At 63.3% G+C, this 186,592-nt stretch carries 169 protein-coding genes and 3 tRNA genes (1 of these 172 cut by a window edge); 75 read left to right on the forward strand and 97 right to left on the reverse strand.

The annotated features are described in order from the left end of the window. Positions 1-453, forward strand: partial view of a BON domain-containing protein gene (locus tag IGS60_RS03850; protein ID WP_121670300.1) — the 3' portion only. It extends 279 nt beyond the left edge of the window; 453 of the gene's 732 nt are visible here — the last part of the coding sequence; its start codon lies beyond the left edge, outside the window; the stop codon is at positions 451-453. A gap of 154 nt (positions 454-607) precedes the next feature. Beyond that, a complete protein-coding gene (locus IGS60_RS03855) occupies positions 608-1,900 on the forward strand; it encodes an MFS transporter (protein WP_230502498.1) in 1,293 nt (430 codons plus the stop codon). 58 nt (positions 1,901-1,958) lie between these two features. Here IGS60_RS03855 and IGS60_RS03860 read toward each other — a convergent pair whose 3' ends face one another. Beyond that, a complete protein-coding gene (locus IGS60_RS03860) occupies positions 1,959-4,118 on the reverse strand; it encodes a S9 family peptidase (RefSeq protein WP_230502500.1) in 2,160 nt (719 codons plus the stop codon). A gap of 174 nt (positions 4,119-4,292) precedes the next feature. Here IGS60_RS03860 and IGS60_RS03865 point away from each other — a divergent pair, with 174 nt between their 5' ends. Both IGS60_RS03865 and IGS60_RS03870 read left to right on the forward strand, forming a co-directional pair. Further along, positions 4,293-5,339, forward strand: coding sequence for a lysozyme inhibitor LprI family protein (locus tag IGS60_RS03865; RefSeq protein WP_230502502.1), 1,047 nt, complete (start codon positions 4,293-4,295; stop codon positions 5,337-5,339). 3 nt (positions 5,340-5,342) lie between these two features. After that, positions 5,343-5,846, forward strand: coding sequence for an alpha/beta hydrolase family protein (locus IGS60_RS03870; protein ID WP_230502504.1), 504 nt, complete (start codon positions 5,343-5,345; stop codon positions 5,844-5,846). Between the two features lies 1 nt (position 5,847). Here IGS60_RS03870 and IGS60_RS03875 read toward each other — a convergent pair whose 3' ends face one another. The 6 genes from IGS60_RS03875 to IGS60_RS03900 all read right to left on the reverse strand — a co-directional run bounded on the left by IGS60_RS03875 (position 5,848) and on the right by IGS60_RS03900 (position 13,007). Then, the gene (locus IGS60_RS03875) at positions 5,848-6,252 is read right to left on the reverse strand and encodes a hypothetical protein (RefSeq protein WP_139142976.1); all 405 of its coding nucleotides are present in this window, start codon (positions 6,250-6,252) and stop codon (positions 5,848-5,850) included. A gap of 295 nt (positions 6,253-6,547) precedes the next feature. Then, a complete protein-coding gene (locus IGS60_RS03880) occupies positions 6,548-8,998 on the reverse strand; it encodes a quinoprotein amine dehydrogenase (protein ID WP_230502506.1) in 2,451 nt (816 codons plus the stop codon). Between the two features lie 652 nt (positions 8,999-9,650). Then, positions 9,651-9,726, reverse strand: a tRNA-Lys gene (locus IGS60_RS03885). A 68-nt stretch (positions 9,727-9,794) separates the two neighbouring features. Beyond that, entirely contained in the window at positions 9,795-11,561 is a 1,767-nt protein-coding gene (locus IGS60_RS03890; protein ID WP_230502508.1) for a GspE/PulE family protein, read from the reverse strand. A 47-nt stretch (positions 11,562-11,608) separates the two neighbouring features. After that, on the reverse strand, positions 11,609-12,397 hold the full coding sequence (locus IGS60_RS03895) for a spermidine synthase (RefSeq protein ID WP_230502510.1): 789 nt from the start codon (positions 12,395-12,397) through the stop codon (positions 11,609-11,611). A gap of 97 nt (positions 12,398-12,494) precedes the next feature. Beyond that, a complete protein-coding gene (locus tag IGS60_RS03900; protein WP_070224495.1) occupies positions 12,495-13,007 on the reverse strand; it encodes a glycine zipper 2TM domain-containing protein in 513 nt (170 codons plus the stop codon). 401 nt (positions 13,008-13,408) lie between these two features. On the opposite strand from IGS60_RS03900, the gene IGS60_RS03905 reads away from it, so the two are divergent. The 5 genes from IGS60_RS03905 to IGS60_RS03925 all read left to right on the forward strand — a co-directional run bounded on the left by IGS60_RS03905 (position 13,409) and on the right by IGS60_RS03925 (position 18,736). Continuing rightward, the gene (locus IGS60_RS03905) at positions 13,409-13,807 is read left to right on the forward strand and encodes a barstar family protein (protein ID WP_034747450.1); all 399 of its coding nucleotides are present in this window, start codon (positions 13,409-13,411) and stop codon (positions 13,805-13,807) included. Between the two features lie 156 nt (positions 13,808-13,963). Beyond that, a complete protein-coding gene (purN, locus tag IGS60_RS03910) occupies positions 13,964-14,572 on the forward strand; it encodes a phosphoribosylglycinamide formyltransferase (protein ID WP_230502511.1) in 609 nt (202 codons plus the stop codon). 21 nt (positions 14,573-14,593) lie between these two features. Further along, the gene (locus tag IGS60_RS03915) at positions 14,594-15,913 is read left to right on the forward strand and encodes an RsmB/NOP family class I SAM-dependent RNA methyltransferase (protein ID WP_070224497.1); all 1,320 of its coding nucleotides are present in this window, start codon (positions 14,594-14,596) and stop codon (positions 15,911-15,913) included. A 122-nt stretch (positions 15,914-16,035) separates the two neighbouring features. Further along, positions 16,036-17,394 (forward strand): mechanosensitive ion channel family protein, encoded by a 1,359-nt coding sequence (locus IGS60_RS03920; RefSeq protein ID WP_230502513.1) that lies wholly within the window; start codon positions 16,036-16,038, stop codon positions 17,392-17,394. Between the two features lie 133 nt (positions 17,395-17,527). Continuing rightward, a complete protein-coding gene (locus IGS60_RS03925) occupies positions 17,528-18,736 on the forward strand; it encodes a fatty acid desaturase (RefSeq protein ID WP_230502515.1) in 1,209 nt (402 codons plus the stop codon). Between the two features lie 149 nt (positions 18,737-18,885). Here IGS60_RS03925 and rpmG read toward each other — a convergent pair whose 3' ends face one another. The 3 genes from rpmG to radC form a co-directional block, all read right to left on the reverse strand. Next, positions 18,886-19,053 (reverse strand): 50S ribosomal protein L33, encoded by a 168-nt coding sequence (rpmG, locus tag IGS60_RS03930; protein WP_010400929.1) that lies wholly within the window; start codon positions 19,051-19,053, stop codon positions 18,886-18,888. A gap of 22 nt (positions 19,054-19,075) precedes the next feature. Then, positions 19,076-19,312, reverse strand: a complete 237-nt coding sequence (gene rpmB, locus IGS60_RS03935) for a 50S ribosomal protein L28 (protein WP_010400928.1) — start codon at positions 19,310-19,312, stop codon at positions 19,076-19,078. A gap of 247 nt (positions 19,313-19,559) precedes the next feature. Then, positions 19,560-20,234, reverse strand: coding sequence for a DNA repair protein RadC (gene radC / locus IGS60_RS03940; protein WP_070224500.1), 675 nt, complete (start codon positions 20,232-20,234; stop codon positions 19,560-19,562). A gap of 120 nt (positions 20,235-20,354) precedes the next feature. Here radC and IGS60_RS03945 point away from each other — a divergent pair, with 120 nt between their 5' ends. The 6 genes from IGS60_RS03945 to IGS60_RS03970 all read left to right on the forward strand — a co-directional run bounded on the left by IGS60_RS03945 (position 20,355) and on the right by IGS60_RS03970 (position 25,747). Further along, positions 20,355-20,810, forward strand: a complete 456-nt coding sequence (locus IGS60_RS03945; RefSeq protein ID WP_070224501.1) for a peptidylprolyl isomerase — start codon at positions 20,355-20,357, stop codon at positions 20,808-20,810. Positions 20,811-20,819: 9 nt separating this feature from the next. Next, positions 20,820-21,767: a 4-hydroxy-3-methylbut-2-enyl diphosphate reductase gene (ispH, locus tag IGS60_RS03950; RefSeq protein ID WP_070224502.1), complete on the forward strand. Its 948-nt coding sequence runs from the start codon at positions 20,820-20,822 to the stop codon at positions 21,765-21,767. 299 nt (positions 21,768-22,066) lie between these two features. Then, positions 22,067-22,996: a branched-chain amino acid ABC transporter permease gene (locus IGS60_RS03955; protein WP_070224504.1), complete on the forward strand. Its 930-nt coding sequence runs from the start codon at positions 22,067-22,069 to the stop codon at positions 22,994-22,996. A gap of 31 nt (positions 22,997-23,027) precedes the next feature. Further along, positions 23,028-24,245 carry an ABC transporter ATP-binding protein gene (locus IGS60_RS03960; RefSeq protein WP_230502517.1) on the forward strand — a complete coding sequence of 406 codons (1,218 nt, stop codon included), beginning with the start codon at positions 23,028-23,030 and terminating at the stop codon, positions 24,243-24,245. A 12-nt stretch (positions 24,246-24,257) separates the two neighbouring features. After that, a complete protein-coding gene (locus IGS60_RS03965; protein WP_034747484.1) occupies positions 24,258-25,031 on the forward strand; it encodes an ABC transporter ATP-binding protein in 774 nt (257 codons plus the stop codon). Further along, complete coding sequence (locus IGS60_RS03970) at positions 25,028-25,747, forward strand: ABC transporter ATP-binding protein (protein WP_070312809.1); 720 nt, start codon at positions 25,028-25,030, stop codon at positions 25,745-25,747. The genes IGS60_RS03965 and IGS60_RS03970 overlap by 4 nt, the downstream gene beginning before the upstream one ends. A 153-nt stretch (positions 25,748-25,900) precedes the next feature. Here IGS60_RS03970 and IGS60_RS03975 read toward each other — a convergent pair whose 3' ends face one another. Then, positions 25,901-26,467, reverse strand: coding sequence for a phasin family protein (locus IGS60_RS03975; protein ID WP_070224506.1), 567 nt, complete (start codon positions 26,465-26,467; stop codon positions 25,901-25,903). Positions 26,468-26,893: 426 nt separating this feature from the next. Here IGS60_RS03975 and IGS60_RS03980 point away from each other — a divergent pair, with 426 nt between their 5' ends. From IGS60_RS03980 to pbpG, 3 genes are all read left to right on the forward strand, one after another. Beyond that, positions 26,894-27,745 (forward strand): DMT family transporter, encoded by an 852-nt coding sequence (locus tag IGS60_RS03980; RefSeq protein ID WP_070224559.1) that lies wholly within the window; start codon positions 26,894-26,896, stop codon positions 27,743-27,745. Positions 27,746-27,759: 14 nt separating this feature from the next. Then, complete coding sequence (locus IGS60_RS03985) at positions 27,760-28,479, forward strand: nitroreductase (protein WP_230502520.1); 720 nt, start codon at positions 27,760-27,762, stop codon at positions 28,477-28,479. Positions 28,480-28,656: 177 nt separating this feature from the next. Beyond that, complete coding sequence (pbpG, locus tag IGS60_RS03990) at positions 28,657-29,730, forward strand: D-alanyl-D-alanine endopeptidase (RefSeq protein ID WP_070224508.1); 1,074 nt, start codon at positions 28,657-28,659, stop codon at positions 29,728-29,730. Positions 29,731-29,834: 104 nt separating this feature from the next. Here the strand turns inward: pbpG and IGS60_RS03995 are convergent, their stop codons facing one another. Further along, the gene (locus tag IGS60_RS03995) at positions 29,835-30,614 is read right to left on the reverse strand and encodes an IclR family transcriptional regulator (RefSeq protein ID WP_046685991.1); all 780 of its coding nucleotides are present in this window, start codon (positions 30,612-30,614) and stop codon (positions 29,835-29,837) included. A gap of 153 nt (positions 30,615-30,767) precedes the next feature. Between IGS60_RS03995 and IGS60_RS04000 the strand changes: the two genes are divergently transcribed. The 8 genes from IGS60_RS04000 (at position 30,768) to IGS60_RS04035 (ending at position 37,609) form a co-directional block, all read left to right on the forward strand. Beyond that, positions 30,768-31,151, forward strand: coding sequence for a diacylglycerol kinase (locus tag IGS60_RS04000; protein ID WP_070224509.1), 384 nt, complete (start codon positions 30,768-30,770; stop codon positions 31,149-31,151). A gap of 130 nt (positions 31,152-31,281) precedes the next feature. Continuing rightward, entirely contained in the window at positions 31,282-32,286 is a 1,005-nt protein-coding gene (locus tag IGS60_RS04005) for a sulfate ABC transporter substrate-binding protein (RefSeq protein WP_230502522.1), read from the forward strand. Between the two features lie 44 nt (positions 32,287-32,330). Beyond that, a complete protein-coding gene (locus tag IGS60_RS04010; RefSeq protein ID WP_230502524.1) occupies positions 32,331-32,897 on the forward strand; it encodes an alpha/beta hydrolase in 567 nt (188 codons plus the stop codon). A gap of 43 nt (positions 32,898-32,940) precedes the next feature. Beyond that, positions 32,941-33,579, forward strand: coding sequence for a peroxiredoxin (locus IGS60_RS04015; RefSeq protein WP_070224512.1), 639 nt, complete (start codon positions 32,941-32,943; stop codon positions 33,577-33,579). Between the two features lie 279 nt (positions 33,580-33,858). Beyond that, positions 33,859-34,668: a sulfate ABC transporter permease subunit CysT gene (gene cysT / locus IGS60_RS04020; RefSeq protein WP_070224513.1), complete on the forward strand. Its 810-nt coding sequence runs from the start codon at positions 33,859-33,861 to the stop codon at positions 34,666-34,668. Further along, positions 34,665-35,591: a sulfate ABC transporter permease subunit CysW gene (gene cysW, locus IGS60_RS04025; RefSeq protein WP_230502526.1), complete on the forward strand. Its 927-nt coding sequence runs from the start codon at positions 34,665-34,667 to the stop codon at positions 35,589-35,591. The genes cysT and cysW overlap by 4 nt, the downstream gene beginning before the upstream one ends. A gap of 1 nt (position 35,592) precedes the next feature. Beyond that, complete coding sequence (locus tag IGS60_RS04030) at positions 35,593-36,663, forward strand: sulfate/molybdate ABC transporter ATP-binding protein (RefSeq protein WP_230502528.1); 1,071 nt, start codon at positions 35,593-35,595, stop codon at positions 36,661-36,663. 13 nt (positions 36,664-36,676) lie between these two features. After that, positions 36,677-37,609, forward strand: a complete 933-nt coding sequence (locus IGS60_RS04035) for a CysB family HTH-type transcriptional regulator (RefSeq protein WP_230502530.1) — start codon at positions 36,677-36,679, stop codon at positions 37,607-37,609. Here IGS60_RS04035 and IGS60_RS04040 read toward each other — a convergent pair. Then, complete coding sequence (locus IGS60_RS04040) at positions 37,606-37,959, reverse strand: MmcQ/YjbR family DNA-binding protein (RefSeq protein WP_230502532.1); 354 nt, start codon at positions 37,957-37,959, stop codon at positions 37,606-37,608. The two genes, IGS60_RS04035 and IGS60_RS04040, sit on opposite strands and share 4 nt — an antisense overlap. After that, positions 37,956-38,567 carry a DUF2185 domain-containing protein gene (locus IGS60_RS04045; RefSeq protein WP_230502534.1) on the reverse strand — a complete coding sequence of 204 codons (612 nt, stop codon included), beginning with the start codon at positions 38,565-38,567 and terminating at the stop codon, positions 37,956-37,958. Before IGS60_RS04045 ends, IGS60_RS04040 begins: the two co-directional genes overlap by 4 nt. 344 nt (positions 38,568-38,911) lie before the next feature. On the opposite strand from IGS60_RS04045, the gene IGS60_RS04050 reads away from it, so the two are divergent. Then, complete coding sequence (locus tag IGS60_RS04050) at positions 38,912-39,463, forward strand: PEP-CTERM sorting domain-containing protein (protein WP_230502536.1); 552 nt, start codon at positions 38,912-38,914, stop codon at positions 39,461-39,463. Positions 39,464-39,547: 84 nt separating this feature from the next. On the opposite strand, the gene IGS60_RS04055 is transcribed toward IGS60_RS04050, so the two are convergent. From IGS60_RS04055 to IGS60_RS04065, 3 genes are all read right to left on the reverse strand, one after another. Further along, the gene (locus IGS60_RS04055; protein WP_230502537.1) at positions 39,548-41,971 is read right to left on the reverse strand and encodes a TonB-dependent siderophore receptor; all 2,424 of its coding nucleotides are present in this window, start codon (positions 41,969-41,971) and stop codon (positions 39,548-39,550) included. Between the two features lie 294 nt (positions 41,972-42,265). Further along, positions 42,266-43,312 (reverse strand): aldo/keto reductase, encoded by a 1,047-nt coding sequence (locus tag IGS60_RS04060; protein WP_230502695.1) that lies wholly within the window; start codon positions 43,310-43,312, stop codon positions 42,266-42,268. Beyond that, complete coding sequence (locus tag IGS60_RS04065; RefSeq protein WP_230502539.1) at positions 43,312-44,361, reverse strand: quinone-dependent dihydroorotate dehydrogenase; 1,050 nt, start codon at positions 44,359-44,361, stop codon at positions 43,312-43,314. The genes IGS60_RS04060 and IGS60_RS04065 overlap by 1 nt, the downstream gene beginning before the upstream one ends. A gap of 203 nt (positions 44,362-44,564) precedes the next feature. On the opposite strand from IGS60_RS04065, the gene IGS60_RS04070 reads away from it, so the two are divergent. Next, positions 44,565-47,888 carry a S41 family peptidase gene (locus tag IGS60_RS04070; protein WP_230502541.1) on the forward strand — a complete coding sequence of 1,108 codons (3,324 nt, stop codon included), beginning with the start codon at positions 44,565-44,567 and terminating at the stop codon, positions 47,886-47,888. 1,035 nt (positions 47,889-48,923) lie between these two features. Here IGS60_RS04070 and IGS60_RS04075 read toward each other — a convergent pair. From IGS60_RS04075 to IGS60_RS04085, 3 genes are all read right to left on the reverse strand, one after another. Then, positions 48,924-49,646, reverse strand: a complete 723-nt coding sequence (locus IGS60_RS04075) for an arginyltransferase (protein ID WP_230502543.1) — start codon at positions 49,644-49,646, stop codon at positions 48,924-48,926. A gap of 72 nt (positions 49,647-49,718) precedes the next feature. Continuing rightward, complete coding sequence (gene aat, locus IGS60_RS04080; RefSeq protein ID WP_230502545.1) at positions 49,719-50,435, reverse strand: leucyl/phenylalanyl-tRNA--protein transferase; 717 nt, start codon at positions 50,433-50,435, stop codon at positions 49,719-49,721. A 30-nt stretch (positions 50,436-50,465) separates the two neighbouring features. After that, the gene (locus tag IGS60_RS04085; protein ID WP_034747557.1) at positions 50,466-51,044 is read right to left on the reverse strand and encodes an NUDIX hydrolase; all 579 of its coding nucleotides are present in this window, start codon (positions 51,042-51,044) and stop codon (positions 50,466-50,468) included. Between the two features lie 196 nt (positions 51,045-51,240). Between IGS60_RS04085 and IGS60_RS04090 the strand changes: the two genes are divergently transcribed. Together IGS60_RS04090 and IGS60_RS04095 are read left to right on the forward strand one after the other, a co-directional pair. Next, positions 51,241-51,317: transfer RNA gene (locus tag IGS60_RS04090), tRNA-Met, on the forward strand. Between the two features lie 141 nt (positions 51,318-51,458). Then, a tRNA-Met gene (locus IGS60_RS04095) sits at positions 51,459-51,535 on the forward strand. A 46-nt stretch (positions 51,536-51,581) separates the two neighbouring features. On the opposite strand, the gene IGS60_RS04100 is transcribed toward IGS60_RS04095, so the two are convergent. Beyond that, positions 51,582-52,382, reverse strand: coding sequence for a helix-turn-helix transcriptional regulator (locus IGS60_RS04100; protein WP_230502547.1), 801 nt, complete (start codon positions 52,380-52,382; stop codon positions 51,582-51,584). Between the two features lie 110 nt (positions 52,383-52,492). Between IGS60_RS04100 and IGS60_RS04105 the strand changes: the two genes are divergently transcribed. Next, entirely contained in the window at positions 52,493-53,719 is a 1,227-nt protein-coding gene (locus IGS60_RS04105) for an MFS transporter (RefSeq protein WP_230502549.1), read from the forward strand. Here IGS60_RS04105 and IGS60_RS04110 read toward each other — a convergent pair. From IGS60_RS04110 to IGS60_RS04130, 5 genes are all read right to left on the reverse strand, one after another. Continuing rightward, positions 53,716-54,513 (reverse strand): anti-sigma factor, encoded by a 798-nt coding sequence (locus IGS60_RS04110; RefSeq protein WP_230502551.1) that lies wholly within the window; start codon positions 54,511-54,513, stop codon positions 53,716-53,718. The genes IGS60_RS04105 and IGS60_RS04110 overlap by 4 nt on opposite strands. Continuing rightward, positions 54,510-55,031, reverse strand: coding sequence for an RNA polymerase sigma factor (locus tag IGS60_RS04115; RefSeq protein WP_230502553.1), 522 nt, complete (start codon positions 55,029-55,031; stop codon positions 54,510-54,512). Before IGS60_RS04115 ends, IGS60_RS04110 begins: the two co-directional genes overlap by 4 nt. Before the next feature lie 21 nt (positions 55,032-55,052). Continuing rightward, positions 55,053-55,424 (reverse strand): hypothetical protein, encoded by a 372-nt coding sequence (locus IGS60_RS04120; RefSeq protein ID WP_070289095.1) that lies wholly within the window; start codon positions 55,422-55,424, stop codon positions 55,053-55,055. Between the two features lie 59 nt (positions 55,425-55,483). Continuing rightward, positions 55,484-56,401: a DNA-3-methyladenine glycosylase 2 gene (locus IGS60_RS04125; RefSeq protein ID WP_230502555.1), complete on the reverse strand. Its 918-nt coding sequence runs from the start codon at positions 56,399-56,401 to the stop codon at positions 55,484-55,486. Between the two features lie 66 nt (positions 56,402-56,467). Continuing rightward, positions 56,468-57,475, reverse strand: a complete 1,008-nt coding sequence (locus tag IGS60_RS04130; RefSeq protein WP_230502556.1) for an XdhC family protein — start codon at positions 57,473-57,475, stop codon at positions 56,468-56,470. Between the two features lie 98 nt (positions 57,476-57,573). Here IGS60_RS04130 and IGS60_RS04135 point away from each other — a divergent pair, with 98 nt between their 5' ends. Further along, a complete protein-coding gene (locus IGS60_RS04135) occupies positions 57,574-57,714 on the forward strand; it encodes a hypothetical protein (protein ID WP_162995759.1) in 141 nt (46 codons plus the stop codon). A 159-nt stretch (positions 57,715-57,873) separates the two neighbouring features. Here IGS60_RS04135 and IGS60_RS04140 read toward each other — a convergent pair whose 3' ends face one another. From IGS60_RS04140 to IGS60_RS04205, 14 genes are all read right to left on the reverse strand, one after another. Beyond that, the gene (locus IGS60_RS04140) at positions 57,874-58,977 is read right to left on the reverse strand and encodes a M48 family metallopeptidase (protein WP_070312172.1); all 1,104 of its coding nucleotides are present in this window, start codon (positions 58,975-58,977) and stop codon (positions 57,874-57,876) included. A 12-nt stretch (positions 58,978-58,989) separates the two neighbouring features. Beyond that, positions 58,990-59,439: a dUTP diphosphatase gene (gene dut / locus IGS60_RS04145; protein ID WP_070312166.1), complete on the reverse strand. Its 450-nt coding sequence runs from the start codon at positions 59,437-59,439 to the stop codon at positions 58,990-58,992. A gap of 32 nt (positions 59,440-59,471) precedes the next feature. Continuing rightward, the gene (gene coaBC / locus IGS60_RS04150) at positions 59,472-60,692 is read right to left on the reverse strand and encodes a bifunctional phosphopantothenoylcysteine decarboxylase/phosphopantothenate--cysteine ligase CoaBC (protein WP_230502557.1); all 1,221 of its coding nucleotides are present in this window, start codon (positions 60,690-60,692) and stop codon (positions 59,472-59,474) included. A 17-nt stretch (positions 60,693-60,709) separates the two neighbouring features. Beyond that, positions 60,710-61,219, reverse strand: a complete 510-nt coding sequence (lspA, locus tag IGS60_RS04155; RefSeq protein ID WP_230502559.1) for a signal peptidase II — start codon at positions 61,217-61,219, stop codon at positions 60,710-60,712. 83 nt (positions 61,220-61,302) lie between these two features. Then, positions 61,303-64,203, reverse strand: coding sequence for an isoleucine--tRNA ligase (gene ileS, locus IGS60_RS04160; RefSeq protein WP_230502561.1), 2,901 nt, complete (start codon positions 64,201-64,203; stop codon positions 61,303-61,305). Positions 64,204-64,270: 67 nt separating this feature from the next. Continuing rightward, positions 64,271-65,242, reverse strand: a complete 972-nt coding sequence (locus tag IGS60_RS04165) for a bifunctional riboflavin kinase/FAD synthetase (protein ID WP_230502563.1) — start codon at positions 65,240-65,242, stop codon at positions 64,271-64,273. Positions 65,243-65,431: 189 nt separating this feature from the next. Continuing rightward, positions 65,432-66,643 (reverse strand): hypothetical protein, encoded by a 1,212-nt coding sequence (locus IGS60_RS04170; RefSeq protein WP_121670270.1) that lies wholly within the window; start codon positions 66,641-66,643, stop codon positions 65,432-65,434. Positions 66,644-66,721: 78 nt separating this feature from the next. Beyond that, on the reverse strand, positions 66,722-67,153 hold the full coding sequence (locus IGS60_RS04175; RefSeq protein ID WP_176741207.1) for a biopolymer transporter ExbD: 432 nt from the start codon (positions 67,151-67,153) through the stop codon (positions 66,722-66,724). Positions 67,154-67,258: 105 nt separating this feature from the next. Further along, on the reverse strand, positions 67,259-67,687 hold the full coding sequence (locus IGS60_RS04180) for a biopolymer transporter ExbD (RefSeq protein ID WP_034754165.1): 429 nt from the start codon (positions 67,685-67,687) through the stop codon (positions 67,259-67,261). Positions 67,688-67,692: 5 nt separating this feature from the next. Continuing rightward, a complete protein-coding gene (locus IGS60_RS04185) occupies positions 67,693-68,625 on the reverse strand; it encodes a MotA/TolQ/ExbB proton channel family protein (protein ID WP_166448878.1) in 933 nt (310 codons plus the stop codon). A gap of 86 nt (positions 68,626-68,711) precedes the next feature. Next, the gene (locus tag IGS60_RS04190) at positions 68,712-69,368 is read right to left on the reverse strand and encodes an energy transducer TonB (protein ID WP_034754161.1); all 657 of its coding nucleotides are present in this window, start codon (positions 69,366-69,368) and stop codon (positions 68,712-68,714) included. A 539-nt stretch (positions 69,369-69,907) separates the two neighbouring features. Continuing rightward, positions 69,908-71,509, reverse strand: a complete 1,602-nt coding sequence (locus IGS60_RS04195; protein WP_070289102.1) for a SpoVR family protein — start codon at positions 71,507-71,509, stop codon at positions 69,908-69,910. Next, the gene (locus IGS60_RS04200; protein ID WP_070289103.1) at positions 71,509-72,777 is read right to left on the reverse strand and encodes a YeaH/YhbH family protein; all 1,269 of its coding nucleotides are present in this window, start codon (positions 72,775-72,777) and stop codon (positions 71,509-71,511) included. The genes IGS60_RS04195 and IGS60_RS04200 overlap by 1 nt, the downstream gene beginning before the upstream one ends. Before the next feature lie 72 nt (positions 72,778-72,849). After that, positions 72,850-74,772, reverse strand: coding sequence for a PrkA family serine protein kinase (locus IGS60_RS04205; RefSeq protein ID WP_034754154.1), 1,923 nt, complete (start codon positions 74,770-74,772; stop codon positions 72,850-72,852). Positions 74,773-75,340: 568 nt separating this feature from the next. Between IGS60_RS04205 and IGS60_RS04210 the strand changes: the two genes are divergently transcribed. Together IGS60_RS04210 and IGS60_RS04215 are read left to right on the forward strand one after the other, a co-directional pair. Beyond that, positions 75,341-76,372: an adenosine deaminase gene (locus tag IGS60_RS04210; RefSeq protein WP_230502565.1), complete on the forward strand. Its 1,032-nt coding sequence runs from the start codon at positions 75,341-75,343 to the stop codon at positions 76,370-76,372. A 36-nt stretch (positions 76,373-76,408) separates the two neighbouring features. After that, complete coding sequence (locus IGS60_RS04215) at positions 76,409-78,940, forward strand: ABC transporter permease (protein WP_230502567.1); 2,532 nt, start codon at positions 76,409-76,411, stop codon at positions 78,938-78,940. Here the strand turns inward: IGS60_RS04215 and IGS60_RS04220 are convergent. Together IGS60_RS04220 and IGS60_RS04225 are read right to left on the reverse strand one after the other, a co-directional pair. Continuing rightward, the gene (locus IGS60_RS04220; protein WP_070312156.1) at positions 78,937-79,944 is read right to left on the reverse strand and encodes a response regulator; all 1,008 of its coding nucleotides are present in this window, start codon (positions 79,942-79,944) and stop codon (positions 78,937-78,939) included. The two genes, IGS60_RS04215 and IGS60_RS04220, sit on opposite strands and share 4 nt — an antisense overlap. 3 nt (positions 79,945-79,947) lie before the next feature. After that, positions 79,948-81,300, reverse strand: coding sequence for a HAMP domain-containing sensor histidine kinase (locus IGS60_RS04225; RefSeq protein ID WP_230502569.1), 1,353 nt, complete (start codon positions 81,298-81,300; stop codon positions 79,948-79,950). A gap of 132 nt (positions 81,301-81,432) precedes the next feature. Here IGS60_RS04225 and cqsA point away from each other — a divergent pair, with 132 nt between their 5' ends. Beyond that, entirely contained in the window at positions 81,433-82,677 is a 1,245-nt protein-coding gene (gene cqsA, locus IGS60_RS04230) for an alpha-hydroxyketone-type quorum-sensing autoinducer synthase (protein ID WP_230502571.1), read from the forward strand. A 6-nt stretch (positions 82,678-82,683) separates the two neighbouring features. On the opposite strand, the gene IGS60_RS04235 is transcribed toward cqsA, so the two are convergent. From IGS60_RS04235 to IGS60_RS04245, 3 genes are read right to left on the reverse strand one after another with little or no spacing between them, the layout of a single operon-like run. Further along, positions 82,684-83,151 (reverse strand): MarR family winged helix-turn-helix transcriptional regulator, encoded by a 468-nt coding sequence (locus IGS60_RS04235; RefSeq protein ID WP_230502574.1) that lies wholly within the window; start codon positions 83,149-83,151, stop codon positions 82,684-82,686. 57 nt (positions 83,152-83,208) lie between these two features. Next, positions 83,209-83,556: a GIY-YIG nuclease family protein gene (locus IGS60_RS04240; RefSeq protein WP_230502576.1), complete on the reverse strand. Its 348-nt coding sequence runs from the start codon at positions 83,554-83,556 to the stop codon at positions 83,209-83,211. Positions 83,557-83,568: 12 nt separating this feature from the next. Next, the gene (locus tag IGS60_RS04245; RefSeq protein WP_230502578.1) at positions 83,569-84,837 is read right to left on the reverse strand and encodes an MFS transporter; all 1,269 of its coding nucleotides are present in this window, start codon (positions 84,835-84,837) and stop codon (positions 83,569-83,571) included. 132 nt (positions 84,838-84,969) lie between these two features. Here IGS60_RS04245 and IGS60_RS04250 point away from each other — a divergent pair, with 132 nt between their 5' ends. Further along, positions 84,970-85,365: a group II truncated hemoglobin gene (locus IGS60_RS04250; RefSeq protein ID WP_230502580.1), complete on the forward strand. Its 396-nt coding sequence runs from the start codon at positions 84,970-84,972 to the stop codon at positions 85,363-85,365. 4 nt (positions 85,366-85,369) lie between these two features. After that, positions 85,370-86,746, forward strand: a complete 1,377-nt coding sequence (rmuC, locus tag IGS60_RS04255; protein ID WP_099408889.1) for a DNA recombination protein RmuC — start codon at positions 85,370-85,372, stop codon at positions 86,744-86,746. 9 nt (positions 86,747-86,755) lie between these two features. On the opposite strand, the gene IGS60_RS04260 is transcribed toward rmuC, so the two are convergent. The 12 genes from IGS60_RS04260 to IGS60_RS04335 all read right to left on the reverse strand — a co-directional run bounded on the left by IGS60_RS04260 (position 86,756) and on the right by IGS60_RS04335 (position 109,870). Then, on the reverse strand, positions 86,756-87,682 hold the full coding sequence (locus IGS60_RS04260) for an MHFG family PEP-CTERM protein (RefSeq protein WP_230502582.1): 927 nt from the start codon (positions 87,680-87,682) through the stop codon (positions 86,756-86,758). Positions 87,683-87,944: 262 nt separating this feature from the next. Beyond that, a complete protein-coding gene (glp, locus tag IGS60_RS04265; protein ID WP_230502585.1) occupies positions 87,945-89,792 on the reverse strand; it encodes a gephyrin-like molybdotransferase Glp in 1,848 nt (615 codons plus the stop codon). Between the two features lie 62 nt (positions 89,793-89,854). Beyond that, positions 89,855-90,976, reverse strand: a complete 1,122-nt coding sequence (gene moaA, locus IGS60_RS04270) for a GTP 3',8-cyclase MoaA (RefSeq protein ID WP_230502587.1) — start codon at positions 90,974-90,976, stop codon at positions 89,855-89,857. 99 nt (positions 90,977-91,075) lie between these two features. Then, positions 91,076-93,175: an HlyD family efflux transporter periplasmic adaptor subunit gene (locus IGS60_RS04275; protein ID WP_230502589.1), complete on the reverse strand. Its 2,100-nt coding sequence runs from the start codon at positions 93,173-93,175 to the stop codon at positions 91,076-91,078. An 11-nt stretch (positions 93,176-93,186) separates the two neighbouring features. After that, positions 93,187-94,554, reverse strand: a complete 1,368-nt coding sequence (locus IGS60_RS04280) for an efflux RND transporter periplasmic adaptor subunit (protein ID WP_230502591.1) — start codon at positions 94,552-94,554, stop codon at positions 93,187-93,189. Beyond that, positions 94,551-100,535 (reverse strand): Ig-like domain-containing protein, encoded by a 5,985-nt coding sequence (locus IGS60_RS28315; protein WP_268993890.1) that lies wholly within the window; start codon positions 100,533-100,535, stop codon positions 94,551-94,553. The genes IGS60_RS04280 and IGS60_RS28315 overlap by 4 nt, the downstream gene beginning before the upstream one ends. A gap of 1 nt (position 100,536) precedes the next feature. Beyond that, the gene (locus IGS60_RS04310) at positions 100,537-101,550 is read right to left on the reverse strand and encodes a tetratricopeptide repeat protein (RefSeq protein ID WP_230502593.1); all 1,014 of its coding nucleotides are present in this window, start codon (positions 101,548-101,550) and stop codon (positions 100,537-100,539) included. Positions 101,551-101,615: 65 nt separating this feature from the next. After that, entirely contained in the window at positions 101,616-102,464 is an 849-nt protein-coding gene (locus IGS60_RS04315) for a phage tail protein (protein WP_230502595.1), read from the reverse strand. Positions 102,465-102,498: 34 nt separating this feature from the next. Then, positions 102,499-103,281, reverse strand: coding sequence for an efflux RND transporter periplasmic adaptor subunit (locus IGS60_RS04320; RefSeq protein ID WP_230502597.1), 783 nt, complete (start codon positions 103,279-103,281; stop codon positions 102,499-102,501). Next, positions 103,278-104,777 carry a TolC family protein gene (locus tag IGS60_RS04325; protein ID WP_070289119.1) on the reverse strand — a complete coding sequence of 500 codons (1,500 nt, stop codon included), beginning with the start codon at positions 104,775-104,777 and terminating at the stop codon, positions 103,278-103,280. The genes IGS60_RS04320 and IGS60_RS04325 overlap by 4 nt, the downstream gene beginning before the upstream one ends. A gap of 499 nt (positions 104,778-105,276) precedes the next feature. Beyond that, positions 105,277-106,617, reverse strand: a complete 1,341-nt coding sequence (gene chrA / locus IGS60_RS04330; RefSeq protein WP_230502599.1) for a chromate efflux transporter — start codon at positions 106,615-106,617, stop codon at positions 105,277-105,279. 88 nt (positions 106,618-106,705) lie between these two features. Then, positions 106,706-109,870, reverse strand: coding sequence for an Rne/Rng family ribonuclease (locus IGS60_RS04335; RefSeq protein ID WP_230502601.1), 3,165 nt, complete (start codon positions 109,868-109,870; stop codon positions 106,706-106,708). A gap of 691 nt (positions 109,871-110,561) precedes the next feature. Between IGS60_RS04335 and IGS60_RS04340 the strand changes: the two genes are divergently transcribed. From IGS60_RS04340 to IGS60_RS04355, 4 genes are all read left to right on the forward strand, one after another. Continuing rightward, entirely contained in the window at positions 110,562-111,557 is a 996-nt protein-coding gene (locus IGS60_RS04340) for an RluA family pseudouridine synthase (RefSeq protein WP_070220186.1), read from the forward strand. Positions 111,558-111,662: 105 nt separating this feature from the next. Further along, positions 111,663-112,322: an HAD-IA family hydrolase gene (locus tag IGS60_RS04345; protein WP_070220184.1), complete on the forward strand. Its 660-nt coding sequence runs from the start codon at positions 111,663-111,665 to the stop codon at positions 112,320-112,322. After that, positions 112,319-112,696: a Rieske (2Fe-2S) protein gene (locus tag IGS60_RS04350; RefSeq protein ID WP_230502603.1), complete on the forward strand. Its 378-nt coding sequence runs from the start codon at positions 112,319-112,321 to the stop codon at positions 112,694-112,696. Before IGS60_RS04345 ends, IGS60_RS04350 begins: the two co-directional genes overlap by 4 nt. 41 nt (positions 112,697-112,737) lie before the next feature. Further along, the gene (locus tag IGS60_RS04355; RefSeq protein ID WP_070220183.1) at positions 112,738-113,739 is read left to right on the forward strand and encodes a S49 family peptidase; all 1,002 of its coding nucleotides are present in this window, start codon (positions 112,738-112,740) and stop codon (positions 113,737-113,739) included. A gap of 377 nt (positions 113,740-114,116) precedes the next feature. Here IGS60_RS04355 and IGS60_RS04360 read toward each other — a convergent pair whose 3' ends face one another. Continuing rightward, positions 114,117-114,497, reverse strand: a complete 381-nt coding sequence (locus tag IGS60_RS04360) for a hypothetical protein (protein WP_230502605.1) — start codon at positions 114,495-114,497, stop codon at positions 114,117-114,119. A gap of 245 nt (positions 114,498-114,742) precedes the next feature. On the opposite strand from IGS60_RS04360, the gene IGS60_RS04365 reads away from it, so the two are divergent. The 11 genes from IGS60_RS04365 (at position 114,743) to IGS60_RS04415 (ending at position 126,116) form a co-directional block, all read left to right on the forward strand. After that, on the forward strand, positions 114,743-115,453 hold the full coding sequence (locus tag IGS60_RS04365) for a pseudouridine synthase (protein ID WP_070289165.1): 711 nt from the start codon (positions 114,743-114,745) through the stop codon (positions 115,451-115,453). Between the two features lie 88 nt (positions 115,454-115,541). Then, positions 115,542-116,540 (forward strand): fumarylacetoacetate hydrolase family protein, encoded by a 999-nt coding sequence (locus IGS60_RS04370; protein WP_230502607.1) that lies wholly within the window; start codon positions 115,542-115,544, stop codon positions 116,538-116,540. 139 nt (positions 116,541-116,679) lie between these two features. Continuing rightward, positions 116,680-117,873, forward strand: a complete 1,194-nt coding sequence (flhB, locus tag IGS60_RS04375) for a flagellar biosynthesis protein FlhB (protein WP_070220176.1) — start codon at positions 116,680-116,682, stop codon at positions 117,871-117,873. Continuing rightward, entirely contained in the window at positions 117,870-119,966 is a 2,097-nt protein-coding gene (gene flhA, locus IGS60_RS04380; RefSeq protein WP_230502610.1) for a flagellar biosynthesis protein FlhA, read from the forward strand. The genes flhB and flhA overlap by 4 nt, the downstream gene beginning before the upstream one ends. A 312-nt stretch (positions 119,967-120,278) precedes the next feature. Next, a complete protein-coding gene (flhF, locus tag IGS60_RS04385) occupies positions 120,279-121,607 on the forward strand; it encodes a flagellar biosynthesis protein FlhF (protein WP_070220172.1) in 1,329 nt (442 codons plus the stop codon). Continuing rightward, on the forward strand, positions 121,600-122,463 hold the full coding sequence (locus IGS60_RS04390; RefSeq protein WP_070220170.1) for an antiactivator of flagellar biosynthesis FleN protein: 864 nt from the start codon (positions 121,600-121,602) through the stop codon (positions 122,461-122,463). The genes flhF and IGS60_RS04390 overlap by 8 nt, the downstream gene beginning before the upstream one ends. A gap of 45 nt (positions 122,464-122,508) precedes the next feature. Beyond that, positions 122,509-123,240 carry an RNA polymerase sigma factor FliA gene (locus tag IGS60_RS04395; protein ID WP_010400804.1) on the forward strand — a complete coding sequence of 244 codons (732 nt, stop codon included), beginning with the start codon at positions 122,509-122,511 and terminating at the stop codon, positions 123,238-123,240. Then, the gene (locus IGS60_RS04400) at positions 123,222-123,968 is read left to right on the forward strand and encodes a flagellar motor protein (RefSeq protein WP_046685945.1); all 747 of its coding nucleotides are present in this window, start codon (positions 123,222-123,224) and stop codon (positions 123,966-123,968) included. The genes IGS60_RS04395 and IGS60_RS04400 overlap by 19 nt, the downstream gene beginning before the upstream one ends. Before the next feature lie 5 nt (positions 123,969-123,973). Then, a complete protein-coding gene (motD, locus tag IGS60_RS04405; RefSeq protein WP_070220198.1) occupies positions 123,974-124,762 on the forward strand; it encodes a flagellar motor protein MotD in 789 nt (262 codons plus the stop codon). 62 nt (positions 124,763-124,824) lie between these two features. After that, a complete protein-coding gene (locus tag IGS60_RS04410; protein ID WP_099408905.1) occupies positions 124,825-125,187 on the forward strand; it encodes a translation initiation factor Sui1 in 363 nt (120 codons plus the stop codon). A gap of 71 nt (positions 125,188-125,258) precedes the next feature. Then, complete coding sequence (locus IGS60_RS04415) at positions 125,259-126,116, forward strand: hypothetical protein (protein ID WP_230502612.1); 858 nt, start codon at positions 125,259-125,261, stop codon at positions 126,114-126,116. 133 nt (positions 126,117-126,249) lie between these two features. Here the strand turns inward: IGS60_RS04415 and IGS60_RS04420 are convergent, their stop codons facing one another. From IGS60_RS04420 to flgA, 4 genes are all read right to left on the reverse strand, one after another. Then, a complete protein-coding gene (locus tag IGS60_RS04420) occupies positions 126,250-126,813 on the reverse strand; it encodes an FxDxF family PEP-CTERM protein (RefSeq protein WP_230502614.1) in 564 nt (187 codons plus the stop codon). Between the two features lie 426 nt (positions 126,814-127,239). Then, entirely contained in the window at positions 127,240-127,707 is a 468-nt protein-coding gene (locus tag IGS60_RS04425; RefSeq protein WP_070220165.1) for a flagella synthesis protein FlgN, read from the reverse strand. A gap of 8 nt (positions 127,708-127,715) precedes the next feature. Beyond that, positions 127,716-128,024 (reverse strand): flagellar biosynthesis anti-sigma factor FlgM, encoded by a 309-nt coding sequence (gene flgM, locus IGS60_RS04430; RefSeq protein ID WP_034754089.1) that lies wholly within the window; start codon positions 128,022-128,024, stop codon positions 127,716-127,718. A gap of 111 nt (positions 128,025-128,135) precedes the next feature. Next, the gene (gene flgA / locus IGS60_RS04435) at positions 128,136-128,831 is read right to left on the reverse strand and encodes a flagellar basal body P-ring formation chaperone FlgA (RefSeq protein ID WP_070220163.1); all 696 of its coding nucleotides are present in this window, start codon (positions 128,829-128,831) and stop codon (positions 128,136-128,138) included. Positions 128,832-129,021: 190 nt separating this feature from the next. On the opposite strand from flgA, the gene flgB reads away from it, so the two are divergent. From flgB to IGS60_RS04500, 13 genes are all read left to right on the forward strand, one after another. Then, positions 129,022-129,474, forward strand: a complete 453-nt coding sequence (gene flgB, locus IGS60_RS04440) for a flagellar basal body rod protein FlgB (protein ID WP_230502616.1) — start codon at positions 129,022-129,024, stop codon at positions 129,472-129,474. 2 nt (positions 129,475-129,476) lie between these two features. After that, positions 129,477-129,878, forward strand: coding sequence for a flagellar basal body rod protein FlgC (gene flgC / locus IGS60_RS04445; protein ID WP_034754081.1), 402 nt, complete (start codon positions 129,477-129,479; stop codon positions 129,876-129,878). Positions 129,879-129,893: 15 nt separating this feature from the next. Beyond that, positions 129,894-130,592, forward strand: a complete 699-nt coding sequence (locus tag IGS60_RS04450; RefSeq protein ID WP_070220159.1) for a flagellar hook assembly protein FlgD — start codon at positions 129,894-129,896, stop codon at positions 130,590-130,592. Between the two features lie 54 nt (positions 130,593-130,646). Beyond that, positions 130,647-132,194, forward strand: a complete 1,548-nt coding sequence (locus tag IGS60_RS04455) for a flagellar hook protein FlgE (RefSeq protein WP_070220157.1) — start codon at positions 130,647-130,649, stop codon at positions 132,192-132,194. Between the two features lie 75 nt (positions 132,195-132,269). Next, positions 132,270-133,013: a flagellar basal body rod protein FlgF gene (locus tag IGS60_RS04460; RefSeq protein WP_034787153.1), complete on the forward strand. Its 744-nt coding sequence runs from the start codon at positions 132,270-132,272 to the stop codon at positions 133,011-133,013. 60 nt (positions 133,014-133,073) lie between these two features. Then, a complete protein-coding gene (flgG, locus tag IGS60_RS04465) occupies positions 133,074-133,856 on the forward strand; it encodes a flagellar basal-body rod protein FlgG (protein ID WP_070220155.1) in 783 nt (260 codons plus the stop codon). 50 nt (positions 133,857-133,906) lie between these two features. Then, positions 133,907-134,557 carry a flagellar basal body L-ring protein FlgH gene (locus tag IGS60_RS04470; RefSeq protein WP_070220153.1) on the forward strand — a complete coding sequence of 217 codons (651 nt, stop codon included), beginning with the start codon at positions 133,907-133,909 and terminating at the stop codon, positions 134,555-134,557. Positions 134,558-134,559: 2 nt separating this feature from the next. Beyond that, a complete protein-coding gene (locus IGS60_RS04475; protein ID WP_070220151.1) occupies positions 134,560-135,675 on the forward strand; it encodes a flagellar basal body P-ring protein FlgI in 1,116 nt (371 codons plus the stop codon). Between the two features lie 10 nt (positions 135,676-135,685). Beyond that, complete coding sequence (flgJ, locus tag IGS60_RS04480; protein WP_099408912.1) at positions 135,686-136,612, forward strand: flagellar assembly peptidoglycan hydrolase FlgJ; 927 nt, start codon at positions 135,686-135,688, stop codon at positions 136,610-136,612. Positions 136,613-136,700: 88 nt separating this feature from the next. Next, complete coding sequence (gene flgK / locus IGS60_RS04485) at positions 136,701-138,668, forward strand: flagellar hook-associated protein FlgK (protein WP_070220147.1); 1,968 nt, start codon at positions 136,701-136,703, stop codon at positions 138,666-138,668. Between the two features lie 51 nt (positions 138,669-138,719). Beyond that, positions 138,720-139,961 carry a flagellar hook-associated protein FlgL gene (gene flgL, locus IGS60_RS04490; protein ID WP_070220145.1) on the forward strand — a complete coding sequence of 414 codons (1,242 nt, stop codon included), beginning with the start codon at positions 138,720-138,722 and terminating at the stop codon, positions 139,959-139,961. A gap of 168 nt (positions 139,962-140,129) precedes the next feature. Then, complete coding sequence (locus IGS60_RS04495; protein WP_070220143.1) at positions 140,130-140,573, forward strand: MarR family winged helix-turn-helix transcriptional regulator; 444 nt, start codon at positions 140,130-140,132, stop codon at positions 140,571-140,573. Between the two features lie 48 nt (positions 140,574-140,621). Further along, positions 140,622-141,881: an MFS transporter gene (locus tag IGS60_RS04500; protein WP_230502618.1), complete on the forward strand. Its 1,260-nt coding sequence runs from the start codon at positions 140,622-140,624 to the stop codon at positions 141,879-141,881. Between the two features lie 9 nt (positions 141,882-141,890). On the opposite strand, the gene IGS60_RS04505 is transcribed toward IGS60_RS04500, so the two are convergent. Then, positions 141,891-142,793, reverse strand: coding sequence for a LysR family transcriptional regulator ArgP (locus tag IGS60_RS04505; protein WP_230502620.1), 903 nt, complete (start codon positions 142,791-142,793; stop codon positions 141,891-141,893). A 73-nt stretch (positions 142,794-142,866) separates the two neighbouring features. On the opposite strand from IGS60_RS04505, the gene IGS60_RS04510 reads away from it, so the two are divergent. Then, positions 142,867-143,520, forward strand: a complete 654-nt coding sequence (locus IGS60_RS04510; RefSeq protein ID WP_070289131.1) for a LysE/ArgO family amino acid transporter — start codon at positions 142,867-142,869, stop codon at positions 143,518-143,520. Here the strand turns inward: IGS60_RS04510 and fliR are convergent, their stop codons facing one another. The 13 genes from fliR to fliF all read right to left on the reverse strand — a co-directional run bounded on the left by fliR (position 143,521) and on the right by fliF (position 154,850). Beyond that, positions 143,521-144,387 carry a flagellar biosynthetic protein FliR gene (gene fliR, locus IGS60_RS04515; RefSeq protein WP_230502622.1) on the reverse strand — a complete coding sequence of 289 codons (867 nt, stop codon included), beginning with the start codon at positions 144,385-144,387 and terminating at the stop codon, positions 143,521-143,523. It lies immediately after the preceding gene. A 16-nt stretch (positions 144,388-144,403) separates the two neighbouring features. Continuing rightward, the gene (fliQ, locus tag IGS60_RS04520) at positions 144,404-144,673 is read right to left on the reverse strand and encodes a flagellar biosynthesis protein FliQ (RefSeq protein WP_034754044.1); all 270 of its coding nucleotides are present in this window, start codon (positions 144,671-144,673) and stop codon (positions 144,404-144,406) included. A 10-nt stretch (positions 144,674-144,683) separates the two neighbouring features. After that, the gene (fliP, locus tag IGS60_RS04525) at positions 144,684-145,460 is read right to left on the reverse strand and encodes a flagellar type III secretion system pore protein FliP (protein ID WP_070220134.1); all 777 of its coding nucleotides are present in this window, start codon (positions 145,458-145,460) and stop codon (positions 144,684-144,686) included. After that, positions 145,450-146,028: a flagellar biosynthetic protein FliO gene (gene fliO, locus IGS60_RS04530; RefSeq protein ID WP_230502624.1), complete on the reverse strand. Its 579-nt coding sequence runs from the start codon at positions 146,026-146,028 to the stop codon at positions 145,450-145,452. The genes fliP and fliO overlap by 11 nt, the downstream gene beginning before the upstream one ends. Continuing rightward, positions 146,025-146,459 carry a flagellar motor switch protein FliN gene (gene fliN / locus IGS60_RS04535; RefSeq protein WP_070220130.1) on the reverse strand — a complete coding sequence of 145 codons (435 nt, stop codon included), beginning with the start codon at positions 146,457-146,459 and terminating at the stop codon, positions 146,025-146,027. The genes fliO and fliN overlap by 4 nt, the downstream gene beginning before the upstream one ends. Before the next feature lie 50 nt (positions 146,460-146,509). Then, the gene (fliM, locus tag IGS60_RS04540; RefSeq protein ID WP_070220128.1) at positions 146,510-147,496 is read right to left on the reverse strand and encodes a flagellar motor switch protein FliM; all 987 of its coding nucleotides are present in this window, start codon (positions 147,494-147,496) and stop codon (positions 146,510-146,512) included. A gap of 6 nt (positions 147,497-147,502) precedes the next feature. Beyond that, positions 147,503-148,015, reverse strand: coding sequence for a flagellar basal body-associated protein FliL (gene fliL / locus IGS60_RS04545; RefSeq protein WP_070220126.1), 513 nt, complete (start codon positions 148,013-148,015; stop codon positions 147,503-147,505). Between the two features lie 186 nt (positions 148,016-148,201). Next, complete coding sequence (locus IGS60_RS04550; protein ID WP_230502626.1) at positions 148,202-149,500, reverse strand: flagellar hook-length control protein FliK; 1,299 nt, start codon at positions 149,498-149,500, stop codon at positions 148,202-148,204. A gap of 19 nt (positions 149,501-149,519) precedes the next feature. Then, positions 149,520-149,960, reverse strand: a complete 441-nt coding sequence (fliJ, locus tag IGS60_RS04555) for a flagellar export protein FliJ (RefSeq protein WP_070289135.1) — start codon at positions 149,958-149,960, stop codon at positions 149,520-149,522. 32 nt (positions 149,961-149,992) lie between these two features. Beyond that, complete coding sequence (fliI, locus tag IGS60_RS04560) at positions 149,993-151,309, reverse strand: flagellar protein export ATPase FliI (protein ID WP_227742184.1); 1,317 nt, start codon at positions 151,307-151,309, stop codon at positions 149,993-149,995. An 89-nt stretch (positions 151,310-151,398) separates the two neighbouring features. Continuing rightward, positions 151,399-152,100 carry a flagellar assembly protein FliH gene (locus IGS60_RS04565; protein WP_070222451.1) on the reverse strand — a complete coding sequence of 234 codons (702 nt, stop codon included), beginning with the start codon at positions 152,098-152,100 and terminating at the stop codon, positions 151,399-151,401. A 43-nt stretch (positions 152,101-152,143) separates the two neighbouring features. After that, the gene (fliG, locus tag IGS60_RS04570; RefSeq protein WP_034754023.1) at positions 152,144-153,142 is read right to left on the reverse strand and encodes a flagellar motor switch protein FliG; all 999 of its coding nucleotides are present in this window, start codon (positions 153,140-153,142) and stop codon (positions 152,144-152,146) included. Beyond that, complete coding sequence (fliF, locus tag IGS60_RS04575; protein WP_070289137.1) at positions 153,135-154,850, reverse strand: flagellar basal-body MS-ring/collar protein FliF; 1,716 nt, start codon at positions 154,848-154,850, stop codon at positions 153,135-153,137. Before fliF ends, fliG begins: the two co-directional genes overlap by 8 nt. A gap of 328 nt (positions 154,851-155,178) precedes the next feature. Here fliF and fliE point away from each other — a divergent pair, with 328 nt between their 5' ends. Continuing rightward, positions 155,179-155,481 (forward strand): flagellar hook-basal body complex protein FliE, encoded by a 303-nt coding sequence (gene fliE / locus IGS60_RS04580; protein ID WP_230502628.1) that lies wholly within the window; start codon positions 155,179-155,181, stop codon positions 155,479-155,481. A 139-nt stretch (positions 155,482-155,620) separates the two neighbouring features. On the opposite strand, the gene IGS60_RS04585 is transcribed toward fliE, so the two are convergent. From IGS60_RS04585 to IGS60_RS04640, 12 genes are all read right to left on the reverse strand, one after another. Beyond that, entirely contained in the window at positions 155,621-156,367 is a 747-nt protein-coding gene (locus IGS60_RS04585; protein ID WP_230502630.1) for a flagellar brake protein, read from the reverse strand. A 25-nt stretch (positions 156,368-156,392) separates the two neighbouring features. Beyond that, the gene (locus IGS60_RS04590) at positions 156,393-156,719 is read right to left on the reverse strand and encodes an EscU/YscU/HrcU family type III secretion system export apparatus switch protein (RefSeq protein WP_035821344.1); all 327 of its coding nucleotides are present in this window, start codon (positions 156,717-156,719) and stop codon (positions 156,393-156,395) included. Continuing rightward, positions 156,712-157,890 (reverse strand): flagellar hook-length control protein FliK, encoded by a 1,179-nt coding sequence (locus IGS60_RS04595; protein WP_230502632.1) that lies wholly within the window; start codon positions 157,888-157,890, stop codon positions 156,712-156,714. The genes IGS60_RS04590 and IGS60_RS04595 overlap by 8 nt, the downstream gene beginning before the upstream one ends. Before the next feature lie 26 nt (positions 157,891-157,916). Then, entirely contained in the window at positions 157,917-158,243 is a 327-nt protein-coding gene (locus IGS60_RS04600) for a flagellar protein FliT (protein WP_230502634.1), read from the reverse strand. Between the two features lie 3 nt (positions 158,244-158,246). Beyond that, entirely contained in the window at positions 158,247-158,693 is a 447-nt protein-coding gene (gene fliS / locus IGS60_RS04605) for a flagellar export chaperone FliS (protein WP_230502636.1), read from the reverse strand. A 21-nt stretch (positions 158,694-158,714) separates the two neighbouring features. Continuing rightward, positions 158,715-161,396 carry a flagellar filament capping protein FliD gene (gene fliD / locus IGS60_RS04610; protein ID WP_230502638.1) on the reverse strand — a complete coding sequence of 894 codons (2,682 nt, stop codon included), beginning with the start codon at positions 161,394-161,396 and terminating at the stop codon, positions 158,715-158,717. 232 nt (positions 161,397-161,628) lie between these two features. Further along, positions 161,629-162,003: a flagellar protein FlaG gene (locus IGS60_RS04615; RefSeq protein WP_230502640.1), complete on the reverse strand. Its 375-nt coding sequence runs from the start codon at positions 162,001-162,003 to the stop codon at positions 161,629-161,631. Positions 162,004-162,087: 84 nt separating this feature from the next. Then, positions 162,088-163,563, reverse strand: coding sequence for a flagellin (locus IGS60_RS04620; RefSeq protein WP_230502642.1), 1,476 nt, complete (start codon positions 163,561-163,563; stop codon positions 162,088-162,090). A 340-nt stretch (positions 163,564-163,903) separates the two neighbouring features. Then, positions 163,904-165,475: a diguanylate cyclase gene (locus IGS60_RS04625; RefSeq protein ID WP_070222378.1), complete on the reverse strand. Its 1,572-nt coding sequence runs from the start codon at positions 165,473-165,475 to the stop codon at positions 163,904-163,906. Between the two features lie 201 nt (positions 165,476-165,676). Next, complete coding sequence (locus tag IGS60_RS04630; RefSeq protein ID WP_034753998.1) at positions 165,677-166,324, reverse strand: response regulator transcription factor; 648 nt, start codon at positions 166,322-166,324, stop codon at positions 165,677-165,679. 30 nt (positions 166,325-166,354) lie between these two features. Further along, on the reverse strand, positions 166,355-167,857 hold the full coding sequence (locus tag IGS60_RS04635) for a sensor histidine kinase (protein ID WP_230502644.1): 1,503 nt from the start codon (positions 167,855-167,857) through the stop codon (positions 166,355-166,357). A gap of 17 nt (positions 167,858-167,874) precedes the next feature. Next, entirely contained in the window at positions 167,875-168,462 is a 588-nt protein-coding gene (locus IGS60_RS04640) for a hypothetical protein (RefSeq protein WP_070222380.1), read from the reverse strand. Between the two features lie 115 nt (positions 168,463-168,577). Between IGS60_RS04640 and greB the strand changes: the two genes are divergently transcribed. Together greB and IGS60_RS04650 are read left to right on the forward strand one after the other, a co-directional pair. Then, positions 168,578-169,144 carry a transcription elongation factor GreB gene (greB, locus tag IGS60_RS04645; protein ID WP_070222382.1) on the forward strand — a complete coding sequence of 189 codons (567 nt, stop codon included), beginning with the start codon at positions 168,578-168,580 and terminating at the stop codon, positions 169,142-169,144. 71 nt (positions 169,145-169,215) lie between these two features. Next, positions 169,216-169,860 (forward strand): transposase, encoded by a 645-nt coding sequence (locus IGS60_RS04650; RefSeq protein WP_071653818.1) that lies wholly within the window; start codon positions 169,216-169,218, stop codon positions 169,858-169,860. 100 nt (positions 169,861-169,960) lie between these two features. On the opposite strand, the gene IGS60_RS04655 is transcribed toward IGS60_RS04650, so the two are convergent. The 3 genes from IGS60_RS04655 to gmk form a co-directional block, all read right to left on the reverse strand. Further along, positions 169,961-172,243, reverse strand: coding sequence for a bifunctional (p)ppGpp synthetase/guanosine-3',5'-bis(diphosphate) 3'-pyrophosphohydrolase (locus tag IGS60_RS04655; protein WP_070222384.1), 2,283 nt, complete (start codon positions 172,241-172,243; stop codon positions 169,961-169,963). Positions 172,244-172,325: 82 nt separating this feature from the next. Further along, positions 172,326-172,529 carry a DNA-directed RNA polymerase subunit omega gene (gene rpoZ / locus IGS60_RS04660; RefSeq protein WP_010400723.1) on the reverse strand — a complete coding sequence of 68 codons (204 nt, stop codon included), beginning with the start codon at positions 172,527-172,529 and terminating at the stop codon, positions 172,326-172,328. A 58-nt stretch (positions 172,530-172,587) separates the two neighbouring features. Further along, positions 172,588-173,226 (reverse strand): guanylate kinase, encoded by a 639-nt coding sequence (gene gmk, locus IGS60_RS04665; protein ID WP_080753685.1) that lies wholly within the window; start codon positions 173,224-173,226, stop codon positions 172,588-172,590. A 199-nt stretch (positions 173,227-173,425) separates the two neighbouring features. On the opposite strand from gmk, the gene IGS60_RS04670 reads away from it, so the two are divergent. Beyond that, entirely contained in the window at positions 173,426-173,836 is a 411-nt protein-coding gene (locus IGS60_RS04670) for a DoxX family protein (RefSeq protein ID WP_071650226.1), read from the forward strand. Between the two features lie 15 nt (positions 173,837-173,851). Here IGS60_RS04670 and IGS60_RS04675 read toward each other — a convergent pair whose 3' ends face one another. Together IGS60_RS04675 and IGS60_RS04680 are read right to left on the reverse strand one after the other, a co-directional pair. Further along, positions 173,852-174,178, reverse strand: coding sequence for a hypothetical protein (locus IGS60_RS04675; protein ID WP_070222386.1), 327 nt, complete (start codon positions 174,176-174,178; stop codon positions 173,852-173,854). A 3-nt stretch (positions 174,179-174,181) separates the two neighbouring features. Next, a complete protein-coding gene (locus IGS60_RS04680) occupies positions 174,182-175,072 on the reverse strand; it encodes a YicC/YloC family endoribonuclease (protein ID WP_070222388.1) in 891 nt (296 codons plus the stop codon). A gap of 302 nt (positions 175,073-175,374) precedes the next feature. Here IGS60_RS04680 and rph point away from each other — a divergent pair, with 302 nt between their 5' ends. The 3 genes from rph to hemW all read left to right on the forward strand — a co-directional run bounded on the left by rph (position 175,375) and on the right by hemW (position 178,098). Further along, the gene (gene rph, locus IGS60_RS04685) at positions 175,375-176,103 is read left to right on the forward strand and encodes a ribonuclease PH (RefSeq protein WP_046685905.1); all 729 of its coding nucleotides are present in this window, start codon (positions 175,375-175,377) and stop codon (positions 176,101-176,103) included. Between the two features lie 139 nt (positions 176,104-176,242). After that, a complete protein-coding gene (gene rdgB, locus IGS60_RS04690; protein ID WP_070222390.1) occupies positions 176,243-176,827 on the forward strand; it encodes an RdgB/HAM1 family non-canonical purine NTP pyrophosphatase in 585 nt (194 codons plus the stop codon). Beyond that, positions 176,824-178,098, forward strand: coding sequence for a radical SAM family heme chaperone HemW (gene hemW / locus IGS60_RS04695; RefSeq protein WP_070222392.1), 1,275 nt, complete (start codon positions 176,824-176,826; stop codon positions 178,096-178,098). Before rdgB ends, hemW begins: the two co-directional genes overlap by 4 nt. Here the strand turns inward: hemW and IGS60_RS04700 are convergent. The 3 genes from IGS60_RS04700 to IGS60_RS04710 form a co-directional block, all read right to left on the reverse strand. Beyond that, a complete protein-coding gene (locus IGS60_RS04700; protein ID WP_070222394.1) occupies positions 178,095-179,270 on the reverse strand; it encodes a tetratricopeptide repeat protein in 1,176 nt (391 codons plus the stop codon). The two genes, hemW and IGS60_RS04700, sit on opposite strands and share 4 nt — an antisense overlap. A 166-nt stretch (positions 179,271-179,436) precedes the next feature. Then, on the reverse strand, positions 179,437-181,170 hold the full coding sequence (locus IGS60_RS04705; protein ID WP_070222396.1) for a methyl-accepting chemotaxis protein: 1,734 nt from the start codon (positions 181,168-181,170) through the stop codon (positions 179,437-179,439). A 122-nt stretch (positions 181,171-181,292) separates the two neighbouring features. Beyond that, complete coding sequence (locus IGS60_RS04710) at positions 181,293-182,366, reverse strand: patatin-like phospholipase family protein (protein WP_230502647.1); 1,074 nt, start codon at positions 182,364-182,366, stop codon at positions 181,293-181,295. Positions 182,367-182,571: 205 nt separating this feature from the next. On the opposite strand from IGS60_RS04710, the gene IGS60_RS04715 reads away from it, so the two are divergent. After that, positions 182,572-183,432 carry a hypothetical protein gene (locus IGS60_RS04715; RefSeq protein WP_230502649.1) on the forward strand — a complete coding sequence of 287 codons (861 nt, stop codon included), beginning with the start codon at positions 182,572-182,574 and terminating at the stop codon, positions 183,430-183,432. Positions 183,433-183,586: 154 nt separating this feature from the next. Here IGS60_RS04715 and tal read toward each other — a convergent pair whose 3' ends face one another. After that, on the reverse strand, positions 183,587-184,522 hold the full coding sequence (gene tal, locus IGS60_RS04720) for a transaldolase (protein WP_230502651.1): 936 nt from the start codon (positions 184,520-184,522) through the stop codon (positions 183,587-183,589). Positions 184,523-184,750: 228 nt separating this feature from the next. Here tal and IGS60_RS04725 point away from each other — a divergent pair. Continuing rightward, a partial coding sequence (locus tag IGS60_RS04725) for a type VI secretion system Vgr family protein (protein WP_230502653.1) occupies positions 184,751-186,592 on the forward strand: 1,842 nt, incomplete at its 3' end.

Raw genomic sequence — 186,592 nt, forward strand, 5'->3', positions numbered from 1 at the left:
GCCGAGTATGACCTGGCCAAGGCCAAGTGCGGCGACCGCACGGGCGCCGATAAAACCACATGCATGAACGATGCCAAGGCGGCGAAGACGGCCGCGCTGGCCGACGCCAATACGGGCGCCAAGGCCGGCACCAACGTGGCGCAGAATCCGCCCGCCACGACGAAGGAAAATTGCGACGCCATGGATGCGACGGCCAAGGCCGCCTGCGTGACGCGCAATGCAGCCGGCAGCACCAAGACGGCCGTGGCCGACTCCGTCATCACTACCAAGATTAAGGCTGACCTCGTCAAGGACAACGACTTGAAGGCGCTTGACGTGCACGTGGAAACGGTGAATGGCGTTGTCATGCTCAGCGGCTTCGTGCCTTCCCAGGCGCAAGTGAAAAAAGCCGCCGACCTGGCCCGCAGCGTGGAAGGCGTGACGGATGTGAAGAATGGCTTGAAGGTCAAGTAAGCCACATTCTGCGCAGCGTTAAAGTCAGGACTGGAGCGGCACGCAGCAGTGCCGCTCCAGTTTTTTGATTGTATAAATTACGATCATAATATAACATGAGAAAAATCCCACCGGCTGGTAGTGACCGGCATCCATTTTTTCTCATGAGGACAGCATGCTTTCTCTTCCCTTTTCGCAATGGCTGGAGCGGCGCGGCATCCATTTCGCCTGGGTCATCGTCGCCATCACCTTTTTCACGGCCCTGACATCGTCTGCCGCGCTGGGCTTGCCAGGCGCGCTGATGCAGCCGCTGAGCCGCGAGTTCGGCTGGGATGCCGAGCAGATTTCCTCGGCCCTGGCCGTGCGTTTCGTGCTGTTTGGCTTGATGGGGCCGTTTGCCGCCATCCTGATGGAGCGTTTCGGCTTGCGCAATGTCATCTGCGTGGCCCTGGGCCTGATCGCGGCCGGCATGCTGCTGGCCACGCGCATGACGCAGTTCTGGCAGCTGGTGGCCCTGTGGGGCATCCTGCTGGGGCTGGGTTCGGGCATGACGGCGCTGGTCTTGAGCGCCGTGGTGGCGAACCGCTGGTTCGAGACGCACCGGGGCCTGGTGGTGGGCGTGCTGACGGCCAGCTCGGCCACGGGCCAGCTGCTGTTCCTGCCCGTGGGTGCCTGGCTGATCGAGCATTTCGGCTGGCGCACGGCCGTCATGCCCGTGTTTGCCAGCTGCGCCATCGTTGCCGTGCTGGCCTTCCTGTGCATGCGCAACCGGCCGCAGGACGTGGCCTTGCGCCCGTATGGCGCCGACCCGGCCACGCCCCTGATGGCGGCGCCGGCGGCCGCCATGACGTTCGCCACGCCTTTTTTGATACTGCGCAGCGTGGCTTCCAATCGTACCTTCTGGATATTGTTTGGCACCTTCTTCATCTGCGGCCTCAGCACCAACGGCCTGATCCAGACGCACTTCATTTCCCTGTGCGGCGACTCGGGCATGTCCGCCGTGCCGGCCGCCTCCGTGCTGGCCATGATGGGCGCCTTCGATCTGTTCGGCACAATCTTGTCCGGCTGGCTGTCGGACCGCTATGACAACCGCAAATTGCTGTTCTGGTACTACGGATTGCGGGGCTTGTCGCTGTTCTGGCTGCCGTATTCGGAATTCACCCTGTACGGCCTGTCCCTGTTTGCCATGTTTTACGGCCTGGACTGGATCGCCACTGTGCCGCCGACCGTGAAATTGGTGGGCGCCACGTTCGGCCGGGAGCGGGCGGGCATGGTGTTCGGTTGGATCTTCGCGGGCCACCAGCTGGGCGCCGCCGTGGCCGCATATGGCGCGGGCCGCATCCGCACCCTGATGCTGACCTACAATCCGGCCCTGTTCGCGTCCAGCGCCGCCTGCCTGCTGGCCGCGCTGCTGGTGCTGGCGATCCAGCGGCAGAAGGCGGCCGTGGCCGCCGTCCAGCCCGCATGAAAAAAGCCAGGCCCGCATGTGCGGAGCCTGGCTTTTCATTTCAAGAACGTTTCAGGATTTACTTGAGGTATTTGGCGAGCCAGCCCTCGACTTCGCTGTAGAAGAAACGGCTGTTCTCGCCTTTTAAAATCCAGTGGTTTTCATCCGGGAACACCAGCAATTTCGCCGGCACGTTCAGGCGCTGTTGTACTGCAAAGTTCATCAGGGCATTGTTGGCCGGCACGCGGTAGTCGAGCTCGCCCACGGTGATCAGGATGGGGGTGGTAAAGCCCGTGCCTTTTTCGTGGTTGCCCGCTTGCATGACCGGGCTTTGGTCGCGCCACACGGGCAGGTTCGACCAGACGGGGCCGCCTGCATTCGTTTCACGGCCGAAACCGCCATCGCTGGTGCCCCACTGCATGATCAAATCCATTTCGCCCGCGTGCGAGACGATGGCCTTGTAGCGCGTGGTGGTCGCCTGCAGCCAGTTGGCCAGGTGGCCGCCATAGCTGGCGCCGCCGGCGGCCAGTTTCGTGCTGTCGATAAACGGGTATTTCTTGATGGCTTCATCGACGCCCTGATTGACTTCATCGCCCGGGCCCTTCAATGGGTCGAACTGGATCGAGCGCGAGAATTCCTCGCCATAGCCGGTGGAACCCTTGTAGTCGGTCAGCAGCACGACATAACCTGGCTTGGCCAGCAAGTGATAGTTCCAGCGCAGCACGAACTGGTCGCGCCACATGCTGGCCGCGCCGCCGTGGATGACGGTAAACAGCGGATATTTCTTGTTCGGGTCGAAATTCGCGGGCTTGACGAGCATATTGTGGATCCGGCGGCCGTCGGCCGTGGTGAACCAGAAGTGCTCGGGCGCCTGCCAGTCGATCTTGTCTGCCTTGTCCGTATTGAAAGCCGTCAGCCGTTTCGGCTGCTTGTCGTTGAAGGCATAGATTTCCGGCGGATTGATCGACGACTCCCACACGCCGACCAGGGCCTTGCCGCCGCTGCTCAGCGAGTTGATGGTGCCGGTCGGCAAGGATGGCTCTTCGCGCACGTCGCCGCCTTTGACATCGATCGAGTACAGCTTTTCCAGGCCCGCATGTTCATAGCTGAAGATGACGCGCTTGCCGCCTTCGGGCAGCACGTAGCGGGAAATCGAGCGGTCCAGCTTGGCTGTCAGGATGGTTGGCGCAGGATTGCTCATCGGCCAGGCGAAACTGGCCAGGCGTTTCACGTCATACACTTTACCGGGCGTTTGCGCGTCGCTCAAGGCGAACAGGGTCTTGCCGTCGGCCGCAAATTTCAGCGAGCCATAGCTGTGCTTGTCCTGCGTCAAGCGCTGCGCTTCGCCGCCGGCCACGGGCAGCAGATACAGCTGCGAATAGACGGCTTCGCGCTGGGCCGCATCGTGGTTGGTGGCCGCGTTGAAGACGACGGCCTTGCCGTCCGGCGTCCAGACGGCATCCAAGGATTGTCCCTCGTCGCCCTGGCCGCCGCCAAAGCCCGGCAGCGCCACCAGTTGCGTGCCCGACAGGATGTCGCGCGGCGTGTTTTCACCTTTCGTCTCAGGCTGCGCATCGACGATGAACAGGCGCACCTGCTTGTCCGTCAGCCATTTGTCGAAATAGCGCGGTGCCGTCGTTTCATACGAACGGGCACTGACTTTGCGGTCCTTGCGCTCTTTCGCGCTTTGCTTGACGTCGGCCTCCGTCTTGTTGCCTGGATAGATGTCGCTGATGAACAGCAATTGCTTGCCGTCCGGGCTCCATTTCGGCATGCGCGCGCCCAGGGTGAGCGAGGTCAGGCGCTGCGCTTCGCCGCCGGCGGCCACGTCGAGGCGGTAGATCTGTCCCGCTTCATCGCCGTCGCGCTTGGCGACAAACACCAGCTGGCGGCTGTCCGGCGACCAGGCCACGGCGCTTTCGCCGCCCTTGGAATACGTCAGGCGACGCGCGGGGCTGTCATCAAGCAGGGACTTGATCCACAGATCCGACGATTGTTCCTTGCTATCGTAGGCGCTGTCGACCACGGAAAACACGGCCCAGCGCCCGTCCGGGCTGGCGACGGGCGCGCCCACCCGTTTCATCAGCCACACGTCTTCATGCGTGATGGCGTGTCTGGCTTGCGTTTGCGTGGCGGCAACTGGGGTCGTGGCCTTGGTCTCGGCGGCGTGAGCCAGCGAGGCGCAGGCTGCTGCGATCAGCAGGGAGCCGAGGGAACGGCAAAGACGGGGTGAGGTCATGGGCGTGGTCCGGATAGTGAAAAAAGTACAGCGGGCAACATTATTGCCCATCGATTCGGCCGCTGCCAAGGCCATGAACCGTTACTTACCAGGCGGAAGCGGCGCGTATCGGGCGGGCAGCGCGTATCCGATCAGTTAAACTTGCCGCTTTATTCACGCTGGCGCTGATAGAACATGAAAATTTGTCTACCCTTATTGAAAACGGCCTTGCTGGGCGCGAGCTGCCTGCTGGCGGCCCCGGTTTTTGCCGCCGCCGCCGCACCGTACCCGAACACCAGCGCCATGGGCGTGGGTCATGCGGAAAGCACGGCCTGGTATGCGGGCTGCCTGAAGGTCAAGGATGCGGCGCCGCCGCCAGCCGACCTGCCGGCGCCGTCCGCCGTGGCGTCCTTGCAGCAATGCCAGGCGACGGACCTGTATTACGATACCAAGAGTATGTCCTCGCCCAAGCCGGCCGACTGGCGTCCCGCGCGTCATTGCGCGATGGCCACGCAGAACAGCGCCGTGTTGATGATGCTGTACCAGAATGGACAGGGCGTGCAGAAAGACCCGCTGCTGGCGCTCAAGTATGCGTGCAGCATCGACGCGGCACCGGCCGAGATGCAGGGCCGCATCGAACACTTGCAGAAGATCAATGCCAGCGGGCGCGGCATGATCGACTTGTGCGACGACATCACCAGCGGCTACATGATGGGCGTGTGCAGCGCCATCGATGCGCGGCAAAAGCAGCGCGTGCGCGCGCAGGCGACAGGCAAGGCCAGTGCAAGCATGCCGGCCGTGGCGCAAGCGTCGCTGCAAAAGCTGCAGACGGCGGCCAGCAAGTTTGCCGACGCCCGCGCGGCCAATGAAACGGACTTGAGCGGCACGGCGCGCGCCGCCATGAGCATCGCCGCCCGTACGGCCGAGCTCGATCTGCTGGCGCAGGACTTGCGCCAGTACGAAGCGGGCAAGTTGCCAGCCAGCATGTCCAAGGAACAGGTGGCGGCGCTCGACAAGGAGCTCAACGCCATCTACGGCAAGCTGATGAAGAAGCCGGCCGAGACATACGCGGGCGCTGTGGGCAAGGATGGCATCCGCGCCACCCAGCGCCTGTGGCTGGCGTACCGCGATGCCTGGATGAATTTTGGCGCCGTGCGCTATCCGTCCGTCACCAGCGACACCTGGGCTGGCCTGTTGACGGCGCGGCGCAATGCACAACTGCAAGATCTGCTGGAGAATTAAGACATGCGCGAAGCGTATTACCACGAAGACGATTTTTGCATGATCGAACTGCTGCCGCTGGATAACTTGCAGCACTGTTTGACGCAGATGGGCGAGCAGCAGGCGTTCGCCGACGCGCACCGCAGCGGCGCCGGCTGGACGGACATGTACGTGCCCGAGGCGCCGCCGTCGCCACTGCGCGCGCTGGTCCTCACGGCCGACCAGCTGCGGCTGGCGCTGGCGGACGCCATGCCGCCATATGATGCCGTCTACACGGGCTATAGCAGTTACCGGGTGGAATGCAAGAACGTGCTGGCCTTTGGCGGCGACAAGACGGAAACCCTGTTTGCCGGCTTGGACGACGACGGCATCGTGGTGGATTTGTGGTGCAGCGATGGCATGCCGCAATTGCTGCTGTTGCCATTGAAAGAGCAGTTGCTGCTGGCCGACTGGGGCGCGGGTTTTGCGTGCCCTCTGGCCGATGAGGAACTGTTCGCCCGTTATCTGCAAGAATACGAACTCGGTTGATTCATTCGCAGGCGATGGCGTTCGGCTGCGCCACTTTGACTACGGACGCCAGGCGCGCCATGTCGTTGCCGTCGCCTTGCTCGACGTACGGTTGATAGGTATCGATGACGATGCGCGCACGCGCTTGCCAGCCGCAATTGTCGGCCTGGCGCGCGGGCACGCGCAGCAGGCGGCGCGCCTCGGCATCGTTGCTGAAACAAAACCATGCATCGTGCGTGGCGGCAGGGCGGGGCAAGCGCCCCCATTGCGCCTTGTCGGGCGCGAAGCAGACGCGGTTGCCGATGATTTCCAGACTCATCTCGTCCGTGCGTGCGCTGTACTGGCCGTCGAGCACGATGGGCGTTTGCGCCTGGGCTGGCAGCAACAAAGAGCACAGCAGGGGGGATAGCAGGGTGGCAAGTTTCACAGTGCGTCTTTCCGTATCGTCAGCAGATGCGCCAGTATATCGGCACTGGCGGCGCACGATTGCATTGCTCGCGGGGAGATTCTTTCCGCATCCGTCACGCACTGCTTTCGCTCAGCTTGTCTCTGGTCGAATTTACGCAAAAAAGATTTGGAAAATGCTAGTTTGACAACCCTGTGCGTACTGCTGTCTTCGTGGCAGGAGGGGATTAATGGTTCCCGTTGCCATGGACAAGGAATACTATATTCAAAAGAACCTCAACCAGCCGAAGCAGGGAGTATTTCCGCCGCCACTCCCCTTATGGGCCTACTGGTACAAATACCAGCAGGGGGTCGTCTGTCTGGCCCACCATCATGAGTCCATCAGCGGAAATACCCAGGGTGCGGGTCATCAGGCTCCTCGCGTACCCGGCAAACTTGAAACTCTTGAGCAGCATGCCGTTTGCGTCGTGCACCCATACGTCGGCGCTCGAATACCAGCCTGAGATGCCGCAGTAAACGCGATCATCGCTGCCCACCTCGACGTTGTTGGGGTAGGCATCTCCGCCGCTGAGGCTGCCGATGAAGCTCAGGTCCGACGGTTTTACGCTGCTGCAGCGGTAAGGTGCTGCCGACGCGATATACAGGCGCATGCCGTCAGCGCTGACCGCGATGTCTTGTCCATTCGATGCGCCGTTGATGAAGCCGGCGGAGCCCGCCGAAGCGCTGAACAGGGCACCGCCACCAATATCGGCGTAGTCAACTACAATTGCGCTTACCGATGCCGGGCTATAGCCTGAATCTTGCAAGTAGAGGCGGCTTCCGTCGCTCGATGCTGCCATGCTGTCGGCGTTGCCGATCATGCCCGCCACGGCGCCTGTGCTGGCCAGGTATGCCTTGCCGTCGGCTGCTGCCACAATCTCTACGCCATTTGGCCGCAGGGCCAGCAAGGCCGACGATTGCTGGACTGCTGCTGCCATTGGCCAACTGGTTTTTTTCGTCAGCGTAGCCAGGTCCACGACGATGATATTCCGATTGGCGGTATCGTAGGTGTAAAGATGCCGGCCATTCGGGCTGATGGTCATGTCTCCCATCGCGCCACCGAGGTTGCTGATGGTGCCGACTTGGGTGGCGGAATAGATGTTATACACATCGATATCGCCTGTGCCGTTGTTTGCATACAGCAAAGGTCGGATCGGATCGGTCTTGAGGTGGCTGTAGGTCTTCGTCAATTTCGTCGTGACGGCCGGCGTGACGCTTCCTTTCCAGATCGCAACATGCAGCTGCTCTGAAGTCTGAATACCATTCTCGCTGGCCAGGCTGACGGTGGCATAGCTGATGGCGTCGACCGGTAAAGTGGATGGATCGGCCGTCAGTGTCAGCGCATTTCCGCTGCGTTGCACGGACAGCCATGCCTTGTCGGAACTGGCAGTCCATGCAGGGGTTAGCCCGAAGTTGTCGCGCACGGTGACCTTGCGCGACAGGCGTGACCAGCCTGGGGTGGAAGACAGCCCGACGCCGACTTCCGAGAACAGCAGTTTGCGCGTATCGCGCTGGGCGGTGATGGTGACTGGTACCGAGATGGTATCGCCATTGACTTGCGTGCTTGCGGTCAAGGTCGTGGCACTGGTTCCGATGGGCTGGTTGGCGCCGATTTGCGAAAACACAATGCTGCTGCCAGCCTGATTCACCGTACCGCTGGTAGCGCTCGCGCCCAGCCATGCAGGCAGTGCCGAGAACGACCAGGGATAAGCGTTCGCCATGGTGTTGAGATTCAGCGTCAGGCTTGCTGTCGACGCAGGCGAGCGGCCATAAGGTCCTCCCAGCGTGATGCTGTCAATCGAGGACGTTAAGGTGGCTTTCGTCAAGTTCAGCGTGACAGGAACTTTGCTGTCGCTGACGTTCGGTGCGGTAATCGTTAACATTGCATCGTGTCGGCCGCTGGCAAGCTTGCCGTTCGCCGGGTCGACATATACCGATGCAATGGCAGGTGTGGTGCCGCTCGTCGGGGTCACTCCTAGCCATGCCGCGCTGGCGGTGGCTTTCCAGTTCGCCGCTAGGTTAGGTGCCGTAAATTTAACGGGCGCTGCCGCAATGGGAGCGCCGTTGATGCCATTGAAGGTAATCTGGCCGTGATCAATGGAAAAAGCGGCAGGCAGCAATTCGGCACTGACAGGCAGCGAGGCGATTTGCCCGTCGCTGCTTGTGACTACGATAGTGCCTGTCTGGACGCCAAATGTCAGCGCGGAAACATCATAGCCGACAGTAAACGAGCTGACGCCGTTACCTGCTGCCGTCGAGAGCTTGATCCATGCCGCGTTCGTGTTCACAGTCCATGTGCGACTTTTCGCGCTGACGTTGACAGTGACGGGCGCTGGCGCCGGATTTCCCTCAGAAATGGTCGCGTTGAGAAGGCCAAGTGGCGCCACTGTCATTGGTGACAAGGATATCGGCACGACAGTGATCGCATATGGCAACTGCATCGGCGAACCGGGGAAGTGTTGCGTACAAGCGGCATCCTTGCAAACTTTGACTGAAAAAGTGCCTGTATGTTTTCCGATGGGCAGCGTTGGCGCAGTCTGGAGCAGAATGCTGTAACTGCCTGGGCTTAGCTGGGAAAATTGTACCTCCGGCAGTATCACGCCTGTCGTATCGATGACGTAGGCGAACACACTGTTTACATTTTGAAATTCCGATGGCGTGTTCACAGTCGCTAGCAATGACAATGCCTTCGTGCTCCCCTCATCGGCGGTAGCGGCGGCCGTCGGCACGCTGAATGTCAATGTTGGCGTGGGCGTTGGGGTAACTGGGACCGGAGGGGCAACGCCGCTGCTTCCGTCGCCTCCACCGCTTGGGCTACCACCGCCGCCACAGCCAGCCATTAATGTGGTTGCGAGCAAGTATGCCAGTGCGCGCGAAATGCTGTACCTGAAAAGAACGGACGCCATTTTTGTCGGAGGTAATCATTAAGAGAGAGGCATTATTGCTTATTTCAAATTGTTTGAATAGCATTTAGTTGCCAATAATTAATTTCCTTTATTTATTTTCTTTTTTGCAAGTAATGGCATTCTCGACGCATTGCCTGTATGGCATCGTTGAAGCTGGCGAGCTGGCGAGCTGGATATGCTGGAGGGGAGGAAGCGCGTGCTGTATTTGCAACGAGCACGTTGGCATCGCGGTGGCGCGCCATTGCCATGGGCATGCGTCTTATTTCCTCACGGGTTTGGGAGTGTTGCGCAAGGCGCGGCTCAATGCTTGCTTGTCCGTCCTTTAGAAACATGGGTTAAGGCAGTGCCGGGAGAGTTTCTGCACTTGGCGGTGACCGGGGCACATTTCCCCCATGTGGGCAATATCACGGATAAAGACGCAAAAAAGGGTTAGCAAACGATAGTTTGCTAACCCTGATCTGTACTGCTGTATTCGTGGTAGGCCGTGCGGGATTCGAACCTGCGACCAACGGATTAAAAGTCCGCTGCTCTACCAGCTGAGCTAACGACCCGAAAGAGGCCGCATTATATATCAGTTGAAAAAGAATGCAAAGCATTCCTGCACGAAAGTGAAGATGGCTCAATGCAGGGCGGCCGTGAGCTTCAGCACTTCGTCGATGCTGGTCGTGCCATCGATGATCTTGCGCGCGCCGGCGAGGCGCAGCGGCGTCATGCCGTCGAGGATGCTTTGGCGGCGCAAGGCGTGCAGGTCGGCGCCCGCCTTGATGAGCTGGCCGAACGTTTCCGTCACGTTCAGCAGTTCATAAATGCCGGCCCGCCCCAGGTAGCCGCTGTGGCGGCACAGGGGGCAGCCGGCGGGGCGGTACATGGCGCGGGGGCGTTCCAGCTGGCCGCCCGTCAGGCGCTGCCATGACGCGTCGTCCGGGGCGTCGCCCGGCTGTTTGCAGGCCGGACACAGGCAGCGCAGCAGGCGCTGCGCCAGCACGCCGATCAGGCACGCTTCCAGTAGATAGGCGGGCAAGCCCAGTTCCAGCAGGCGCATGACGGCCGAGGGCGCATCGTTGGTATGCAGGGTCGACAGCACCAGGTGTCCCGTCAGCGCCGCCTGGATGGCCATCTCGGCCGTGGCCAGGTCGCGGATCTCGCCCACCATGATGATGTCGGGATCTTGCCGCATCAGCGCCCGCACGCCGTCGGCAAACGACAGTTCGATGCCGGCCTGGGTTTGCACCTGCATCTGGTTGAAGGCCGGCTCGACCATTTCGATGGGGTCTTCCACCGTGCACACATTGACTTCGCTGCCGGCCAGCGCCTTCAACGTGCTGTACAGGGTGCTGGTCTTGCCCGAGCCCGTGGGGCCCGTCACCAGCACGATGCCATGCGTGCGCGCCGTCAACTGGCGCCAGCGTTCGGCGTCCGCGGGCGGAAAGCCCAGTTCGGCGAGACTCTTGACGGCCACTTCCGGATCGAAGATGCGCATGACGAGCTTTTCGCCGAAGGCCGTGGGCAAGGTCGACAGGCGCAGCTCGATTTCCTGCCCTTGCGCATTGCGCGTCTTGATGCGGCCATCCTGGGGGCGGCGCTTTTCCACCACGTCCATGCGCCCTAGCAACTTGATGCGCGCCGTCATGGCCAGCAATACCACGGGCGGCAGCTGGTAGGCCTGGTGCAGGCGGCCGTCAATGCGCAGGCGCACGAGGCCCGCGTCGCGCTTCGGTTCCAGGTGGATGTCGGACGCGCGCTGGGCGAACGCATACTGCCACAGCCAGTCGACGATGCGCACCACGTGCTGGTCGTTGGCGTCGAGGCTGGTCTTGTTGCGCCCCAGTTCCACCAGCTGCTCGAAATTGTGGCGCAGCGCCAGGTCTTGCGTGGATGCTTGCCTGGCCACCTTGACGGAGGTGGCCAGGCTGAAAAATTGCGCGATGGCGTCGGCGATGTGCAGCGGGTTGGCGATGACCAGGCTCAGCTTGCGCGGCGCCAGGTTGCCCAGCTGCGCCTGCCAAGCGAGCGCGTAGGGCTGGGCCGTGGCGATGACGATGCGGTCAAGCGTGCTTTCCACGGGCAGGATGTTGAAGCGGGCCGCATAGCCGGCCGTCATGACGTCGGCCACCTGGCTGAAATCGATGTGCAGGGGATCGATGCGCAGATACGGCAAGCTCGCGCGTTGCGCCAGCCAGGCGCACAGGGTGTCGAGCGTGAGTGCGCCGTGGGCGATGCTGCACAGCGGATGCAAGGCGGGCGCCGGCAGCAGGGCGGTCTGGGTGGCGATGGCGGCCGCTTGCGCTGCGTCGAGCAAGCCGTCTTCCTGCAGCCAGGCCAGCAGTTGCGGCAGTTCCAGTGGCGTGTCGGGCGAGATGGGAGAGGGAGGCGGGGAGGCGGGCATGGCCGGCGTCTTTCAGGATTGCCGGCCTTGCCTGGGAGTGCCGGTGCTTACAGGGTGCTGGCGATGCCCTTGACCCAGGACTTGGCGGGCAGCTTGGTCTCGGCGACGATCTGCTTGGCGCGTTCGAGCAAGGCGGCTTGCGCTTCGGCATCGAGTGCCACTTTCGTCTTGAACGCGATCGCCACCACGTTCCCATCATGGACTTCCGGCAGGCAGATCACCTGTGCAAACGCAAACTTCATCGCCTTGATGTTCTTTGCGTAGCTGGGATGGTCGCCAAACAGGTTGACCGTCATGATGCCGTGCGGCGCCAGGCAAGCGCAGCAGGCGGCATAGAAATCGGCGCTGTCGAGCACGGGACCGCGTGCCGTGGCGTCGTACAGGTCCACTTGCAGGGCGTCCAGGGTGCCGTGGTTGGCTTCATCGTTGACGTAGTCGAGCGCATCCATCTCGCGCACGTGCAGACGCTCGTCGTTGGGCGGCAGCTTGAACATCGAGGCGCAGATGGTGATGACGGAAGGATTGAGTTCGATGGCTTCGACCTGTGCCTGCGGGAACTGGCGGTAGCAGAACTTGGTCAGCGCGGCCGTGCCCAGACCCAGCTGGGCGATGCGCTGCGGTTGCTCGATCCACAGCATCCACGCCATCATCTGCTGCGCGTATTCGAGTTCCGGCCAATCCGGCTTGCGGATGCGCATGGCGCCCTGCACCCATTCCGTGCCGAAATGCAGATAGCGCACGCCATCCATTTCCGACAGGGTGACAGGGGCGTAACGGGGCTTGCGCGCAGGGCGCGAGGATTCGACTTGTTCGATGGATTTTCGTTTGATAAGCATAGGGCGGCCTGAAAGTGTGCCGCATTATAGCCCGTGCCGGGGCGCCATAAAAAATGCCAGCCGCTGGGGCTGGCATGGTAGGGGCCGGTTGTTACGCTTACTGCTGAGCTGGCTCGATCGAGACGCGCAGACGGATGCGCTCGCCCGGATCGTAGGACATGATGCTCGTGTAGTTGCGGCCGCGGTAGTCGTAGGTGACCTGGTAGCCATTGTTGCGCGATTCCCAGTGGTCGACCTGACGGCATTGCTTGACGGCTTGTTCCTGCATGCCGCCCTGGTAGTTGTTCTGGTTGTCGACACGGTCGCCCACGACGGCGCCGGCGATCGCGCCCGCCGCTGCTGCTGCCGTGCGGCCATTGCCGCCACCGACCTGGCTGCCGAGCAGGGCGCCGGCGATACCGCCGACGATGGAGCCGCCAGCGCTGCGCTGTTGCGGCGGTGCCTGGACTTGCACGTATTCCGTACGGCATTCCTGGCGTGGACGATTGATCTGTTCCACTTGCGGCACGACGCGCACGACCTTGCCGAAATCTTCAAAGTCGGCGGCCTGGGCGAGTGGCAATGTGCCGAGACAAACGGCTGACAACATCAATTTGGCTTGCAAGTTCATTTGTAACCTCGTTATCTAGAGAATCTTTCAGGGTATTTTTTACAACTTGGGACTATAGTAATCCCGCCAGAGCGGGGCAAGTGTTTCGCATGGCAACAAAATGTAACAGCCCAAGCCCCTTGCCCCACAGTCTGTAACATGCACTTTCAATCGATACAAGATGTTGAAGTGACTTGAAACCAGCGGTTTGTAACAAATCTTGCGTTTGACATCATATTCGGGTTGATTCATGCAGGACAACACGTTACCCTAATACGCGTATGGCTTATATAAAATCGCACTGAATCGCATAAAAGTTGATACAGATCGAATCACCGCGTGCGCATTGACCCGCGTGCGGGGATGCAATAAGAAGAGCAGCTAGAAAAAATCCATACATAACAGGTCGATTTGAGGGAAAAATGAGTTTGTTACTAACCGTGCCGCCCAACCTTGTCCAGTCCATCCGTGCCTTTCGCGTGACCGAATTACAAGACGAGGCGATCCGTCTCGGGCAGCACTTTTTATATGCGCATTGCAACGCTGGACAGACCAAACAACAAGTCATCGGCATTATTGCGGAAGCCTTCCTGTTTCCGAAAAACCTGGCGAAGAATTTCGATGCCCTGCGCCTGTGCCTGACGGACACCATGTTCAAGGCGGGCACGCAGACGGGCTTCCTGGTGGTGCTTGAGCAATTGCCAAATACGCAAAAATTCGACAAGGAAGCGCGCGAGATCCTGCTCGACGTGTTCCGCGACGCGGCCGACTACTGGGCCGAGAAAAAAGTCCCGTTCCGCGTCTTCTATTCGTTCGAGTAAGCACCTACTCACGCCGCGGAGGCGCCAAACCAGCCTTTCATGCCCTGATCGGTCGGCGTAATCGGGCGGCGGCGGCGGCCCGGTCACTATGTTGCGCCGCAACAATAATAGCGGCCTTTCTTGGTTCGCATCGCCATAGCGGGTACAATGCGCGCTATGAAAAATATCGTTATCCTCATTTCCGGACGCGGCAGCAACATGGAAGCGGTCGTGCGCGCGGCGCAAGCCGAGCAATGGCCAGCCCGTATTGCCGCCGTCATCAGTAACCGGGCCGATGCCCAGGGACTGGTTTTTGCCGCGGAACATGGGATAGCGACGGCAGTTGTTGCCAACAAGGATTATGCCAGCCGCGAACAGTTCGATGCGGCGCTGCAAGCCGTGATCGACGGCTACACCCCCGACCTGGTCGTGCTGGCCGGTTTCATGCGCATCCTGACGCCGCCCTTCGTCGAGCATTACGCGGGGCGCATGCTCAATATCCACCCGTCGCTGCTGCCGCTGTTCCCGGGCATGGCGACGCACCGCCAGGCGCTCGAGGCGGGCGTGACGGAACACGGCGCGACCGTGCATTTCGTAACTGCCGAGCTCGATCATGGCCCGGCCGTGGCGAGCGCGACAGTCCCCGTCTTGCCCGGCGACACAGAAGACAGCTTATCGGCGCGCGTGCTGGTACAGGAACATCTGCTTTACCCGCGCGCCATCCGCCTGTTCATTGACGATAAACTGTCGGTCGAGCATGGCCAGGTCCGCGTGGACCCTCAATAAAATATTACAGGAAGAATAACAATGAGATTGCCACCAGCGATACTTGCCAATGCTGAAGAAGTGTTGCGCGAAATTTTACGTTTCACGGCCCCCGCCGACACGACCTTGTCGCGCTATTTCCGCGACCATCCGCGCCTCGGTTCGCGCGAACGCGGCGCCATCGCCGAAGGCATTTATGCCGTGCTGCGCAATAAATCGTTCTTCACGGACTTCGCCGAAGCGGGCAGCGGCCCGACCATGCGCCGCCTGACCATCCTCGGCCTGGCCGAAGCCGTCGGCGCCGACTCCTTGGGCGGCCTGACGGAAGAAGAAGTGGAATGGCTGGAACGCATCACGCAGATCGACCGCAGCCTGATGCCGGCGAACATGCGCGCCAATATGCCGACCTGGCTGTTCGACAAGCTGATCGCCCAGTTCGGCGAAGCGGAAACCATGAAGCTGGCCGATGCGCTGAACGCGCCGGCGCCGCTGGACTTGCGCGTCAACTCGCTCAAGGCCACGCGCGAAGACGTGATGCTGGCCCTGGCCGAAGCGCCGATTCTCAGCACGCCGACGCCGTTTGCGCCGCTGGGCTTGCGCGTGATCAAGAAGCCATCGTTGCAAAACCTGCCATTGTTCCAGAGCGGCGCCATCGAAGTGCAGGATGAGGGCAGCCAGATCCTGTCGCAGATCGTCGGCGCCAAGCGCGGCGAGATGGTGGTCGATTTCTGTGCCGGCGCGGGCGGCAAGACGCTCGCATTGGGCGCGCTGATGCGCAACACGGGCCGCTTGTACGCGTTCGACGTATCGGAAAAGCGTCTGGCCAAGCTCAAGCCGCGCATGGCCCGCAGCGGCCTGTCGAACGTGCATCCGGTGCAGATCGCGCATGAGCGCGATGCCAAGATCAAGCGCCTGGCCGGCAAGATCGACCGCGTGCTGGTCGATGCCCCGTGCAGCGGCCTGGGCACCCTGCGCCGCAATCCGGACGTCAAATGGCGCCAGCAGCCGAACTCCATCGTCGAGCTGCAAGCCAAGCAGGCAGCCATCCTGGCCGGCGCGGCGCGCCTGGTCAAGGGCGGCGGCCGCCTGGTGTACGCCACCTGCAGCTTCCTGAACGAAGAAAACGATCAGATCGCCGAGCAATTCCTGGCGGCCAACCCCGACTTCACCCTGGTGCCGATGAGCAAGGTGCTGGCCGAACAGAAGATCGAGCTGGAAATGGGCGACTACCTGAAACTTCTGCCGCACCTGCACCAGACGGACGGCTTCTTCGCCGCCGTGTTCGAGCGCAAGGTCATGCCGAAAAAAGTCTACGCCGATGAAAAGCCGGCCGACGACGTTGACGCTGAACCAGCCGAGTAAGCCTGTCACGGGTCGCCGCTGCACCCTGCAGCGGCGCCCTTCAATGCCGCCAGCCCGCCTGGCGGCATGGGATCACTCCCCATCCGTACCATCTTCGTCCCACCTTCCGGACCGCATCCGCCATGAATGAAACCCCGCTGCTCAATCTGATCACTGATTTTGTCAATGATTTCCGCCAACCGGCCATCCTGTGGCAGGCGCTGGTCATCCTTGCCTGCCTGGCCCTGAGCTGGCTGCTGGTGCGGCAGTTGCGCGTGTTCCTGCATAAGCGGGCGGAAGCGGCGACGACGCCAGCCACGCCGGAAACCCTGCAGCGCACGGATAGTTTCATCCGCATTTTGACGCCCGTGCTGGCGGCCATGCTGCTGGGCATTGCGCAACATTTCCTGGCCAAGTTCCAGTCGGTGAACCTGCTCAGCATTGCCATCCCCTTGTGCACGTCGATGGCGCTGGTGCGCTTCGGCTTTTATGTGCTGCGCCGCATTTTTGCCCGTCATGGCGACATCAGTCCCACCACGTTGTTGCTGGAAAAGATTTTCACGGTGGTGGTGTGGGCCGGCATGGCCCTGTACATCACGGGCCTGTGGCCGGAACTGCATACCTTCCTGGAAAGCATCGTCGTGCCGCTGGGACGCAACAAGGTCTCCGTGGCTGCCATCTTGCAAGCCGCTATTTCGGTCGCCGTGCTGCTGGTACTGGCCATGTGGGCCGGCACCTCGCTCGACGAGCGTCTGATGAAAATGCAGGGTCTGCACACTTCCCTGCGCGTGGTGCTGTCGCGCATGGGGCGCGCCGTGCTGATCCTCGTGTCCGTGCTGGTCAGCCTGTCGCTGGTGGGCATCGACTTGACGGTGCTGTCCGTGTTCGGCGGCGCCTTCGGCGTGGCGCTGGGCTTCGGCTTGCAAAAGATCGCCGCGAACTTCGTCTCCGGCTTCATCATCCTGCTCGACCGCAGCCTCACCATCGGCGACATGATCACGGTGGGTCAATTCACGGGCAAGGTCACGCAGATCAATACGCGCTATACTGTGTTATTGGGTGGCGATGGCGTTGAATCCATTGTGCCGAATGAAATGCTGATTTCCGGCGGCGTGCAAAACATGTCGCTGAGCAACCGCATGGTCTGGCTGTCGACGGCCGTGTCGGTGGGCTATGAAACGGATCTCGATGTCATCTTCCCCTTGCTGGAAGCGGCGACGGCCAAGGTGCCGCGCGTGTCGCAAAGCAATCCGCCCTCGGCGACGCTCGTGCGTTTCGGCGCCGACGGCCTCGACGTGCAGATCGGCTTCTGGATCGCGGATCCGGAAAACGGCACGGGCGGCGTGAAGTCGAATGTGAACCGCGCCATCTGGCGCACCTTGCAGGAACATAAGGTTACTGTACCGTTTCCGCAACGCGAATTGCGTATTGTTGGTACGCCTGCTGCCCCGCTCGCCAGCGCGGCAGACGGTGAGTCCCCGCCATCCGGCACCCAGCCTTAACCTCGCTGCCTGCCTCCGTTTTTGCCTGATAGCACCCATTAGGGCGTACAATCACGCCTAAAATTAACTCTGCCGGACCTCCAGAGTCACTGGAGCGACCGTGCGCACGCCCTGTCCACTTGGAGTAGTAGTAATGACATTGAGTTCCGTTTTACACGACGTTTTGCAGTTCATGGCCACTGGCATTACCGATCTGTCCGCATGGCAAGTTTTCTTGTACACCATGGTGGTCACGCACATCACGATCGCCAGCGTCACGATTTACCTGCACCGCCACCAGGCCCACCGCGCGCTGGAATTGCATGCGATTCCCAGCCATTTCTTCCGTTTCTGGCTGTGGCTGACGACGGGCCAGGTCACCAAGGAGTGGGCGGCCATTCACCGCAAGCACCATGCCAAGTGCGATACGGAAGAAGATCCGCACAGCCCCGTGACGCGCGGCATCAAGAAAGTGTTCTGGGAAGGCGCCGAGCTGTACCGCGCTGAATCGAAGAGCATGGAAACCATGGCCAAGTATGGCCACGGCACGCCGACGGACTGGATCGAGCGCAACCTGTACACCAAGTACAGCTGGCTGGGCGTGGTGTCGCTGTTCGTCATCAATTTCGTGTTGTTCGGCGTGATCGGCATTTCCGTGTGGGCTGTGCAAATGATGTGGATCCCCATCACGGCGGCCGGCATCATCAACGGCATCGGCCACTACTGGGGCTACCGCAACTACGACTGCGCCGATGCGGCCACCAACATCATTCCGTTCGGCATCCTGATCGGCGGCGAAGAGTTGCACAACAATCACCATACCTATGCCACGTCGGCCAAGCTGTCGTCGAAATGGTATGAAATCGATATCGGCTGGGCGTACATCCGCGCGCTGGAAATGCTGGGCCTGGCCAAGGTGAAAAAGCTGGCGCCGGAGCCGAAGTTCTCGCACGGCAAGCTGGAAGCGGACTTCGAGACCTTGCAATCGGTCATCGCCAACCGCTACGACGTGATGGCCAAGTATGCGAAATCGATCAAGCATGCCTGGAAGGAAGAGCTGGAACACCTGAAGCACAAGGCCGAGCTGGAAAAGCGCTTCCTGAAATCGTCGCGCAAGCTGATGCAGCGCGAGCCGGGCAAGCTGGCCGACGCGCACCACGAGCAACTGTCGGAACTGTTCCAGCACAGCAAGGCGCTGGAAACCATGCACCACATGCGCGTGGAGCTGGGCGCCATCTGGGAGCGTTCGCACTTCACGCGCGAGCAATTGCTGCAGAAGCTGCAAGACTGGTGCGCGCGTGCCGAAGCGTCGGGTATCCAGTCGCTGCAGGACTTCTCCTTGCGCCTGCGCAGTTATGCATAAAGTTATGCATAAGTAAGCTGCCGCATATCAAGGCCCTGGTTTCCAGGGCCTTTTTTTCGTCCCGGCACAAGGCGAGGGGAGCCGGCTGAAAATCAGGGCGAAAAAAAACCGCTCATCGGAGCGGCTCTTTTTACAGAACACAAGATCAATTACTTGATTTTGGTTTCTTTGTACGTGACGTGCTTGCGTGCTTTAGGATCGAATTTCATGATCTCCATTTTCGCAGGCGTCGTACGCTTGTTTTTGGTAGTCGTGTAGAAGTGACCCGTACCGGCGGTCGATTCTAACTTGATTTTGTCGCGGCCTGATTTTGCCATGATAGCTCCCTTATTCTGCTAATTAGACTTTTTCGCCACGAGCGCGCATATCGACCAATACGGCGTCGATGCCGACTTTATCGATGACGCGCAGACCGGCGTTGGACAAACGCAGGGAGACCCAGCGGTTTTCAGATTCAACAAAAATACGACGATTCTGCAAGTTAGGCAAAAAACGACGTTTGGTTTTGTTGTTTGCATGGGAAACATTGTTGCCGACCATCGGCTTCTTCCCAGTGACTTGGCAAACACGTGCCATGGCGCACTCCTTAAAGATATTCCAAATTGGAAAAACGAGAGTATATCCAAAATAAGCAGATTTATCAATGACTTGCGAAAAACAATTGTGTCATGTTGTATTGAAAAAATTTAACAATTTAACGTTTGCCTGTTCTTCATAGGGAAACCGCTGGTAAACCGCGTCGTTTACTGCTAGATAACAGTCCCTCTGCTGTCACGTATGTCCTTGTTTACACATGGTTAACTGTGAATCGGCTGGCGCCGGCCTAGATCTGGCCGTGCTCCGCAAACGAATGCACTTGCCGCCCGGCCACGACGAAATGGTCGAGGATGCGCACGTCCACCAGCGACAGGGCTTGCGCCAGCGCGCGCGTCAGTAATAGATCCGACTCGCTCGGTTCCGGCGTGCCGGACGGGTGGTTATGGGCCAGCATGACGCTGGCCGCGTTGTGCAGCAGCGCCTGTTTCACCACTTCGCGTGGATACACGCTGGTGTGGGTGAGGGTGCCGCGAAACATTTCCTGTGTCGTGATCAGGCGGTTCTTGACGTCCAAAAACAACACGTGAAACGCTTCATGCGCGAGGTTGCCCAGGGTCAGGCGCAAATAGTCTTTGACGGCGTGCGGCGAATTGAGGGCTTGTCCCGCCTGCAAGTCTTCGATGATGGCGCGCCGCGCCAGTTCCAGCACCGCTTGTAGCTGCGCGAACTTGGCGCTGCCCATGCCGTGCACGGCGGAAAAACTCACGAGGCTGGCGCCGAACAGGCCCCGCAGGGAGCCGAAGTGCTCGACCGTGTCGCGCGCCAGTTCGACGGCGCTCTTGCCGCGCACGCCCGTGCGCAGGAAGACGGCCAGCAATTCCGCGTCCGACAGCGATTGCGCGCCATCCTCGATCAGGCGTTCGCGCGGCCGTTCGCCGGCCGGCCAATCCTTGATGCCCATGCTGTTCTCCTGTTTGGCACCGGCGCGCGCCCCAGTGTGGCCTTCTTTGACGAAGCCATGGGGCAGGCGCGGCCAGTGTGGCTTACAATATCGTTTTGCACCAGTTACCTGAAAACTACTATGTCCAACGAGCAACCAGCAGTCGTCACCGAAGCGGCTTACCTCACCCTGCATTATCGTCTTGCTACTGTTGACGGTACTGATATTGTCACTACCTTCAGCGGAAATCCTGCTACCTTGATGCTGGGACAGGGCCAGCTGGCGCCATTCCTTGAGCAGCGTCTGCTGGGCTTGCCTGAAGGCACGCACCAGACGTTCGAGCTGGCGGCCGGCGAAGGCTTTGGCGAGCGCAATCCCGAGCTGGTGCAGTCCGTTTCGCGCGCGACCCTGGACGAAAACTCCGTGCCGGGCGCCGACTACAAGATCGGCGACCTGGTCGACTTCGCCGCGCCGGGCGGCGGCCGTTTTGCCGGCGTGCTGCGCGAAATGCGCGAGGACTCCGCCCTGTTCGATTTCAACCATCCGCTGGCCGGCCAGCCGTTGCGTTTTGAAGTCAAGCTTATTTCGGTCCTGTAAGGAATAGCGATGGATAAAGAACTGTTACTGGCCCAGCCCCGCGGTTTCTGCGCTGGCGTCGACCGGGCGATCGAAATCGTCGAGCGCGCCTTGCAGCAATTTGGCGCACCGATCTACGTGCGCCATGAAATCGTCCACAACGCCTATGTGGTGGCCGATTTGCGCAACAAAGGCGCCATCTTCATCGACGACCTCGATGACGTGCCCGCTGGCAATACGCTCGTGTTTTCCGCCCATGGCGTGTCGAAAGCCGTGCGCGCCGAGGCGGAATCGCGCGGCCTGAGCATTTTTGATGCGACTTGCCCGCTGGTTACCAAGGTGCACATGGAAGTGGGCAAGATGCGCCGCGAAGGCCGCGAGATCATCATGATCGGCCACGACGGCCATCCCGAGGTGGAAGGCACGATGGGCCAGGCCGATATGGGCATGCATCTGGTGGAAACGCTCGAAGATGTGGCGAAATTGCAGGTCGCCAATCCGGAGAGCCTGGCCTATGTTTCGCAAACAACGTTGTCAGTTGACGACACTAGCGACATTATTGCGGCCTTGAAAGCGAAATATCCGAATATCGCCGAGCCGAAAAAAGGCGACATTTGCTACGCCACCACGAACCGCCAGGAAGCCGTGAAATTCATGGCGCCGCAAGTGGAAGTGGTGATCGTTGTGGGCAGCCCGAACAGCTCGAATTCGAACCGCTTGCGCGAAGTGGCCGAGAAGATGGGCACGCCTGCCTACATGGTCGACAATGCCTCGCAGATCGACCCCGCCTGGCTGGAAGGCAAGCTGCGCGTGGGTGTGACGGCTGGCGCCTCGGCACCCGAGGTGCTGGTGCAAGCCGTCATCGACCGCTTGAAGGAGTGCGGCGTGAAGAGCGTGCGCCCCCTCGATGGCGTGCAGGAAGCCGTCACGTTCCCGATGCCGAAAGGCCTCGATGGCATCAAGCGCGACGTCGCCTGAGCCTGCGGGACGATTGAATATCGATGAGGAGTTATCTCAAAACAGAATTTAATTCGGAAATGATCGATTTATTCCAAGCTTAGTTTTTGCAAAAGATCGTTATGATTGCCTCAAGCTTGAATATGTTGTCGTTATGACTAAGCAAGGTCACGCGCGTTTTGAGTGCGTGCACCATGCTGGTGAGAACGGTCCAGGGATGGCACTGCAGGATTTCTTCCTCCGGTGCCGTTTTTTTATCAGCGACATGTTCCGGCGGAAGTTGTTCCCGAAAAATGCATATTTGATAGGGCAATCTGACCATGGATACATTCATCCAGCAAATCATCAACGGCTTGGTGTTGGGCAGCATGTATGCCTTGATCGCCCTCGGTTACACCATGGTGTATGGCGTGTTGAACCTGATCAACTTCGCCCACGGCGACGTGCTCATGATCGGCGCCATGGTGGGCTTGACCATTCTCAAGCTGCTGGGCATTTATGTGCCGGACTGGCCCGGCTATTTGAAACTGGCCACCGCCATCCTCGGCGCCATCCCCATTTGTATTCTGGTCAACATCTTCATCGAGCGGGTCGCCTACCGCCGCCTGCGCAACGCCCCCCGCCTCGCTCCCCTGATTACCGCCATCGGCGTCTCCATCCTGCTGCAAACCTTCGCCATGATGATCTGGACGCGCAATCCGCTGCCATTTCCCCAGTTGCTGTCGACCGACCCGCTGCACATCGGTGGCGCTGTTATTTCCCAAACGCAAGTATTGCTGCTGGCCCTGGCCGCCATTTCCATGGGATCCCTGGTCTTACTTATTGAGAAAACCAAGATGGGCCGCGCCATGCGGGCCACGGCGGAGAATCCTCGCGTGGCGGGCCTCATGGGTGTCGATTCCGACAAGGTCATCGTCGCCACGTTCGCCATCGGTGCCGCGCTGGCCGCCGTGGCGGGCGTGATGTGGGGCGCCAACTATGCCTCGGTAAAGTTTTCGATGGGAGCGCTTCCCGGGCTGAAGGCATTTTGCGCGGCCGTGCTGGGCGGCATCGGCAATATCTATGGCGCCATGCTGGGCGGCATCCTGCTGGGCCTCATCGAGAGCCTTGGTGCCGGGTATATCGCCTATCTCACCGCTGGTTTCCTCGGTAGCAATTACCAGGATATCTTTGCCTTCATCGTGCTGATCATCGTGCTGACCCTGCGCCCGTCCGGCATCATGGGCGAACGCGTGGCCGACCGCGCCTGACGTCATCCATAAAAACAAGGAGTTGACCATCATGGCACTACTCGATTTTGACGCTAAGAAAAATCCGACCAAAGCCTACGCCGGCATGCTGGGCCTGGCCGCGCTGCTGATGGTGTTCCCGTTTTTTGCCGCCCAGTTCGGCAATTCGTGGGTGCGCATCGTCGACATGGCCTTGCTGTACATCATGCTGGCCCTGGGCTTGAACATCGTCGTCGGCTTTGCCGGCCTGCTCGACCTCGGCTACATCGCCTTCTACGCCGTGGGCGCCTACCTGACGGCCTTGCTGGCGTCGCCCCAGTTCGCCATCCTGCTCGAATCGGTGGTAAATCAGTATCCCGTGCTGGGTGAAACCCTGGTGCAACTGATGGGGCCGGAAATCCGCGAAAACGGCGTCCACCTGTCGATCTGGATCATCGTGCCCCTGGCCGCTGCCGTGGCCGGTCTGTTCGGCGCCCTGCTGGGCGCGCCAACGCTCAAGTTGCGCGGCGACTATCTGGCTATCGTGACCCTGGGCTTTGGCGAGATCATCCGTATTTTCATGGGCAACTTGAATGAGCCCATCAATTTCACGAATGGCGTGCAAGGCATCAACATGGTTGACCCCATCCGCATCTTCGGCGTCAACCTGGCGGGCGAGGCGGGCACCAACAGCACCGTGACGGTGGCCGGTTTTTCCATGCCGTCCGTGAACGCCTATTACTTTTTGTTTCTCTTCCTGTGCATCGCTGTCGTGTTCGTCACCAAGCGCCTCCAGCATTCGCGCCTGGGCCGCGCCTGGGTGGCCATCCGCGAAGACGAGATCGCCGCCAAGGCCATGGGCATCAATACGCGCAACGTCAAATTGCTGGCCTTTTCCATGGGCGCCTCGTTCGGCGGCGTGGCGGGCGCCATGTTCGCCTCGTTCCAGGGCTTTGTCGCGCCGGAATCGTTCTCCTTGACGGAATCGATCGCCGTGCTGGCCATGGTCGTGCTGGGCGGCATCGGCCATATCCCTGGCGTGATCCTCGGCGGCGTGATCCTTGCTTCGATACCCGAAGTGTTGCGCCATGTCGTCGAGCCGGCGCAGAAGGCGCTGTTTGGCGAGATCATCATCGACGCTGAAGTCTTGCGCCAGTTGCTGTACGGTCTGGCCATGGTACTTATTATGCTTATACGTCCCGCCGGCTTGTGGCCATCGCCGAAGCACGAAGACCGGCCCGACCACGATGTCGACCAGCCCAACAAATCCACCGGCGTCGTGTCCGCGTAAGGGAGGGATAGCATGAGCGAACAGATCATTCTCAATATCGCTGGCGTAAATAAACGTTTCGGCGGCTTGCAGGCGCTCACCGATGTGGGCATTACCATCCGACAAGGGCAGATCTATGGCTTGATCGGCCCGAACGGTGCCGGCAAGACGACCTTCTTCAATGTGATCACGGGCCTGTACCAGCCCGACACGGGCACTTTCGAGCTGGCCGGCAAGCCGTATTCGCCGTCCGCGCCGCACAAGGTGGCGAAGGCGGGCATCGCGCGCACGTTTCAGAACATCCGCCTGTTTGGCGACATGACGGCGCTGGAAAACGTCATGGTGGGGCGCCACGTGCGCTCGCACCAGGGCGTGTTCGGCGCCATCTTCCGCCACAAGGCGGCGCGCGAGGAAGAAGCATCGATCCGCAAGCGGGCGATGGAGCTGCTCGATTTCGTCGGCATCGCCCAGTTCGCCAGCCGCACGGCGCGCTTCTTGTCGTACGGCGACCAGCGGCGCCTGGAAATCGCCCGCGCGCTGGCCACCGACCCGCAACTGCTGGCACTCGACGAGCCGGCGGCCGGCATGAATGCCACGGAAAAGCTGGCCCTGCGCGAGTTGCTGGTGAAAATCAAGGCTGAAGGAAAGACCGTGCTGTTGATCGAGCACGACGTGAAACTGATGATGGGACTGTGCGACCGCATCACGGTGCTCGAGTATGGCAAGCGCATCGCGGAAGGCTTGCCGGCCGAAATACAACAAAACCCGGCCGTCATCGAGGCTTATCTGGGGGGATCGCACGCATGAGCAATATATTGAAGGTGGCGGGCCTGCACGTGGCTTACGGCGGCATCAAGGCCGTGAAAGGCATCGACCTGGAAGTCAACCAGGGCGAGCTGATCGCCCTGATCGGCGCGAACGGCGCCGGCAAGACGACGACCTTGAAAGCCATCACGGGCACCTTGCCTGCATGCAAAGTCGAAGGCACGATCAGTTACCTGGGCGAATCGCTCAAGGGCACGAAATCGTTTCACCTGGTGGAGCGGAAGCTGGCCATGGTGCCGGAAGGGCGGGGCGTGTTTACGCGCATGTCGATCCGCGAAAACCTCATGATGGGCGCCTACACGCGCACGGACAAGGCTGGTGTCGAGGATGACATTGCCAAGTGGTTCGACGTGTTTCCACGCCTCAAGGAGCGGGCGGCGCAGATGGCGGGCACCCTGTCGGGCGGCGAGCAGCAGATGCTGGCCATGGCGCGCGCCCTGATGAGCCATCCGAAGCTGCTGCTGCTCGACGAGCCGTCGATGGGCTTGTCGCCCATCATGGTCGAGAAAATCTTCGAGGTGATCCGCAAGGTGTCGTCCGAAGGCATCACGATCTTGCTGGTCGAACAGAATGCCCGTTTGGCCCTGCAGGCGGCGCACCGCGGCTATGTGATGGATTCCGGCCTGGTCACCATGGGCGGCAATGCGGCGGCCATGCTCGACGATCCGCGCGTGAAGGCGGCGTATCTGGGAGAGTAAGGGCGGGAAAGTAAAAGCGCATAAAAAATGCCCCAGCAGGGCTGGGGCATAATGGCATCCGTCAGGGAAGTGCGGGATGGATGCCTGGAGGAGCTGGTACTAAAGTAACCCCCGAGGATTACTTAGCGGACCGCCGTGGCGGTCGCGCAGGAATTACTTGGCGGCAGCGCGCGGAACGACTTTTTCAGCCGCTTGCGTGAACTGGTTCACGGCCGAGGTCAGGTTCGCTTCGATGGCTTCGACGGCTTGCTTGCTGGTTTTCGAGAACTGCTCGTAGCCTGCATTGGCGTTGCCGATGGCGCTTTTCAGGATGGCAACGGCGTTTTCCGAACCGGCTGGCGCGTTCTTGGTGACTTCTTCCACCAGGGACAGGACTTTACGGTTGGTTTCAGCGATTTGCGTTTCAGCAGCTTTGCTGAACTCGGCTTGCGTGCCCGACGTGATGGCAGCCAGGTGACGGCCGTAAGCGATGGCTTTTTCGGCGCTAGGCTGGGCTTGAGCAGCGCTCAGCGAGAAGAATTCTTGTGGATCTTTTGCCGACAGCAATTGCTTGGCGGCGGCGGTCGATTCTTCCAGCGTTGCCTTGGCAGCGGTCAGGTTCAGTTCGACGATCTTTTCGATGCCTTCGAAGGCTTTGCCCGTCAGCGACGAGAACAGGGCGAATTGGGCTTCCAGGTTGGCTTTGGTAGCGGACGAAAATTGCTCAGGAATTGAAAACATATAAATCTCCAAAAAATCGAAATCTGGTTAATTTGATGCTGCGTGTACCGTTTGGGAAAGCAGGTGAATCTAAATTTTTCAAGCTGAACAAGAATTGTGCAACGCAACAAACCCTATTCTACGGCGAAAAAAAACGAAGTCAAGCGTTTCTTGTGCGATGCAACAATTGAATAGATTTGCATCAAAAGTCATTGTTTCTAAAGAGAAATATTTGATTTCTACGTGTCAATGGTTTATGTCTAAACTATCATTTCCAGTGGCTACGGGGACGATCGCGGCGCAGCATGCTAGACTTTGCCTCCCGCACTGGCGCAGCTCTCCGGTGCCGATCCTGTTTCCCGAGTTGATACCATGTCCAATCTTCCCGCCGCGGCTGGCGCCAGCGGCAAAGCCTCCAAAACCCCTTTCCTGACGACCCTGGCACCGATGGCCTTGCCTGGTTTCTTCGTGTTGTTATGGAGCACAGGTTTTATCGTGGCCAAGTTCGGCTTGCCGTACGCACCGCCGCTGACCTTTTTGCTGCTGCGCTTCCTGGGCGTGCTGGTGATCCTGTTGCCGCTGGTGCTGCTGTTGCGCGCGCCGTGGCCCGTGGGGCAGTTCCGCCAGATCGCCGTGGCCGGCATCCTGATGCAGGCCGGCTACCTGGCTGGCGTCTGGTGCGCCATCAAGCTGGGCATGCCGGCCGGCCTGTCCGCACTGATCGTGGGCATGCAGCCTGTGCTGACGGCCTGCGCCGCGCCGCTGATCGGCGAATCCGTGCGCCCGCGCCAGTGGCTGGGCCTGTTCTTTGGCTTGCTGGGCGTGGCCCTGGTCGTCTACGCGAAGATCAACCTCGTGGGCCTGACGGTGGAAAGCGTGCTGCTGTGCGTGTTCGCCCTGCTGTCGATGACGGCCGGCACCATGTATCAAAAACGCCACTGTCCGCAGTTCGACTTGCGCACCGGCACAGTGGTGCAGTTTGCCGCTTCCATCGTCGTGGTCTTGCCATTCGCCTTGTATTACGAAGGCTTGGACTTGCATTTCAGCAACGTCCAATGGACGGCGAATTTTATTGGCGCCTTGCTGTGGTCGGTACTCGTGCTGTCGATCGGCGCCATCTTCCTGCTGTTCGCCCTGATCCGCCGCAGCGACGCGACGAAAGTGACGGGTTTGCTGTACCTGACGCCGCCCACGACGGCCGTGATGGCCTGGCTGATGTTTGGCGAAGCATTTAATATGCTGGGCATCGCCGGCATGCTGGTGGCCGTGGTCGGCGTGGTGTTTGTAGTCAAGAAATAGCAGGGAGCAGCGCAGTGAGCAAGCCAGTATCTGAAACACAGGCGGCGCAGCAAGCCGTCGATAGCGTCATCCTGTCGCGCCGTTCGATCCGCGCCTTTTTACCCACGCCGGTGGCGCAGGACGATATCGCGCGCATCCTGGAAGTGGCGGCGCGCGCGCCCTCGGGCGCCAATATGCAGCCGTGGAAAGTCTACGTGCTGTCGGGCGAGGCGCGCCTGCGCCTGTCGCGCCGCATCCTGGCCGCCTACGATGCGCCGAAGGCGCCCGATGCGCCCGCGCGCACGGCGTCGTATACCTATTACCCGCGCCATTGGACGGCGCCGTTCATCGAGCGCCGCCGCAAGATCGGCCTGGACCTGTATCAGCTGCTGGGGCTGGAGCGGGGCGACACGGCCGGCATGGCGGCCCAGCATGGACGCAATTTCCAGTTTTTCGATGCGCCCGTGGGCCTGATCTTTACCATCGACCGGGTGCTGGAACAGGGTTCCTGGCTCGATTACGGCATGTTCTTGCAAAATATCATGCTGGCGGCGCGTGCGCGGGGACTCGACACGTGCCCGCAAGCGGCCTTCATCCATTACCATGACATCATCCGCGACGAGCTGGGCGTACCGGCCAGCGAAATGGTGGTATGCGGCATGGCCCTTGGCTATGCCGACCCGGACAAGATCGAAAACCGCCTGAGCACGGAACGCGAGCCGCTGGCCGGTTTTGTTAAATTCATGGACAAATAGACATTGCTGGCGATGGACGCCGGCAAACAGCCGCTCAAAGATGAGCTTGTTTGCTGATCACCAACGATTTGTATTTCAGTGCTGCAATAAATACTGTCGTAACTGTTAAATAGGCTTGCGAATACTCTGCATTTCGCTACACTGCAATAAGGCAACAGCTTCACGGGGAATTATCGAATGGCTAAGTTTAAACTTGCGCTGGGTATCCTGGCTTCCCTGCTGTTTGCATTGGCGCCGGCTGCGGCCGTGCACGCCAGGGAAGCGAACGGCAAATCCTCAGCCTCCAAGAAACACAACACCAAGAAAATCAAGATCGTGCTGCGCAAGGGCGCGACGGCCGCGCCACGCGAAAAGAGCGTGCGCCGGGTCGTCATGGTGCGCGGCAAACGCAAGGTCATCTATCAAAAAGTCAGCAGCGTGGCCGTGCCCATGGCCGCCCCGATGCCGACCATGGGCGACCTGGCGGGCCTGAACCTCACGCGCGATCCGCTCGATCTCAAGTCGAGCGTGGCGCTGGTGCTGGACCAGAACAATTCGGAAGTGCTGTTTGAAAAGAATTCGAATGTCGCCCTGCCCATCGCCTCCATCACCAAGATGATGACGGGCCTGGTGGTGGTCGAAGCGCACCAGGACATGGATGAAGTGCTGACGATTACGGACGAGGACGTCGACCGCGCCAAGTTCAGCAGCTCGCGCCTGAAAGTGGGCTCGCAATTGACGCGCGCGAATATGCTGCACATCGCGCTGATGAGCTCGGAAAACCGCGCCGCTTCGGCGCTGGGCCGCAATTATCCGGGCGGCTTGCCGGCGTTTGTCGACGCCATGAACAGCAAGGCGCGCCAGCTGGGCATGATGGATACGCATTACGTCGATTCCAGCGGCTTGTCGAAAATGAACGTGGCCAGCGCGCGCGACCTGGGCAAGCTGGCCATGGCCGCCTTCCGCCATCCGCTGCTGCGCGAGTACTCGACGGACCCGAAAGCCATCGTCGAAGCCAGCGGCCAGCCTATGCAGTTTGGCAATACGAATCATCTGGTGGCCAACCCGGGCTGGGAAATCGGCTTGCAAAAGACGGGCTTCATCAATGAGGCGGGACGTTGTCTGATGATGCAGGCCGTCATCGAAGGACGGGCCGTGATCATGGTCTTCCTCGATTCCAAGGGGAAACAGTCGCGTACGGCCGATGCGGGACGCATGCGCAAGTGGCTGGAGGCACTCAAACCCGCCAACATGAGCCTGCCCGGCGGTTAATTAAGTTTACTGCGAATGTCCATGGCGGCGTCGACTGGGGTCAGACCCGCCGGGGGAATTTCCTCAACGGAGGAAATTCCGATCTTGTAAGACTGACCCCAGCTTTAGTCCTGTGGAATAAAACCCAGTGTGACGGAAATCTGATTCGCCGTTTCCACCAGGTCCACCAGCCACTCATCCTGCAGGCGGTCGGCGGGGGCGGAGATCGACAGGCCGGCGATCAGCTTGCCCGAATCGTCGCGGATGCCGGCGGCCATGCAGCGCACGCCCAGTTCCAGCTCTTCATTGTCGCGCGCATAGCCGCGTTCACGCACCAGGCTCAGCTCACGCTCGAGCTTTTGCAGATCCGTGATGGAATTCTTGTTGTGCCCGGCCAGCCCCGTGCGCGTGGCATACGCGCGGATGGCTTTCGGTTCATCGACGGACAGGAACAGCTTGCCCGTCGATGTCAGGTGCAGCGGGCCGCGGCCGCCGATGGCGCGCACCACCTGCATGCCCGAGCGCTCGGAAAAGGCGCGGTCGATGTAGACGATCTCGTCGCCCTGGCGCACGGACAGGTTGATCGTTTGCTGGGTTTTCTTGTGCAGCTGGCGCATGAAATCGAGCGCCGCTTCGCGCACGCTGAGGCGGCTTTTCACCACATTGCCCAGTTCCAGCAGGCGCATGCCCAGCCGATACGTGCCCGGTTCGATGCGGTCGACGAAGCGTGTGAGCACCATGTCGTTGAGGATGCGGTGCGCCGTCGAGGGGTGCAGGCCGGACACTTTCGACAATTCCTTCAGGCTGACCGGGTCCGAATATTTGGCCAGGGCATCAAGCAGGGCGACCATGCGTTCGATCACCTGGATCGTCGTTTTTGGGGCTGCGACCGGTTCAATTTTCATGATGGATTTGGTGCAATGCAGTATTCATGCATCTTTATACCATGATGTGAAAAAATAGTGAAATGTTCCGAGATATTCAGCGAATAAATTGTCACAATTCTCATGTTGGCCGTCATAATTGGCGGCTGGATGGACTTTGAACCATGGAAAACTATGCAACCTGTCAATGAATTCAAGAGCAAAAGCGGCTTGAAACGGATTTTTTCCGCCTTTTTCTACTCGCTCGACGGCTTGAAGGCGGCCTGGCGCCATGAACACGCGTTCCGCCAGGAGCTGGGCCTGTTCGTCGTCGGCACCGTGATCGCCTTGCTGCTGCGCATCTCCGCCTTTGAAAAACTGGTGCTGATCGGCGTGCTGCTGCTGGTGCTGATCGTCGAACTGATCAATTCGGCAATCGAAGCCGTGGTCGACCGCATCTCGCTCGAGCGCCATCCGCTGTCGAAAAACGCCAAGGACTTCGGCAGCGCCGCCGTGCTGCTGACCTGCATCCTGGCCTTTGCCACGTGGTCCGTGGTGCTGTTCAACCGCTTCTATTAAGCACTAAATCCCCGTTGCGCGCCGTCCATATGCGAAAATCGAATATCAAACGGCGAAACGCTTCGTTCTCTTTGCGGCTGCGGCGCCGTAATCTGGTGGCTCTGAAAGTTCAACCATACGGGGATCTTAGATGCTGTCGAAAAAAATCATCATTGCCGCCGCCATCAGCGCGTTTGCCATTCTGCAAACGGCGCAGGCTGCCGATATCACCCTGCTCAACGTGTCGTACGACCCGACGCGCGAGCTGTACCAGGATGTGAATACGGCATTTGCCAAGGAATGGAAAGGCAAGACGGGCGACAACGTCAAGATCAAGCAATCGCACGGCGGCTCCGGCAAGCAGGCGCGCGCCGTCATCGACGGCCTGGAAGCGGACGTGGTGACGTTGGCTCTGGCCTATGACATCGATGCGCTGGCCGAGCACAAGCTGCTGGCCGCCGACTGGCAAAAGCGCCTGGCGCACAACAGCTCGCCTTACACCTCGACCATCGTCTTTCTGGTGCGCAAGGGCAACCCGAAAGGCATCAAGGATTGGAACGATCTGATCAAGCCTGGCGTGTCCGTCATCACGCCGAACCCGAAAACCTCGGGCGGCGCCCGCTGGAACCACTTGGCAGCCTGGGGTTATGCGCTGCGCCAGCCGGGCGGCAGCGAAGCGAAGGCCAAGGATTTCCTCGGCAAACTGTATAAAAACGTGCCCGTGCTCGATTCCGGCGCGCGCGGCGCCACCACCACCTTCGTCGAACGCGGTATCGGCGACGTGCTGATCGCCTGGGAAAACGAGGCCTACCTGGCCGTCAAGGAACTGGGTCCGACCAAGTTCGACATCATCACGCCGTCCGTCAGCATCCTGGCCGAGCCGCCCGTGGCCGTCGTCGACAAGTTTTCCGACAAGCATGGCACGCGCAAGGTGGCCGAGGCTTACCTGAACTACCTGTACACGGACGAGGCGCAAGACATCATCGCCAAGAATTACTACCGTCCGGCAACGGACAAGGCGGCAAAGAAATACGCGTCGCAGTTCGCCAAGGTCAACCTGTTCACCATCGAGCAGGTGGCCGGCGGCTGGACGGCGGCACAGAAGGCGCACTTTGCCGACGGCGGCATCTTCGACCAGATCTACCAGCCTAAGTAATACCGGATGGCACCATTGCCAGACCGTTACTAAAAGGATCCATCATGGCGCTGCGCAGCTTTTCCGATTACCGGGTACTGATCGTGCCGGGCTTGCATAACAGCGGTCCCGAGCACTGGCAGAGCCGCTGGCAGCGCCTGTATCCGCAATTCGAGCGGGTCGAGCAGGACGACTGGAATGAACCCGACCTGGCGACCTGGTCTGCGCGCCTGGACCAGGTGCGGCGGCAGGATGCGCGCCCGACCCTGATCGTCGCCCACAGCTTCGGCTGCCTGACGACGGCGCACAGCCTGGCGCGCGACCCGCAGGGCGTGGCCGGCGTGCTGCTGGTGGGGCCGGCCGACCCCGACAAGTTTGGCGTGGCGAAGGCATTGCCGCAAAAGCGGCTGCCTTGCCCCGGCATCCTGATCGCCAGCCAGACGGATCCGTGGCTGACGGCCGAACACGCGGCGCAGTGGGCGCGGCGCTGGAATTGCAAGTATATTGATGGCGGTGCGTTGGGCCATATCAACGCCGAATCGCGCCTTGGCGACTGGGTCTACGGCCAGGCGCAGCTGCAAACACTGTTTGATCTGGCACAAAGCGACAAGCGCCACCGTCAGGCAGCCTGATACGATGAACATCTTCGCCACACAACTTCTGAAGGAGATCACGATGACTTTACGCCTGGGCGATGTCGCCCCTGATTTTGAACAAGACAGCTCGATCGGTCCGCTCAAGTTCCACGAGTGGGCGGGCAATTCCTGGGTGGTGCTGTTTTCCCACCCGGCCGACTTTACCCCCGTGTGCACGACGGAACTGGGCCTGACGGCCAAGCTCAAGCCGGAATTTGACAAGCGCAACGTGAAAGCCATCGCCCTGTCCGTGGACGCGGCCGAGTCGCACAAGAGCTGGATCAAGGATATCGAAGAGACGCAAAATACGGTCGTGGGCTTTCCCATCATCGCCGACGTCGACAAGAAAGTGTCGGTGCTGTACGACATGATCCACCCGGAACAATCCGTCACGGCCACCGTGCGCTCCGTCTTCATCATCGACCCGAACAAGAAAGTGCGGCTGATCCTCACGTATCCGCTCAGCACGGGCCGCAACTTCAATGAAATCCTGCGCGTCATCGACGCCCTGCAGCTGACGGACGGCTACACGGTGGCCACGCCCGGCAACTGGAACGATGGCGACGACGTCATCATTCCACTGACCGTGCAAGACCCGGACGTGATCAAGCAGAAATATCCGAAGGGCTTTACGGCCGCCAAGCCATATCTGCGCCTCACGCCGCAGCCCAACAAGTAATTCCGGGGTCAGACCCGTCGGGTCTGACCCCAGCATTTGTCTCGGGTATAAATATGTCTAAGAAGCAAAAACGCACCTCGCCGGTGCGTTTTTTTTCGTCTGCAGATTCTGCCGGCAAGTATGCAAAATCCATCTAAGCAAATGAGAAATGGTTAGTTCTTTTTATAACGATTGCATGTGATTATTGCGCCCTATAACTCAAAAATGTAATAAGAAGGGGTTTCCATGTCTGAAGCAACACTAGCGCCGCCCAAGGCGCGCGGAGCGCCGTTTCGGGTCATGCCGGGGTTTAAGCTGTCACTGGGCTTCACGCTCTTTTACCTGGCCTTGATCGTCCTCATTCCCTTGTCCTCGGTGTTCCTGAAAACCTTCACCATGACATGGGACGCCTTCTTCAGCGCCGTCACGTCCGAGCGCGTGATGGCGTCGTACCGCTTGACGTTTGGCGCCTCGCTGATCGCCGCCCTGCTGAACGTGGTGTTTGGCGGCATCCTGGCCTGGGTGCTGGTGCGCTACAAGTTTCCCGGCAAGCGCATCATCGACGCGCTCGTCGACTTGCCGTTCGCCTTGCCGACGGCCGTGGCCGGCATCACCCTGACGGCCCTGTATTCGTCTAACGGCTGGTTCGGCCAGTTCATCGAAGGCGTGCTGGGCATCAAGGTGGCGTTCACGCCGCTGGGCGTGGTGGTGGCGCTGACCTTCATCGGCTTGCCCTTCGTCGTGCGTACCGTGCAACCGGTGCTGGAAGACGCGGAAAAGGAACTCGAAGAAGCGGCCGCCAGCCTGGGCGCCAATTCCCTGCAAACGTTTATCCGCGTCATCTTCCCCACGATTCTGCCATCGTTGCTGACGGGCTTTGCCTTGGCCTTCGCCCGAGCCACGGGCGAGTACGGTTCCGTGATCTTTATCGCCGGCAACATGCCGATGGTGTCGGAAATCACGCCGCTGTTCATTATTACCAAGCTGGAGCAATACGATTACGCAGGCGCCACGGCCATCGCCGTGGTGATGCTGGTGGTGTCTTTCCTGTTGTTGTTGACGATTAACCTGCTGCAAGCATGGACGCGCGGAAAGGCGAAGAAATCATGAGTACGAATACGACTGCCGCCGCTGGCGTGGACACGGCACTGCCGACAGCGCGCCGCTTCGAGCCGAATGTCGGCCCCGTCGTGCTGGAACCATTGTGGGTGCGCACGGTATTGATCACCATCGCCTTGCTGTTTCTGACGGCTTTCCTGATCGTGCCCCTGGTGGCCGTGTTTGCGGAAGCGTTCAAGAAGGGCTGGGAAGCGTATATCGCCGCCATCATCGATCCGGACGCCATTTCCGCCATCAAGTTGACCCTGATCACGGCCGCCATCGCCGTGCCGCTGAACCTGGTATTCGGCGTGGCCGCTTCCTGGTGCATCGCCAAGTTCGAGTTCCGCGGCAAGAGCATTTTGCTGACCCTGATCGACTTGCCGTTTTCCGTCTCGCCCGTGATTTCCGGCCTGATCTATGTGCTGATGTTCGGCGCCCAGGGCTGGTTCGGCCCGTGGCTGCAGGCGCACGATATCAAGATCCTGTTCGCCGTGCCCGGCATCGTGCTGGCCACCATCTTCATCACCTTCCCGTTCGTGGCGCGCGAACTGATCCCGCTGATGCAGTCGCAGGGCAGCGAAGAGGAAGAGGCCGCCATCGTGCTGGGCGCCTCGGGCTGGAACACTTTCCGCAGAGTCACCTTACCGAATATCAAGTGGGGCTTGCTGTATGGCGTGATCCTGTGTAACGCCCGCGCCATGGGTGAGTTCGGCGCCGTCTCTGTGGTCTCCGGCCATATCCGCGGCGAAACCAACACCATGCCGCTGCAGGTGGAGATTCTGTACAACGAGTACAACTTCGCCGCCGCGTTTGCCGTCGCCTCGCTGCTGGCCCTGCTGGCCCTGGTGACTCTGGCCCTGAAAGCCTTTATTGAGTGGCGTTTGAACGAGAGCGACGCCGACGATTCCGCCTTACGTTCCACGGAGCACTGATATGACCATCGCAGTTAAAAACATCCACAAGCGCTTCGGCGATTTCGTCGCCCTCGACAATATCTCGCTGGACTTTCCCGCCGGCGAATTGACGGCCCTGCTGGGCCCGTCCGGTTGCGGTAAAACAACCTTGCTGCGCATTATTGCTGGCCTGGAACATCCGGACAGCGGCCAGGTGCTGCTCGATGCGGAAGACGCGTCGAACCGCCACGTGCGCGAGCGGCAAGTCGGTTTCGTCTTCCAGCATTACGCGCTGTTCAAGCACATGACGGTATTCGAAAACGTGGCCTTTGGCCTGCGCGTGAAGTCGCGCAGCGAGCGCCCGTCGGAAGACCAGATCCGCCGTAAAGTGAAAGATTTGCTGGAACTGGTGCAGCTGGACTGGCTGGCCGACCGCTATCCGCCGCAACTGTCGGGCGGGCAACGCCAGCGCATCGCCCTGGCGCGCGCCCTGGCTGTCGAGCCGCGCGTGCTGCTGCTCGACGAACCGTTCGGCGCGCTTGACGCCAAGGTACGCAAGGAATTGCGCCGCTGGCTGCGCCGCCTGCACGACGACTTGCACGTCACCAGTATTTTCGTCACGCATGACCAGGAAGAGGCGCTGGAAGTGGCCGACCAGGTCGTGCTGATGAACAAGGGGACCGTCGAGCAATTGGGTTCCCCAGAGCAAGTCTATAACCACCCGGCCTCGCCGTTTGTCTACGGCTTCCTCGGCAACGTCAACCTGTTCCACGGCCGCGTGCATGAGGGCGTGATGGCCACGGGCGACGCCAGCTTCGAAGTGCCCGATTATGCGGGCGTGAGCGACAGCAAGGGCACGGCCTATGTGCGTCCGCACGACCTGGAAATCGACCGTTACACGCAGGGCGCCGAAGGCATCGTGGTCAAGCTGAGCCGCGCCCATGCGATCGGCCCGCTGGCCCAGCTGGACTTGCAGCGCGTCGATAACAGCGAGCTGATTGAAGCGGTGATGTCGAACGAGCGTTTTACTCATTTGCAGCTGAAGGAAGGCGAAACCTTGGTAGTCCGCCCGAAACGCCTCCACGTGTTCGTTGAACCAACAAGAACCTAAAGGCTGAAAATATATGAACTTTCAACAACTGCGTTCGATCCGCGAAGCGGCCCGCCGCGGCTATAACCTGACGGAAGTGGCCAACGCGCTGTTCACGTCGCAGCCGGGCGTGAGCCGGCAGATCCGCGAACTCGAGGACGAGCTGGGCGTGGTGATTTTCGAGCGCAACGGCAAGCGCTTGACGGGCTTGACTGAGCCGGGCAAGGGCATTTTGAAGATCGTCGACCGCCTCCTGATCGAGGCGGAAAACCTGCAGCAGGCCAGCCTCGAATACAGCGGCCAGACCAGCGGAACGTTATCCGTGGCGGCCACGCACACGCAGGCGCGCTATGCGTTGCCGAAAGTGGTGCAGGGCTTTCGCGCCGCCTTCCCTGACGTGCGCATCGCGCTGCAGCAAAGCGCGCCCGAGCATATCGCGGAATGGGTGCTGTCGGGCAAGACCGATATCGGCATCGCCACGGAGGGTTTGAGCCAGTTCCCCGACCTCGTGTCGTTCCCGTGCTACCGCTGGAGCCATCTGATCGTCGTGCCGGACGGCCACCCGCTGCTCGAGCACTCGCCGATCCGCCTGGAAGACCTGGCGAAATATCCGTTGATTACCTACGACAAGGGGTTCACGGGACGCGGCCATATCGACGATGCGTTCGCCAAGGCGGGCGTGACGACCGACATCATCCTCACGGCCATGGATTCCGACGTCATCAAGCAATACGTGGCGCTGGGCCTGGGCGTGGGCATCGTCGCCTCGATGGCCTTCGACCATGGCCGCGACAAAGGGTTGCGCGCCGTGGAAGCGTCGCATCTGTTCGCCACCAACACGACGCGCCTGGCCGTGCGCCGCGGTGCCTACCTGCGCGCCTACGCCTACGAGTTCATCCTGCAGCTGGCGCCGGACCTGACGCGCGAAGACATCGACCGCGCCATGGCAGGAGAGGAAGCCCCCTAGGCGATGGCCGCCTTTTGCGCGCGCGTCAGGCTGGCCACGGCGCGCGCGTAGCTATCCTGCACCAGTTCCGCCAGGTAATCGGCCGGGAAGCGCGCCACATCAACGATGGTGACCCAGTGAAAGCGGCCCATGTAGCGGGCCGGTTTGACGCCCGGCATGTCCGTCAGTTCAATGAAACGCCCGGCGCTGGCGCGCAGGCTGAAGCGCCACTGTTCCGGTGCGCTGGTCTTGAAATAGGCAAACTTCTTGCCGCTCACTTCATACACGAGGATGTTCGACGGCGCACCGTACAGCACGGCTTGCGCGCCGGGCAGGGCCGCGCAAAATTGCTTCAGTTCATCTGTTGTCATTCGTCCACCGCCATGAATTGTTGCGTGTTGCGGTCGAAGGCGTACGCCGCGCCGGCAGGGGCGTCCAGCAGCGCAATGAAACGGTCGTCCACGCTGAGCACGGCACCCAGCGACACGAGGGCTATGTTGGCGCTTTCGTTGATGTAGTCGTCGCTCTCGTCGTTGGCCGTGAAGCGCCAGCCGCTGTCGTCGTCGTTGTCCGGCGCTTCGCGGTACAGGTAGCCGACGGGCGCGCCGTCTTCCAGCACGCGTTTCGTGACGAAGCACAGGCCCGCGTAGCGGTTGACGAGGTTATCGTCATCGTCGTGCTGGGTATTGATGATGTGGCGCGCCGCGAAGGCGATGGGGTCTTTGGCGCGCAAATCGGCGATGTAGCCGGGCATGTTGTCGAGCTTGCCCGTAAAGTGCCCATGCGGCTCGACCGTGTCGACCAGCACCCACATGCGCTCGGCGCCCGGCGCCTGCGGATCGTCGCTGTGGAAGGCGAAGATCAGCTTGACCACCTCGCCGGGGCGCACCTGGGCGATGGCTTCGGGCGGCGATTTATAGAATGTGTAGGGATGGCGCGCCGCCAGTTCGGCGGCGTCGGCCAGGTGCCAGCTGGGCATGGTTATCCGTCATCAAGAAGAGTAAACCCCATGGTAGCCGATTGCGTGTCAGGATGACCACGCATACCTGCAGGCTTGCCATTGCCGCTTGGCATGTGCTGATCTACAACAATCCTGCTTCCCCGACCAGCGCCCGGTCATGGCAAGGACGGCGGTACGCCCCTTCATAGCCGGACTCGGCAAGAAACTGATGAGACCGATTGAAAATACCAATGGTAAAATTTGTTTCTTTTATTGCATTTTGATTTCCTGGATGATATCTTTTGCTCAATCGCAAAAAAATATAACAAAAATATAATCAACATTGTGTTTTTTGAAATTTATCAATAGGGGAAATTATGAACATGACTAAACATGCTGTGCTGGGTCTCTGCCTTGCTGTCTCGGCTTGCCTGGCGCCATTGGCCCAAGCGGCGAACTGGGTGGAAATCACCGATCCCGCCATGAGCGGCTTCCTGGTGGGCGGCAAGACCGTCACCTACGGCAGCGTGGCAGCGGACTCGGTCTGGGTGTTTGACGGCGCCAACCCGTCCGGCCCGCAAAGCGCGGCCGCCATCCAGAGCTTGGTCAGCAGCAAGTTTGGTCTGCCATCCAGCGGCACCGGTTCCCTGGTCTTTGCCGCCCAGGGCGACCTGGAAAGCGGTAAGTCCGGTTCGTTCACCGTCAAGTCCAGCTTCGACTACCTGGCCGTGCACTATGGCCGTGGCGAACTGCTGTTTCACTGGGACGCGCCGCTGGCCGCCAATACGCTTATCACCATCAGCAATCTGCCGCGCGGCCTGAGCAATTTCCGCGCCTACAGTTCCGTCTCGGCCGTGCCTGAGCCAGCGACCTACGGCATGTTGATGCTGGGCCTGGGTCTGGTCGGTTTTGCCGCGCGCCGCCGCCGCGCCTGAGCCTGCAGCGCCTGCGGGCGCAAGACATGAAAAAAAGCCCGCGCATCGGAAGATGCGCGGGCTTTTTGCATGGCGGAGCGGTATTTACCAGCTATAGCCAGCCTTGGCGTAGTAATAGCGGCCGTTGAAACCGTTCGGCGCGAAGATGCTGTAGGGCTGGGTACCGTTGACGTTCAGGTTGCCCGCGCTCGTCACTTGCGCCGGATAGCGGTTGGTGACGTTGTCGATGCCGGCCACCAGGCGCCAGTTCTTGCCCAGTTTCACGGAACCGGACACGTCCAGCACCCATTGCGGGTCATACGTCTGGTCGAGCTTGACGTCGTTCTGCGGCACGGTGAAGCTGCCGTAGCGCGTTACGACGCCGTGCGCATTCCAGATGCCGAAGCCGTAGTCGGCCGCCAGGCTGAACTTGTCCTTCGGCGAGGCCACCGTGATGCGGTCGATGCTCTGGCGGTCGATCAGTTTCAGGTTGTTGGCCGTCAGGATGTCCGGATTGCCGGCGATTTTCTGTACCGTGCTCTTGTTGTGGTTGTACGCCACGGTGAGGTCCAGGCGGTCCTTGTCCTGCAGGTCGATGCGGTAGGTGCTGACGATGTCCACGCCTTCCGTGCGCGTGTCGACGGCGTTGGTGAAGTAGCGCGCTGCGCCCACGGTCGAGCCTTGCGTCGCCAGCTGGGCCTTGAGCTTGTCGTTCAGCGCCAGATTGGCCGAGAACAGGATGCGGTTGTCGATGTCGATGCGGTAGGCATCGATGCTGGTGGTGAAGTTGCGGCTGGGCTGGAACTGCAGGCCCAGGCTGTAGTTGCGTGCCTTTTCCGGCTTCAGGTCTTGCGCACCGAGGGCGCGCGCCTGCGGCGTGTTGACGGCGAAGGTACCCGTCTCGATGGCCGTATTGTTGCCGTTGATGACCTGGAAGTTGGTGGTGGTGATGGTGTAGTACTGCTGCGCCAAGGATGGCGCGCGGAAGCCGCTCGACACGGTGCCGCGCAGGGACAGGGCGTCCGTGAAGGCATAGCGCGCGGAACCCTTGGCCGAGGTGGTGCTGCCGAAATCGCTGTAGCGCTCATGGCGCAGGGCCACGCCGCCCGACAGTTTCTTCGTCGCTTCCGCTTCCAGGTTCACATAGACCGACTCGTTGTGGCGCGAGTGGCTGCCCGCGTTGACAGGACGGAAGCCGGCAAAGCCTTGCGAACCGCCGCCCGTGTACGATGCTTCATCGCCGGCGCCGATGCTGTACTTTTCATGGCGCGCTTCGGCGCCCACGGCCACCGTCAGCGGGCCCGTAAAGTAAGACACGGGAAATTCGCGCGCCGCATCGAGGTTGAACACCGTTTGTTCGTTTTTCAGCGAGCCCGCATAGAAATGCGTGGGGCTGTTGGCGCCCAACGACTGGTTGACCGTATTGTCCAGGTCCAGCTCGAACTTATTGCTGCCGTAATTGAGGCTGGCATCCCAGCGCCAGCCGGCCGCTTCGCCGCGCAAGCCCGTCACCAGGGACTGGTCCGTCAGGGTGCTGTTTTGCAATGGCAAAAAGCCTTCCGGGAAGAGCGGCGTGCGCTGGACAAACTGCTTCGAATTATTCGGGTCCGTGATCAGCGCCGTGCGCCAGGTGGCGGCGGCCGACGTGTCGCGCTTGCCGTAGTTGCCGAAGGCATACCAGTCGAGGTTGTCGCTGATGTGGTATTCGCTGTTGAGGAAAATCGTTGCCGGCTTGCTTTCCGGGTCGCCATAGCGCTGGTTGACCTTGCCGTAGCGCGGTTCCAGCGGGTTGCGGAAATCGGCACCGGCGCGGTTGGTCGGGTCGCGTTCCGCCACTTCGGCCGAGACGCGCACCCAGCCGTCGTCGCCCAGGGCGAAGCCGGCCGAACCCTTGATGGATTTTTGCTTGCCGTCGCGTTCCTGCGTCTGGCCATAACCCACTTCGACATCGCCGCCGGCCGCGCCTTTTTTCAGGATGATGTTGATCACGCCGGCAATCGCGTCGGAACCGTACTGGGCCGCCGCGCCGTCGCGCAGCACTTCCACGTGGTCGATGGCGGCCAGGGGAATGGCGTTCAGGTCGACGGGCGCCGAGCCGCGGCCCAGCGAGCCGTTGACGTTGACGACGGCCGAGGTATAGCGGCGCTTGCCGTTCACCAGTACCAGGGTCTGGTCGGGCGACAGGCCGCGCAACTGGGCCGGACGCACGGCATCGCTGGCGTCGGCGCCCGTGGCGCGGGCGAAGTTCAGCGATGGCAGCAGGCGCGCCAGCACGGTGGCCAGCTCGCCCGAACCCGTGCTTTGCAGGTCGCGCGAAGTGAGGATGTCGATCGGCGATTCGGAATCGATGGTGCGGCGGTTCTTGGCGAAGGTGCCGGTGACGACCACCGATTGCAATTCGCCTTCGGCCGGCAGCTCTTGCTGCGCTTGCGCCTGCATCGGCAGGCTGAAGCAGGCGACCAGGCTGGCGGCGATCACGGTTTTTACGGGGAGGGCGGGACGCTGGGAGCGGGCGGTGCTTGAACTCATCGACGATATCTCTTCGGTTGTGGTTGCGCGGACCATGGCGGTCCGGTGATGCAATCAGATTAACAGTGGGCACGCGGCGTGCTTACGAATCGTTCTGTCTATCGATATGCAATAAATATCTGAAAGACGTCAACATGGCGCGCGTAGCGCATATGGCCTCGTTTCCAGCATACGACCGGGCACGGCAAGGCCGCAATGCTGCACAGCAGTAAATTGCCAGCTGTTGTATAAATACGACTATATGCGATGAGCGTGGGGAGCCTGGCGACGGCATGCGCCGCCAGACGGCGGGCCTTACTGTCCCGGATTGGGCAGACTGGCGTGGATGGCGTCGACGGCCGCCACCAGTTCCGGCGACAAGGTGAGGTGATGCGCATCGATATTTTGCTGCAACTGCGCCACGCTGGTGGCGCCGATGATGGTCGACGCGACGAACCAGCGCGAGTAGCACCACGCGAGTGCCAGCTGCGCCGGCGTCAGGCCGTGCGCGCGGGCCAGCGCCGCATATTGCCGGGCCGCCTCGATGGTGGCGGGGCGCACGTAGCGGGGACTCCAGCCGGCCGGGAAGCGCGTCAGGCGGCCCCTCGCTTGTGGATTGTCGAGGTACTTCGCTGTCAGCTGGCCGAACGCCAGCGGGCTGTAGGCCAGCAAGCTGACGTTCTCGCGGTGGCAGGTTTCGTCGAGCAGGCTCGTCTCGAAATGGCGCGCCGTCAGGTTGTACAGGTTCTGGATCGAAACGATGCGCGGCAAACCTTTCAGCTCGGCCTGCTTGATGTATTCGCACACGCCCCACGACGATTCATTCGACACGCCGATGTGGCCGATCTTGCCTTCCTCGACCAGCTTGCCCAGCACGGCCAGTGTCTCTTCTATGGCGACCGACGCGTGTTCCTTGCGCGGGTTGTACACGCTGGCGCCGAAGATGGGCAGGTTGCGGCTGGGCCAGTGCAATTGATACAGGTCAATATGCTCCGCCTGCAGCCGGCGCAGGCTGTCTTCGACGGCAGCGCGGATGTTGACCGCGTCGTGATCCGTCTTGCCCTTGCGTATCCAGTGCATGCGCGAGTTCGGCCCGGCCACCTTGCTGGCCAGGACGATCTGACTGCGCCTGCCGCTTTTCTTCAGCCAGCTGCCGATGTAGCGTTCCGTGCTGCCCTGCGTTTGCGCACTGGCCATCACCGGATACATCTCCGCCGTGTCGACGAAGTTGATGCCCCGTTCGAGCGCGTAATCGAGCTGGCTGTGGGCTTCGGCTTCGCTGTTCTGCTCGCCGAAGGTCATCGTGCCCAGGCAGATTGTGCTCACTTCCAGGCTGCTGGCGCCCAGCTTGACCTTGGCGATCATTTCGCCTGTTTGCCGCGCAGCGCGCGCGCGCAATCCTTGATCAGGGCGGGACCGGCATAAATCAGGCCGCTGTACAGCTGCACCAGCTGCGCGCCCGCCTCGAACTTGGCCAAAGCATCCTTGCCCTGCATGATGCCGCCCACGCCGATGATGGGCAGCGCGTCGCCCAGTTCCGCCTTCAGCAAGCGGATGACATTGTTCGACAGCTCGAACACGGGCGCGCCCGACAGGCCGCCCGCTTCGGCGCCGTGCGGCATGCCTTCGACGGCGCTGCGTGACAGGGTCGTGTTGGTGGCGATGACGCCGTCGATCTGGTGGCGCGTGAGTGACTCGGCGATGCTTTTCACCTGCTCGCCATCCATGTCCGGCGCGATCTTCAGGGCCAGCGGCACGTAGCGCTTGTGCTTGTCCGCCAGGCGCGCCTGGGCATCCTTCAGTTGCGACAGCAGGGCGTCGAGTTCCGACGCGCCCTGCAGCTGGCGCAAATTCTTGGTGTTCGGCGACGAGATATTCACCGTCACATAGCTGGCGTAGGGGTAGACTTTTTCCAGGCACAGCAGATAGTCGTCGGCCGCGCGCTCGATGGGCGTGTCGGCGTTCTTGCCGATGTTCAGGCCCAGCACGCCGGCGCGCTCCTGGTAAAACTTCGACGCCTGCACATTGGCCACGAAGGCGTCCACGCCGCCATTATTGAAACCCATGCGGTTGATGATGCCCTGCGCCTGCGGCAGGCGGAACATGCGCGGTTTCGGATTGCCCGCCTGCGCGCGCGGCGTGACGGTGCCCACTTCGATCGAGCCGAAACCCAGGTCGGCCAGCGCGTCGATGTAGGCGCCATCCTTGTCCAGGCCGGCGGCCAGACCGACGGGGTTCGGGAAGGTGATGCCCATCACCGTGCGCGGATCAGCGGCCGGTTTGCCGGCCAGCTTCGTCAGGCCCAGCGCGCTGGCGCGTTTCAGGGCGGGCAGGGTGAAATGGTGGGCCGCTTCGGCATCCATCGAAAACAGCAGCGGGCGAGCGAGGGAGTACAGGAATTTTTCAGACATGGGGCGCTTTGAGTAGGTGTGCGCGCTGCCGGGAAGGGCTGGCGGCGCGCGAAATAAGTGCCGTATTTTACCGTGTTCCGCGCGGCGGCCGGGTGTATAGTTCTTGTTGGTCTGATGCAATATTGATCCCTTGATAATCTGCATCGGGCCCTGGACTTTCCTGTTTCTTCCCTGTTCCCTTTACTTCATAAGCGAGACATCGATTGAAAAAGACACGCATCCTGACCGCCATCGCGGCCGCCAGCGCACTGCTGCTGAGCCATCCGGCCCTGGCCCTGCCCAATACCCAAGACACCCGCATGCTGAGCGAACCGGCCGTCTCCAGCCGCCATATCGCCTTCATCTATGCGGGCGACCTGTGGCTGTCGAACCTCGACGGCGGCGGCGCGCGGCGCCTGACGTCCGACCTGGGCGACAAATCGAATCCCGTGTTTTCGCCCGACGGCAGCCTGATCGCGTACAGCGCGAACATCGACGGCAATGTCGACGTGTACGTGATCGCGGCAGCGGGCGGCGTGCCGCGCCGCCTGACCTTCCACCCGGGCGCGGACCTGGCGCAAGCATTCACGCCCGATGGCCATGCCGTGATGTTCACCTCGCCCCGCGCCGCCTTCAACAACCGCTTCCAGAAGCTGTTTACGGTGCCCGTGGCGGGCGGCGTGGAAACCCAGCTGGAAATCCCGAACGCATCGCGCGCCACGTATTCGCCCGATGGCAAGCGCATCGCCTACAACCCGCTGGCGCCGGCCTTCAAACAGTGGAAGCGTTACCGGGGCGGCACCAACTCCTGGCTGTGGCTGTTTTCGTCCAGCGACAAGTCGATTGAAAAAATCCCGCAGCCGACCACGCGCTCGAACGACGTCGACCCGATGTGGCTGGGCGACACCGTGTACTTCCGCTCGGACCGCAACGGCGAATTCAACCTGTTTGCGTATGACGTCAAGACGAAAGCCGTGCGCCAGCTGACGCGGCACAAGGATTTCCCCGTGCTCAACGCGTCGGCCGCGAACGGCACCATCGTCTACGAGCAGGCCGGGTATCTGCACTCTTTCGACATCGCCAGCGGCCAGGCGCACAAGCTCACCATCGGCGTGGCCAGCGACCTGGGGCAGGCGCGGCCCCGCTGGGTGAAGAACGCGAAATACATCCGCGACGCGTCGATTTCGCCGTCGGGGGCGCGCATCGCCTTCGAATACCGGGGCGAGATCGTCACCATTCCCGCCGACAAGGGCGACGTGCGCAACCTGACGCAGACGGCCGGCGCCCACGAGCGCACGCCCATCTGGTCGCCCGATGGCCGCTCGGTCGCGTATTTTTCCGATGAATCGGGCGAATACGAGCTGCACGTGCGGGCGCAGGACGGCAAGGGCGCCGTGCGCAAGTTCAAGCTCAATGGCAGCGGCTTCTATGACAATGCCGTCTGGTCGCCCGACAGCAGGAAGATCGCGTTTGCCGACAACGGCTGGAGCATGTACGTGATCGACGTCGGCAATGGCAAGGTGCAAAAAATCGCCACGGAACCGATGTATGGCGTCGACAAGAGCATGCGCGCCGCGTGGGCGCCCGATTCGCGCTGGCTGGCCTACACGCTCAATTCGCCCACCTACACGCGCAGCGCCTACATCTATTCCGTTGAGCAGAACAAGTCGATGCCCGTGACCGATGGCCTGTCCGACGTGGCCCAGCCCGTGTTCGACAAGAGCGGCAAATACCTGTACTTCTTCGCGTCGACCAACGCAGGCCCCAGCAACAACTGGTTCTCGCAGCAGAACGAAGACAACCTGGTGACGCGCACCGTGTGGATGGCCGTGCTGCGGCGCGACTTGCCGTCGCCCTTGATCAAGGAAAGCGACGAGGAAAAGGCGGCCAGCGCGGAGAGCCGGATGGAGTCGGCGAAGGCCGAAGCCGAGTCGAAAAACGACGCGAAGAGCGAAGCGAAGATCGATCCGAAGACGGGCCGCGACGATCCGAAAGTGGCCGTGGCCCCCGTGGCGCCGATTGCCATCGATTTCGACGGCATCGCCACGCGCATCGTCGACCTGCCGCTGCCGGCCGCGCAGTTCTCCAGCCTGGCCGCCGGCGCCGCGGGGCAGATCTTTTTGCTGCGCGAAAGCGACGGCAAGAAGGCCGTGCAGCGCTTCGACCTGAAGGAGCGCAAGGCGGAAACCGTGGTGGCCGAAGCTGATGATTTCGAGGTCTCGGCCGACGGCAAGAAGCTGCTGTACCGCCAGAAGGACAACTGGGCCATGGGCTCCGCCACGGGCAAGCTGCTGGCGCCGGGCGAAGGCAAGATCAAGGTCGACGCCATCGAAGTCAAGGCCGATCCGCGCGCCGAGTGGACGCAGATTTTCAATGAAGTGTGGCGCATCAACCGCGATTACTTCTATGACCCGGGCATGCATGGCGTGGACTGGAAGGCCATGCGCGACAAGTACGCCGTGTTCCTGCCCGAGCTGTCGAGCCGCGCGGACCTGAACCGCCTGATCCAGTGGATGTGCAGCGAACTGGCCGTGGGTCACCACCGTGGCGGCGGCGGCGACGACTTTATCGAGGCGAAGAAGGTGCCGGGCGGGCTGCTGGGCGCCGACTATGAAGTGAGCGACGGCCATTACCGCTTCAAGAAGGTGTATGGCGGATTGAACTGGAATCCGGCCCTGCGCGCGCCGCTGACGGAGCCGGGCCTGAACGTCAAGGCGGGCGAATACCTGCTGGCCGTCGACAGCCGCCCGCTGGCGCCGCCGACGAATATCTACAGCGCCTTCGAGAACACGGCCGGCAAGGCCATCGACCTGACTGTGGGACCCTCGGCCGACGGCAAGGGCGCGCGCACGATCACCGTGGTGCCCGTGCCGGCCGAGGATGCCTTGCGCAACCGCGACTGGATCGAGGGCAATATGCGCAAGGTCAATGCGGCCACCAACGGCAAGGTGGCGTACGTGTACGTGCCCAATACGGCGGGGCTGGGCCACACCTACTTCAAGCGCTATTTCTTCCCGCAGGCGGACAAGCAGGCCATCATCGTCGACGAGCGTTTCAATGGCGGCGGCAGCGTGGCCGATTACTACATCGAGATCCTGCAGAAGAAGGAAATCGCCTGGTGGACCATGCGCTACGGCGCCGACATGAAGACGCCGTCCGCCTCGATCCAGGGGCCGCGCGCCATGCTGATCGACGAGACGGCCGGCTCGGGCGGCGACCTGCTGCCGTGGATGTTCCGCAAAAATAACATGGGCCCGCTGATCGGCAAGGCGACGTGGGGCGGCCTGGTGGGCATCCTCGGCTTCCCCGTGCTGATGGATGGCGGCACGATCACGGCGCCGAACCTGGCGTTCTGGACGCGCGAAAACGGCTGGGGCGTGGAAAACGAAGGCGTGCCGCCCGATATCGAAGTCGAGCAAACGCCGGCCGACGTCATCGCCGGCCGCGATCCGCAGCTGGAAAAGGCGATCGAGGTGATCCAGGCCGAACTGGCGAAAAAGCCGCCCGTGCGGCCTGCGCGCCCGGTGTTTCCGGACAAGAGCAAGTAAGCTGAAGTGCAGGGGCCAGACCCTCGCGATTGTTCGCCGGTAGGTCGGATTAGCGCAGCGTAATCCGACACCATTGTTGGCTTTGCAGCGTCGGATTACGCGCTTGCGCGCTAATCCGACCTACCTTACATGATCGCCCACTGTCCCTTGACGCGCTTCCAGCGCTGGCGAAGAACCCGCCCGTGCGGCCCACGTCCGGCGTTTCCGGATAAAAGCAAGTAAGAAGCAAGTAAGCTGAAGTGCAGGGGGCAGACCTTCGCGATTGTTCGCCGGTAGGTCGGATTAGCGCAGCGTAATCCGACACTATTGTTGGCTTTGCAGCGTCGGATTACGCGCTTGCGCGCTAATCCGACCTACCTTACATGATCGCCCACTGTCCCTTGACGCGCTTCCAGCGCTGGCGAAGAACCCGCCCGTGCGGCCTGCACGTCCGGCGTTTCCGGACAAGAGCAAGTAAGCTGAAGTGCAGGGGGCAGACCCTCGCGATTGTTCGCCGGTAGGTCGGATTAGCGCAGCGTAATCCGACACTATTGTTGGCTTTGCAGCGTCGGATTACGCGCTTGCGCGCTAATCCGACCTACCTTACATGATCACCCACTGTCCCTTGACGTGCGCTTCCAGCGCTGGCGAAGAACCCGCCCGTGCGGCCTGCGCGTCCGGTGTTTCCGGACAAGAGCAAGTAAGCTGAAGTGCAGGGGGCAGACCCTCGCGATTGTTCGCCGGTAGGTCGGATTAGCGCAGCTTAATCCGACACCATTGTTGGCTTTGCAGCGTCGGATTACGCACTTGCGCGCTAATCCGACCTACCTTACATGATCGCCCGCTGTCCCTTGACGCGCGCTTCCAGCGGCTGGCGAAGAACCCGCCCGTGCGGCCTGCGCGTCCGGCGTTTCCGGATAAAAGCAAGTAAGCTGCAGTGCAGGGGCCAGACCCTCGCGATTGTTCGCCGGTAGGTCGGATTAGCGCAGCGTAATCCGACACCATTGTTGGCTTTGCAGCGTCGGATTACGCACTTGCGCGCTAATCCGACCTACCTTACATGATCACCCACTGTCCCTTGATCCGCGCTTCCAGCGGCTTGAAGTTGATTTTATACGCCATCTTCGGACTCTGTTCTATCCAGTAGCCCAGGTAGATGTAGAGCAGGTTCAGTTCGCGCGCCTGGGCGATTTGCCACAGCACGTTGTAGGTGCCGTACGAGGCGCCGGGCACGTCGGGATCGAAAAACGTGTAGACGGACGACAGGCCATCGGCCAGCACGTCGATGATGCTGACCATGCGCAGGGTGCCGTCAGGCTCGCGGAATTCCACAAGGCGCGTGTTGACCCGGCTTTGCAGCAAAAATTGCGCGTACTGGTCGCGGCTGTCCTGGTCCATGCCGCCGCCCGCGTGGCGCGTGCTCTGGTAGCGCAGATACAGTTCGTAGTGCTCGTCGAGGAAGGACAGGGTGGCCACGCCCGCCTGCAGGTTGGCGTGGCGGTTCCAGGCGCGGCGCTGGTTGCGGTTGGGCGTGAACGATTGCGTCACGACGCGCACGGGGATGCAGGCCTGGCAGCCGTCGCAATACGGGCGGTAAGTGAAAATGCCGCTGCGGCGAAAGCCGTTGCGCACCAGTTCCGAATACACGTCGCTGTTGATCAGGTGCGAAGGCGTGGCCACCTGCGAGCGGGCCTGGCGGTCGTCCAGGTAGCTGCACGGATACGGTGCCGTCGTGTAGAACTGCAGGGTGGCAAACGGTAGTTCGTTCAGGTGCGTCATGCTGATCCTGTCTGGTCTGTCCGCAGCAATGGAAATGTGCCTGGCGGTGTGCCTGGAGATATCATAGCTTTTTTACGCCGGTGGCGCAGCATGCCAATCGGTGATTTGCGCTGCTTCAATGGCGCTCCTCACGTGGGCCAGGAAGCGGGCGCGCGAAATGGGCGCCGCGCCCAGCGAGGCCAGGTGTTTCGTTTCTTGCTGGCAGTCAATCATGGTCACGCCGCGCGCCTGCAAAAAGCGCACGAGGTGGGCCAGCGCGATCTTCGATCCATCCGAGACGCGGGCGAACATCGATTCGCCATAGAACATGCGTCCGATCGACACGCCATATGCGCCGCCCACCAGTTCGCCGTCCAGCCACAGCTCCGACGAGTGCGCGTAGCCCAGCTTGTGCAAGCCCGTGTAGCCGGCGATGATGTCGTCGGAAATCCACGTGCCCGGGCCATCCTTGCGCGGTGCCGCGCAGGCGCGCATGACGGCGTCGAAATCGCCGTCGAAGCGCAGCTGCCAGCGCCCGTCCGTGGCGGCGCTGCGCTCGACCTTGCGGATGGCCTTGGCCAGGCTGTCGGAGACCTTGAAGTCCGCCGTCATCAGCACCATGCGCGGATCGGTGCTCCACCACAGAATGGGCTGGCCCTCGGAAAACCAGGGGAAGATGCCGTGCTTGTAGGCGTCGAGCAGGCGCGCGGGCGACAGGTCGGCGCCGGCCGCCAGCAGGCCGGGCGCCTCGTCGGTCAGGGCGCGCGCGACGTCGGGGAACGGGGTGTGGATGTCGAGCCAGGGAATCATGCGGCGTCAAGAATGGCGGGTGGTGGGGGCTTACTCGGCATCCGCGCGCGCCATCGGGCGCGTGATGTCGCCCGTATGCACACCATAGCTGCCGCCTTCGCGGATTTTCACGCGGTCGGCAAAGAACAGTTCCAGGGTGGCGCGGATGGTGGGGAAGGCCAGGTCGTCCCACGGAATTTGCGCTTCCGTAAACAGTTGCACGTCCAGACTTTCGATGCCGGGCGCGAAATCGAGGTCGCGCAGGCGCGCCAGGTAGAACAGGTGCACCTGGTGCACGCGCTGCACGTTGAGCAGCGAAAACAGGGGACCCAGTTCGATATTCGCGCCCGCTTCCTCCACCGTTTCGCGCTCGGCCGCGTCGGACGTCGTTTCGTCGTTTTCCATGAAGCCGGCCGGCAGGGTCCAGTAGCCGAGGCGCGGTTCGATGGCCCGCTTGCACAGCAAGACCTGCAACTGGCCATCTTCTTCCCAGACGGGAATCGAGCCGACCACCATTTTCGGGTTCTGGTAATGGATGGCGTCGCAGTTGGCGCACACATAGCGGGGACGGTTGTCGCCTTCCGGAATGGACAGGCTGACAGGGTGGGCGCATTCGGAGCAGAATTTCATGGGCTGGCTTCGGAAAATGGGTGACTAGTGTAACGCTTACTGTACACCGATTGCGCGCTCTGTGGCGTGACGGGCAGACACAATGCCACTTGGTAATTGGCTGACCTTTTTTAATGTATTTTAATTTAATAGCTCTATTGCAGTCGAAGTTGAGATAGCTATTGCCTAAGCCACCCGTTTGCCCTTATAATTCGAGTGCGGGGTGGAGCAGTCTGGCAGCTCGTCGGGCTCATAACCCGAAGGTCACAGGTTCAAATCCTGTCCCCGCAACCAATACCGGAAAGCCGCTGATTCTTGCAAAAGATCAGCGGCTTTTTCCATTGCTGGTCACGGACACGCTCCGGTGGACGGGGCAGGCATGACATTGTCAATTCACGCCTTTACGCCGCGCAACAATCTGGTATATAATTCGAGTGCGGGGTGGAGCAGTCTGGCAGCTCGTCGGGCTCATAACCCGAAGGTCACAGGTTCAAATCCTGTCCCCGCAACCAATTCGAAGCCGCTGGTTCCTCGCAAGAGGGCTAGCGGTTTTTTCGTTTACGGCGCGAGGTCTTCTGCCTGCTGGCGTGCATACACGATCAGCCGCAAGTGGCGGTCCGCATCGATGGTCAGCGAGGTGTGCTCGTAGGCGACCTGCTCGCCGCCGACGTCCAGCTGGCGCACGCCGGCGCACGGCGCATGCACGTCATGGCGGCGCCACCATAGCTTGAATTCTGGCGAAACTTTTTCCAATTCCTGCACCAGCGCGTGGATATCCGCTTCCTGCGTGGCGCGCGCGTAGTCGCGGCGAAAGCTCGACAGCATCAGCGGCGCCTGCTCTTCCCAGCCGGCGAAGCGCGAGCGCAGCAGCGGGTCGGTAAACAACAGCCACAGCAGATTGCGGCGTGCCGGCACATGCGCGCCGAAGCCGAACAGGGCGTCCGCGTCCGCATTGAACGCCAGCACGTCCCAGCGCAGGTTGAGCACATAGGCCGGATGCGCCAGCCCGTGCATCAGGCGGCGCACGGGCGGCGGCACCACGCAAAACGTCTTGCCCTCTTCGGCTGGCGGACGCGCATGCGCCAGCAGGAACAGGTGGCGCCGCTCGCCCGCGTCCAGTTTCAGTACTTCGGCCAGCTTGTCGAGGAAAGCGCTCGAGACGCCGATGTCGCGCCCCTGTTCCAGCCAGGTGTACCAAGTCAGCCCCACGCCGGCCAGCGCCGCCACTTCTTCACGGCGCAAGCCCGGCGTTCTGCGCCGCCCGCCGCCAGGCAAGCCTACGTCCTCGGGCGACAGCCGCGCGCGGCGCGCCTGCAGGTAGGCGGCCAGTTCGTGGCGGGTGCGTTGCAAGGTGCGCATGCTGCGGTCTTTCCTGTGAGCCTGTTGCTGCCAGTAATAGCATAAACAGTTAAATTGTAATTGTTTATATTGTATTCCAAAATGCCTGCTTTCTTCCCGAAAGCGTGCCCATGTCTGACTATTCTTTCTCCCGTGCCGCAGTGCCTGCCGACTCCGCGCTGCCTGTCACCGTCTACCTGATCGCCGTGGGCGCGTTCGCGCTGGGCATGGCGTCGTATGTGACGGCGGGCCTGATGCCGATGATCGCCGGCGCCTTTTCCGTGTCCCTGGCGATGGCCGCGCAGCTGGTGACGGCGTTTACGCTGGCCTATGGCCTCGGTTCGCCCCTGGCCGTGGCCTTGCTGCCGGCGCGCGCGCAACGCTCCGGCCTGTTACTCGCCTTGGGCGTGTTCGTGCTGGCGAACGGGGCCAGCGCGCTGGCAGCAGGATTTTCCAGTCTGCTGGCCTGGCGGGCCATGGCCGGCATCGGCGCCGGCGTCTACCTGGCGCTGGGCATCGCGGCGGCGGCGGGCGTGTCGGCGCCGCGGCAGCGTGGCAAGGCCATCGGCGCGATCATGGGCGGCATGGCGGGCGGCACGGTGCTGGGCGTGCCATTGAGCTTGCTGCTGGCGCAGCAGCTGGGCTGGACGGCGGCCCTGTGGCTGGTCGCCATACTCGGTGCGCTGGCGCTGGCGGGCTTGCTGTGGAAACTGCCCGCGCTGCCGGAAGTACCGGCGACCTCGCTGCGCCGCAAGCTGGCCTTGCTGGCCGATGGGCAGGTGCTGGCCATCCTGCTCGTGTCGCTGCTGGCGGCCATCGCCAGCCTGGGCATGTACACGTTCATTGCGCCGCTGCTGGCGTGGTCCGCGCACGGCGCGGAAATTTCCACCACGCCCTTCCTGTGGGCGTGGGGCGTGGGCGGCATCGCGGGCAGCGTATTGGTGGGACCACAGGCGGACAAGGTGGCGGCGCCGAGGCTGACTAGGCTCATCTTGCTGCTGCTGGCGCTGGCCTTGTGCGCGCTGCCGCTGGCGGCCGGCTGTTCGGCCTGGCTGATGCTGGCGCCTATCGTGCTGTGGGGCGCGGCCGGCTGGGCCCTGCAAGTGCCGCAGAACCAGCAGTTGCTGGCCGTGCGCGCGCGGCAGGGCGACGGTAACCTGGCCATCGCCCTCAACGAATCGGCGCTGTACCTGGGCAGCGCCATCGGCGCCGCAGCAGGCGGGGTACTGCTCCTGCTGGACTGGCCCGTGTGGCTGCTGGCGGCCTGCGCCGCCCTGGTCGCCACCGCAGCGTTGCTGCTGCAATGGTGCGGCGTGAAATGGATTGCAGAATTCCGGAAAATGGAAGAGTCTGTTTAGTGACTTTCCAGCTGCGCGTACACGGCGTCGGCGATCTTGCCCAGCTCCTGTTTGGGCAGGCTCGCCGAGAGGGCATAGCCGAGCTGGCCGTCGATCCAGTAAAACACGCTCAAGTCCTTTTCCTGCGTGTAGCGGAAGGCCGTTTCCTGCCTGCCGGCCCGCTCCTTGGCCACGTACAGGGTCAGGCGCTTGCCGCTGCCCTCTTCATACATGAACTGCGCCACGGGGCCATCCCCATCACCGGGCAGCAAACGCCCGCCGATCAGGTGGTAGCCGAGCGGCGACAGCGCAGGCGGCTGCAATTTGCTGCCCAGGCGTTTCGACAGCCACTGCACCAGGTGCGCTTCCTGTTCCGCTCCCACCTCGACGGGGTGGCGCACTTCGGGCGTGTAGACGGCATGGGCGATGGCGGCGCTGCGCGCCAGGGAGATGGGGCTGGCGCTGGCGCTCCGCATGTCACCGCCATCGCCGCCATCGCCGCGCAGCAGCCAGCCGCCCGCGCCGCCCGCGAGCACCAGCACGATGGCCGCTGCCGCCTGCATGGCGGGGCGCTGCCAGGCACCGTTCGCCGCCGGCGGGGCCGCCGCCTGCAGCAGGGCAGGCGGCACGGCTTCGTCCAGCACGGGATCGAACAGGGCGCGCAACTGGCGGTTCTGCTCGCGCCACGCATCGACCCTGGCGGCGTCCCCGGGATGCGCGCGCAGGTGGGCGTCGACGGCCGCGCGCTGGTCTTCAGGCAGGACGCCGTCGGCCAGGGCGTGCAATTGCGCTTCGCTGATGGCTTGCGTTGTCATTTCACGACTTTCAGGGTGGGTGGGCCGCTGCCCTGGCTGCCGGCAGGGCGGCCGTCGAGCAGGGTGCGCAGCTTGTCGCGCCCGCGCGACAAACGCGACATCACGGTGCCGACGGGAATGTCCAGGGTGGCCGCCACCTGCTCGTACGGCATCTGTTCGAGCGCGACGAGCAGGATAACTTCGCGCTGCCCCAGCGGCAAACGGGCCAGCGCCGCATCCATCTCGCCGATGGCGATGGCTTGCCCGGGCGCGTGCTCAGGGGCGGGCAGCACGCTGTCGTCGTCGAGTTCCTGCAGGGGCAGGCCGGGGCGGCGCAACTGGTCCACGTGCAGGTTATGCATGATGGAAAACAGCCAGGGCCGCATCTCGCCGCCGCGCTGGTCCAGCTTGCGCCAGGCCCGCTCGACGGTGTCCTGCACCAGATCGTCCGCGTGCGCGGCGCCCGCCAGCGCGCGCGCATAGCGGCGCAGGCCGGGCAGGCAGGCTTGCAGCTGGCGGCTGTCCTCTTGCGTGGTCATCGTGGCGGCGGGATAGTGAGCTTAGGGCTTGACGACGTGCCACACGTTCTTGAAATTGTCGCCGGCCACGTCGCCCGGTTTCTTGTCTTCCTTGTACAGGTACAGGGGCTTGCCCTTGTAGGTCAGCTGCATGGCGCCGTTGTCTTCGCGCTTGATGCTGCCATACGGGGCGGCGGGCGCCGCGTCGGTGGCGATGACGGCGGGCCAGGCGACCAGGCAGCCGCCGCTGCAGGCGCTCTTGCCGCTGTCGGCGACATCCTTGTCGAACACATACACGGTCATGCCGCTGGCATTGACCAGCATGCCGTTGGCGGGCATGACGTCGGCGGCGAAGGCCAGGGGGGCGGACAAGGCGGTGAAAAGGGCGGTGGCGGCAAAAGTAGTAAAGCGCATGATGATCTCCTTGAGGTTTTGGGGGGGCTTGCAAGGGATAGACGCGTGCCGCCCGCCGTTTATTCCCGCTCGTTTGACATATTTTTTGCCGGCGCATGCAGGCTGGCCCACAGGTGGGCGGCCGCCATGGTGCGGTGCGGCGCGTACTGGCGCAGCCACTGTTCCGTGCGCGCCATGTCCGGTTTCGTTTCTTCGCCGAGCAGCTTTTGCAGGGCGGCGCGGATCGCCACGTCGCCGTGCAGCGAGCAGTCGGCATAGCCGTAGCCGCGCAGCAGCGCGTAATTGACGGTCCACGGGCCGATGCCCTTGACGGCCAGCAGCGCCTGCGAAATGGCCGCCACGTCGCCGGAAGGTGGCAGTTCCAGCGACAATTCCCCGTCATCGACGAGATGCGCCAGGCGCAGCACGGTTTCCGCCTTGGCGCGCGAGAATTTGCGGCTGGTCAAATCCTCGATGTCCAGCCGCGCCACGTCGCGCGCCTCCGGGTAGCACCACAAGCCGCTGGCGTGCCGGCGCCCCGCCTGCAGAATAAAAGTGCGGCGCAGGGAAATGGCGAACGGCAGGTTGATCTGCTGGCCGATGATGGCCCAGGTCAGCGCCTCGAACGGGCTGGCCGATTGCACGATGCGCAATCCCGGGTTAAGCCGGATCAACGGCGCCAGCAGCGGATCGCCGGAGGCCAGCTGCGCGAAGGGTTGCGGGTCGATGCGCAGGCCGAGGATGTTGAGCAGGGCGCCATGCAGCGCCGTGTGCAGGGCGTCGCTGGCGCTGCCGTCGATCTCGGCGCGGCAGACGGCCGCGGCGTCCGCGAACGCCACGTCCAGCACGACGGGCACGCCGTGCAGCAGGATGCCCTTGCGCAGGCCCGTCGCGGTGACCTGTTCGGCCACGCCTTCCGCGTCGCGGCTGTGAAAGGCGATGACGTCGTCGCGGCGGTAGCCGGCGGGCAGGGGGAGGGTCCAGTGCAGCAGGGTCATGGTGGCCAAAATCAGTGAAGGTAGCAGGGGCGCGCCGCCGGCGCACCGCGTTTCTTGCTGCGGTCCTTAGCGGGCGAAGATGTCGGTGGTGGGCGGGCTCAGGGCCGCCGCGTGCTGGATCTGTAGCGCGTCGGGCACGCCATTTTTCACGGCCGTCAGTTCGGCCAGGATGGAAATGGCGATTTCGGCCGGCGTCTTGCTGCCGATGTACAGGCCGATGGGGCCATGCAGGCGCGCCAGCTGCTCGGCGCTGACGTCGAACTGCAGCAGCCGTTCGCGGCGCTTGGCATTGTTGGCGCGCGAGCCGATGGCGCCCACGTAAAACGCAGGAGATTTCAATGCTTCCATCAGGGCCAGGTCGTCGAGCTTGGGGTCGTGCGTGAGGGCGACGACGGCGCTGCGGCTGTCGAGTTTTAATTCCAGCACGAGGTCGTCGGGCATGGCGTGCAGCAGAGGCACGCCCGGTACGTTCCAGCCGCCCCGGTATTCCTCGCGCGGGTCGCAGACGATGACGTGGTAATCCATGGCCGTGGCGATCTGCGCCACGAAGCGCGACAGCTGGCTGGCGCCGATGATCAGCAATCGCCAGCGCGGGCCGTGCTGCGTGGTGAGCACCGCGTCTTCCAGGGCCAGCACGGCGCCCGGCGTGGCGCGCTGCAGGGTGACGGCGCCGCTGCGCAGGTCGAGGCGGCGCTCGACCAGTTCATGCGCTTCCAGGCGTGCCAGCAGTTCGGCCACCTTGCTGTCCGCGTGCAGCGGCTCGATGGCCAGTTCGATGGTGCCGCCGCAGGGCAGGCCGAAGCGGTGCGCCTCGTCGGCGCTGATGCCGTAGCTGACGATTTCCGGCAAGGTGCGCACGATGCCGTGCACGCGCACGGTGTCGATCAAGTCATCCTCGATGCAGCCGCCGGAGACGGAGCCGACCACCGTGCCGTCGTCGCAGATGGCCAGGGTGGCGCCCACGGGGCGGGGGCTGGAGCCCCAGGTCTTGATGACGGTGACGAGTTCGCAGCGGTGCCCGGCGGCGAGCCAGGCGGCGCTGGTTTTCAGAACTTCGAGGTCGATGCTGTCCATGGGGCGCGGAAGGAAAGCCGCAGGCAGGCGGCAAAGTATGGAATATTCTTCAATATTGTGGCTATACTACGCTCTCCAACAGCCTGCGGAGAGTTTTCATGTCGAACGACCAAAAGACGCAAGATGACGGCATCCCCAAGTTTGGCAAACTGCTCATCGCCCTGTTCCTGGCGGTGGTATTTTGCGGCGCCCTGACCTGGGTCATGGGCACCTATTTCCCGAACTTCCCCGGCGCCTGACCAAACCCTGTTTGATCAGGATGAAGAACGTCTAACAGAACCGTAGCGAGCGGCAGCGATTTGTGGCCGAGAAGCGCAACTGTGCTTGGCACGGGGCCGCCGAGGCAGTGAGCATCGCAGACCGCAAAGCGCGACGCGCAGTAGGTTCTGGTAGGCGTTCTAAGGCTTCAACGGTTTCTTCGCCGCCTGCTTGGCGCGCACGTCAGTGACGGCGCGGTTGATCGCCGCCATGCGCGAGTTGGTGCCCGGGTGCAGGGCCGTGTAGCCGTTGGCGACCGTCGCCGGCACTTGCGTGGCCAGGCGCTGCCAGAAGCGGGCCGCGTTGTCGACGTTGTAGCCGGCGCGCGCCAGCAGGTAGATGGCCAGGGTGTCGGCTTGCACGTCGAGTTCCTGCGGCATGGCCTTGATGCCGGCGGCGCCCGTCAGCATCGACACGTCGGGCTGCACGGCGCCCAGGCTGTCGATGATGCTGCCGGCCGTACCCGCCGTGCGCTGGCTGCGCGCGTGGTCGAGGATGTTGTGCGCCATTTCGCGGGCGATGACGAAGGCGATGCCTTCATCGTTTTGCGCCGCATTGACCATGCCGCGCGTGAGCATGATGCGCGAACCGTCCGAATACGCGTTGATATTGTCCGCATTGCCCAGGGCGACGCGGAAGGCGCAGGCGCGCGTGACGGGAATTTTGAGGTCTTGCTGCTGGCCGTCGCGGGCGATGGTCATGTTCAGGCTCGCGCTTTTCGAGGCCAGCGGGCCGACGATGGCGCCGAACGGGCCTTCCGCTTTCGGGCCGGCCGGCAGCGGCTTGCCTTCGGCGGCCAGCAAGCCGTCGCCCTTGCGCAAGCCGGCGCGCGCGGCGCCGCTGCCCGGCAAGACGCCGGACACCTGCATCTGTTCGCCGTAGCCGAGCGCCGCCTGCGCCGCGTCGGCATAGATGCCGGGGTAGGAATACTTGTTCTGCGCCGTGAAGCCCAGCAGGTTGCGCGCATACGTCTTGCACAGGTCCGCATTATTGATCAGTAGGGGCGCCGACACTTTCGACAGGCGGTCCTGCAGCGCCACCATCTTCACCAGTTCTTCCTGCGCCGCCTTTTGCTGCGCCGTCGGTGCGGGCGCATCGGGCGCCGGCACGACGTTGAACGGGCCGCTGACATTCGTCGCCGGCGTGGTGCAGCCGGCCAGAATGGCCGCGCCGGCCAACAGGAGGGGAGTGGCCAGTCGGCGCAGCGAGGTTGGGGCTGGGATCAGATGGCGGAAACCTGGCATAAGTGTCAATCCTTAATGTTTGCCGGTGCTGCCGAAACCGCCAACACCGCGTTCGCTGTCGCCGAATTCCTCGACGACGTTAAAGCCCACTTGCAGCACCGGCACGATAATCAGTTGCGCCAGGCGTTCCATGGGATTGAGCGTGAAAGCGCTCTGGCCCCGGTTCCAGGTCGATACCATCAGCTGGCCCTGGTAATCGGAGTCGATCAAGCCTACCAGATTCCCCAATACGATGCCGTTTTTGTGGCCCATGCCGCTGCGCGGCAAAATCATGGCCGCATACGAGGGGTCGCCGATGTGGATGGCCAGGCCGGTCGGAATGAGCACCGTCTGACCCGCTTCGATGGTGATAGCCTCGTTGATGCAGGCGCGCAGGTCGAGTCCCGCGCTGCCCGGGGTGGCGTAGGCCGGCAGCAGTTCTTGCATGCGGGCGTCGAGGATCTTGATGTCGATATTTTTCATGAATCTAAATGAGCTAAAGCGTATAAAAAAGATTATTTGAGCAGCGAATTCCTGGCGATCCGCTTCGAGATTTCCGAAATCAGCTGGCGCGCCAGGTTCAGTTTCGAGGCGCGCGGCAGCACGGTATGGCCTTCCTCGTCGAACAGGATGATGGTGTTGTCGTCCTGGCCAAACGTGTTCTGACCGATATTGCCGACCAGCAGGGGAATGCCTTTTTTCTCGCGCTTGACCGAGCCGAATTCCACGAGGTTTTCCGATTCGGCGGCAAAGCCCACGCAGTACGGATAGCCGGCCAGGTTGGTGCGCGCCGCCACGGTGGCGAGGATGTCGGGATTTTGCACGAACTGCAGTTCGGGCACGGAGCCGTCGGCCTGCTTTTTCATCTTCTGGTCGCTGGCGTTGGCCACGCGCCAGTCTGCCACGGCGGCCACGGCGACGAAGACATGCTGGCCGTCGACGTGGGCCAGTACCGCATCATGCATCTGCTGCGCGCTTTGCACGTCGATGCGGCGCACGCCGAACGGCGCGTCCAGGGCCGTCGGGCCGGAAATGAGCAGCACCTCGGCGCCCGCTTCGCGCGCCGCGCGCGCCACCGCATAGCCCATCTTGCCCGAGGACAGATTGGTGATGCCGCGCACGGGGTCGATGGCCTCGAAAGTGGGGCCGGCCGTGACCAGCACGCGTTTGCCCGCCAGGACTTTCGGCTGGAAGGCGGCGATCAGCTCCGTCAAGAGCTGTTCCGGCTCCAGCATGCGGCCCAGGCCAGTTTCGCCGCAGGCCTGTTCGCCGGCGGCCGGGCCGAACAGGGTGATGCCGTCGTCGCGCAGCTGCTGCACATTGCGCTGCGTGGCGGGGTTCTGCCACATTTCCACGTTCATGGCCGGCGCCACGAGCAAGGGCAGGTGGGAGGGACGGGCCAGGCACAGGGTCGACAGCAGGTCGTCGCACACGCCATGGGCGAGTTTACGCAGAAAATCGGCCGAGCACGGCGCGATCAGGATGGCGTCCGCGTGGCGCGTCAAATCGATATGCGCCATGTTGTTGTCTATGCGCGCATCCCACTGGCTCGTGTGCACGGGGTGGCCGGACAGCGCCTGCATGGTCACGGCCGTGATGAAGTGGCTGGCGGCATCCGTCATGACCACCTGCACCGAGGCGCCGGCCTTCGTCAGCGCGCGGCACAGTTCCGCCGCCTTGTAGCAGGCGACGCCGCCCGAAAGTCCCAGGACGATTTTTTTGCCGGACAATTCCATGCCGTTCTCCCGCGTGTTTATTTGTTTACCCGGCGCAGTTCATCGATGATGAACAGGGCCGCGCCGATGCAGATGGCGCTGTCGGCGATATTGAAAGCGGGGAAATGGCCCCAGCTTTTCCAGTGGAAGTCGAGGAAATCGACCACGTGACCGTACACCAGGCGGTCGATGGCGTTGCCCAGCGCGCCGCCGAGGATCAGCGCCAGGGCCCAGCAGAACATGCGCTGGCCGGCGTGCTTTTTCAGCAGATAGATGATGTAGATGGCGGCCGCCAGGGCGATGCCGGTGAGGAAATAGCGCTGCCAGCCGCCCTGGTCGGACAGGAAGCTGAACGCGGCGCCCTTGTTATACGCGAGCACCAGGTTGAAATACGAGGTGATGACCATCTCTTGCGCATAGCGGAAGGTCTTCAGGATCGTGATCTTGGTGATCTGGTCGAACAGGATGACGATGGCGGCGATGCCCAGCCAGGGCACGAGCGACGCCGAGGAGGACGATTTCGATGAAAAACGGTTTTTAGTGGCCATATTTTTCCAGGGAAGATAAAGCCGCCGCCTGGCAGCAGGCGGCGGTTGGAAGTGGGACGCAGGCAGCGCCCCGGGATGACAGTCTATGCGAAACGGCGCGATTCGCCTTTTCCAAACAGGTTGCTGACGCAGCGGCCGCACAGGGTAGCATGTGCGGCGTCCGTGCCCACGTCCGCGCGGTAGTGCCAGCAGCGCTCACACTTCGGCGCCGTCGACGCGGCCACGACCACTTCCTCGGCTGCTTCGTCTGCCACTTCGGCCACGCTGGCCTGCGAGGTGATGAAGACGAATTTCAAGTCGTCGCCCAAGGTGGTCAACAGCTTGTACTTCATCGGCGCGGCCTTGATCGTCAGTTCCGCCTGCAGCGAGGAACCGATGGCGCCCGAGGTGCGCAAGTCTTCCAGCTGTTTGGTGACGTCCGTGCGCACGGCGCGCAGGGCCGTGTATTTCTCCAGCAGGGCGGCCGCGTCCGACACTTCCGGCAGCTGCCACCAGGTTTGCGTGAAGATGGTTTCATCGCTGGCGGCATAAGCATCCGCGCCGGCGAAGACTGCCCATGCTTCTTCGGCCGTGAACGACAGGGCCGGGGCCATCAGGCGCAGCAGGCTTTGCGTGATGTGCCACAGGGCCGTCTGCGCCGAACGGCGCGCGTGCGACGTTAAACCGGAGGTGTACAGACGGTCCTTCAGGATGTCCAGGTAGAAGCCGCCCAGGTCTTCCGAGCAGTACGTCTGCAGCTTCGACACGACGGGGTGGAACTCGTAGCGCGCATAGTTGTTCTCGATCTGCTGCTGCAGCGATGCCATGTTGGCCAGCGCATAGCGGTCGATTTCGAACATCTCCGCCACCGGCACGGCGTCCGTGGCCGGATTGAAGTCCGAGGTGTTCGCCAGCAGGAAGCGCAGGGTGTTGCGGATGCGGCGGTACGATTCCGTCACGCGTTTGAGGATTTCATCGGAGATCGACAGTTCGCCCGTGTAGTCGGTCGAGGCGATCCACAGGCGCAGGATGTCCGCGCCCAGGGTGTCCGAGATCTTTTGCGGCGCCAGCGTGTTGCCCAGCGACTTGGACATCTTCTTGCCTTCGCCGTCGACCGTGAAGCCGTGCGTCAGCAGCGCCTTGTACGGCGGGCGGCCATTGAGCATCGATGACACGAGCAGCGACGAGTGGAACCAGCCGCGATGCTGGTCCGAGCCTTCCAGGTACAGGTCGGCCGGGAATTGCAGCTGCGTCGAGTGCGAACCGTGGCCTTGCGGGCCGCCCAGCACCGTCTGGTGCGTGGCGCCGGAATCGAACCATACGTCCAGGGTATCCTTGTTCTTGGCATAGATGGCCGCTTCGTCGCCGATCAGGTCTTTCAGGTCCAGCGCCTGCCATGCCTCGATGCCGTCTTTTTCGATCAGCTTGGCCACTTGCTCCAGCAGTTCCGGCGTGCGCGGATGCAGGTCGCCCGTTTCCTTGTGCACGATGAAGGCCATCGGCACGCCCCACTGGCGCTGGCGCGACAGGGTCCAGTCGGGACGGTTGGCGATCATGCCGTGCAGGCGCGCCTGGCCCCAGTCCGGGAAGAACTCGGTGTCGGCGATACCTTTCAAGGCCGTCTCGCGCAGGGTGGCGCCGCCGTCTTTCGGCGTCACGTCCATGCCGGCGAACCACTGCGAGGTGGCGCGGTAGATCACAGGCTTTTTGTGACGCCAGCAATGCATGTAGCTGTGGTCGAACATCTTGACTTCGAACAGGGCGCCCGCTTCTTTCAGGGCGGCGCAGATCGGCTTGGAAGCGTCCCAGATGCTCATGCCGCCGAACAGGGGCAGCGTCGAAACGTAATTGCCGTCGCCCATGACGGGCTTGATGATGTCGTCGTCCTTCATGCCGTGCGCCTTGCACGAGATAAAGTCGTCCACGCCATACGCGGGCGCCGAGTGCACCACGCCCGTGCCGCTTTCGGCGGTCACGTAATCGGCCAGGTACATCGGCGACAGGCGGTCGTAGAAAGCGTGCGACGCGTGCAGCGGATGGCGGAAGCTGATGCCTACCAGCGCGGCTCCGTCGCAGGTGGCGATCGTCGTGCCTTCGAGCTTGAAGCGCTCCAGGCTCGATTCGACCAGGTCTTGCGCCAGGATCAGCAGCAAGGGCTTGCCGTCGCGCGAGGTTTCGACCAGTGCGTATGTCAATTCAGGATGGACGTTCAGTGCCTGGTTCGACGGGATGGTCCACGGGGTCGTCGTCCAGATGACGACGAAGCCGTTTTCGGTCGGCAGTGTCGGCAGATTGAAAGCCTTGGCCAGCTTGTCGAATTGGGCGAACTTGAAGCCGACATCGATGGCCGGGTCGCGTTTGTTTTCGTATTCGATTTCAGCTTCCGCCAGCGCCGACTGGCAGTCAAAACACCAGTTGACCGGTTTCAGGCCGCGGTAGACATAGCCTTTTTCCAGCAGCTTGCCCAGCGCGCGCAGTTCGTCGGCTTCATTGCCGTGCGCCATGGTCAGATACGGGTTGTCCCATTCGCCCAGCACGCCCAGGCGAATAAAGTCCTTCTTCTGGCGCTCGACCTGCACGTTGGCGTAGGCGCGGGCCTTTTCCAGCACTTCAGCCGTCGGCAGGTTCTTGCCGTGCAGTTTTTCGATCTGGATCTCGATCGGCATGCCGTGGCAATCCCAGCCCGGCACATACGGCGCGTCGAAGCCGGCCAGCGAGCGCGATTTGACGACCATGTCTTTCAGGATCTTGTTGACGGCGTGGCCCAGGTGGATGTCGCCATTCGCGTACGGCGGGCCGTCATGCAGGATGAATTTAGGACGGCCGGCGGCAGCCTTGCGCACGCGCTCGTAAATCTTCTTGTCTTGCCATTGCTGTACCCATTGCGGCTCGCGCTTGGCCATGTCGCCGCGCATCGGGAATGGGGTTTCCGTCATGTTGACCGGGTATTTGCTTTCAGGCTTCTTGTTCTGCTTGGGCGTGGCTGGCTTGTTTTGATCGGACATAGTCTTCTTTAATGATATTGAATGGTTTGCGGCGGCAGGCGCCGCCAGGCGACGGAGTTGGCCGGCGTCAAATTCGGTCGGTGGCGGTAATGGCGCCGCTGCGCTGCTCAAAATAGGCGCGCGCCTGGTTCGAGTCGCGCTCGATGGCGGCCGTCAGAGTGGGCAAGTCGTCGTACTTTTCTTCGTCGCGCAGCTTTTCCAGGAACTCCACGCGGACCAGCTTGCCGTAGCAGGACTGGGCGAAATCGAACAGATGCACCTCCAGCAAGACGCGGCCGCTGTCGTCGACGGTGGGGCGCACACCGAGGCTGGCCACGGCGGGCAGCGGTACTGGTCCCAGGCCGTGCACTTGCACGATGAAGATGCCGGACAGGGCGGGGCGGTGCGCCACGCGCAGGTTCAGGGTGGGAAAACCGAGGGTGCGGCCCAGCTTCTGGCCGTGGATGACGTGGCCGGAAATGGCGTACGGATGGCCCAGCAACTGCGTGGCCAGCGGGAAATCACCGGCGGCCAGGGCCAGGCGCACGGCCGACGAGGAGATGCGCGTGCTGCCATTCATCACCGTCGGTAAAGTTTCTACGTGGAAACCATATTGGCGGCCCGCTTCCTGCAGCATGGCGACGTCGCCGGCGCGCCGGGCACCATAGCAGAAATCGTCGCCGACCATCAGCCATTTCACGTGCAGGCCGTCGACGAGGACTTTTTCCGTGAATTCCTGCGGCGTCAGGGCGGCGAACTGGGCGCTGAAATGCTCGACGACCACCCGGTCGATGCCGGCGTCATCGAGCGACTGCAGCTTGTCGCGCAGGTTGGCGATGCGCTGCGGCGCCTTCGACAGGTCGCCCGCGCGCTGCGCGAAGAACTCGCGCGGGTGCGGTTCGAACGTCATCACGGCCGCTTCGATGCCGAGTTCAGTGGCAGCTTCGCGCACGCGCGCCAGCAAGGCCTGATGGCCGATGTGGACACCGTCAAAATTGCCGATGGTCAGAGCGCAAGGCGCTCGTGCCTGGGCATTGGGAAGTCCGCGGAATACCTTCATAGGAATCTGATGAAAAACTGTGCCAAAAGGGGGATTATACGGACTGTTTCAGGGATGCACACCCGGCAGGGCGGCCGTAGGGGCAATTTCCCTGCTGAAATGATAAAAAGCGTTGCCGGCAAGGGTGCCGGCAACGCTTTAGTGATGGGCAATTGACTAGCTGCCCGACAATATCTTGACGATATTATCTTATTTATTCATCAATGCCCAGTAGCGTGCCAGGTCAGCCGCGCCATCCGTGCCCTTGACGGCTTTGAGTGCCGTCGATGCGTTGGCTTTCTTGCCGGCGTGGATGTAGGCGATGCCCAGGTGCAGCTTGGCTTCTTCCGGATACTTGGCGGTGCCCATCTTCACGGCGTCATTCATCAAGCCCAGGCCTTTTTCTGCCTGGCCATCGTAGACCAGGGCGAAGCCCAGCTTGCTCAAGCTGTCGGCGTCCTTGTTCTTGACGTATTCCGCTTCCGACTTGGCGGCGTTGGCCTTCAGGTCAGCCTGGGTCTTCAGGGCCAGGTCTTTCAGGCGCTGGTGACGGGCGGCATCGGCGCCGGTGCCCAGCACGCCTTTTTTGTAGCCCTGTTCGATGATGCTCAGCGCTTCGCCAGGATTGCCTGCTTGCAAGGCCAGCTGGCTGATTTCCATGTATTCGGAAGGCTTGGTGAACAGGCCGTTGGCCAGGCGCAGGCGCTGGACGTCCAGGCCCAGGCGTTGCGAGAAGCCAGGCTTGCCGGAAACGCGGTTCAGCAGGTCGGCCCAGTAGCTGGTCTTCGGATAGCTCGACGCCAGTTTTTCCAGGGTCGACACATAGCCGGCCTTGTCGTTCTGCTTCAACTGGATGTTGGCCAGCATTTGCAGGCTCGCTTCCGAGTTGCCGCCGCGCGCTTGCAGTTCTTTCGCCGCTTCGGCGTAGTTGCCGCTGACGTAGTAGGTCTGGATCAGCAGTTCGCGCATCTGTGGATCTTCGCGGTCTTTCAGCGAACGTTTGATCCAGGTGATGGTGTTCGGCCAATCCTTGGCGCGGTAGTACATGCCTGCCAGCGCTTGCGTGAATTTTGGGGCTTCGGCGGCGCTCAGGCGGCCGGAATTGATGACGGCTTCGAAAGCCTTGATGGCGGTGCCGTTGTCGCCGGCGGCGGCAGCGGCCGAGGCGCGCACGCGCTCGATCTGGTAGCTTTCAAAGGCGGTCTTGCCGCCGACGCTGTCTGCTTCGCGCAGCTTGGCCAGCGCTTCCTTGTTTTTGCCGCTGCTAGCGAGTTTTTGCGCTTCTTGCAGTGGCTTGCCCACTTCGGCACGCACGGTGTCCGCGGCGTATGCCAGCGAGCCCAGGCCGATTACGGGAGTTGCTGCGGTAAAACCGATAGCGGCCATGACGAGGCCGAGATGAGCGAGACGAAACTTGGACATAAGAAAGTCTTTCAGTAAAAAGCGAATAGGCAGGAAGTCCTGCCTATTCGGATGTAAAGAGAACCTGATTGCTGCAGCTTACTGGAATTGCTCGTTGCCGACCAGACCGATTTTGGTCACGCCCAGACGCTGCGCCGACGCCATCACACCGGCGACGACTTTGTATTCCACCAGCTTGTTCGGACGCAGATGCACTTCCGGCTGGTCTGCTTGCGCAGCAACGTTGCTCAGCTTGGCTTCCAGCGAAGCGCGGTCAGGAACGACCTGATTGTCCCACAAGATCGTACCGTCAAAATCGACATCGATCGTGACGACCACTGGTTCGGTTGTCGGTGGCGGCGGGGTGCCGACCGGCATGTTCAAGTTCACCGAGTGGTTTTGCTTAGGAATCGTGATGATCAACATGATAATCAGCACCAGCATCACGTCGATGAGGGGCGTCATGTTCAGTTCCATCATTGGTTCCGGATCCGCGCCTGGAGCGCTTCCCGAACCGACATTCATACTCATAGTGTTTCCTTTAAGAAGTCCAACGAAGCACCGGGCGAAACTGCCGCCCGGTCAGCTTCCGGCAGTGGCGTCCCCGTGTTGCCGGGACGCCGCTGCCAGTCGCTATCAGCCCTTGTCAGGTGGTTCGGTGATGAAGCCGACCTTCTGGATCCCGGCACGTTGGGTCGTGTAAATAACCCGGCCGATCGATTCGTAGCGTGTTTCTTGGTCGCCACGAACGTGTACTTCCGGCTGCGGTACTTTCACTGCTTCAACTTTCAGATAATCGAACAGTTCGCTCGTATCTTTCAGTTTCTTCTGGCCCAGATAAATCTCGCCATCCTTGTTGACAACGATGTTGACGTTTTCTGGCTTGCTTTGAAGGGCTTGGTTGGCCTCGATCGGCAGATCGATTTTCTGCAATTTGAGGACAACCGGACTGGTGATCAAGAAAATGATCAGCAAAACCAACATGATGTCGACGAGCGGCGTCGTGTTGATTTCTGACATTACTTGATCTTCATCTCCGCTGTCGGAGCCGACGGACATCGACATGATTCTTATCCGATCTTTTTAGCGCCGGCAGCACGGCCAGCTTCGCTGGTCGACATTGCGCCGGAGATCAGTACCGAGTGAACGTCGGCGCTGAACGAGCGTACGTCTTCCATTGCGGTTTTGTTACGACGCACCAGCCAGTTGTAACCCAGAACGGCAGGAACGGCGACCAGCAGACCGAAAGCGGTCATGATCAGTGCTTCACCAACTGGACCTGCAACTTTATCGATCGACGCGTTACCGGTCATACCGATGTTGGTCAGCGCGCCATAAATACCCCAAACGGTACCGAACAGACCGATAAACGGTGCGGTCGAACCAACGGTTGCCAGGAACGACAGGCCATCTTGCAGACGCGACTGGACTTTGTCCGAAGCGCGCTGGATCGACATCGTCACCCAGGTCGACAGGTCGATTTGTTCCAGCAGGGCGCCGTCATGGTGAGCCGTTGCCTTGGTGCCCGATTCAGCGATGAAGCGGAATGGCGAGCCTTCGGTCAGGGTTGCCGAACCAGCAGCGATCGAAGGGGCTTTCCAGAATTTGGCAGCGGTTTCTTTCGCTTGCTTGAAGATCTTCATTTGATCCATCAGCTTGGTGATGATGATGTACCAGCTGCCGATCGACATGATGGCCAGGATGATCAGGGTGGCGCGTGGCACGAAGCCGCCGTCCCACACTGCTTGCAGGCCGAACGGGTTGTGGACTTCTTCGGTTTTGGCTGGAGCTGCTGCGTCAGCGGCTGGAGCTGCTGCGTCTGCTGCTGGAGCGGCTGCGTCAGCAGCTGGTGCTGGTGCTGCTGCAGCGTCTGCCGCTGGAGCCGAAGCGGCAGCCGATGCTGGCGCGTCAGCGAATGCCGGAGCTGCTACCAGAGCGGTAGTAGCGGTAACGGACAACAGAACCGCGGCAAAAAATGCGGACAAACGGGTATTCTTAAACATGCTTCCTCCAAAATTAAAAATAACAGATCGCTGAACGTAATGACAACGAAATCATAGTGTGAGACAGGGGATAACTGCCTCGGGTTTTAATCCAGCGACCAAACGTATTGCATTTGCTGCCAGCCTTGTTCCGGCTTGCCGTCAACTGTTGCCGGCTTAAATGTACAGCGGCTAATACCTTGCACTGCGGCTTTGTCCAGGTCTCTGAAGCCGCTGGACTTCACGATCTTCGAATCAGCGACCTTGCCGTCTACACCGATCAGGAACGACAGTGTCACCACACCGGTTTCCTCATTGCGCTGCGACGACTTTGGATAAGCCGGCTTTTCGCAGACACTGAAGTCAACCACGGCCGGCGTACGCACCGATTTGGCTGGTCCAGGAGTTGGCGCAGGCTGTGCAGGCGGTGCTGGCGGTGCCAATACATTCGTGGCTGGCTTCACGGCAGTCGTATTTGCAATCACGTTCTGCTGTGGTGGCGGCTGCTGCACGTTCACCTCGACTGGCGGAATGAATGGCGGCGGTGGCGCTTTCATTTCTGGCGGCGGTGGTGGCGGTGGAAGATCCTTCGGTGGAGGCGGTTTGACTTCCTCGATAATCTTGGTTTCAACCGGTTCCATCATTTTGGTGACCAACCGCTTGCCCAAGCCCGTCACGATCCCGTAAGCCGCGAGAACGTGCAGCAGGACAACGATAGTGATGCCTGTGTAGTTCTTGGGACTTTTCTCGTTCGAAAAATTCATGCCTGCTTTCTCCAAATACCATCTCTTGTCTTGCAACTGAACCCCAAAATGACGACACAAAGCTCCAGCCGTATCCGGGACGTCGCCGAATTATACATACGAATTCTTTATTTTACACAGATTTTTAACGCCTAAAACCGGTTAAATTTTTGGCGCTTTTGCGCCCTGAAAACGTACTTGCTTATGTCATCTTTGCACGCTTTCGGACATAAAAAAAGGCGGTCTTATCGGTTTTTTACAGCCGTTTTGGGCTACCACTGCTAAGTTCTCCGATGTGCCCATCTGGCGGAATTATATTTCGTGATATTCAATATGGAAACCGCTAAATTTGGAGGAAAATCTTTCCTTTTGGAAATGTTTTAGCTCGGAACCAGACCACTTAGCGGCACGCGCGCACCAAACGGGTGCGGAAGGGACTTTATCCAGGTCAAAAAAGGCGGTCCCGGCAGCCCTTTTGACGCCGCCAGGCCATACGGAATTCCTATGTAGGCATAGGAAACGCTTATATTCTTGCCATTGATTATTATCAATAAATCATTTCATGGCCGGACGACAGGGTCGTCGCGCCGGTTGCGTTTTTCCCGCCGGCAATTCAAGGTGCCCAGGACGACGCCCTGCGGGTCGACCGTATCGAGGTGGACATCGAAGCCCCACAGCCGCGCCACGTGCTTGAGCACCTCGGCCGCCTGCTGGTTCAGCGGGCGGCGCTGGAACTGCGTGTGGCGCAAGGTCAATGCGCGGTCGTCGCGCGTATTGACGGACCAGACCTGGATGTTCGGCTCGCGGTTGCCCAGGTTGTACTGTTCGGCCAGCTGCTGGCGCACGTAGCGGTAGCCGGCATCGTCGTGGATGGCGGAAATGGCCAGCTTTTCATTCTTGTCGTCGTCGAGGACGGCAAAGAAATGGAATTCGCGGATCAGCCGCGGCGACAAATACTGGGCGATGAAGCTTTCATCCTTGAAATTACGCATGGCAAAGTCCAGGCTCTTGCGCCAGTCGCTGCCGGCCATGTCGGGAAACCAGGCGCGGTCTTCGTCCGTCGGATGCTCGCAGATGCGGCGGATGTCGCTCATCATGGCAAAACCCAGCGCATACGGGTTGATGCCGCTGTAATACGGGCTGTCGATGGGCGGCTGGTAGACCACGTTGGTATGGCTTTTCAGAAATTCCATCATGAAGCCGTCGCCCACCACGCCTTCGTCGTAGAGCTGGTTCAATATTGTGTAATGCCAGAAGGTGGCCCAGCCTTCGTTCATGACCTGGGTTTGCCGCTGCGGATAGAAATACTGGGAAATCTTGCGCACGATGCGCACCATCTCGCGCTGCCACGGTTCCAGCAGCGGCGCGTACTTCTCGATAAAGTACAGCAGGTTTTCCTCGGGTTCGGGCGGAAAGCGGGGAGCGGCCTTGCGCTGGTCGTCCTCGTCGTCGTCCTCGTCGCGCCGGGGCAGGGTGCGCCACAGCTGGTTGATCTGCGACTGCACATAGGCTTCGCGCTCTTTCTGGCGCGCATATTCCTTCGCCATCGACAGTTTCGCCGGGCGCTTGTAGCGGTCCACGCCATAGTTCTGGATGGCGTGGCACGAGTCGAGCAGCAATTCCACGGCATCGACGCCATGGCGCTGCTCGCATTCGGCGATGTAATTCTTGGCAAACACCATATAGTCGATGATGGCGTCCGCATCCGTCCAGGCGCGGAACAGGTAATTGCCTTTAAAAAAGGAGTTATGGCCGTAGGCCGCATGCGCGATCACCAGCGACTGCATGGTCAGGCTGTTTTCCTCCATTAAATAGGCGATGCACGGATTGGAGTTGATGACGATCTCGTAGGCCAGGCCCATCTGGCCCCGCTTGTAGCTTTTCTCGGTGGAAAGAAAATGCTTGCCGAACGACCAATGGTTGTAGGAGACGGGCATGCCGACCGAGGTGTAGGCATCCATCATCTGTTCGGCCGTAATGATTTCCAGCTGGTTCGGATAGGTGTCGAGGCCAAACTGTTTCGCTACGCGGCGGATTTCCTCGTGGATTTGCTCGATCAGCTCGAACGTCCATTCCGACTGCTCGGGCAGGGCGTTCGGGTGGCGCAGGCGCACGAACGGTTCGCCCGGAGTATTGCTGGCGCGGTCAAAGGCTGCACTCATCATTTCACCTGTTTCTTGAACAGTTCGCGGAAGACCGGGTAGATATCGGCCGGCGTGACGATCTTTTGCATGGCGAAATGGGCGTGATGGTCGAGCACGCCCGCATATTGCTCCCACAGGTTTTGCTGCGGGCCGTCGGTGATCTCGACATAGGTGTAGTACTGCACCTTGGGCATGATGGTATTGATCAGCAACTGGCGGCACAGCATGGAATCGTTGTCCCAGTTGTCGCCGTCGGACGCCTGCGCGACATAGCTGTTCCATTGCCCGGCGCCATAGCGTTCGTCGATGATGGTGTTGAGCAAGTGCAGCGCGGAGGACACGACGGTGCCGCCGGACTCGCGCGAATTGAAGAATTCATGCTCGTCGACCTCCGCCGCCGCCGTATGGTGGCGGATGAAGACCACCTCGATCTTGTCGTAGACGCGCTTGAGGAACAGATATAACAGGATGAAGAAGCGCTTGGCCGTGTCCTTGCGCGATTCGTCCATGGAGCCGGAGACGTCCATGATGCAGAACATCACGGCCTGCGTCATCGGCTTCGGCACCTTGATGCGGTTGCTGTAGCGCAAGTCGAACGGGTCGATGAAGGGAATCGCCAGCAGGCGCGTGTGCAGGTGGTGGATCAGGCGGCGCAGTTCCGTGACCAGCGGGTCGCTGTCGGGCGCGCCTTCGTGCAGCAGTGCCGCCAAGTCTTCCTCGGCCTGCGCCAGCTGCTTGCGGGCGCCGCCGCCGACGGCGATGCGCCGCCCCAGCGCGCCGCGCAGCGAGCGCAGCACGTGGATGTTCGAGGGGGTGCCCGACATATTGTAGCCGGCGCGCTGGTTCTTGAATTCCGTGGTGGCCGTCAGCTGGGTTTTCACCATGTGCGGCAATTCCAGGTCTTCGAAGAAATAATTCATGAATTCTTCGCGCGACAATTCGAAGATGAAATCGTCTTCCGTCGTCTCGTCGCTATTGCCCGCCTTGCCCCGCCCGCCGCCACCGCCGCCTTTCGGCCGGGCGATCTGGTCGCCTTTCAGGTATTCCTTGTTGCCGGGATTGACCACTTCCCATACGCCGCCATGCGCGTGGCCAAACGACGGTTCGCCCACGTCCTTGACGGGGATGCTGACCTTCTCGCCATTCTCGACGTCCGTGATCGAGCGCCCCTTGATGGCGCGCCCCACGGCATCCTTGATCTGGCCCTTGTAACGCCGCAGGAAACGCTCGCGGTTGACGGCGGATTTATTCTTGCTTTGCAAGCGCCTGTCGATAAGGTATGTCAAAGGGTGCCTCCTTGCTTCTCGTCTTGCGCGCCCCGCCGGTCGTCAGGCCGGAGCGCGCCTCCGCTGTCCGCGCTAGGATGACTTGCGTACTCGCAAGTACCATTCGCATAACAGGCGTACCTGCTTGGCCGTATAGCCTTTTTCCACCATGCGGGCCACGAAGTCGGCGTGCTTGTTGGCATCGTCGGCGCTGGCCTTGGCATTGAAGGAAATCACGGGCAGCAATTCCTCCGTATTCGAAAACATTTTCTTTTCGATCACCGTGCGGAACTTTTCATAACTGGTCCAGGCGGGATTCTTGCCGCCGTTCGAGGCCCGCGCACGCAGCCCGAAGTTGACGATTTCGTTGCGGAAATCCTTCGGATTGGAAATGCCCGCCGGCTTCTCGATCTTTTCCAGCTCATTGTTCAGCGATTCGCGATCAAAACTTTCGCCCGTGTCCGGATCGCGGTATTCCTGGTCCTGTATCCAGAAATCGGCGAACGTCACGTAGCGGTCGAAAATATTCTGCCCGTATTCCGAATAGCTTTCCAGGTAAGCCGTCTGGATCTCCTTGCCGATGAATTCCACGTAGCGCTGCGCCAGGTGCTCTTTAATATAGGAGAAGTAGCGCTGCTCGAGTTCCGGCGCGAACTGCTCGCGCTCGACCTGCTGTTCCAGTACATATAATAAGTGCACGGGATTGGCGGCCACTTCGGAATTGTCAAAGTTGAACACTTTCGACAGGATCTTGAAGGCAAAGCGCGTCGACAGCCCGTTCATGCCCTCGTCCACGCCCGCGTAATCGACATATTCGTGCATGGACTTGGCTTTCGGGTCCGTATCCTTGAGGTTTTCGCCATCGTAGACGAGCATCTTCGAGAAAATGCTCGAGTTTTCCGGGTCTTTCAGGCGCGACAGGATGGCGAACTGCGCCATCATGCGCAGGGTGCCGGGCGCGCACGGGGCTTTCACCAGCGAGGAATTGGCCACCAGCTTGTCGTAGATCTTGATTTCGTCGGAGACGCGCAGGCAGTACGGCACCTTGACTATATAGATACGGTCAAGAAACGCCTCGTTGTTGCGGTTGTTCTTGAACGTTTTCCATTCCGACTCGTTCGAGTGTGCGAGGATGATGCCGTCGAACGGTATCGCGCCAAAGCCTTCCGTGCCCTTGTAGTTGCCTTCCTGCGTGGCCGTCAGCAGCGGATGCAGCACCTTGATGGGCGCCTTGAACATTTCCACGAATTCCATCAAGCCCTGGTTGGCCAGGCACAGGCCGCCCGAATAGCTGTAGGCATCGGGGTCGTCCTGCGCATAGTCTTCCAGCTTGCGGATGTCGACCTTGCCCACCAGCGAGGAAATATCCTGGTTGTTTTCGTCGCCCGGCTCCGTTTTCGAGATGGCAATTTGCTTGAGCACGGACGGATAGCGCTTGACGACGCGGAACTGGTTGATATCGCCATTGTATTCATGCAGGCGTTTCACGGCCCACGGGCTGGGGATGTTGCGCAGGTAGCGGCGCGGGATGCCGTAATCCTCTTCGAGGATGGTGCCGTCCTCTTCCTCGTTGAACAGGCCCAGCGGCGACTCATTGACGGGCGACCCTTTCAGGCAATAGAAGGGCACGTGTTCCATCAGCGACTTGAGTTTTTCCGCGATCGACGACTTGCCGCCGCCGACGGGCCCCAGCAAGTACAGGATCTGCTTGCGTTCTTCCAGGCCTTGCGCCGCGTGGCGGAAATACGAGACGACTTGCTCGATGACTTCCTCGGTGCCGTAGAACTCGCGGAAGGCGGGATAGATCTTGATCACCTTGTTGGCGAAGATGCGCGACAGGCGCGTGTCGTTGCGCGTGTCGACCAGCTGCGGCTCGCCGATGGCGGCCAGCATGCGTTCGGGCGCGCTGGCATACGTCAGCTTGTCCTTCTTGCACAGGGCCAGGTACTCGGTGAGCGACATTTCCTCTTCGCGGGTGCGCTCGTAGCGTGCTGCATAGTTATCAAAAATGGTCATGTCAATGTCCTTTAATGTAAACCTGAACTGCCAGTCACCATGGCCGCCCGCCTGGCACTCGCCTGGGCTTGCCGTCTGAACTTTTCCTGTACCTCGTACCGATTTTTATTGTTGTTTCAAGCCCGGCTGTCTTTGCGAGTCCGGATTGCCCGGACCAAAAAACTGGCGCTTGATGCCGTGCGCTGACGTGGCCAGCCGGCTTTTTTTCACTGTTGATAGCGCTTGTTGCACCTACCATTACCCCATGAAATTTATTATTGCTCTAAAGGATCAGGAAGTCAAAAGATATGTCAGCATATCCTTAATACTTGTTTGTAAATTGTTGATTTAATTGGATAAACCATCAAATTTTCCATCGATTTCAATGAACCTTTTGTCCCTTTTAAATCATCATACGACAATTCGCCAGCGCGTGCCGGTGCGTGCCGTGGCGCTGCCGTTGCCGGCGCCACGGCGGCCGGGCGCCGGTGAGTCCGGCCATCTTGCGCTAAGATGCCTGCATGTCTGATGGCCCTGCGCGCCGCGCGCGCGTGCCAGCATTTTTATCGCCACCCTATAAGGAACACCCATGATGAACCCCCAATTGCGCGCGATCGTCCGCGGCATGCCGAAAGCCGAATTGCATATCCATATCGAAGGCTCGCTGGAGCCAGAACTGATTTTCGCACTGGCCGAGCGCAATGGCGTGCCGCTGGGCTATGAATCTGTGGAACACTTGCGCAGCGCCTATGCTTTTACGGATTTACAGTCTTTTCTCGACATTTATTACGCTGGCGCAAGCGTGCTCTTGAAAGAGCAGGATTTCTATGACATGACGCAAGCCTACCTGCGCCGCGCCGAAGCCGATAACGTCTTGCACACGGAAATCTTCTTCGACCCGCAGACGCACACGGCGCGCGGCGTGCCGATGGCCGACGTGATCAACGGCATCCACCGCGCCTGCCAGGACAGCCCCGTCAGCGCGGCCCTGATCCTGTGCTTCCTGCGCCACCTGAGCGAGGCAGAGGCGTTCGAGACCCTGGAAGACGCGCTGCCGCACCGCGACAAGTTCATCGGCATCGGCCTCGATTCGTCGGAAGTGGGCAATCCGCCCGAGAAATTCTCGCGCGTGTTTGCCCGTTGCCGCGAACTGGGCCTGCACCTGGTGGCCCACGCGGGCGAGGAAGGCCCGCCGGCCTACATCCGCACGGCGCTCGACGACTTGAAAGTCGAACGCATCGACCATGGCGTACGCTGCCTGGAAGACGCGGAACTGACGGCCCGCCTGGCGCGCGAACAGATCGCGCTCACCGTCTGCCCCCTGTCGAACACCAAGCTGCGCGTGTTCGACCAGATGCATGACCATAACCTGGTGCAACTGCTCGACGCCGGTCTGCTGGTGACGGTGAACTCGGACGATCCCGCGTATTTCGGCGGCTACATGAATGACAATTTCGACGCCATCTTCGATGCCTTGCCGCTGGGCCTGTCCCACGCGCAACGCCTGGCGCGCAACGGTTTCATCGCCGCCTTCCTGCCGCAGGCGCAAAAAGACGCGTTTCTTGCCACCGTCGATGCGTATTTCGCGCAGCACGCGGTCGCCCACGGCATCGCGCAATAACGCATCACAACCAACTCGCATAAAGACCCGCCGCCCATGTTCCGCCTCTCCCTGAAAATGACCGGCCGCGACTGGCGCGCCGGGCAACTGCGTTTCCTGCTCGTCGCGCTGATCGTCGCCGTGGCGGCCCTGTCGGCCGTCGGCTTCTTCGTCGACCGCCTGCGCGCGGGCCTGAACCGCGACGCGCACCAGCTGCTGGGGGCCGACCTCGTCATCAGCGCCGACCAGCCCGTCAATGCGGCCTGGCGCGCCGAAGCGCAGAAGCGCGGTTTTATCCTGGCCGACACGGTGACGTTTCCCAGCATGGCGCAGGCGGGCGAGGGCGAGCAATCGATCTCGCAGCTGGCGTCCATCAAGGCCGTCTCGCCCGGCTACCCGCAGCGGGGCAAGCTGAAAATCACCACCAAACCGAGCGAAGCGCAGGATGCCGTCGGGCAGCCGACCAGCCAGGTGCCGGCGCCCGGCACCGTGTGGGTCGACGCGGCGATCTTGTCCAGCCTGAACGCGAAGCTGGGCGACACCCTGACCCTGGGCGACAAGGCCTTTACCGTCACGCAATTGATCGCCAGCGAACCGGACCGCGGCGCATCGTTCCTCAATTTCGCCCCGAGGGTGATGCTGCCCTTGAGCGACCTGGCCGCCACGGCGCTGGTGCAGAACGGCTCGCGCGTGTCGTACCGGCTGCTGCTGTCGGCGCCGCCCGCCAAGGCGGCCGAGCTTGCGCAATATCAAACCTCGCTGGAGAGCCAGATCAAGGCGCAGTCCATCAAAGGCGTGCGCATCGAATCGCTGGAATCGGGCAGCCCGCAGATGCAATCGACCCTGGACCGCGCCGACCGTTTTCTGTCCCTCGTCGGCCTGCTGTCGGCCATGCTGGCGGCCGTCGCCGTGGCCATGGCGGCGCGCCGCTTCATGCTGCGCCACCTCGACGCCTGCGCCATGCTGCGCTGCCTGGGCTTGACGCAAAACCAGGTGACGGCCATGTACGTGATCGAATTCTTATTGGTCGGCCTGGTGGGCAGTCTGATCGGCGTGCTGGTGGGCTTCGGCGGCCACCTGGTGCTGCTGGAGCTGTTGGGCAAACTGGTGCAGAGCGACTTGCCGCCCGTGTCCCTGCTGCCCGCGCTGCAGGGCGTGGCCACCGGCATGCTGCTGTTGCTGGGCTTTGCCCTGCCGCCGATTTTGCAGTTGCGCAATGTGCCGCATAACCGGGTGATCCGCCGCGAACAGGAGCCGCCGCAGGCGCTGGCCCTGGCCACCTACGGCCTCGGCATTGCCGCCTTCGTCGTGCTGCTGTTGTGGCAGGCGGGCGACGTGAAACTCGCGCTGCTGACGGCGGCCGGCTTCCTCGGCGGCTTCGCGCTGTTCGGCCTGGCCGGCTGGCTGGGCATCCGCTCGCTGAAAAGCCTGCGCGGCGCCTTCAATCACCAGGGCTGGCGCTTTGCCGTCACGTCATTGCAGCGCCGCCCGGGCGCCACCGTCATCCAGGTGGTGTCGCTGGCCTTGGGCCTGATGGCCTTGCTGCTGCTGACGGTGGTGCGCGGCGACCTGATGGTGGCCTGGCGCAATGCCACGCCGCCCGATGCGCCGAACCGCTTCATGATCAATATCCTGCCCGAGCAGAAGGACCCGATCGCCGCGCGCCTGGCGCAGGCGGGCGTGGCCAACGCGCCTTTGTATCCGATGATACGGGGCCGGCTGGTGGCCGTGAACGGCAACGCCATCACGGAAAGCACGTACGAGGATGACCGCGCCAAGGGCCTGGCCGACCGCGAATTCAATCTGTCGACGATGGCCACGATGCAGGAAGAAAACAAGCTCGTGGCCGGCAAGTGGTTCAGCGACAAGCCCGGCGCGCCGGCGGAAGCGTCGGTGGAAGAGGGCATCGCCAAGACATTGAAGCTGAAGCTGGGCGACAAGCTGCGCTTCGACATCGCCGGTCAGAGCGTCGAAGCGGCCATTACCAGCTTGCGCAAGCTGGAATGGGGCTCGATGCGCGTCAATTTCTTTGTCATCATCAATCCGGCCGCCATGGCGGACACGCCGCAGACGTGGATCACGGCCTTCCACCTGCCGCCTGCGCAGGCGGACCTGGGCAACGCCCTGCTGCGCGACTATCCGAATTTGACGGTGGTCGACGTGGGCGGCGTGCTCAAACAAATCCAGGGCGTGCTGGACCAGGTGGTGACGGCCGTCGAATTCCTGTTTGCCTTTACCTTGGCCTCGGGCTTGCTGGTGCTGTATGCGGCCTTGATGGGCTCGCAGGACGAGCGCACGCGCGAAGCGGGACTGCTGCGCGCCCTGGGCGCCACGCGGCGCCAGCTGGCACAGGCGCAGCTGATCGAGTTTTCCCTCGTCGGCGCGCTGGCCGGCCTGCTGGCCGCATCGGGCGCGGCGGCCATGGGCTGGGCTCTGGCGACGTACCAGTTCAAGTTCGCCTGGAGCTTCGCGCCGGGCGTGTGGGCCTTCGGCCTGCTGGCCGGCGCCCTGTGCGCCATCGCCGGCGGCTGGCTGGGTTTGCGCAATGTCTTGAAACATCCGCCGCTGCAGACCTTAAGGGAAGGCTAAACAATGACGCCGTCGCCCGCGCCTGCGCGCAGAAATTGCGCGTAGGACATCACCGGCTGCCCCAGCTGGTGCGCCGGCACGTCGAACAGGGCCCAGAAATACGTCACGCCGCCCAGGCAGATGGTGGGCGCGGCGCAGTAGCGAAACCAGTTCTCGCCTATCTGCGCCGCGTACATGCCGTCGCTGTTGGCGTCGGAAAAGTAGGGAATCACGCGCATTTCCAGCAGGGCCTGCAGCAATGAATCGGGCGCGTCGCTGTCGCGCGCCATTTCATACTGCGTGTGCAGGCTGCGTTCCGTCTCGATGATCATCAGCTTGGCGTGGCCGTCGCGCGTGAAGAACAGGATGCCGCTGGGATTGGGGAAAATATAAAACTCGACGAAGCCGTGGCGCTGGCACAACTCGTGCACGACGGCGGCCAGCGCCTCGTCTTGCAGGAAACTGTAGTCGTGCAGCATCAGCAGATCGCGCACGGTTTCCGATTGCTGCAGGAAGAATTCGCGCTGCAGGGCAACGATTTCCTGTTCCAGGATGTCGAGCGCATCGTCGTCGCTCTTCTTGATGTAGCGGTCGATCAAGCCCCGGTTGAAGGCCGTCACGGCCACCTTTTCATCGGCCGCGCCCGTAAATAGAATCTTCTTGCACGGCAAGTCGCGCACGGCCTGGCAGAATTCCAGGCCATTCATCTGCGGCATCGAATAATCGACCACCAGCACGGACGGCACGGCAAAGCGCTGCGCCTGGCCGCTGATGCGCCAGATGCGTTCGATGTCGAGCGCCACGTTGCACTGGTCGGGCGGCAGGTTTTGCGTGTCGAAATTGACGTGCAGCGGCGTCTCGCCCGGCTGCGTACTCTGGCGCAGCCAGTGCAGCGCGCTGCTCGTGTCGTGGAAAGTCTTGCGCGCCAGGCCGGGATCGAGCTGGAACGCCAGGCTTTTCAGGAAGGAATCGCTGTCGTCGATCAATACGGTCAAGGTCGGATGGGTGTAGACGGGCAGTTGCATGCGTCACCTCGCGCGGTGGATGGATGGAAAACGGTTGTGCGTGGGCACGGGCAGGGGCTGGGGAAATTCCAGCACGAAGATGGCGTAGGCGCCTTCGCGCGCGACGCAGCGGATGCGCGCCTGCCAGGCTTGCATGATTTGCCGGCACAGGGCCAGGCCGATGCCGCTGCCGTTATGCGAGGGATACGAATAGAAGCGGTCGAAGATCAGCGGCAAGCGGCTGGCCGCGATGCCGCAGCCCGTATCGATGAACAGCAGGCGCGGCACGGGATGGGCGCCATCGATGATGATGCGCACTCTTCCCTTGCCGGCGCGGTGGATGCTTTTCAAGGCATTGCGCAGCAGATTCAGCAGGATGACCACGCACAGCTCGGACTGGCCGGGAAACGTGAAATCGGCGCGCACGTCGACCTTGACGATGTCGCGCTGGGCCGTGCTGGTAAACGGGTAGCGGCGCAGCACGGCCGTCACGCTGTCGTGCATGGCCACCGCCTCGTTGGCTTCGAGCTTGCGGTTGACGGCGCTGGCGCTGAGCAGGAACAGATCGATCATGTGGTGCATATGGCGCACTTCGAACTGGATGCGCGCCAGCGCTTCCCCGCTGGCCTCGTCCGGCAGCTGCCCTTGCAGGTTTTGCCGCAGCCCGCGCTGCAGCCCGCGCACGTTTGCCTCGACGCTGACGAGGGGCGTGCGCAATTCGTGCGCCACGCTGCCCAGGCCGGCCGCCAGCCCGGCCAGTTTCTCCTGCGCGCCCACGTTGCGGCCCACCTTGACGACGGACAGCACGGCAATCGTGAACCAGTGCACGGGCAATTGCTGCAAGACGTCGCGGCTGAGCAGGAAGGCTGGATCGCCGGCCACGGCAAACGCCAGGCAAGCCAGCAGGGTGCCGCTCAGGTAGGCCAGCACGGCGATGCGCGTATCGAAGTGAAACAGCACGACCAGCGCCACCAGCAGCGAATGCGCCCACATGCTCGAGGCGTGGTTCATCAGGAACATATATGTAAAGAAAAACGGCAGTTCGAAGGTCAGCCCCAGGAACAGGTAGACGCTGAACCAGGTATTGCTGAAGCGGTCAGGCCACAGCGCGGGCAGGAACAGCAGGGCGGAGATGGTGCGCAGCAGCGGCGATTCGTATTCTTGCGGAAAGAAATAATGCCACAGCGCGTAGTACATGGGCATGCCCAGCGCACCGATGAGCGCCAGGGTGCGCACCTGAGCGCGCCGCACCGGCGTGTGTTCGATGGCGTCGTGGAAATGCAGGAAAGGCTGGAGCAGCTTGCCTTGCCACCGTTTTCCGGAAGGGGACTGCGCATGCATCATGATCAGAGGGGCGTGTTCGTTGAGGCGTGTCAATGCAACATGATCGGCGGGTTCCCTCTGTATCAGCACAATATCGGCACAACTGTTGAGCTGTATCAAACGCTTGCCGGATGACTCGCGCATGTTGGATGCGGTAGTTCCCACCGCAACCAATCAGGAGTTCCTATGATAAACGCTATTTCCCCTCTGCCGTCCCGCGCCATCCATGCCGAGCAAAGGATGCCCGCCTTCGTGCGCGCGCGCATGGATGAGCACTATGTCGAGCGCATCGAGAAGCTGCTCGGCGGCGAGCACTTGCATGAATGGCAAGCCGTGCCGGCCAGTGCAATCATGCTGGCAGGCAATGATTACCTGAACATCGCCGGCGAGGCGGCGCTGCTGGCGGCCCAGGCGCGCGTCTTGCAGGGCGGCGGCGCCATGCTGATGTCGTCCGTGTTCCTGCAGGAAGGCAGCCGCCAGCACCGGCTGGAACACAAGCTGGCGGATTTTCTCGGCAGCGAAGCGTGCGTGCTGGCGCAGTCGGGCTGGGCCGCCAACGTGGGCTTGCTGCAAAGCCTGGCCGGCCCCGGCATCCCCGTGTATCTGGACATGCAGGCGCATGCGTCGTTGTGGGAAGGCGTGCAATCGGCGCAAGCCGTGCCCGTCGCCTTCCTGCACAACGATGGCGCCCACCTGCAGCGCCAGCTCGACAAGCATGGCCCCGGCATCATCATCGTCGATGCGCTGTACAGCACCAACGGCAGCGTGGCGCCGCTGCTGGACATGGTGGAAATTGCCGAACGCAGCGGCAGCATGCTGATCGTCGACGAGTCGCACTCGCTGGGCACGCACGGCCCGCAGGGCGCGGGGCTGGTGGCGGAGCTGGGCCTGGCCGAGCGCGTGCATTTCCGCACGGCGTCGCTGGCCAAGGCGTTCGCGGGGCGGGCGGGGCTGATTACCTGTTCGGCCCGTTTCAAGGGATATTTTTTGTCCGCCTCGCGGCCCGCCATCTTCAGTTCCTGCCTGCTGGAACACGAGCTGGCGTGGTTCGATGCGGCGCTCGACTTCATCCGCGCCGCCGATGGCCGCCGCACCGCGCTGCACCGCCACAGCGTGCAGCTGCGCCAGGGGTTGACGGATCTCGGCTACAACGTCAGCGACGGCACCGAGCAGATCATCGCGCTGGAAGCGGGCAGCGAACCCGATACCTTGATCCTGCGCAAGGCGCTGGAACGGCACGGCATCTACGGCGCCGTCTTTTGCGCGCCGGCCACACCGAAGAACCGTTCGCTGGTGCGCCTGACCCTGAATGCGGGTTTGCGCGAGGACGAGTGCGCAAGAGTGCTGGCCGCCTGCGCCGCCATCCGCGACGAGACGGGCATGGCGCGCTGGCCCTCGACGCGGCGCCTGCGCAAGCTGGCGCTGGTGTAGCGCGCGTCAGCCGTTGGCGGGCTGGTTGCCGGCGATCGTGCCCAGCAGCATGGACAGGGGCGCCAGCTGGTCCGCGCTGGCATTGCCCAGCAATTCCTGTCCCAGCGCCTGCGCCGTCGTATTCGCGTGCGCCAGCAATGCCAGTCCCGCTTCGGTGATGGCGGCGTAGCCGACGCGCGCATCGCGTGCATCGGCCTGGCGCGCCACCAGGCCGATTTTTTCCAGCGGCATCAGCGAGCGCGTGATGCCGGATGCCGTCAGCGCCAGGCGCTCGGCCAGGTCGATGCGGCGCAGGCGTCCGCCGGGCGCCCGCTGCAAGTGGTACAGCAATTGGTAATCGCTGAAACTCAGGCCGTGCAGATTGCCCAGGATGCTGTCGAAGCGGCGCACGATGAGCGCCTGGGCGCGCGCCAGGCGCAGGCAAAAGTCCAGCGCGCCGCCGCCGTCCGGCGTCGGGAGAGTGTGTTCGGTCATGACATCCTTTTCATTTGCTGCGCAGTGCGTGAGTGCGCAAGTGTAAAGCATGGCCGCTCAATAGCGTGCCTGTCCCTGTTCCAGCAGCTGCGCCTGGTGCAGCGCCAGCAGGGCGTCCAGTTCGGCGTCCGCATCGAAGTCGGGATCGGCGGATTGATCGACGGTGTCGATGATGTCGAAGCGGAAAGCCGCCGCACCGTCGCGCCGCCAGTCCGCCTGCAGGCGGGCGTTGCGGTGCGTACCCAGCGTGAGTTCGAAGCGGTGGCGGTTCAGCGCGCCGGGCGCGTTGCGGCTGCGTTCGAGCAGGGTGCGCCCGCTGGGCAGGTGGCGCAGCGCGATGATGCCCAGCGCGGGCGCTTGTTGCCGGTAAGCTGCTTTCAAGGCTGCTTGCTGTGTTTTATCCATGTTGTGATTTCCTTAAGCTTGGGTGACGTAATCGGTGCTTGCGATGTGGGCAATATCCGTGAACAGGGCGGCGGCGATGGCGGCGGCCAGCAGCAGAGCGCCGCCGACGCAGAACAGCTCGCCAACGCTCACGTGGCGCAGCAGCGCACCCGTGGCCGCCGCCGACAGGGGCGCCAGTCCCAGGAAGATGCCCATGAACACAGCCATCGCCCGGCCCAGCATGGCGGGCGCCACGCGCCGCTGTATCCACGTAAAGATGGCCACCTGCACATAGCCGCCCAGCACTCCCGTGACGGCCAGCAGGGCCGCGCCGTGCCAGGCCGAGCCGATTTGTCCCAGCGCCATCAACAGGCAAGCCACGATGGCGTCGGCGGCCAGCAGAGTGGCGCCGAAATGGCGGCGCAGCCAGGCGCCGCCCAGGCTGGACGCCAGCATGCCGGCCAAGGTGCCGGCGCCGTGCGCGCCCATCAGCATGCCCAGCGCCGCGGCGCCGTGCAGGCGCTCGTTGGCCAGCACGGGCAAGGCGACTTGCAGCGGACCCATGACGAAGAAGGCCACCACGGCCCAGTAGGCATAACAGCTGCGCAGGGGCAAGTCGCGCCACACCATGGCCAGGCCCGCCGCCATGTCGCGCCACATGCCTTGCGGCGCCGCAGCCGCAGCCAGGGGCCGTAGCTTGACTTGGCGCAAGGTCCACGCGGAAAACACAAACGTCAGCGCATCGATGGCGAAGGCGGCGGCCAGCGCCGCCATGGAGGTGTGCTGCCCGTTACCGTGGGCACCCAGCACGAGCGCCGCCAGCAGCGGACCGGCCAGCAAGGACAACTGGCGCGCACCCATCTGCAAGCCATTGGCTTTCTGCAACGTAGGTGCAGGCACGGCTTGCGGCAGGATGGCCGTGCCGGCCGGAATGCCGAAGGCGGACGCGATGCCCAGCGCCAGCGCGGCCGCATACGCGAGCGCCAGGCTGGCCAGGTCCAGCACCAGCAGTCCCGCCAGTGCCAGCAGGATGGCGGCGTTCGCATATTTGCTCAGCAGCAGCACGCGCCGGGGCGAATAACGGTCGGCGATGGTGCCGCCCAGCAAGATGAGCACGGCGCGCGGTGCGCCCATCAGGGCCACGGCGATACCGAGGCTGAGGCTATCGCCCGTCAGGCTCAGCACGAGCCAGGGCAGGGCCAGCAGGCTGAACTGGTCGCCCAGCATGGAGACGAGTCCGCCGCCCAGCAGCCAGCGGAAGTTGGTATTGCGCAGCAAATCAGTGTCTGTGGCGGTTGGCATATTCATCTTGTCCCTGTTTTAAAATTGCATGGTAGTTGATGAAAGCTTGATCAGTCAAGTATATTGCCATTTATTGCGGCAGGGAGCGCTGGCGCTGCATGGAGCGCCGATGCTTGCGCTATCATGGCGGCCATGACTGATACCATTGCCCCCACCCTGTACGAGACCATCGGCGGCGCCCCCGTGCTGCGTGAAATGGTCGACCGTTTTTATGACTTGATGGAACTCGAAGCCGAGTTCGCCGGCATCCGCGTCATGCATCCGCCCTCGACGGACGGCTCGCGCGACAAGCTGTATTTCTTCCTGACGGGCTGGATGGGCGGACCGGATCTGTACATCGAGAAATTCGGCCACCCGCGCCTGCGCGCCCGTCACTTGCCGTATGCCATCGGCACCAGCGAGCGCGACCAGTGGCTGCGCGCCATGGCCTGGGCCATGGAAGACACGGGCATCGAAGAATCCTTGCGCGTGCGCCTGATGGAATCGTTCTATCAGACGGCCGACTGGATGCGCAACAAAGCTGACTGATCCCATGAGCCCAATCGAGTTCTACAGCCTGCTGGGTGCCGCCATCGCCGCCATCGTCCTGTTGTTCTTGCTGCTGCTGCGCCCCCGTGGCGCGGCCGGCGATGGCGCCACCACCCTGGCGCTGGTGCAGCAGCACCAGCAGCAAAGCCTGGAACGCATCGACCGGGTCGAGCGCGAAGTGCGGCTGCAGCTGCAGGCGTCGGCGCAAGCCACGCGGCAAGACCTGGCCGCCGGCCTGGCGCAATTCCAGGCGGCGACCCTGCAACAGCTCGACAGCCTGCGCACGCAGATGCAGGCGCAGGGGAAAGTCGGGCGCGAAGAACAGGCGCAAAGCCTGGCGCGCTTTGCCGAGAGCACGAATCAAACCCTGTCCCAGCTGACGGAATCGAATGCGCAGCGCATGCTGGAAGTGCGCGCCACCCTGGAGAACAAGATCCGCGACTTGCAGGCCGACAATGGCGCGCGGCTGGAAGAAATGCGCAAGACGGTCGACGAGAAACTGCACGCGACGCTGGAAACGCGCCTTTCCGCCTCGTTCCAGCAAGTGTCGGAGCGGCTGGAAAAAGTCCACCAGGGACTCGGCGAAATGCAGCAGCTGGCGCTGGGCGTGGGCGATTTGAAGCGGGTGCTCACCAACGTCAAGACGCGCGGCACCTGGGGCGAAGTGCAGCTGGAAATGCTGCTGGAGCAGGTACTTACTGTCGACCAGTACGCGAAGAACGTGGAAACGTTGCCGGGCAGCGGCGCGCGCGTGGAATTCGCCCTGAAGTTGCCGGGCATGGTCGATGGCGGTCCGCCCGTGTGGATGCCCATCGATGCGAAATTTCCCAAGGAACAGTACGAGCGCCTGGTCGAGGCGGCCGAGCGGGCCGATGCGGACGCCGTGGCCCTGGCCGGCCGCGAACTGGAGCGGGCCGTGCGGGGCGAAGCGAAAACCATCGCCGAGAAATACCTGGCGCCGCCGCTGACGACGGATTTCGCCATCCTCTTCCTGCCTACCGAGGGACTGTATGCGGAAGTGCTGCGCCGCCCGGGCCTGGCCGACGAATTGCAGCGCGTGCACCGGGTCAGCATTGCCGGGCCATCGACCCTGACGGCTTTGCTCAACAGTCTGCAGATGGGTTTCCGCACCCTGGCGCTGGAAAAGCGCTCGTCCGAAGTGTGGCAAGTGCTGGGCGCCGTCAAGACGGAGTTCGGCAAGTTCGGCGACGTGCTGTCGCAAACCCGGCTGACCCTGGAAAAGGCGGCGAAGAATATCGAAAGCGCGGAAGTGCGCAGCCGGCAGATGGCGCGCAAATTGAAATCCGTGGAAGCCTTGCCGGGCGAGGCAGCCGCCTTGCTGCTGGGTAAGGCGGACGGCGGCGCCGGCGACGGCGAGTAGCGCGCCGCCTCAGGCCGCCCGCGCAGTGCGGCGGCGCAGCGCGCTGTAGCCGATCAGCGCCAGTCCCGCCAGCAGCATGGCCCAGGTTTGCGGTTCCGGCACGGCCGGCAAGACGGTCGGCACCGTCGGTGGCAAGCTAGGGATGATCACGGTGGGCGGCACGATGATGCTGCTGCCCCTGTCCGGCGGCACGCTTCCGCCACCACCACCACCGCCGCCGCCCATGCCGGCAGGCGGCGTGATGCCGCCGGCGGTACGCACGTAATCGAAGGGCAGGAAAGGAATGCTGGCCACCTCGGGCGGCATGGCGCCGCCCGTGAACGAGCCGCCGCGCAAGGCGTCGGGATTGTCGATCAGGGGCACGCCTGCCGTTTCCGGGGCGGCGGGCGCGGCGGCAACGGGTGCTGCACCGCCGGGAGCGGCACCACCGGGAGCTGCGCCGGCGGCTGGCGGCGCCGACGCGGGCGCCTGCGTGATGCGGCTGACGTTGCGGCAAATCGTCGGCACCAGGATGCACTGGCCCTGCACGCAATACACGAGTCCCCGTTCCTGCATCTGCTCGTTCCAGCCCGCACGCGTGACGTTGCGGCAGACGCGGCCGGGGCCGAAATGCATGTCGCTGATGCGCGCGTTGTAATTGCCCTTGCCGCGGATGGCGTCGCGGCTGATCACTACGATCTCATCGTACTGGCGCGCGCGCATGCGCGCCTTCAATTGTTCGCGCACTGGCGGCGCGATATCCGTATAGCGGTCCACGGCCGCCACCACGTCACCCATGAACGGGTCGACGCCGGGACGGTTCCAGTTGCAGTTGTCCAGCACGTCGGCGCGGGCCACGCCTTTCGCATACGCGGGCAGGGGAGCCAGAGACAACATGCCGAATAGGACTGCCGCACCCAGCATGCAGGTGCTCGCCAACCATGGGCCGTGTTTCATTGTTAGTTTCCTCGTGAAAACAATATCAAAATTGAACTTTTGCTTGAGTTCGAATGTTATCACCGAAGAAACTTCAATATCAACTAATAAATAAAATTATTACAATTAGTGTTGTGTTTATTGATTTATTTTAACGAGAAATGATTAATATTTTTATCTCGGCAGGCGCAGGTGTGCCGCGCAGGAGGAAATTGATTGCGAAGGGGAAATGCAAACGGCCCGCGCAGGGCGGGCCGTCAAGGAGAGGGGGAGGGGCAGTTGCTTACATCAGGCCATGGAACAGCACAATATCGACGAGGTCACCGGCCGCCACGTGGCCTTGCGCCTCATGCAGCACGATCATGCAATTGGCTTGCGTCATCGAGCGCAGGATGCCCGAGCCTTGCGCGCCCGTCACGCGCACGTGCTGGCGCCCGTCCGCGCCGCGCTCGACGATGCCGCGCTGGTATTCCGTGCGGCCCCGTTTCTTGCGGATCGGCGCTTGCGCCGCCACCTGCAGCAGGGGCAGGCTGGCCGTGTCCGCGTCGGCGCCCATCAGGCGCAGCAGGGTGGGGCGGGCGAGGAAATAAAACGCCGCCATCACGGCCACGGGGTTGCCGGGCAGGCCCAGCAGCAAGGCCGTGTCGCCCTCGCTGGCAATCCGGCCAAAGGCCATGGGGCGGCCCGGGCGCATGTTGATTTGCCAGAAGGCCACGTCGCCGAGGCGGGCCAGGATCTCGCGCGTAAAATCGGCCGCGCCGCTGGACACGCCGCCCGAAGTGACGATGACGTCGGCCTTGGCGCAGGCGCCGCGCAGGGCCGCTTCCAGCGCCTGCGGATTGTCCTTGACGATGCCCATGTCGAGCACCTCGCAGCCGAGGCGGGTCAGCATGCCCAGCAGGGTGTAGCGGTTGCTGTCGTAGATGCAGCCCGCGGCCAGCGGCTCGCCGATCGAGCGCAATTCGTCGCCCGTGGAAAAGAAGGCCACGCGCAGGCGGCGGCGCACGGGGACGGCGGCGATGCCCAGCGAGGCGAGTAAACCCAGTTCGGCCGGCCCGAGTATCTTGCCTTGCAGCAAGGCCGGCTGGCCCTGCATCAAGTCTTCGCCCTTGAAGCGGCGGTTGTCGCCGGGGCGGATGCAGTCCGGCGCCAGCGTGATGCTGGTTTCATGGACTTGTAGCACCAGTTCCTGCGGCACCACGCTGTCGCAGCCGTCGGGCATGACAGCGCCCGTCATGATGCGCGCGCATTGGCCGCGCCCCACTTTGACCGTGCCGGGACGGCCCGCCAGGATGGTGTCGACCACGGCCAAAGTCACTGGCGTGTCGCCGCCCAGGTCGGCACCGTGCAGCGCATAGCCATCCATGGCGGAATTGTCGTGCGCGGGCACGCTGATGGGCGAGATGATGTCGGCCGCCAGCATGCGCTCGAACGCTTGCGGCAGCGGCAATTCCTCGATCCGGGCCACGGGCGCGACGGTGTCGGCCAGGATGGCTTGCGCCATCGGCACGCTCAAGCCCCGCGCCTGCAAGGCGGCCAGCTCGTCCGGCGTATTGATGTTGCCGAACGCGGCGCCATCCTCGAACAGCACTTCCGCCAGCTTCAAGGGGCCGTGCCAGGTGCGCATGCGGCGTTCGCCGCCGCGCAGGTAGGCATCGAGCTGGGGCATGGCCGATGTTTTCACCAGGCAAAAGACGGGATGCGGCCGGCGCACGGCCGACCCCGTCGCCGGATCGGTTTCCTCGGTGACGGCGATGGCCAGGTCGGCATCGTTTTCGACCAGGCCGGCGGCCAGGCGCGCGGCCAGGTCGGGCGGCAGCAGGGGCGAATCGCACGGCACGGTGAGCAGGTAGGGCGTGCCGGCGTGCTGCATGCCGCTGTGTAAACCTGCCAGCGGACCCAGCTGGCCAGGCAGCGCGTCCGGCCACACGGGCAGGCCGAAGCGCGCGTAATCGCCGGCATCGGCGTGGACGCTGATGGCCAGCTGGCCCACTTGCGGCGCCAGGCGCTGCAGCACGTGGCGCGCCAGGGGCTGGCCATGCAGGGGCAGCATGCCCTTGTCGCGCTGGCCCATGCGCGTGCCCAGGCCGCCGGCCAGGATCAGGCCGGTAATGTCGTGTTTGTTGATCATGTCAGGTAGGAAAATGGGTGCATGCGCCATGGTAGCAGCGGCGGGCGTGCACCGCGCCCGATTCAGCCGCCGATGTACGACATTTCCACTTTCTTTTTACCGTGCTCAAGCGCGCCGCCCGTCAAATTCGTCTGGCTGGTGCGCAATTGCGAATAGCGGTCGGCGCGGCCGCGCCACAGCTGCGCCACGGCCGAGGAAATTTCCGCGTCGCTGTGGCCGCCGCGCAGCAGGCTGCGCAAGTCGTGGCCGCTGCTGGCGAACAGACACGTGTACAGCTTGCCTTCGGTCGAGAGGCGGGCGCGGCTGCAGTCGGCGCAGAACGCTTGCGTGACGCTGGAAATGAGGCCGATTTCGCCGCCGCCATCGGCGTAGCGCCAGCGCGCCGCCGTCTCGCCCGTGTAGTTCGGGTCGATGGGCAGCAAGGGCATGTGTTCGCCGATACGGCGCACCACCTCGGCCGACGGGATGACTTCCTGCAAGTTCCAGCCGTTCGAGGCGCCCACGTCCATGTATTCGATGAAGCGCAAGATGTAGGGCGTGCCCTTGAAGTGGCGCGCCATGGGCACGATTTCCTGCTCGTTCATGCCGGCCTTGACGACCATGTTGATCTTGATCGGTCCCAGGCCCGCCGCATGCGCGGCATCGATGCCGTGCAGCACGTCGGCCACGGCGAAATCGACGTCGTTCATGCGCTTGAAGGTGGCGTCGTCGAGCGAATCGAGCGACACGGTGACGCGGTTCAGGCCCGCATCCTTCAGGGCTTGCGCCTTTCTGGCCAGCAAGGAACCGTTGGTCGTCAGGGTCAGGTCCAGCGGCTGGCCCGACGGCGTGCGCAGTGCGGCCAGCATGGCGATGAGCTTTTCGATATTCTTGCGCAGCAGCGGCTCGCCGCCCGTCAGGCGGATCTTGTCCACGCCATGCGCGACGAACAGGCGCGCGATGCGCGTGATTTCCTCGAACGACAGCAAATCCGTGTGCGGCAGATATACGTGGTTCTTGTCGAACACGTCCTTGGGCATGCAGTACACGCAACGGAAATTGCAGCGGTCGGTGATCGAGATGCGCAAGTCGTGCAGGGGCCGGCCCAGTTGATCGTTCAGCAGGCCTGTTGGCGCTTCCAGGGCGGCCGGGATGGCCGGTGCGGCCCGTCGCCGCTCCGTCATCATGATGATTTTTTCTGACATGAGCCTAATAATCTTGCTGTTTTTCTAATTCCGGCGCCGCATAAGGGCCGCCTGATTCGCTAACCATACCACGATCGGGGCGCGGTCGTCGGCGGCAGGCTAGAAACCCGCTTCGCGGCGCGCCACGCCCGCGGCCGCGCGCAGGAAACGCCATGCCGGCGCTTCCCATTCCCCGGCGATGGCGACCCTGCCGCGCCAGGCAGGGCTGCTGGCCGGCAGTTCGGCGTCCGCATCAAGCAGCACCCGGTACACGGCCTGTTCGGGATACAGCACGCCGTTCTTTTCGCGTACCAGCACGTCGCCGCCGAACAGCGCCGCCAGTTCCGGCTCGTTCAGGGTGCGGCTGGCATCGCGGTCGATGCTGGCCACGGTCAGGCGCAGGGCGGGGCCGGCCAGGCCGTCGGCGAGGAACAGGGCACGGTCGCCGCGCGCGATGCGCCGCACGGCATCCTGGTCGACGTAGGCCACCACCTGCCAGCGCCCGGCGCCCACCAGCGAACCCAGATATTCCTGCCCTTTGAGCCATTCGCCGGGCCGCAGGTCGGGATCGACGTCGACCAGCACGCCCGCGAACGGCGCCAGCGGCCGGTAGCGCTGCAAGTCCGCGCCCACCGTCGCATGCTCGGCGCTGGCGTAGGCCAGCTGGTCGTTCAGCACTTGCCAGTCCTTGCGGCTGGCGGCATCCAGGCCCGCCGCCGCCGATTGCCATGCCAGCAAGTCCTGGCGCGCGCCCGTCTCGCCTTCGCGCAGCGCCAGCTCGGGCGATGACAGTCGCAGCAGGGGCTGGCCGGCGGCGACGCGCTGGCCATTGGCTACCGGCAGCGCTTCAAGCGCCGCGTGCGCGGGCGCGTACAGCGCCAGGCGCGCCTGCGGCTGCAGCACGCCGGAGGTCAGCACCCGGTCCGGCCACGGCAGCATCAGCAGCAGCGGCAGCAGCGCGGCCAGGCCGGCGCTGCGCCAGGCGCGGCGGCTGTGCCGCAGGGCGTCGCGGCGCGAGCGCCACACCTGCAGTTCGCGCCACAGCGGCAGCGCGACAAACCAGCAGATCTCGACGAGGAACAGCAGGATGCCGACGGCCTTGATGAAGAAGTGGTACACGAGTGCGGCGATGCCCAGAAACAGCACCAGCCGGTAGATCCATACGGCCCAGGCGAACAGGATCAGGCCGGCGCGCCGGCGCGGCGGAAACGATTCCGGCGCCGGCTCGTTCAGCGCGAACAGGCGTTCGCGCAAGTCCCAGCGGGCCAGCGCGAATGCGCGGCTGTGCAGGTTGGGCAGGCCCAGGTAATCGGACAGCAGGAAGTAGCCGTCAAAGCGCATGAAGGGACTGGCATTGATGGCCACGGTGGTGATCCAGGTGGTGGTCGAAAGCAGAAAGGCGACCTGCTTGGGGCCGCCATCGGGCAGCCAGGTCCAGGCCAGCGTGGCCCAGGCGGCGATCATCAGTTCCGTCATGATGCCGGCGCCCGCCACGGCCAGGCGCTGCTCGCGGCGCGCCAGCTTCCACACTTCGTTGGTGTCCGTGTACGCCACGGGCCACATCACCAGGAAGGCCAGGCCCATGGTCGGCACGCGGCAGCCGTAGCGCTTGGCCGTCAGCGCGTGGCCCATCTCATGGCAGACTTTGGCGAAGGTGATGGCGGCGCCGTACAGCAGGGCACCATGCCAGCTCAGCGTGTCGAGCAGGGTGGCGGAAAAGCGTTCCCAGTCGCGGTAGGCGCCGGCCACTCCCAGCAGGCCGGCGGCCAGCGTCAGCCAGCGGAAGGCGGGCGAAAACAGCCACCCGAGGCGCGGCGCGAGCCAGTCCAGCCAGCGGTCAGGGCGCACCAGCGGGATGCGGAAAAACAGGTAGTTATGCAGCAGCCATTGCTGCCAGCTGCCGCGCTGGCGCTGGCGCGTGGCCGCCATCGCCGCCGCGGCGCCCTGGCGCGGCTGCAGCAGCTGCTGCTCGCGCAGGAAGTCGAGCAGGCGCTCGATGGCACCGCCGTCGAGTTGCAGGGTGGTGCTCTGGTTGATGTCGTCGATGAGGGCCTGGGCGTCGTTGTCCTCCCAGCGGCGCAGCATCTCGAAGCTGGGCCAGTCGAGCTGGAAGAACAGGTTGCGCACGGGGTCGTGCAAGGTCCAGCTGGGCTGGCCGTCGGGCAGGCGTGGGCCGGCATGGATGGACAGCTCCTGGCGCAGCAAGGGTAAGGCGTGCATGCGGTTCCGTTCTACAGGGCGATGAACTGGCGGATGCTGGCCAGCGGCCGTCGCAGTATCCAGTAGAGCAGCGGCACCCGTTCGCCGTCCAGCTTGGCCGTGCCCTTCAGGCCGATGCGCTGGCCGGTGGCGCCGTCCAGCCTGGCGCGCACGCGGTAGGCATAGCTGCCGTCGGGGCGCGCGGTGGCGCGGTGGCTCATGTAGCGCACATACGCTTCGAGTGGCGTCAGCGGCGCGGCGGCCAGGTACAGCTTGAGCGGGGCACGTTCGGCCAGCGGAATGGCGTCGCCGATCGGCACCCACGCTTCGATCTCCACGTCGTCGGCGGCCGCCACCTGCATGATGCGTTCGCCCGTCTGCACGGGCCGGCCTATCCATTCCGACGGGTCGTCGAACAGGGCGATGCCGGCATGCGGCGCCAGCACGCGCGAGCGCTGCGCCTGGCCCTCCAGGAACGCTGCCTGCGCCTGCTTCTCGGCGATCTTGCCCAGCAGCGCGGCCAGCTGGGTCTTGGCGCGCGGGTCGCTGAGTATCATCTGCGCCGTCTGCCGGTACTCGGCCTGCGCCGTGGCCAGCCCTTCGCGCGCGACGTCGAGGCGGCTGCCGATGGGCGCCTGGTCGAACGAGAACAGGGGCTGGCCGGCGCGCACGACCTGATTCGGGCGCACGGAAAATTCGGCGATCACGCCATCGAGGGGCGCGCGGATGGTGGCCGGATTGGCCGCCACCAGCTCGCCCGGCGCCAGTACCGTCAGGCGCACGGGAAACAGCAGCACCGCCAGCACTGCCAGCGCGGCGCCCAGCCGGCGGCGCCAGCGCTGGCCTTGTCCATCGCCCTGCCACCACAGGCGCAGCCGCGCCGGCAGCGCCGCCGGCGACCAGCGCGCGGGACCTTGCCTGGCGCGCCACGCATGCTGCCAGATATCGGCCCATTCGGTGAGCAGGGCCAGCTGCCCGGGCTGCAACGGCGCGTCGCCGGCCAGCAGCAGGCCCGCCTGCTCGCCGGCGCGGCCCGTGGCGCGCAGCGGCACCCAGGTGACGGCCACCGGCAGCCATTCGTCCCAGGCGGCGGCGATGGCGGGCGGCAGTTGCGCCGCCTCGACGGCCAGCGGCGCGGCGTCCGCATGGCGCTCTGCCAGCGCCCGGCACAGCTGCCCGAGCCACTGGGCATACGGAGCGTTGGCTTCCACTTCCACCACGCCGGACAGGGTGTGTACGCCGCCGGCGTCGAACCACAGCGCCGCCTGGCGGTACGGCGCCAGCGCGCGGCTGTCGTTCACCAGCAGGAAGGCCAGTTCATTGGCGCTGGCCGCGGCGCGTGCGCGCTGGGCCAGTTCGAGCAAGGTCAGCAGGGGATCAAATGCCACCGCGTCGTTCATGCATGCGCTTTCGCCGCCGCCGCGCTACGCGACAACGCCGCCAGGCGCTCGGCGCCCGCGCCGCGCACGGCGCCCAGTTGCGCACTCAGGCCGGGACGTCCCACGGGGTCGGCCGGGCCGGCGTCGCGCGCCGAGGTCTTGATGACCTGGCCGTCCCTGGTGATGACGATCTTGAAGGTCTGCACGGCGACGCGTCCCTGGGCGTCGCGCGCCGTGACCGTGAAGTGCAGCGTGCCTTCGAAGCCCGGCGGCGCCGTTCCCTCGAAGCGCGCCGCGCGGCTGTCGAACCTGAGCCAGGCAGGCAGGGGCCTGCCGTCGGTCTGCTGCGCGCTGAGCTGGAACGGCGTGCCGCCGCCGGACTGCACGAAGGTGTCGGGCGCCAGTTGCACCGCGATCCGTTCGCCGCTGTTGAACGCCTTGTCACCGATCGGCACCTGCGATAGCAGCGCATCGCTGCGCGACGGCAGTTCCGGCAAGCCGGTCGGCGTGAAGGCCGTCAGCAGCATGGCGGGATTGGTCAGCGCGGCGATGCTGACGGGGGCCAGCGGGTTCCTGGCAACGTCGGCCGCACGGCCGCCGTTGGCGCCGCTGCTCGGGCTGAACAGCGCCAGCGTGTCCGGCGCCAGCACGCCGGGAAGGGCTCCGGCGGCAGCGCTGGCGGGGGCCTTTTCGGCAACCTTGTCCGCCGGCGCGGGGGCTTCCGGCAGCACGCGCACGGGCGGCGCCACCACGGGCGGCACCACCACGGGCGGCACCACGACGGGCGGCGTCACCGGTACGCTCACTTGCGCCGTCAGGATGGCGCCGTTGTTGCCGGCCGTATCGCGCACCACCACTTGCACCTGGCCGGCGGCGACGCCGGCCAGCGACCAGCTGTTGCCGGCCACGCCAGCCGCCTGCCAGCTGGCGCCGCCATCGCGCGAGACGAGTACCGATTCGCCAGCCGCCAGCGGCGCCGAGAGGTTGCCGCCAAGCACATTCTCGCCCGATAGCGTGGCCGAGGTGGCCGTGGCGACGGGGGCGACGGTGTCGAGCACATACGCTTGCGCGAAGGCGGGACCGTTGCCGGCGTCGTTGCTGACGCGCGCCATGAGGGTGCCGCTGCCGCCCAGCGTGACATTGATCGACCACGCCGTCGCGCCGCCGGTAGCCGCCGCGCTGCGCCAGCTGGCGCCGCCGTCGAGCGAGACTTCGACGCGCTGGCCGGCGGCCAGCGGCGCGGACAGCGTGCCGCTGATCGTTTGCGCGGCCACGTTGGTGATGAAGTCGCTGTCGCTGGCGCCCGTGTCGGCCGACAGCGTGGTGCCGGTGATGCCGGTCGTGGGCGGGGTCAGGAGCGTGCCGATGGTGAGTTCGCCATTGCTGCTGTCGCTGGCGACGTTGCCGGCCAGGTCGGTGACGCTTGCCACCACCTCGTAGCGCTGGTTCAGGGCCAGCGTGAGTGTGCCGCTGAGCGGTACGGCGGTGGCCAGGTCCAGGCTCCAGGCGCCCGCCGCGGGAACGACGGCATAGGTGGCGCCGCCGACGGAGACGGTCATGGTTTCGCCCGCCGACAGCGTCGCCGAGCCGCTCAGCACGGGCGCGGTGCTCATCGTCGCCAAGGTGGCCACGGTGGGCACGCCGGCTGCCGTGTCATAGATATACGCCTGGCTCGCCGCGACGCTGTCGTTGCCGGCCGTATCGGCCACCTTGACCAGCAGGGTGTTGCTGGAGGTCAGGGTCTGGCCGGCCAGCGACCAGGTGTTCTGGCCGACGGTGGCGGCGGCGGTGGCCCAGGTGGCGCCGTTGTCGAGCGAGACGAGCACGCGCTCGCCGCTGGCCAGGTTGGCCGACAGGGTGCCGCTGACGGTTTGCGCCGCCACGTTGGTGATGAAATCGGTGGACGAGGCGCCGCTGTCGGCGGACAAGGCGATGCCAGCCACGCTGGTGGCGGGGGCGCTCGTGTCGAGCACGTAGGCCGTGCTGGTGGCAGCGCCATTGTTGCCGGCCGCGTCGGTGACGCGCAGCTTCAAGGTGTCGCTGGCGGCCAGGGTGACGCCGGTCCAGGTCAGCGTCGTGCCGGACACCTTGCTGGTGATGTCGGTCCAGGTGGCGCCGTTGTCGAGCGAGCCGTAGACGATGTCGCCGGCGGCCGGCGCGCCGCTGAGGGTGGCGCTGATGGTTTGCGCCGCAGTGTTGGTGATCAGGTCGGTGCTGCTGGCGCCGGTGTCGGCCGACAGCGCGATGCCGCTGAAGCTGGTGGTCGGCGCCGTGGTGTCGAGCACATAGGCTTGCGCGTAGGCGGTGCCGTTGTTGCCGGCGGCGTCGGTGACGCGCACCTTCAGGGTACCGCTGCCCGACAGCGTCTGGCCGGCCAGCGACCAGGTGTTGGCGCCGGTGCTGGCCGTGGCCAGGTTCCAGCTGCCGCCGTTGTCGAGCGAGACGTAGACGTTCTCGCCGGCCGCCAGGTTGGCTGCCAGCGTGCCGCTGATGGTCTGGGCTGCGGTCCTGGTGATGAAGTCGGTGCCGGAAGTGCCGGTGTCGGCCGAGAAGGTGGCGTTGGCCACGGTGTTGGTCGGCGCGGCGGAGTCGATGACGAGGTCCTTGTTGGCGCCCAGCGAGCCGGCCGTGCCCGGCGTGGCCAGCGTGACGTCGGCCGGCTGGTTGGCGCCGCCGGCATCGACGATGGTGGCGCCGTTGAGCGCCAGCGCGGCGCTCGAGCTGTAGTCGAGATCGGCGCTGTTCTGGCCGGCGCCGACCGTGTAGCTGAACGTCAGCGTGCTGGTGCCCGAGCCGCCGGCATAGGTGGCCTGGCCGCCGCCGTCGAGCGCCAGGGTCGGCGTGCCGCCCGTGGTGTCGACGTTGACCGCGGTGGAGAAGTCGACCGTGATGGTGATGGTCTGGCCGGCGCCGTAGGCGCCGTCGGCGGTGCTGGCGCCGACGCCGGTGACGCTGGGGTTGCTGCCGTCGACATTGACGCCGGCCGTGCTGCCGACGCTGTTGAGCGTGACCACGGCGTCGTTGCCGGCCGTATCGCGCAGCGTGCCGCCGTGGGTCGACAGTGCGCCGACCGTGATGCCGTTGGCGTCGATGTCGCCGCTGGGCACGGTGTAGCGGAACAGCAGCGCGCTGGTGCCGGAGCCGGACACGTAGTCGGCGTAGCGGGTAGTGGCGCCGACCACGAGGGCGATGCGCGGCGTGCCGCCGGTGGTGTCGACAAGGACGGCCTCGTCGAAGTTGACCGTGAAGTCCAGCGCGCCGCCGCTGTAGTAGGTGCCGTTGGCCGGCACCGCCACCGTGGCGACGGCCGGGGCGGTGGTGTCGACCTCGATCGTCAGCGCGGCCGAGGCGGCAGAGGCGTTGCCGGCGGTGTCGGTGGACACGACCGTGATGGTGTGGGAGCCTTCGGCCAGCGCGCCGGTGGTCAGCGTCCAGCCGCCGGCGCCGGCGGTGACGGTGCCCAGCAGCGTGGCGCCGTCGAACACGGTGACGGTGCTGCCGTTCTCGGCCGTGCCGCTCAGCGTCGGCGTGGTGTCGCTGGTGATGCTGTCGTTGTTCTGCACGCCGGTGTCGCTGGCCGTGGCCAGCATCGGTGTGCCGGGCGTGGCCGGCGTGCTGGTATCGAACATGTAGGCCTGGGTCTTGACGCTGCCGGTGTTGCCGGCGGCGTCGACGACCTTCAGCTGCAGCGTGTCGCTGCCGGCCAAGGTGACACCGTTCCAGCTCAGGCTCGTGCCGCTGACCTTGCTGGTGATGTCGGTCCAGCTGCCGCCGTTGTCCAGCGAGCCGTAGACGATGTCGCCGGCGGCCAAGGTGGTGCTCAGGGTGGCGCCGATGGTCTGCGCCGCCGTCTTGGTGATGAAGTCGCTGGCGCTGGCGCCCGTGTCGGCCGACAGCGCCAGGCCGCTGAAGGTGATGGTCGGCGAACCGGTGTCGAAGGTATAGGCTTGCGACAGCACGGCGCCGTCGTTGCCGGCCGTGTCGCTGACCTTGACCTTCAGCGTGCTGCTGGCGCTGAGCGTGCGGGCCAGCGACCAGGTGTTCTGGCCCACGGTGGCGCTGGCGGCGGCCCAGGTGGTGCCGTTGTCGAGCGAGACGAGCACGCTCTCGCCGCTGGCCAGGTTGGCCGACAGGGTGCCGCTGATGGTCTGCGCCGCCGTTTTGGTGATGAAGTCGGTCGGCGACGTGCCGGTATCGGCCGAAAAGCTGACCGTGGCCACGCTGGTGGTGGGCGCGGTGGTGTCGAGCGTGTAGTTCTGGAAGCTCAGCGAACTGTCGTTGCCCGCCGCGTCGGTCACCTTGAACATGATGGCGTTGCTGCCTGCGCCCAGGGTGGCCCCGTTCCAGGTCAGCGTGGTGCCGGACACCTTGCTCGTGATGTTGGTCCAGCTGCTGCCGCCGTCCAGCGACCCCCAGACCACGTCGGTGCCGGCCGGCGCGCCGCTGAGCGTGGCGGTGATGTTCTGGCCTGGCGTCTTGGTGATGAAGTCGGTGCTGTTGACGCCGGTGTCGTCCGACAAGGAGATGCCGGTGAAGGACGTGGTCGGCGCCGTGGTGTCGAGCGTGTAGCTGTGCGTGTAGGCGGTGCTGGAGCCGTCGGCGTTGGTGACGCGGGCCTGGAAGGTGCTGCTGCCGGCCAGCGTGGTGACGGTGCTCCAGCTGCTGGAGCCGACCGTGTAGGTGGTGGCGTCGCTCCAGCTGCTGCCGTTGTCATATGACACCTGGACCTTTTCGCCCGTGCTCAGCGTGGTCGACAGCGTGCCGCTGATGATTTGCGCGGCGGTCTTGGTGATGAAGTCGCTGCCGCTGGTGCCGGTGTCGTCCGACAGGCTGGCGCTGCTGACCGTGACCGTGGGCGGGTGCGAAATAGCCTTGACGTCGGTGATGTCGAAATTCTGGAACAGACCGAAATCGCCGGAACTGAACACCACCTGCTTGACGTCGTTGATCGGTTTGCTCAGGCCGGAATTGAGCAGGGTCTGCCAGCCGTTGGCCAGCGAGTTCACGGTGAGCGTGTCTGTGGTGTTGTTGCCATACGTTAAGTTGATCGTCAGCGAGCCGGTCAGGACGCCGACATCGAACGAGCTGATGTCGAAGGTGTAGCCGGAAGCGATGGTGACCGTCAGCCTGACTTCATTGGTGGGCCCCTGGTAGGCATACAGCCCGTCGGTGCCATAGGTGCCGTCAATGCCCAGGCCGCCGGCGCTGGCGCCGCCGTAAAACGTGACGTTTTGGCCGTTAACCTGTTTGACCACGGTGGTCGAGCTGTAGTCGGCGTCGCTGCCGGAGAAGCTGACCTGTGTGAGCAGGCCCTGGTAGTCGGCGATGTCCAGCGCTTTGGCGTCGATCTTGCCGGCATGCGCTTCGAGCGTCCAGTTGCCGCCGATGGCTGCCGCGCCGGTGGCGTCGCGCGACGCCGCGACATCGGCGCCCGTGATGCGCGCCAGGTCGGCGATCAGCGGGTTATGGCCGCCGGCGGCGACATCGCAGCCATACAGCAGCAAGTCGCCGTCGGCGCTCAGGGCCTGGCCCAGCTGCGCCAGTTCCGATTGGACGGCAGCCGACGACAGGGAGGCATCGGTCAGGCGCGCGGTGCCGAGATTGATGGTGCCTTCGGATCCATGCGACAGGATGTGGATCGCGTCGATTCCGCTCTGGCTGGCCGCCCATTGCGCGATCTGCGCCAGGCCGTCACGGCTGCCGTCGAATTCGACGATGCCGACGCCGGCGCGCACGCCCGCCTCCAGGCTCTTGTAGTTGTCCACCGAGGTGTCGACCAGCACCACTTCCTTCTTGCCCTGGTCCTTGGCCGGCTCGGCCGCGCGCACCGTGACGGCTGGCGGCAGCGGCGGCGCGCTTTCGTGCGCCTGCGCCGCGTGGGCGGCGTCGGCCACGGCGCCGTCGAACATGAAGCGCTGCTCCAGCGGCAGCAGTTGCGAGGCGCGGCGCAGCGGACGGCGCACGGAAGTCGTTGCCGCGGCAGGGAAGAGGGGATGGTTCATGTCAGGCTCCTGGTGATACGTGACTGGCGCGCTTGAACGGCGTGCCTGGGGCGGCGAATTGGGCGAGGTGGGCGTCGATCTTGCGGTCGAGCGCCGGCCGCCATTCGGGCGGCATGATGGCCAGCACCTGGTCTTGCAGCTGCCGCGCCTGGTCTTGCAGGGCGGGCTCGCTCAGGCGGCTGCGGGCGGCGCTGGCCCACAGATAAATCTTGGCCAGGTTGGCGGCGCCGGGCGCGCCCGTATCGGCGTCGGGCGGCAGGTGGGCGTACAGCGTCGCCGTGGGCAGGTAGGCGGGGACGTAGCCCTTGCTCGCCAGTTCTTCCAGGGCAAGCAGCGCCGCCTCGCCCTCGGCTTCGCCGCCTTCTCCCTGCGCTTGCATGATGGCCAGCTGGTAGCGCGCCTCGTCGACCTGGCGTTCCGCCGCCATGCGGTACCAGTGGCGCGCCATGGCCGCGTCGTGCGGCACGTCGCGGTCGTTGCGCAGGTAATTGGCCAGTTTCAGCATGGCCGGCGGCGAACCGGCCTGCGCCGCCTGGGCGCACAGCGCCAGGCCGTGCGGCACGTCCCGGGCGACGTAGCGGCCGCGGACATAAAATTCGCTGGCCGAGCACAGTGAAATGAGGTGGCCGTTCGCGGCGGCGGCCAGGTAGCTGGACAGCGCGGCGGCGGCATTGCCTGGCGCGTCCGGAGTGCGCATCAGGCAGTCGCCGGCGAAATGCAGGGCCGTCGGTATCTTGCCCTGAGCGGCCTTGCCGAACCACGCGCAGGCGGCGTCGGGGTCGGCTGGCCGGCCCCAGCCATTCTGGTGGAACTGGGCCAGGGTGAACTGGGCGAGGGGATTGTTCTCCGCGTGGCGCAGGAAGGCCGGGTAGGCGTTGGCATAGTCGCCCTTGGCCAGCAAGGCATATGCGGCTTGCAGCGGCAGGGCATGGTCGGCCGGCCGCCCGGCGCGCGCGCCCGGCGCCGCCAGCAGCGTCAGGGACAGCAAGACTTGAAAGAGGCGGTATGGCTGCATGATGATTTCGGCGGCCGCTCCGCTCGGAGGCGGCCGCGCAACACAAGGTTAGGTGGCGCGGTCCGTCAGTTCGACTGCGGGTAGATGCCGACGGAGGCGATGTAGTAATACATGGCCATGGACGGCTGCATGATGCTGAACGCGGCGCCCGTGCCTGTAGGGCCGCTGACGGCAGCCGGCAGGGAGCCGTTCAGCGTCACCGGGGCGGTACCGGCCAGCGTAATGGCAGGCGAGCCGGCGGAGGTGACGGTAATGCTGCCGCCCAGGGAGCCGCCGCCCATGACTACGTCGGGTGCGCTCGTGTTATACAGCTTCGCCACCGGGGTATTTACCGCTCCCGGCACGCCGCCGGCCAGCGGCGTGGCCGACGCACCCGCGGCGCTGCTGGCTTTCAGCGTCAGTGTCAGCGCACTGGTATTGGCGGTGTAGGTGACGGGCGCCATCGAAATGGTGGTGGGCGTGCCGGTCGTCTGAGCCAGGTTGACCGAGCCGCTGACCTTGCTCAAGTCGACCGCCGGCAAGGTATGCGCATGGGCCGGCAGATTGGCCATGGTCAGGGTGGCGCTGACGGTGCCTACCTTCTGGCCCACCGTGTAGCTGGTGTTGGCGTCGACGGTGCCGGCACCGATCACGGTGCGGCCGCGCAGGTCCGGCAGGTTGAAGGTGGTGTTGCCGCTGCCGCCATAGGTCGTGCCCAGCAGCGAGTACAGCGCGGCATTCTGGTTGACGTTGAGGGACTGGCCGTTGGCCGGCAAGTAGCCGTACAGGTCATTGCGGGTCCAGGCCATCACGCAGATGCTGGAAACATAGGGTTCGGCGGGGCAGGCATAGCTGGCTGTGCTCCAGCTGGCTGCGGCTGCGGCGACGGCAGCGAGCGTCAGGCAGCGGGCGACGCGGTGCGGACGAGATTTCATGGGCTCTCCTTTTGGTCTAAGCAGGGTGAAAAAATCATTTTGCCGGCGGCTGCATCAGCACCTTGCCGCTCATGCCGGCCACCAGTTCGCCGAAGCGCCCGTCGATGACGGCGCTCAGCTTGACGGACTGGCTGACGGGGTCGACGCGGGCGCCGATGCGCTGCACCTTGGCCGGATAGCTCTTGCCCGTTTCGTCGATGCTGACCTGGAAGGGCGTGCCGTTGCGCACCCAGCTCATCCAGCGAGATGGAATGATGAATTCCAGCACCAGGGTGCTGTCGTCGAGAATTTCCAGCAGGGCCTGGCCCGGCTGCACGTACTGCTGCTCGCGCGCCTTCTGCTCGGCGATGCGGCCGGCGAACGGCGCGACGATCTGGCATTTGCCCAGCAATGCCCGGTTGGCGGCCACTTCGGCCTGCGCCTTGAGCGCTTCGGCCCTGGAAATGTCGAGTTCGACCTTGCCCACGGAATTGAGGTCGGCGAGTTTCTGGTTGCCCTGCCAGTTGGTCTCGGCCGCCATCCGCGCCGCTTCCGCCTTGGCCAGCTGCGCCTGCTGCAGCACGCAGTCGAACTGCACCAGCAACTGTCCCTGCTTGAAGGCCGCGCCTTCCGGCAGCGGCAGGCGGTTGATCTTGGCGCCGATCTCGGCGGCCAGGGTGGTGTAGCGGCGCGGCGCCAGCTGGGCGCGGATTTCCCGCGTTTCCAGTGTGGCGCCGGCGCTGGCCGGCTGCGGCGCGGCGGCCAGCGCGGTGTGCTGCAAGGTCAGGGCCAGCGCGCCGGCCAGGATCATGCGTATTGCGGGTGCGACCAACTTCATGGACGGTCCTCAGGCGATGGCAGCTGGGCCTGGTTCCAGGTCTGCAGCGATTGCGCGACGGCCGCCGTCAGTTCGGCCAGCGGCATGTCGGACGAGCCGTTGACCACCGGTTCCATGCCCAGGGTCGCTTGCAGGCGCGATGCGGCGGCCTGCGCGTTCGACAGTGCCTGGTAGCGGCGCAGCTGCGACAGGACGGCCGTGCTTTGCTGCGAAATGCGGTCCAGCGCCGACTGTTTCTGCGCCTCGGCCTGGTTGGCGATGTGCTGGGCGATACGTCCGTCCACTTCGGCGATGGCGTCGGCGCGCTCATACTGGCGGGCCGTGTTGGCGTATTGCTGGCGAGCAATATGAAGCTGGCTCAGCACAGCCATCTGCATGGCCATGCGGCGCTGGTTGGCCAGGCTCACGCCCGCGTCGGCCAGGCGCATCTGCGCCGGCGCCGATAACAGGCCCAGCAGGTTGAACGAGATCTGCGCGCCGGCCTCGTTCCAGTTCTGGTGGATCAGGTAATCGTCGTTGCTGTGCTTGACGCCATAGTTGAAGGACAGGCCGGGGAACAGCTTGAGCATGGCGCGCCGGGTTTCCTGCTGGGCGATGCGGGCGTTGTAGATGCCTTCGCGCAGGTCGGGATTGCGCAGCAGCGCCACTTCTTCCATTTTTTCGATCGGCTGGTTCAGCCAGGCCGTGTTGACGTCGCCGCCCGCTTCGACCACGCTATAGCCGCTGCTCAGCGGCAGGGCGGTCAGGGCCGCCAGTTCCACGCGCGCCGTCGACAGTTCCTGCTCGATGGTTTCCAGCAGGCGCAGGTTTTCCAGCAGCTGGCGCTGGTAGCGCAACGGTTCCAGTGGCGAACGGATGCGGTCGCTCTCCGCCGTGCGCGCATCCTTCAGGGCCGCTTCCGATTCGGCGATGGTGCTGCGCAGCAGGGGCACCAGCTTCTGCGCCGCCACCACGCGCCAGTAGGCGGTGCGCACGTCGAGTATCAGGTTGTGCAGGGCCTTGCGGCGGCGCTCGCCGGCGATCATCACGCGGTCCGCATTCTGCCGCGCCGCGTAGTAGCTCTGGCCGAAATCGAGCAGGCTCCAGGAAATGCCCAGTTCCGTGCTCAGCACCTGGCGGCTGGACGAGATGTAGGGATTGGCCAGCGACGGCGCGCCCGTGACGGAATCGACGCTGCGCGTGATCAGGTCATTGTTGCGGTCGCGGTAGCCGGCCGAGGCGATCAGCTTGGGCAGCATGTCGAACTGCCCTGCCTCGAAGGTGCCCATGGCAACGGCTTCCTCCATGGCCTTGTAGCGGCGTTCGGCGTTGTATTTGATGGCGCGGGCGATGGCGCCATCGAGGGTCAGGGGGCCGTTCAGCGCCTCCACGTCGCGCGCCAGGGCCGCCTTGTCGTCCTGCAGCGTGGCGCGGACCTCTGCCGTGGAAAGCTTGGCCGTGCCGACGTCGAGTGTCGAGCAAGCGCTCAGCAGCCATAAGCTGGCGCAGCCGAGCATGAGTGTCCTGATCGCGGAAGTGGGCATGGGATGATGTAATTGTTGAGCGCGCATTAATGGATATTCTCGAGGAAACTGCCGGGTTAATGACGGTGAAACAGTAATTTGCTTTCGAGTAAGTATATGACGTCGCACTCATTCAAATAATCAATTTTTCATTTGTTGCATATATGCCACATTTATTTATTTGAGAATGATATGTCGGGGGGATGACAAATCGATCACGGTGCGGCTGTGCTCGCAGGTCGGGCGCAGCCGCGCAGAGCGTGGCGCCATGCCTGCCGGGTCCAGGTCTGGTTGCTGGCGTGAGAATGGAGAGATACTAAATTGCTGAAATAAATATTCTATTTATTAATGGTATATATATGCCGCCAATTAAATTAACCTGCATCAAATCCTGATTATTAATAATAAGGAAATAATATCCTCCGCGCTTGTTGGTGGAGATTCTGTTGATGCCGGCGGGATGCGATGATTGTCTGGCGCGACGCTTCCGTGTTCAAGCCAGCCAGGCACGCGCCAGGCCGATGGCGGCGCAGACCAGCAGCAATTTGATGGTTCCCACTTGAAACCTGATCAGCGCCACGCCGGCCGCCAGCGCGATGATCATCGCCAGCCAATCCCAGTGGGGCAGCGGATTTGCTTGCCAGAACACATGGCGGCCAAAGAACAGGGCCAGGCTGGCGATGACGCCCACCACGGCCGCCGAGATGGCCGTCAACGGCGCGCTCAGGCGCAAATTGCCGCGCGACGCTTCCACCAGGGGCGCACCGGCCAAAATGAAGATAAACGAGGGCAGGAAAGTAAACCAGCTGGCGACGAACGCGCCGCATATGCCCGCCAGCCACAGCTGTTCTCCCATCACGGCATGGCTCCAGCCGCCGACAAAGCCGATGAAGGCGACGATCATGATCAGGGGGCCGGGCGTCGTCTCGCCCAGCGCCAGGCCATCCATCATCTGCGCGCTCGTGATCCAGTGGTAGTGGTCGGCGGCGCCCTGCACCAGATAGGGCAGCACGGCGTACGCGCCGCCGAACGTGAGCAGGGCGGCCTTGCTGAAAAACACGCCCATCTGCGCCAGCGGCTGGTCCGCCCCGCCCGCCAGCGCCAGGCCCAGCCAGGCGAAGAAGGCCAGCGTCAGGCCCACGGCGGCCGTGCCAAGCAGGCGCGGCCAGCGGAAGCGCGCGTGGTCCGGCGTGGGCGTGTCGTCATCGATCAGGGCGGCGCCGTAGCGAGCCGCACCGCCATGCGAGGTACCGCTGGCATGAAAATGGCCCGGCAGCCAGCGGCCGCCCGCCATGCCCAGCAGGGCGGCGGCGAGCACGATCAGCGGAAATGGCAGCCGTAGCGCGGCGATGGCGACAAATGCCGCCGCCGCGATGGCGATCAGGCTGGGACTGCGCAAGGTGCGCCGGCCCAGGCGCCAGGCGGCCGCCAGCACGATGGCGACGACGGCCGGCTTGATGCCGTACAGGATGCCGGCGATGGCGCCCACGTTGCCATACGCCATGTACAGCCATGACAGGGCGATCAGCACCAGCTGCGAGGGCAGCAAAAACAGCAGGCCCGCCACTAGGGCGCCGCGCGTGCGGTGCATCAGCCAGCCGATGTAGATGGCCAGCTGGGTCGCTTCCGGCCCCGGCAGCAGCATGCAGTAATTGAGGGCGTGCAGGAAACGCTGCTCCGAAATCCAGCGCCGCTTTTCCACCAGTTCCGCATGCATCATGGCGATCTGGCCGGCCGGGCCGCCAAAGCTGACGCAGCCCAGCTTGAGCCAGTACCAGAAGGCGCTGCGCAGGCTGACGGGGGCGGGAGGGGGAAGGTTGGCGTTCTCGTGCATAGCGGCTGGCTGGCAAAGGTGGGGACGTAAAAAAGGGGAAGCCTGAGCTCCCCCTTTCATCATTGGCGGCTGGGCGAACCCGGCGCGCTTATGGACGTTGCGTGTTGACCTGGATCAACGGCTCATCCGATTGCGGCGGCAATGGCTTGCGTTCGCGCGGCTTGCGCACGGGAGCGACTGCCTTGGCGGCCGCTTCCTGCGCCAGGCGCAGTTTTTCCGGATCGGTGGCAGCCAGGGTCAGGCCGGCCGAACCGAGCACTGCGTCCAGGTCCAGCGGCGCAGGCACCGGCGATGGAGCCGGTGCGGAGGCTGGAGCAGCGACAGGCGCCGGTGCAGGAGCAACGACAGGTGCTGGTGCCGGAGCAGGAGCAGCTTCGGCAACTACCGGTGCGGCTTGCGCCACGGCCGGCGCCGCTTCGGCGACTGGCGCTTCCTCAGCCACGACGACGGTTTCCACGACAGCAACCGTTTCCTCGACCGGTGCCGCTTCGACGATGACTTCCGCTGGAGCAGGCGCTGGCGCCGGTGCAGCTTCCGCTTTTTCGGCAAAGCTGTACTCGGCAGCTGGCGCTGGCTCGGCAGCGGCTGGTTCAGCTTGCGCTGCAGCCACTTCGACAGGGGCTTGCGCTACGAACGGTGCAGCAACTGGCGCGGCTTCAGCGGCAGGAGCGGCTTCCTCGACCTTGGCGATGTCCACCACCTTGGCCACTTCCACCACTTCCACCACTTCGGCCACTTCCACGACGGCAGCTTCCACCGGCGCAGCGACGGCGACGACTGCGGCGGCAGCCACGACGGCGACCGGCGCAGCATCCGTTGCGGCTTCCGGCGCAGGAGCGACCGTAAAGCTGATCACTGGCGTGTCCTGGCCTTCGTTTTCGCCGTTTGCCGATTCGATCAGCTCGCCCGTTTCGCGGTCGCGGCGGTTGCGGTTGCGGCCACCACGACGGCGGCGGCGGCGCGGTTCTTCGCCTTCCACGTCGGTTTCCGTCTCTTCGCCTTCAGAGCCGGCATTTGCCGGCGCTTTCAGCAAGCTCGTTGGCGCGGCGTCGGATTCGGGGCCGTTTGACGCCACGACGACATTCACCGCGCTGGCGCTGGCGCCAACCAGGGCCAGCTCTTCAGCTTTCACTTCAGCAACTACAGCCTTGTCGGCGCGTGGTTCGCGGCCTTCGCGTGGCTGGCGTGGCGGACGCTCGGCACGTTCCGGGCGCTCTGCGCGTTCCGGACGCTCGGCGCGCTCAGGACGTTCACCCCGTTCGCGTGGTGCTGCTGCCGTATCGCCGTTCTCGCGCGCTTCGCGCGGTTCGCGTGGCGGACGCGGTGGGCGTGGCGGACGGGCTGCCTTTTCCAGTGCTTCCGCTTCTTTCGTCGCGTCGTCCTGGGCTGGGCGGCCCTGGCCAGGTTCGCGCTCTTCGCGGCCAGGCTTGCCGTTACGGCCACGGCCACGCGGGCCACGGCTGTTGCGGTCGCCACGGTCCGTGCCGGCCGGCTTGGCCGGTGCGACAGGGGCGGGCGCTGGCGCCACCGGTGCCGGGGCGCCGGTGAAGAAGCTGATGATCTTGGCGATCAGGCCTTGCGGCGCGGCAGGCGCGGCCACTGGGGCCGGTTTTGCTTCGACGGGCTTGCGCTCGACCAGCGGTGCCGGCTGGTCAGGGGTGATCGTCTTGACGACGGCTTCCTGGCGCGGCTTGGCTTCTTCCTTCTGGCGCTTGCTGTACGCCATGTCGGTTTCAGCGCTTTCGGCCAGGTTGTAGCTGGCCTGGCTGTCCTCCAGACGCGGATCGTCGTGCTTGATGCGTTCGAGCTTGTAGTGCGGCGTTTCCAGATGCTTGTTCGGGATCAGGATCACGGCGATGCGGTGACGGTTCTCGATTTTGAGTACTTCGCCGCGCTTTTCGTTCAGCAGGAAGGCGCCCACGTCCACGGGCACCTGCACGTGGATGGTGGCCGAGTTTTCCTTCATCGCCTCTTCCTGGATGATGCGCAGCACCTGCAGGGCGGACGATTCCGTGTCGCGGATGTGGCCGGTGCCGGAGCAGCGCGGGCACGTCACGTGCGAGCCTTCGGACAGCGAAGGGCGCAGGCGCTGGCGCGACAGTTCCATCAGGCCGAAGCGGGAAATCTTGCCCATTTGTACACGGGCACGGTCATGGTGCAGCGCATCCTTGAGGCGCTGTTCCACTTCGCGTTGATTTTTCGCCACTTCCATGTCGATGAAGTCGATGACGATCAAGCCGCCCAAGTCGCGCAAACGCAGCTGGCGGGCCACTTCTTCGGCCGCTTCGCAGTTGGTGTTGAAGGCGGTCGTCTCGATGTCCGAGCCGCGCGTGGCGCGGGCCGAGTTGACGTCGACGGAGACCAGCGCTTCCGTGTGGTCGATGACGATGGCGCCGCCCGATGGCAGCGGCACGGTGCGGCTGTAGGCCGTTTCGATCTGATGTTCGATCTGGAAGCGCGAGAACAGCGGCACGTCGTCGCTGTAGCGTTTTACGCGGTGCACCATGTCGGGCATCACGTGGCTCATGAACTGGTGCGCCTGGTCGTAGATCTCGTCGGTGTCGATCAGGATCTCGCCGATGTCGGGCTGGAAGTAGTCGCGGATGGCGCGGATGACGAGCGACGATTCCTGGTAGATCAGGAATGCGCCGTTGGCCGACTTGCCGGCGCCTTCGATGGCGCGCCACAGTTGCATCAGGTAATTCAAGTCCCACTGCAGTTCATCGACGTTGCGGCCGATGCCAGCGGTGCGGGCGATCACGGACATGCCAGCAGGCAAGTCCAGTTTATCCATGGTTTCGCGCAATTCCTGGCGCTCTTCCCCTTCCACGCGGCGCGATACGCCACCGCCACGCGGGTTGTTCGGCATCAATACCAGGTAACGGCCGGCCAGCGAGACGAACGAGGTCAGGGCGGCGCCCTTGTTGCCGCGCTCTTCCTTTTCCACTTGCACCATGATTTCCTGGCCTTCGCGCAGCGCTTCCTTGACGGAGGCGTTACGGACGTCGACGCCTTCGCGGAAATACGTGCGGGCAACTTCCTTGAAAGGCAGGAAGCCGTGGCGGTCTTCGCCATAGCTGACGAAGCACGCTTCGAGCGATGGCTCGATGCGCGTGATCACGCCCTTGTAGATGTTGGATTTGCGCTGTTCGCGCCCGGCTGTCTCGATATCGATGTCGATCAGTTTTTGTCCGTCGACAATCGCTACGCGCAGTTCTTCTTGCTGCGTGGCATTAAACAACATGCGTTTCATTTTTATAACTCCGCGACCCGTAGGCCATCTCAAAGCCGCTTCCGGGGAAGCGGCGAAGTACAGGGATATATGCGAGAACGGGAGTGCTGGCGGGGGAAATGCCCAGGCGTGCGGAGCAACAACGCGTACGAGGTATACGTTACGGCCGCAACAGGCGCGGTGAGGTCAATCGTCATGCCGAGTGCACGGGACACTTGCAACTCATCTGTAACAGCCCGGATGAGAATGAACTGCATCGGGGGCAGAGAATGCAAGTGGTCAGCAAATTCAGAGCCAAATCGTAAGCCGGCTCATTACAGGGATCGCGATGGCGAGGCTTGGCCTCAGCCTATTCATCGACAACCTCAGGTGACCGCATACGGGTTTGGCGAAAACGGCAAGCGTTATCAACTTCATCAACCCGCGAGCCCGACTCGATAAGTCGCGCTAACGGGTACTTATCCTTATAATCCCACACTCACTTCAGCATCTCCACGCGTTATCCGATTACAACTACGGTGCAACCTTGATTCGCGCAGGGATGGTGCATATACATTTTTTTCCACCGAATTTGCAATTTGGCGAGGCCGGTGGAGACGCCCCTGTGTAAAATGTGCTTTTATTCTTACACTCGCAGCAGCCAGGGCCGCAGCAAAAACAATTATATATTCAAAATGAAGGACTTAGAGAGATTTCTGGGAAGACATAGTAAATGAAGAGTCAAAATGATGTTGTTCCCCCTTCAACACCCCCGGTTCAGCCGCAAGCCCAATTCGTAACGATCGCCGAGGAAGAAGCAGGCCAGCGCATCGACAACTACTTATTAAGAGTGTGCAAGGGAGTGCCTAAAAGCCACATCTACCGGATCTTGCGATCGGGAGAGGTGCGCGTGAATAAAGGCCGTATCGATCAGCTGTACCGCCTCGCCGCCGGCGACGTGGTGCGCATTCCACCCGTGCGCGTGGCCGAAAAGGCGCCCACGGGCGCGCCGGCCGCCGAATTCAAGATCATCTTCGAAGATGCGCAGCTGCTCGTCATCGACAAGCCGGCCGGCGTGGCCGTGCATGGCGGCTCGGGCGTATCGTTCGGCGTGATCGAGCAATTGCGCGCCTCGCGCCCCGACGCCAAGTTCCTGGAACTGGTACACCGCCTGGACCGCGACACGTCCGGCTTGCTGTTGCTGGCAAAGAAACGCACGGCGCTGACCAACCTGCACGAGCAGATGCGCGATGGCCTTACCGACAAGCGCTACCTGGTGCTGGTGGCCGGCGACTGGAAGAATGCGCGCCAGCATATCAAGTTGCCGCTGCATAAATATACGACGGCCGAAGGCGAGCGCCGGGTGGCCGTGCAGGCCGATGGCCTGGCGTCGCACACGGTGTTTTCACTGTTGCATAAATATCACAACTTCGCCTTGCTGGAAGCGGAATTGAAGACGGGACGCACGCACCAGATCCGCGTGCACCTGTCGTCGTCCGGTTTCCCCATCGCCGGCGACGATAAATATGGCGACTTTGCCCTCAACCGTGCCCTGTTGAAGGCCGACAGCACGCGCGGCGCCCTGAAACGCATGTTCCTGCACGCGCACCAGATCACGTTTACGCATCCGGAGACGGGCAAGACGATGACCCTGAACGCGCCGCTGGCTGCCGAATGCGAGCGTTTCTTGGTAAGCTTGGGCAAACCATTGGCCGTTGCCGCACGATAATTGGGAGTTACTTAACGATCCACCGCGTGCGCGCGACACTACTCACAAGGTAGTCAGTCGCCATCATTCATTCTCAAGGAGCCGGCGGCTATGCCGTCGGGAAACATGGCAAGAAAGCAATTTGATCTGATCGTCTTCGATTGGGACGGTACCCTGATAGACAGTACCTCGACCATCGTCAAGTGCATCCAGGCATCGGCCAAAGACCTGGGCTTGCCCATTCCCACCGAGTTGCTGGCCTCGCATGTGATCGGCCTGGGTTTGCAGGAGGCGATGCAGCTGGTGATGCCCGACGTGGAGCCGAAATACCATGCGCGCATGGCCGAGCGCTACCGCTATCACTATCTGTCGCGCGACCATGAGCTGACCCTGTTTCCTGGCGTACACGAGATGCTGCTGGAACTCTCGCAGCAAGCGTACTTTCTCGCCGTCGCCACGGGCAAGAGCCGTGTCGGCCTGAATCGTTCGCTGAATGCCGTCAAGCTGCTGTCGCTGTTCGATGCGACGCGCTGCGCCGATGAAACGTTTTCCAAGCCCCATCCGGCCATGCTGCAGGAGCTGACGCGCGAACTGGGCCAGGACATGCGCCGCACCGTGATGATCGGCGACACCAGCCATGATTTGTTGATGGCAAGCAATGCAGGTGCGGCGGGTATTGCCGTAGAGTATGGAGCGCATCCGGTGGCGCAGTTGCAGGCTTGCAATCCCCTGTATTCGGCCGCCACGGTGGCCGATCTGCACCAATGGCTGAGCGAGCACGCATGATGACTGATGTTACGGAAGTGTTGATTTGTGCTGCCGACGCCGTGGCCGATGGCGGCAAGGGCGTGCGCTTTCCCGTCTCGGCCGGTGGCGAGGCGACCACGGGCTTTGTCGTGCGCCACGGCGGCAAGGCGTATGGCTACCTGAACCGCTGTGCCCACGTACCGATCGAACTGGACTGGGCCGAAGGCGAGTTTTTCGAGTCCAGCGGCTTGTACCTGATGTGTTCGACGCATGGCGCCATCTATGTGCCGGAAAGCGGCTTGTGTGCTGGCGGCCCCTGCAAGGGCGGCCGCTTGCGTCCGATACCCGTGACCGAGCGCGACGGCCAGCTGTACTGGCAGCCCGACGAGTATGTCCAGCCGCTGCCGGCCTGAAGCCCGGTGCAGGCATTATTGTAATTTAAACAAAGTGAACCATGAGCGAAAACACGAATGACAAGCTGGACAGCAGCGCGCCAGCCGCCGGCCACGGCGCCCCTGCGGGCAACTGGGAGCGCGACGTGCTGGAAAAGCTGGTATTTGCCACGTTGCAAGAGCAGCGCGCGCACCGCCGCTGGAGCATCTTTTTCAAGGTGTTCGGGCTGCTGATCGTGCTGTTCGCGCTGTGGGTGTTTTATGACTACAACACGGCCGACGACAGCGAAACCCTGGGCCGCCACACGGCCCTGATCGACATCAGCGGCGCCATCGAGTCCGAAGGCAGCGGTTCGGCCGCCGTCGTCATTCCCGCGCTGGACAAGGCGTTTTCCGATAGCGGCTCCGTGGCCGTGGTGCTGCATATTAATAGTCCGGGCGGCAGTCCCGTGCAGGCCGGCATGATCGTCGACGAGATGCAGCGCCTGCGCAAGGGCTATCCGGACAAGCCCTTGTATGTGGTGGTCGATGAAATGTGCGCCTCGGGCGGCTATTACATCGCGGCCGCCGCCGACCGCATCTACGTCAACAAGGCCAGCGTGGTCGGCTCGATCGGCGTGCTGATGGATGGCTTCGGCTTTACGGGCGTGATGGAAAAGGTCGGCGTCGAGCGCCGCCTGCTGACGGCGGGCGAGAACAAGGGCTTCATGGACCCGTTCAGCCCCCTGACGGAAAAGCACAAGGCGTATGCGCAAGGCATGCTCAATGAAATCCACCAGCAATTCATCGAGGTGGTGCGGGCGGGACGCGGCAAGCGCCTGAAGGAAACGGCCGATACCTTCTCGGGCCTGTACTGGACGGGGGCGAAAGCCGTGGAAATGGGCCTGGCCGACGATTTCGGCACGGTCGACAGCGTGGCGCGCGACGTCGTCAAGGCGGAAGACATCGTCGACTACACGCAACATGAAGGCTTGCCGGAGCGCGTGCTCAAAAAGTTTGGCGCCGCCATGGGCGCGGGGGCCATGAAGGCGGCCGTGCAGCAGTCACAACCGGCGTTGCGCTGAGGACATCACACTTGGCTGGCAGGCAAGCCAGTCGAGAATGATTTTCAATAAGGTGGTAAATTGGCTTGAAAATGGGGCTGCTTGGGCTATAGTGAAAGCGTAGTTCTTTTCAAGGAGGGGCGATATATCAACTATGTTGTCAGTACTAACTTGATTGGCAAGTCTTGGAACTACTCGCCGCATCGCAGATGTGGTTTTGAGTGAATTTACATTCCTCACTAAAGTCCCGATGGGGCTTGGGAACGGCGGCGCAATGCCGCCGTTTCCTTTTGTTCCTCTTTCGTGCCGGATGGACCGGTGTTGCCGGATGTGGTGTCTGGGCGTGCTGGCAAGGCAGGCATGCGAGGGCAGGGCATGGCTGGTTGAATGGGCCGGTTTCAGACGGCGCAGCCGTTGCAGTGCGCGGGCACGCTGCTTGCCTGTCGGGCCGGCGTCGCGATGGTGCTGGCGTTGGCGCCGGAACTGATGTCAGGCGGCGTGTCCGCCGCCATGGCGGGCGCCGGCACGTTCTCGGTTTCCGCATCCGTTTGCGCAAAACCGCCCAGCTCCAGCCAGCACATGAAATGGCATTGGGCCTCGGCATGCCAGTGCGACTGGCTCGCAGGCGACGGCGTTGCGCCCCCGTCCTGCTGCGCAGGGGTGTTGCTCCAGCGCGCCACGCCGAGTCTGACCTTGTGCATGGCCGCCTGTTCCGTAGCGATGCGCTGGCGCATGTCGGCGATGCTGCCTTCTAAGGCGATGGTATCGGTATGCTTCATACAATGTCCTTGTGAGTCGTTGCCTGGTTATTATTCCTAAAGCTCGTTAGGCGGATTCCTAACGAAGTTTCAGTCTATCAATGCGATATTCCAAGCGCTTGATATTTCTCAAAGGAATTGACCATTTATATCGAAATCTCACCTTGCACTTCAGCTCATCTGTGCCTGCGCAAGGCTGGTGCGACCTCGGCGGCCTGGTACAGGGCCGCTTCACGCTGCCAGCCGCTTCTGGTAAAGTCACGCCCATGAGTAAATTATCCCTAGACCGCATCCTGCAATCGCAGGGTTTTGGCACCCGTAAATATTGCCGTTCCCTTATCGAAGATGGCGATGTCGTCATCGATGGCGTCACCCAGACCAATTACCGCACCACCGTCGAGACCGACGGCCTGGTGCTGCACGTGTTCGAAGAAGAGTGGGTGTACCGCGCCCACCTGTACCTGGCGCTGAATAAGCCCGCCAACTTCGAATGCTCGCGCAAACCCAGCCATCATCCCGGCGTGCTGACCCTGCTGCCGGAACAGTTTACCTGGCGCGAAGTCCAGCCCGTCGGCCGGCTCGACCACGATACGACGGGCATGCTGCTGATGTCCGACGATGGACCATTTATCCATGCACAATCGTCGCCGAAGCGTCACGTTCCGAAAATTTACCAGGCCACGACGCAAGAGCCCGTGACCGATGAGCTGGTGGCTCTGCTGCTGGCTGGCGTGCAATTGCACGACGAACCGGCCCCGCTGGCGGCCCTCGTCTGCGTCAAGCGCGGCGAGCACCAGCTGGAAATCGTGCTCGAGCAAGGCAAATATCACCAGGTCAAGCGCATGCTGGCCGCCGCCGGCAACCATTGCAGCGCGCTGCACCGTTCCGCCATCGGCAGCCTGACCCTGGAATCGCTGGGCATTGCGGAAGGCGAGTGGTGCTACCTGACGCCCGAGCAGATCGCTCTCTTGGCGTAAAACTCTTCTGACCGTCAAAGCCGGGAATATCCCGGCTTTTTGGCGTCTTTAGCCTTCAATTGCCTGCATTTGACGAAGTTTTCCCTACATGAAATTAGCAACCCTGAACGATGGCACGCGCGATGGCCAGTTGGCTGTCGTCTCGCGCGACCTGAAAACGGCCCATCTGGCCGACGGCATCGCCTCGACCCTGCAAAAGGCGCTCGACGACTGGAGTTTCATCGCGCCCCAGCTGGACTTGTTGTACCAGACCATCAATAGCGGCCGCGGCCATCGCGCCTTCGAGTTCGATCCCGCCAACTGCATGGCGCCTTTGCCGCGCAGCAGTTTGCGCGTGGCCGGTGCTTCTTATCTGCAGCAGGTCGAACGGGCCTGCAAGGCGGCGGGAACTGAAGTGCCCGCGAATCTGCGCGAATCGCCGCGCATGTACCAGGGCGCCAGCGACGATTTCCTCGGCGCCCACGACGACATCATCCTGGCGCACGAGCAGTGGGGCATCGATTACGAAGCGGGCATCGCCGCCATCACGGACGACGTGGCCATGGGCTCGACGCCGGACCAGGCGCACCTGAACATCAAGCTGTTGATGCTGGTCAACGACATCACCTTGCGCAACCTGGCGCCGGACGAACAGGCGAGCGGCTACGGCTTCCTGCAGGCGAAGCCGGCCATGGCGTGCTCGCCCGTCGCCGTCACGCCAGACGAACTGGGCGACGCCTGGCGCGGCGGCAAAGTGCACTACGCGCTGCGTTGCAGCCTGAACGGCAAGTTGACGGGCCAGCCCCACGCGGGCGCCGACATGGCGTTCAATTACCCGCAATTGCTCGCCCATCTGTGCCAGACGCGCAACGCGCGCGCCGGCAGTGTGGTCAGCGCGGGCGGCGTCGCCAACAAGGAGATCAAGAAGGGATTTTCCAGTATCGTTGAGCGACGTAATCAGGAGATGATCGCCGATGGCGTCGCCAGCACGCCGTACTTGCTGTTTGGTGATGTTGTTCGTTTGGAAATGCTGGGCGATGACGGCAAGTCGCTGTTTGGCGCCATCGAGCAGACCGTGAAACAGGCCGAGGCGCGCAAGTCCCGCTAAGGTTACCGGAGAGTAAAGGAAATACAGGGGATTTGCCCCCCTGTTCCGCCGATGGCGCGCGCCCGCTTGAACCGATAATGCGTCATGCCCAGTCCGTATTGCGCCTAGCCAGGCTGCAGGACTTCACCGGAGTTGATTGATGTCGGAAGACAGCGACGCAGAAAAGACCGAAGCCGCGTCACCGAAGCGCCTCGAGCAGGCGCGTGAGGAAGGCGACGTTCCGCGATCGCGTGAAGTGGCCACGTTTACGGTGTTGATGGCGTCCGGCTGCTGTCTGTGGTTTGCCGGCGACGCCATCGTGCGGCGGCTGACGGCCGTCATGGTTTCCGGGCTGACCCTGGACCGGGAGCAGATCCTCAATCCCGACGCGATGATGTTGCGCATCGGCTACGACGTGGGTTCCGTTCTGCTGACTTGCCTGCCGTACGCCGCGGCCATCATGCTCGTCGCCCTCGCGTCGCCCGTGCTGGTGGGCGGCTGGCTGTTCAGTTCCAAGGCGTTCACCCCCAATTTTGGCAAGCTCAACCCGATTCGCGGCCTGGGCAATATGTTTTCGAAGAATGCGCTGGTGGAGCTGCTCAAGGCCATCGCCAAGACCCTCGTCGTCGGCGTCGTCGCCTGGATGGTGATGCAGCATCAAAAGGATGCCGTGCTGGGCCTGTCGGTGGAATCCCTGCGCGCCGGTTCGGCCCATCTGATCAGCCTGCTGATCACGGCCTTCCTGCTGATCGTGGGCGCGCTGGGCTTGATCGCCGCCATCGATGGTCCGTACCAGATGTGGCATTACGCCAACAAGATGAAAATGTCCTTGCAGGAAGTCAAGCAAGAGGCGAAGGAGTCGGACGGCAATCCGCAGATCAAGGCGAAGATACGCCAGATGCAGCATGAAATGTCGCGCCGCCGCATGATGGCCGACGTGCCGACGGCCGACGTGGTGGTGACCAATCCTACCCACTACGCCGTGGCCTTGAAGTATGGCGAGAATTCGCGCGGCGCGCCGCAGGTGGTGGCCAAGGGTATCGACGAAGTGGCGGCGAAGATCCGCGAACTGGCGGGCGAACACAAGGTCGCCATCCTGGAAGCGCCAGCCCTGGCGCGCGCGCTGTACAAGCACACGGACATCGGCGACGAGATTCCCGAGGCGCTGTACGGCGCCGTGGCCGAAGTACTGGCCTACGTGTTCCAGCTGCGCAGCTACGGCAACGGCCATGGCGAGCGCCCCGACAAGCCGAAAAAACTCGACGTGCCGCCCGAGCTCGATCCGCTCGACCCCGCATCGCAGACCAAACCCGCGGCAGACGCGGCAGACAAGAATAAAGGAAGTACACCATGAACGGCCTGAGATTGCCAGCCTGGCTCAGCGGAATGGGCAACAATGCCAGCAAGGGTGTCGCCGCGCCGATCATCATCATCATGCTGCTGGCGATGATGGTGTTGCCGCTGCCGGCCTTCATCCTCGACATTTTCTTCAGCTTTAATATCGCGCTGTCCATCATCGTGCTGCTGACGGCGCTGTACACGGTCAAGCCGCTCGACTTCATGGCCTTCCCGACCATCCTGCTCGTGTCGACCATGCTGCGCCTGTCGCTGAACGTGGCGTCCACGCGCGTCGTGCTGACGGAAGGCCATACGGGCGCCGACGCGGCCGGTAAAGTGATCGAAGCGTTCGGTCACTTCTTGATTGGCGGCAACTACACGGTCGGTATCGTGGTGTTTATCATTTTGACGATCATCAACTTTACCGTCGTGACCAAGGGTGCGGGCCGTATCGCCGAGGTGGGCGCCCGCTTCGCGCTGGACGCCATGCCTGGTAAGCAGATGGCCATCGATGCCGACCTGAACGCCGGCCTGATCGGCGAAGACGAAGCGCGCCGCCGCCGCACGGAAGTGGCGCAGGAAGCGGAATTCTACGGCGCCATGGACGGTGCCAGCAAATACGTGCGCGGCGACGCCATTGCCGGCATCATGGTCACCGTCATCAATATCGTCGGCGGCCTGCTGGTGGGCTTGCTGCAGCATGACATGGGCTTTGCCGATGCACTGAAGAACTACACGTTGCTGGCCATCGGTGACGGCCTGGTGGCGCAGATTCCTTCGCTGATCATTTCCACGGCGGCCGGTATCGTCGTCTCGCGCGTGGCCAGCGAACAGGACATCGGCACCCAGTTGGTCGGGCAATTGTTTGCGAAACCGCAAGTGCTGTACATTACTGCCGGCATCATCGGCGGCATGGGCCTGATCCCCGGCATGCCGAACATGGTCTTCATCCTGCTGGCGTCATTGCTGGCCGGCTCCGCCTATTTGATCAGCAAGAAACGCACGCAGGAAAAGGCGGCGGCCGAAAAGCCGGCCGAAGCGCCGCCAGCCACGGTGGCGCCCGAGCAGGAAGAAGCCAGCTGGCAAGACATCATGCCCGTCGACACCCTGGGCCTGGAAGTGGGCTACCGTTTGATCCCCCTGGTCGACAAGACGCAGGGCGGCGAATTGCTCAAGCGCATCAAAGGCATCCGCAAGAAATTTGCCCAGGAAGTGGGTTTTCTGGCGCCGCCCGTGCATATCCGCGACAACCTGGAATTGAAGCCGTCCGCCTACCGCATCACCCTCAAGGGCGTGGAAGTGGGCGTGGGCGAAGCGTTCAACGGCCAGTTCCTGGCGATCAATCCCGGCATGGCCAGCGGCACCTTGCCGGGCCTGGCCACGAGCGATCCCGCGTTCGGCTTGCCCGCCACCTGGATCGACGCCAGCCTGCGCGACCAGGCCCAATCGATGGGCTACACGGTCGTCGATGCGGGCACCGTGGTGGCCACGCACTTGAATCACCTGATCACCTCGCATGCGTCCGAGCTGCTGGGCCGCGCGGAAGTGCAGTCGCTGCTCGACCACCTGGGCAAGGATGCGCCGCGCCTTGTGGAAGACCTGGTGCCGAAGATGCTGTCGCTGTCGACCCTGCAGAAAGTGCTGCAGAACCTGCTGGCCGAGGGCGTGCACATCCGCGACATGCGCACCATCATCGAAACCCTGGCCGAGCATACGGTCCATACGCAAGACCCGAACGACCTGACGGCGCTGGTGCGCGTCTCGCTGGGCCGCGCCATCGTGCAGCAGCTGTTCCCCGGCGTGGCCGAGTTGTCCGTGATGACCCTCGACAGCCGCCTGGAGCGCCTGCTGATGCAGGCGATGGGCAATGGCGGCGACGGCGCCGGCATCGAGCCGGGCCTGGCCGATACCATCGCGCACCAGGCGGGCCTGGCCGCGCAGCAGCAGGAAGCGCTGGGCCTGACACCCGTGCTGCTGGTGCCGGCGCCGCTGCGTGCCCTGCTGTCGCGCTTCCTGCGCCGCGCCTTGCCGCAGCTCAAAGTGCTGTCGCATGCGGAAGTGCCGGAAACCAAGACGATCCGCGTCACGGCGCTGGTGGGGGCGCAATAGTCGACAGCATTAGTACCGGGGTCAGACCCCCTCCAGCGTTAGCGCGGAGCTTTGCGTTAGCGTTAGTGGGGGTCTGACCCCAGCTTCTCAGCCCTTGCTTTTGGTCAAATAAACATCAATTTCCTGCCGGCAAACTGAATAACGGGTACTTTCCCGTCCTGTTCCTTCGATCATTTCCTGCAAGCATCGCTAATAATAGAAACTGTCCGGGTGATCTGTGTCCATGTGGAAGACAGCACCCAAGCAACAGGAGTCGATGATGGTCACACAGTTCAGCCAATATTGCGCCACCCCCGCCTTGGGAGGCCGGTCATGAATGTGAAGAAATTTACGGGCGCCTCGTCGCGCGATGCGCTGCGCAAGGTGCGCGAAGCATTGGGTCCCGACGCCGTGATCCTGTCGAACCGCCAGACCGATGGCGTGGTGGAAATCCTCGCGCTGGCCAATGACGATGCCGCTTCGCTGGCCTCGCCGCCGGCCGCGTCCGAAATGGCCCAGCCCCGCCCCCAGTTGCAGACCCAGTTCGCCACGCCGCAACGTCCGGCCGCCCCGGCCCAGCGCCCGGCCGCGCCACGTCCTGCCGCGCCGCGCCAGGCAGCCGGCGAGCCAGTGGACATGGCCCGCATGCAGCAGATGATGGCCAGCGCGCTGGCGCACGTCAAGGAAAACGCCGCCGCCGAGATGAGCGGCATGATGAATGAAATCCGCGCCATGCGCGGCATGATGGAAACCCAGCTGGCGGAAATTTCGTGGGGTTCGACGCAGCAGCGCGAGCCGCAAAAAGCCGTCGTGCTGCGCGAAATGCTGGCGGCCGGCTTCTCGGCCAGCCTGGCGCGCTACCTGATCGACAAGCTGCCCGCCGGCCTCGACGGTGCGCAAAGCATGCGCTGGATCAAGACTGTCCTGAGCCGCAACCTGAACACGGTCGCCAATGAAGACGCCATGCTGGAGCAGGGCGGCGTGTTCGCGCTGGTCGGCCCGACCGGTGTCGGCAAGACCACCAGCACGGCCAAGCTGGCGGCCCGCTGCGTGATGCGCCACGGCCCGGAAAAGCTGGCCCTGATCACCACGGACGCCTACCGTATCGGCGCGCACGAACAGCTGCGCATCTACGGCAAGATCCTCGGCGTGATGGTGCATTCGGTGAAGGACGAAGCGGACTTGCGCATCGCCCTGAAGGAACTCAAGAACAAGCACACGGTGCTGATCGATACCGTGGGCGTGAGCCAGCGCGACCAGATGGTGACGGAACAGGTGGCCATGCTGTCGGGCGCCGGCGCCGACGTGAAGCGTTTGCTGTGCCTGAACTCCACGGCGACGCAGGAAACGCTGAACGAAGTGGTGCGCGCGTATCAAGGCAGCGGCCTGGCCGGCTGCATCATGACCAAGCTCGATGAAGCGGCGTCGATCGGCAACGTGCTCGACGTGGTGATCCGCCAGAAGCTGAACCTGTTTTATGTGTCGAACGGCCAGCGCGTGCCGGAAGACCTGTACCTGGCCGACCGCGGCTACCTGATCGACCGCGCCTTCAAGCTCAAGCGCGACTCGGCGGCCACGCAGTTTTCCGACGCCGAACTGCCGCTCCTGATGGCGCAGGCGGCCGCCCGCAACAATGAAGCGCGCGGGGTGCACCTTGGCTAATTTCGATTTCGACCAGGCCGAGGGCTTGCGCCGCATGCTGGCCGGCCCGCAGCCGCGCGTCATGACGTTCCTCTCGGCCACGCCGCAGGACGACAAGGGCGCCATGCTGGTCAACCTGGGCGCTTCGCTCGCCTATGGCGGCAATGACGTGCTGCTGCTTGACGCCAGCGGCGGCAGCGATGGCGTGGCTGCACGGCTGGGACTGGCGCACGGCGCCAGCCTGCGCGACGTGGCGCGCCAGCAGTGCGGCCTGAACCAGGTCATCCATCAGGTGCCGCAAGGCTTCGGCGTGGCCAGCCTGGGCGCGCGCAACCACCTGATGGACAGCATGGACTATGCGGGCGAGGACGAATTGCGCCGCCTGGGCAAGACTTTCGAGGTGCTGGCGCGCCAGAGCGGCATCGTGCTGGTCGACGGCGTCGTGGCCGACGAGGGCGATTGCTTCCCCGTGCCCTTGATGGCCTCGTCGGATATCGTGGTGCAAGTGTCGACCAGCGCCACCTCGATCAAGGCGGCGTACTGCCTGATCAAGCGCCTGAGCCAGGAACTGGGACGCCGTCCGTTCGGCATTCTCGTCACGGGCGCTTCCGAATCCGAGGCAAAAGTGGTATACGATAATATGGCACAGGCGGCGAGCCGCTACCTGGCCGTGAAGCTGACCTCGATGGGGTCGGTGCCTGCCGATGAATATCTGCACCGCGCGGCGCGCCTGGGCCGCAGCGTGGTCGATGCGTTTCCGCTGGCGGGCGCCTCGGTGGCGTTTCGCGGACTGGCCGAGCGGCTGGCCCGTTCGGCGGCGCCGGTGCTTGGCGGCACCTTGTACCAGACGGGGAGCCCGCACCAGTTCAGCGCCTGAATCGAACCGCAGCACCAGATAAGATGAGAAAACAATAAGCAGCCTATGTACACGGTCAAAGGGAAATCGAACAAGGACTATTTGCTGACGGAGCACATTCCGCTGGTGAAGCGTCTGGCGCACCATATGAAGGCGAAATTGCCGCCTTCGGTCGAGGTCGATGACCTGATCCAGGCCGGCATGATCGGCCTGCTCGATGCCATTAGCCGCTATGAAGAGACGCATGGCGCGCAGTTCGAGACGTATGCCGTGCTGCGCATCCGCGGCGCCATGCTCGACGAATTGCGCACCAGCGACTGGCTGCCGCGCAGCATGCGCCAGAACATGCGCAAGATCGAGGAGGCGATGAGCACCTTGCAGCAGCGCCTCGGCCATCCGCCGACGGAATCGGAAGTGGCGAAACTGCTCAAGATGTCGCTGGCCGACTACCAGGAAATGCTGGGCGACGGCGGCGGCCACCAGCTCGTGTACTACGAAGACTTTCATGACCCGGACGGCAATGACAGCTTCCTCGACCGCCACTGCGTGGACGAGGACAGCGACCCCTTGCGTTCCCTGCTCGATACCGATTTCCGGCAATCCGTGATCGATGCCATCGACGCGCTGCCACCACGCGAGAAAATACTCATGGGCCTGTATTACGAAGAAGAGCTGAACCTGAAGGAGATCGGCGCGGTGATGGGCGTATCCGAATCGCGCGTCTCGCAGCTGCATACCCAGGCCGTCGCGCGCCTGCGCGCAACCTTGAGGGAGCAGGCGTGGACTGGTCCAGCGTAATCGGGCTGGCGCTGGCGCTGGCGGGCCTGCTGGTCGGCCAGGCACTGGAAGGCGGCAAGATGGCCTCCCTGCTGCAGCCGGCCGCCTTTGCCATCGTCATCATCGGCACCTTCGGCGCCGTGCTGCTGCAAACGCGGTTGCGCACTTTTGTCCGCGGCCTGGAAATGCTGCGCTGGGTCTTCCTGCCGCCTGCCGACACGCGCGCCGCGCTGGCGCGCGATATCGGGCAATGGAGCCTGACGGCGCGCCGCGACGGTCCGCTGGCGCTCGAGCGGCTGATGGAAAACACGGCCGACCGCTTCAACGCCAAGGGCTTGCGCATGATCGTCGACGGCATCGCGCCCGACAAGCTGCGCCAGCTGCTCGACGTGGAAATTTCCGCCTACGAAATGGCCGAGCGCCAGGCCGTCAAGGTGTGGGAATCGGCGGCCGGCTATTCGCCCACCATCGGCATCCTGGGTGCCGTGCTGGGTCTGATCCACGTGATGGAAAACCTCACCGACCCGAGCAAACTGGGCAGCGGCATCGCCGTGGCCTTCGTCTCGACGATTTATGGCGTGGGACTGGCCAATCTGCTGTTCCTGCCGGTGGCCAATAAACTCAAGGCCATCGTCTCGCGCCGCGTGCTGCAGTATGAAATCACGGCCGCCGTGCTGTACGACATCGCCACGGGCGACCATACGCGCATCATCGAAGAGCGCGTGTCCAGCCTGCTGCACGAGCACTGACCATGATGCGGCGCGCGCGCAGGAAGTATGACGAGGAACCGGACAACCAGGACCGCTGGCTGATTTCGTACGCCGACTTCATCACTTTGCTGTTCGCGTTCTTCGTCGTGATGTACGCGATTTCGCAAGTCAACGAAGGCAAGTACCGCGTCTTCCAGAACGCCATCGGCCAGGCCTTCAGTCTGGAAAAGGGCGCGCCGCCCATCATCATGGAAGCGCCGCAGGCGATCCCGTTGCCGAATCCCGCCCTGAAACGCCGCACGGAAGCCATCCGCCGCGAGCGCGAACACATGACGCGCCTGGCGCAGGACTTGACGTCCACTCTGGCGCCGCTGGTCAAGGAAGGCAAGGTGCGGGTCACGCAGACGAGCCGCGGCGTGAGCGTGGAAATCAATGCCAGCGTGTTGTTCGACCCGGGCGCGGCGCGCCTGACGGCGGAATCGGACCAGGCCCTGCGCGCCGTCGCCGTGCTGCTCAAGGATGATACGCACGACGTGCAGGTGGAAGGGCATACGGATGTGCAGCCGATCAGCAATTCCAATTTTGCCTCGAACTGGGAATTGTCGGCCGCGCGCGCCAGCGCCGTGGTGCGCCTGTTCATCGCCAGCGGCGTGCAGGCGTCGCGCCTGACGGCGGTGGGCCACGCCGACAATATCCCCGTGGCGCCCAACGAAACCCCGGAAGGGCGCGCGCGCAACCGCCGGGTCGCCGTGACGATCCTCTCGGGAATCCCGGAAACGGTGACGGAAGTGCCGACGGCGCCTGTGGCGCCGGCACCGGTTCCCGCCAACTGAACGCCGCCGCTTGCTACAAGCGCGGCCATCTTTCCTTTATTTCTACCTATTATCTCTCCATCATGAAAAGCAGCTCCCTGGGCGGTCTCGTCTATTCCACTGAAACGGGCCGCATGTGTCCCGCCTGCCGCCAGCCGCTGGCGCAATGCGCGTGCAAGGCGCAAGCCAAGACGGCGCCGGCGGGCGATGGCGTGGTGCGCGTGTCGCGCCAGACCAAGGGCCGCGGCGGCAAGAGCGTGACCGTGGTCAAGGGCTTGGCGCTGGACGCCATCGCGCTGGCCCTGCTGGGCAAGCAGCTGCGCACGCAATGCGGCTCGGGCGGCACGGTCAAGGATGGCGTGATCGAAGTGCAGGGCGACCATGTCGAAACGGTGATGGCGGCGCTGGCCAAGCTGGGCCACCAGCCGAAAAAGGCCGGCGGCTGAGCGTGCGGAGGCGTGCGGCCCGCTGCCGTGCGCCTGTGGTAACGTGCATTTCCTTTTATGCGCCACCTCATATGAACAGCAAACTGACCGGTATCGCCATCGTCGCTGCCATCGCGGCAGTGCTGGCGCTCGTGTACTGGCCCGCACCCGATGGCGACGCGCCGGACACTGGCGCCACCGCTGCCGCCAGCGCGCCGGCGGGACGCAGCCTGGCGTCGTATTTGAATATCGACGCCACCCCGGTCGCCGATGCCGCGCCCGTTGTCGTGTCCCTGGCACAGCGGCTCGAACGCCTGGGCGCCAGCGGCAAGCCGGAGGACGCGTATGCGGCCTACAACCTGATCGACGACTGCATCGTCTTCCAGCGCGAAAACCGCTTGCCGGGGATGGAATTCGAGTTGGGGCGCGAGATGACGGTGGAAGAAAAAACCGCCCAGCAGCAGCTGTGCGCGGGTCTGACGCAGCGCCAGCGCGAGGACCGCCTCGGCTACCTGGCCACTGCCGCGCAAGGCGGCGTACCGGGCGCGGCTACCCTGTTCCTGTCGGAAGGTCCGTTCGGCGACCGCAGCGCGCTGCGCAACCGTCCCGATGATCCGCTGGTGCAGGCATGGAAGCGGCAAGCCATCGCCCAGCTGACGGCGCAGGCGGATGAGGCGGAACTGACCAGCGTGTCGACCCTGATGATGGCCTACCTGCGCGATGGCGACGTGGTGCAGAAAGACGCGCCGCAAGCGTATGGCTACCTGCTGGCCCTGCGCATGGTCTACGACGACATCCTCACGCCCGGCACCACCAATCCCTACCAGGACAGCTACTGGCACTGGCTGCAAAACGAGTTGACACCCGAGCAGCAGGCCGCCGCCCTGATCAAGGCGAATGGCATCGCCGCGAAATTCCGTCAGCATACGGGCCGGCCCACGCACGGTTGAGTGCGTAGACCAGCCCCTGCACAGGCTGGCCCGTGCATAAGCCAGTCCGTGCATAGGCCAGTCCGTGCATGGCGTCGCCGCACCGGCGCCAGGTCTGCCAGCTACGGCAGTGCTTGCAGGCGCCGGGTGCGGGTCAGGCAGCCGTCTTGCGGCGCCGTACGCTATACCCGATCAGCCCCAGTCCCGCCAGCAGCATGCCGTAGGTTTCCGGTTCAGGCACGGCCGTGGTGATGGAAATGTCCAGCACGGAATCACGCACGCCGAGGCCGCTTGCTACCAGGGTATAGGTGCCAGGTCCCAGCAGGCCGTTGAAGGTGGAATGGGCGAAGCTGCCCAGTACGCCCGTGAACGTATCCGATTGCACCAGGTTGTTGCTGGAGTCGAACAAGTCGATGTTGACCCCGGTCAGGCGGGGACCGAATTCACTGGCACCCGTGACCAGCCAGGCGGCGTTGCCCGTGAACGATTGCACGCCGTTGCCGACCGTAAACGTGGTCGTTTGCAGCAGCGAGCCGCGCTCTGTCGTGAAGGTGTCGACGAACAAGGTGTCTTGCGCCAGCAGTGGCGTGGCCACCACGGCCGTCGATACGAGATGGTTGTAGAACACGGCTTGCGTCTCGGCCTGCGCGGCTGGCGCCAGCAGGGTGCAGCCGAGCAGCAGCGCCGCGCCAGCCTTGGTTACTGAGAGAGAGTTCATATCATGCTCCTGTGTACTTGCAGTTGAAGTGGTGTGCGTCATGGCGCAGCGCAAAAGCGCAAGCCGGACGCGTGCAATGGATTAGCTATGCCTGCGGGAATGATGTTCGTGTCGGCGAGGAAAGTCCCACCATGTATTGGTGCGGCGTATGCTAGGGATTAGCATATAGTCATCATTCCCCTCAAGTTTGAGCGTGCTCAAATGTGTGGGCGTGAAGGGGGGCGCTGTTGTTTCTGCGTGCGGCGTTGTGGCGGGAGTGCGGGCATGCCGGCTCCGCCGCAGCCTCCCTGGAGGGGCGGCGCGGCGGTGATGTGCAGGATGGTCGTGATATGGGGCCGCTGTTCGGGACGGCGTCAGGCGTGCAGCAATGGCTTATTGCTGTGCCTGTCGCTGCTGTTGCCTGCGCTGGGGGAAGACGGGAGGCGCTTAGCCGATGACGACGCGCCGGCTGGCCGTGTTTGCCATCGGTTGGCCGCTGGGGCCGTAGAAATTGCCGCTTTGGGCAGTGGGGCGCATGGCGTTCAGGGCGCCTTGCGTGTGCAGCATGTGTTTGTTGACCAGCAGGCTGTTCAGCCGGTTCTGTTCCTTCGCTTCGCGCGTCGTCTCGAGCAGGGCTTTCCACAGGGGCGCCGCCTCGGCGTCGCTGGTGCTGACCAGCCAGTCTTCCATGCCCGCTTCGGCGGCCGTGAAGCCGGCCGCCGCCAGCGCCTGGTGGCGTTGCGCCGCCAGCTGGCTCAATTGTCCGACGAGCGCCGTCTTGCGGGCCGTGAGCTCCGTGATTGCATCGATGTCAGCCGCAACCAGATGCCGCTGTTCTTCTTTCATCAATGCCAGCAATGTGGTCATGAGCTGTTGCTCGTCGCGCAGGCTGGAAAACGGAGTCACTGATTGCATGAGGTAACCTATCTATTTCGTGAGTGCAGCAAGTCCTTGACCGTGTCGAGGAGACCGTCCGCCACTTTTTCAGAGTTGACCTGGAACTGGCCGTCGGCGATCGCCAGCTTGATGCGTTCGACTTTCTTCGTGTCGAACACGGCGCCGCTGCCGGCAGTTGCACTGGCCGCTAATGCCTGTCCTTGCGGCGACAGGCGTACATTGTCCGACGTTGTCGGTGTTGCCTGGGCTTTCTCGGCATTCCGGGCGCCCGAGGTATTCGCGGGCGCCACCGGCAGGCCGGGATTGCTTTTAATGGTGTTATCGGTAATTTTCACAGCGTGATCCTCGTCTGGTCGAAGTCAAAAAACTCCGGGATATGTGTCTTTATCGGCACCTTCTTCCGAAACTTTAGTGCGCCAGACCACAATATCGCTGTCCATCCGAGTTTAAAAGGCGACCTCCACCATGCCGCCAGCCCGCGCCACGCCGCTGATCTGCTGGCCGCTCTGCGTGCGTACCTGTACCGTCTGACCGTCGCCGGCGCTGCCGATGGCGCGTCCTTCTGATGCCACTTGGAAACCGTTGCCGCTGGAAACGACGCGCACCAGCTGGCCCTGCATCACCACCGGCTTGCGGCGCAGGGTGTCGAGGCGCATCGGCGTGCCTGGCGGCAAGGAAATATTCGTGCTGGCGCCCACGACCTGGGCCATGTCTGTGGCGATGCCTGCCGGCAATGCTGCCAGGTCGCCCTGCATCGTCACCAGCTGGCTGGCATCGATGGCTTGCCCTTGCGCCAGCGGCACGGCGCTGGCCACATAGTCGCCCACGACGGCCACGTTCGCCTGCAGATAGATGGTCCAGTTGGAGGGGGCCGTGCAGCGCACGCCCACGGTCGTCTTGCCCCAGGCGCGCGCGCCTGGCGCCATGAAGGCTTGCGGCGCGGGGCAGGCGGCCAGGTTCAGGCGCGGATCGACGGCGCCGACGGTGACCGTCACCTTGCCCGGCAAGCCGTTGCTTTGCACTTGCAGGAATTGTTCCACGCTGTTGCGCAGCGCTTCCGGCGTCTGCCGGCCGGCGTTTTGCGCCTGCGCCAGCAGTGGCAGGGCGGCAAGAGCGAAGAAGAAAGCAAGCGGTGTTTTCATGGTATAGGCCTCTGGAATAGTGCCATGATAGTGCGCGCCGCCCCGTTTGAAGCGACGATTAAGGGGTAAAAGTACGGTCTGATCCGGCGATGGTCTTGCCGGCGGGCGCCGTACTATGTTTCCTGTCATCACTATACCGCCATCCTTCCGCCATCTCAGGCGCCAGTGGCAGATCTTTCCGGAGCCTGACATGATAGGGAAACTCGACGATTACATGCGCTTCAACGAGACGGCGCTGAGCATGCGCTCGACGCGCCAGGAATTGCTCGCCTCGAATATCGCCAATGCCGACACGCCCAACTACAAGGCGCGCGACGTCGATTTCGCCAGCGCGCTGAAGGGAGCGATGGCACGCAAGGATGGCGTGCAGCCGGCCCTGAAGGGCACGGCGCCGCAGCATATGCCGGGCAAGGGCGTCGCCGCCGCCGTGGGTGGCAGCACGGGCGGCAAGGTCGAGACCCTGGCCGACGGCACGCCGCTGCTGTACCGCGCGCCGGCCCAGGGCGCCGTCGATGGCAACACGGTCGACATGGACCTCGAGCGCAATGCCTTTGCCGATAACGCCATCCGCTACGAGGCGGCCGTAACGTTCCTCAACTCGCAGATCAAGGGCATGCTGACGGCCATCCAGGGAGGACAATAATCATGTCGCTATTTAATATTTTCAATGTTTCCGGTTCGGCCATGAGCGCCCAGGCGCAGCGCCTGAACACGGTGGCCAGCAACCTGGCCAATGCCGACAGCGCCACCAGCGCCACGGGCGAAGCCTACCGCGCCAAGCAGGTGGTGTTCGAAGCCGTGCCCATGGCCAATGGCGCCACGGCCGTCAAGGTGCAGAAGGTGATCGAAGATCCTTCGCCGATGAAGCTGGTCTACGACCCGAAGAATCCGCTGGCCGACGAGAAGGGCTACGTCACCATGCCCAACGTGAATACGGTCGACGAGATGGTCAACATGCTGTCGGCCTCGCGCTCGTACCAGACCAACGTGGAAACCATGAACGCGGCCAAGTCGCTGCTCCTGAAAACCCTCACCATCGGCCAATAAGGCTGACTGACCATTATGGCAACCATCGATACGAGCAAAACCGTCACCACCGACCTGATGGCGACGATGAATCCGAAGAAGACGACGGCCGCGAAGGGCAGCGTCGAGGAAGAAACGAACAAATTCCTGACCCTGCTGGTGACCCAGCTGCAAAACCAGGATCCGATGAACCCGCTGGACAATGCGCAGCTGACCAGCCAGTTGGCCCAGCTGTCCACGGTGACGGGCGTCAACAAGCTCAATACCACGCTGGAAACGCTCAAGACCAGCTACCAGCAAGCCGAATCCATGCAGGCGGCCAATATCATCGGCCACGGCGTCTTGACTGCAGGCAAGAGCATTAACCTGAGCAAGAGCGCGGCCCTGCTGGGCGTGGACCTGGCGACGCCGGCCGACAGCGTCAAGGTCACCATCTACAACAGTACGGGCAAGGAAGTCCATTCCATCGACCTGGGCCCGCAGGACGCGGGTACCTTGCCGCTGGGCTGGAACGGCTCCACGGCCGAGCTCGACAAGGACGGCAAGAACATCGTGCTGCCTGACGGCGCCTATACGTTCTCGGTGGAAGCCAAGCGGGGCGGCGCCAAGCTGACCGATGCGGCGGCGCTGATGTTCGGTTCGGTCGCCAGCGTGTCGACGGGCGCCGGCGGCGTGAAGTTGAATGTGCCGGGCGTGGGCAGTATCACCATGGCCGATGTGAAACAGATTTTGTAAGCCGCTCATTTGTAGCGTAGACCCTCTACCCCTATTTTCTACCAGGAGAACACAATGTCTTTCCAACAAGGCCTGAGCGGCTTGAACGGCGCCGCCAAATCGCTGGACGTCATCGGTAACAACATCGCCAACTCGGCCACCGTGGGTTTCAAGCAATCGCAGGCGCAGTTCGCCGACATCTATGCCAACTCGCTGTATGGCGTGGGCGGCAACCAGCCCGGTATCGGCGTGTCCGTGTCGCAGGTGGCGCAGTTGTTCAACCAGGGTAACCTGGAAAGTTCGTCCAATCCGCTCGACATCGCCATCAACGGCGGCGGTTTCTTCCGCACCAGCGTGAACGGCGCCATCCAGTACTCGCGCAACGGCCAGTTCCAGGTCGACAAGAACGGTTTCATCGTCAATGCCCAGAAAGCCCAGCTGACGGGCTATCCGGCCGATGTGAACGGCAAGATCCTGGCCGGCGCCACCGTGCCGCTGCAGATCGACCCGTCCGACATGGCGCCGCAGGCGACCACCAAGGTCGATACCCAGGTCAACCTCGATTCCAATTCGGCCATGCCGACCGTGGTGCCGTTCACCGTGGGCGAGCAAAAGTCGTGGACCAAGCAATTCCCCGTGCCCGTCTACGATTCGCTGGGCAACTCCCACACCATGTCCAATTTCTACGTCAAGACGGGTACCAATACCTGGGATGTCTACACGGCCACTGACGGCAAGGAAATCACCAGCGCGAAAGTGGTCGCCGCTGCGCAAACCGATGCCGCCTCGCTGGCCGCGCGCGCCGCCTATCAGGCCGCCGTCACGGCCGTGCCGCTGGTGCCCGCCAATATCACGGCCGCCGCCGTTGCCTATGGCAATGCGGCCGGTGTCGCCATACGCACCGCCGCCGCCGCGGCCGGCGCCAGCCCGGCCCAGCTGGCCGCCATCAGCGCCACCTATGGCAGCGCCGTGCCCAACGGCGTCAATTCCAGCCTCACGCCGGACCAGATCGACAGCAGGATCTCCGCGGTGACGGAAGTGCCCGCCGTGAAGTCGGCGTCGCTGGTGTTCAACAGCGTCGGCAGCCTGGACAAGGCCGCCATGCTGGCCCTGACGCCGCCGCAAACCCTGCCGGTGACGGTCAACCTGCCCGTCTTCCCCGCCACGGGCGCGAACGCGAATCTGGCGATCAAGGTCGACTTCACCAATTCGACCCAGCTCAGTTCGTCCACCAGCGAAAAGCGCACCGTGGCCGATGGCTATGCGGCTGGCCAGCTGGATCGTTTCGTCGTGGGTTCCGATGGCGTGATCCAGGGCCAGTACAACAACGGCAAGACGCGCGACCTGGGCCAGGTGGTGCTGACCAAGTTTTCCAATCCGAATGGCCTTGAGCCGCTGGGCAACAATGCCTGGGCGGAAAGCTCGACCTCGGGCAGCCCGATGACGGGCGAGCCGAGCTCGGGCGGCCTGGGCGACTTGCGCGCCTCGGCCGTGGAAGTGTCGAACGTGGACCTGACGGCGGAACTGGTCAACATGATCACGGCCCAGCGCGCCTACCAGGCGAATGCGCAGACCATCAAGACGCAGGATTCCGTCATGCAAACACTCGTCAACCTGCGTTAATAGTATCGGGGTCAGACCCGCCGGGTCTGACCCCAGCTTTCTGCCTTGGGTTGAAGGCAACAGGAGAAATAAAAAATGGACCGTCTCATCTACACCGCCGGCTCCGGCGCCAAGCACATCCTGGACAAGCAGGCGACCACGGCGAACAACCTGGCGAACGCCACCAGCACGGGTTTCCGCGCTCAGCTCGACTCGTTCCGCGCCGTGCCCGTGGTGGCCGACGGCATGATGCCGACGCGCGCCTTCGTCGTCGATTCGACGGTCGGTTCCGACTTCACGCAAGGCCCGATGCAGCACACGGGCCGCGCGCTCGACGTGGCCGTGGAAAACGGCGGCTGGATCGCGGTGCAGTCGGCCGATGGTTCCGAAGCCTACACGCGCAACGGCGCCCTGAAGCTCAATGAAAACGGCATGCTGCAGACGCAGTCGGGCCTGATGGTGCAGGGCGATACGGGCCCCATGGCCATTCCGCCCGGCGTGACGGTGGCCATCGCCAGCGACGGTACGGTGGGCACGATATCCACGGACGTGCCGCCAGGCCCGTCGACGGTGTTGGGACGCATCAAGCTGGTCAACCCGCCCGAGCAGCAACTGGTGCGCGGCGACGACGGCCTGTTCCGTCTGAAGGATGGCACGGTGGCGCAGGCCGACCAGGCCGTCAAGCTGACCACCGGTGCCTTGGAAGGCAGCAATGTCAGCCCTGTCGACTCCATGGTCAGCATGATCGCTCTGGCGCGCCAGTTCGAAACGCAAATGAGCTTGTTGAAGAATGCCGAGAATAACGCGGCGAAAGCCACCCAGATCCTCGCTTTGAATTGATGGGGGCCACCGCATAATGGTCACATAGAAATAGTCTAGCGCTGTTATTGGAGAAAAATCATGATTCGTTCCCTTTGGATTGCCAAAACCGGCCTGGAAGCGCAGCAGACGCAGATGGACGTGATCGCCAATAACCTGGCCAACGTCAGCACCACGGGCTTCAAGAAGTCGCGCGCCGTGTTTGAAGACTTGCTGTATCAAAATGTGCGCCAGCCGGGCGCGCAATCGTCGCAGCAGACCCAGCTGCCATCGGGCCTGCAGATCGGCACGGGCGTACGCACCGTGGCTACCGAACGCATCCATACGCAGGGCAATCCCCAGGCGTCGGGCAATTCACGCGATGTGATGGTCAACGGCACCGGCTTTTTCCAGGTACTGCTGCCGGACGGCGCCACCGCCTACACGCGTGACGGCTCCTTCCAGACCGATGCCAACGGCCAGCTCGTCACTTCCGAAGGTTTCGTCATCCAGCCCGCCATCACCGTGCCGACCAATGCGCTGAGCCTGACCGTGGCGCGCGACGGCACCGTCTCCGTCACCTTGCCCGACACTGTTGCACCATCGCAAATCGGCTCGCTGCAGCTGACCACCTTCGTCAATCCGGCCGGCCTGGAATCGAAGGGCGAAAACCTGTACATGGAAACGGGCGCCTCCGGCGTGGCGCAGACCAACACCCCGGGCACCAACGGCGCCGGCGTGCTGATGCAGGGCTATATCGAAACGTCGAACGTCAACGTGGCCGAGGAAATGGTCAACATGATCCAGACGCAGCGCGCTTACGAGATCAACAGCAAGGCCATCACCACGTCCGATCAAATGCTGCAGAAATTGTCGCAACTTTAATTTTCATAGTCGTCATGCCATCCGCCGCCGGATGGCAGCGGAGGTTCGTCATGCAATACCCCATCATCGCCCTGTTGTCCGCAGTCCTGCTGTCCGGCTGCGCCATCACGCCCACCTCGATCGTGCAGTACCCGACCACCACGCGCGCGCCGATGCCCGAACCCGTGGTCGTCAGCAACGGCTCCATCTACCAGCCGTCGACTTACCGTCCCGCCTTCGAAGACCGCCGCGCGCGCCACGTGGGCGACACCATGACGATCGCCATCACCGAGCGCACGAACGCCGTCAAGGCGGGCGCCAGTTCCGGCAACAAGTCGGGCAGCGTGGGCTTTTCCACGCCAGGCATGCTGCAGGGCCGTTTGGGCGGCACCGTCTCGGCGAATGGCGCCACCAAGTTTGCGGACGGCGACAACCAGTCCGCCAGCAACACCTTTTCCGGCACGATCGGCGTGACGGTGATTGAAGTGCTGCCGAACGGTAACCTGATCGTGGCCGGCGAGAAACAGATCGCCATGAACAAGGGCACGGAATTCATCCGCTTCTCGGGCATGGTCAATCCCGATACCATCGGCACGGGCAACGTCGTGCCATCGACCCAGGTGGCCGACGCGCGCGTCGAATACCGTACCAACAGCCAGATCGACCGCGCCGAAATGGCCTCGATGGCGTCGCGCTTCTTCCTCAGCCTGCTGCCGTTCTGATCATGGCCACTTTTACTTTCCCCCGCTTTGCCGCTGTTTTCGGCCTGGCCATCTCCCTGCTGGCGCCCGTGGCGCAGGCCGAGCGCATCAAGGACCTGGCCAGCATCGCCGGCGTGCGCCAGAATCAGCTGATGGGCTATGGCCTCGTCGTCGGCCTCGACGGCAGCGGCGACCAGACCACGCAAACGCCATTCACCATCCAGAGCGTGGCGGCGATGCTGCAGCAGCAGGGCATTAACTTGCCACAAGGCACCAGTTTGCAGCTGAAAAACGTGGCCGCCGTGATGGTGACGACGGCCTTGCCCGCGTTTGCCCAACCGGGCCAGCTGCTCGACGTGACGGTCTCGTCGATGGGCAACGCGAAAAGTTTGCGCGGCGGCACTTTATTGATGACGCCATTGAAGGGCGCCGACGGCCAGGTGTACGGCATGGCACAGGGCAACGTGCTGGTGGGCGGCGTGGGCGCGCAGGCGGCCGGCAGCTCCGTCGTCATCAATCACCTGAGCGTGGGCCGCATTTCGGGCGGCGCCACGGTCGAGCGTACCGTGCCTTCGGTGCTGGGCGCCAACAACACGATACGCCTGGAATTGAACGCCACCGATTTCGCCACGGCCAGCCGCGTGGTCGACGCCATCAACAGCCGCTACGGCGCCGGCACGGCCGCCGCGCTGGACGGGCGCGTGATCCAGGTGCAGTCGCCGGGCGGCAGCGACCAGCGCGTGTCCTTCCTGGGCCAGCTGGAAAGCATCGAAGTCAATCCGGCCCGCCTGGCGGCCAAGGTCATCATGAATGCGCGCACCGGTTCCGTCGTGATGAACCAGTCCGTGACGCTGGAAACGTGCGCCATTTCGCATGGCAACCTGTCCGTCACCATCAATGTCGAGCCGCAGGTGAGCCAGCCGGCGCCGCTGTCGGGCGGACGCACGGTGGTCACGCAGACGGCGCAGATCGATATCAAGAAGGAACCGGGCAAGGTGATGCTGGTCAAGGGCGGCGCTTCGCTGTCCGACGTGGTCAAGGCCTTGAATGCCATCGGCGCCTCGCCGCAAGACTTGCTGGCCATCCTGCAGGCGATGAAGGCGGCAGGTTCGCTGCGCGCCGAACTCGAAATCATTTGATGGACACGCCATGATCAGCCAAACCGACCTCAGCAATACCGCCGCCTATGACGTCAAGGGCATGGATGGCTTGCGCCAGTCCGCCAAGGCGAAGGACCCCGCCGCCCTGAAAGAGGCGGCCACGCAATTCGAAGCCATGTTCATCAACATGATGATGAAAAGCATGCGCGAGGCCACGCCGCAGGACGGCATCATGGATAGCCAGCAGAGCAAGATGTACACCTCGATGCTGGACCAGCAGACGAGCCAGAACCTGGCCAAGCGGGGCACGGGCCTGGCGGACGTGCTGATCCGCCAGCTGTCGTCGTCGAACCAGGCGCTGGCCGCCGACGGCGCCGAAGCGCCGTCGCCCCGTTCGTCGAGCATGGCGCAGGCCCTGGCCGCGTTCCGCCAGCAGCAGGGCGCGCTGACCGAGGGGGCAGGCAGCGCCGCCGCCACCGGCAAGACCCTGAGCGACAAGGCCAACGCCACGCAGGCGCCGCACGTGCGCGCCTTCCAGGAAAAGCTGGGCGTGCATGCGGAAGAGGCGAGCCGCGCCACCGGCATCCCGGCCAAGTTCATGCTGGGCCAGGCGGCGCTGGAAACGGGCTGGGGCAAGCGCGAAATCATCAGCCGCGACGGCAGCAGCAGCCACAACCTGTTCGGCATCAAGGCGTCGAGCGACTGGAAGGGCAAGGTCACGGAAGCCGTCACCACGGAATATGTAAATGGCAAGGCGCAGCGCAAGGTGGAAAAATTCCGCGCCTACGACAGCTACGCGGACAGCTTCAAGGATTATGCGCAGTTGATTACCAACAACAAGCGCTACGAAAAAGTGCTGGCCAGCGCGGGCGACGCCAGCACGTTTGCCCAGGGCTTGCAAAAGGCCGGCTACGCGACGGACCCGAATTACGCTGCCAAATTGACAAAAATTATTAAAAATTCGCTGGTCGGCTAATTCCCCGCCTGTCCCCTGCGCAAGCCGCGCGCTTCAAGTTTTCGCCGCGGCTGCCGTAAATACATTTGACGGTAACCAATAAGACACCATGACTTCGAATCTACTCAGCATCGGTAAGAGCGGTTTGCTTGCAGCGCAGGTGGGCCTGTCGACGACCGGGCATAACATCACCAACGCCAACGTGGCCGGCTACAGCCGTCAGGTGGTGCTGCAGCAGACGTCGCAGTCCAACTATGCCGGCTATGGCTTTGTCGGCACGGGCACGGAAGTGTCGCAGATCAAGCGCCAGTACGACAGCTTCATGGCCACTCAGGTCAATTCCGCGCAAAGCGCGACCAGTGCGCTCGACACGTATTACACGCAGATCAGCCAGATCGACAATCTGCTGGCCGATCCCACGGCCGGTCTGTCGCCCGCCATGCAGGATTTCTTCAAGGGCGTGCAGGATTTCAGCTCGAATCCCTCGTCGGTCGCGTCGCGTCAGGCGCTGCTGTCGAGCGCCGGCTCGCTCGCTTCGCGCTTTCAGGGTCTGAGCGCGCGCCTGACGGAGATCGGTGACGGCGTCAATTCGCAGATCACGTCGAATGTGACGGTGATCAATACCTATGCCAAGCAGCTCGCCGAGCTGAACAAGTCGATTTCCCAGTTGTCGGTCGATGCCAGCAACCAGCCCAACGATCTGCTGGACCAGCGCGACCAGCTGATCACGGAATTGAACAAATATGTGAAGGCGACGGTGCAGCCCGCCGCCAACAATACCGTCACCATTTCCATCGGCGCCGGCCAGCCCCTGGTGGTGGCGGACCGCAGCTTCGAACTGGCGGCCACGCCTTCGCGGACGGACCCGAACCGCATCGAGGTGGGCTATGTCACGGGCAGTACCGTCACCGTGCTGCCGGACAGTTCCCTGACCGGCGGTTCGCTGGGCGGCTTGCTGGAATTTCGCAGCGGTACGCTGGACAATGTCCAGAACTCGCTGGGCAAGGTCGCCATCGCGCTGGCCAGCACCTTCAACGACCAGCACAAGCTGGGCCAGGACTTGAATGGCGCCATGGGCGGCGATTTTTTCAAGATACCCGACCCCGTGATCGGTGCCGACCGCGGCAACAACGCCAGCAGCACCACGGTGCTGTCGGCCAAGGTCAGCGACCCGACCAAGCTGACGGCCAGCGATTACAGCCTGAAATACGACGGCAGCAACTATGTGGTAACGCGCGAATCCGACGGCACGCACACCATCATCAATCCGTATCCGCAAACGGGGCCGCAAACCATCGACGGCGTCGATTTCTCGATCTCGGGCACGGCCGCCCAAGGCGACAACTACGTCATCAAGCCGACGGCGAATGGCGCGGCCGGCTTGAACGTGCTGATTACCGACCGCAACAAGATCGCGGCCGCCGCGCCGATCGCCACGTCGGCGCCGGTGGCCAATACGGGTTCCGGCAAGCTCAGCGCCGGCTCCGTCGACAAGGCCTACCTGACGCCGGGCAATGCGCTGACCGGTCCCCTGACCTTGACGTATGACAAGGCGACCACCTCGCTGACGGGTTTCCCGGCAGGCCAGGCGGTGACGGTCAAGGGCTTGAATGGCGCGACCACGACCTATCCGGCCGGCACGGCGAACATCCCCTACACGGAAGGCGACAACTTTAGCTTTGGCGGCATCAATGTCAGCATGACGGGCACGCCGGCGCAGGGCGATACCTTCGTCATCAAGCCCAATACGGGCGGCGTGGGCGACAACCGCAATGCCGCGCTGCTGGCGGGCTTGCAGACGAAGAATATCCTCGATGGCGGCAATGCCACGTTCCAGGGTTCGTATGCGCAAACCGTCAGCTTCGTGGGCAACAAGACGCGCGAAGTGCAGGTGAGCGGCCTGGCCAGCCTGGCCTTGCTGCAGCAGGTCAGCACCCAGCAGCAGGCCGTTTCCGGCGTCAACCTCGACGAAGAGGCGGCCAACCTGCTGCGTTACCAGCAGTCCTACCAGGCGTGCGGCAAGGTCATGCAGATCGCCAGCACCCTGTTCGACGTGGTCATCGGCCTGGGACGTTAATCAATTTTTGCCGCGACATAGCGCGCGGCGGCTTTCTGGAAGGGCAGCATCATGCGCATCAGCACACGAATGATTTATGACCAGGGCAGCTCGCAGCTGAACAATCTGCAGGGCGCCTTGAACCGTACGCAGATGCAGCTGTCGTCGAACCGCCGCAACCTGACGCCGGCCGACGATCCGATCGCCTCGGCGCGCGCGCTGGAAGTGACGCAGTCGCAATCGATCAACACCCAGTTCGTGACGAACCGTTCGAATGCGAAGAACTTCCTGTCGCAGGAAGAGCTGGCGCTGGCCAGCACCACCTCGCTGATCGCCGACGTGAAGGACCTGGTGCTCAAGGCCGGTAACCCTTCCCTGAAGGATGTCGACCGCGATACCCTGGCGAGGGAGCTGGAAGGCCGGCTGACCGACTTGCTGGGCATCGCGAATACGGCCGACGGCGCAGGCGGCTACCTGTTTTCCGGCTACAAATCCACGACCCAGCCATTCAGCCAGACGCCGACGGGCGCCAGCTATGTGGGCGACCAGGGACAGCGCGAATTGCAGGTGGGTTCGGCGCGCTACCTGGCCACCAGCGATTCCGGCGCCACCGTGTTTGAAAACAACCTGACGGGCAACGGCAAGTTCACGACGGCCGCCGCTACCGCCAACTTCACGCGCGGCGGCTCGGGCGTGATTTCGGGCGGCACGGTGACGGACCCGTCGGCATTGACGGGGCACAAGTATTCGATCGACTTCAAGGTCACGGGCACGGGAACGGACGCCGTCACCACCTATACCGTCACCGACGCCACCCTGGGCCAGACGGTGCCCAATCCTGCCGTGCCCATCCCCTACAAGGCGGGCGACGCCATCACCTTCGACGGCCAGCAAGTGAACATCACGGGCAAGCCGGCCGACCTGGACAGCTTTACCTTGGAGCCGAGCGCCAAGGAATCGTTGTTTACCACCGTGAAAAACCTGATCGGCGTGCTGCGCCAGCCTGGCAGCGGCGATGCGGGCCAGGCGCGCCTGACGAACGGCTTGAACGCCGCGCACAACATCCTCGACACGGCCTATGACAATGTGCTGTCCGTGCGCGCCGATGTCGGTTCCCGCATGAAGGAACTCGATTACCTCGACAGCGCCGGCGACGATCTCGACATCCAGTACGCCACCACCTTGTCGGATCTGCAAGACCTGGACATGGTGAAAGCCATTTCCACCTTCAGCCAGCAGCAAGTGACCCTGCAGGCGGCGCAAAAATCGTTCACTTCGATCTCGGGCTTGTCGCTGTTCAATTACATCAGCTGACGCACCGGCATCGCGGGATGGGCCGGCAAGCCGGGGCAGGGAGTGCATCTCCCGCCCCGGCTTTTTTGCGCGCGGAATCTGGCTGTTCTGGCAATATATGCAGGCAAACTGTGCAGTCTAACTGCATATCTGTTATAGTGGAGTCTGTTGATACACCACACGGCCACCATGACCACCGCGCAAGAAGACCACGAACAAGTTCTGCAACTGGCCGGCGAATTGCGCATCCTGGTCGGCAAATTGCGCCGCCGCCTGCGCGAAGAGGCGCACCTGGGAGACGTCAGCATGTCGCAGGCGTCCGTGCTCAGCCGTCTCGAGCGCGACGGCCCCGCCACCGTCAGCAGCCTGGCGCGCGCCGAAGGCATGCGGCCCCAGTCGATGGCCGCCACCGTGCAAGCCTTGACGCAAGCGCGGATGGTGACGGGGTCGCCCGATCCGCTCGATGGCCGGCAGACGCTATTGACCCTGACGGACAGCTGCCGCGCCTGGATCGCGGCGAGCCGCGCCGCACGCGAAGACTGGCTGGCGCGCACCATCGAAACCCGGCTTACGCCGGCCGAAGTCACCGAGCTCGACAAGGCGGTGGCCTTACTCAAACGCTTGGCGGAGTGATCCGCTGAATTTTTCACCACGACCCCGGCAAGGAGCCCGCACGCCCAGATGAACAACACATTCCGTTCGCTACGCATTCCCAATTACCGTATCTGGGCCGGCGGCGCCCTCGTGTCGAATATCGGCACGTGGATGCAGCGCACGGCGCAGGATTGGCTGGTGCTGAGCGAATTGACGCAGCACAATGCCAGCGCCGTCGGCATCGTCATGGCCTTGCAATTCGGCCCGCAGCTGCTGTTGCTGCCCCTGACGGGCATGGCGGCCGACCTGCTCGACCGCAGGAAACTGCTGCTGTGCACGCAGGCGGCCATGGGCTTGCTGGCGCTGGGACTCGGGATGTTGTGCATCAGCGGCCTGGTACAACTGTGGCACGTGTATGTGTTTGCTTTCCTGCTGGGTTGCGTGACGGCCTTCGATTCGCCCGTGCGCCAGACTTTCGTGGCTGAAATCGTCGGCGAGGAAGATCTGACGAACGCCGTGGCGCTCAACTCCACCTCGTTCAATGCGGCGCGCATGCTGGGCCCGGCCGTCGCCGGCTTGTTGATCAGCAGCGTCGGCAGCGGCTGGGTCTTCATCATCAACGCCGTCAGTTTTGCCGCCGTGATCGGTTCGCTGTTGCTGCTGCGCGTGGAACTGCTGCGCCATGCGCCGCGCGTCAAGGCCACGCGCGCCAGCCTGGGCGAGGGTTTCCGCTACGTGCGCCAGCGGCCCGACCTGATGGCCATCCTGCTGATGCTGTTCCTGATCGGCACCTTTGGCCTGAACTTCCCGATTTTCCTCTCGACCATGTCCGTGACGGCTTTCCATGCGGGCGCCGGCCAGTATGGCGTGCTCAGCTCCGTGATGGCATGCGGCTCCGTGGCCGGCGCCCTGCTGGCGGCGGGGCGCGGCCAGCCCACGCTGGCCCTGCTGCTGGGGGCGGCCGCGCTGTTCGGGCTGGCCTGCGCGCTGGCCGCCGTGATGCCCAATTACTGGCTGTTCGGCATGATGCTGGTGGTCATCGGCATCGCCGCGCAAACGTTTACCACCAGCGTCAACAGCAGCGTGCAACTGTCGACGGCGCCCGCCATGCGGGGCCGCGTGATGGCCATCCTTTTGGCGATCTCGGCAGGCGGCACGCCGCTGGGCGCGCCCATCGTGGGCTGGGTGGCCGACACCTTCGGCCCGCGCTGGGCGCTGGGCATCGGTGCCCTGTCGGGCCTGGCGGCAGCCTTCGTCGGCGTGCGCTACCTGGTCAAACATCACCAGTTGCGCCTGAACGTCGACCTGCGGCGCCGGCGCTTCGCATTCAGCAGCGACCAGCATTGAGGCGGCCCGTCAGGGCGGCAGCAGGGCCGTGCGGGCGGCGGCCACGATGGCTGCGCTCAAGCCGTCGAGCAGGCCGGAGGCGGCGCGCGCCGTATGCCAGTACAGGGCGACATCGAGCGGGGTATCCGGCAGCAGTTCGACCAGGCTGCCATTGTCAAGGTGCGGCTGGATCAGCGCCTGCGGGTGCAAGCCCCAGCCCATGCCGGCCAGGGCGGCCGTGACGAAGGCATGCGACGAAGGCAGGGCATGGCGCGGCAGCTCCACGTGCCGGTGGCACAGGCGCCGCACCCAGCGCGCCTGCAGTTCGTCCTTGGCATTGAAGACGAGGCTGGGTGCCAGCGCCAGGCTGGCGGCACCGACGCCGTGGGCAAAATAGCGCTGCAGGAAGGCGGGACTGGCGGCGGCCAGGTAGCGCATGGCGCCCAGCGGGCGGCTGTTGCAGCCCGATGCGGGCCGGGCCGTGGCGCTGACGGCGGCCAGCACGGCGCCGCTGCGCAGCCATTCGGCCGTATGGTCCTGGTCGTCGACGGCCACTTGCAGCAGCACCGGGTGCCTGGCCGCAAAGGCGGCGATGGCGGGCGTCAGCCAGGTGGCCAGGCTGTCGGCATTCACGGCGACGGGCACGCTGGCGCGCGACACGCCCAGTGCTGTCTGCGCCAGCGCCGGCAAGGTGCCCTGCAAATCCTGTTCGAGCAGCTGCACCTGGTCCACGTGCTGGCACAGGCGCCGGCCCGTTTCCGTGGCGCGGCAGGGCTGGTCGCGTATGACCAGTGCGCAGCCGACGCGCTCTTCCAGCAGGCGGATGCGCTGCGAAATGGCCGATGGCGTCACGTGCAAGGCGCGCGCGGCGCGCTCGAAACTGCCTTCGCGGAGGACGGCGGCCAGGGCGGCGAGGGCGGCATAATCGAGCATGAATGAAGTTTTCCTTAACTTACTGCAGTAAAGGTAGTTTGCCTTCATTGCGTGCGGCTGGCAAGATCGCTGCATGACACTTTCGACCGCCACCACCCCACTCGTTTTTTCTGTCTTTCTCCAGGGCTTGACCCTGGGCCTGGGACTCATCGTTGCCATCGGCTCGCAAAATGCCTTTGTCTTGCGGCAAGGCTTGCGCCGCGAACATGTGGGCGCCATCGTGCTGTTTTGCGCGCTGGCAGACGCGGCCCTGATTGCCGCCGGCGTCCTGGGCATGGCCCATGCGCTGGGACAGCGCCCCTTGCTGGCCAGCGCGCTGGCATTGGGCGGCGCCGTTTTCCTGGCCGTCTACGGTTGGCAAGCGCTGCGGCGCGCGCGCCGGCCGCAGCAGCTGCGCGCGGCCGAAGGCGGTGCCGGGCTGGCGCTGGGCGCCATCCTGGCCCAGGCGGCCGCATTTACCTTGCTCAATCCCCATGTCTATCTGGATACAGTATTGTTGGTGGGAAGCATCGGCGCCCAGCAACCGGGCGCGCTGCGTGGCTGCTTCATCGCCGGCGCCAGCGCGGCCAGCCTGCTGTGGTTTGCCTCGCTCGGCTATGGCGCGCGCTGGCTGGCGCCGTGGTTTGCGCGGCCCCGGGCCTGGCAAGTGCTCGATGGCTTGATCGGCGTGACCATGTTCGTATTGTCGGCGCTGCTGTTGCGCCACGCGCTGGGCTGGCAGCCTTGATCAGCGCGCGGGCGGCAGCGGCGCAGGCGCAGGCAGTGCCGGGCGCAAGGGATGCGGCGGCGCCGGCGGCGGTGGCCGGTCGCGCGTGGCAAAGCCGCGCGGCAGCAGCCGTGCCGTTTCTATGCCGCGCAGGAACATGTTCTGGAACGGCGTGGCCAGATAGGGCAGGACCATGCCGATCACCAGCAAGCCCACGCCCAGGGTGACGGGGAAACCGATACCGAAAATGTTCAGCTGCGGCGCGGCCCGCGTCAAGATGCCCAGCGCCACGTTGGTCAGCAGCAGGGCGGCGATGATGGGCAGCGAAATTTGCAGGCCGGAACGGAAGATTTCTCCGCCCCAGGCCGCCAATTGCTGGAAACCGCCGCCGCTGATGGGACTCGACGAAATCGGCAGGCTGACGAAGCTTTCCGCCAGCGCCGCCAGCAAGACCAGATGGCCGTTGACGGTCAAAAACATCAAGGTGGCCAGCATGACGAGGAACTGGCTGATGGCGGACGACCTGCCCTTGGTTTGCGGATCGAAGAATGAGGCGAAGCCCAGGCCCATGGTGAGGCTGCTGAGTTCACCGGCCATTTCGATGGCGGAAAACACGATGCGGATGGAAAAGCCCATGGCCAGCCCGACCAGCATCTCTTGCGTGAGGATCAGCAGACCGGGCAGGGACATCGGGTTGACGGCAGGCAAGGCCGGCACGGTGGGGGCAATGATCATGGCCAGCAGCGCGCCCAAGGTCACCTTGACGGTGGCCGGCACGGCCGCGTTGCCGAACAGGGGGGCGGCCGCGATCAGGCCGAGGATGCGGCTAAGCGGCCACAGCAGTGCTGCGATCCACGTGTTCAGTTCGATGCTCGACAGGGTCAGCATGGCAACAATCGCTGCACTAGCCGACCAGGTTCGGGATGCCCGTGAACACCTGGCGCATGTAGTCGAGCATGACGGACAGCATCCACGGGCCGGCCACGACGATGGCGACGAAGATGCCGACCAGCTTGGGAATGAAGGACAGGGTCGCCTCGTTGATCTGCGTGGCCGCCTGGAAAATACTGACGATCAAGCCGATGATGAGGGCGACGAGCAGCATGGGCGCGGCCACCATCAGGGTGATTTCCATCGCATGGCGGCCCAGGGTCATGACGCTTTCGGGTGTCATCGTACTTCCCCTAGTAAAAACTCTGGGACAGCGAGCCCAGCAGCAACTGCCAGCCGTCGACCAGCACGAACAGCATCAGCTTGAACGGCAGCGAGATCGTCGCCGGCGACATCATCATCATCCCCATCGACATCAGCACGCTGGCGACCACCATGTCGATGATCAGAAACGGGATGAAGATGGCAAAGCCGATCTGGAACGCCGTCTTCAGTTCGCTGGTGACGAAGGCGGGCACGAGGATGCGCAGCGGCACGTCTTCCGGACCTTGCAGGGCCGCCGAGCGCGACATCTTGGCGAACAGGGCCAGGTCGGCCTGGCGCGTCTGCTTGAGCATGAAGGTTTTCAGGGGATCGACGCCCTTGTCCATCGCCTGCTGCATGCTGATCTTGTTTTCCTGATACGGTTGATACGCATCCGTGTAGATCTTGTCGAACACGGGGCCCATGACGAACAGGGTCAAAAACAGGGCCAGCCCCACCAGCACCTGGTTCGGCGGCGCCGATTGCGTGCCGATGGCCTGGCGCAGCAGGGACAGCACGATGATGATGCGCGTAAAGCAGGTCATCATCAAGAGGGCCGCCGGCAGGAAGGTGAGCGACGTCATCAGGATGAGCGTCTGCACCGGCAGCGAGTAATTCTGGCCGCCGCCCGGCGCCGGCGTGCTGTTGAAGGCCGGGATGCCCGGTTCGGCCAGCGCCCACAGCGGCAAGGCCAGGGCGGCGGCCGCCAGCAGCCAGGTCAGGGGAGTCTTCAAGGTGGACCACGCCATCTGCTGCTTATTTCCCATTGCGTTTTTCGATGGTCTGTTTCAGCCACTCGGAAAAATTGGCGGCCGCGGGGCCGTTTTGCGCCGTCGCCAGTTGCGGCAACTCGCCTTCCTGGCGCGGCATGGTGGCCAGCGCGTTGATCCTGCCGGGCGAGGCGCCGACGACGATCCACTGGTCGGCCACTTCGACGAGGACGATGCGTTCGCGTCCGCCCAGGTTGAGCGAGCTGACGACGCGCATCTTGTTGTTGCCGCCCATGACCTTGGGGCCATAGCGCTTCATGAACCAGGCCAGGCCGATCAGCAGGGCCAGCACGAACATCAGCGCGAAGATGGTTTGCAGCAGGCTGCCGGCCGAGCTTGTCGGCGCCATCGTCATGGGCGCGCCCGCCGGCATGGCGGGCAGGGCGGCGGCGGGCGAAGTGGCCGGCACCGTTGCTGCGGCAACGGGCGGTGTCTCGCTTGCTGCCGCGACGGAAGCGCTGGCGGCGCTGGCCGCCGGCGCCGACGCGGCTGCCGGTTCCGCGTGGGCAATGCTGCATGCCGCCAGGAGCGGCAGCACGGTGGAAATCAACAGGCCAGGCTTCATTTATTCAATTTTCGGATGCGTTCGGAAGGCGTGATGATGTCGGTCAGGCGGATGCCGAACTTGTCATTGACCACCACCACTTCGCCCTGGGCGATCAGGCAGCCGTTGACCAGCACGTCCATCGGTTCGCCGGCCAGGCCGTCGAGCTCGACCACGGAACCCTGCGCCAGTTGCAGCAGGTTCTTGATGGCGATCTTGGTGCGGCCCAGTTCGACCGTCAGCTGCACGGGAATATCGAGGATGAAATCGATATCGTTGTGTGTTTCCGACTTCGATGCCTGCTTGGAAAAGTCCTTGAACACGGCGGCGCTCGCCGCGCTGGCCGTAGTGGCGGCCTGGTTCTGCAGCGCTTCGGCTTCCGCCTTGGCCTGCTCGGCAATGGCCGCGCCCCAATCGTCTTCCGCGCTTTGGTCGTCTTGGTTGTCAGACATGTGTTTCTCCTGTTGTACGGATACGGACCGCAGCGCGATCCGGGTATTTCTTAATGGTTATTCATATTGTCGGCATTCGCCAGCAACTTTTCGACTTTCAGCGCATATTGTCCGTTCAACACGCCATACGTGCAATCCATCACGGGCACGCCGTCGACGGTGGCGGCGATCAGTTCGGGAATATTCAGGGGAATGATGTCGCCCACCTTCATGTTCAAAATCTCGTCGAACGACACGCGCGCCGTGCCCAGCGAGGCCACCAGCTCGACCTCGGCGATCTGGATCTGCTGCGTCATCAGGCGGATCCAGCGCTTGTCCACTTCCAGCGCCTCGCCCTGCAGGCTCGAGGTCAGCGAATCGCGGATCGGCTCGATCATCGAATACGGCATGCAGAAGTGGATCTGTCCGGAAACGGAGCCCAGTTCCACCGTAAACGTGGACGCCACCACCACCTCGTTCGGCGTGGCGATGTTGGCGAACTGCGTGTTCATTTCTGAACGGATATATTCGAATTCGACGGGGAAGACCGGCTCCCACGACTTGGTATAGGCCTCGAAGACGATATCGAGGATGCGCAGGATGATGCGCTGCTCCGTCTGCGTAAAGTCGCGCCCTTCGACGCGTGTGTGGAAGCGTCCGTCGCCGCCGAACAGATTGTCGACCAGCAGGAAGACGAGGCCCGGATCGAAGACCATCAGGGCCGTGCCGCGCAGCGGCTTCATGTGCACCAGGTTCAGATTGGTCGGCACCACCAGATTACGGATGAACTCGCTGTACTTCGAGACGCGCACGGACCCGACCGACACTTCGGCGCTGCGGCGCAGGAAGTTGAACAGGCCCACGCGCAGCAGCCGGGCGAAACGCTCGTTGATAATTTCCAACGTCGGCATCCGGCCGCGCACGATGCGCTCCTGGGTTGCCAGGTTGTAGGTACGAACTCCCGTGACATCTTCCGGCGTCTGCGCGTCGTCCTGGTCTCCGTTGACGCCCTTCAGAAGGGCATCGACTTCTTCCTGGGAGAGGAAATTATCGGCCATGGCTGCTTATTGAATGATGAATGCGGTAAATAATACGTCCGTCACGTCCTGCTCCGGCCCTTTGTCCTCGAACGGCTGGTTCACCTGATTGATGATTTCGGCCGCCAGCTGCTGCTTGCCTTCCACGGTATTGAGTTCGGACGCCTTCTTGCCGGACAGCAGCAGCAACAAGCGGCTGCGCACTTTCGGCATGTTCAGCTTGATGCTATCCATTTCTTCCGGACTGCCCACCTGCAGGGTAAACGCGATCTGCAGATATTGCTCGCCATTTTCCGGCTGCAAGTTGACGGTGAAGGCATCGACGGGAACGAAAACGGGCGGACCTGCCTTGGAAGCGGCGTGTTTTTTCTTGCTCGGCGCCGCTTCTTCTTTATCGGCCTTGCCATGCAAGAAGTACCAGGCGGCACCGCCGCCGATGCCGCCGGCCACCAGCACCGAGGCCAGCACGATGATCAGAAGCTTCTTTTTCGAGGCGCCGGCGGGGGCCAGGCCTGCATCTGCTTTCGGATCTGCTTTCATTTTTGGATTTGCTTTCAATGGTACTCGGGTGCATGGAAGTGGATCACGACGCCATTATGTCATTATCGGCAAATTCTGCGCAGAAGGATGCAGTGAAAAGAGGGCGGAAGCGCCCTCAACTCGCTGTTTTTATACGAAAAGTTATGCCGCGGCGCGCGCCTGTGGCCTGCGGACGACGAATTGTCGTCAGGCAAAGGTATCCACGGCACTCAGGCTGGGTCGGCTGCGGCCGCCAGCTGCCGGCGCGATGGCGATCTCGCCGCCGGAGGTGCCGCCACCCTGGCCATTGCCACGGCGTTCGCCCGAGGCGGCGCGCTCGCCATGGTTTTGCTGTTCCGGCGTGCCGGCCGAGACGGTGGCGCTGCCGAAGGCGATGCCCGCTTCGCTCATCATTTCGCGCAGGCGCGGCATGGCCGCTTCCAGCGCCTGGCGTACTTCCGGCTGGGCCGACATGAAGGCGGCATCGGCCTGGTCATTGGTGACCGTCAGGACCACCTGCACGGGCCCCAGATCGGGCGGATTCAGGGTCAGGGTGGCGCTCTGGTCGCCGCCGGCCGCCATCCACACGACTTTCTGCCCCAGTTGCTGGTCCCAGGCCGGCGAGCCGACCCGGCCCGTCAGCTTGTCGGCCGGCACGGCCACGGCGGCCGCGGCCTGCTGCAGCGCGCCCGGCTGCAACTGGGCCGCAAGGCGGCTCAGGTCGGCAGGCGTTTCCTTGAGGATGGGTTCGGCTACGGCGGCGCCCGCCTTGGCGGTGGCCGCCAGCTGGGCGTCGACGGCCAGCTTGCCCGGCTCGGCCTTGCCTGCCGGCACGCTGGCGCCTGGTGTGGCGGCCGCCTTGCCCTGGGCCTGGCCCAGGCTGTCGGCAAAGTCGCCGCTGTCCGCTTGCGCGATGACGGTGGCGGCGGCCTTGCCGCTGCCCTGGCCGGCTGCCAGTAACGGCCCGGTTGCCAGGCCCTTGCCGTCGGCCTTGACGCTGGCGCGCGCCGGCAGTTCCGGCACGGCCTTGGCGGCTGGCGCCGGCGGTTGGATGGCCAGCTGGATGCTGCCCACGAGGGCCAGCATCTCGGCGGCCGGGTCGGCTGGCGGCGTGACTGTTGTCGCGGGAACGGCGGGCACGCTGGCCTCTGCCGTGGCGCTGTCACTGTCACTGTCGCCGTTGGCGGGGGGCGCCGCCTCGGTAGCTGGTGCGGGCGGCTGTTCGCTGCTGGCCGCCTGTTCGGTGCCCGCTCGCGCCGGCTTCGCTTCATTGGCGGGCGCCGGCGTCGCGGGTGCTGGTGCGGCCGCAGGACTGGCGGGGCGTGCCGGCGCCGGCGCTGGCGCTTGCGCCATATTACGGCTGGCCTGGCGTTGCTCGATCTGGCGGTTCAGGGTGCGCTGGAAGTCGCCCGCCGCGCCGCTGGTGGACGGCTGGCTGCGGTTGGCGGCACCGGGCGTGGCGTTTGGCGAGATGATCTGGGAAATCGGTGTTGGCTGGGTTTGCATGATGCTGCCTCAGTGTTGCTTAGCGTTTGTAATAGGCTTGTCTCGCCGCGTGCTCATCCATTGCTTTCTGGTCGCGCTTGTTTTCCAGCTTCAGCGCCTGTTCCTGCGCCCGGTTGTTCAGAGTGGTGTACGACATGCGCTTGCGTTCGGCCAGCTGCCAGCGCATCTTTTCATTCTCGCTGCGCGCCTGCGCATGCTCGACCACTTGCTGCTGGCCCAGGATGGCGCTGTCGAGCTTGACCATGAAGGCCTGGAAGTTGCGGTAAGCCATGGGCGTGATGCCGTTGCTCATGCTCGCCTCGAAGCGCTTGGCATAGTCGTCGCGGTAGCCGGACAGCATGTCGAGCTTCTGGCGGCAATCGTCAAGCGCTTTCAGGGCCGCGCCCAGGCGCTTGGCGCAATCGTCCGTTTCGCGCTGGGCAAGGTCGATCAGGGTAGCAAGTTGGGAAGGAGAAGCCATGGCTGATTATATTCCCGCTATGCAAGTCCTAATCAGTCGAATAGAGCGGTAAGTTGCCCCAAGCTCTCATCCATGCTGACCCGCTCCGTGATTTGCTGTTGCAAAAACGCCTCGATCTTTTCATGCAGGGCGATGGCCTGGTCCAGCACGGGGTCGGTGCCGGCGCTGTAGGCGCCCACGCTGATCAGGTCGCGGCTGCGCTCGTAGCGCGAATACAGCTGTTTCAGCTTGCGCGCCTGCTGCTGGTGCTCGTGCGTGGTGATCGAGTGGGCGGCACGCGAAATCGATTGCTCGATGTCGATGGCCGGATAATGGCCCGCTTCGGCCAGGCGGCGGTTGAGCACGATATGCCCGTCCAGGATGGCGCGCGCCGAGTCGGCGATCGGGTCCTGCTGGTCGTCGCCCTCGGTCAGCACGGTGTAGAAGGCCGTGATCGAGCCGCCGCCTTCCTCGCCATTGCCGGCCCGTTCCACCAGCACGGGCAGCTTGGCGAAGACGGATGGCGGATAGCCCTTGGTGGCGGGCGGCTCGCCGATGGCCAGGGCGATTTCGCGCTGCGCCATGGCGTAGCGGGTCAGCGAATCCATGATCAACAGCACATTTTGCCCCTGATCGCGGAAATGTTCGGCAATCGCCGTCGCATATGCGGCCCCTTGCAGGCGCATCAGCGGCGGCGTGTCGGCCGGCGCGGCCACGACGACGGAACGGGCCAGGCCTTCGGGGCCGAGGATTTGCTCGATGAATTCCTTTACTTCGCGGCCCCGTTCGCCGATCAGGCCGACGACGATCACGTCCGCTTCCGTGTAGCGGGCCATCATGCCCAGCAGCACGCTCTTGCCGACGCCGGAACCGGCGAACAGGCCCATGCGTTGGCCGCGGCCCACGGTCAGCATCGCGTTGATCGAGCGCACGCCCACGTCGAGCGTATCGACGATGGGCGCGCGGCCCAGGGGATTGGCGGGGCGTACGTTGATGGGGGCGCTGTCGGTCGTGTGCAGCGGGCCCAGCTGGTCAAGCGGACGGCCCGCGCCATCGAGCACGCGGCCCAGCAGCTGCGGCCCCACGGGCAGATGGCGCGCGCGGTCGCTGGGGCGGCGGCGCGGGTGCGCCACGCTGCCGGGGCGGGGGATGGCCGGCTCGACGGAAAACACGCGCGTGCCGGGCACGATGCCCTCGACGTCGCTTTGCGGCATCAAAAACAGGCGGTCGCCTTCAAAACCCACCACTTCCGCCTCGACCCGGCCGCCATTGGGCAGCGGCACGGTACAGGCGGCGCCGACGGCCAGGCGCAAGCCCACGGCTTCCATCACCAGGCCGGCCACGCGCGTGACGCGGCCTGAAATTTGCATCGGTTCGACAAAGCCGACCACGGCCGAACAATCGCTCAGGTAGGCGCGCCAGCGCGCCGCATGGGCAGTGGGGCCTTTGACGGGCTCGCTCACGGCGCCAGCCAGTCCAGGTCTTTGCCCAGCGCATGCGTCAGGCGCTGCCAGCGGGTGGATGCCTGCGCGTCGATCTGATTGCTGGCCGTGTCGATCTTGCAACCGCCGCGTTCCACGGACGGATCTTCGATGACGCGCCAGCCACCTTTGTCGAGTTCATCGCCGATACCGTCGCGTACTACTTGCGCGTCTTCCGGGTTGAGCATCAGCAAGGCCGGTTGTTGCAGCACAGGCAAGTATTCGATGGCTTCGCGCACCATCGGCAGCATCAGTTCGGGGCGCACGGGCAAGGCGGTCTTGAGCATGCCCTTGGCCAGCTGCAGGGCCAGTTCCATCACGTCGTTGGCGATCAGTTCGTCGGCCTGGTGCACGGCCGTGCCGAAATCGACGGCGATGGTTTGCAAGTGCGCCAGTTCCACGGCCGAGGCAGCCTTGCCTTGTGCATACGATTCGGCATGGCCGTCGGCATGCCCGGCCGCGTGGCCTTCCGCATAGCCGGCAGCGCGGCCTTCCTCGAAGGCCGTGGCGCGCGCTTCCTCGCGGATGGCGTCGAGTTCTTCCTGCGTCGGGTATTCGAGCGGCGGGGCCGGCTCTTCCTCGTGCAGCTCGGCAAATGGATCGAATTCCGGTTCGGGATCCGGTTCGAGCAGCTTGCGCGCCGCCACCACGCTGGGGCGCTCGTCGCCAAACGAGGTCATTTCCCAGCGCTGGTACGCGGTTTGCTGCTCTTTGGGAATCAAATTAGACAAACGAATCCTCGCCTTTTCCGCCTAAGACAATCTGTCCCTCGTCCGCCAGGCGGCGCACGATCTGCAGGATCTGTTTCTGCTGCGATTCCACTTCCGACAGGCGCACGGGGCCTTTCGATTCGAGGTCTTCGCGCATCATCTCGCCGGCGCGCTGCGACATGTTCTTGAAGATCTTGTCGCGCAGTTCCTGCGAGGCGCCCTTGAGGGCGATGATCAGCATTTCCGACTGCACTTCGCGCAGCAGCAGCTGGATGCCGCGGTCGTCGATATCGATTACGTTGTCGAACACGAACATTTCGTCCATGATCTTTTGCGCCATGTCGTTGTCGTAGTTCTTGATATTGTCCATGACGGAGCCTTCCTGCTCGCCGCTCATGAAGTTCAGGATTTCGGCTGCCGCGCGCACGCCGCCCAGCGACGATTTCTTGATGTTTTCGTTACCCGACAGCAGTTTCGTCAGCACGTCGTTGAGTTCGCGCAAGGCGGCCGGCTGCACGCCGTCCAGGGTGGCGATGCGCAAGACCACGTCGTTGCGCAGGCGGTCCGTGAAGTGGCCGAGGATTTCGCAGGCCTGGTCGCGTTCCAGATGGACGAGGATGGTGGCGATGATCTGCGGGTGTTCGTTGCGGATCAGCTCGGACACGGATTGCGAGTCCATCCATTTCAGCGATTCGATGCCGGAGGCATCTTTGCCGCCCAGGATGCGCGACAGCAGCACGGACGCCTTGTCGTCGCCCAGCGCCTTGGTCAGCACTTGCCGGATATATTCGTCCGAATCGAGGCCGACGGTGGAATTGAGTTCCGTCTGCGCGCGGAAGTCGCCGAGCACCTCGACCACCTGCTCGTGCGCGATGCCCTTCATGGTGGCCATGGCGGCACCCAGTTTCAGCACTTCGCGCGGGCCGAGGAATTTCATGACCTCGGCCGCTTCGCTCTCGCCCAGTGCCAGCATCAGGATCGATGCTTTTTGCAGTCCCGTTGTCTCAGTCATTATTGCCTATCCATGCTTTGATTACGTTGGCCACCACGCGCGGGTCTTCCTGCGCCAGTTTTCTGGCCATCGCCAGGTTTTCGCGATAACCGCGCGCCGTATCTTCTTCCAGTTCTTCCAGCTCCGCTTCGCTGAGCAGGACTTCGTTTTCTTCGCCCTCCTTGGCCAGTTCCGGCTCGATGACGGGCGGCGGGGCGCCGAAATCGTCGATCTTGCGCATCACGGGGCGCAGCATCGGGCGCACGATCTTGATGAAGATGTACAGCAGGATCAGGGCCGTGATGAGGAATTTCGCCAGTTCCTTGGCCAGCGGCAAGTTGGCCGGGTCGCGCCACCACTCGAGCTTGCCTTCCGGCGCGCGGTCGATGCCGTCGAACGGCGAGTTGGCCACGCTGAAGCTGTCGCCGCGCTCCTTGTTGTAGCCCATCGCTTCCTTGACCAGATTGTTGATCTGGACCATTTCGGCAGGGGAAATCGGCTTGACCGTGACCTTGCCATCCTTGTCGAAGCTGCGGCGGTAGTTGACGACGACGGCCACCGACAGGCGGCGCAGGCCGCCCATGGATTTCTGCTCGTAGCGCACAGTCTTGTCGACTTCATAATTCGTCGTCGATTCCTTCTGTGTCGGCGCCGTCGGCGCGCCAGCCGGGGCGCCCGGCGCCTCGGCCGTCAATGGCGCCGTCGCCACGCCTGGCGGCTGGTTCGACAGCGCGCCCGGCACGCCGGACGGGTTGGCATTGCCGGCGCCCGTCGATTCGCTCGTTTGCTGGCTGCGGATGGTGGACGCTTCCGGCGGCGAATTCGGCTTGTAGGTTTCGGCCGCCTGTTCGCTTTGCGAGAAATCGACATCGGCCGTCGCTTCGGCGCGCACATTGCCTTCGCCGACGATGGGCAGCAAGATCGATTCGACCTGCTTGATCACGCTTTGCTGCAATTGCTGCACGTATTTCAGCTGGTTCGGGTCCAGGCTCTTGATGCCGTTGGCGCGGTCCTTGTCCTTTTCCTGGTTCGACAGCAGGGTGCCGGCCTGGTCGACCACGGTGACATTGATTGGCAGCAATTCCGGCACGCTCGACGCCACCAGGTGCACGATGGCGCTCACCTGCAGCTGGTCCAGGCCGCGGCCCGGGTGCAGGTTCAGCAGCACGGAAGCCGTCGGTTTTTGCTGTTCGCGCACGAAAACGGACGGTTTGGGCAGCGCCAGGTGGACACGCGCCGTATCGACGGCGGACACGGATTCGATCGATTTCGCCAGTTCGCCTTCGAGCGCGCGCTGGAAATTGACCTGTTCCAGGAATTGCGAGACACCGAGCTTCTGGTTTTCCATCAGCTCGAAGCCCACGTTGCCGCCCTTCGGCAAGCCTTGCGCGGCCAGTTTCAGGCGCGCGTCATGGACTTGCTCGGACGGCACGAGAATGGCGCCGCCGCCTTCGGAAAACTTGTGCTTGATGCCCAGCTGGTCCAGCGAAGCGGTGATGGCGCCGCCGTCGCGGTCCGTGTAGTTGGAAAACAGGACCTTGTACTCGGGCGGCTGGTTCCACATGTACAGGGCCACGCCGATGGCAACCAGTGCCGCCACGCCCAGGCCGCGCAGGAAATTCTTGCCCATCGGCGTCTTGGCGAAGGCTTGCACGGACTCCACGGGCGAGCGGCCAGGCGCCGGTTCCGGTGGTATGCGGTTCACATCGATTTCTTCGGCTACAGCCATGATTGCCTTCCGGGGCGCGTATGTTGGGTAGTGAGTGGGGGCCGCTTCCACTGGAGGAGGGGGCGATATGCAGAATTATCCGCCACTGTCACGCGCTTCAATCGTCCAAATAGAAGGCGCTTTTGCCGCCTGCTCGGCCGAGCGGCTGGCGTTGGCGCTGGTATTGTGGAACCCTGGCAACATGTGACGGAAGTTATTGTACCCGTCGTTGCCTTGCAAGCCAGGGTTTTGTTCTCTGGGTGCAACAGGCATGGAACAGTTATGAAGCACACCAGAATCGGGAGGCGAAGTGAAAACAGGCGGTATCGATAGCAGCAGGATCGAGGCGATGATCGCGCAACTGAAGTCGGCGGCCACGCGGCCGGAGGCGAAAATACCGGCGATCCAGACCGAGATGCCGGCGGCGAAGGTGAATTTTGCCGATGCCTTCAAAAGCGCGCTGGACTCCGTGAGCGGCGCGCAACAGGCTTCGTCGGCGCTGGGTCAGCGCTTTACCATGGGTGACGAAAAGGTCAGCCTGTCGGACGTGATGGTATCGATGCAAAAGTCGAGCATCGAATTCCAGGCGACGGTGCAGGTAAGGAATAAATTAGTTGCTGCATATCATGAGATCATGAATATGCAAGTTTAACGTATCGCCAAAGCTACTGCGCGGCGCGCTTTGCGGCCTGCGATGCTCGCTGTGCTACAGCACAGCTGCGCGTCTCGGCCGCAAATCATCGCCGCTCGCTACGCTTTTGCGAAACGTTAAGCTTTGACTCTGGATTGAATTAACCCAGCCCCGCCATGCGCGCATTGCGTTCTCGTTCAAGGCGCGTGATATAGCGCTGCACGTGCGCCAGCATGCTGCGCGGCAGGTCGACGAACTGGCAGCCGAGGCGGCGGTTCAGCTTATTGTTGAGCAGGGTCATGTCCAGCGAATTGCGAATTTGCAAAGTCGCGGTGACGATGCCGACATCGGGCAGGTCGATGCGGCAACCGAGATAGTCCCTGCCGATGGTTTCGCCCAGCATCAGTTTATTGTCGAGGATGGCGATGCCGCCGCAGCTGATGTCGGCCAGCGGAAACAGGGTGTCGGCGCCGCCCAGCGAGGGTGGCAGGGGAATCGAGACGCGCACGGGATTGCTCACGGGCGTCGTCATGCGGTAATACTCGCGCCGCTGCAGGCGGATCAGTGTTTCAGGTATGGCAATTTTCAGGGCGGGCGTGCCGCCATGGTTGCACTCTTCCACGAGGGCGCTGGCAAACAGGATGCGGATCTTGTCGAGCGAGGTTTCAAACGAAATGCCGGTGGCGGCCACCATGCGCCGGTTCTGGTCGGCGTTCACGGAACGGTCGAGGATGACGGTGTTGTGGTCGGCATCGACTTCCAGGATGGACGTGACGCACACATCGGACTCACCGTGGATCAGCATGCGGATCAGCTGGTTCTTTTCGCTGATGCCGCGCAGCAAGGCAATGATTTCCCGCCGCGATTCCACTTCAAAATCATGCCAGTTTTCGAGACCGGAATCCATAATATGTGCTTGCATTGATGCCTGTCTATGTATCGGTGAGGTTGACGCTGGTGTCGGGCGGCGGCGGAATCGGCCCGCCATTCGCAGATTCAATATGATATAACCAGGCCAGCAGTTCCGCAATCGCCCGATACAGGCCGGGCGGAATCTGGCGGTCCAGGTCGACATCCATCAGCAGCGCCACCAATTCCTTCGACTCATGCACGAAGACGCCGTGTTCGCGCGCCGTGCTGATGATCTGGTCCGCGATCAGGCCGCTGCCCTTGGCCACCACCTTGGGCGCCGGCGTGCCACTCTGGTAAGCGAGGGCGACGGCTGTCTGCGGCACCTTGCGCTTGGTGTCGTCAAGCATCGTCTTCTCCAGCCGCCTGCGGCTTGCCGGCGATCGTCAACGATGACAATGGCCATCCGGCCGCGGCCAGCGACGCTTCCAGCCGCGCCGCATGCTGGCGCAAGGTATCGGCGCTGCCTTCGCTGCCCGCTTGCAGCTGGATGGCCACGCTGCCGCCCTGCAACACCACGTGCGCGGCCAGGTCGCCCAGCAGGGGAAACTGGAAGCGCACATTGCTGCGCCAGGCCGTCGCTTCCTCGTCGGCGTCACGGCTCTCGTGCTGCTGTCCTTCCGGCGCATCGCGGCTGATATCCCACTGCATCTTCTGGCCGGGCCAGGCTTCGCCCTGCCACTGCACGCGCGCCTGTTCGTGCGTATGCAGCTGCAAATTGATCAGTTGCGCCGATGCCAGGTCGGTGCCCGTCCTGACGACGTCGCCCTGTGCCGCCTTCTGCATTTGCGGTTCCAGCAACAGCGAGGCCAGCGGCCGCTTGCCCTCGGCCCATTCGGCCACATGCGATTCATAGAACAGGCCGCTGCTGCCGACGGCATCCTGCAGTTTCTGGGCCACCTGGGCCGGGGCGGCGTTTGGCGAGGCCATCAGCGGCGTCTTGCCGACCAGGGACAGGGGCGCGCCGGGCACGCTTTCCGCCTGGCTGAGCACTGTGCTGATGGCGCGCGCGGTGGTGCTCAGCTCCGGCGCCGGCGTGTCGCCGGCCAGGGCGGGCAGCAGATTGGCTGGCGTCAGCGGTGCGCGGCTGAGCAGGGTGGCGGCCGTGCTGCTGGCGCGCGTGCCGGCCTGGGCGGCGCCGGCCTGGGGGCCGCGCAGGTCGGCAGCCTCGGGCTCGGCTTCCGCGTCCGCATATGTCAGCAGGGCGCTGGCGGGCTGGTCGCGGTTATTGCCGATTTGAAAAGAAGGGCGGGGATTGATGCCAATCAAGGTCAGCGGGATTTCCGTGCCCGCCTGGGCGCCCGCGGGCAGCTGCATGCGGGCCGGCGTACCGGCCACGCGCACGAGAAAGCTGCCGTCGCCCATGCGGGCCAGCACTTGTCCCTGCATGGATTTGCCGATCAGTCCCTGCAGCGAGCGCTGGAACTCGGCCTGGCGCGGGTCGGCGACGGCATCGGCAGCCCGCGTGGGCTTGACCGGGGTCAGGGGCGTCATGCCGATCGCATCCATCTTCGGCAACATGATAGCTCGCCTTGCCCCGTGGGCGTTTAGACGCCGTAGGCGTTGGCCAGGCGCCGCTCGGTGCCCGTGCTGTTGATCAGCTTGGACAATTGCGCCATCCACGGCATGGTCAGGTCGCGGATCTTGCGGTCGTCTTCCAGGATCTGCTTGATCAGGGCGACCTTGCGCTGGCGGCCGGCGGTCTCCAGCACGACTTTTTCTTCGTTCGCCTTCAGCGTGGCCACATGCGCGCTCACTTGTTGTTCCAGCGCTTCGAGCTCGTCCCAGTCGGCGTTGCCGGCGGCGGTCACCATCCGGCCCGTCAGGGTCTGCATGGCTTCGTAGGTGGTCAGGACTTCTTGATGGGTCATCATGGATCAGGCGCTCGCAAGGCTGGGCATACGTTTCAAATCGGCGCCGGGAATGGCGGCCGGCGTGGCGCCGATGGCGTTCCAGGTTTCGCGCAGGTCGGTCAGCAGGCGCTGCACTTCTTCCAGCAGGGTAATGTCGTTTTGCAGGTTGGCCGTCAGCAGACGCGCGCTCATGTATTCATACAGGGCGTCGAGGCCTTCGGCGATCTGGCCGCCCGCGTCCTTGTCCAGGCTGGCGCGCAAGCCATTGTCGATGATCTGGATGGCCTTCGAGATGGATTTGCCTTTTTCCGGCACATTGCCCGATTTCATGTGCATCTGCGCGCTGAGCACGGCCACCAGGGCGCCGTCGTACAGCATCACGATCAGCTTGTGCGGCGAGGCCGAGCCGATGCCCGTTTCCAGGCCGACCTTGGCATAGGCGTTGACGCCGCGTTGTTGGGTTCCAAACATAAATTCTCCTGATGATAGCGCTTAACGGTTGGCGGCGATGGCGGCCAGCTGCTGGGTCAAATAGGTTTGCGTCGACTGCAGTTTGCTCAGCGTCACGTCCAGGCGCGTGTATTGGGCGCGGTAGCGTGCCTCGATATCGCCCAGCTTTTCCGAAAACTTGTCGCGCTGGGTGGCAACGGCCTTGATGCTGTCGTTGATACCCTTGCTGCGGTTGGTCAGCATGCCGTCGGTACCGAGAAACGAGGTCGCCAGGTTGTTGAGCTGATATGCATAGCCTTGGGAAAAACTGACCGTGCCGCGGTCGCCGACGGTGCCGCCGGTGACATCGACCTTGAGGCCTTCCGCGGTGGAACCCGGGGCGCCCGTCAGTGTCTGGCCAGAGCCGACCACGGGTTGGCCGCCCAAGGTGCCGGCCACGTCCGTCCCTTTGACGGAGGTGGCGGCGCCAAACAGATTGGCGACAGGCGTGCCCGTCAAACTGGCCATGGAAAAGTTGGAAACGGAACCATAGCGGCTGGAGGCGATCTTCAGGGTGCCGTCGGCTTCGACGGCAGCGGTTACCGTTGAGCCTGTATCAGAAAACGCCTTGACGCCATTGATCGACGATTGCAGCAGCGAGGCCAGTTGCTTCGGCGTATAGGTGCCAGCTGGAATGGTGACCTTCGCCGTATTTTTTGCGGCGCTGGGGTCGGTGTCATTGAGGGTCACGCTCCAGGTCGTATCGCTGGCGATAGTGGTGCTGGCAGGCAACGGTGCGGTGCTCTTCAGGCTGCCTTGGCTGGCCATGGTACTGATGATCAGGGCATAGGTGCCCGGCTTGGTTGCCGCCGTCGAGCTGTTAAACGATACCGTGCTGTCGGAGGTTTTTCCCAGAGCGGAAAACAAGCCGCCAATATCGCCGAAGTTGCTGCTGATAGCTTTGTCCAGTTTGGTGCCATCGAGTGCCAGGCTACCATCTTTCTGAAAAGAAATTCCGACCTGGCTCAAGGACGACAGGCCGCCGCTCAAGCCTGTGATCGATGAACTCAACTGCCGCCTGAGCTGGCTCTGGATGGATTGTGCCGTCGAATCCCCGAGCAGGACGCCGCCCTTCTTTGTTTCTGCATCGTAAGACGTCAATTTCGCAATCGCCGTATTCAGGTCGTTGTAGGCCTTGACGAAGGAATTGATACTGTTTTTGACGGTCGATGTATCTTTTGCCACCGACATCGACGTGCTGCCAACCTTGATCACATTGAGTGTGACGCCTTCGATCGCGCTATCGATGCTGTTTGAGCTGCTGGTGATGGGAATACCATTTACGCTGAGCAATGTATTCTGCGCTGCGCTATTTTGCTTCAGGTTTTGTGTTCCTGCGGGGTCATAGGACAGCAAATTGGCCAGAGCGGGATCGACCGTTTGGCCTTCCGATGCCGCCAATGAAATTTTCATGGTCGAATTGGCGCCGGTCTTCGTTGAGCTCAGCACCAGATGGTAGGGATTGTCGCTGCCGTCGGAAACGATGCTGGCGGTAACGCCGAGACCGGCGTTATTGATCGCATCACGGATGCCCTGCAAGGTATTGTTGGTCGAATCGATCACGACGGACCCCGTCGCTTGCGTGCCGTCTTGCGCGAACGAGGCGCCGATATACGCGCCGCCGCTGCCAGCCGTCAATCCGGCTGCCGCGGGATTGCTGCCGGCGATGAGAATCGGGCTTGCGTTGCTGGAACTCAATGTCACGGAGCTGCCAAAGGTGGCATTCGACCCTGTCGTGGCTGCGCCCGTGGCATGGCCGATGCCGCCCGACACCGTGCCGGTGACGACTTCCTCGATTTCCAGGTTGGAGCCATCGGCACGGGTAAATTTCAGGCTGCCATCGGCTGCACTGCCGGTGACCGTGATGTTGGCCGCCGCCAGCGCGTTCGAAACGGCGTTCGGGCCTGCCAGTGTGGTATCGAGCGAGGCGGCGGTCAAGCCTGCTCCCGCGCCCACACCGTTGCCTTGGGTCGTGATCTCGACGCCGCCAACGGACAGCGTGTAAGTGCCGTCGGCACCGGTCGCAACATTGCCGAAGCCGCTGAACAGCGTGGCCGGACTGATGGTCGGCTGCGCCGTGGCCGTCACGCCGGTGGTGTTGCTTTTGGCATTGATGGCATCGGCCAGTGCGCGCGCGCTTTTCGTGCCGCTGTCGGTGGGGATGGCAGTGCCATTCAATATCAGGGAACCATTGCTGATGCCATTCTGCATGGTCGCTGCGGAAAAGGCGGTGCCGGCCAGGCCGAAAGTGCCGCCGGTCAAGGAGCCGAGCTGGAAGGAAATGGTCGTTTTGGCGCCGCTGCCGATGGTGGAGAGCTTGTTGCTCAATCCACCTGACGTCAGCGTTTGCGACTGTGCCAGCTGAGTGACGTTGATATTATAGTTGCCGGCGACGGCTTTGGCACCGGCGCTGGCGGTCATCACCGTCAAATCCGCTGGCGTGGCGCTGACGGCGCGGAAGTTCGCGCTGTTGCTCAAGCCCGTCAGCGATCCCTGGAAAGCACTGACGGCACCGCTGAGCGTGCCCATTGCACTGAGTTTGGCCTGATACGACGCGGTTTTCTTGTCAAAGCCATTCAGTGGCACTGCTTCGGCAGCCATCAGCTTCTCGATGAGGGCGTTCACGTCCAGGCCGCTGGCGCCGGCACCGATGCCCGGCGATGATATTGTAGGGGTGATAGCCACGGAATGCTCCTAGGAAAACGCTAATATAAGCTGTTATCGGCAGAATCAATCAGGACTTGAGAGGGGGATTTACCGCGCTGTTTTCAGCGGCGGGGGAATAAGAAGGGTGAAAATGGAAAATATTATCTTTCTTGCATAGAAATGCGGGGCAAGGTAGTTGGACTACCTTGCCCCGGTGTACTGCTGATGCCTGCTGCCACGATGCTGCGCTGCCGTGGGCAATGCCATCATTCTATGCGCTTTGGCTGATCAGGGAGCCTTTGGCCGCATCGAAGGTCTTGGCCAGGGCCAAGGCTTCTTTCGAGGGAATCTGGCGCAGGACTTCCTTGGTTTCCTGGTCGATCACTTTGACCACTGTGCGCTGGCTGTCTTCATCGATGGAAAACTCCAGTCCCTGCGTCTTCATTTGCGAAGACTGGTTCAGGTCCGATACCGCCTGGTCCAGCTGCTCGCGGCTCGGTTCACGGCTGGCTTGCTGTGCGGTGACGGCGCTCTGCTCCGTGGTGGCGCGGGGGGGTGTTGCCGGGCGTGCCGGCGACGCGTCCGTCGCGGCGTAACTCTTGTCTATTCTGGCCGCGGAGGCGGCCGCTATCGCGTCGATAGTCATGGTGCTCTCCTAGTGAAAATTCCCCTGCCGAAAAAATCCGGCAGGGGAACCTGAGTCCAGCGATGTTGCGAAGCTAATCGACGATTAACCGCGCAGCAGGCTCAGGACGCCGTTTGGCAGCGAGTTCGCTTGCGCCAGCATGGCCGTACCAGCTTGTTGCAGGATCTGGCCACGGGTCATGCTGGCCGTTTCTGCTGCGAAGTCGGTATCGACGATACGGCTGCGCGATGCGGACAGGTTTTCCGTGGTCGATTGCAGGTTCGAGATCGCCGAGGCGAAGCGCGATTGCAAAGCACCGTACTGGGCGCGCTGGCTGTTGACCGAAGCCAGTGCCGAGTCGGCGATTTTCAGTGCCAGCTGGGCGCCGTCGAACGTGGTCACGTCCAGCGATGCAACCGATTTCAGGCTCGATGTCGCGGCCAGGGCGTAGCCCGAACCGGCATCCTTGACTTCAAAGCTCTTGTCCGAGTCGAACGTCACGCGGCCGTTGCCCCAGCCTACTGCGCCAACACCCTTGATATCGAGTGGCGTTGCCGTCAGGACATCTTTGTTCGTTGCCGTATCGGTTTTATAGGTACTGGCGGTAAATGTCGTGTTGGCAACTGCTGCGGTATTGGTCAGGATGATGTCGTTGCCGGTCGAATGGCTCAGCTTGATGCCCTTGTTGGCCGAGTCGTACTGCGCCGTTACACCGGTATTGGCCGTTTGCGCGTTGATGGCGCTGATACCTGCCGCGAAGTCATTCGCCGTACCGCCGGCGACGCCGACCGAGAACGAGATCGCCACTGCGCTGGAGTTGTCGCCTTTCAGGGTGAACGAATACGCTTCGCCCTGGCCCAGGGTCAGGCCGATATCGGTCCTGGCCGAGGCGGTGACGCCGGTTTTCGACGTTTGGCTGTTCACGCCGGCGGCGATGCTCTTGGCCGTGTCGCCTGCCACGGTGGTGTACTTGCCGCTACCGAGCGAACCGTTGACCGTGATGTCTTTTGCCGCTACCGTGTTGGTGGCGGTGATCTTGACTTGGGCAGCGTCGGTTTCCGTACGGTTGTTGCCGTAGGTATTGGTCAGGAAGTTCGCGCCACTGGCCGAAATCAGCTGATTCGCATCTGCGCCGACCTGGAAGTTGGCCGTACCCATGGTGCCGTCCAGCAGCGCCTGGCCGTTGAACGAAGTGGTTTGGGCGATACGGTTCAGTTCCGAGCTCAGTTGGCCTACCTCGGTTTGCAGCGCCTGGCGGTCACTCGACGAGTTCGTCGAGTTCGACGATTGCACGGCCAGTTCGCGGATGCGTTGCAGGATGTCGCCCGAGCTTGCCAACGCGCCTTCAGCCGTCTGGGCCAGCGAAACGCCGTCGTTGGCATTGCGGGTGGCTTGGGTCATGCCGCGGATTTGCGACGTCATGCGGTCGGAAATCGCCAGGCCAGCAGCATCATCCTTGGCGCTGTTGATGCGGAAGCCGGAGGACAGGCGTTGCAGCGAGGTGGTCAGGGACGACTGCGAAGTCGACAGGTTGCGTTGCGAATTCAGGGACGAGATGTTGGTATTAATTACTGCAGCCATGATAATTCTCCAGACAGGTACTACATTGCGCTATGTGCTAGTCACTTTGGCCTGCCCCGCTGTTCCGGGACAATCAAGCCGCTGTTGTTTAGGGTAACGGTTGCTCTGCGGGAAAATTTATGGCGAAAAGTGCTTTAAATTTTAATTTTTAGCCCTTCAGTTTGCCGCCAGCCGCGCGCTAGACGACAGGTTTTAAAGAAACTTGAGGGTGAAAATAGTTTTATTTTTATATCGCAGGGATACTGGCGCTGCGCTGGAACGGGAGAAAATGTTGTTGTTTTGAAATGAAAAATGCCGTCCGGCCGGGCGGCGGGACGGCATGGCGTGCAGCGGGCCGGACTCAGTCGGCCACCACCACCCGATTCTTGCCCGTCTGCTTGGCCTGGTACATGGCGCGGTCGGCGCGTTTGACGAGTTCGGCCTGGTCTTCGTTGGGCAGACGCAGGGCCACGCCGGCGGAGAAGGTGATCAAGACTTTTTCGTTGTCGTGCAGGAAGAAATGCCGGGTCAGTTCGCGTTGCAGCCGCGTCATCGTCGATGAGGCCGCTTCGACCGTGGTTTCCGGCAGCAGGATGAGGAATTCCTCGCCGCCGAAGCGGGCGATGACGTCCATCGAGCGCAGGGTTTCCTTGACGATTTTCACCAGGTGTTTCAGCGCGGCGTCGCCGGCCAGGTGGCCATAGGTGTCGTTCAGGCGCTTGAAGTCGTCCAGGTCCAGCATGGCGATGCACAGCGGCGTGCCGCGGCGGTCCGAGCGGGCCGTCTCGCGCTCGAACACGTCGTCCAGGCCTCGGCGGTTCAGGCTGCCCGTCAGCTGGTCTTCCCGCACCAGTTCGCTCATATGCTGGAGCTTCGCTTCCAGCGTGTGGATGCGCTGTTCCGCATCCTGCACTTCCTGGCGCGCCAGCACCATCTTGTCGCGCGCGCGCAAGGCCTCGTTCTGCACCATGCGCGTTTCACGCAAGACTTCGTCGAGAACGCTGTTCAACTCGCTGATATTTTCCGCCTGGCTGATCTTTTCCGAATAGCCGCCGATCTTTTCATGGAAGTCGCCCGTGCTGGCCGCCACTTGCCCCAGGCGGTCGATGAAGGTCATCATCATGTTCTTGACCGTCAGCTTGACGTCGGACAGGCTGTGCTTGAGCTGGCTTTGCTTGTAGATGACTTCCTTCAGGCTGCGCGTGGCGTCTTCCAGCGCGCGCTGGTCGAGCGGACCGGCGATCAGGTTTTGCACGGCGTCGACCTGGCCGCGCAGCCAGCTGTCGTCGTCGAGCAACTGGCTGACGTTGTCCAGCAGCAGCTTGAACAGGCGCAGCAGCAATTCCTGCTGCTCGGCCGTGTCGCCGCTCTTCAGTTCGATCTGATAGCACAGCTGTTTCAGGCGCAGGGCCGCTTCGTTCAGCGCTTCTTCCGTGTGGGCCAGCTTGATCGCCGCGCCCAGGGACTCTGCCTCTTCCACCAGCGCGGGCGTGCCCGTCAGCAAGGTGGCGACGGCAAAGCCCAGGGTGCGGCTGAGCAATTCACGCAGGGTGCGCGTCTGTTCGCCGTCCGGCAGGGGCGGCAATTCGATGCCGCCGCTTTTCTTGACCTGTTTCTCGGCCAGTTGCGCCAGGGTACGTGCATAGCCATCCCAGTCGCGCGCTTTCAGGGCGCGCTGGAAACGCTTGCCAAAGTCGCCCAGTTCGCCCGCCGATTCGCTCATCTTGGCGGCGAATTGCGTCAGGACGTTTTCCGCACCGCTCTCCGTGGGGGCGCTGGCGGCCAGCACGGCTCCCGGCGTAGCCGGCGTCTCGGCCGCTTCGCTGATGCCCGCGATTTCATTGTAGATATCGCGGTAGGCGCTCGGCGTGGGGGCGATGCGGCGCGTGGCCAGGCGGCGAAACGCTTCGCGGGCGATATCGGCCGGGTTCATCGCCGCAGCGGCGGCGGTATTCGTGGCGCCAGCGGGAGCGCCTGCTGGTGAGGATGGCAATTTACTGGACATGTAGGCACAGCCTTTTTAGATATTTCTCATTATCCTCATGATATGCGAGTTGGCAAAGAACTTATTGTGCGAGAAGCAAGGAGAAGTCCTGTCAATTCGCCCGATGCCAGCGGGCATGCCGCTTTGCCGTCAATCCACCAGCTGGTTGCGGATGGCGTAATGCGTCAGTTCCGCGCTATTCTTGAGCTTCATCTTGACCAGCAAGCGGGCGCGGTATTCGCTGACGGTTTTCACGGACAATTTGAGCTCTTCGGCGATGGCGCCCACCGCCTTGCCCGAGGCAATCATGACCAGGGTCTGGTACTCGCGGTCCGACAAGGTGTCGTGCAAGGCCGTTTCGTGGTCTTCGCCCACCGTGTTGGCCAGTTCCTGCGCCAGCGAGGCGCTGATGTATTTCAACCCTTGCGCCACTTGCCGGATGGCCGTGACCAGCTCGCGCGGCGCGCTCTGTTTCGTCAGGTAGCCGGCCGCGCCCGCCTTGAGCGAACGGATGGCGTACTGGTCTTCGCGGTGCATGGACAGCATCAGCACGGCCAGTTCCGGCTTTTCCTTCTTGATCTGCTTGAGTACCTCGATGCCGCTGCGGTCGGGCAGGGAGATGTCAAGCAACAACACCTGGCATTTCGAGCCGCGGAACAGTTTGATGGCGTCGTGGCCATTTTCAGCCTCGCCGGCCACGATGATGTCTTTCGTGTCGGCGAGGATTTGCTTCAAGCCTTCGCGCACGATCGCGTGATCGTCGGCGATGAATACCCGGATGGTGGCTTTTTCTTTCATGACTGCATTGTTTCCTATCTAATTCACCCACTAGGCCGCGTCTGGCGGCGGCCCGCTGTGCGCGGGCGCACTGGCTGCAGCCGCTATTATCGCCTCTCGCGGGGTGGTCAGACGGATTTTTATGCTCAGGATGGTGCCGCCGTCCGGCCCATCCATCAGGCTCAGGCTGCCGCCCAGCGCGCTGGCCCGTTCGGCCATGCCGCGGATGCCGAACGACTGCGGCTTGGCGCGGTCGGACAGGCGCATGCCGACGCCATTGTCGGCGATGGTCAGGCTGATATGCTGGCGCTGCCGGGCCAGGCGCACGCTGACCTTGCTCGCCTGCGCATGCTTGGCGATATTCGTCAGCGCCTCCTGGGCGATGCGGAACAGGCTGGTCGCCTGGTCCAGCTCGAGGTCGATGTGCTGGCGGTTCGAAATGAACTGGCACTCGATGCCGGCCTGGCGCCCGAATTCCTTGACTTGCCAGTCCAGCGCGGCGACCAGGCCCAGGTCCAGCATGGACGGGCGTAAGTCCAGCGAAATGCGGTGCACGGCGTCGATGCTGCGGTCGACCAGGGCATCGACATAGTCGGCCTTTTCCTGCAGCAGCGGGTCGTCCGGCGGCAGGCGGCGCGCCAGCATGGCCAAGGCCATCTTGATCGCCGTCAAATTGCCGCCCAGGTCATCGTGCAGTTCGCGCGCCAGGCGCGTGCGTTCGTGCTCCTTGACCTTGTCGATATGCGCCGTCAGCTCGGCCAGGCGGGCGCGCGACTGGCGCACTTCGATCTGTTCCAGCCGGCTTTCCGTGATATTCGTCATGATGCCTTCCCACTGCACCGTGCCGTCGGCCAGCGCGCGCGGCGTCGAGCGCAGGTTGATCCATTTGACGTCCTTCCAGGCATCGATCCAGATCCGGCCTTCCCAGTTCCAGCTCCACAAGGCGCTTTTCGAGGCTTGCATCGATTCCAGATACGAGGCGCGGTCGTCGGCCAGGATCAACTGGTAAAACAGTTCCGGGCGCGCGTGCAGCAGCGCCGGGCTCAGGCCCAGCAGGGCCTGGCAGCCTTCGCTCAGGTAGGCAAAGGACGCCCGTCCATCCGCATGCAGGCAGAACTGGTACACGAGGCCCGGCGTATTCGAGACGATGGCGTTGAAGCGCGACTGCACCTGCGCCAGGGCGGCGGCCGTCGCCTGCGGCGTGCGCAAGTCTTCGCCCTCGGCCAGCAGCAGGGGGCGCCCCTGGCGCTGGGCGCGCGACAGGTGCAGGCTGAGCGAATACAGGCTGCCATCGCGGCGCCGCTGCTGCACGTGCAGCCTGGCTTGCGCGCCGATGCTGTCGTCCAGGGTGGCCAGCACGGCGGCCAGTTGCTGCGCGTCGAGCTGCGGCGCCAGCGTGAAGGGCGTCATCGCCAGCAATTCCTTGCGCGCATACTGCAAGTTGTCGCAGGCGGCATCGTTGGCGTCCAGCAATTGCAAGCTGGCCGCGTCGTACAGGTAGATTTCCGGCGCCGCCGCGCGCAGGGCGGGGGCCAGCCGGGGAGTGTCGTGCATGGAGTTGCCTTTCTTCATCAGCGGCGGGCGCGCCAGAAGGCGGCAAAGCGGCGCAGCACCCTGGCTGGGCGGGAATTATGACGCCCTGGCGTGCCCTTGCGCAAGCGCTGCCACCAGGCGCGGCGGGCGCGGCCCAGGGCGGCCGACAGGCGGCTGACACGGCGCCAAGGGCGCGTGGCGCGCAGCCGGGCGATCCAGCGGTCCTTGGTTTCCATGAAGAGGCCATGCCAGCGCGCAAACCACGGCAAACTGAGCAGGGTAGGGCGCGTCAGCGAATACAGGCGCGCGACGGCGGCCGCGCCGCCCAGCTTGGCGATGACGATCACGCCGATGCCGGAAAACGCATGGCCGCGCGCGATCGCCAGCAGGGCCAGCAGCTTGACGGGAAACAGCAGCACGGCCGGCAGCACGAAGATGGCCAGCGCCCAGTACGGCGGCAGGCGCTTGATCCACGCTTCAAGCGCATGCAGGGGCGGAAATTGCGACACCACCTGCATGATGCGCGCGCCCGTCGCCCATAGCCATTCCTCGATCAGCAGGCAGATGGCGGCCAGGTAGACCAGCGGCGCGAACAGCCAGCGCCTGACTCTGTAGATTTTTTTCATCCGTCTCCGTGTGCGGCCCACGTTTGCCGCGATTGCCACGATGATACGTCAAAAAAGCCCGCCTGCGCCCGCATCCCGTGTGCCCATGGCTTCCTGGCGGGGCTACAATAGGCGGATGAATAAAGCCTTTGTAAAAGAATCGGACAACGACGACGATGAAGAAGCGGTCGCGCTGGCGCTGGCCATTCCCGCCGGCGCCAAGAACTACATCACGCCGGCCGGCTACCAGCGCATCAAAGAAGAGCTGCTGCAGCTGATCGACGTCGACCGTCCGGAAGTGGTGCGCATCGTCCATTGGGCGGCGTCGAATGGCGACCGTTCGGAAAATGGCGACTATATCTATGGCAAGCGCCGGCTGCGCGAAATCGACCGCCGCATCCGCTTCCTCACCAAACGCATGGACCTGGCCGCCATCGTCGATCCCAGCGTGCACCATGGTAACGACCAGGTGTTTTTCGGCGCCACGGTAACCTACCGCACCAGCGACGGCGAAACGCACACCATCACCATCGTCGGCATCGACGAATTCGACCCCCTGAACGGCAAGATCAGCTGGGTCTCGCCCATGGCCCGCACCATCACCAAGGCGCGCGAAGGCGACGTGATCACCCTCAACACGCCGCTGGGCGAGCAGGAACTGGAGTTGCTGGAAGTGACGTATCCGGCGCCGGGGGAGGGGTAAGCTTGCGGTGACGCAGGACGCCAGAGGCGCGCGCTGGCACACTGACCATTCAGTTGGTATCAGGAGTTGCCATGCCCCGTCGCCTTCGGCTCGTCTTGCCCGGCGTTCCCTTACATGTGGTGCAACGTGGCGTGAATCGCCAAGCCTGCTTTCTTGATGGGCAAGACAAGCAGCGTTATCTGGATTATCTGCACAGTTGTTTGGCGCTTGCACCATGCCATCTGCATGCGTATGTGCTGATGAATAATCATGTGCATCTATTGCTTTCCACGCAAAGCACAACGTCCCTGTCGTTGCTGATGAAAATGCTGAACCAGCGTTATGTGCAGTATTTCAACTGGCGTTATGGCCGCACCGGCAGTTTGTGGGAGGGCCGCTACAAATCTTGCCTGGTACAGGGCGAGCGTTATTTATTGATTTGCCAGCGCTATATCGAACTTAACCCTGTCAGGGCCGGTATCGTGGCATTGCCTGGTCAATATTGCTGGTCCAGTTATCGAAGCAATGCGCAGGGCGTGCATGATGATCTGCTGTCTCCGCATTCTTTATATATGCAACTTGGATGTGATGTGCTTGAGCGGCAAAAGACATACCAATCGTTATTTCAGGATGAATTAGGCGATCGCTGCATCGGACAACTGCGAGAAGCAGTCAATGCTGAATTTGCGGTGGGGGATCAGGCGTTTTTACGACGCGTTGCGGAACTGAACCGGTAGCCCGCAGCGGAGATCCGGGGTCAGTCGCTTCGCGATCGGAATACGGCCCATTGGGACGTATTCCCCCGGCGGGTCTGACCCCAGCTTTTTGCCGCGTGAATCAGTTACGCTCGCGCAGGATGCGGTTGACGCCGGCCACTCTGCGCACATTGCGCAGCAGGGCGGCCAGGTGGACTCTGTCCTTGACCTGCACGGTGAAGCGCAGCTGGTCGAGCACGTTGTCCTTGTCTTCGTCCATGCCGACATAGATGATGTTGGCGTCGGACTCGCCGATTTCGGCGGCCACGCGGGCGAGGATGCCCCGTTCGCTGTTGATCAAGACTTTGATGCGGCAGTCGAAGCGGCGGTTCAGTTCGGTTCCCCAGCGCACGGCGATCCAGCGGTCCGGTTCCTTGGCGCGCTGGCGTTTCGCTTGCGAGCAGTCGCTCGTGTGCACGAGCAAGCCCTGGTCGCGGCGCAGCTGGCCGATGATCTGGTCGCCCGGAATCGGCAGGCAGCAGGGCGCCAGTTGCACCGAGACGCCTTCGCTGCCGCAGATGGTGACGGGGTCCAGTTCGCTGCCGCTGTTGTGTTCCACGGGCATGCTGGCCGCTTCGCCGCCGATCAAGCCGAAGATGTGGCGCGCCACCAGGGTGGCCATGCGCTTGCCGATGCCGATGTCCGCGTACAGCTCGTCCATGGAATTGGCGCTCGATTCGTTGAGCAGGCGTTCGACCAATGGCGCTTGCAGGTCGGCGTCGATGTTCAGGGTGTGCAGCGCCTGCGACAGCAATTGCTGGCCCAGGGCGATCGATTCGGGCAGGTTGATCGTGCGCAAGTGGTGGCGGATGGCCGAACGGGCCTTGCCGGTGCGCACGAACGACAGCCACGTCGGGCTGGGGCGCGACGAGGAATCGGTGATGATCTCGACGATGTCGCCATTGTGCAGCTCGGTGCGCAAGGGCGAGGTTTCGTTGTTGATTTTCACGGCCACGGTCTGGTCGCCGATGCCCGTGTGGATCGAGTAGGCGAAGTCGATGGCTGTGGCGCCGCGCGGCAGGGCGATGATCTTCGACTTCGGCGTAAACACGTAGACGGAATCGGGGAACAGGTCGACCTTGACGTGTTCGAGGAATTCGGCCGAGTCGCCCGTCTGCTGCTGGATGTCGAGCAGCGATTGCAGCCACGCATGGGTGCGCTGCTGCAGGTCGGACGGGTTCGATTCGCCGCTCTTGTACAGCCAGTGCGCCGCCACGCCGGACTCGGCCGTGCGGTGCATTTCCTGCGTGCGGATCTGGAATTCCACGGGCGTGCCGTACGGGCCGATGACGGTCGTGTGCAGCGACTGGTAGCCGTTCAGCTTGCGGATCGCGATGTAATCCTTGAACTTGCCCGGCATGGGCTTGTACAGGCTGTGCAGGGTGCCCAGGGTCACGTAACAGTCGGCAAAGCTGCCCACCACCACGCGGAAACCGTACACGTCCAGCACTTGCGAGAACGACAAATGCTTGCTGCGCATCTTTTTATAGATGTCGTACAGGGTCTTTTCGCGGCCCGTGACGTCGGCTTCGAGCTCGGCCATGGACAGGGTGCTTTTCACCGCTTCCATGATCTTGTTGACCACCTCGCGCCGGTTGCCGCGCGCCGCCTTGACGGCTTTCGCCAGGGTGCGGTAGCGCATCGGATACAGGTGCGAGAACGACAGGTCCTGCAGCTCGTGGTAGATGTTGTTCAGGCCGAGACGGTGCGCGATCGGCACGTACACTTCCATGGTCTCGCTGGCGATGCGGCGTTTTTTCGCCGCCGTCATGAAGTCCAGGGTGCGCATATTGTGCAGGCGGTCGGCCAGCTTGATCAGGATCACGCGCACGTCGGACGCCATGGCCAGCAGCATCTTGCGGAAGTTTTCCGCCTGCGCCTCGATCTGGCTCTGGAATTCGATCTTTTCCAGTTTCGACAGCCCATCGACAAGGTGCGCTACAGGAGCGCCGAAGCGCTCGATCAATTCTTCCTTCTTGACGTCCTGGTCTTCCATCACGTCATGCAGCAGGGCGGCCATGATGGCTTGCGCGTCGAGCTTCCAGTCGGCGCAGATTTCGGCGACGGCGATCGGATGCGAGATATACGGCTCGCCCGAGCGGCGCATCTGGCCCAGGTGCATTTCGTCGGAGAAGCGGTAGGCTTCCTTGACTTTTTTCAGGTCGGCGGGAGACAGGTATTCGGCCAGCTTGTCGGCCAGATGGCTGACGGAAGCCACGCCGAGGGCGGGCGCTGGCGGTGCTGCGGGGGTGTTGCTGCCGGACGTGCCGGCGCCGGGCGCGGAAGCGCCCTGCGATTTTGCCGCCTGGCGCGAGGCCAGGGGCGGCAGTGCTGCGGAAGTCGTGTCGGCTGGGGTCAGACTCATAAAACGTCGCGTTGCTTCACAGTGTGAATAAAGAATACGGTAGAACCAGGGGTCAGCACTGTTCCGGCACGCGGGTTCCCACTTACATCGGGACCTTTTTCAGCATTTCGATGCCGACTTTACCGGCAGCGATTTCACGCAGTGCGACGACGGTAGGCTTGTCCTTGGCTTCCACCTTTGGGGTGTGGCCTTGCAACAACTGACGTGCGCGATAGGTCGCAGCCAGGGTCAGCTGGAAACGGTTAGGGATCTGCTTCAGGCAATCTTCGATTGTGATACGGGCCATAGTAACTCCTAAAATTTTTGCGTGGTGCTGTGTGAACTGGCGTGCCGTTGCAGCGTTTTTACTCTGCGTGCAGGCCCAGCTGGGCGAATAGCGATGCGTTGCGGGCCGCTTGTTGCGCAAACCGGCAACGGGCCGCTCTCACGATCGCGCTCAGTTCGGACAAAGCGACCGTAAACTCTTCATTGATAATAACATACTCGAACTCGGGAGCGTGTGCGATTTCGCCGCCGGCCGCCAGCAGGCGGCGCGTGATCACGTGCGGCTCGTCCTGGCCGCGCTTGTTCAGGCGTTCTTCCAGCGCATCGATCGATGGCGGCAGGATGAAAATGCCGGCCGCGCGCGGGAATTGCTTGCGCACCTGGCGCGCGCCCTGCCAGTCGATTTCCAGCAGGATATCGGTGCCGGCGGCCATTTGCTGCTCCACCATGATGCGCGAGGTGCCGTAGTAATTGCCGTGCACTTCCGCCCATTCCAGGAATTCGCCCTGGTCGGCGCGCGCGACAAAGTCCTCCGCCGTGGTGAAATAGTACTCGCGGCCATGCTGCTCGCCCGGACGCGGGGCGCGCGTGGTGGTCGAGATCGACAATTTGATGCCGGGCTCTTGCGCCAGCAATGCATTGACCAGTGTCGATTTGCCGGCGCCCGATGGCGCGGCGACCACGAACAGGCTGCCGGAGAAGGCGGTAGGGTGGCTCATGCGGATCTTTCCATTTGCGTGTGATGGCGGCGTGTGCGCTTGCATGGGCGCCGCCCAATTCGGTATTTTACCAAGAGGCAAGGCGACGAGCCAGCCCTGCGATGCGCCTGGCCGCCGCGCCTGCACATATTTTGCTTGTTATCCTGAAGAAATAGTTATCTAATTTGGAATATTTTTTCTTTATCGACAGGATGTGCGCATGAAAAATTTCCCGTTTCTCAGTATTGCCCAGGCCATGCTGTTGCTGCGCGTGGCCATCGCCGTGATGTTCATGGCGCACGCCATCACGCGCATCGCCAACGGCACCATTCCCCGCTTTGCCGGTTTTCTGGAAGACAAGGGATTTATCTATGGCCTGGCTGTCGTGTGGGCGATTACCATCGTCGAGATCGTTTGCGGCAGTTTGCTCATCGCCGGCAAATACATGCGCTGGGCGGCGGCCGGCCTGATGGTGATCTGCCTTGGCGGCATCGTCATCGTGCATGCGGCCAAGGGCTGGTTCGTGGGCGAGCATGGCGCCGGCGGCGTGGAGTACAGCATCGTGCTGTTTGTCGCCTGCGTCGTCATCGCCGCCAGCGACAGGGCGCGCACCGGAGCGCGCCTGGCGTAAGTTGCATGCCCTGTCTCAGCGGGGCAGCCGGCCCAGGGCGATTTCGCCGCTATTGAGAACGATGGCCCGGCCATTCACATCGGTGCAGTCGCGGTTGCTGATGCGCACGATGGCGCTGTCGACCGAGACTTCCGCGCCCAGGTTGCTGCGCGAGCAGATGCGGTAGGAGGCGGCGTCGGCGCCCGTGTAGATGGCGGCGCCGCGTTCCTTGAGAGCGAAACACCCGGAGGCGCAGCCTTCAACCGCATACGGCGACGGCTGCTGCGCAGGTTGCGCTTGCGCGCCTGCCGCCAGCAGCGCCAGGGTGACGCTGGCGAGCGTCAGGATGCGTGGTGCGGTCATGGCTTATTCCAGGTTCTGCACCTGTTCGCGCATCTGCTCGATCAGCAGCTTCAAGTCCATCGAGGCGTCGGCCAGTTCCTTGACGGAGGCCTTGGCGCCCAGCGTATTGGCTTCGCGGTTGAGTTCCTGCATCATGAAGTCGAGGCGCTTGCCCACTTGCCCGCCCTTGGTGAGGATGTGGCGCGTTTCGCCCAGGTGGGCCGACAGGCGTGCCAGTTCTTCGGACACATCGATGCGGATGCCGTACAGGATCACTTCCTGGCGGATGCGTTCCATGGCGTCCTGGCGCGACAGGGCCGAATTCGAGCCCTGGCTGGCCAGGCCCAGCGCATCCTGCATGCGCTCGATGGCTTTTTGCTGGAAGGCCGCCACCACTTGCGGAATCAAGGGCGTGATGCGCTTGACGATGGCTTCCATCGCTTCGATGCGCGACACCAGCACCGCTTCGAGCGCCGCGCCTTCGCGCTTGCGGCTGTCGACGAAGGCGGCCACGGTGCGCTTGGTCAGCGCGCCCACGTCCGCCTGCAGGGACTCCTGTCCCACTTGCGCTTCTTCGATGACGCCAGGCCAGCGCAGCAGTTCTGCCACCGTCATGACGGGGGCGGAGACAAAATGCTGGCCTACTTCGTTTTGCAGGCGCGCCAGTTCGGTCAGCAGGGGCACGTTCAGCGCCTGCGTGCCGGCGGTCGCAGCCTTGCGGCCAAAGCTCAGGCGTACCTCGACTTTGCCGCGCGTGATGGCGGACATGACGGCGGCGCGCAAGTCAGGTTCCAGGGCCCGCAGATCGTCGTTGATCCGGAATTGCAGGTCGAGAAAGCGTGAGTTGACGCTCTTGATTTCAATTGTCAGTGTGCCTGCAGCACCTTCGCTGGTGGCAACCGCGTAGCCTGTCATGCTTGAAATGCTCAAAGGATTCCCCGATTTGATCTTGTATACAGTCACTTATACACTTAATCAGCCAGCGCAGGCAATACTGCCCGCGCCGCGAAACAGGACCGAAGTGCCCGATGGCCTGAAAATTGCTGAATAGTGTGCGTTTTACGGCATTGTAAAGAAAATTGTGTTTGGCGGGGCAGGATTGTAGGGATCATGTGTGCGCCGCCCGCCATTGCGCCCTGCGCTGTTGCATGGCTGCAAATGGGTGGGCGCGCGGTGGTAGAATCGCTGCCGCAACCCCAATCACACAGGACATCCCCATGACATTCGAATCCCGCCCGAGCGGCCGCGCCGTCGATGCGCTGCGCGCCATCCGCATCACCCGCCAGTACACCAAACATGCCGAAGGGTCGGTGCTGATCGAGTGCGGCGACACCAAGGTCATCTGTACAGCCAGCATCGAAGACAAGGTGCCGGGCTTTCTGAAGGGCAAGGGCCAGGGCTGGTTGACGGCCGAGTACGGCATGCTGCCGCGCTCGACGCACACGCGCATGGACCGCGAAGCGGCGCGCGGCAAGCAGTCGGGCCGCACGCAGGAAATCCAGCGCCTGATCGGCCGCTCGCTGCGCGCCGCCTTCGATTTGCAGGCGTTCGGCGAACGCACCCTGCACCTCGATTGCGACGTGATCCAGGCCGACGGCGGCACGCGCACGGCCTCGATCACGGGCGCCATGGTGGCCGCGTATGACGCGTTTTCCCAGCTGCAGGCGCGCGGCGCGATCGCCGCCATCCCCGTGAAAAGCTTCGTCGCCGCCATCTCGGTGGGCGTCTACCAGGGCATGCCGGTGCTGGACCTCGACTACGTGGAAGACTCGGGCTGCGACACGGACATGAATGTGGTGATGACGGAAGCGGGCCACTTCATCGAAGTGCAGGGCACGGCCGAAGGCGCCGCCTTTGACCGCGCCGGCATGAACCGCCTGCTGGACCTGGCGCAGGGCGGCATCGCCGACCTGATCGCCCTGCAAAAGCAAGCTCTCGGCATGTAATCTTTACATAAATTTACATGTCTTCGCCCGCTGCGTCGGCCAAAAAGCCCGCACCTGCCGTTTTTTTTCGGCAGCGGCGTGCCAGGGTGAGGGGAGCGCAAAAGGTTTACAATGTCGGCACTTCAACCGGACTACTGACATGACCCAACGCCTCATCCTCGCCTCCAACAACGCCGGCAAGCTCAAGGAATTCAACGAGCTGCTCTCGACCATCGGTTTTTCCGTCCACGCCCAGGGCGAATACGATGTGCCGGAAAGCGACGAACCGTTCCACACCTTCGTTGAAAACGCCCTGCAAAAGGCGCGCCACGCATCTCGCCTGACGGGCTTGCCGGCGCTGGCCGACGATTCGGGCGTGTGCGTCAATGCGCTCGGCGGCGCGCCCGGCGTGTACTCGGCCCGCTATGCGGGCGAGCCGAAATCGGATGCGGCCAACAGCGCCAGGCTGATCGCCGACCTCGAGGCGCATGCCGACAAGTCCGCGTATTACTACTGCGTGCTGGTGTATGTGCGCCATGCGGACGACCCGCAGCCCGTGATCGCCGACGGCCGCTGGAACGGCGAGATGATCGCCACGCCACGCGGCAACGGCGGCTTCGGCTACGATCCGCATTTCTTCATTCCCGCGCTGGGCAAGTGCGCGGCCGAACTGACGTCCGATGAAAAGAACGCGCTGTCGCACCGCGGCCAGGCCCTGCGCGCGCTGGTGGAAAAGCTGCGATGATCCCGATCAAACTGGTGGGCGCCGTTGCCCAATCGGCCGCCAGGTCGGCAGCCAGGCCCGCGCCGCAGGAAGGCATTTCCGGCGCGGCCGGGGCGGCCCTGAAGTACCTGCAGCCGGGCGCGCTCAACCTGACGGCCCTGCCGCCGCTGTCGCTGTACATTCACTTTCCGTGGTGCGTGAAAAAATGCCCGTATTGCGACTTCAATTCGCACGAGGTGCGCGGCGACCTGCCGGAAGCCGAATACCTGGCGGCCCTGCGGCTGGACCTGGAGATGGCGCTGCCGCTGATCTGGGGCCGCAAGATCCACACCATCTTCATCGGCGGCGGCACGCCCAGCCTGATGTCGGCGGCGGGCCTGGACCGGCTGATGTCGGACGTGCGCACCCTGCTGCCATTGGAGCCCGATTGCGAAATCACCATGGAAGCCAATCCGGGCACCTTTGAAGCGGAAAAATTCAAGTCTTACCGGGCCAGCGGCATCAACCGGCTGTCGGTCGGCATCCAGAGCTTCAATGGCCGCCATCTGCAGGCGCTGGGGCGCATCCATGACGACAACGAGGCGCGCCGCGCGGTGGAGATCGCGCATGCCAACTTCGACAATTTCAACCTCGACCTGATGTACGCGCTGCCCACGCAGACGCTGGACGAAGCGCGGCAGGACCTGGAGACGGCGCTGTCGTTCGCGCCGCCGCACCTGTCGCTGTACCACCTGACCCTGGAACCGAACACCCTGTTCGCCAAGTATCCGCCCGCGCTGCCGGACGACGACGAGAGCGCCGATATCGCCGACATGGTGGCCGCGCGCGCCGCGCAGGCCGGCTATGGCCGCTACGAAGTGTCGGCCTATGCGCAGCCGGGCCGCCAGGCACGCCACAACCGCAATTACTGGGAATTTGGCGACTATCTCGGCATCGGCGCGGGCGCGCACTCGAAGATTTCGTTCCCGCACCGCGTGCTGCGCCAGGCCCGCTACAAGCAGCCGCGCGCCTACATGGACGCGGTACTGGCCGGTAATCCGGTGCAGGAAGAGCGCGAACTGGCGCGCGAGGAAATGGGCTTCGAATTCATGTTGAATACCCTGCGCCTGACGCAGGGCTTTGCGCCGAACCTGTTCGCCGAGCGTACGGGCCTGGCCCTCAACGCCATCGAGCAGCCGCTCAATGCGGCCGAAGCGAAAGGCTTGCTGTACCGCGACCACCAGGTCATCCGTCCGACGGAACGGGGATTGTGCTTCCTGAATGACCTGCAGCAGATGTTCCTGGAGGATTAATGCGTGGTGACGGCGCGCAGGCGCTGCAGCTTGGCCGCATACAGAGTATGGTCGCTGCGCGTGGTGCTGTTGTTCATCGCCAGTTCCAGCTGCTTGCCGGCCTGCTCCATCTGGCCCAGGCGCGCATAGGCTTGCGCCAGCCAGAAGTGAAATTCGTGGTAGTACGGGTCGCGCGCGATTTCACGTGAAAACAGCTGTATCGCCCGCACGTAATCGTTTTGCTGCATGGCCGCCTTGCCCAGGTTGAAGTAGTGGAAAGGCGGCTGCGGCTGCAGCGCCAGCAGGCGCCGGCGCAGCGGCAGCGCTTCTTCGGGCAGGCCGGACGCTTCCAGCACCTGCGCCAGGTTCGACAGCAGCACCGTGTTGTCCGGCGTGCGCGTCAGCGCATGGGCGAAAGTGCGCCGCGCTTGCGCCAGGTCGCCATGGCGGAACTGGATCACGCCCAGGGTGTTGTAGGCGCCGCTGAACGAGGGGTCTTGCAGCAGCGCTGCCCGGGCCCACCAGTATGCCTGATTCAGCTGGCCCTCGCTCATGGTTTCGGCGGCGCGGTTGTTCATGTACATGGCGAGCACGGTCGCTTCGTCGAGTTCTCGCGTGCGGTAGCCGCCTATCTCCGCGGACGGCAGGAAATCGATCACCATCATGCCCTTGGCATCGTACCTGCCGGATTTGTCGTCCAGCCGCTGGCCCAGTACCAGGTTGACGTGGCCGGCGACAAAATACATGTCGCCGCTGCGGCTCCAGCTTTCTTCGCCGAGCACCTCCTGGTAGCGCACCTGCAAGCCCATTTCATGTGCCAGCGCCGCCGTCATGATCACCAGCGACAGGCAGTTGCCCTGGCGCGCGGCGAACGTTTCGCGCGCATTGCGGGTCATGGCCGCATCGTACTCGAGTTTCAGCCTGCTCTTGTCGTACAGGGCGTCATACAGGGCCGCGCGGTCATTCTTGTTGCGCGCTTCGCGCCGCACTTGCGTGCGCACATACTGGCGCATGGTCTCGTCGATGGCAAAGACCTGGCTGGCGTCGATGGCGGCGGCCGGCGCGAAATCGCCGTCGTTGAAGATGGGGGGCAGGCTGGCTGGCGGTGCTACGCTGCAGGCCGCCAAAGCGCCGCAGAGCAGGGCGGCGCCCAGGCGCTTGAAGCAAGCGGCGAAAACAAGATAGGGGCGCATGGTCTCTCCCTGGAGGCGCCGGCTTTCTCATGTCGCGGTGGCGCGCCAGTCCCACCTGAAACCAGTATCGGCGCGCCTGGCGCCGCTGTCAAATGGTTTCAAGCGCCTTGCCGCCGCCTGCACGGTGCTGGAAAGCGGGTGTAACGCCGGACTTAAAACCGCGGGCTTAAAACTCTTCCCAGTCCTGCTCGCCGGCGATGTGCGATGGCGTTTTGCGCGCCGCGGCGCCGGCCGCCTTGGGTGCTGCGGGTTTGCCGGCCCTGGCCTGGGGCGGGCGTGGCGCGAGTTTTTGCGTGGTGGCAATGGCGGCCCTGGCCGGCCGCGCGGCGCGCACCGGCGCCGCCGTGGCCACGTGCTCGAGCTGGAAGCCGGCCGCCACCTGCGCCAGGCGCGCCGCCTGGTCCTGCATGCTTTCGGCTGCCGCCGCCGCTTCTTCCACCAGCGCCGCATTTTGCTGCGTCACCTGGTCCATCTGCGCGATGGCCTGGTTGACCTGGTCGATGCCCATGCTTTGCTCGGCGCTGGCGGCAGTGATCTCGGCCATGATGTCGGTGACCCTGCGCACGCTGTCGACCACTTCGCCCATGGTGCTGCCGGCCTGCTGCACCAGCCGCGTGCCGTTGTTGACCTGTTCCACCGAGTCGCCGATCAGGGTCTTGATTTCGCGCGCCGCGGCGGCCGAGCGCTGCGCCAGGCTGCGCACTTCCGTGGCGACGACGGCAAAGCCGCGCCCCTGCTCGCCGGCGCGCGCCGCTTCGACGGCCGCGTTCAGGGCCAGGATATTCGTTTGGAAGGCGATGCCGTCGATGACGCCGATGATGTCGACGATTTTCGTCGAGGCCGTATCGATGGCGCCCATGGTGTCGACCACCTGGCTGACGATGCCGCCGCCCCGTTCGGCCACGCCGGATGCGGCCACCGCCATCTGGTTGGCCTGGCGCGCGTTGTCCGCATTCTGCTTGACGGTGCTGGTCAATTCTTCCATCGACGACGCCGTCTCTTCCAGCGAACTGGCCTGCTGTTCCGTGCGCGCCGACAGATCCTGGTTGCCGGCGGCGATTTCGCCCGACGCCGTGGCGATCGCATTGGTGCCCGTCTGCACTTCCGACACCACCTTGCGCAGCGCCTCGTTCATGCCGTGCAGCGCGCGCATCAGGTCGCCGATTTCATCGCTGGCAGGCGTGCCGAAATGCGTGCGCAAGTCGCCGTCGGCCACCGTTTCGGCCACCTTCACGGCGGCCTTCAACGGCTGCGTGATCGAACGCGTGATCAGCCAGGCGCAGACGCTGCCCAGCGCCACCACCAGCGCGCACAAGGTCAGCAGCAGGGTGAAGCTGCGCCCGTTGGCCGCCTCAATGGCGTGCGCCGTGGCGTCGATGGCCTGGCGCTGCTGCGACAGCAGGGCCTTGACGTTGTTCTGGTACTTGGCGGCGGCCGGCGCGAAGCTGTCGCGGTAGACGCTTTCCGCCTGCGCCGCATTGCCGCCCTTGCGCGCATTCATCACCAGGGTCTTGGCATCCTGGTACTTGACGCGTTCGGCAATGGACGCCTTGAAAATGGCCTTTTCCTCGTCGCTGACGAGCAGGGTTTCGATTTGCTTCAGCAGCTCGCCGCCCTGCTTGGTGCTGTCGGCGATGGTGTCGGCAAACACGTTCGACAGGGTTTCATCCGTGCTCCTGGCGATCATCGAAGTGCGCGCGATGGCCGAGTAAATCAGTACGTACCAGTCCGATACGAGGCGTTCCTTGGCCAGCGGCTTTTCCATCATTTGCCGCGTCGCTTCGGCATTCACGCTGGCGCTGTACAGCGCGTACGAGGTGGAGATCACGGACAGCAGCAGCACCAGCGCGAAGCCTGCAGCCAGGCGTGTGCCGATACGAAGGTGGGAGAGGGCGTGCATGGTTGGAACTCCTGTCGCAGAGAGATTAAAGGTTGCCTGTGCGACATAGTATGCACTGATAAGTGACCAAGAGGCGAGGGAAAAGCGCGCTTGTCTTTGCGCCTGTTGCAGCCACGCCCGTGCTACAGCTCGCCCGCCTGGCGCAGGTCCGGCTGCTCCGCCCAGCGGGCGAAGGCGGCCGCCATGCGCTCGCTTTCCGCGATGGCGCGGCGCCAGTCGCGCATGCGCGCCGCGTGGTCCTGGCCGTAATGGGGGAAGTCGCGCCGGTCCGGCAATTTGCCGTTGGGCAGGCTGGCCACGAAGGCGGGCGAGGGCGAGACGAGGATCATGTTGTCGAGTGCGCCATCGCCGCGGCGCGCGCGGCGCCAGGGCATGGTCTTGTCCAGCCAGCCCGGCACGATATGGTCGGCAAAATGCGGGTACAGCACCAGGTCCGGTTCGCGCTGGTAGGGCAGGTGCAAATGATAGTCGACCAGGCCGCCGTCCCAGTAGCGCCCTGGCGGCGCGCCGGCGATGTCCGTGACCGCGTCGAGCACCAGCGGGATGGAGCCGGAAGCGAGCAGCGCGTCGCGCAGGTTGTCCTGCGCCAGCGGCACGAAATGCGAATGAAAGGCGTCGAAGCGCGAGCGCAGCCAGCTGGCGCCGTCCGGTCCGGCATGGAACACGGTGCGTTCCAGCGAGGCGGCCAGCCGCGCGCGCGCCACGGCGTTGCCGGCGGCCGCCAGCAGGAAGCCGCGCCGGTCGCGCCATTTGCCAGGTTGCGCCAGCGCGCCGATGCCGCGCACGGCCAGCACCGACAGGCTATGGCGCTCATGCCGCAGCAGTTGCGCATCCTGGCCGTCGAGGACGGCGTCGAGCAGGGCGCGGCACGTGCGGCTCACGTGCGCCGCATCGGGTTTGTCGGGATAGCGCTGGCCCACGTATTCGCGCACGAGGCGGCGCTGCGCGGCCACCGGGTCGGGGAACACGGCGGCGGCCATGCGCCAGGCGCCGATCGAGGCGCCGACGAACTGGCGCGGGCGCGGTGCCTGCGGCAGGAAGTCGCCGAACAGCCAGCAATCGAGCTGGTGCAGGATCAAGCCTTTCGGCCCGCCCGCAGCGGCGGGAATGATGGCGATGTCGCTGGCGCGCACCCCGTTTTCGGCGATGCGCGCCCGGGCGCGGCGGCCCAGGCGGATGGTGATCGGTGATTGCATGAGTAGTCGCTGGCGGCCTGTAGCCAGGTATTTTACCGCCAGCGCGGCGACACGGCACAGACGCGCTCGGTATAGTCACATTGTTAGTATTAATAAATTTCTTTAAGGCAACCATTCTATTGAGAAATGTTGCATAATATTGGACGTTGAATTTTTGGCATGTGCCAAGGATTCCTTATGTCTTGCTTTTTTTTATTGGAATCGTATGCAACTGAATCACGCTTTTGTTCTGACCCTGATCGCCGCTTCGCTCGCCGCTTGCGGTGGCGGCGGTTCGTCTTCCCCATCCGACACGACGGCTGTCGTGAATACGGCCAAGCCTGCCGATCCGGTGGCGCCCGTCGTTCCCGTCGTTCCCGTCGTGCCAACGGCCACGGGCGAAAACACGGGGGCCGTCAGCGCCCGTTTCGCCAATGGCGACAACAGCCGCTACATCTTTACGTCGATCGGCTTGCAGAGCAGTGGCAAGGCCAGCCCGCTGGTACAGGATGCCTCCGGCGCCCTGAGCACGATCAGCGGCATCGTCTTCACGGGCAACCCGGCCGTGACGCGCGAAATCAGCGGCGACGCGGCCTTTGCGCAGGGACGCTGGTTCAAGGGCGCGTTCAGCAATAGTACGGGCGCCACTACGTTGAGCGGCAACAATGCCAGTGGGCATTACGTCGCCTATAACGTGCTCGCCGCGCTGCCAGCGACCGGCACGTTCACCTGCGATGCGGGCACGTTTACGGCGCCTAGCTATACGGGCGGCAGCAGCGTCTCGTCGACCGCCAACTTCGGCACGGCCAGCGGCACTGCCAGCATGTCCTTCGATGCCTCCGGCGCCAAGGTCGTGCTGGCCATCGACGCCAGCGCCGGCGGCAGCACGGGCAAGGTATCGGCTTCGACGACCATGGCGTCGGCCGCGTCGAGCAGCATCACCGGCGGCTACCTGTCGAATGGCACGGGCGCGCAGCTGATGCTGGGCGACGGCGGCGCTGGCCGCTATCTGCTGATCGCCGCCTACAAGGCGCAGCTGGCGAATGGCGCCAACTACCAGGGCGTGGCCACCTTCCGTTGCTCCTGATGACGCCTGACGGCACCTGCTGCGCGTCGTGATTTGCGGCCGCTCGCAATGGCGCCGTCAGTCGCCCTGAGGCCAACGAGGACGACTAGAATAAAAAAAGCGGCGTCCGTGCAATGCACGGCGCCGCTTTTTTTCGCCCGTCGTAATGATGCGATTACCGCAGCGCCGCGATCATCTGTTTCAGCTTGCCGGAATCGACGCAGAAGGCGCGGATGCCTTCGGCCAGTTTTTCCGTCGCCATCGCGTCTTCATTCATCATGAAGCGGAAGGCTTCTTCGTTCAGCGACATTTGCACGATATTGGTCGATGGCGCCGCTTCGGCGCTCAGCTTGCGTTCCACCGGCGCATCGCTGTCGGCCAGCTTTTGCAGCAGGTCGGGGCTGATGGTGAGCAGGTCGCAGCCGGCCAGTTCGAGGATTTGCGACGTGTTGCGGAAGCTCGCGCCCATCACCTCGGTCTTGTAGCCGAACTTGCGGTAGTAATTGTAGATGCGGCGCACCGATTGCACGCCCGGGTCTTCCGCGCCCATGTAGTCGATGCCCGTCGATTTCTTGTACCAGTCGTAGATGCGGCCGACGAACGGGGAAATGAGCTGGGCGCCCGCTTCGGCGCAGGCAATCGCCTGGGCCAGCGAGAACAGCAGGGTCATGTTGCAGCGGATGCCTTCCTTTTCCAGGATGGCGGCGGCGCGGATGCCTTCCCAGGTGGAGGCGATCTTGATCAGCACGCGCTCGCGGGCAATGCCCGCGTTCGAATACAGGGCGATCAGGTCGCGGCCCTTGGCCACCGTGCCCTGCGTGTCGAACGACAGGCGCGCATCGACCTCGGTGGAGACGCGGCCGGGGATGGTTTGCAGGATTTCCACGCCAAACGCGATCAGCAGGCGGTCGATGATCTCGGCGGTCGAGGCGTTCGGATGGTCGCGCACGGCCTTTTCCAGCAGCGGCTTGTATTCATCCTTCTGCACGGCCTTCAGGATCAGCGACGGATTCGTCGTCGCATCGCGCGGCGTGTAGGCCTGGATCGATTGGAAGTCGCCGGTGTCGGCCACCACGGTAGTAAATTGCTTCAGTTGTTCGAGTTGGTTCATGGCTGCACGGGAAAGAGTGAAGGGGCTTGCCGAAGTATTGTACCGAATCCATCGCAGGTGGGACCCACTATTGTCTTGTCTGTGCATTACTTGTTCAATTGAATCTTGCTTTTTTAAGAACTCGCGCATAATTGCCTGGACTTGTTTAATTTGCACATTGTTTTTATAAGCAATATGCGATGCCACACTCCAGATGAAGAGCATCTTTTGACACAAGATATCGTTAGCATGGTAGGCGCCTTCAACGGCGCGACACGTCTGTATGCACTGTCCATCGGCGACGATGGCCAGGACAGCGGCCTGCTGGTCGAGGCCTTTGCCGCCGACGAGCGGCTGCAGGAAGTCGGCGCGCGCGACATTATCGCCTTGTCCACCAGCGCCCATGTGCGGCTGGCATCCCTGCTGGGCCAGCCTGCCAGCTTGCATGTCAGCCTGGCCGACGGCACGCGCACGTCCTTTTCCGGCTACATCAGCGCCGCCGCCATGCTGGGCAGCAATGGCGGCCTGGCGCGCTACCGGCTGCGCCTGACGCCTTGGCTGTGGCGGCTGGGCCAGGTGCGTAACAGCCGCGTCTGGCAAGACAAGACCGTGATCGAGATCGTCGAGTCCGTGTTCCAGTCTTATGCCCCGGCGGCGCTGTGGCGCTGGAGCGACGAGGTCGCGTCGTTCATGCAGGACGCGGGCGAACGCAGCTATTGTTGCCAGTACCGCGAATCGGATTTCGATTTTATTCGCCGCCTGCTGACCGAAGAGGGGCTGGCCTGGCGGTTTGACGGTCAGACCCTGATCGTTTTTGCCGACAGCAGCCAGGCTTGCGCCACGCCAGAGGACGCCAGCAGCGCGCAAGGCGGCGGGCTGCGCTTTCATGGTGCGCGTGTCGGCGAGCCGGGCGACACGGTGCAGGCCTTGCGCGCGCGGCGCAGCCTGCAGGTGGGGCTGAGTAGCGTGCTCAGCTACGATTACAAGGCGAAGAAGGCGGTTGCCGCCAGCGTGCCGACGAATATGGTGCTTGGCGGCAAGAACGCGCCGCTGCTGGAAAGCTACGACACACCGGGCCAGTACTGGTATGCGAATGGCGCCCAGGCGCAGCGCTACGCCCGCTTGCAGATGCAGTCGCACGAAGCGCGCGCCCAGCTGTGGCAAGCCCGTTCGACCGTGCGCACCCTGCGCGCCGGCACGCGTTTTACCCTGACGCAAGGCCCGTTGCAGCCAGCCGACGGCGCCGCGCCCGAGTATGTCGTGCTGCGCGTGGCCAGCATCGGCGTCAACAACCTGCCGCTGCCGGCTTGGCAAGGACTGGCGGAACTGTTCGGCCCGCTGCCGGAATTGCTGGAAGAAACCGTGGCGCAGTGGGGCGCAGGCTTTCCCGATGTCGCCGCCACGATCGCCCAGGCGCAAGCCAGCGGTTACGCCAACTGCATCGAGATGATCGAGGCAAGCATGCCGTGGCGTCCTGCGCACGATGACGGCGAGGCGCGCCAGCACGCCACGCCGACGGCCCTGGGCAGCCAGAGCGCCATCGTCGTCGGCGCCGACGGCAATGACGCGGCCAGCGGTGCCGATGAGATTTACTGCGACAAGCTGGGCCGGGTGCGCATCCGCTTTCACTGGCAGCAAGAGACTGGCGCGACGTGCTGGGTGCGGGTGGCGCAGCGCGTGGCCGGCGGCGGCATGGGCAGCCAGTTTTTGCCGCGCATCGGCCAGGAAGTGCTGGTGCAATTTCTGGAAAACGATATCGACCGACCCGTCATCATCGGCGCGCTGTACAACGGCCAGGGCGAGGGCGGCACGCTACCCACGCCGGGCGGCATGGTGCGTGATCAACACGATGCTGGCGTGTTCCAGCCGGCGCACGACCACGCCATCGCGGGCCAGGGCAATGTGGCGGGCGGCAATAGTCCGCTGTGGCATGGCGCAGCAGGGGCCAGCGCGGCGCACCGTAATGCCAGCGCGCAATGGGGAATCCGCAGCAAGGAGTTCGGCAAGGCGGGCGGCGCGGCCGGCTATAACCAGCTGCTGTTCGACGACACCGACCAGCAGGGACGCATCCAGCTGAAAAGCAGCCACGCG

Source organism: Janthinobacterium sp. FW305-128 (assembly GCF_020858135.1).
GTDB lineage: Bacteria > Pseudomonadota > Gammaproteobacteria > Burkholderiales > Burkholderiaceae_D > Janthinobacterium.

Coding starts and splice junctions, on each gene's coding strand:
- IGS60_RS03855 (WP_230502498.1), top strand. CDS start 608: ATGCTTTCTCTTCCCTTTTCGCAATGGCTGGAGCGGCGCGGCATCCAT.
- IGS60_RS03860 (WP_230502500.1), bottom strand. CDS start 4,118: ATGACCTCACCCCGTCTTTGCCGTTCCCTCGGCTCCCTGCTGATCGCA.
- IGS60_RS03865 (WP_230502502.1), top strand. CDS start 4,293: ATGAAAATTTGTCTACCCTTATTGAAAACGGCCTTGCTGGGCGCGAGC.
- IGS60_RS03870 (WP_230502504.1), top strand. CDS start 5,343: ATGCGCGAAGCGTATTACCACGAAGACGATTTTTGCATGATCGAACTG.
- IGS60_RS03890 (WP_230502508.1), bottom strand. CDS start 11,561: ATGCCCGCCTCCCCGCCTCCCTCTCCCATCTCGCCCGACACGCCACTG.
- IGS60_RS03895 (WP_230502510.1), bottom strand. CDS start 12,397: ATGCTTATCAAACGAAAATCCATCGAACAAGTCGAATCCTCGCGCCCT.
- IGS60_RS03900 (WP_070224495.1), bottom strand. CDS start 13,007: ATGAACTTGCAAGCCAAATTGATGTTGTCAGCCGTTTGTCTCGGCACA.
- IGS60_RS03905 (WP_034747450.1), top strand. CDS start 13,409: ATGAGTTTGTTACTAACCGTGCCGCCCAACCTTGTCCAGTCCATCCGT.
- purN (WP_230502511.1), top strand. CDS start 13,964: ATGAAAAATATCGTTATCCTCATTTCCGGACGCGGCAGCAACATGGAA.
- IGS60_RS03915 (WP_070224497.1), top strand. CDS start 14,594: ATGAGATTGCCACCAGCGATACTTGCCAATGCTGAAGAAGTGTTGCGC.
- IGS60_RS03920 (WP_230502513.1), top strand. CDS start 16,036: ATGAATGAAACCCCGCTGCTCAATCTGATCACTGATTTTGTCAATGAT.
- IGS60_RS03925 (WP_230502515.1), top strand. CDS start 17,528: ATGACATTGAGTTCCGTTTTACACGACGTTTTGCAGTTCATGGCCACT.
- rpmG (WP_010400929.1), bottom strand. CDS start 19,053: ATGGCAAAATCAGGCCGCGACAAAATCAAGTTAGAATCGACCGCCGGT.
- rpmB (WP_010400928.1), bottom strand. CDS start 19,312: ATGGCACGTGTTTGCCAAGTCACTGGGAAGAAGCCGATGGTCGGCAAC.
- radC (WP_070224500.1), bottom strand. CDS start 20,234: ATGGGCATCAAGGATTGGCCGGCCGGCGAACGGCCGCGCGAACGCCTG.
- IGS60_RS03945 (WP_070224501.1), top strand. CDS start 20,355: ATGTCCAACGAGCAACCAGCAGTCGTCACCGAAGCGGCTTACCTCACC.
- ispH (WP_070224502.1), top strand. CDS start 20,820: ATGGATAAAGAACTGTTACTGGCCCAGCCCCGCGGTTTCTGCGCTGGC.
- IGS60_RS03955 (WP_070224504.1), top strand. CDS start 22,067: ATGGATACATTCATCCAGCAAATCATCAACGGCTTGGTGTTGGGCAGC.
- IGS60_RS03960 (WP_230502517.1), top strand. CDS start 23,028: ATGGCACTACTCGATTTTGACGCTAAGAAAAATCCGACCAAAGCCTAC.
- IGS60_RS03965 (WP_034747484.1), top strand. CDS start 24,258: ATGAGCGAACAGATCATTCTCAATATCGCTGGCGTAAATAAACGTTTC.
- IGS60_RS03970 (WP_070312809.1), top strand. CDS start 25,028: ATGAGCAATATATTGAAGGTGGCGGGCCTGCACGTGGCTTACGGCGGC.
- IGS60_RS03975 (WP_070224506.1), bottom strand. CDS start 26,467: ATGTTTTCAATTCCTGAGCAATTTTCGTCCGCTACCAAAGCCAACCTG.
- IGS60_RS03980 (WP_070224559.1), top strand. CDS start 26,894: ATGGCCTTGCCTGGTTTCTTCGTGTTGTTATGGAGCACAGGTTTTATC.
- pbpG (WP_070224508.1), top strand. CDS start 28,657: ATGGCTAAGTTTAAACTTGCGCTGGGTATCCTGGCTTCCCTGCTGTTT.
- IGS60_RS03995 (WP_046685991.1), bottom strand. CDS start 30,614: ATGAAAATTGAACCGGTCGCAGCCCCAAAAACGACGATCCAGGTGATC.
- IGS60_RS04000 (WP_070224509.1), top strand. CDS start 30,768: ATGCAACCTGTCAATGAATTCAAGAGCAAAAGCGGCTTGAAACGGATT.
- IGS60_RS04005 (WP_230502522.1), top strand. CDS start 31,282: ATGCTGTCGAAAAAAATCATCATTGCCGCCGCCATCAGCGCGTTTGCC.
- IGS60_RS04010 (WP_230502524.1), top strand. CDS start 32,331: ATGGCGCTGCGCAGCTTTTCCGATTACCGGGTACTGATCGTGCCGGGC.
- IGS60_RS04015 (WP_070224512.1), top strand. CDS start 32,941: ATGACTTTACGCCTGGGCGATGTCGCCCCTGATTTTGAACAAGACAGC.
- cysT (WP_070224513.1), top strand. CDS start 33,859: ATGCCGGGGTTTAAGCTGTCACTGGGCTTCACGCTCTTTTACCTGGCC.
- cysW (WP_230502526.1), top strand. CDS start 34,665: ATGAGTACGAATACGACTGCCGCCGCTGGCGTGGACACGGCACTGCCG.
- IGS60_RS04030 (WP_230502528.1), top strand. CDS start 35,593: ATGACCATCGCAGTTAAAAACATCCACAAGCGCTTCGGCGATTTCGTC.
- IGS60_RS04035 (WP_230502530.1), top strand. CDS start 36,677: ATGAACTTTCAACAACTGCGTTCGATCCGCGAAGCGGCCCGCCGCGGC.
- IGS60_RS04040 (WP_230502532.1), bottom strand. CDS start 37,959: ATGACAACAGATGAACTGAAGCAATTTTGCGCGGCCCTGCCCGGCGCG.
- IGS60_RS04045 (WP_230502534.1), bottom strand. CDS start 38,567: ATGCCCAGCTGGCACCTGGCCGACGCCGCCGAACTGGCGGCGCGCCAT.
- IGS60_RS04050 (WP_230502536.1), top strand. CDS start 38,912: ATGACTAAACATGCTGTGCTGGGTCTCTGCCTTGCTGTCTCGGCTTGC.
- IGS60_RS04055 (WP_230502537.1), bottom strand. CDS start 41,971: ATGAGTTCAAGCACCGCCCGCTCCCAGCGTCCCGCCCTCCCCGTAAAA.
- IGS60_RS04065 (WP_230502539.1), bottom strand. CDS start 44,361: ATGTCTGAAAAATTCCTGTACTCCCTCGCTCGCCCGCTGCTGTTTTCG.
- IGS60_RS04075 (WP_230502543.1), bottom strand. CDS start 49,646: ATGACGCACCTGAACGAACTACCGTTTGCCACCCTGCAGTTCTACACG.
- aat (WP_230502545.1), bottom strand. CDS start 50,435: ATGATTCCCTGGCTCGACATCCACACCCCGTTCCCCGACGTCGCGCGC.
- IGS60_RS04085 (WP_034747557.1), bottom strand. CDS start 51,044: ATGAAATTCTGCTCCGAATGCGCCCACCCTGTCAGCCTGTCCATTCCG.
- IGS60_RS04100 (WP_230502547.1), bottom strand. CDS start 52,382: ATGCGCACCTTGCAACGCACCCGCCACGAACTGGCCGCCTACCTGCAG.
- IGS60_RS04105 (WP_230502549.1), top strand. CDS start 52,493: ATGTCTGACTATTCTTTCTCCCGTGCCGCAGTGCCTGCCGACTCCGCG.
- IGS60_RS04110 (WP_230502551.1), bottom strand. CDS start 54,513: ATGACAACGCAAGCCATCAGCGAAGCGCAATTGCACGCCCTGGCCGAC.
- IGS60_RS04115 (WP_230502553.1), bottom strand. CDS start 55,031: ATGACCACGCAAGAGGACAGCCGCCAGCTGCAAGCCTGCCTGCCCGGC.
- IGS60_RS04120 (WP_070289095.1), bottom strand. CDS start 55,424: ATGCGCTTTACTACTTTTGCCGCCACCGCCCTTTTCACCGCCTTGTCC.
- IGS60_RS04125 (WP_230502555.1), bottom strand. CDS start 56,401: ATGACCCTGCTGCACTGGACCCTCCCCCTGCCCGCCGGCTACCGCCGC.
- IGS60_RS04130 (WP_230502556.1), bottom strand. CDS start 57,475: ATGGACAGCATCGACCTCGAAGTTCTGAAAACCAGCGCCGCCTGGCTC.
- IGS60_RS04135 (WP_162995759.1), top strand. CDS start 57,574: ATGTCGAACGACCAAAAGACGCAAGATGACGGCATCCCCAAGTTTGGC.
- IGS60_RS04140 (WP_070312172.1), bottom strand. CDS start 58,977: ATGCCAGGTTTCCGCCATCTGATCCCAGCCCCAACCTCGCTGCGCCGA.
- dut (WP_070312166.1), bottom strand. CDS start 59,439: ATGAAAAATATCGACATCAAGATCCTCGACGCCCGCATGCAAGAACTG.
- coaBC (WP_230502557.1), bottom strand. CDS start 60,692: ATGGAATTGTCCGGCAAAAAAATCGTCCTGGGACTTTCGGGCGGCGTC.
- lspA (WP_230502559.1), bottom strand. CDS start 61,219: ATGGCCACTAAAAACCGTTTTTCATCGAAATCGTCCTCCTCGGCGTCG.
- ileS (WP_230502561.1), bottom strand. CDS start 64,203: ATGTCCGATCAAAACAAGCCAGCCACGCCCAAGCAGAACAAGAAGCCT.
- IGS60_RS04165 (WP_230502563.1), bottom strand. CDS start 65,242: ATGAAGGTATTCCGCGGACTTCCCAATGCCCAGGCACGAGCGCCTTGC.
- IGS60_RS04170 (WP_121670270.1), bottom strand. CDS start 66,643: ATGTCCAAGTTTCGTCTCGCTCATCTCGGCCTCGTCATGGCCGCTATC.
- IGS60_RS04175 (WP_176741207.1), bottom strand. CDS start 67,153: ATGAGTATGAATGTCGGTTCGGGAAGCGCTCCAGGCGCGGATCCGGAA.
- IGS60_RS04180 (WP_034754165.1), bottom strand. CDS start 67,687: ATGTCGATGTCCGTCGGCTCCGACAGCGGAGATGAAGATCAAGTAATG.
- IGS60_RS04185 (WP_166448878.1), bottom strand. CDS start 68,625: ATGTTTAAGAATACCCGTTTGTCCGCATTTTTTGCCGCGGTTCTGTTG.
- IGS60_RS04190 (WP_034754161.1), bottom strand. CDS start 69,368: ATGAATTTTTCGAACGAGAAAAGTCCCAAGAACTACACAGGCATCACT.
- IGS60_RS04195 (WP_070289102.1), bottom strand. CDS start 71,509: ATGAGTGCAGCCTTTGACCGCGCCAGCAATACTCCGGGCGAACCGTTC.
- IGS60_RS04205 (WP_034754154.1), bottom strand. CDS start 74,772: ATGACCATTTTTGATAACTATGCAGCACGCTACGAGCGCACCCGCGAA.
- IGS60_RS04210 (WP_230502565.1), top strand. CDS start 75,341: ATGATGAACCCCCAATTGCGCGCGATCGTCCGCGGCATGCCGAAAGCC.
- IGS60_RS04215 (WP_230502567.1), top strand. CDS start 76,409: ATGTTCCGCCTCTCCCTGAAAATGACCGGCCGCGACTGGCGCGCCGGG.
- IGS60_RS04220 (WP_070312156.1), bottom strand. CDS start 79,944: ATGCAACTGCCCGTCTACACCCATCCGACCTTGACCGTATTGATCGAC.
- cqsA (WP_230502571.1), top strand. CDS start 81,433: ATGATAAACGCTATTTCCCCTCTGCCGTCCCGCGCCATCCATGCCGAG.
- IGS60_RS04235 (WP_230502574.1), bottom strand. CDS start 83,151: ATGACCGAACACACTCTCCCGACGCCGGACGGCGGCGGCGCGCTGGAC.
- IGS60_RS04240 (WP_230502576.1), bottom strand. CDS start 83,556: ATGGATAAAACACAGCAAGCAGCCTTGAAAGCAGCTTACCGGCAACAA.
- IGS60_RS04245 (WP_230502578.1), bottom strand. CDS start 84,837: ATGCCAACCGCCACAGACACTGATTTGCTGCGCAATACCAACTTCCGC.
- IGS60_RS04250 (WP_230502580.1), top strand. CDS start 84,970: ATGACTGATACCATTGCCCCCACCCTGTACGAGACCATCGGCGGCGCC.
- rmuC (WP_099408889.1), top strand. CDS start 85,370: ATGAGCCCAATCGAGTTCTACAGCCTGCTGGGTGCCGCCATCGCCGCC.
- IGS60_RS04260 (WP_230502582.1), bottom strand. CDS start 87,682: ATGAAACACGGCCCATGGTTGGCGAGCACCTGCATGCTGGGTGCGGCA.
- glp (WP_230502585.1), bottom strand. CDS start 89,792: ATGATCAACAAACACGACATTACCGGCCTGATCCTGGCCGGCGGCCTG.
- moaA (WP_230502587.1), bottom strand. CDS start 90,976: ATGTCAGAAAAAATCATCATGATGACGGAGCGGCGACGGGCCGCACCG.
- IGS60_RS04275 (WP_230502589.1), bottom strand. CDS start 93,175: ATGCACGCCTTACCCTTGCTGCGCCAGGAGCTGTCCATCCATGCCGGC.
- IGS60_RS04280 (WP_230502591.1), bottom strand. CDS start 94,554: ATGAACGACGCGGTGGCATTTGATCCCCTGCTGACCTTGCTCGAACTG.
- IGS60_RS28315 (WP_268993890.1), bottom strand. CDS start 100,535: ATGAACCATCCCCTCTTCCCTGCCGCGGCAACGACTTCCGTGCGCCGT.
- IGS60_RS04310 (WP_230502593.1), bottom strand. CDS start 101,550: ATGCAGCCATACCGCCTCTTTCAAGTCTTGCTGTCCCTGACGCTGCTG.
- IGS60_RS04315 (WP_230502595.1), bottom strand. CDS start 102,464: ATGAAATCTCGTCCGCACCGCGTCGCCCGCTGCCTGACGCTCGCTGCC.
- IGS60_RS04320 (WP_230502597.1), bottom strand. CDS start 103,281: ATGAAGTTGGTCGCACCCGCAATACGCATGATCCTGGCCGGCGCGCTG.
- IGS60_RS04325 (WP_070289119.1), bottom strand. CDS start 104,777: ATGCTCGGCTGCGCCAGCTTATGGCTGCTGAGCGCTTGCTCGACACTC.
- chrA (WP_230502599.1), bottom strand. CDS start 106,617: ATGCACGAGAACGCCAACCTTCCCCCTCCCGCCCCCGTCAGCCTGCGC.
- IGS60_RS04335 (WP_230502601.1), bottom strand. CDS start 109,870: ATGAAACGCATGTTGTTTAATGCCACGCAGCAAGAAGAACTGCGCGTA.
- IGS60_RS04340 (WP_070220186.1), top strand. CDS start 110,562: ATGAAGAGTCAAAATGATGTTGTTCCCCCTTCAACACCCCCGGTTCAG.
- IGS60_RS04345 (WP_070220184.1), top strand. CDS start 111,663: ATGGCAAGAAAGCAATTTGATCTGATCGTCTTCGATTGGGACGGTACC.
- IGS60_RS04350 (WP_230502603.1), top strand. CDS start 112,319: ATGATGACTGATGTTACGGAAGTGTTGATTTGTGCTGCCGACGCCGTG.
- IGS60_RS04355 (WP_070220183.1), top strand. CDS start 112,738: ATGAGCGAAAACACGAATGACAAGCTGGACAGCAGCGCGCCAGCCGCC.
- IGS60_RS04360 (WP_230502605.1), bottom strand. CDS start 114,497: ATGAAGCATACCGATACCATCGCCTTAGAAGGCAGCATCGCCGACATG.
- IGS60_RS04365 (WP_070289165.1), top strand. CDS start 114,743: ATGAGTAAATTATCCCTAGACCGCATCCTGCAATCGCAGGGTTTTGGC.
- IGS60_RS04370 (WP_230502607.1), top strand. CDS start 115,542: ATGAAATTAGCAACCCTGAACGATGGCACGCGCGATGGCCAGTTGGCT.
- flhB (WP_070220176.1), top strand. CDS start 116,680: ATGTCGGAAGACAGCGACGCAGAAAAGACCGAAGCCGCGTCACCGAAG.
- flhA (WP_230502610.1), top strand. CDS start 117,870: ATGAACGGCCTGAGATTGCCAGCCTGGCTCAGCGGAATGGGCAACAAT.
- flhF (WP_070220172.1), top strand. CDS start 120,279: ATGAATGTGAAGAAATTTACGGGCGCCTCGTCGCGCGATGCGCTGCGC.
- IGS60_RS04395 (WP_010400804.1), top strand. CDS start 122,509: ATGTACACGGTCAAAGGGAAATCGAACAAGGACTATTTGCTGACGGAG.
- motD (WP_070220198.1), top strand. CDS start 123,974: ATGCGGCGCGCGCGCAGGAAGTATGACGAGGAACCGGACAACCAGGAC.
- IGS60_RS04410 (WP_099408905.1), top strand. CDS start 124,825: ATGAAAAGCAGCTCCCTGGGCGGTCTCGTCTATTCCACTGAAACGGGC.
- IGS60_RS04415 (WP_230502612.1), top strand. CDS start 125,259: ATGAACAGCAAACTGACCGGTATCGCCATCGTCGCTGCCATCGCGGCA.
- IGS60_RS04420 (WP_230502614.1), bottom strand. CDS start 126,813: ATGAACTCTCTCTCAGTAACCAAGGCTGGCGCGGCGCTGCTGCTCGGC.
- IGS60_RS04425 (WP_070220165.1), bottom strand. CDS start 127,707: ATGCAATCAGTGACTCCGTTTTCCAGCCTGCGCGACGAGCAACAGCTC.
- flgA (WP_070220163.1), bottom strand. CDS start 128,831: ATGAAAACACCGCTTGCTTTCTTCTTCGCTCTTGCCGCCCTGCCACTG.
- flgB (WP_230502616.1), top strand. CDS start 129,022: ATGATAGGGAAACTCGACGATTACATGCGCTTCAACGAGACGGCGCTG.
- flgC (WP_034754081.1), top strand. CDS start 129,477: ATGTCGCTATTTAATATTTTCAATGTTTCCGGTTCGGCCATGAGCGCC.
- IGS60_RS04450 (WP_070220159.1), top strand. CDS start 129,894: ATGGCAACCATCGATACGAGCAAAACCGTCACCACCGACCTGATGGCG.
- IGS60_RS04455 (WP_070220157.1), top strand. CDS start 130,647: ATGTCTTTCCAACAAGGCCTGAGCGGCTTGAACGGCGCCGCCAAATCG.
- IGS60_RS04460 (WP_034787153.1), top strand. CDS start 132,270: ATGGACCGTCTCATCTACACCGCCGGCTCCGGCGCCAAGCACATCCTG.
- flgG (WP_070220155.1), top strand. CDS start 133,074: ATGATTCGTTCCCTTTGGATTGCCAAAACCGGCCTGGAAGCGCAGCAG.
- IGS60_RS04470 (WP_070220153.1), top strand. CDS start 133,907: ATGCAATACCCCATCATCGCCCTGTTGTCCGCAGTCCTGCTGTCCGGC.
- IGS60_RS04475 (WP_070220151.1), top strand. CDS start 134,560: ATGGCCACTTTTACTTTCCCCCGCTTTGCCGCTGTTTTCGGCCTGGCC.
- flgJ (WP_099408912.1), top strand. CDS start 135,686: ATGATCAGCCAAACCGACCTCAGCAATACCGCCGCCTATGACGTCAAG.
- flgK (WP_070220147.1), top strand. CDS start 136,701: ATGACTTCGAATCTACTCAGCATCGGTAAGAGCGGTTTGCTTGCAGCG.
- flgL (WP_070220145.1), top strand. CDS start 138,720: ATGCGCATCAGCACACGAATGATTTATGACCAGGGCAGCTCGCAGCTG.
- IGS60_RS04495 (WP_070220143.1), top strand. CDS start 140,130: ATGACCACCGCGCAAGAAGACCACGAACAAGTTCTGCAACTGGCCGGC.
- IGS60_RS04500 (WP_230502618.1), top strand. CDS start 140,622: ATGAACAACACATTCCGTTCGCTACGCATTCCCAATTACCGTATCTGG.
- IGS60_RS04505 (WP_230502620.1), bottom strand. CDS start 142,793: ATGCTCGATTATGCCGCCCTCGCCGCCCTGGCCGCCGTCCTCCGCGAA.
- IGS60_RS04510 (WP_070289131.1), top strand. CDS start 142,867: ATGACACTTTCGACCGCCACCACCCCACTCGTTTTTTCTGTCTTTCTC.
- fliR (WP_230502622.1), bottom strand. CDS start 144,387: ATGCTGACCCTGTCGAGCATCGAACTGAACACGTGGATCGCAGCACTG.
- fliQ (WP_034754044.1), bottom strand. CDS start 144,673: ATGACACCCGAAAGCGTCATGACCCTGGGCCGCCATGCGATGGAAATC.
- fliP (WP_070220134.1), bottom strand. CDS start 145,460: ATGGGAAATAAGCAGCAGATGGCGTGGTCCACCTTGAAGACTCCCCTG.
- fliO (WP_230502624.1), bottom strand. CDS start 146,028: ATGAAGCCTGGCCTGTTGATTTCCACCGTGCTGCCGCTCCTGGCGGCA.
- fliN (WP_070220130.1), bottom strand. CDS start 146,459: ATGTCTGACAACCAAGACGACCAAAGCGCGGAAGACGATTGGGGCGCG.
- fliM (WP_070220128.1), bottom strand. CDS start 147,496: ATGGCCGATAATTTCCTCTCCCAGGAAGAAGTCGATGCCCTTCTGAAG.
- fliL (WP_070220126.1), bottom strand. CDS start 148,015: ATGAAAGCAGATCCGAAAGCAGATGCAGGCCTGGCCCCCGCCGGCGCC.
- IGS60_RS04550 (WP_230502626.1), bottom strand. CDS start 149,500: ATGCAAACCCAGCCAACACCGATTTCCCAGATCATCTCGCCAAACGCC.
- fliJ (WP_070289135.1), bottom strand. CDS start 149,960: ATGGCTTCTCCTTCCCAACTTGCTACCCTGATCGACCTTGCCCAGCGC.
- fliI (WP_227742184.1), bottom strand. CDS start 151,309: ATGCAAATTTCAGGCCGCGTCACGCGCGTGGCCGGCCTGGTGATGGAA.
- IGS60_RS04565 (WP_070222451.1), bottom strand. CDS start 152,100: ATGACCTCGTTTGGCGACGAGCGCCCCAGCGTGGTGGCGGCGCGCAAG.
- fliG (WP_034754023.1), bottom strand. CDS start 153,142: ATGACTGAGACAACGGGACTGCAAAAAGCATCGATCCTGATGCTGGCA.
- fliF (WP_070289137.1), bottom strand. CDS start 154,850: ATGGCTGTAGCCGAAGAAATCGATGTGAACCGCATACCACCGGAACCG.
- fliE (WP_230502628.1), top strand. CDS start 155,179: ATGATCGCGCAACTGAAGTCGGCGGCCACGCGGCCGGAGGCGAAAATA.
- IGS60_RS04585 (WP_230502630.1), bottom strand. CDS start 156,367: ATGGATTCCGGTCTCGAAAACTGGCATGATTTTGAAGTGGAATCGCGG.
- IGS60_RS04590 (WP_035821344.1), bottom strand. CDS start 156,719: ATGCTTGACGACACCAAGCGCAAGGTGCCGCAGACAGCCGTCGCCCTC.
- IGS60_RS04595 (WP_230502632.1), bottom strand. CDS start 157,890: ATGTTGCCGAAGATGGATGCGATCGGCATGACGCCCCTGACCCCGGTC.
- IGS60_RS04600 (WP_230502634.1), bottom strand. CDS start 158,243: ATGATGACCCATCAAGAAGTCCTGACCACCTACGAAGCCATGCAGACC.
- fliS (WP_230502636.1), bottom strand. CDS start 158,693: ATGTTTGGAACCCAACAACGCGGCGTCAACGCCTATGCCAAGGTCGGC.
- IGS60_RS04615 (WP_230502640.1), bottom strand. CDS start 162,003: ATGACTATCGACGCGATAGCGGCCGCCTCCGCGGCCAGAATAGACAAG.
- IGS60_RS04620 (WP_230502642.1), bottom strand. CDS start 163,563: ATGGCTGCAGTAATTAATACCAACATCTCGTCCCTGAATTCGCAACGC.
- IGS60_RS04625 (WP_070222378.1), bottom strand. CDS start 165,475: ATGAACCCGGCCGATATCGCCCGCGAAGCGTTTCGCCGCCTGGCCACG.
- IGS60_RS04630 (WP_034753998.1), bottom strand. CDS start 166,324: ATGAAAGAAAAAGCCACCATCCGGGTATTCATCGCCGACGATCACGCG.
- IGS60_RS04635 (WP_230502644.1), bottom strand. CDS start 167,857: ATGCACGACACTCCCCGGCTGGCCCCCGCCCTGCGCGCGGCGGCGCCG.
- IGS60_RS04640 (WP_070222380.1), bottom strand. CDS start 168,462: ATGAAAAAAATCTACAGAGTCAGGCGCTGGCTGTTCGCGCCGCTGGTC.
- greB (WP_070222382.1), top strand. CDS start 168,578: ATGAATAAAGCCTTTGTAAAAGAATCGGACAACGACGACGATGAAGAA.
- IGS60_RS04650 (WP_071653818.1), top strand. CDS start 169,216: ATGCCCCGTCGCCTTCGGCTCGTCTTGCCCGGCGTTCCCTTACATGTG.
- IGS60_RS04655 (WP_070222384.1), bottom strand. CDS start 172,243: ATGAGTCTGACCCCAGCCGACACGACTTCCGCAGCACTGCCGCCCCTG.
- rpoZ (WP_010400723.1), bottom strand. CDS start 172,529: ATGGCCCGTATCACAATCGAAGATTGCCTGAAGCAGATCCCTAACCGT.
- gmk (WP_080753685.1), bottom strand. CDS start 173,226: ATGAGCCACCCTACCGCCTTCTCCGGCAGCCTGTTCGTGGTCGCCGCG.
- IGS60_RS04670 (WP_071650226.1), top strand. CDS start 173,426: ATGAAAAATTTCCCGTTTCTCAGTATTGCCCAGGCCATGCTGTTGCTG.
- IGS60_RS04675 (WP_070222386.1), bottom strand. CDS start 174,178: ATGACCGCACCACGCATCCTGACGCTCGCCAGCGTCACCCTGGCGCTG.
- IGS60_RS04680 (WP_070222388.1), bottom strand. CDS start 175,072: ATGACAGGCTACGCGGTTGCCACCAGCGAAGGTGCTGCAGGCACACTG.
- rph (WP_046685905.1), top strand. CDS start 175,375: ATGACATTCGAATCCCGCCCGAGCGGCCGCGCCGTCGATGCGCTGCGC.
- rdgB (WP_070222390.1), top strand. CDS start 176,243: ATGACCCAACGCCTCATCCTCGCCTCCAACAACGCCGGCAAGCTCAAG.
- hemW (WP_070222392.1), top strand. CDS start 176,824: ATGATCCCGATCAAACTGGTGGGCGCCGTTGCCCAATCGGCCGCCAGG.
- IGS60_RS04700 (WP_070222394.1), bottom strand. CDS start 179,270: ATGCGCCCCTATCTTGTTTTCGCCGCTTGCTTCAAGCGCCTGGGCGCC.
- IGS60_RS04705 (WP_070222396.1), bottom strand. CDS start 181,170: ATGCACGCCCTCTCCCACCTTCGTATCGGCACACGCCTGGCTGCAGGC.
- IGS60_RS04710 (WP_230502647.1), bottom strand. CDS start 182,366: ATGCAATCACCGATCACCATCCGCCTGGGCCGCCGCGCCCGGGCGCGC.
- IGS60_RS04715 (WP_230502649.1), top strand. CDS start 182,572: ATGCAACTGAATCACGCTTTTGTTCTGACCCTGATCGCCGCTTCGCTC.
- tal (WP_230502651.1), bottom strand. CDS start 184,522: ATGAACCAACTCGAACAACTGAAGCAATTTACTACCGTGGTGGCCGAC.